The sequence below is a fragment of the Galbitalea soli genome, assembly GCF_010686725.1.
GTDB classification, from domain to species: Bacteria; Actinomycetota; Actinomycetes; order Actinomycetales; family Microbacteriaceae; genus Galbitalea; species Galbitalea soli.
The window spans coordinates 114,323-340,551 of sequence record NZ_JAAGWZ010000004.1; the positions used below are offsets into that span (position 1 = coordinate 114,323).

General features: G+C 69.7%; 215 protein-coding genes, 4 tRNA genes, 1 pseudogene and 1 riboswitch (2 of these 221 running past the window's edge). Of the genes and pseudogenes, 126 read left to right on the plus strand and 94 right to left on the minus strand.

The window, feature by feature from the left end; all coding sequences use genetic code 11:
* From G3T37_RS12495 to G3T37_RS12535, 9 genes are all read left to right on the plus strand, one after another.
* Positions 1-665: the 3' portion of an aspartate kinase gene (locus G3T37_RS12495; protein ID WP_163474231.1), read on the plus strand. The gene continues 604 nt to the left of window position 1, outside the view; the window shows 665 of its 1,269 coding nt (coding positions 605-1,269); the start codon falls outside the window, past its left edge; its stop codon occupies positions 663-665.
* Entirely contained in the window at positions 662-1,711 is a 1,050-nt protein-coding gene (locus G3T37_RS12500; RefSeq protein WP_163474232.1) for an aspartate-semialdehyde dehydrogenase, read from the plus strand. Before G3T37_RS12495 ends, G3T37_RS12500 begins: the two co-directional genes overlap by 4 nt.
* 130 nt (positions 1,712-1,841) lie before the next feature.
* Positions 1,842-3,272 carry a malate:quinone oxidoreductase gene (locus tag G3T37_RS12505; RefSeq protein WP_194241637.1) on the plus strand — a complete coding sequence of 477 codons (1,431 nt, stop codon included), beginning with the start codon at positions 1,842-1,844 and terminating at the stop codon, positions 3,270-3,272.
* Between the two features lie 54 nt (positions 3,273-3,326).
* Complete coding sequence (locus tag G3T37_RS12510) at positions 3,327-5,153, plus strand: DUF4012 domain-containing protein (RefSeq protein ID WP_163474234.1); 1,827 nt, start codon at positions 3,327-3,329, stop codon at positions 5,151-5,153.
* 51 nt (positions 5,154-5,204) lie between these two features.
* On the plus strand, positions 5,205-6,239 hold the full coding sequence (locus G3T37_RS12515; protein WP_163474235.1) for an Rv2578c family radical SAM protein: 1,035 nt from the start codon (positions 5,205-5,207) through the stop codon (positions 6,237-6,239).
* A gap of 227 nt (positions 6,240-6,466) precedes the next feature.
* Positions 6,467-7,690, plus strand: a complete 1,224-nt coding sequence (locus G3T37_RS12520; protein WP_163474236.1) for a sensor histidine kinase — start codon at positions 6,467-6,469, stop codon at positions 7,688-7,690.
* Positions 7,683-8,846, plus strand: a complete 1,164-nt coding sequence (locus G3T37_RS12525) for a hypothetical protein (RefSeq protein WP_163474237.1) — start codon at positions 7,683-7,685, stop codon at positions 8,844-8,846. Before G3T37_RS12520 ends, G3T37_RS12525 begins: the two co-directional genes overlap by 8 nt.
* Positions 8,836-9,540: a response regulator transcription factor gene (locus tag G3T37_RS12530; protein WP_163474238.1), complete on the plus strand. Its 705-nt coding sequence runs from the start codon at positions 8,836-8,838 to the stop codon at positions 9,538-9,540. Before G3T37_RS12525 ends, G3T37_RS12530 begins: the two co-directional genes overlap by 11 nt.
* Complete coding sequence (locus G3T37_RS12535; protein ID WP_163474239.1) at positions 9,540-10,205, plus strand: thymidine kinase; 666 nt, start codon at positions 9,540-9,542, stop codon at positions 10,203-10,205. Before G3T37_RS12530 ends, G3T37_RS12535 begins: the two co-directional genes overlap by 1 nt.
* A 154-nt stretch (positions 10,206-10,359) precedes the next feature.
* Here the strand turns inward: G3T37_RS12535 and G3T37_RS12540 are convergent.
* The 4 genes from G3T37_RS12540 to G3T37_RS12555 all read right to left on the minus strand — a co-directional run bounded on the left by G3T37_RS12540 (position 10,360) and on the right by G3T37_RS12555 (position 16,391).
* Positions 10,360-10,433 (minus strand) — tRNA-Pro (locus tag G3T37_RS12540).
* Positions 10,434-10,465: 32 nt separating this feature from the next.
* Positions 10,466-11,434: a metallophosphoesterase gene (locus G3T37_RS12545; RefSeq protein ID WP_163474240.1), complete on the minus strand. Its 969-nt coding sequence runs from the start codon at positions 11,432-11,434 to the stop codon at positions 10,466-10,468.
* 71 nt (positions 11,435-11,505) lie between these two features.
* On the minus strand, positions 11,506-13,767 hold the full coding sequence (locus tag G3T37_RS12550) for a transglycosylase domain-containing protein (protein WP_163474241.1): 2,262 nt from the start codon (positions 13,765-13,767) through the stop codon (positions 11,506-11,508).
* 125 nt (positions 13,768-13,892) lie between these two features.
* Positions 13,893-16,391, minus strand: coding sequence for a transglycosylase domain-containing protein (locus tag G3T37_RS12555; RefSeq protein ID WP_163474242.1), 2,499 nt, complete (start codon positions 16,389-16,391; stop codon positions 13,893-13,895).
* Positions 16,392-16,473: 82 nt separating this feature from the next.
* Between G3T37_RS12555 and G3T37_RS12560 the strand changes: the two genes are divergently transcribed.
* A complete protein-coding gene (locus G3T37_RS12560; protein ID WP_163474243.1) occupies positions 16,474-16,635 on the plus strand; it encodes a Sp36 family protein in 162 nt (53 codons plus the stop codon).
* The gene (locus G3T37_RS12565; protein ID WP_163474244.1) at positions 16,635-17,096 is read left to right on the plus strand and encodes a RidA family protein; all 462 of its coding nucleotides are present in this window, start codon (positions 16,635-16,637) and stop codon (positions 17,094-17,096) included. The genes G3T37_RS12560 and G3T37_RS12565 overlap by 1 nt, the downstream gene beginning before the upstream one ends.
* A 55-nt stretch (positions 17,097-17,151) precedes the next feature.
* On the opposite strand, the gene acs is transcribed toward G3T37_RS12565, so the two are convergent.
* On the minus strand, positions 17,152-19,116 hold the full coding sequence (gene acs / locus G3T37_RS12570; protein WP_163474245.1) for an acetate--CoA ligase: 1,965 nt from the start codon (positions 19,114-19,116) through the stop codon (positions 17,152-17,154).
* A gap of 427 nt (positions 19,117-19,543) precedes the next feature.
* Between acs and G3T37_RS12575 the strand changes: the two genes are divergently transcribed.
* From G3T37_RS12575 to G3T37_RS12625, 11 genes are all read left to right on the plus strand, one after another.
* Positions 19,544-20,650 carry a TadA family conjugal transfer-associated ATPase gene (locus G3T37_RS12575; protein ID WP_338401259.1) on the plus strand — a complete coding sequence of 369 codons (1,107 nt, stop codon included), beginning with the start codon at positions 19,544-19,546 and terminating at the stop codon, positions 20,648-20,650.
* Entirely contained in the window at positions 20,647-21,576 is a 930-nt protein-coding gene (locus tag G3T37_RS12580; RefSeq protein WP_163474246.1) for a type II secretion system F family protein, read from the plus strand. The genes G3T37_RS12575 and G3T37_RS12580 overlap by 4 nt, the downstream gene beginning before the upstream one ends.
* 296 nt (positions 21,577-21,872) lie before the next feature.
* Positions 21,873-22,202: a DUF4244 domain-containing protein gene (locus tag G3T37_RS15415; protein WP_206673834.1), complete on the plus strand. Its 330-nt coding sequence runs from the start codon at positions 21,873-21,875 to the stop codon at positions 22,200-22,202.
* Positions 22,180-22,524, plus strand: coding sequence for a TadE family type IV pilus minor pilin (locus tag G3T37_RS12590; protein WP_163474247.1), 345 nt, complete (start codon positions 22,180-22,182; stop codon positions 22,522-22,524). The genes G3T37_RS15415 and G3T37_RS12590 overlap by 23 nt, the downstream gene beginning before the upstream one ends.
* Before the next feature lie 95 nt (positions 22,525-22,619).
* Complete coding sequence (locus tag G3T37_RS15175) at positions 22,620-22,952, plus strand: Rv3654c family TadE-like protein (protein ID WP_338401260.1); 333 nt, start codon at positions 22,620-22,622, stop codon at positions 22,950-22,952.
* Between the two features lie 106 nt (positions 22,953-23,058).
* A complete protein-coding gene (topA, locus tag G3T37_RS12600; protein ID WP_163474248.1) occupies positions 23,059-25,860 on the plus strand; it encodes a type I DNA topoisomerase in 2,802 nt (933 codons plus the stop codon).
* A 2-nt stretch (positions 25,861-25,862) separates the two neighbouring features.
* Entirely contained in the window at positions 25,863-26,477 is a 615-nt protein-coding gene (tmk, locus tag G3T37_RS12605; protein WP_163474249.1) for a dTMP kinase, read from the plus strand.
* A gap of 41 nt (positions 26,478-26,518) precedes the next feature.
* The gene (locus G3T37_RS12610; protein ID WP_163474250.1) at positions 26,519-27,667 is read left to right on the plus strand and encodes a DNA polymerase III subunit delta'; all 1,149 of its coding nucleotides are present in this window, start codon (positions 26,519-26,521) and stop codon (positions 27,665-27,667) included.
* Positions 27,664-29,208: an alpha/beta fold hydrolase gene (locus tag G3T37_RS12615; RefSeq protein ID WP_163474251.1), complete on the plus strand. Its 1,545-nt coding sequence runs from the start codon at positions 27,664-27,666 to the stop codon at positions 29,206-29,208. Before G3T37_RS12610 ends, G3T37_RS12615 begins: the two co-directional genes overlap by 4 nt.
* Before the next feature lie 64 nt (positions 29,209-29,272).
* A complete protein-coding gene (locus tag G3T37_RS12620) occupies positions 29,273-29,911 on the plus strand; it encodes a TetR/AcrR family transcriptional regulator (RefSeq protein ID WP_163474252.1) in 639 nt (212 codons plus the stop codon).
* A 39-nt stretch (positions 29,912-29,950) separates the two neighbouring features.
* A tRNA-Thr gene (locus G3T37_RS12625) sits at positions 29,951-30,023 on the plus strand.
* Between the two features lie 18 nt (positions 30,024-30,041).
* Here G3T37_RS12625 and G3T37_RS12630 read toward each other — a convergent pair.
* Complete coding sequence (locus G3T37_RS12630) at positions 30,042-30,524, minus strand: tyrosine-type recombinase/integrase (RefSeq protein WP_338401261.1); 483 nt, start codon at positions 30,522-30,524, stop codon at positions 30,042-30,044.
* A gap of 927 nt (positions 30,525-31,451) precedes the next feature.
* Here G3T37_RS12630 and G3T37_RS12635 point away from each other — a divergent pair.
* Positions 31,452-32,033 (plus strand): hypothetical protein, encoded by a 582-nt coding sequence (locus G3T37_RS12635; RefSeq protein WP_163474253.1) that lies wholly within the window; start codon positions 31,452-31,454, stop codon positions 32,031-32,033.
* Position 32,034: 1 nt separating this feature from the next.
* Here the strand turns inward: G3T37_RS12635 and G3T37_RS12640 are convergent, their stop codons facing one another.
* Positions 32,035-32,475 (minus strand): ester cyclase, encoded by a 441-nt coding sequence (locus G3T37_RS12640; RefSeq protein WP_163474254.1) that lies wholly within the window; start codon positions 32,473-32,475, stop codon positions 32,035-32,037.
* A 74-nt stretch (positions 32,476-32,549) separates the two neighbouring features.
* Between G3T37_RS12640 and G3T37_RS12645 the strand changes: the two genes are divergently transcribed.
* Complete coding sequence (locus G3T37_RS12645; protein WP_163474255.1) at positions 32,550-33,080, plus strand: hypothetical protein; 531 nt, start codon at positions 32,550-32,552, stop codon at positions 33,078-33,080.
* Here the strand turns inward: G3T37_RS12645 and G3T37_RS12650 are convergent.
* From G3T37_RS12650 to G3T37_RS12665, 4 genes are read right to left on the minus strand one after another with little or no spacing between them, the layout of a single operon-like run.
* Positions 33,070-34,218: a MalY/PatB family protein gene (locus G3T37_RS12650; protein ID WP_163474256.1), complete on the minus strand. Its 1,149-nt coding sequence runs from the start codon at positions 34,216-34,218 to the stop codon at positions 33,070-33,072. The genes G3T37_RS12645 and G3T37_RS12650 overlap by 11 nt on opposite strands.
* Before the next feature lie 17 nt (positions 34,219-34,235).
* Entirely contained in the window at positions 34,236-35,039 is an 804-nt protein-coding gene (locus tag G3T37_RS12655) for an ABC transporter permease subunit (protein ID WP_163474257.1), read from the minus strand.
* A complete protein-coding gene (locus G3T37_RS12660; RefSeq protein ID WP_163474258.1) occupies positions 35,036-35,962 on the minus strand; it encodes an ABC transporter ATP-binding protein in 927 nt (308 codons plus the stop codon). The genes G3T37_RS12655 and G3T37_RS12660 overlap by 4 nt, the downstream gene beginning before the upstream one ends.
* Positions 35,959-36,615: a TetR/AcrR family transcriptional regulator gene (locus tag G3T37_RS12665; RefSeq protein WP_163474259.1), complete on the minus strand. Its 657-nt coding sequence runs from the start codon at positions 36,613-36,615 to the stop codon at positions 35,959-35,961. The genes G3T37_RS12660 and G3T37_RS12665 overlap by 4 nt, the downstream gene beginning before the upstream one ends.
* 425 nt (positions 36,616-37,040) lie before the next feature.
* Here G3T37_RS12665 and G3T37_RS12670 point away from each other — a divergent pair, with 425 nt between their 5' ends.
* From G3T37_RS12670 to G3T37_RS12705, 8 genes are all read left to right on the plus strand, one after another.
* Positions 37,041-38,162 (plus strand): GuaB3 family IMP dehydrogenase-related protein, encoded by a 1,122-nt coding sequence (locus G3T37_RS12670; RefSeq protein ID WP_163474260.1) that lies wholly within the window; start codon positions 37,041-37,043, stop codon positions 38,160-38,162.
* 25 nt (positions 38,163-38,187) lie between these two features.
* Positions 38,188-39,918 (plus strand): glycerol-3-phosphate dehydrogenase/oxidase, encoded by a 1,731-nt coding sequence (locus tag G3T37_RS12675; RefSeq protein ID WP_163474261.1) that lies wholly within the window; start codon positions 38,188-38,190, stop codon positions 39,916-39,918.
* A 13-nt stretch (positions 39,919-39,931) separates the two neighbouring features.
* A complete protein-coding gene (locus G3T37_RS12680) occupies positions 39,932-40,462 on the plus strand; it encodes a cation:proton antiporter regulatory subunit (RefSeq protein WP_163474262.1) in 531 nt (176 codons plus the stop codon).
* 9 nt (positions 40,463-40,471) lie between these two features.
* Positions 40,472-41,914, plus strand: a complete 1,443-nt coding sequence (locus G3T37_RS12685) for a cation:proton antiporter (RefSeq protein ID WP_194241621.1) — start codon at positions 40,472-40,474, stop codon at positions 41,912-41,914.
* A 12-nt stretch (positions 41,915-41,926) separates the two neighbouring features.
* Positions 41,927-42,670 carry an SURF1 family cytochrome oxidase biogenesis protein gene (locus G3T37_RS12690; RefSeq protein ID WP_206673835.1) on the plus strand — a complete coding sequence of 248 codons (744 nt, stop codon included), beginning with the start codon at positions 41,927-41,929 and terminating at the stop codon, positions 42,668-42,670.
* A 4-nt stretch (positions 42,671-42,674) separates the two neighbouring features.
* Positions 42,675-43,115 carry a DUF3817 domain-containing protein gene (locus G3T37_RS12695; protein WP_163474265.1) on the plus strand — a complete coding sequence of 147 codons (441 nt, stop codon included), beginning with the start codon at positions 42,675-42,677 and terminating at the stop codon, positions 43,113-43,115.
* Positions 43,111-44,688 (plus strand): glutamine-hydrolyzing GMP synthase, encoded by a 1,578-nt coding sequence (gene guaA, locus G3T37_RS12700; RefSeq protein WP_163474449.1) that lies wholly within the window; start codon positions 43,111-43,113, stop codon positions 44,686-44,688. The genes G3T37_RS12695 and guaA overlap by 5 nt, the downstream gene beginning before the upstream one ends.
* Positions 44,689-44,805: 117 nt before the next feature.
* Positions 44,806-44,955, plus strand: coding sequence for a hypothetical protein (locus G3T37_RS12705; protein WP_163474266.1), 150 nt, complete (start codon positions 44,806-44,808; stop codon positions 44,953-44,955).
* Between the two features lie 29 nt (positions 44,956-44,984).
* On the opposite strand, the gene G3T37_RS12710 is transcribed toward G3T37_RS12705, so the two are convergent.
* Entirely contained in the window at positions 44,985-45,539 is a 555-nt protein-coding gene (locus tag G3T37_RS12710; RefSeq protein ID WP_163474267.1) for a hypothetical protein, read from the minus strand.
* Entirely contained in the window at positions 45,536-45,790 is a 255-nt protein-coding gene (locus tag G3T37_RS12715) for a zinc-ribbon domain-containing protein (RefSeq protein ID WP_163474268.1), read from the minus strand. The genes G3T37_RS12710 and G3T37_RS12715 overlap by 4 nt, the downstream gene beginning before the upstream one ends.
* Positions 45,791-45,822: 32 nt before the next feature.
* Between G3T37_RS12715 and G3T37_RS12720 the strand changes: the two genes are divergently transcribed.
* A complete protein-coding gene (locus tag G3T37_RS12720) occupies positions 45,823-46,821 on the plus strand; it encodes a glycerophosphodiester phosphodiesterase family protein (protein ID WP_163474269.1) in 999 nt (332 codons plus the stop codon).
* A 12-nt stretch (positions 46,822-46,833) separates the two neighbouring features.
* Positions 46,834-49,170 carry an ATP-dependent helicase gene (locus G3T37_RS12725; RefSeq protein ID WP_163474270.1) on the plus strand — a complete coding sequence of 779 codons (2,337 nt, stop codon included), beginning with the start codon at positions 46,834-46,836 and terminating at the stop codon, positions 49,168-49,170.
* Between the two features lie 92 nt (positions 49,171-49,262).
* On the opposite strand, the gene G3T37_RS12730 is transcribed toward G3T37_RS12725, so the two are convergent.
* The gene (locus G3T37_RS12730; RefSeq protein ID WP_163474271.1) at positions 49,263-50,009 is read right to left on the minus strand and encodes an oxygenase MpaB family protein; all 747 of its coding nucleotides are present in this window, start codon (positions 50,007-50,009) and stop codon (positions 49,263-49,265) included.
* Positions 50,010-50,194: 185 nt separating this feature from the next.
* Between G3T37_RS12730 and sucC the strand changes: the two genes are divergently transcribed.
* Together sucC and sucD are read left to right on the plus strand one after the other, a co-directional pair.
* Positions 50,195-51,358, plus strand: a complete 1,164-nt coding sequence (sucC, locus tag G3T37_RS12735) for an ADP-forming succinate--CoA ligase subunit beta (protein WP_163474272.1) — start codon at positions 50,195-50,197, stop codon at positions 51,356-51,358.
* Positions 51,359-51,395: 37 nt separating this feature from the next.
* A complete protein-coding gene (gene sucD / locus G3T37_RS12740; protein ID WP_163474273.1) occupies positions 51,396-52,283 on the plus strand; it encodes a succinate--CoA ligase subunit alpha in 888 nt (295 codons plus the stop codon).
* Here the strand turns inward: sucD and G3T37_RS12745 are convergent.
* The gene (locus G3T37_RS12745; RefSeq protein WP_163474274.1) at positions 52,280-53,338 is read right to left on the minus strand and encodes an aromatic ring-hydroxylating oxygenase subunit alpha; all 1,059 of its coding nucleotides are present in this window, start codon (positions 53,336-53,338) and stop codon (positions 52,280-52,282) included. The genes sucD and G3T37_RS12745 overlap by 4 nt on opposite strands.
* A 102-nt stretch (positions 53,339-53,440) precedes the next feature.
* Between G3T37_RS12745 and dhaL (G3T37_RS12750) the strand changes: the two genes are divergently transcribed.
* A complete protein-coding gene (dhaL, locus tag G3T37_RS12750) occupies positions 53,441-54,088 on the plus strand; it encodes a dihydroxyacetone kinase subunit DhaL (protein WP_163474275.1) in 648 nt (215 codons plus the stop codon).
* 164 nt (positions 54,089-54,252) lie between these two features.
* Here the strand turns inward: dhaL (G3T37_RS12750) and glpK are convergent, their stop codons facing one another.
* The 3 genes from glpK to G3T37_RS12765 all read right to left on the minus strand — a co-directional run bounded on the left by glpK (position 54,253) and on the right by G3T37_RS12765 (position 58,422).
* Complete coding sequence (gene glpK, locus G3T37_RS12755) at positions 54,253-55,767, minus strand: glycerol kinase GlpK (protein ID WP_163474276.1); 1,515 nt, start codon at positions 55,765-55,767, stop codon at positions 54,253-54,255.
* Between the two features lie 50 nt (positions 55,768-55,817).
* Positions 55,818-56,585: an aquaporin gene (locus G3T37_RS12760; protein WP_163474277.1), complete on the minus strand. Its 768-nt coding sequence runs from the start codon at positions 56,583-56,585 to the stop codon at positions 55,818-55,820.
* Positions 56,586-56,697: 112 nt separating this feature from the next.
* Positions 56,698-58,422, minus strand: a complete 1,725-nt coding sequence (locus G3T37_RS12765; protein ID WP_163474278.1) for a glycerol-3-phosphate dehydrogenase/oxidase — start codon at positions 58,420-58,422, stop codon at positions 56,698-56,700.
* 176 nt (positions 58,423-58,598) lie between these two features.
* Between G3T37_RS12765 and G3T37_RS12770 the strand changes: the two genes are divergently transcribed.
* Positions 58,599-59,567: a sugar-binding transcriptional regulator gene (locus G3T37_RS12770; RefSeq protein WP_163474279.1), complete on the plus strand. Its 969-nt coding sequence runs from the start codon at positions 58,599-58,601 to the stop codon at positions 59,565-59,567.
* Between the two features lie 8 nt (positions 59,568-59,575).
* On the opposite strand, the gene G3T37_RS15350 is transcribed toward G3T37_RS12770, so the two are convergent.
* Complete coding sequence (locus G3T37_RS15350; protein ID WP_163474280.1) at positions 59,576-60,367, minus strand: IclR family transcriptional regulator domain-containing protein; 792 nt, start codon at positions 60,365-60,367, stop codon at positions 59,576-59,578.
* Positions 60,368-60,582: 215 nt separating this feature from the next.
* Here G3T37_RS15350 and dhaK point away from each other — a divergent pair, with 215 nt between their 5' ends.
* The 10 genes and pseudogenes from dhaK to G3T37_RS12820 all read left to right on the plus strand — a co-directional run bounded on the left by dhaK (position 60,583) and on the right by G3T37_RS12820 (position 73,112).
* On the plus strand, positions 60,583-61,581 hold the full coding sequence (gene dhaK, locus G3T37_RS12780; RefSeq protein ID WP_163474281.1) for a dihydroxyacetone kinase subunit DhaK: 999 nt from the start codon (positions 60,583-60,585) through the stop codon (positions 61,579-61,581).
* A gap of 3 nt (positions 61,582-61,584) precedes the next feature.
* Positions 61,585-62,229, plus strand: a complete 645-nt coding sequence (gene dhaL / locus G3T37_RS12785; protein ID WP_163474282.1) for a dihydroxyacetone kinase subunit DhaL — start codon at positions 61,585-61,587, stop codon at positions 62,227-62,229.
* Between the two features lie 3 nt (positions 62,230-62,232).
* A pseudogene (gene dhaM / locus G3T37_RS15420) lies at positions 62,233-62,949 on the plus strand (dihydroxyacetone kinase phosphoryl donor subunit DhaM); the annotation flags it as partial.
* A gap of 153 nt (positions 62,950-63,102) precedes the next feature.
* A complete protein-coding gene (gene ptsP, locus G3T37_RS15425; RefSeq protein ID WP_241732455.1) occupies positions 63,103-64,695 on the plus strand; it encodes a phosphoenolpyruvate--protein phosphotransferase in 1,593 nt (530 codons plus the stop codon).
* 65 nt (positions 64,696-64,760) lie between these two features.
* Complete coding sequence (locus G3T37_RS12795; protein ID WP_163474284.1) at positions 64,761-65,978, plus strand: cell division protein PerM; 1,218 nt, start codon at positions 64,761-64,763, stop codon at positions 65,976-65,978.
* A 9-nt stretch (positions 65,979-65,987) separates the two neighbouring features.
* A complete protein-coding gene (gene purN, locus G3T37_RS12800) occupies positions 65,988-66,581 on the plus strand; it encodes a phosphoribosylglycinamide formyltransferase (protein WP_163474285.1) in 594 nt (197 codons plus the stop codon).
* On the plus strand, positions 66,578-68,188 hold the full coding sequence (purH, locus tag G3T37_RS12805) for a bifunctional phosphoribosylaminoimidazolecarboxamide formyltransferase/IMP cyclohydrolase (protein ID WP_163474286.1): 1,611 nt from the start codon (positions 66,578-66,580) through the stop codon (positions 68,186-68,188). Before purN ends, purH begins: the two co-directional genes overlap by 4 nt.
* 30 nt (positions 68,189-68,218) lie before the next feature.
* Positions 68,219-69,031 (plus strand): dimethylargininase, encoded by an 813-nt coding sequence (gene ddaH / locus G3T37_RS12810; RefSeq protein ID WP_163474287.1) that lies wholly within the window; start codon positions 68,219-68,221, stop codon positions 69,029-69,031.
* Between the two features lie 548 nt (positions 69,032-69,579).
* Entirely contained in the window at positions 69,580-71,307 is a 1,728-nt protein-coding gene (locus G3T37_RS12815) for an ABC transporter ATP-binding protein (RefSeq protein ID WP_241732456.1), read from the plus strand.
* Entirely contained in the window at positions 71,304-73,112 is a 1,809-nt protein-coding gene (locus tag G3T37_RS12820) for an ABC transporter ATP-binding protein (RefSeq protein ID WP_163474289.1), read from the plus strand. The genes G3T37_RS12815 and G3T37_RS12820 overlap by 4 nt, the downstream gene beginning before the upstream one ends.
* Positions 73,113-73,190: 78 nt before the next feature.
* On the opposite strand, the gene G3T37_RS12825 is transcribed toward G3T37_RS12820, so the two are convergent.
* Together G3T37_RS12825 and G3T37_RS12830 are read right to left on the minus strand one after the other, a co-directional pair.
* The gene (locus G3T37_RS12825) at positions 73,191-73,514 is read right to left on the minus strand and encodes an MGMT family protein (protein ID WP_163474450.1); all 324 of its coding nucleotides are present in this window, start codon (positions 73,512-73,514) and stop codon (positions 73,191-73,193) included.
* Between the two features lie 79 nt (positions 73,515-73,593).
* On the minus strand, positions 73,594-74,046 hold the full coding sequence (locus tag G3T37_RS12830) for a GNAT family N-acetyltransferase (protein WP_163474290.1): 453 nt from the start codon (positions 74,044-74,046) through the stop codon (positions 73,594-73,596).
* Positions 74,047-74,134: 88 nt separating this feature from the next.
* On the opposite strand from G3T37_RS12830, the gene fabG reads away from it, so the two are divergent.
* From fabG to G3T37_RS12845, 3 genes are all read left to right on the plus strand, one after another.
* Positions 74,135-74,887: a 3-oxoacyl-ACP reductase FabG gene (gene fabG, locus G3T37_RS12835; RefSeq protein WP_163474291.1), complete on the plus strand. Its 753-nt coding sequence runs from the start codon at positions 74,135-74,137 to the stop codon at positions 74,885-74,887.
* Positions 74,888-75,002: 115 nt separating this feature from the next.
* Complete coding sequence (locus tag G3T37_RS12840; RefSeq protein WP_163474292.1) at positions 75,003-76,217, plus strand: NADP-dependent isocitrate dehydrogenase; 1,215 nt, start codon at positions 75,003-75,005, stop codon at positions 76,215-76,217.
* A 393-nt stretch (positions 76,218-76,610) separates the two neighbouring features.
* On the plus strand, positions 76,611-79,877 hold the full coding sequence (locus G3T37_RS12845) for a S8 family serine peptidase (protein WP_163474293.1): 3,267 nt from the start codon (positions 76,611-76,613) through the stop codon (positions 79,875-79,877).
* A 17-nt stretch (positions 79,878-79,894) separates the two neighbouring features.
* Here G3T37_RS12845 and G3T37_RS12850 read toward each other — a convergent pair whose 3' ends face one another.
* From G3T37_RS12850 to purU, 5 genes are all read right to left on the minus strand, one after another.
* Entirely contained in the window at positions 79,895-81,406 is a 1,512-nt protein-coding gene (locus G3T37_RS12850; protein WP_163474294.1) for an FAD-dependent oxidoreductase, read from the minus strand.
* A complete protein-coding gene (locus tag G3T37_RS12855; RefSeq protein WP_163474295.1) occupies positions 81,403-82,272 on the minus strand; it encodes an FAD:protein FMN transferase in 870 nt (289 codons plus the stop codon). The genes G3T37_RS12850 and G3T37_RS12855 overlap by 4 nt, the downstream gene beginning before the upstream one ends.
* Positions 82,259-82,711, minus strand: a complete 453-nt coding sequence (locus tag G3T37_RS12860) for a hypothetical protein (RefSeq protein WP_174247786.1) — start codon at positions 82,709-82,711, stop codon at positions 82,259-82,261. The genes G3T37_RS12855 and G3T37_RS12860 overlap by 14 nt, the downstream gene beginning before the upstream one ends.
* Positions 82,712-82,818: 107 nt before the next feature.
* Positions 82,819-83,976 (minus strand): N-acetylglucosamine-6-phosphate deacetylase, encoded by a 1,158-nt coding sequence (gene nagA / locus G3T37_RS12865; protein WP_338401262.1) that lies wholly within the window; start codon positions 83,974-83,976, stop codon positions 82,819-82,821.
* 48 nt (positions 83,977-84,024) lie between these two features.
* Complete coding sequence (gene purU / locus G3T37_RS12870; protein ID WP_163474296.1) at positions 84,025-84,882, minus strand: formyltetrahydrofolate deformylase; 858 nt, start codon at positions 84,880-84,882, stop codon at positions 84,025-84,027.
* A gap of 116 nt (positions 84,883-84,998) precedes the next feature.
* Here purU and G3T37_RS15190 point away from each other — a divergent pair, with 116 nt between their 5' ends.
* The 4 genes from G3T37_RS15190 (at position 84,999) to G3T37_RS12890 (ending at position 89,189) form a co-directional block, all read left to right on the plus strand.
* A complete protein-coding gene (locus tag G3T37_RS15190) occupies positions 84,999-86,207 on the plus strand; it encodes an MFS transporter (protein ID WP_163474297.1) in 1,209 nt (402 codons plus the stop codon).
* Positions 86,208-86,238: 31 nt separating this feature from the next.
* Positions 86,239-86,322: riboswitch (ZMP/ZTP riboswitch) on the plus strand.
* A gap of 16 nt (positions 86,323-86,338) precedes the next feature.
* Positions 86,339-87,646: a serine hydroxymethyltransferase gene (gene glyA, locus G3T37_RS12880; protein WP_163474298.1), complete on the plus strand. Its 1,308-nt coding sequence runs from the start codon at positions 86,339-86,341 to the stop codon at positions 87,644-87,646.
* 3 nt (positions 87,647-87,649) lie between these two features.
* Complete coding sequence (locus G3T37_RS12885; RefSeq protein ID WP_163474299.1) at positions 87,650-88,525, plus strand: bifunctional methylenetetrahydrofolate dehydrogenase/methenyltetrahydrofolate cyclohydrolase; 876 nt, start codon at positions 87,650-87,652, stop codon at positions 88,523-88,525.
* A gap of 22 nt (positions 88,526-88,547) precedes the next feature.
* Positions 88,548-89,189: a pyridoxamine 5'-phosphate oxidase family protein gene (locus G3T37_RS12890; protein ID WP_241732427.1), complete on the plus strand. Its 642-nt coding sequence runs from the start codon at positions 88,548-88,550 to the stop codon at positions 89,187-89,189.
* Here the strand turns inward: G3T37_RS12890 and G3T37_RS12900 are convergent.
* The 3 genes from G3T37_RS12900 to G3T37_RS12910 all read right to left on the minus strand — a co-directional run bounded on the left by G3T37_RS12900 (position 89,186) and on the right by G3T37_RS12910 (position 93,750).
* Positions 89,186-91,345, minus strand: coding sequence for a DUF2207 family protein (locus G3T37_RS12900; protein WP_194241623.1), 2,160 nt, complete (start codon positions 91,343-91,345; stop codon positions 89,186-89,188). The two genes, G3T37_RS12890 and G3T37_RS12900, sit on opposite strands and share 4 nt — an antisense overlap.
* A gap of 123 nt (positions 91,346-91,468) precedes the next feature.
* Positions 91,469-92,626, minus strand: a complete 1,158-nt coding sequence (galK, locus tag G3T37_RS12905; protein WP_163474300.1) for a galactokinase — start codon at positions 92,624-92,626, stop codon at positions 91,469-91,471.
* Complete coding sequence (locus G3T37_RS12910) at positions 92,626-93,750, minus strand: galactose-1-phosphate uridylyltransferase (protein ID WP_163474301.1); 1,125 nt, start codon at positions 93,748-93,750, stop codon at positions 92,626-92,628. Before G3T37_RS12910 ends, galK begins: the two co-directional genes overlap by 1 nt.
* 57 nt (positions 93,751-93,807) lie before the next feature.
* Between G3T37_RS12910 and G3T37_RS12915 the strand changes: the two genes are divergently transcribed.
* Genes G3T37_RS12915 through G3T37_RS12925 form a run of 3 tightly spaced genes read left to right on the plus strand, consistent with a single transcriptional unit; the run spans position 93,808 to position 96,018 of the window.
* Positions 93,808-94,629: a DeoR/GlpR family DNA-binding transcription regulator gene (locus G3T37_RS12915; RefSeq protein ID WP_163474302.1), complete on the plus strand. Its 822-nt coding sequence runs from the start codon at positions 93,808-93,810 to the stop codon at positions 94,627-94,629.
* 9 nt (positions 94,630-94,638) lie between these two features.
* Complete coding sequence (locus G3T37_RS12920) at positions 94,639-95,562, plus strand: aldose 1-epimerase family protein (protein ID WP_163474303.1); 924 nt, start codon at positions 94,639-94,641, stop codon at positions 95,560-95,562.
* A gap of 9 nt (positions 95,563-95,571) precedes the next feature.
* On the plus strand, positions 95,572-96,018 hold the full coding sequence (locus G3T37_RS12925; protein WP_163474304.1) for a pilus assembly protein CpaE: 447 nt from the start codon (positions 95,572-95,574) through the stop codon (positions 96,016-96,018).
* Here the strand turns inward: G3T37_RS12925 and G3T37_RS12930 are convergent.
* From G3T37_RS12930 to G3T37_RS12945, 4 genes are all read right to left on the minus strand, one after another.
* Entirely contained in the window at positions 95,955-96,782 is an 828-nt protein-coding gene (locus G3T37_RS12930; RefSeq protein ID WP_163474305.1) for a YcnI family copper-binding membrane protein, read from the minus strand. The genes G3T37_RS12925 and G3T37_RS12930 overlap by 64 nt on opposite strands.
* 65 nt (positions 96,783-96,847) lie before the next feature.
* Positions 96,848-97,519, minus strand: coding sequence for a hypothetical protein (locus G3T37_RS12935; RefSeq protein ID WP_163474306.1), 672 nt, complete (start codon positions 97,517-97,519; stop codon positions 96,848-96,850).
* On the minus strand, positions 97,516-98,202 hold the full coding sequence (locus G3T37_RS12940; RefSeq protein ID WP_163474307.1) for an SOS response-associated peptidase: 687 nt from the start codon (positions 98,200-98,202) through the stop codon (positions 97,516-97,518). Before G3T37_RS12940 ends, G3T37_RS12935 begins: the two co-directional genes overlap by 4 nt.
* 96 nt (positions 98,203-98,298) lie before the next feature.
* Positions 98,299-98,703 (minus strand): arsenate reductase ArsC, encoded by a 405-nt coding sequence (locus G3T37_RS12945; protein ID WP_163474308.1) that lies wholly within the window; start codon positions 98,701-98,703, stop codon positions 98,299-98,301.
* A 105-nt stretch (positions 98,704-98,808) separates the two neighbouring features.
* Between G3T37_RS12945 and G3T37_RS12950 the strand changes: the two genes are divergently transcribed.
* Positions 98,809-99,735, plus strand: coding sequence for an aldo/keto reductase (locus G3T37_RS12950; RefSeq protein ID WP_163474309.1), 927 nt, complete (start codon positions 98,809-98,811; stop codon positions 99,733-99,735).
* 64 nt (positions 99,736-99,799) lie between these two features.
* Entirely contained in the window at positions 99,800-100,045 is a 246-nt protein-coding gene (locus G3T37_RS12955) for a DUF3263 domain-containing protein (protein WP_163474310.1), read from the plus strand.
* Between the two features lie 99 nt (positions 100,046-100,144).
* On the opposite strand, the gene G3T37_RS12960 is transcribed toward G3T37_RS12955, so the two are convergent.
* From G3T37_RS12960 to G3T37_RS12975, 4 genes are all read right to left on the minus strand, one after another.
* On the minus strand, positions 100,145-100,996 hold the full coding sequence (locus tag G3T37_RS12960) for a fumarylacetoacetate hydrolase family protein (protein ID WP_163474311.1): 852 nt from the start codon (positions 100,994-100,996) through the stop codon (positions 100,145-100,147).
* Positions 100,993-101,868: a fumarylacetoacetate hydrolase family protein gene (locus tag G3T37_RS12965; protein ID WP_163474312.1), complete on the minus strand. Its 876-nt coding sequence runs from the start codon at positions 101,866-101,868 to the stop codon at positions 100,993-100,995. Before G3T37_RS12965 ends, G3T37_RS12960 begins: the two co-directional genes overlap by 4 nt.
* A gap of 20 nt (positions 101,869-101,888) precedes the next feature.
* Complete coding sequence (locus G3T37_RS12970; protein ID WP_163474313.1) at positions 101,889-102,674, minus strand: SDR family NAD(P)-dependent oxidoreductase; 786 nt, start codon at positions 102,672-102,674, stop codon at positions 101,889-101,891.
* Positions 102,675-102,762: 88 nt separating this feature from the next.
* A complete protein-coding gene (locus tag G3T37_RS12975; RefSeq protein ID WP_163474314.1) occupies positions 102,763-103,554 on the minus strand; it encodes an SDR family NAD(P)-dependent oxidoreductase in 792 nt (263 codons plus the stop codon).
* Positions 103,555-103,718: 164 nt separating this feature from the next.
* On the opposite strand from G3T37_RS12975, the gene G3T37_RS12980 reads away from it, so the two are divergent.
* The gene (locus tag G3T37_RS12980) at positions 103,719-104,516 is read left to right on the plus strand and encodes an IclR family transcriptional regulator (RefSeq protein ID WP_163474315.1); all 798 of its coding nucleotides are present in this window, start codon (positions 103,719-103,721) and stop codon (positions 104,514-104,516) included.
* Positions 104,516-105,091, plus strand: a complete 576-nt coding sequence (locus G3T37_RS12985) for a carboxymuconolactone decarboxylase family protein (RefSeq protein ID WP_163474316.1) — start codon at positions 104,516-104,518, stop codon at positions 105,089-105,091. Before G3T37_RS12980 ends, G3T37_RS12985 begins: the two co-directional genes overlap by 1 nt.
* On the opposite strand, the gene G3T37_RS12990 is transcribed toward G3T37_RS12985, so the two are convergent.
* Positions 105,078-105,869 carry an alpha/beta hydrolase fold domain-containing protein gene (locus G3T37_RS12990; RefSeq protein ID WP_206673836.1) on the minus strand — a complete coding sequence of 264 codons (792 nt, stop codon included), beginning with the start codon at positions 105,867-105,869 and terminating at the stop codon, positions 105,078-105,080. The genes G3T37_RS12985 and G3T37_RS12990 overlap by 14 nt on opposite strands.
* Positions 105,869-106,417, minus strand: a complete 549-nt coding sequence (locus G3T37_RS12995; RefSeq protein ID WP_163474317.1) for a quercetin 2,3-dioxygenase — start codon at positions 106,415-106,417, stop codon at positions 105,869-105,871. The genes G3T37_RS12990 and G3T37_RS12995 overlap by 1 nt, the downstream gene beginning before the upstream one ends.
* 167 nt (positions 106,418-106,584) lie before the next feature.
* On the opposite strand from G3T37_RS12995, the gene G3T37_RS13000 reads away from it, so the two are divergent.
* Positions 106,585-107,514: a LysR substrate-binding domain-containing protein gene (locus G3T37_RS13000; RefSeq protein WP_163474318.1), complete on the plus strand. Its 930-nt coding sequence runs from the start codon at positions 106,585-106,587 to the stop codon at positions 107,512-107,514.
* Between the two features lie 63 nt (positions 107,515-107,577).
* Here the strand turns inward: G3T37_RS13000 and G3T37_RS13005 are convergent, their stop codons facing one another.
* From G3T37_RS13005 to G3T37_RS13075, 15 genes are all read right to left on the minus strand, one after another.
* A complete protein-coding gene (locus tag G3T37_RS13005; protein WP_163474319.1) occupies positions 107,578-108,525 on the minus strand; it encodes an alpha/beta hydrolase in 948 nt (315 codons plus the stop codon).
* Positions 108,526-108,563: 38 nt separating this feature from the next.
* Positions 108,564-109,559 carry an oligopeptide/dipeptide ABC transporter ATP-binding protein gene (locus G3T37_RS13010; RefSeq protein WP_163474320.1) on the minus strand — a complete coding sequence of 332 codons (996 nt, stop codon included), beginning with the start codon at positions 109,557-109,559 and terminating at the stop codon, positions 108,564-108,566.
* On the minus strand, positions 109,556-111,511 hold the full coding sequence (locus tag G3T37_RS13015) for a dipeptide/oligopeptide/nickel ABC transporter permease/ATP-binding protein (protein WP_163474321.1): 1,956 nt from the start codon (positions 111,509-111,511) through the stop codon (positions 109,556-109,558). The genes G3T37_RS13010 and G3T37_RS13015 overlap by 4 nt, the downstream gene beginning before the upstream one ends.
* Complete coding sequence (locus tag G3T37_RS13020; protein WP_163474322.1) at positions 111,508-112,449, minus strand: ABC transporter permease; 942 nt, start codon at positions 112,447-112,449, stop codon at positions 111,508-111,510. The genes G3T37_RS13015 and G3T37_RS13020 overlap by 4 nt, the downstream gene beginning before the upstream one ends.
* Positions 112,450-112,530: 81 nt before the next feature.
* Positions 112,531-114,078: an ABC transporter substrate-binding protein gene (locus G3T37_RS13025; protein WP_241732428.1), complete on the minus strand. Its 1,548-nt coding sequence runs from the start codon at positions 114,076-114,078 to the stop codon at positions 112,531-112,533.
* Positions 114,079-114,289: 211 nt separating this feature from the next.
* Complete coding sequence (locus tag G3T37_RS13030) at positions 114,290-115,465, minus strand: glycoside hydrolase family 1 protein (protein WP_163474324.1); 1,176 nt, start codon at positions 115,463-115,465, stop codon at positions 114,290-114,292.
* Between the two features lie 42 nt (positions 115,466-115,507).
* Positions 115,508-116,695: a 4-hydroxybenzoate 3-monooxygenase gene (locus G3T37_RS13035; protein ID WP_163474325.1), complete on the minus strand. Its 1,188-nt coding sequence runs from the start codon at positions 116,693-116,695 to the stop codon at positions 115,508-115,510.
* Entirely contained in the window at positions 116,692-117,108 is a 417-nt protein-coding gene (pcaC, locus tag G3T37_RS13040; RefSeq protein WP_163474326.1) for a 4-carboxymuconolactone decarboxylase, read from the minus strand. The genes G3T37_RS13035 and pcaC overlap by 4 nt, the downstream gene beginning before the upstream one ends.
* Positions 117,105-117,887, minus strand: coding sequence for an alpha/beta fold hydrolase (locus G3T37_RS13045; RefSeq protein ID WP_163474327.1), 783 nt, complete (start codon positions 117,885-117,887; stop codon positions 117,105-117,107). Before G3T37_RS13045 ends, pcaC begins: the two co-directional genes overlap by 4 nt.
* The gene (locus tag G3T37_RS13050) at positions 117,884-119,251 is read right to left on the minus strand and encodes a lyase family protein (RefSeq protein WP_241732429.1); all 1,368 of its coding nucleotides are present in this window, start codon (positions 119,249-119,251) and stop codon (positions 117,884-117,886) included. Before G3T37_RS13050 ends, G3T37_RS13045 begins: the two co-directional genes overlap by 4 nt.
* Positions 119,238-119,792 (minus strand): protocatechuate 3,4-dioxygenase subunit alpha, encoded by a 555-nt coding sequence (pcaG, locus tag G3T37_RS13055; protein ID WP_163474328.1) that lies wholly within the window; start codon positions 119,790-119,792, stop codon positions 119,238-119,240. The genes G3T37_RS13050 and pcaG overlap by 14 nt, the downstream gene beginning before the upstream one ends.
* Positions 119,789-120,559 carry a protocatechuate 3,4-dioxygenase subunit beta gene (pcaH, locus tag G3T37_RS13060; protein ID WP_174247787.1) on the minus strand — a complete coding sequence of 257 codons (771 nt, stop codon included), beginning with the start codon at positions 120,557-120,559 and terminating at the stop codon, positions 119,789-119,791. The genes pcaG and pcaH overlap by 4 nt, the downstream gene beginning before the upstream one ends.
* A gap of 49 nt (positions 120,560-120,608) precedes the next feature.
* Positions 120,609-121,367 (minus strand): IclR family transcriptional regulator, encoded by a 759-nt coding sequence (locus G3T37_RS13065; protein WP_338401263.1) that lies wholly within the window; start codon positions 121,365-121,367, stop codon positions 120,609-120,611.
* Positions 121,368-121,376: 9 nt separating this feature from the next.
* On the minus strand, positions 121,377-122,165 hold the full coding sequence (locus G3T37_RS13070; protein WP_163474457.1) for an IclR family transcriptional regulator domain-containing protein: 789 nt from the start codon (positions 122,163-122,165) through the stop codon (positions 121,377-121,379).
* Positions 122,165-123,337 (minus strand): thiolase family protein, encoded by a 1,173-nt coding sequence (locus G3T37_RS13075; protein WP_163474329.1) that lies wholly within the window; start codon positions 123,335-123,337, stop codon positions 122,165-122,167. The genes G3T37_RS13070 and G3T37_RS13075 overlap by 1 nt, the downstream gene beginning before the upstream one ends.
* Positions 123,338-123,453: 116 nt before the next feature.
* Between G3T37_RS13075 and G3T37_RS13080 the strand changes: the two genes are divergently transcribed.
* From G3T37_RS13080 to G3T37_RS13090, 3 genes are all read left to right on the plus strand, one after another.
* Positions 123,454-124,236 (plus strand): CoA transferase subunit A, encoded by a 783-nt coding sequence (locus G3T37_RS13080; protein ID WP_163474330.1) that lies wholly within the window; start codon positions 123,454-123,456, stop codon positions 124,234-124,236.
* Positions 124,236-124,871 carry a 3-oxoacid CoA-transferase subunit B gene (locus G3T37_RS13085; RefSeq protein ID WP_163474331.1) on the plus strand — a complete coding sequence of 212 codons (636 nt, stop codon included), beginning with the start codon at positions 124,236-124,238 and terminating at the stop codon, positions 124,869-124,871. The genes G3T37_RS13080 and G3T37_RS13085 overlap by 1 nt, the downstream gene beginning before the upstream one ends.
* 96 nt (positions 124,872-124,967) lie before the next feature.
* A complete protein-coding gene (locus tag G3T37_RS13090) occupies positions 124,968-126,422 on the plus strand; it encodes an aldehyde dehydrogenase family protein (protein ID WP_163474332.1) in 1,455 nt (484 codons plus the stop codon).
* Positions 126,423-126,434: 12 nt separating this feature from the next.
* Here the strand turns inward: G3T37_RS13090 and G3T37_RS13095 are convergent, their stop codons facing one another.
* Both G3T37_RS13095 and fdhD read right to left on the minus strand, forming a co-directional pair.
* The gene (locus G3T37_RS13095; RefSeq protein WP_163474333.1) at positions 126,435-128,729 is read right to left on the minus strand and encodes an FdhF/YdeP family oxidoreductase; all 2,295 of its coding nucleotides are present in this window, start codon (positions 128,727-128,729) and stop codon (positions 126,435-126,437) included.
* Positions 128,726-129,607 carry a formate dehydrogenase accessory sulfurtransferase FdhD gene (fdhD, locus tag G3T37_RS13100; RefSeq protein WP_163474334.1) on the minus strand — a complete coding sequence of 294 codons (882 nt, stop codon included), beginning with the start codon at positions 129,605-129,607 and terminating at the stop codon, positions 128,726-128,728. The genes G3T37_RS13095 and fdhD overlap by 4 nt, the downstream gene beginning before the upstream one ends.
* A 106-nt stretch (positions 129,608-129,713) precedes the next feature.
* Between fdhD and G3T37_RS13105 the strand changes: the two genes are divergently transcribed.
* From G3T37_RS13105 to G3T37_RS13120, 4 genes are all read left to right on the plus strand, one after another.
* Entirely contained in the window at positions 129,714-130,022 is a 309-nt protein-coding gene (locus tag G3T37_RS13105; RefSeq protein WP_206673837.1) for a DUF6457 domain-containing protein, read from the plus strand.
* The gene (locus G3T37_RS15355; protein WP_163474335.1) at positions 130,019-131,182 is read left to right on the plus strand and encodes a molybdopterin-binding protein; all 1,164 of its coding nucleotides are present in this window, start codon (positions 130,019-130,021) and stop codon (positions 131,180-131,182) included. The genes G3T37_RS13105 and G3T37_RS15355 overlap by 4 nt, the downstream gene beginning before the upstream one ends.
* A gap of 90 nt (positions 131,183-131,272) precedes the next feature.
* Positions 131,273-132,322, plus strand: coding sequence for a LacI family DNA-binding transcriptional regulator (locus G3T37_RS13115; RefSeq protein ID WP_163474336.1), 1,050 nt, complete (start codon positions 131,273-131,275; stop codon positions 132,320-132,322).
* A gap of 87 nt (positions 132,323-132,409) precedes the next feature.
* Positions 132,410-132,919, plus strand: a complete 510-nt coding sequence (locus tag G3T37_RS13120; protein WP_163474337.1) for a DUF6069 family protein — start codon at positions 132,410-132,412, stop codon at positions 132,917-132,919.
* Here the strand turns inward: G3T37_RS13120 and G3T37_RS13125 are convergent.
* Positions 132,846-133,157, minus strand: coding sequence for a hypothetical protein (locus G3T37_RS13125; protein WP_163474338.1), 312 nt, complete (start codon positions 133,155-133,157; stop codon positions 132,846-132,848). The genes G3T37_RS13120 and G3T37_RS13125 overlap by 74 nt on opposite strands.
* Positions 133,158-133,194: 37 nt before the next feature.
* Between G3T37_RS13125 and G3T37_RS13130 the strand changes: the two genes are divergently transcribed.
* From G3T37_RS13130 to G3T37_RS13170, 9 genes are all read left to right on the plus strand, one after another.
* A complete protein-coding gene (locus G3T37_RS13130; RefSeq protein WP_163474339.1) occupies positions 133,195-134,214 on the plus strand; it encodes a LacI family DNA-binding transcriptional regulator in 1,020 nt (339 codons plus the stop codon).
* 102 nt (positions 134,215-134,316) lie between these two features.
* Positions 134,317-135,624, plus strand: a complete 1,308-nt coding sequence (locus tag G3T37_RS13135) for a sugar ABC transporter substrate-binding protein (protein WP_163474340.1) — start codon at positions 134,317-134,319, stop codon at positions 135,622-135,624.
* Between the two features lie 66 nt (positions 135,625-135,690).
* Positions 135,691-136,614: a carbohydrate ABC transporter permease gene (locus tag G3T37_RS13140; protein WP_163474341.1), complete on the plus strand. Its 924-nt coding sequence runs from the start codon at positions 135,691-135,693 to the stop codon at positions 136,612-136,614.
* Positions 136,611-137,468 (plus strand): carbohydrate ABC transporter permease, encoded by an 858-nt coding sequence (locus tag G3T37_RS13145; protein WP_163474342.1) that lies wholly within the window; start codon positions 136,611-136,613, stop codon positions 137,466-137,468. The genes G3T37_RS13140 and G3T37_RS13145 overlap by 4 nt, the downstream gene beginning before the upstream one ends.
* On the plus strand, positions 137,465-138,802 hold the full coding sequence (locus tag G3T37_RS13150) for a glycoside hydrolase family 32 protein (protein ID WP_163474343.1): 1,338 nt from the start codon (positions 137,465-137,467) through the stop codon (positions 138,800-138,802). The genes G3T37_RS13145 and G3T37_RS13150 overlap by 4 nt, the downstream gene beginning before the upstream one ends.
* A 58-nt stretch (positions 138,803-138,860) precedes the next feature.
* A complete protein-coding gene (locus G3T37_RS13155; RefSeq protein WP_163474344.1) occupies positions 138,861-139,850 on the plus strand; it encodes an aldo/keto reductase in 990 nt (329 codons plus the stop codon).
* Positions 139,851-140,116: 266 nt separating this feature from the next.
* Positions 140,117-141,163, plus strand: a complete 1,047-nt coding sequence (locus G3T37_RS13160) for an NADP-dependent oxidoreductase (protein WP_163474459.1) — start codon at positions 140,117-140,119, stop codon at positions 141,161-141,163.
* Positions 141,160-142,047, plus strand: a complete 888-nt coding sequence (locus G3T37_RS13165) for an alpha/beta fold hydrolase (protein ID WP_163474345.1) — start codon at positions 141,160-141,162, stop codon at positions 142,045-142,047. The genes G3T37_RS13160 and G3T37_RS13165 overlap by 4 nt, the downstream gene beginning before the upstream one ends.
* A gap of 112 nt (positions 142,048-142,159) precedes the next feature.
* Complete coding sequence (locus tag G3T37_RS13170; RefSeq protein WP_163474460.1) at positions 142,160-142,759, plus strand: TetR/AcrR family transcriptional regulator; 600 nt, start codon at positions 142,160-142,162, stop codon at positions 142,757-142,759.
* Here G3T37_RS13170 and G3T37_RS13175 read toward each other — a convergent pair.
* A complete protein-coding gene (locus G3T37_RS13175; protein WP_163474346.1) occupies positions 142,756-143,793 on the minus strand; it encodes a substrate-binding domain-containing protein in 1,038 nt (345 codons plus the stop codon). The genes G3T37_RS13170 and G3T37_RS13175 overlap by 4 nt on opposite strands.
* Before the next feature lie 159 nt (positions 143,794-143,952).
* On the opposite strand from G3T37_RS13175, the gene G3T37_RS13180 reads away from it, so the two are divergent.
* The 6 genes from G3T37_RS13180 to G3T37_RS13205 all read left to right on the plus strand — a co-directional run bounded on the left by G3T37_RS13180 (position 143,953) and on the right by G3T37_RS13205 (position 149,282).
* A complete protein-coding gene (locus G3T37_RS13180; RefSeq protein ID WP_163474347.1) occupies positions 143,953-144,909 on the plus strand; it encodes a glycoside hydrolase family protein in 957 nt (318 codons plus the stop codon).
* Positions 144,910-144,957: 48 nt separating this feature from the next.
* Positions 144,958-146,286 carry an extracellular solute-binding protein gene (locus G3T37_RS13185; protein WP_241732431.1) on the plus strand — a complete coding sequence of 443 codons (1,329 nt, stop codon included), beginning with the start codon at positions 144,958-144,960 and terminating at the stop codon, positions 146,284-146,286.
* Between the two features lie 67 nt (positions 146,287-146,353).
* Positions 146,354-147,331: a carbohydrate ABC transporter permease gene (locus G3T37_RS13190; protein ID WP_241732432.1), complete on the plus strand. Its 978-nt coding sequence runs from the start codon at positions 146,354-146,356 to the stop codon at positions 147,329-147,331.
* A gap of 1 nt (position 147,332) precedes the next feature.
* Positions 147,333-148,172: a carbohydrate ABC transporter permease gene (locus tag G3T37_RS13195; RefSeq protein WP_163474348.1), complete on the plus strand. Its 840-nt coding sequence runs from the start codon at positions 147,333-147,335 to the stop codon at positions 148,170-148,172.
* 150 nt (positions 148,173-148,322) lie between these two features.
* Positions 148,323-148,799, plus strand: coding sequence for a hypothetical protein (locus G3T37_RS13200; protein WP_163474349.1), 477 nt, complete (start codon positions 148,323-148,325; stop codon positions 148,797-148,799).
* Positions 148,800-148,913: 114 nt separating this feature from the next.
* Positions 148,914-149,282 carry a hypothetical protein gene (locus G3T37_RS13205; protein WP_163474350.1) on the plus strand — a complete coding sequence of 123 codons (369 nt, stop codon included), beginning with the start codon at positions 148,914-148,916 and terminating at the stop codon, positions 149,280-149,282.
* Positions 149,283-149,367: 85 nt separating this feature from the next.
* Here G3T37_RS13205 and G3T37_RS15205 read toward each other — a convergent pair whose 3' ends face one another.
* On the minus strand, positions 149,368-149,748 hold the full coding sequence (locus tag G3T37_RS15205) for a GNAT family N-acetyltransferase (protein ID WP_338401264.1): 381 nt from the start codon (positions 149,746-149,748) through the stop codon (positions 149,368-149,370).
* Between the two features lie 131 nt (positions 149,749-149,879).
* Positions 149,880-150,152, minus strand: a complete 273-nt coding sequence (locus G3T37_RS13215) for a type II toxin-antitoxin system TacA family antitoxin (protein WP_338401265.1) — start codon at positions 150,150-150,152, stop codon at positions 149,880-149,882.
* Positions 150,153-150,517: 365 nt separating this feature from the next.
* Here G3T37_RS13215 and G3T37_RS13220 point away from each other — a divergent pair, with 365 nt between their 5' ends.
* Entirely contained in the window at positions 150,518-151,141 is a 624-nt protein-coding gene (locus G3T37_RS13220; protein WP_163474353.1) for a hypothetical protein, read from the plus strand.
* Positions 151,142-151,465: 324 nt separating this feature from the next.
* Here G3T37_RS13220 and G3T37_RS13225 read toward each other — a convergent pair whose 3' ends face one another.
* On the minus strand, positions 151,466-151,747 hold the full coding sequence (locus G3T37_RS13225; RefSeq protein ID WP_163474354.1) for a hypothetical protein: 282 nt from the start codon (positions 151,745-151,747) through the stop codon (positions 151,466-151,468).
* Positions 151,748-152,080: 333 nt separating this feature from the next.
* Positions 152,081-152,156, minus strand: a tRNA-Lys gene (locus G3T37_RS13230).
* 59 nt (positions 152,157-152,215) lie between these two features.
* On the opposite strand from G3T37_RS13230, the gene G3T37_RS13235 reads away from it, so the two are divergent.
* The 3 genes from G3T37_RS13235 to G3T37_RS13245 all read left to right on the plus strand — a co-directional run bounded on the left by G3T37_RS13235 (position 152,216) and on the right by G3T37_RS13245 (position 154,584).
* Positions 152,216-152,845, plus strand: a complete 630-nt coding sequence (locus G3T37_RS13235) for a DNA-directed RNA polymerase subunit beta (RefSeq protein WP_163474355.1) — start codon at positions 152,216-152,218, stop codon at positions 152,843-152,845.
* Between the two features lie 312 nt (positions 152,846-153,157).
* Positions 153,158-153,760 carry a sigma-70 family RNA polymerase sigma factor gene (locus G3T37_RS13240; protein ID WP_163474356.1) on the plus strand — a complete coding sequence of 201 codons (603 nt, stop codon included), beginning with the start codon at positions 153,158-153,160 and terminating at the stop codon, positions 153,758-153,760.
* Entirely contained in the window at positions 153,757-154,584 is an 828-nt protein-coding gene (locus G3T37_RS13245) for an anti-sigma factor (protein WP_163474357.1), read from the plus strand. Before G3T37_RS13240 ends, G3T37_RS13245 begins: the two co-directional genes overlap by 4 nt.
* Positions 154,585-154,632: 48 nt before the next feature.
* Here G3T37_RS13245 and pstB read toward each other — a convergent pair whose 3' ends face one another.
* From pstB to G3T37_RS13285, 8 genes are all read right to left on the minus strand, one after another.
* Positions 154,633-155,412 (minus strand): phosphate ABC transporter ATP-binding protein PstB, encoded by a 780-nt coding sequence (gene pstB, locus G3T37_RS13250; protein WP_163474358.1) that lies wholly within the window; start codon positions 155,410-155,412, stop codon positions 154,633-154,635.
* Positions 155,413-155,437: 25 nt separating this feature from the next.
* Positions 155,438-156,523, minus strand: coding sequence for a phosphate ABC transporter permease PstA (pstA, locus tag G3T37_RS13255; RefSeq protein WP_163474359.1), 1,086 nt, complete (start codon positions 156,521-156,523; stop codon positions 155,438-155,440).
* Positions 156,523-157,464, minus strand: a complete 942-nt coding sequence (gene pstC, locus G3T37_RS13260) for a phosphate ABC transporter permease subunit PstC (RefSeq protein ID WP_163474360.1) — start codon at positions 157,462-157,464, stop codon at positions 156,523-156,525. Before pstC ends, pstA begins: the two co-directional genes overlap by 1 nt.
* A 101-nt stretch (positions 157,465-157,565) precedes the next feature.
* Positions 157,566-158,657 (minus strand): phosphate ABC transporter substrate-binding protein PstS, encoded by a 1,092-nt coding sequence (gene pstS / locus G3T37_RS13265; RefSeq protein WP_163474361.1) that lies wholly within the window; start codon positions 158,655-158,657, stop codon positions 157,566-157,568.
* 128 nt (positions 158,658-158,785) lie between these two features.
* On the minus strand, positions 158,786-159,739 hold the full coding sequence (locus G3T37_RS13270) for an NUDIX hydrolase (protein ID WP_338401266.1): 954 nt from the start codon (positions 159,737-159,739) through the stop codon (positions 158,786-158,788).
* Complete coding sequence (locus G3T37_RS13275; RefSeq protein ID WP_163474362.1) at positions 159,736-161,919, minus strand: RNA degradosome polyphosphate kinase; 2,184 nt, start codon at positions 161,917-161,919, stop codon at positions 159,736-159,738. The genes G3T37_RS13270 and G3T37_RS13275 overlap by 4 nt, the downstream gene beginning before the upstream one ends.
* Positions 161,920-161,990: 71 nt before the next feature.
* Positions 161,991-162,926 carry a mycothiol synthase gene (mshD, locus tag G3T37_RS13280; RefSeq protein WP_163474363.1) on the minus strand — a complete coding sequence of 312 codons (936 nt, stop codon included), beginning with the start codon at positions 162,924-162,926 and terminating at the stop codon, positions 161,991-161,993.
* Positions 162,901-163,587, minus strand: a complete 687-nt coding sequence (locus G3T37_RS13285) for a winged helix-turn-helix domain-containing protein (protein ID WP_174247788.1) — start codon at positions 163,585-163,587, stop codon at positions 162,901-162,903. The genes mshD and G3T37_RS13285 overlap by 26 nt, the downstream gene beginning before the upstream one ends.
* Before the next feature lie 52 nt (positions 163,588-163,639).
* On the opposite strand from G3T37_RS13285, the gene G3T37_RS13290 reads away from it, so the two are divergent.
* From G3T37_RS13290 to G3T37_RS13305, 4 genes are all read left to right on the plus strand, one after another.
* Positions 163,640-163,900 (plus strand): hypothetical protein, encoded by a 261-nt coding sequence (locus tag G3T37_RS13290; RefSeq protein ID WP_163474365.1) that lies wholly within the window; start codon positions 163,640-163,642, stop codon positions 163,898-163,900.
* Between the two features lie 139 nt (positions 163,901-164,039).
* Positions 164,040-164,636 (plus strand): heme-binding beta-barrel domain-containing protein, encoded by a 597-nt coding sequence (locus G3T37_RS13295; RefSeq protein ID WP_163474366.1) that lies wholly within the window; start codon positions 164,040-164,042, stop codon positions 164,634-164,636.
* A complete protein-coding gene (ygfZ, locus tag G3T37_RS13300) occupies positions 164,626-165,711 on the plus strand; it encodes a CAF17-like 4Fe-4S cluster assembly/insertion protein YgfZ (protein ID WP_163474367.1) in 1,086 nt (361 codons plus the stop codon). Before G3T37_RS13295 ends, ygfZ begins: the two co-directional genes overlap by 11 nt.
* Before the next feature lie 11 nt (positions 165,712-165,722).
* A complete protein-coding gene (locus G3T37_RS13305; RefSeq protein ID WP_163474368.1) occupies positions 165,723-166,874 on the plus strand; it encodes an FUSC family protein in 1,152 nt (383 codons plus the stop codon).
* 73 nt (positions 166,875-166,947) lie between these two features.
* On the opposite strand, the gene G3T37_RS13310 is transcribed toward G3T37_RS13305, so the two are convergent.
* Positions 166,948-167,727, minus strand: coding sequence for a class I SAM-dependent methyltransferase (locus tag G3T37_RS13310; protein ID WP_163474369.1), 780 nt, complete (start codon positions 167,725-167,727; stop codon positions 166,948-166,950).
* Between the two features lie 267 nt (positions 167,728-167,994).
* Between G3T37_RS13310 and G3T37_RS13315 the strand changes: the two genes are divergently transcribed.
* Entirely contained in the window at positions 167,995-168,738 is a 744-nt protein-coding gene (locus tag G3T37_RS13315; protein WP_163474370.1) for a phosphoglyceromutase, read from the plus strand.
* A 171-nt stretch (positions 168,739-168,909) separates the two neighbouring features.
* Here G3T37_RS13315 and phoU read toward each other — a convergent pair whose 3' ends face one another.
* Complete coding sequence (gene phoU / locus G3T37_RS13320; RefSeq protein ID WP_163474371.1) at positions 168,910-169,563, minus strand: phosphate signaling complex protein PhoU; 654 nt, start codon at positions 169,561-169,563, stop codon at positions 168,910-168,912.
* Positions 169,564-169,729: 166 nt separating this feature from the next.
* On the opposite strand from phoU, the gene G3T37_RS13325 reads away from it, so the two are divergent.
* Positions 169,730-170,884: a sensor histidine kinase gene (locus G3T37_RS13325; RefSeq protein ID WP_163474372.1), complete on the plus strand. Its 1,155-nt coding sequence runs from the start codon at positions 169,730-169,732 to the stop codon at positions 170,882-170,884.
* Positions 170,881-171,561 carry a response regulator gene (locus G3T37_RS13330; protein ID WP_163474373.1) on the plus strand — a complete coding sequence of 227 codons (681 nt, stop codon included), beginning with the start codon at positions 170,881-170,883 and terminating at the stop codon, positions 171,559-171,561. The genes G3T37_RS13325 and G3T37_RS13330 overlap by 4 nt, the downstream gene beginning before the upstream one ends.
* Positions 171,562-171,645: 84 nt before the next feature.
* Here G3T37_RS13330 and G3T37_RS13335 read toward each other — a convergent pair whose 3' ends face one another.
* A complete protein-coding gene (locus tag G3T37_RS13335) occupies positions 171,646-172,203 on the minus strand; it encodes a DNA modification methylase (RefSeq protein ID WP_163474374.1) in 558 nt (185 codons plus the stop codon).
* Positions 172,204-172,331: 128 nt separating this feature from the next.
* Here G3T37_RS13335 and G3T37_RS13340 point away from each other — a divergent pair, with 128 nt between their 5' ends.
* The 4 genes from G3T37_RS13340 to rlmB are packed head-to-tail and all read left to right on the plus strand — an operon-like array spanning position 172,332 to position 176,429.
* The gene (locus G3T37_RS13340; RefSeq protein WP_163474375.1) at positions 172,332-172,814 is read left to right on the plus strand and encodes a CarD family transcriptional regulator; all 483 of its coding nucleotides are present in this window, start codon (positions 172,332-172,334) and stop codon (positions 172,812-172,814) included.
* Positions 172,811-173,989, plus strand: coding sequence for a 2-C-methyl-D-erythritol 4-phosphate cytidylyltransferase (gene ispD, locus G3T37_RS13345; protein WP_163474464.1), 1,179 nt, complete (start codon positions 172,811-172,813; stop codon positions 173,987-173,989). Before G3T37_RS13340 ends, ispD begins: the two co-directional genes overlap by 4 nt.
* Before the next feature lie 17 nt (positions 173,990-174,006).
* Positions 174,007-175,425, plus strand: coding sequence for a cysteine--tRNA ligase (cysS, locus tag G3T37_RS13350; RefSeq protein ID WP_163474376.1), 1,419 nt, complete (start codon positions 174,007-174,009; stop codon positions 175,423-175,425).
* Positions 175,422-176,429: a 23S rRNA (guanosine(2251)-2'-O)-methyltransferase RlmB gene (gene rlmB, locus G3T37_RS13355; protein WP_163474377.1), complete on the plus strand. Its 1,008-nt coding sequence runs from the start codon at positions 175,422-175,424 to the stop codon at positions 176,427-176,429. The genes cysS and rlmB overlap by 4 nt, the downstream gene beginning before the upstream one ends.
* 82 nt (positions 176,430-176,511) lie before the next feature.
* Here the strand turns inward: rlmB and G3T37_RS13360 are convergent, their stop codons facing one another.
* Both G3T37_RS13360 and G3T37_RS13365 read right to left on the minus strand, forming a co-directional pair.
* The gene (locus G3T37_RS13360; protein WP_163474378.1) at positions 176,512-177,789 is read right to left on the minus strand and encodes a DUF4032 domain-containing protein; all 1,278 of its coding nucleotides are present in this window, start codon (positions 177,787-177,789) and stop codon (positions 176,512-176,514) included.
* A gap of 32 nt (positions 177,790-177,821) precedes the next feature.
* Positions 177,822-179,168, minus strand: coding sequence for a cation:dicarboxylate symporter family transporter (locus tag G3T37_RS13365; protein ID WP_241732433.1), 1,347 nt, complete (start codon positions 179,166-179,168; stop codon positions 177,822-177,824).
* A 165-nt stretch (positions 179,169-179,333) separates the two neighbouring features.
* Here G3T37_RS13365 and G3T37_RS13370 point away from each other — a divergent pair, with 165 nt between their 5' ends.
* On the plus strand, positions 179,334-180,902 hold the full coding sequence (locus G3T37_RS13370; RefSeq protein WP_163474380.1) for an ATP-binding protein: 1,569 nt from the start codon (positions 179,334-179,336) through the stop codon (positions 180,900-180,902).
* The gene (locus tag G3T37_RS13375; RefSeq protein ID WP_163474381.1) at positions 180,899-181,612 is read left to right on the plus strand and encodes a response regulator; all 714 of its coding nucleotides are present in this window, start codon (positions 180,899-180,901) and stop codon (positions 181,610-181,612) included. The genes G3T37_RS13370 and G3T37_RS13375 overlap by 4 nt, the downstream gene beginning before the upstream one ends.
* A gap of 81 nt (positions 181,613-181,693) precedes the next feature.
* Here G3T37_RS13375 and G3T37_RS13380 read toward each other — a convergent pair whose 3' ends face one another.
* Positions 181,694-182,788 (minus strand): ABC transporter ATP-binding protein, encoded by a 1,095-nt coding sequence (locus tag G3T37_RS13380; RefSeq protein ID WP_163474382.1) that lies wholly within the window; start codon positions 182,786-182,788, stop codon positions 181,694-181,696.
* Between the two features lie 230 nt (positions 182,789-183,018).
* On the opposite strand from G3T37_RS13380, the gene G3T37_RS13385 reads away from it, so the two are divergent.
* Both G3T37_RS13385 and G3T37_RS13390 read left to right on the plus strand, forming a co-directional pair.
* Positions 183,019-183,954, plus strand: coding sequence for a DsbA family protein (locus G3T37_RS13385; protein WP_163474383.1), 936 nt, complete (start codon positions 183,019-183,021; stop codon positions 183,952-183,954).
* 104 nt (positions 183,955-184,058) lie between these two features.
* A complete protein-coding gene (locus tag G3T37_RS13390; protein ID WP_163474384.1) occupies positions 184,059-185,924 on the plus strand; it encodes an alpha-amylase family protein in 1,866 nt (621 codons plus the stop codon).
* A gap of 16 nt (positions 185,925-185,940) precedes the next feature.
* On the opposite strand, the gene G3T37_RS13395 is transcribed toward G3T37_RS13390, so the two are convergent.
* A complete protein-coding gene (locus G3T37_RS13395; protein WP_163474385.1) occupies positions 185,941-186,510 on the minus strand; it encodes a peroxidase-related enzyme in 570 nt (189 codons plus the stop codon).
* A 111-nt stretch (positions 186,511-186,621) separates the two neighbouring features.
* On the opposite strand from G3T37_RS13395, the gene G3T37_RS13400 reads away from it, so the two are divergent.
* On the plus strand, positions 186,622-186,906 hold the full coding sequence (locus tag G3T37_RS13400; protein ID WP_163474386.1) for a hypothetical protein: 285 nt from the start codon (positions 186,622-186,624) through the stop codon (positions 186,904-186,906).
* Positions 186,907-187,028: 122 nt separating this feature from the next.
* Positions 187,029-187,736 carry an SDR family NAD(P)-dependent oxidoreductase gene (locus tag G3T37_RS13405; protein WP_163474387.1) on the plus strand — a complete coding sequence of 236 codons (708 nt, stop codon included), beginning with the start codon at positions 187,029-187,031 and terminating at the stop codon, positions 187,734-187,736.
* A 96-nt stretch (positions 187,737-187,832) separates the two neighbouring features.
* On the opposite strand, the gene G3T37_RS13410 is transcribed toward G3T37_RS13405, so the two are convergent.
* Positions 187,833-188,867, minus strand: coding sequence for a ketopantoate reductase family protein (locus G3T37_RS13410; RefSeq protein WP_163474388.1), 1,035 nt, complete (start codon positions 188,865-188,867; stop codon positions 187,833-187,835).
* Between the two features lie 132 nt (positions 188,868-188,999).
* Between G3T37_RS13410 and G3T37_RS13415 the strand changes: the two genes are divergently transcribed.
* The 7 genes from G3T37_RS13415 to G3T37_RS13445 all read left to right on the plus strand — a co-directional run bounded on the left by G3T37_RS13415 (position 189,000) and on the right by G3T37_RS13445 (position 197,874).
* Positions 189,000-190,466, plus strand: coding sequence for an amidohydrolase family protein (locus tag G3T37_RS13415; protein WP_163474389.1), 1,467 nt, complete (start codon positions 189,000-189,002; stop codon positions 190,464-190,466).
* Positions 190,463-190,795, plus strand: a complete 333-nt coding sequence (locus G3T37_RS13420; protein WP_163474390.1) for a Dabb family protein — start codon at positions 190,463-190,465, stop codon at positions 190,793-190,795. The genes G3T37_RS13415 and G3T37_RS13420 overlap by 4 nt, the downstream gene beginning before the upstream one ends.
* A 190-nt stretch (positions 190,796-190,985) precedes the next feature.
* Positions 190,986-192,356 carry an amidohydrolase family protein gene (locus G3T37_RS13425; protein ID WP_163474391.1) on the plus strand — a complete coding sequence of 457 codons (1,371 nt, stop codon included), beginning with the start codon at positions 190,986-190,988 and terminating at the stop codon, positions 192,354-192,356.
* On the plus strand, positions 192,356-193,411 hold the full coding sequence (locus G3T37_RS13430) for an ABC transporter permease (RefSeq protein WP_163474392.1): 1,056 nt from the start codon (positions 192,356-192,358) through the stop codon (positions 193,409-193,411). The genes G3T37_RS13425 and G3T37_RS13430 overlap by 1 nt, the downstream gene beginning before the upstream one ends.
* Positions 193,408-194,586, plus strand: coding sequence for a substrate-binding domain-containing protein (locus tag G3T37_RS13435; RefSeq protein ID WP_163474393.1), 1,179 nt, complete (start codon positions 193,408-193,410; stop codon positions 194,584-194,586). The genes G3T37_RS13430 and G3T37_RS13435 overlap by 4 nt, the downstream gene beginning before the upstream one ends.
* Complete coding sequence (locus G3T37_RS13440) at positions 194,586-197,171, plus strand: ATP-binding cassette domain-containing protein (protein WP_163474394.1); 2,586 nt, start codon at positions 194,586-194,588, stop codon at positions 197,169-197,171. The genes G3T37_RS13435 and G3T37_RS13440 overlap by 1 nt, the downstream gene beginning before the upstream one ends.
* Positions 197,172-197,220: 49 nt before the next feature.
* Positions 197,221-197,874, plus strand: a complete 654-nt coding sequence (locus G3T37_RS13445; RefSeq protein WP_163474395.1) for a helix-turn-helix domain-containing protein — start codon at positions 197,221-197,223, stop codon at positions 197,872-197,874.
* A gap of 69 nt (positions 197,875-197,943) precedes the next feature.
* On the opposite strand, the gene G3T37_RS13450 is transcribed toward G3T37_RS13445, so the two are convergent.
* Positions 197,944-198,543: a helix-turn-helix domain-containing protein gene (locus G3T37_RS13450; protein ID WP_163474396.1), complete on the minus strand. Its 600-nt coding sequence runs from the start codon at positions 198,541-198,543 to the stop codon at positions 197,944-197,946.
* Between the two features lie 152 nt (positions 198,544-198,695).
* On the opposite strand from G3T37_RS13450, the gene G3T37_RS13455 reads away from it, so the two are divergent.
* Positions 198,696-199,724, plus strand: coding sequence for a ketopantoate reductase family protein (locus G3T37_RS13455; RefSeq protein WP_163474397.1), 1,029 nt, complete (start codon positions 198,696-198,698; stop codon positions 199,722-199,724).
* Positions 199,721-201,154, plus strand: coding sequence for an amidohydrolase family protein (locus G3T37_RS13460; protein ID WP_163474398.1), 1,434 nt, complete (start codon positions 199,721-199,723; stop codon positions 201,152-201,154). Before G3T37_RS13455 ends, G3T37_RS13460 begins: the two co-directional genes overlap by 4 nt.
* A 60-nt stretch (positions 201,155-201,214) precedes the next feature.
* Here G3T37_RS13460 and G3T37_RS13465 read toward each other — a convergent pair whose 3' ends face one another.
* The 3 genes from G3T37_RS13465 to G3T37_RS13475 form a co-directional block, all read right to left on the minus strand.
* The gene (locus G3T37_RS13465; RefSeq protein WP_163474399.1) at positions 201,215-202,090 is read right to left on the minus strand and encodes an NAD(P)-dependent oxidoreductase; all 876 of its coding nucleotides are present in this window, start codon (positions 202,088-202,090) and stop codon (positions 201,215-201,217) included.
* A gap of 37 nt (positions 202,091-202,127) precedes the next feature.
* Positions 202,128-203,504 carry an NADP-dependent succinic semialdehyde dehydrogenase gene (locus G3T37_RS13470; protein ID WP_163474400.1) on the minus strand — a complete coding sequence of 459 codons (1,377 nt, stop codon included), beginning with the start codon at positions 203,502-203,504 and terminating at the stop codon, positions 202,128-202,130.
* Positions 203,505-203,755: 251 nt separating this feature from the next.
* Positions 203,756-204,457: a TetR/AcrR family transcriptional regulator C-terminal domain-containing protein gene (locus G3T37_RS13475; protein WP_163474401.1), complete on the minus strand. Its 702-nt coding sequence runs from the start codon at positions 204,455-204,457 to the stop codon at positions 203,756-203,758.
* A gap of 128 nt (positions 204,458-204,585) precedes the next feature.
* On the opposite strand from G3T37_RS13475, the gene G3T37_RS13480 reads away from it, so the two are divergent.
* Positions 204,586-205,614: an SDR family NAD(P)-dependent oxidoreductase gene (locus G3T37_RS13480; protein WP_163474402.1), complete on the plus strand. Its 1,029-nt coding sequence runs from the start codon at positions 204,586-204,588 to the stop codon at positions 205,612-205,614.
* A 51-nt stretch (positions 205,615-205,665) separates the two neighbouring features.
* Here G3T37_RS13480 and G3T37_RS13485 read toward each other — a convergent pair whose 3' ends face one another.
* From G3T37_RS13485 to G3T37_RS13500, 4 genes are all read right to left on the minus strand, one after another.
* On the minus strand, positions 205,666-206,499 hold the full coding sequence (locus G3T37_RS13485) for an ABC transporter permease (protein ID WP_163474403.1): 834 nt from the start codon (positions 206,497-206,499) through the stop codon (positions 205,666-205,668).
* Positions 206,496-207,428 (minus strand): ATP-binding cassette domain-containing protein, encoded by a 933-nt coding sequence (locus G3T37_RS13490; RefSeq protein ID WP_163474404.1) that lies wholly within the window; start codon positions 207,426-207,428, stop codon positions 206,496-206,498. Before G3T37_RS13490 ends, G3T37_RS13485 begins: the two co-directional genes overlap by 4 nt.
* Before the next feature lie 30 nt (positions 207,429-207,458).
* Positions 207,459-208,304, minus strand: coding sequence for a DUF4097 family beta strand repeat-containing protein (locus tag G3T37_RS13495; RefSeq protein WP_163474405.1), 846 nt, complete (start codon positions 208,302-208,304; stop codon positions 207,459-207,461).
* An 81-nt stretch (positions 208,305-208,385) separates the two neighbouring features.
* Positions 208,386-208,874, minus strand: coding sequence for a type II toxin-antitoxin system HicB family antitoxin (locus G3T37_RS13500; protein ID WP_163474406.1), 489 nt, complete (start codon positions 208,872-208,874; stop codon positions 208,386-208,388).
* Between the two features lie 135 nt (positions 208,875-209,009).
* Between G3T37_RS13500 and G3T37_RS13505 the strand changes: the two genes are divergently transcribed.
* Both G3T37_RS13505 and G3T37_RS13510 read left to right on the plus strand, forming a co-directional pair.
* Entirely contained in the window at positions 209,010-209,630 is a 621-nt protein-coding gene (locus tag G3T37_RS13505; RefSeq protein ID WP_163474407.1) for an NAD(P)/FAD-dependent oxidoreductase, read from the plus strand.
* Positions 209,593-210,063: a HEPN domain-containing protein gene (locus G3T37_RS13510; RefSeq protein ID WP_163474408.1), complete on the plus strand. Its 471-nt coding sequence runs from the start codon at positions 209,593-209,595 to the stop codon at positions 210,061-210,063. Before G3T37_RS13505 ends, G3T37_RS13510 begins: the two co-directional genes overlap by 38 nt.
* Positions 210,064-211,466: 1,403 nt before the next feature.
* Here G3T37_RS13510 and G3T37_RS13515 read toward each other — a convergent pair.
* The 3 genes from G3T37_RS13515 to G3T37_RS13525 form a co-directional block, all read right to left on the minus strand.
* Complete coding sequence (locus G3T37_RS13515) at positions 211,467-211,712, minus strand: hypothetical protein (protein WP_163474409.1); 246 nt, start codon at positions 211,710-211,712, stop codon at positions 211,467-211,469.
* Between the two features lie 190 nt (positions 211,713-211,902).
* Positions 211,903-214,935 (minus strand): SIR2 family NAD-dependent protein deacylase, encoded by a 3,033-nt coding sequence (locus tag G3T37_RS13520; RefSeq protein WP_163474410.1) that lies wholly within the window; start codon positions 214,933-214,935, stop codon positions 211,903-211,905.
* A 195-nt stretch (positions 214,936-215,130) separates the two neighbouring features.
* A tRNA-Thr gene (locus G3T37_RS13525) sits at positions 215,131-215,204 on the minus strand.
* An 87-nt stretch (positions 215,205-215,291) separates the two neighbouring features.
* Here G3T37_RS13525 and G3T37_RS13530 point away from each other — a divergent pair.
* Positions 215,292-216,392, plus strand: coding sequence for a DMT family transporter (locus G3T37_RS13530; RefSeq protein WP_163474411.1), 1,101 nt, complete (start codon positions 215,292-215,294; stop codon positions 216,390-216,392).
* Here G3T37_RS13530 and G3T37_RS13535 read toward each other — a convergent pair.
* Together G3T37_RS13535 and msrB are read right to left on the minus strand one after the other, a co-directional pair.
* A complete protein-coding gene (locus G3T37_RS13535) occupies positions 216,308-216,856 on the minus strand; it encodes a nitroreductase family protein (RefSeq protein WP_163474412.1) in 549 nt (182 codons plus the stop codon). The two genes, G3T37_RS13530 and G3T37_RS13535, sit on opposite strands and share 85 nt — an antisense overlap.
* On the minus strand, positions 216,853-217,251 hold the full coding sequence (gene msrB, locus G3T37_RS13540) for a peptide-methionine (R)-S-oxide reductase MsrB (protein WP_163474413.1): 399 nt from the start codon (positions 217,249-217,251) through the stop codon (positions 216,853-216,855). Before msrB ends, G3T37_RS13535 begins: the two co-directional genes overlap by 4 nt.
* Before the next feature lie 50 nt (positions 217,252-217,301).
* Between msrB and G3T37_RS13545 the strand changes: the two genes are divergently transcribed.
* The 6 genes from G3T37_RS13545 to groL all read left to right on the plus strand — a co-directional run bounded on the left by G3T37_RS13545 (position 217,302) and on the right by groL (position 222,044).
* The gene (locus G3T37_RS13545; protein ID WP_194241625.1) at positions 217,302-217,763 is read left to right on the plus strand and encodes a GNAT family N-acetyltransferase; all 462 of its coding nucleotides are present in this window, start codon (positions 217,302-217,304) and stop codon (positions 217,761-217,763) included.
* Positions 217,760-218,731 (plus strand): DUF2332 family protein, encoded by a 972-nt coding sequence (locus G3T37_RS13550; protein ID WP_163474414.1) that lies wholly within the window; start codon positions 217,760-217,762, stop codon positions 218,729-218,731. The genes G3T37_RS13545 and G3T37_RS13550 overlap by 4 nt, the downstream gene beginning before the upstream one ends.
* 88 nt (positions 218,732-218,819) lie before the next feature.
* The gene (locus G3T37_RS13555; RefSeq protein WP_163474415.1) at positions 218,820-219,155 is read left to right on the plus strand and encodes a DUF3263 domain-containing protein; all 336 of its coding nucleotides are present in this window, start codon (positions 218,820-218,822) and stop codon (positions 219,153-219,155) included.
* A gap of 2 nt (positions 219,156-219,157) precedes the next feature.
* A complete protein-coding gene (locus G3T37_RS13560) occupies positions 219,158-219,715 on the plus strand; it encodes a LytR C-terminal domain-containing protein (protein WP_163474416.1) in 558 nt (185 codons plus the stop codon).
* Positions 219,716-220,033: 318 nt separating this feature from the next.
* Entirely contained in the window at positions 220,034-220,237 is a 204-nt protein-coding gene (locus tag G3T37_RS13565; protein WP_163474417.1) for a cold-shock protein, read from the plus strand.
* Positions 220,238-220,412: 175 nt separating this feature from the next.
* On the plus strand, positions 220,413-222,044 hold the full coding sequence (gene groL / locus G3T37_RS13570) for a chaperonin GroEL (RefSeq protein WP_163474418.1): 1,632 nt from the start codon (positions 220,413-220,415) through the stop codon (positions 222,042-222,044).
* Between the two features lie 145 nt (positions 222,045-222,189).
* Here the strand turns inward: groL and G3T37_RS13575 are convergent, their stop codons facing one another.
* Genes G3T37_RS13575 through G3T37_RS13585 form a run of 3 tightly spaced genes read right to left on the minus strand, consistent with a single transcriptional unit; the run spans position 222,190 to position 224,865 of the window.
* On the minus strand, positions 222,190-222,480 hold the full coding sequence (locus G3T37_RS13575; RefSeq protein WP_163474419.1) for a WXG100 family type VII secretion target: 291 nt from the start codon (positions 222,478-222,480) through the stop codon (positions 222,190-222,192).
* Positions 222,481-222,527: 47 nt separating this feature from the next.
* Positions 222,528-224,159: a sensor histidine kinase gene (locus G3T37_RS13580; RefSeq protein ID WP_163474420.1), complete on the minus strand. Its 1,632-nt coding sequence runs from the start codon at positions 224,157-224,159 to the stop codon at positions 222,528-222,530.
* A 13-nt stretch (positions 224,160-224,172) separates the two neighbouring features.
* Entirely contained in the window at positions 224,173-224,865 is a 693-nt protein-coding gene (locus tag G3T37_RS13585; protein WP_163474421.1) for a response regulator transcription factor, read from the minus strand.
* Positions 224,866-225,033: 168 nt separating this feature from the next.
* Here G3T37_RS13585 and G3T37_RS13590 point away from each other — a divergent pair, with 168 nt between their 5' ends.
* A protein-coding gene (locus G3T37_RS13590) for an NAD(P)/FAD-dependent oxidoreductase (protein ID WP_163474422.1) crosses the window boundary here: on the plus strand, positions 225,034-226,229 show its 5' portion. The gene runs 37 nt beyond the window's last position; 1,196 of the gene's 1,233 nt are visible here — the first part of the coding sequence; its start codon is at positions 225,034-225,036; its stop codon lies off the right edge, out of view.

Sequence of the window (226,229 nt, forward strand, 5' to 3'; positions counted from 1 at the left end):
TCGAACTCGCCGCAGCGGGCGCGAAGGTGCTCTACATCCGGGCCGTGGAATACGCCCGCAGGCACGGGGTTACCCTTCATGTACGGTCGTCGTTCAACAACAACGAGGGCACCCTCGTCATCAATCCAGCAGACGGAGAAAGCAACGTGGAAGAGCCACTCATCGCGGGTGTCGCGGCCGACCTGAGCCAGGCGAAGATCACGGTCGTCGGCGTTCCGGACATCCCCGGCAAGGCCGCCCAGATCTTCACGACGGTCGCCCGCGCCGGTGCGAACATCGACATGATCGTGCAGAACGTCTCCGCCGCGGCGACCGGTCGCACCGACATCTCCTTCACGCTGCCCAAGACCGACGGCCCGGGAACCATCGCCGCGCTGGAGGCCGCGCGCGCGGACATCGCCTTCGAGACGCTCCAGTACGACGACCAGATCGGCAAGCTCTCGCTGGTCGGCGCCGGCATGCGCACCAACGCGGGCGTCTCGGCCCAGCTGTTCACGGCGCTGTTCGAGGCGGGCATCAACATCGAGATGATCTCGACGAGCGAGATCCGCATCTCGGTCGTCACCCGGGCCGACACGATCGCCGCCGCCGTGCGCGTCGTGCACACGGCGTTCGGGCTCGACAGCGAGGAGAAGGCAGTGGTTCACGGAGGAACGGGACGATGAGCGGTGTGAGGATCGGCGTCGTCGGCGCCACGGGTCAGGTGGGCGCCGTCGTGCGGCGACTGCTGGAGGAGCGCGACTTCCCGGTCGCCGAGATCCGCTACTTCGCCTCCGCGCGCAGCGCCGGCACGACCCTGCCGTGGCGCGGCCAGGACATCGTCGTCGAGGACGCCGAGACCGCCGACCCCACGGGGCTCGACATCGCGATCTTCTCCGCGGGAGCCACCATGTCGAAGGTGCAGGCCCCGCGGTTCGCTGCGGCCGGAGTGCTGGTCGTCGACAACTCCTCCGCGTGGCGGATGGACCCCGAGGTTCCGCTGGTCGTGAGCGAGGTCAACCCGCACGCGATGGACGCCGCCGTGAAGGGCATCATCGCCAACCCCAACTGCACCACCATGGCCGCGATGCCCGTGCTCAAGGTGCTGCACGAGGAGGCCGGTCTCGAGCGCCTCGTCGTCTCCACCTACCAGGCCGTCTCGGGCGCGGGCCTCAAGGGCGGCGTCGAACTGCTCGAGCAGGCGCGCGCCGCCGTCGAGCAGGATGCGATGGGTCTCGTCTCCGACGGCACCGCCGTCCAGTTCCCGGCCGCCACCGCCTTCCCCAAGACGATCGCGTTCGACGTGATCCCGCAGGCGGGCAACTTCGTCGACGACGGACTGTTCGAGACCGACGAGGAGAAGAAGCTCCGCAACGAGAGCCGCAAGATCCTCGAGCTGCCCGAGTTGCTCGTGAGCGGCATCTGCGTGCGGGTTCCCGTCTTCACCGGGCACTCCCTCGCGATCAACGCGGAGTTCGCGTCCGCGCTCTCCGTCGCGCGGGCGAAGGAGCTCCTCGCGGACGCACCCGGAGTCGCGCTCGTCGATGTGCCGACGCCGCTCGAGGCCGCGGGTCAGGACCCGAGCTACGTGGGCCGCATCCGCCAGGATGAGGGCGTCCCCGGGGGCCGCGGACTCGCGCTCTTCGTCAGCAACGACAACCTGCGCAAGGGTGCCGCGCTCAACGCCGTGCAGATCGCGGAGCTCGCCGCGGCGAAGCTCGTCGCCGCGTGACCACCGGCACGGATCGCGCGCCGCGATGGCGGGACCGTTCACTGCTGGTTAACGGCATTCGGTCCCTTCCTGCGGATAAACTCTAGGGGTGAGTACACCCATCGACGTCGCCCTCATCGGTGGCGGCATCATGAGCGCGACACTGGGCACCCTGCTGAAGCAGCTGGAGCCGAGCTGGGACATCAAGATCTTCGAGACGCTGGGCGCCGTCGCCCTCGAGAGCTCGAACCCGTGGAACAACGCCGGCACCGGCCACTCGGCCCTGTGCGAGTTGAACTACACGCCGGAGAGAGCCGATGGCAGCATCGACATCTCGAGCGCCGTGAAGGTCAACGAGCAGTTCCAGGTGTCCCGCCAGTTCTGGGCCCACCTCCTCGAGGTCGGTGCCCTTCCCGATCCGAGCGCCTTCATCAACTCCACCCCGCACATGAGCTTCGTCTGGGGCGAGGCGAATGTGGAGTACCTGCGCAAGCGCTACGAGGCGCTCAAGGATCATCCTCTCTTCGCGGGGATGGAGTACAGCGAAGACGCGGCGCAGATCCGCGCCTGGACCCCGCTGCTGATCCCGGGCCGCGCTAAGAGCCAGCCGATCGCCGCCACCTACATCGCCGCGGGCACGGACGTCGACTTCGGCGCGCTCACGCGTCTCCTCATGCGCTACCTCACGAGCAACGGCGCCGAGCTGCGACTCGAGCAGCGCGTGACGGGGCTGCGCCGGCAGCGCGACGGGCTCTGGCGCATCTCCACGCGCCAGATGGTCGGGAACAACCCCGAGGTGTTCAGCGCGAAGTTCGTCTTCGTCGGGGCCGGCGGCAACGCGCTCAACCTCCTGCAGAAGTCGGGGATCAAGGAGATCCGCGGATTCGGTGGATTCCCGGTGAGCGGCGAGTTCCTCCGCACCGACAACCCGGCGCTCGTCGCCAAGCACCACGCGAAGGTCTACGGCAAGGCCGCCGTCGGCTCGCCGCCCATGTCGGTGCCGCACCTCGACACCCGCGTGGTGGACGGCTCCGCGAGCCTCATGTTCGGGCCGTACGCCGGGTTCAGCCCCAAGTTCCTCAAGAGCGGCTCGTGGTTCGACCTCTTCAAGTCGATCCGCTGGCACAACCTCATCCCCATGATCGCCGCGGGCGCGAGCAACCTGAGCCTCGTCGGCTACCTCGTCGGCCAGCTGGCCGCGAGCAAGCAGACCAAGTTCGAGGCGCTCCGCGAATTCTTCCCGGGCGCCGATCCCAAAGACTGGTACAAGATCACGGCCGGTCAGCGGGTGCAGGTCATCAAGAAGGATCCGAAGAAGGGCGGTGTGCTCCAGTTCGGTACCGAGGTGGTCGCCGCCGCCGACGGGTCCATCGCGGGGCTGCTCGGCGCCTCCCCGGGAGCGTCCACCGCGGTTCCCATCATGCTCGGCCTCATCGAGAAGTGCTTCCCCGACCGACTCGCGGAGTGGACGCCGCGCCTGCGGGCCATGGTGCCGAGCCTCGGCGCCCAGCTGTCGGATGACCCCGCCACCGCCGCGGCCACCCTCGGCAGCACGGCGAAGGTCCTGCAGCTCCAGCACTGAAGCACTGACGCCCCGGCTGGGACCCGCAGCCGGCACCGACCCGAAGGTGACGCCATGACGACCGACCCGACACCGCCGTCCGACGATCCCTTCGCCGGCCTGGGCGAGGCCGGGGAGCGGCCCCCGCGCCGTCGGCGTCGCCGCCGACTGCTGTTCTGGTTGATCCCCGTCGTGGTCATCCTCGCCCTCGCGGGGGCGGCCTTCTGGGTCGGCAGCCGTGCGCTGCAGGCGAAGGACCTCCTCACCGGCGCCCAGCCGGTGGCCCACCGGATCGAGGCCGCGGCGCTCAGCGGCGACACCGCGGCGATCCAGTCAGACCTCGCCGACCTCACCGCCCGCGCTCACAAGGCCGCCTCGCTCACCTCGGATCCAGTGTGGCGCGCCGCCGAGATCGTGCCCGTCGTCGGCGCCAACCTCACCGCGGTCCGGAAGGCGGCCGCTCTCGTGAAAGATGTCGCCGACAGCGCCGTGACCCCCCTCGCCACGACGGCCGCCACGGTCAACCTCCACACCCTCGTACCGAGCAAGGGCGGAATCGACGTCGCCGCCCTCGCGAAGGCGTCGGCGACGCTCGATTCCGCGCGCGTCGCGCTCGATCGCGCCGCGGCCTCGGCCGCCACGATCAGCACGGCGGGCACCCTCCCCGAGGTGAAGTCCGCGGTCGGCAAGCTCGTGACGCTCGTGACGACCACGAGTCGGACGGTCGATTCGCTCTCGACGGCGGCGCGCATCCTGCCGCCGATGCTGGGCATCGACGGTCCGCGCAACTATCTGCTGCTCTCGCTCAACAACTCGCAGCTGCGGTCGGCGGGCGGCATTCCGGGGGCTTTCGCGGTCATCACCGCCGACAAGGGGAGGATCATCCTCGGGCCGCGCTCCTCGGCCGCCGCCCTCGGAAAGTGGTCGTCGCCGGTCGTTCCGCTCTCGGCCGCGGAGAAGACCCTGTTCGGCGACACGGTCGCCGAGCGGCTTCAGAACGTGGTGACCAACCCCGACTTCACGCGGAGTTCGCAGATCGCAGCGACCATGTGGAAGCAGGCGTCCGGCGAGACCGTCGACGGCGTGATCTCGCTCGACCCGGTCGCCCTGGGCTACATCTTGAAGGCGACGGGCCCGGTGAAGGCCGCCGGTGGCATCACCCTCACCTCGCAGAACGCCGCGACCATCCTGTTGAGCAAGGTCTACGCGCTCATCCCCGACACCGCCAAGCAGGACGTGTTCTTCGCCGACGCGACCCAGCGCATCTTCCGCGCGGTGACGAGCGGCAAGGCGCACCCGAAGGCGCTGCTCACGGCCCTCCAGACCGCGATGGAGGAGAACCGCATCCACGTCTGGAGCGCCCACGCCGACGAGCAGAAGACGCTCGCGACCACCCCGCTCGTGGGCACCCTGCCCGTGTCGACCGCAACGGCCTCCGCCTACGGCGTCTACCTCAACGACGGCACCGGCGCGAAGATGGACTTCTACCTGCGGTCTGCCGTCACGCCGAGCTGCCCGAGTGCCGGGCGGCAGGTCATCACCGTGCGTCTCAGCTCGGTGGCCCCGAAGGATGCCGCGACGAGCCTGCCCCCGTACGTGACCGCGCACGGCTACTTCGGCACGCCGGCGGGGTCCATCGCCACCATGGTCTACGTCTACGCGCCGCCCGGTTTCACGGGGCGCGGCATCACCGTGAACGGCAGGGCCGTGCATCCGCTCGCGGCGACGCACGAGGGCCACGCCGTGCTCGGCTTCCGTGTGACACTCGCGCCGGGGGCGCACAACGACCTCGCCTTCAGCTTCACGGCGCCCGCGGCAGCTGCCGCCGGCATCACGGTGACGCACACGCCGATGGTCGTCGCGGCGACGGTGCGCCCGGTGCAGGGCGGTTGCGGGAGCTGACGCGCCGGGCATCCGCTTGACTGTTCATCGAACGCGTGTTCGAATGTCACCATGCGATGGGATGACCAGGCCCTGACGGCCGAGGAGACGGGAACGCTGCCCGGCCTCGCCCGACTCAGCAACCTGGTGCGGTCGGTGCGCACCCCCGAGTTCGCCGGGATCACCTTCCACGAGGTGCTCGCCAAGTCCGCGCTCAACAAGGTGCCGACCGCGAGCGGCATGCCCTTCGGCTGGACCATCAACCCCTACCGGGGCTGCAGCCACGCCTGCGTCTACTGCTTCGCGCGCAACACCCACAGCTATCTCGATCTCGATGCCGGCGCCGACTTCGACAGCCAGATCATCGTGAAGGTCAACGTCGCCGAGGTCCTGGGTCGGGAGCTCGCAAAGCCCAGCTGGGGGAGACACCCGGTCGCGTTGGGCACGAACACCGACCCCTACCAGCGGGCCGAGGGGCGGTACGGGCTCATGCCCGGGATCATCGACGCGCTGGCGGCGAGAGGAACGCCGTTCAGCATCCTCACCAAGGGCACGCTCCTCAGGCGCGACCTCGATCGTCTCGCGGCGGCGAACGAGCGGGTGCCCGTCGACCTCTCGATGTCGATCGCCGTCTACGACGATGCGCTGCAGCAGAGCGTCGAGCCCGGCACCCCCACGACCGCAGCCCGCCTGGCGACCGTCGCGGCGGCCAGGGAACACGGATTGCCGGTCACGGTGTTCCTCATGCCGATCCTGCCCTACCTCACCGATACGCGGGCGCATCTCGACACGGCGCTCGCCGCGGCGGCCGCTGCTGGAGCGAGCGGGGTGCTGCACTCCGCGCTGCATCTGCGGCCGGGCGTCAAGGAGTGGTTCATGCAGTGGCTCGCGCGCACGCACCCCGAGCTCCTGCCGCGCTACGAGGCGATGTACGCCCGGAGCGCCTACGCGCCGAAGGACTACCGGGTGTGGCTGGCGGCGAAGATCCGGCCGCTGCTGCGCGCACACGGCCTTCGCGCCGGCGTCGAGGATCCGGCGACCGGCACCGTGCAGTCGCGCGCGCTGCGCCCCGCTCAGGCGATCGGTCCCGAGCTGACGCTGTTCTGAGCCGTGCGGCCCGGCGGCCGCGTGACGGCTGTGCGGTGGCGGGACGGCTGTGCGGTGGCGGGACAGAGCACCCGAGGCTCGCGCATGACGCCGGCGCAGCAGCGGGGCACAAAGTGGCCATAAACAACTCGTAAATCCGCGGATGAGCCCACAAAACGGGGTACATTGAGCGCAGGCGCACTGCCATACTTCGAGGGCGGGCACGTCGTCCGAACGGAGGAGGGCAGGTGGCGCCGGAACAGTCGTTCTCGCTCAGCATCCACGCGATGAACCGCGCCTTCCGACGCTTCGCCCACCTCATCGCCGCGGTCTGCCTCGCCGGCTCCTTCCTCATCGTCCTCGCGTACCAGCTGAGCGATCCCGGTCTCGTCCTCTGGCCCGCCGCCGTACCGCACGTAATCACGATCATCCTCCTGCTCGTGCTCGACCGCAGACCCTCGCGGGTGGCGGCGGCTGCGTACCTCGGCGTGGGTGCGGCCGGGCTGTACCTGAGCTCGGTCATCCTCATGCAGCGGCTGCCCGCCGTCTCGTCGACCGACGCCTACGTGCTCGACCTCGTCGTCGTCGCCCTCACCCTCGTCGCGGGTTCGGGGCAGCAGGCGCGCCGCACCGTGCTGTGGACGCTCGGCGGGTATCTCGGCGGCACGGCGGCGACGCTGCTCGCCGCCCTGCACAGCGGTGTGCGCCAGGAACTCGACAGGGGAACCCTCCTCGTCGTCGTGGGGGTCGTCGCCGTCGTGCTGACCGCTGCGATCACGCGTCCCCGGCGGGCGCACGCGGCCCCGCAACTCGACCGGGCGGCGATCGACGAGCGCGTCTCCGAGCTGCGCTACCGCATCGAGTTCAAGGCGGCAGCGCTCATGCACGACACCGTGCTGAATCACCTCGCCGCGGTCGCCCACTCGGACACCGGCGAGCTGTCACCGCGACTGCGCCGCGCGATCGAGCGCGACCTCGAGGTGCTGATCGGCGAGGAGTGGCTCGCCGACCCCTCGCCCGAGGTGGATGCCCGGGCTCGCGCCGACTGGCGCAACAGCTCCCTCTACGCGGCCGTCGGCGAGGCGAGGTCCCGCTCGCTCACGATCGACCTCAGTGGCGACCTGGCCGCGGTCGGGCGTCTCGACCGGGAGCGCGACGCCGCCGTGGGGCTCGCCGTGGCGCAGTGCCTCGTGAACGTCGAGAAGCACGCCGGGGTCGACCGGGTCGAACTCGTCGTCGTCGGCTCGGCGGAGGAGGTGTCGGTGATGGTGATCGACTCCGGCCGCGGCTTCGTGGTCGAGGGCGTCGCGGCCGATCGCCTCGGCCTCCGCCAGTCGGTGCGGGGCCGGATCGAGGCGGTCGGGGGCGACGTGCACGTGTGGTCGACGCCGGGGCGCGGCACCTCGGTGGTCATCCGCGTGCCGGCCGGCTCGGGGCTGCCGGGTGAGGCGGACGGGGGCGGTCATGACTGACCGTCGCGACCAGTCGTTCCAGCAGCTCGACCCGGTCGGCGGATTCTCGGCGCGCCCGGTCACCCTGCTCCTCGCCGTCGTGGTGGTCGCCTACGTGGTGGCGACCACCCTGATCGACCTCTCGACCATCCGCGACCTGCCGCTCGCCCTCTTCGCCGTCGTCGCCATCGGGATGTGCTCGCTCGGGCTCGTCATCTGGTCGAGCCCCCTGCGCGCGCCCTTCCCCTCGGCCGGGTTCGCCGTGATCGTGCTGCTCGCCCTCGCCGCCATGATCCTCATCGCGTACGCCGGCTGGCACGAGGCGATCCTGGTTCCGGACTGGTGGGGCCCCGTTGCGGTCGGGCTCATCCTCGTCGCCCTCGCGCCCTATCGTCCGCCGCGCGAGATCCTCGCCGTCACCCTGCTCGGCGTGCTCACGGTTGCCGTGCTCGTCTTCGTTGCGAGCTCGGTGCGGGTCAAGGATGCGCCGCCGCTGGCGATCCTCGTCGAAACCGCACTCCCGCTCGTCGCCATGGGTCTCGCGAGCGCCGCGTACGCCTCCTCGCTCGGCCGCACCGTCGACTCGCTCCGCAGCAGCGCGGAGGAGGCGACGCGGGCCGCCACCGATTCGCTGCGGGGCGACATCGCCCGCTCGGTGCAGCAGGACCGCGTCTCCATCCTCGATGAGAGCGTCGTTCCCTTTCTCACCGAGCTGCTGCGCACGCGCGAGGTCACCGAGGAGACGCGCGACAGGGCCGCCGAGATCGCCGCCGCCATTAGAGCCGTCATGGTGGCCGACGTCGACCGCACCTGGCTCGACACCGTCATCGACCATGGCGCGCGGATGATCGTGCACCCGTCCCCCCTGGGCTCGGAGGTGCTCGCCGACGACCATCGGCTCGCGCCCGCGATGTCCACGCAGCAGCGCACCGTCGTGCGCGCCTACCTCGTCGCCCTGCTCGCGCACCCGGGCTTCGACCCCGACGGATTCTCGGTCACGCTGACGCGGGCCGGCGATCGGGCGGCACTCGTGCTGCGGGCGAAACTCGACCTGGATGAGTCGGTGCAGCGGTCATCCCTCGCCGCCTACTACGCCGTGCTTCGAATCGTGTTCCCCGATCTCACCGTCTCGTTCTCCCCGCCGCACCTCACACTAAGGTTTTCCTATGCCCTCTAACGACGTCGACAGGTCGTCGTCAGGTTCACCGGCTGCCACCCCGGAGGCGTCGACGCCCCGGGTCCGGCTCGCGATCCTCGACGATCACGAGGTGCTGCTCGACAGCCTCAGCAGCTGGATCGCGCAGAACGCGCCGGACTTCGATCTCGTGCTGAGCGCGAGCACCTGGCTGCAGCTCGTGCACAGTGACAACTTCCCCACCGACCTCGTCTTCCTCGACTTCCAGCTCAAGGAACCCGTGTCGATAGAGGCGCGCGTGCGCACCTGCCGCGCGGCCGGGGCGAAGGTCATCGTGCTCTCGAGCCTCGACTCGCAGGAGTCCCGCGAGCGGGCGCTCGCCGCGGGCGCGGTCGCGTTCCTCTCCAAGTCGCTGCCGATGCGCGAGGTGATGGATGCGGCACGCACCGTGATGGGGGTCGCCCGCGACACCTCGCCGCAACGCGACTGGCGGCCACTGCCCGGGGGCGCCGTCAACCAGTCACGCCCCAAGCTCAGCGCGGGCGAGGTCGAGGCGCTCAAGCTCTACGTCGCGGGGTACTCCACCGCGGAGGTCGCCGAGCGGCTCAACGTGCAATACGAGACCGCGAAGACGTATCTTCGACGGGTACGGGAAAAATACGCGAAGGCGGGGCGCCCGGCCAGCAAGAAGGCCGACCTCATCCGCCGCGCCGCAGAGGACGGGTACCTGCTCTAGTGTCAAAGCTCTACTTCCGCCACGGCGCCATGAACAGCGGCAAGAGCACGGCTCTCCTGCAGGCCGCGTTCAACTACGAGGAGCGCGGCCAGCAGGTGCTCCTCGCCAAGCCGCAGATCGACACCAAGGGCGACTCGCTCATCGTCTCCCGGCTCGGGGTGAGCCGGCCGGTCGACTTCACCGTCGCGCCCAGCGACGACATCTACGAGGTCTTCACCGCGAATCGCGCGCGCGTGCGGCGGCAGACCGGCCTCGACGTCAGCTGCCTGCTCGTCGATGAGGCCCAATTCCTCACCGAGGGGCAGGTGGATGACCTGCTCCGCATCGCCATCCTCGAGGGCGTGCCCGTGCTCGCCTACGGCATCCGCACCGACTTCCAGACGGTGGCCTTCCCGGGCAGCCGCCGCCTCCTCGAGATCGCGCACTCGCTCGAGGAGCTGAAGACGATCTGCCGCTGCGGCCGCAAGGCCATGTTCAACGCGCGGAAGGTGGGCGAGAACTACGTGTTCGATGGCGATCAGGTCGCCATCGACGGTGTCGACGTCACCTACGAGTCGCTCTGCGGGGCGTGCTACCTGGAGGAGAGCCAGGGCGTGCTGAACAACGGGTGGCGCCCCAAGGCGGAGTTCAGCTACCAGGGCGGGCCGGACGCCGACTTCACCTGAGCCGCGCCCCGCATCGGCGCCGCACCGCCGCACCGCCGCACCGCCTGAATAAACAGAGCCCCGGGCATAAACAGAGCCCCTGAACAAACAGAGCCCCTGAATCAACAGAGCCCCGGGCATCCAACGGACACCCGGGGCTTCTGATTCGACCGTGTCGGGGTGGCGGGATTCGAACCCACGACCTCTTCGTCCCGAACGAAGCGCGCTACCAAGCTGCGCCACACCCCGATCGACTTCTCGCGACAAGCGCGAGGGCCTCGTCAAGGATAGCTGATATCGGCGGGCGTCAGTGTCACCAGAACGGCCTCCGGCGGGCACGCGAAGCGCACGGGCGCGTAGATGGAGGTTCCGAGCCCGGCCGAGACGTTGAGGAGCGCGCTCCGGCCCGCGTGTTCCCAGATGCTGACGCCCTGCGCCTGGTCGCGCGGGATATCGCAATTGGCCACGAGTGCACCCGCCATGCCGGGCACCCGCACCTGGCCGCCGTGGGTGTGGCCGGCGAAGATCGCGGAGGCGCCGTAGGTCACGAAGGCGTCGAGCACCCGCTGGTAGGGGGCGTGGGTGACCCCGATGGAGACGACGTCGTTGCCCGCCGGCTCGTCGTTCCAGGCGACGTTCTCGCGCATCTCCTCGATCGCGCCCGGCAGCCGGTCGAGTCGGTCCCAGCCGCGGTGGGCGTCGTTCACGCCGAAGAACTCGAGCCGGTTGCCCTTGAGCAGCAGGGCGCGCGCGGCGTTGTTGAGGTTCAACCAGCCGAGCTCGTCTTCGAGGAATCGGTCGAGCGACGCGGTGGCGAGGTCGGCCGATCGCTCGTGGTGTCGGCTGGGCGCGGCGAAGTACTTCATCGGGTTCTTGAAGACGGGGCCGAAGTAGTCGTTCGAGCCGTGCACGAAGATGCCCGGGATGCCCGCGAACGGTTCGAGCGCGCGGCGCACGCCGACGAGGCCGTCGAGGTGGCCCAGATTGTCGCCCGTGTCGATGATGAGATCCGGCTCGAGGATGGCGAGCGAGCGGATCCACTCCTGCTTGTTCTCCTGCCACGGAGCCATGTGGAGGTCGGAGAGGTGGAGGATCGTGATCGGCCGCGCCCCGGGATCGAGCACCGCCATCGTCTCGGTACGCACGGTGAAGCGGTTGCGTTCGACGAGCGCGCCCCAGGCGAAGGCGGCCACACCGCCCGCGGCGGCGACCCCGAGCGCTGTCGTGGCGGAGCGGGCGGCTCGTGTCATGGCGGCGGGTCTCCGTTCAGCGGCGGGTGGTCATCCCGGGGGATTCGTCTCTTCGAGCCTAGCCTGCCGCCCTAGTGACCTGGCTTCGGCGGCTTGGCGCCGCCCTTTCCGTTGCCCTTGCCGGTGCCGGTGCCGGTCGCCCCGGTGCCGCCGGTGCCGGTCGTCACGCCCGTTCCGTAACCGCCGGTGCCGCCGTATCCGTACCCGGTGCGCAGCGAACCGTAGAAGTAGATCGGCTTCACCGTCGCCCAGTCGTGGCCGGGATACTTCTTGTCGATCGCCGCCTGCGTGGCGCGGAACACGACGTGCCTCAGGTAGGAAGCATTGCCGCCCGCGAGATACACCTGCCTCAGCGGCACGTGTCCGCGGACGTTGCCCACCCACACCGCCGTGGCGACGCGCGAGCTCGCGCCCACGATCCAGGTGTGCACCGAGCTGTCGGTGGTGCCCGTCTTGCCGAAGAGCGGGGTGCCGTCGCCCGGGTTGGCGGCGCTACCCGTTCCGCCGTTCATCACACCCTTCATCGCGTAGATGGCGGCCGCGTCGATGTCGGGGTCGATCGCGCGATGGCAGGCCTTGGGCTGGCCGGGCTCCTGCTTGCCGGCGGGGGAGACGACGTAGTCGACCGCCACGGGGGAGCAGAACACGCCGTTGTTGGCGATGCCCGCGTAGGCCGCCGCCATGGTGAGCGGCGCGATGTTGTTGATACCCAGAACCGCGGATGGCAGGTGGATGAGCGGTCTCCCGTCACCCGGATGCACCCCGAGCGACTGCGCGGTCTTCATGATGTCGCACTGGTCGAGCTGCTTGCCCATGTTGACGAAGACACCGTTGACGGAGGCCGCGGTGCCGGACATCACCGACATGTACCCGCGCTCGTAGGAGGTGTCGTTCTTGTAGACCCAGGTGCCGACGTAGGGATAGTGGTTGGGCTGGCAGGTGTCCTCGATGGTGGTCTGGTCGACCGGGTAGGGCGTCGCGTTCACCGACTCGTAGAGCCCGTGCCCGGCCTTCAGCCAGGTGAGCAGGGTGAACGGCTTGTAGGTGGAGCCGACCTGGAAGCCGACACCGCCTCCCGCCGCGACATCCACGTTGTAGTTGACCGCCGTCGAGTCCTTCTTGCCGCTGCCCGTGTTGTCGAACTTCTTGTTCTCCGTCATGAGGAGGATGCGGCCGGTGCCCGCTTCGACCGAGACGGATGCCCCGCCGAGCCTCAGCTGCGACGGGTTCTTCGGCACGGCGGCCCACATGATCTTCTGCGCGGTCTGCTGCAGCGAGAGGTTGATGGTCGTGTGGATATCCCACCCGCCCTTCTGCCAGCTGGCCTCACGCTCCGCCGCCGTGGAGCCGAGCGAGGTGAGGGTGGGCACCGCAGCGCGGACGACGTAGTCGCAGAAGAACTTCGCCGAGAGGGTTGCGGCGAAGCATCCGTTCGCGGGATCGGTCAGATGCACGGTCTTGGCGTTGACGGGCGTCGCGAGGGCGGTGTCGAGCTCGGCCTTCGTGATGTCTTTCGCGGCGAATTCCGCGCGCAGGATCACGTCGCGGCGCAGGGTGTTCTGCGCGTAGCCCGAGGCGTTGATCGGCGCACGGACGCTGGGCTCCTGCACGATCGCGATGAGGCTGGCGCCCTGCGCGATCGTGAGGTTCTTGGCGGAGGTGTTGTAGTAGCGATGCGCGGCGGCCTCGATGCCGTAGGTGGTTCCGCCGAAGCCCGCGATGTTGAGGTAGGCGAGCAGGATCTGCTGTTTGGTGTACTTCTTCTCGAGCGCGATCGCGAGCTTCATCTCTTTGAGCTTGCGGTCGATCGTGGGAGCCTGCGCCTCGGCGATGGCCTTCTTCTGCGCCGCCTCCGTCTTCAGCTGAGTCGCCTTCACGATGAAGATGTTCTTGACGAGCTGCTGGGCGATGGTGGACGCGCCCTGCACGTCACGACCGGAGAGGGTGGCGACCGCGGCGCGCACGATGCCCGTCGGGTCGATGCCGCCGTGCTGGTAGAAGCGGCGGTCCTCGCCGTCGACGGCCGCGTTCTTGGCGTTGTCGGAGACAGCGTCCCAGGCGACCTCTTCGCGATTCTGCGAGAAGATCGTCGCGAACTGCACCTGCTTGCCCTTGAGGGTGCCGAACAGTCGATTCTGCTGGGGGAGGGTGTCGATCGTGATGTACGACGGCAGGCCGTTGAACACCGAGACACCCGAGTTGATCGCGCCTCCGGCGAGCACGACCGCGGGCGTGAAGGTGGCGGCGACGAGGATGCCCGTGACCACGCTGAGCGTGACAACGCCGATCAGCCCGCCGATCACGCCACCCACCCCGGAAAAGCGAGAAATCATAACTAATACGCTACGCGCCGACACAGTCGACCGCGTCATCCCCTCGATGTAGAACTACGGATGCGGCCGTCGTCCGTGACGATGACCGCATCCGTCCGGCCACACTTAATTCAAGTGTGACTCACTCAGCAGTGAACTCGCGTGATTGTGAGCTGAATCGTTGCTTTTGCCGTATGGGTTGACCCAGCGGCCGGGGTTTGCGACACTACCGTGTTGTCCGTCGTCGGGTCTGGCGGCGTCGACGCCTGGCAGGTCTCCTGAATGTCGGTGAATCCGGCATCATTCAAGGACTTCACCGCATCCGGTTCCAACATGCCGACGACCGGTGGGACCAGGAGCAGCTTCTGGTTGCTCGGCGAGATCAGCACGGTGTAGCCGGTCGACAGCAGGGCGCCCGCACCGGGGCTGGTCTTCGCGACCGTGCCGGCCGGCAGCGCGGAGTCGACCGAGGGGCCGACCTTCACACCGAAACCGAGCGCCTGAAGCGTGACCGTCGCCTCGGAGATCGTCTTGCCGGTGAGGTCGGGCATCTTCTGGCCGGAACCGCTCAGGAACGACGGCGGCGGGGTCGGGAACGAGCCTCCCTTGTACTTCTTGTCGATCGCCGCCATCGTCTGCTTGAAGACGACGTGGCGGAGGAGCGCCGCCGGTCCCTGCGGGAGGTACACGCTGCGGAGGGCGACATGGCCGCTCACGTTGCCGATCCAGACCGCGGTCGCGACCTTCGTGCTCGCGCCGACGATCCAGGTGTGCACCGAGGAGTCGGTCGTTCCGGTCTTGCCGATGAGCGGCGTGCCGTCGTTCGGGTTACCGGGCGTACCCGTGCCGCCGTTCATCACACCCTGCATCGCGAGGGTGGCGGCCGCATCCACGTCGGGATCGATCGCGGAGTGGCAGTTCTTGGTCTGGCCGGGCTGCTGCTTGCCGTAGGGGTCGACGACGTAGTCCACGGCGATGGGGGCGCAGTACACACCCTTGTTGGCGATGCCGGCATACGCGGCCGCCATCGTCAGGGGGGCGATGTTGTTGGTACCGAGGATCGCGCCGGGGTTGTGCGTCAGCGGGGCGTTGTCACCCGTGTGCACGCCGAGCGACTGCGCGACGTTGTAGATGTCGCACTGGTCGAGCTGCTTGCCCATGTTCACGAAGACGCCGTTGACCGATCCCGCGGTACCGCGCATCACCGTGTAAGGCCCGCGCTCGCCCTCGTCGTTCTTGTAGGTCCAGGTGCCGCCATAGGGGTATGTGCCCCCGTCGCAGGTGTCCTTGAAGTCGGACAGGTTCTGCACCTGCGGCGTCGCGTCCACTACCTCGTTGAGGCCGTGCCCGGCTTTCAACCAGGCGATGAGCGTGAAGGGCTTGTAGGTCGATCCCACCTGGAACCCGACACCACCGCCGGCAGCGACATCCACGCTGTAGTTGACCGCTGTCGACCCTTTCTTGGGGCTGGCGGTGTTGTTGAAGTACTTGTTCTCCGTCATGAGGAGGATGCGGCCGGTGCCGGCCTCGACGGAGACCGAGGCGCCGCCGAGCTTGAGCTCGGAGGGGCTGCGGGGCACCGTCGCCCACATGATCTTCTGCGCCGTGGTCTGCAGGCTGAGGTTGAGGGTGGTGTGGATGTCGTAGCCGCCCTTGGCCCAGTTGGCGAGGCGCTCGGACGTCTTCGATCCCAGCGCCGACAGCGACGGAACGGCCGCCCGCACGATGTAGTCGCAGAAGAACTTCGCGTACTGGTTGGCCGCGATGCAGCCGTTCTTGGGGTCGGTGAGGTGCACGGTCGTCGCGTCGACCGGGGTGGCCAGCGCCTCGTCGAGCTGTGCCTTCGTGATGTGCTTCGCGAGGTACTCGGCCTCGAGGATGACGTCGCGTCGCGCCTTGTTCTGCGCGTAACCGGAGGCGTCGATCGGGGCCCGCGCGCTCGGCTGCTGCACGATCGCGATGAGGCTGGCCCCCTGCGCGATCGTGAGGTTCTTCGCCGAGGTGTTGTAGTAGCGCTCGGCTGCGGCCTGGATGCCGTAGGTGTTGCCGCCGAAGCCCGCGATGTTGAGGTAAGCCAGCAGGATCTGCTGCTTCGTGTACTTCTTCTCGAGCGCGATCGCGAGCTTCATCTCTTTGAGCTTGCGATCGAGGGTGAAGGCCTGTGCCGCCTCGATGCCGGCCTGCTGCTGCTTGAGCGTGGGCAGCTGGAGTGCCTGCTGGATGAAGATGTTCTTGACGAGCTGCTGGGCGATCGTCGACGCGCCCTGCTTCTGCCCGCCCGAGAGAGTGGAGATGGCCGCGCGCACGACGCCGGTGGGGTCGATGCCGCCGTGCTGGTAGAAGCGGCGGTCCTCGCCGTCGACGGCCGCGTTCTTCGCGTTGACCGAGACCTCGTCCCACGCGACCTCCTGGCGGTTCTGCGAGAAGATCGTCGCGATCTGCACCTGCTTGCCGCCCTGGTTCGCGAAGATCCGGTTCTGCTGCGGGAGCTTGTCGATGCGAATGTAGCTCGGCAGATTGTCGAAGATGCCGATGCCGCCCTTGACGGTCACGCTCGTGACGGCGATGGCGGGGGTGACCATCGCGGTGACGAGAAGCCCGGCGAGAACGCTGAAACCGATGGTGCCGAGTACGGCTCCGAGCATGCCTCTGCGGGGGGGATTTTGGGCAGACATAGAATGCAGGGTACGCGATATTCGCATTTCGACACTGAATGAAAGCCGACAGATGCCAGCCTGGGAGTACGTCACAACGCCGCTTCTCATCCACAACACGACCGCGATCCTCAACAACTGGGGCTCTGACGGCTGGGAACTCGTTCAGATCGTCGCCGGTCCCGAGGGTGGCCTCGTCGCCTACCTCAAGCGCGAGAAGCAGGACAACGCCTGATGTCGGTTCTGGATGACCGCCTCGCCGAACTCGGCCTCACGATCCCTGCCACGCCCGCACCGGCCGGCGCCTACGTGCCCGCCCTCGTCAGCGGTTCCCTCGTCTTCACGGCCGGCCAACTGCCGACCGTGGGCGGCGTGCTCCCCGCGACCGGCAAGGTTGGCGCCGAGGTGTCGCCGGAGCTCGCGAAGGAGATCGCCGCCAACTGCGTGCTCAACGGTCTGGCGGCGGCGAAGAGCGTCATCGGGTCGCTCGACCGCATCACCCGCGTGGTGAAGGTCGTCGGCTTCGTCGCCTCCGATCCCTCGTTCACCGGCCAGCCCGGCGTGATCAACGGTGCGTCCGAGCTCCTCGGCGAGATTTTCGGCGAGGCGGGTCGCCACGCGCGCAGTGCCGTCGGAGTGGCCGTGCTGCCGCTCGATGCGCCGGTCGAGATCGAGTTCGTGTTCGAGATCGCCTGAGCGGTCATCCGCGGGGCGTGGGGTGCGCCGACCGAGGCCGGCGCACCCCACCCGCTCACTTCAGCTTGTCGCTGATGACGGTCATGACCGAGCTGTCCGCGAGGGTCGTGGTGTCGCCGATCTCGCGGCCCTCCGCGACGTCCTGAAGCAGGCGTCGCATGATCTTGCCCGAGCGCGTCTTGGGCAGTTCCGACACGATGAAGATCTGGCGGGGCCGGGCGATCGCGCCGATCTGCTGGGCGACGTGCGCCTTCAGGAGCGCCACCGCCTCATCGGTGGTGTGCGCATCTTTCTGATTGGTCTTGATGATGACGAAGGCCACCACGGCCTGGCCGGTCGCCTCGTCGGCGGCACCGACGACGGCCGCCTCGGCCACCATCGGGTTCGAGACGAGGGCGGATTCGATCTCGGCGGTGGAGAGTCGGTGTCCCGACACGTTCATCACGTCGTCGACCCGGCCCAGCAGCACGATGTCGCCGTCGGAGTCGACGTGGGCGCCGTCGCCCGCGAAGTACTTCCAGACGCCGTCCTTCGAGAAGCGCGACCAGTATGTCTCCACGAAGCGCTCGGGGTCGCCCCAGATGCCGCGGAGCATCGACGGCCACGGCTCGGAGACGACCAGCAGGCCACCGGCGGGCGGATCGACGCGCGTGCCGTCCTCGCCGAGGATGTCGATCTTGATGCCGGGGATGGGCACCTGCGCCGAACCGGGCTTGAGGTTCGTGATGCCGGGCAGGGCCGAGATCATGATGCCGCCCGTCTCGGTCTGCCACCAGGTGTCGACGATGGGCGCCGTGCCCGCACCGATCACGTCGCGGTACCAGATCCACGCCTCGGGGTTGATCGGCTCGCCCACCGAGCCGAGCACCCGCAGGCTGCTCAGATCGAACTGGGCGGGGATCTGCCGCCCCGCCTTCATGAAGGAGCGGATCGCGGTCGGCGCCGTGTAGAAGATGGTGACGCCGTACTTCTGGATGATCTCCCACCAGCGCCCCGGGTGCGGGGTGTCGGGCGTGCCCTCATACAGCACCTGGGTCGCGCCGTTCGCGAGCGGACCGTAGACGACGTAGCTGTGCCCGGTGATCCAGCCCACGTCGGCGGTGCACCAGTAGACGTCGGTCTCGGGGTGCAGGTCGAAGACGTTGCGGTGCGTGAAGGCGACCTGGGTGAGGTACCCGCCGCTCGTGTGCAGGATTCCCTTCGGCTTGCCCGTCGTTCCCGAGGTGTACAGGATGAACAGGGGGTTCTCGGCCTCGAAGCCCTCTGCCTCGTGCTCGGTGGACGCGGTGGCCACCTCGTCGTGCCACCACAGGTCGCGGCCGACCGTCCACTGCACCTCGTTGTGGCCGCGGCGCACCACGAGCACGTGCTCCACCGTCGAGGTGCCGTTCGCGAGCGCGCCGTCGACGGCGTCCTTGAGCGGGAACACCTTGCCCTTGCGCCAGCCGCCGTCGGCCGTGATGACGAGCTTCGCGCCCGCGTCGTCGATGCGCGAGCGCAGGCTCTCCGAGCTGAAGCCGCCGAAGACGACCGAGTGCACGGCACCCAGCCGGGCGACCGCGAGCATCGCGATGACCGCCTCGGGGATGACCGGCAGGTAGATCGCGACCCGATCGCCCTGCCCCACCCCGAGTGCCGCGATCGCGTTGGCCGCCTGCTTCACGGCGCGGGTCAGCTCGGCGTAGCTGTAGCTCGCAGTGTCGCCGTTCTCCCCCTCCCAGTGCAGCGCGATGCGCTCGCCGTGGCCGGCGAGAACGTGCCGGTCGAGGCAGTTGTACGCGACGTTGAGCCGGCCATCCGCGAACCACTTCGCGACGGGGGCACCGCTCCAGTCGAGCGCAGTCGTGAACGGCGTCTCCCAGTCGAGGAGTTCGCGCGCCTGATCGGCCCAGAACTCCACGCGGCTGGCCGCGGCCCGCTCGTACAGGCTCGGATCGGCGATCGAGTTGGCCGCGAATTCCGGGCTGGGCGGGAACTGGCGGTCTTCGTGCAGGAGGCTATCAATCGAATTCGAGGGCATCGTCATCCTTGTCGATCTCGCGGTGTAGCCAGGGATGCCGCGAAGGTGTTCAGCAGTGAATGCACCGATCCTATCGCTGGGCTGGGAATGCTCCTCGAAACCGCACGATTCGTGACGCGGGAACTTGTGTGGAGCCCCGCCGTTAGGGGTACACTGATCTCAGTCAGATGCGAATTTGACGTGCAGTGCGAGCGATTCCCCCCAATCCCGCGCTGCTGTGGCGGCGCTTATTCCCCCCAATAAGCGCCGCCCCTCTCGTTAACGGACGAGTCCGTTCGCCGCGTGGGTCAGCCGCGACATCGGGGAGGCCGACGCCGTCGTGAGGGCGTGACGTCGTCTCCTGCACAATCGCGCCGTTGCCCCGGAATTCCGCGGATCGAGCGGCGCGCATCCGGCAGCCCGGCGGCGTGCATATACGGTCGTCGGCGTGCATCCGATCAGCCCGCCCCGCGACGACGGCGCGGCCGACGCGGTCGGATTCACTCCCCGGCCCCGCTCGCAGGCATCAGCGCAGCACACCGCCCCCTTTGTGGCCTCACCTCGCCGCCCGCCAGACGACAATCGGGGTACAGAACCATACCCGCCGGCCGACCCGACGGAGGTCGATCATTACGCCGCCGATCTGGGATTTCTGTCGTTCCTCGCGCGCGACCGTGCCGTCACCGACGTGTTCGTGAACGGGCCGTCCGGGGTATGGGTCGATCGCGGGAGCGGGCCGCGTCAGATCGTCGGGCTCGCGCCCCCCGAGAGCGAGGTGCGCGCACTCGCCGTTCGCCTGATCGCGCGCGGGGGTCGCCACGTGGATGAGGCGAGCCCCTGCGTGGACGCGCGGCTCGGCGGCGGGGTGCGCGTCCATGCGGTGCTCCCGCCGATCTCCCGCGGCGGCACGCTCCTCTCGCTCCGGTTTCCGCCGGGGCAACCGCCCACCCTCGACGCCCTGGACGATGGGGTGTTCTTCTCGGCCGTTGAACGAGATCGCGTCGCCGCTCTCGTCACCGCGCGCGCCAACATCCTGCTCACGGGCGCCGCCGGCAGCGGCAAGACGACCCTTCTTGCCGCGCTGCTGGGCCAGGCGCCCCCGAACGAGCGGATCATCGCCGTGGAGGACGTCGCCGAACTCCGCGTGCGGCACCCCCACTTCCTCGCGCTCGAGTCGAGGCAGGCGAACCTCGAGGGAGCGGGTGGGATAGGGCTGGACCGGCTCGTTCGCGAGGCCCTGCGCATGCGACCGGATCGGCTGGTTCTGGGGGAGTGCCGCGGGGCAGAGGTGCGCGAGCTGCTCGGCGCTCTCAACACCGGTCACGACGGGGGCGCGGGCACCCTGCACGCGAACTCGCTCCGCGACGTGCCCGCTCGACTCGAGTCGCTCGGCGCGCTCGCGGGCCTCGGCGCGGAGGCGATCGCCCGTCAGGCCCGCAGCGCGATCGGCGCGGTGATCCACCTCGAGCGCGTCGGAGCACGGCGACGAATCGCGGCCGTCGGCGCACTCGGCATCGATTCGCACGATCGACTGAGCGTGGAGCCCCTGCCATGACCCGTCGCACGGATGACCGGCTCGACGAGCTCGCGGCAACGGTTCACCGCCTCGCCGTCCTCCTCACGGCCGGGGTGCCGCCCGCCGCGGCCTGGCGATATCTCGCCGAGGGATCCGCGTCTCCGCTCGTCGAGCACATCGCCGACGGCGCATGGAATCCGGGCGGTATCCCCGCGGCGATCACGTCGGCACTTCCCGTCGCTGCTGCGGAGCGCGACGACCCGAGCTCGTCGTCGTGGCGCGCGGTCGCCGCGGCGTGGGCGGTCGCGACCGAGGTGGGCGCACCCCTCGCGCCGGTGCTGCGGGAGGTCGCGGAGTCGCTGCGCGAGCTCGGGGAGCTGCGGCGCGCGGTCGCCGTGTCGCTCGCCGCACCGGTGGCCACCGCGCGCACCGTCGCCGTGCTGCCGGCGCTCGGCGTGCTGCTGGGCATCGGCCTCGGCTTCGACCCCGTCCACGTGCTGCTCGGCACCCCGGCCGGCATCGCCTGCGCGGCGACCGGCGCGCTCCTGGTGGCCATCGCCGTGCTGTGGAATCGCGCCCTCGTTCGTCGGGCCCGCCGCACCGTGGGTCACCCCGGCCTCGAGGTCGAACTCACCGCGATCGCCCTTGCCGGAGGTGGCTCACCGGGGCGTGCGCGCGAGGTCGTCGCGGCTGCGCTGCGTGACCACCTCGGGATGCGCCCCAGTGGAGTGGCCGATCAGGCGCTCGACTTCTCGCGACGCGCGGGTGTCCCGGCCGCCGAACTGCTGCGGGCGGAGGCGCGGGAGCAGCGACGCGCCGCCCGAAGCGAGGCGCAGCGCCGAGCCCAGGCGCTGTCGGCGCGGATGATGCTGCCGATGGGCCTCTGCGTCCTACCCGCCTTCATGCTGCTGGGCGTGGCTCCGCTCGTGATCTCGGTGGTGACGTCGACCCTCTCCGGCCTCTGAGCCACCGCCACGGTTGGTTCCCGCTCCGCGCTCGACCCGCTCCGTAATGGTCCCGCTCCGGGCTCGACCCGCACCGCCGCGCCCCCTTCTCCCCGCTCCGCGCCTCCTCCCCAGCCCGCCACGACTGGCGTTTGTCCCACGTTCCCGGAACCACCGGGTGGTGCCGCGGCGCTCCCCGCGAAGCTGGATTCACCCACTCCGGCTCGGCCGCCGGCGCGGGGCGGTGCTCCGCTCCACGCCCCGGTCGCCGGACCCGCACCGCGCACACAAAACGGCGCTCAGTAAAGAGGAATGACATGACCCGAACTCCGCCCCTCCGCACGCCCGTCCCCGGCACGTGGTTGACGCGCGGGCAGGCACCGCGCTGGCTCGCACCGCGCGGGCAGGCACCGCGAGGACAGGCATCGCGCGGGCTGGCACCGCGCGGGCAGGCATCGCGCTCGCTGGCACCGCGCTGGCACCCTTCGCGCTGGGCCGGTGACCTCGGCTCGGCGACGGCGGAGTACGCCGTCGCGACGATGGCCGCCGTGGGGTTCGCCGGCCTTCTCGTCGTCATCCTGCGCAGCGCCGCGATCAGGGGCATCCTCACGGGACTGATCCGCCATGCCCTCACCGTTGCGGGATGACCGCGGGTCGGTGACCGCCGAGTTCGCGGTCGCGCTGCCCGCCGTCGTCCTCGTGCTCGCCGTCGCACTCGGCGCACTTGCGGCCGGAACCCGCGCGATCGCTCTCGAATCGGGCGCCGGCGACGCCGCCCGGATGCTCGGCCGCGGCGAGAGCGGCGACCGGGCAGCGGCGGTGCTGCACCGGGCCGCCCCGGGGGCGCGACTTCGAATCCTCGATGCCGATGGTCAGGCGTGCGTCGTGGCTCGCGTCTCGGCACCGATCCTCGGGCCGATCACGGTTCCGCTCACGGCTCGGGCCTGCGCGCTGCGGGAGGCGACGTGAGGGCGGGCCCGCGCGCTGCGGGAGGGCGCCAGGAGGGCGGGCTATGCGGCGCGGGAGGCGACGTGAGGGCGAGCTGCGCGAGGCGGAGGAGCGAGGTGGGTGCGGCCGGCGTGCTGGCGGTCGCGATCATTGGCGCGATCTGCGCCGTTGCGCTGAGCGTGCTTCCGGTGTCGAGTGCGCTCGCGGAACGGGCATCCGTCGGCTCGGCGGCCGACGCCGCGGCCCTCGCGGGAGCCGACGTCGCCGCGGGCCTCGCACCCGGCGAGCCCTGCGCGGTCGCGGCGCGAATCGCTCGGGCGAACGGCGCCGTGCTGACCGCCTGCGGCACTGACGGTCCCGTTGTGACGGTGACCGCAGAGACCGTCGCCGCGGGCATTCCGGTCGTGGCGCGGGCGCGTGCCGGGCCGCCGGGCTGGGGGACAGATTAGGGTGGGCCGGGGTTCACCTGTGTATGGTGTCGCTGACGGGGCGCACTACCCCGAGGTTCTGATGACCTCGAACGAGTCATACGCAGCAGTAATAAAGAGGAGCACCGTGCCCGGCACGAAGAAGCTGGTCATCGTCGAGTCGCCCGCCAAGGCGAAGACGATCGGCCAGTACCTGGGGGATGGCTACGAGGTTCAGGCCTCGGTGGGACACATCCGCGACTTGATCGAGCCCAAAAACCTCCCGGCCGAGCTGAAGAAGGGCTCGCTCGGCAAGTTCTCCGTCGACGTCGAGAACGGCTTCGAGCCCTACTACGTGATCTCCGACGCGAAGAAGAAGACGGTCAGCGACCTCAAGAAGGCGCTCGCCGGAGCCGACGAACTCTACCTCGCCACTGATGAAGACCGCGAAGGCGAGGCCATCGCGTGGCACCTGCTGCAGGTGCTCAAGCCCAAGGTTCCCGTGAAGCGCATGGTGTTCCACGAGATCACCAAGGATGCGATCCAGGAGGCCAAGGAGCACACCCGCGACCTCGACGTCGCACTCGTCGACGCGCAGGAGACCCGCCGAATCCTCGACCGCCTGTACGGGTACGAGGTCTCGCCGGTGCTGTGGCGCAAGGTCGGCCCCGGGCTCTCCGCGGGGCGCGTCCAGTCGGCCGCCACCCGCCTCGTCGTCGACCGCGAGCGCGAACGCCTCGCCTTCGTCGCGGCCGGCTACTGGGATCTGATCGCACAGCTCTCACCCGCCACCGATGCCCAGAGCTTCGAGGCGCGCCTGGTTCGCGTCAACGGCACACGCGTCGCGGTCGGTCGCGACTTCGACGACAAGGGCGCGCTCAAATCCGACGCGGTCGCGCTCGACGAGACCGCGGCGCAGGCGATCGCCTCGGCGCTCCGCTCCGACACCGTGCAGATCACCGTGGCGACGGTCGAGTCGAAGCCCTACACGCGACGCCCGGCCGCCCCATTCACCACGTCGACACTGCAGCAGGAGGCGGCGCGCAAGCTCCGATTCTCCGCGCGCCAGACCATGAGTGTCGCGCAGTCTCTCTACGAGAACGGCTACATCACCTATATGCGCACCGACTCGCCCACGCTGTCGCAGCAGGCGATCAGCGCGGCGCGCACTCAGGCCGCCAAGCTCTACGGGGCGGAGACGGTTCCCGACAAGCCGCGCGTCTACGCCGGTAAGAACAAGAGCGCTCAGGAGGCGCACGAGGCGATCCGCCCCTCCGGCGACACCTTCCGCACGCCCACCGAACTGCAGTCGGTGCTGCGCGGCAACGACTGGAAGCTGTACGACCTGATCTGGAAGCGCACCGTCGCCTCGCAGATGGCCGACGCCAAGGGTTCGACCGCCACCGTCACGATCAAGGCCGGCTCGGCCGCTGGCGCGATCGCCACCACCGAGGCAACGGGTGCGGTCGAGGTCGCCGAGTTCTCGGCGAGTGGAACAGTCATCACCTTCCGCGGATTCATGCACGCCTACGAGGAGAGCCGCGACGAGGAGCGCAACGAGAGCGCGGAGCCCGTCGAGGCGAAGCTTCCGCCGCTGACCGAGGGTCAGACGCTGACGCTCGAGGAGATCGAGGCCAAGGGCCACGAGACGAGCGCGCCGCCGCGTTACACCGAGGCGAGCCTGGTCAAGACCCTGGAAGAGCTCGGCATCGGGCGACCGTCGACGTACGCCGCCATCATCTCGACCATCGTCGACAGGGGCTATGTCACACCCCGCGGCACCGCGCTCGTGCCCAACTGGATCGCGTTCTCGGTGGTCCGCCTGCTGGAGGAGTACTTCGGCGACCTCGTGCAGTACGACTTCACCGCGGGGATGGAAGACGACCTCGACCGCATCGCGGGCGGCGAGGCCGACCGCGTCGAGTGGCTCACCGGCTTCTACTTCGGCAACGCCAAGCATCGCGGTCTCCGCACCGTCATCGACAACCTCGGTGAGATCGACGCCCGCGACATCAACTCGGTTCGAATCTCCGACGACGTCACGCTGCGCATCGGCAAGTACGGTCCCTACCTCGAGGCGCCGAGCGACGACCCGCTCGTGCCCCGGCGCGTCAACGTTCCGCTCGACCTCGCCCCCGACGAGCTCACCGCAGAGAAGGCGCGCGAGCTGATCGCCGCCCCGGTGCTCACCGATCGCGTGATCGGCGTGAACCCGGAGAACGGCAAGCTCGTGCTCGCGAAGGACGGCCGCTACGGCCCCTACGTGACCGAGGCCGACCCGGAGCCCGAGGCAGCGGTTGCCGCGACGCCCGCGGAGCCGACCGTCGCCGAGCCGGTCGAGGTGGTCGATGCGGCCACCGGCGAGGTCGTCACGACGAAGCCGAAGCGCAAGGCGGCACCCAAGAAGCCCGCGGTGGTGAAGCAGCGAACCGCGTCGCTCTTCAAGAGCATGGATCTCGCGAGCCTCGACCTCGACACCGCACTGCAGCTGCTCGGCCTGCCGCGCGTCGTCGGAGTCGACCCGGAGACCGGCGTCGAGATCACCGCGCAGAACGGTCGCTTCGGCGCCTACCTCAAGCGCGGAGCCGACACGCGCTCCTTGCCGAGCGAAGAGCTCATCTTCGACATCGACCTCCCGGGCGCCCTGGAACTCTATGCGCAGCCCAAGTACGGGGGCCGATCGGCGTCCAGCGCGCTGAAGGAGTTCGATCCCGATCCCGAGAGCGGCAAGCCGATCCGCATCAAGGATGGCCGGTTCGGCGCCTACGTCACCGACGGCGTGACCAACGCGACGATTCCGCGCGGCGAGACCGTCGAAGAGATCGACTTCGAGCGCGCCGTGCAACTTCTCGCCGACAAGCGGGCGAAGGGCCCGGCGAAGCCGCGCGCCAAGGCGGCGACAGCGACCAAGCGTCCCGCGGCCAAGCGGGCGCCGGCGAAGAAGAAGTAGTGGTGGCGGGACTCTTCATCACGCTCGAAGGCGGCGACGGTTCGGGCAAATCGACGCAGTCCGCCCTTCTCGCCGAGTGGCTCGAGGCGCAGGGTCGCACGGTCGTGACCACACGGGAGCCGGGCGGAACCGACCTGGGCGTGGAACTGCGGAACATCATCCTGCATCGTCGCGGGTACATCGCACCGCGGGCCGAGGCACTCCTCTACGCCGCCGACCGCGCCCACCACATCGCGACCAAGGTGCGCCCCGCGCTCGAGCGCGGCGAGATCGTGCTGCAGGATCGCTACCTCGACTCCTCGGTCGCCTACCAGGGGGCCGGGCGCGTGCTCGATTCCGGCGAGATCCGCGAGCTGTCGCTCTGGGCCGCGGAGGGGCTGTTGCCCCACCTCACGATCCTGCTCGACCTCGACGAGGGCGTCGGGCGCGCGCGACTCGACGAGCGCACCACCTACGACCGGCTCGAGGAGGAGGAGAACGACTTCCACGCGCGAGTGCGCGCGGCCTACCTCGACCTGGCGCGCGCGGAGCCGGAGCGATTCCTCGTGCTCGACGCGTCAGAACCCATCGCCACGCTCACCGCCGCGATTCGTGAACGCGTCACCGCACTCCTCTGAACTCACGGCGCACTGTGGGTGCCGTCACTTAGGCTGACCGGGTGAGTGTGTGGGATGAACTGACCGGGCAGGCCGAGGCCATCGCGGTCTTCGAGGCGGCCGCCGCGGGCACGATCGACTCATCGATGACGCACTCGTGGCTCGTCACCGGTCCGCCCGGCTCGGGCAGGTCCAACCTCGCCTACGCTTTCGCCACCGCACTGCTCTCGAAGGGCCCCGACGACGACGAGGCCACGGCGCGCCAGGTGGCCGCGCGCACCCACCCCGACCTCGGAGTCTTGAGCACCGAGCGCGTCATCATCAGCATCGACGAGGTGCGTCACCTCGTCACCTCCTCACAGTTCTCCCCGTCCGTCGGCCGCTACCGCGTCATGGTGATCGAAGACGCCGACCGCATGAGCGAGCGCACCTCGAACGTGCTGCTCAAGGCGCTCGAGGAGCCGCCGCCCCGCACGGTGTGGATCCTCTGCGCGCCGAGCGAGGCGGATCTGATTCCCACGATCCGCTCGCGAGTCCGCTCGGTGAGACTGCGCGTGCCCGGAATCGACGAGGTGGCCGAGTTGATCTCGCGCCGCGACGGCGTCGACCTCGCCATCGCCACCCGGGCGGCGCGCGAGGCGCAGAGCCACATCGGCATGGCGCACCGGCTGGCCACGAACGAGGATGCGCGCGCGCGACGTGAGCAGACGCTCGCCATTGCGCTGGGCATCCGCTCGGTCGGCGACGCCGTGCGCGCGGCCGCGACCCTGCTGCAGATCGCGGGCGACGACGCGAAGGCGATCACTGAGGAGCGCGACGCGGAGGAGCGCGCCAGCACCCTGCGGTCACTCGGTATCGAGCCCGGTGGCACCATTCCCCCGGCACTGCGCGGGCAGCTCAAGAACCTCGAGGAGGATCAGAAGCGCCGCGCCACTCGCAGCCTGCGCGACGGCCTCGACCGGATCATGGTCGACCTCCTGTCGCTCTATCGCGACGTGCTGCTGCTGCAACTCGGCGCGGGGATCGAGCCCATCAACCTCAGCATCACGCCAGAACTGGAGCGGGCACGCGACCAGGCGACACCCGCCCAGACCCTCGCCACACTCGATGCCATCGCGACAGCGCGGCGCCGCATCGACGGGAACGTGAGCCCGGCACTCGCCCTCGAGGCCATGCTCATCTCCGCCGCACGAAAGGATCCCGTACGGTGACCTCCCCACGCTCGGCGCGTCTGCGTCGGGGCTCAGTCCTCGCCCTGCTCACCGCGGTCACGCTGCTGCTGACCGGATGCGTCAGCTGGTTCCTGCCGCCCTCCGCGACGTCGAACCCGACGGGGGAGAAGGTGGCGGCCGACCTCGCTCCCTACTACCACCAGGTCTTGCACTGGAGCGCGTGCGGGAGCGGAATGCAGTGCACCACCGCGAAGGCGCCGCTGGACTGGTCGAACCCGTCCGGGGCCTCCATCAAACTGGCCCTCATCCGCCAGCAGGCGACGAGTGGTCACTCGCTTGGCTCGCTGCTCGTCAATCCCGGCGGCCCCGGTGCCTCCGGCTACGACTTCGTGCGCGACAGCATCTCCTATGCGACGAGCTCGACCCTCCAGAAGAACTACGACATCGTCGGATTCGACCCCCGTGGCGTCAACCACTCGAGTGCGATCAAGTGCTACCAATCGCCGAAGGTGCTCGACTCCTTCCTCTACGACATCCCGGCGGGAACCCCCGGCAGTGATGGCTGGATCGCCGAGTTGGAGAAGGCGCAGAAGGACTTCGGTGCCGAGTGCCTCAAATACACGGGCAGCCTGCTCGGTCAGGTGGGCACGATCAGCGCGGCCCGCGACCTCGACCTGCTGCGCGCGGCGCTGGGCGACACCAAACTCAACTACCTGGGCTACTCATACGGCACGCTGCTCGGTGCGACCTACGCGAATCTCTACCCGAGCCACACCGGTCACCTCGTGCTCGACGGCGCGGTCGACCCCACGGTCACGCCCTTCGAGTTGAGCGCCACCCAGGCTCAGGGCTTCGAACACGCGTTGCGGAAGTTCCTCGCCGGGTGCCCCAAATTGACCGGATGCCCGTTCGGCAGCGACGTCGACCAGGACATGGCCAGCATCCGCGGCCTGCTCGACCGACTGGATGTCAGCCCCCTCCGCGCGGCCGACGGACGCAAACTGGGCAGCGCGGTCATGTTCACCGCGATCATCTACCCGCTCTACAACGTCGACAACTGGGGTGCGCTCGTCGACCTCTTCAGGTCCGTGGCGAAGGGCGACCCCAGCTACGCGTTCCAACTCGCGGACGGCTACAACGGTCGAAACAAAGACGGCACCTACAGTGACAACTCCACCGAGGCCTTCACCGCGATCAACTGCCTCGACTACCCGTCCGACCCGACCGTCTCCACGATGCGGGCAGACGCCGCGAAGCTCGACAAGCTGGCCCCGGTCTTCGGGCACCTGATGGCCTACGGCGGGACCGGATGCTACGACTGGCCCTTCAAACCCACCCGGGTCGCCGGCCAGATCACGGCGGCGGGCTCCGCGCCGATCCTCGTCGTCGGCACCACGGGCGACCCCGCCACCCCCTACGTCTGGGCGAAGCACGTGGCGGCGATGCTGCAGAACGGGCACCTCGTCACCTACAACGGCGAGGGGCACACGGCGTACAACAAGTCGAACGCTTGCGTGAACCAGACCGTCGACAACTTCTTCGTGCACGACACGGTTCCGAGCAGCGATCCGAACTGCTGAGGCCGCGTCGGTCATCCGGCGTCATCGATGACTGCAAGATTGCAGAGCATGCAATAATTGAAGCATGTCGATTGCCGAGAACCCGGGGCTGCGCGAGCGCAAGCGCCTCGCGACCCGCAAGGCGATTCAGAGCGCTGTGCTTCGACTCGCGACGGAGAAGGGTCTCGAGGGCGTGACCGTCGAAGAGATCAGCCGCCGCGCCGATATCTCGCCGCGCACCTTCTTCAACTACTTCGTCTCCAAAGAGGCGGCCATCGTGGGCGACGGGCCGGAGCTGATCGAGTCGGCGGAGCTCGAGTCGTTCATCCAAGGCGGCGGTGGCGACATCTTCGACGCGGTCGGTGACCTCATGGCGGAGGCGGCGGATCGCGCGTCCGAGGATCGCGACACCCTGCTGCTGCGGCGGGCGCTCCACAAGCAGCATCCGCACCTCTTCGCGCTGCGCATGGCCGGGATGCGCCAGTTCGAGGATGAACTGACCGCCGTGATCGCCCGCCGACTCGCGCACGACGACCCCAGTCTTGCAAGGGACCAGGCGGCGCTGACCTCGCGCGCCCGGCTCATCACCCTGGTCGCCATCGGCACCCTTCGCCACGCCTGGTCGTGCTGGGCCGACGAGGAGAACGGCGAATCGCTGGCCAAGCGGGTGCGCGACTCCTTCGATCAACTCGACCACCTGCTGGTGGCAGCAGCAGCCCGATGATCGGCTAAGCTAGCTTGCTGTGTCCCGGCGACGGGCCACGCCGCCTTAGCTCAGTCGGTAGAGCATCTCACTCGTAATGAGAAGGTCGTCAGTTCGATTCTGACAGGCGGCTCCGTTAGCTCCCGCGGAATCACGCGGATGTGGCAGCGTTCGATCTCTTCGGCTCGGTTGGTGACGGCGGTTGTGCCCACATTGTGCCCACATCGGTCGAGCGTGCACGCTCATTCCAAGCATCGGCAACAGCGTCCAGATCGTCATCGAACAGGTCGCTGTACACGTCGGGAGTCATGGCTGCGGATGCGTGGCCGAGTATCCGCTGGACCGCCAAGATTGTGGCGCCGGCCGAGATGGCCAGCGACGCGGCCGTGTGACGAAGCGAGGGCGGGGTGATCTTCGGGAGCCAGGAGTTTCGGTCGCACAGCGTCTTGACTGCGGCATTGAAATGACGACGTCGAATGTTGCCATTGCGCAGTACGTCACCCTTGGGCGACGGAAATACAAGATCGTCCGGTCGCTTGCCCTCGAGCCGGGCGGTTATGGCATCGGCGAGGAACGCGGGAAGTGGCACTGAGCGGCGATCGGGAACGGCGTACTTCATCAGGCTGGAGAACACGACATGGATCTTGAGGAAGCAGGGGTGTTTGCCTCCCTAATCCGCCGCTTTCAAGAAATCGAAGCGCCCCGGGAAGCGCGTAGATCGAGCTGACAGGTCCCCATTCGATATCGAGATCGGGGCGAACATTCGACCGATCCAGGCCCCAAACCTGGGTACCTCTTCTCCGCACCCACGCCGTCGTTCGATTCACCCAGCGCTCATACTCGACGGACACGGCGCGCATCGAGTCGGCTTGGGAGCCTATCGAACTGACTCGGAGTGTGGTGTCGTCGCGTCGACCCGGGAGCCACAGCATGACGGGCGAGCGGTTCGAATCGACAAGCAAGCCCTTCCTCACACTGGGCTTGAGCCTCGCCCGATTCATCCGGATAAACACACCCGCGCGGTCATTCGTTTCGAATGTCGGGTCGCCGTCTCGAAGCACGACCGGTGGGCCGATCTCTCGGGACTGCACCATGACTTTGTCCTCGGCCTCCGCATCGATCGGCTCGAGGAAGATCATCGGGTTCGAGACGAGTGGCCAGGGGTGAAGGGAGACATCGTCCCCGTGCCGAAGGTGAGACAGGAGGGCCGCCACGTCGTCCGCATCCGCGTAGAAGTGAACCGCACCGACCATCACCCAAGTATGACCGCAATCGTCTTCCCGCCTATGTCCGGCCCGCAAACGCGGGCCTGGCACCCGGGCCTGCAACTCGCGCTCGAGCAGGCGGAAGGCGCGTCGACGGGCGAAGGCGGCGCACGGGCAGCTACCGGTTGAGGGAGGTCTCATTCGACCGACCACTCCACACGCGTAGCGCCACGGCGGCGGCGTCACCCAGTTTGGGGTGGGGCGTGAGCCGGGCATCCGTACCGCGGGTGGTCGGGGGTCGGTATCGTGGGAGCCAGCGCGTTTCGGTGGGGGACGCGCTCGCATGGGGGTGTGGAATGGCGCTGGGCAAGCTGACGTCGGCGACCGCGCACGAGATCACTCCGCGGCAGTCCGCGCCGTTTCGCGGCGGCTTCATCAGCAACCTCGCGGCGCTCGAGAAGGTGCTCTCGCGCGACGCGCTCGTCGACTCGGTGCGCGGCGGCACGCCCGTCTCCTTCGATGCGACCGACGAGGGGGATGACCACGAGGTGCGTCTCGCAATGATGACGCTCGCCTTCGGCACCCGCCCCGCGAGGGCGAAGGCCGCCCTCACCCTCTGCACCCGTCTCGCCCGCACCATGGACGGTCGCAGCCAGGATTGCGTGCTGCTCTCGTCGGTGCACGAGACCAGCACCTTCGCCTCTGAGGTCATCATCTGGATGCTCCCGCACGAGCCCCTCGTCGAGAAGGGCATCGGGCGCGTGCAGCTGGGCGACGCGCGCGGCCAGACGGCCGGGCTGCGCAAGGCTGCCGCATTCAAGGGCATGAACACCCACACGGGGTTCCGCAAGGGTGTCGCGCTCGACCGTCAGACCAGCACCGGGGATCAGCGCGCCGCCGAGTTCTGGATCTCACGCTTCCTCGACGGGGCGCTCTGAGCTACGCGGGCGGTCCGGGCATCCGCACCACGCCGAGTTGCAGCATCGACGTGAGGTCGTCGCGGGTCGCCCAGTGCTCGGCGAGCTTGCCGTCGGCCACCCGGAACCAGTGCGTCTGGCGCGCCGAGAAGCGCTTGCCGGTGACAGGCCCCGCGCCGTTCAGCGGCCCCAGATTCGTGCCCTCCGAGAGCACCCGCGCGGCCACCAGGTCGCCCTGTTCGATGATCGCCTCCACTGTCATGTGGATATCGGGGAACTGCGCGGTCAGCCACGCGACGGTCGCCCTTGTTCCGGCGGGGCCATTCTGCACGCCCGGCTCTTCGGTGCCGAACGGGGACAGCGCGTGTTCGACGTACACGTCTGCCATCAGCTCTTCGCAGCTGTCGAGGCGCCGCTCGTTCCAGAGCTCCTCGAAATGCCGCCTCACGAGGTCCGCATTCATGCCTGAACTGTAGGCCTGCCGGGCATCCGTCACAATCACAGTTTCCGGGGGCCGCGGTGTTCTACTCTGGGGCCATGGAGTCCGACCCGAACGGCTCTCCCGCTGACCTGCCCGCGCCGACCCCCGCCGACGCCCCGAGCGCGGTCGACGGCCCGAGCCCCGCATCCGCCGCCCGCCCGAGCGCGGTCGACGGCCCGAGCCCCGCACCCGCCGCCGCGCCGAGCCCGGCCAGCGCCGCCGCGCCGACCCCGGTGATCGCCGCCGCCCGTCACTCGCGCGCCGCGACCATCGAGCGGGTCGCCAAGACGGGGATGATCGCCGCTCAGATCCTCTGGGCCATCGCCCTGCTCGTCTTTCTGTTCGTGCTGCTCGTGCACCGCACCGCCGACGCCATCACCGCGTCGATCGCGGTCGTCGTCATTCTCGGGGTCGCCTACCTCGGCTTCGACGGCCTCTACGCCGCGGCCGGTCGCCGGCACGCCCGCGCCTCACGCGAGCACTCCCGCCACGCGAGCGCCGACGGCCTCGGTCGCAGCGAGGGCACCGACGCCTCCGCGAGCACCGGCGACGCGACGGATGACCGCGCCACCCGATTCACCGAGTGACGCCGCCGAGCCGCCGCAGCGCCTCCTCCAGCACGTCCGGTCCGCACGCGAAGTTGAGCCGCGCGAATCCTGAGCCCTGCACGCCGAAGGTGCGCCCGCTGTTGAGCGCGACGCGCCCCGACTCGAGCGCGGCGGCGGCGGGGTCATCCCCCCAGCCCTGCTCACGGAAGTCGAGCCAGGCCAGGTAGCTCGCCTGCGGCTCGCGGTAGCGCACGGCCGGCAGGTGCAGGGCGAGCAGGGAGCTGAGGTAGGCGCGGTTGGCCTCGATGGCGTGGATCGCGGAGTCGAGCCAGTCGCCCCCGTCGCGGAAGCCGGCCACGGAGGCGTGGAGTCCGAGGAGGCTCGTGCGCCAGAGCACCTCGTCGGGGAGGCCGCGCAGCACCTCGGCTCCGTTCGCGCTCGCGGCGACCATGATCGCGCACTTCACGCCGGCGAGGTTGAAGGCCTTGCTCGCGGAGGTGACGGTGATCGCGCGGTCGCGGGCGTCATCCGATACCGACAGGAACGGCACGAACCGCGCGTCGCGGTGGCTGAGCGGGCCGTGGATCTCGTCGCTCACCACCCAGGCGCTGTACTCGGCGGCGAGGCGGGCGAGCGCCTCCAGCTGCTCCCTCGGGTGCACGAGGCCCAGCGGATTGTGCGGATTGCACAGCAGGATGGCGCGGGCGCCGTGGCGCAGGGCATCCTCGACGGCGGCCAGATCGATCGACCAGCCGGCGTCGCCCTCGGCCAGCGGCACCTCGACGGTGCGCCCGCCCGCCTCGGGCACGAGGTCGAAGAAGGGCGGGTAGACGGGCGGCATGATGATCACTCCGTCACCCGGCATGAGCACGCGACGCAGCACCTCCACGATCGCGACGCTGACATCGGTCGTCGAGGTCACGAGCTCGGGGTCGAGCTGCCAGCCCCAGCGCTCGGCCGCGAAGCCGGCGAACGCGTCGCCGACCGGGCGGGCCGAGGCGACGTAGCCGGTGTCGGATGCCCGTACTCGGCCGATGATCGCCTCCGCGACGACCGGCGCCAGCGGGTAGTCCATCTCGGCGACGAACAGCGGCAGCACGTCGGCGGGGTACTCGACCCACTTCTCGCTCGTGCGCGCGCGTAGCAGGGAGAGCGGATCGGCATGCAGTTCGGCCATGGGAACAGCTTGCCCGATCATCCCGCGATGTCGCGTCGTCGCAGGGCGATGACCGTCACGACCGCGAGCACGGCGCTCGTGCCGTAGAGCAGCGCGAGGCCCGCCCAGTCGGCGCCGTGCACGAGCGGCGTGTGGCGATACGCCCAGCCGTAGGGCGACCAGGCGCGCAGTACCTCGAGGCTCTTCTGCTGGTTGCCGATCGCGTTGAGCACGTAGCCGAGGATCGCGATCCCGGCGCCCGCCCCGGTCGCGTAGACGCGTCGCCCCGTGCTCGCCCCGACCGCAAGCGCGGTCGTGGCCGAGAGCGTGCCGAGCCCGAGGTAGGCCGCCGAGACGGCGACGATTCCGGGCAGGCCCAGCCCGAGCGCGGAGGGGCCGTTGAGCGCGCCGACCAGCAGCCCGCTGAGGAGGGCGAGCCAGGCGAGCCGCAGCAGCACCGACAGCCCGCGCTCGACCGCGACGCGCGTGCGACTGACCGCGTGGGCGAGGGTGAGTTCGAGACCGCCGCTCTCCTCGTCGCCGGCGATCGCCGCGCTTCCCCAGGCCGTCGCCGCGATCACGATGAGCACGAAGCCGATGAGCCCGTAGAAGGTCGACTCGGTGTACCCGCCGCCGGTGGTGATCTGGGCGTAGCCGAGAGCCTTGATGAGCTGCGGGGGCAGGGTGTTGATCAGCTTCGCCATCTGCGACCCCGCGCCGCCGAGCGAGGGGAACAGCGGCAGATAGAGGAACAGCGCGGCGGCGATGCCCGCGCTCCAGCCGATGAGCGAGCGCCACGAGTCGCCGAGCGAGCGGCGAAGGAGGGGGAACGGCGCGCTCATCGGGTCTCTCCGTCGTGATAGAGCCGCAGCACCGACTCCTCGAGGTCGGGCTCTTCGACGACGAGCTCGGCGACCGTGAAGCCCGCGAGCGCCTTCACGCACCCGTCGATCGGGCCGGTGATGGTGAACGAGGCGGTCAGCCGCGGCGACGGCGTCGCCGACAATTCGAGCGCCGACAGCCCCGGGATGCCCGTCAGTACCCGGCGCGCCCCCTCCGCCGTCACGCCCTCCAGTTCGGCGCGCACGTGACGGATCGCGGTCTGCCGCAGCGCGTCGACCGTGCTCACGGTGATGACGCGGCCGGCGCGCAGCACCGCGACATCGGTGGCGGCCTGCTGGATCTCGCTCAGCACGTGCGAACTGAGGAACACCGTCTGCCCGCGGTCGCGCGCCTCGCGCAGGAGCGCGAGGAACTCCTGCTGCACGATGGGGTCGAGACCGCTCGTCGGCTCGTCGAGCACCAGCAGTTCCGGCTCGTGCAGGAAAGCCTGAACGAGCCCGAGCTTCTGCTTGTTGCCCTTCGAGAGGGTGCCGACGCGGCGGTCGAGGTCGAGGCCGAGGCGCTCGGCGAGCCGGTCGGCGGAGCCGGGGCGCACCTCCCCGCTGATGCCCGCGTAATAGTTCAGCAGCGCGCGACCCGTGATGCGGCCCTCCAGCCGCAGCTCGCCCGGCAGGTAGCCGATCCTCCTGCGAAGCGCGGGTCCGCCCGTGCGCGGGTCGGACCCGAGCACGCGCGCCTCGCCCGAGCTGGGGCGGATCACGTCGAGCAGCACCCGCATGAGCGTGGTCTTTCCGGCGCCGTTCGGCCCGATGACGCCGAAAACGGTGCCCGCGGGGACGGCCAGATCGACGCCGTCGAGCGCCCGGGTGCGGCCGAAGGTCTTGCCGAGGGCGGCCGTTTCGAGGGCGAGGGGGAGGGTCATCCGGTCGCTCCTTCCGGGGATGCCGCGATCGCGTCGCGGGTGGCCTGCAGCAGCCGGTCGCTCGTGTAGAGGCCACCGGTGAACAGCTCGAGGGCGGGGATCGCCATGCGTGCCGCCACGGCCGGGGTGAGGCCGACGGCCCCGCTGGCCCGGCCGATCTGCCGTTCGAAGACGAGCGTCGACAGCCCGTAGGCGGTGAGGATGACCGCCCGCATGTCCGCGTCGCTCGACGCCCGCACCGTGCCGTCGGCCTCGCCCGCGGCGAGCAGTTCCCGCGTCTGTTGCACAAAATCGTCGAACAGCCGGTCGCCGAGAGCGGAGCCATCGGTGATCGCGCGGCCGATGTAGTCGAGCCAGGGCCGATGCGCGTCGATGTCGGTCAGCCACTGCCGGATCGCCGCGCTCGTACCGGGCCCGCCGTCGGTGATCGCCGCGCTCGCCGCCATGATCTCGGCGAGGATCCACTCGTCGCAGGCGTGCCGCAGCCCCTCCTTCGACCCGAAGTGGTGGATGACCAGCGCGGGGCTCACCCCGCACCGTTCCGCGATCGCCCGCACGGTCGTCGCGCGCACGCCGTCGCGCCCGAACAGCGCGATCGCGGCCTCCCGGATCCGGGCGCTCGTGGTCGCGTCGTCGGCCTTTGTTGAACGCATGTTCAGCATGCTAAACGCTTGTTCAGCGGAGGGCAAGGGGTGGGCCGGGGTGCAGACCACCCCGCCCGCCGCTCCCGCCCCCCCTGGCTGCTCCCACCCTGCTGGCCGCTCCCGCTCCGCCCGCCGCTCCCACCCCGCTACCCCGCACGCAATGCAGGAGATGGCCGCCTGCCGACGGCCGTCTCTCCCTCCCCGGTGCGGAATGGCGCAGCTGTTTCTGCGCAATCGCGCTCGACAGCGGATTCGGCCCTGCATTGTGAACCGGTGGGGTGGGGGCGCGGCGGGCTAGGTGGGGAGAGGGCGCGGGGGTGCGGGCGCGGCGGGGGTGCGTGGGCGGCAGAGGTGAGTGGGAGGCGACGGGGACGACGGGGCCGCGGGGGAACGCGAACGGGGTGGGCGCGGCGGCGCGCCGGTAAGCTTTGAGGGTGAGTGACATCGAGATCGGCCGCGCCAAGCGCGCTCGCCGTGTGTACGCCTTCGACGACATCGCGATCGTGCCCAGCCGCCGCACTCGCGACCCGCGCGACGTCTCGGTGAGCTGGACGATCGACGCCTACTCCTTCGCCATTCCGGTGCTCGCTGCGCCGATGGACTCGGTCGTGAGCCCCGAGACGGCGATCGCCATGGGTCGCCTCGGCGGCCTCGGAGTGCTCGACCTCGAGGGGCTGTGGACCCGCTACGACGACCCCGAGCCCCTGCTCGCCGAGATCCGCCGTCTGCCCGACGAGACCGCGACGCGGCGCATGCAGGAGATCTACGCCGAGCCGATCAAGCCCGAGCTCGTGACGGCGCGGCTCGAGCAGATCCGCTCCGCGGGCGTGCCGGTCGCGGGGGCGCTCAGCCCCCAGCGCACCCAGGAGCTGTACCAGACGGTCGTCGACGCGGGCGTCGACCTGTTCGTCATCCGCGGCACGACGGTGAGCGCCGAGCACGTCTCCAAGTCGACCGAGCCGCTCAACCTCAAGAAGTTCATCTACGAGCTCGACGTGCCCGTCATCGTGGGCGGCGCGGCCACCTACACGGCGGCGCTGCACCTCATGCGCACGGGGGCGGCGGGCGTGCTCGTCGGCTTTGGCGGGGGAGCGGCCTCGACGACGCGCACGAGCCTGGGCATCCACGCGCCGATGGCGACCGCGGTGGCCGACGTCGCCGGTGCGCGCCGCGACTATATGGACGAGTCGGGCGGCCGCTATGTGCACGTCATCGCGGACGGCGGACTCGGCACGAGCGGCGACATCGTGAAGGCCATCTCGGTGGGCGCCGACGCCGTCATGCTGGGCAGCACACTCGCGCGCGCGACGGACGCGCCCGGGGGCGGTTACCACTGGGGCCCCGAGGCCCACCACGGGGAACTTCCCCGCGGCAATCGTGTGCACGTGGGGCAGCTCGCCCCACTCGAGCAGATCCTCTACGGACCGTCGTCCAACGCCGACGGCCGCGTCAACCTCGTCGGCGCGCTGCGTCGGTCGATGGCGACCACCGGGTACTCCGATCTCAAGGAGTTCCAGCGCGTCGAAGTCATTGTGGCCCCGTATACGCAGGGCTGACTCGAACAAAAGGGTAGGGAACAGGATGTCAGCGTCGAAATCAGTCACACGGTCGTCGAAGCTGGGTCCCGAGGAGCGCGCCCTCGCCGTTGCGGCACTGCGCGAGCGTGAGCTGGATATCCTCGTGATCGGCGGCGGCATCGTCGGAACGGGCTCCGCGCTCGACGCGGTCACTCGCGGGCTCAGCGTCGGGCTCGTGGAGGCACGCGACTGGGCGAGCGGAACCTCGAGCCGGTCATCCAAGCTCGTGCACGGCGGAATCCGCTATCTCGAACAACTCGACTTCCGGCTCGTGCGCGAGGCGCTGATCGAGCGCGGGCTCCTGCTGCAGCGACTCGCGCCGCACCTCGTCAAACCCGTGCGCTTTCTCTACCCGCTCACCAAGCCGGTGTTCGAGCGGCTGTACATCGGCGCCGGAATGACGCTCTACGACATCTTCAGCTGGACCGGCGGCCGGCCGCCCGGAGTGCCGCACCACCGCCACCTCAGCCGCAGCCAGCTCATGCGTGCGGTGCCCAGCCTCAAGCGCGACGCCTTCACGGGCGGCCTCACCTACTCCGACGCGCAGGTCGATGACGCGCGCTACACCGCCAGCCTCGCCCGCACGGCGTCGTTCTACGGTGCGCACGTGGCCAGCCGGATGCGCGTCGAGGGCTTCGTGAAGGTGGGGGAGCGCGTCGTCGGGGCGAAGGTGCACGACCTGGAGACCGGCGACCGATTCGAGATCCGGGCCAAGCAGGTCGTCAACGCCACCGGGGTGTGGACCGACGACACCCAGGCCATGGTCGGCGCCCGCGGACAGTTCAAGGTGCGCGCGTCGAAAGGCGTGCACCTCGTCGTGCCGCGCGACCGCTTCCAGTCCAAGCTCGGCATGATCCTGCGCACCGAGAAGAGCGTGCTGTTCGTGATCCCGTGGGGCCGCCACTGGCTCATCGGCACGACCGACACCGACTGGCACCTCGACAAGGCGCACCCCGCGGCGACGGCCGCCGACATCGACTACATCCTCGAGCACGTCAACAAGGTGCTCGCGGTGCCGCTCACCCGCGAGGACGTCGAGGGGGTGTACGCGGGCCTTCGTCCGCTGCTGGCCGGCGAGTCCGACCAGACCTCGAAGCTCAGCCGTGAGCACCTCGTGGCGCACACGGTGCCCGGGCTCGTGGTCGTGGCGGGCGGCAAGTGGACCACCTACCGGGTGATGGCGAAAGACGCCGTCGACGAGGCGGTTGCGGCGCTCGACGGGGTGATCTCCCCGAGCATCACCGAGAACATCGCGCTGCTCGGCGCGGAGGGGTACCAGGCCGCCTGGAACCGCCGGGGCAAGATCGCGCGCCGCTTCGGCGTGCACAAGGCCCGGGTCGAGCACCTGCTGAACCGCTACGGCGTGCTCACGGATGAACTGCTCGAGATCATCCAATCCCGCCCCGAGCTCGCCGAACCGCTGCCCGGCGCCGACGACTACATCCAGGCCGAGGTCGTCTACGCCGCCACCCACGAGGGCGCGCTGCATCTGGAGGACGTGCTGGCGCGGCGCACCCGCATCTCGATCGAGGCGTGGGACCGCGGAGTCTCCGCCGCCCCGGTGGCGGCCGCGCTCATGGGCGAGACGCTCGGCTGGGACGAGGCGCGCGTGCAGAGCGAGACGAACAACTACTTGAAGCGGGTCGCGGCGGAGCGCGCGAGCCAGGAGCAGCCCGACGACGAGTCCGCCGACCGCGTGCGCCTCGAGGCACCCGATATCGTGGCTTCCAGCTGAGAAGGAGAACTCAATGGTCGACGTCAAACGGGTCAAGCTTCCCGGTGTCGGGGTGCTGCACACCTTCGTCACCGACGGCGGCGGCAAGATCGGCGTCATCACGCACCGCTCCGGGCACAGCGACCTGATCGCGTTCGCCGACGCGGAGGAGGGCTCCGACGCCACCAAGGTGGCCCTGCGACTCGACGACGACGAGGCGCACACCCTCGCCGAACTGCTCGGCGGCACGCGCATCACCGAGTCGCTCGCGAGCCTCGACCAGATCCCCGGCCTCACGATCGACTGGTTCCCCGTCGACTATGACGATCACATCGCGGGCCAGCCGCTCGGCGACCTCGCGAGCCGGGGCGTCGTCGGTGTGACCGTCGTCGCCGTCGTGCGCGGGGAGTCCGCGAATCCCGCGCCCGATGAGCACTTCAAGGTCTTCCCCGGCGACACGCTCGTGGTCGCGGGGTCGCCCGAGAAGGTCGCGAAGACCTTCGCGTTCTACCGCACCGGCGAGATCAAGACGAAGGCGCCGGCTGACGCGCCACCCGGTGACTGAGGCGTGACGATGGGCGGCGACCTCCTCATCCTCGGAATCCTGTTCGTCATCGCCTACGCCCTCGGGCGAGTGGGGAAGCGGGTCGGCCTGCCGACGATTCCGATCTACATGCTCGTGGGCCTCATCGCGAGCCCCAACTTCCACCTCTTCCCGCTGAGCTTCAAGTCGGCCGACGTCGAGCTGGTCGCCATCTTCGGCCTCCTGTTCCTGCTGTTCAACCTGGGTCTCGAGTTCGATCAGGACGAATTCTTCGGCAACGCCGGCGCGCTCCTGCTCTCGGGCGGCACCCGCATCGTCATCAACCTGGGGGTCGGCCTCGCCTTCGGCTTCTGGGTCGGCTGGGGGGCGCGCGAGGCCCTCATCATTGCGGGGATGACCGCCACCTCGTCGAGCGCGATCGTGACGAAACTCCTCATCGAGTTGCGGCGTCTGGCGAACCGCGAGACGCCGGTCATCCTCGGCATCACGGTCGTCGAGGACGTGTTCATCGCCTTCTACCTCGCGGTCGTCGCCGTCGTGATCGGTGGCGAGAAGAACATCTGGGCGATCGTGCTGCAGCTCGTCATCTCGTTCGCGTTCCTCATCGCGATGTTCGTGCTCGCGCGCTGGGGCGGCCGCGTGGTGGCGCGCCTCGTGGGCACGAAGGACGACGAGCTGTTCACGATCCTGTTCTTCGGGCTCGCGCTCGCGTTCGGCGGCATCGGCGAACTGCTGGGGGTGTCGGACGCGATCGGCGCGTTCCTCATCGGTCTCGTGCTCGGCGCCACCCGGCATCGAGGTCGCATCGAGGGCTTCGCGCTGCCCCTGCGCGACGTCTTCGGCGCCTTCTTCTTCCTCAACTTCGGGCTCGCTCTCGACCCCGGCACCTTCGGCCCCGTGGTGTATCCCGCGGCGGTCGCCGTGGGGCTCACGATCGTCGTCAACGTGCTGGGTGGCCAGCTCATCGCGCTGCAGAACAAGCTCAGTCGCGCCGAGGGGCTCAACGCCGGCCTCATGCTGCAGAACCGCGGCGAGTTCGCGCTCATCCTCGCGACCCTGGCCTCCGGGGCGGGGTTGGATGCCCGGCTCACCCCCTTCGCCGGCCTCTACGTGCTCTCCATGTCGATCATCGGCCCGGTGCTGGCGGTCAACTCGGAACGCATGGGATCCCGCCTCTTCGGCCGGCGCCGGCGCAGGGAGCGCGACGCCGTCCGCGATCGCGAGGCGGCCGAGGCGATCGCGCTCATGGCGGGAGCGGCCGACGCCGCGGAGTCGGCCGCGGACAGCGGCCTCGACGACGATGTCGCCCTCGCGCTGCGCATGTCGTCGGCGCTCGATCGCGAGGGAGTGGTCGACGGCGATCTCGGCCCCTACTCGGAAGACGACGACGAGTTCCTGCTCGGCAAGACCGTTCAGCAAGCCATGGAACAATCAGACCAGCAAGTGCAGCGCAAGCGAGATCCGGAGTATTGACCCGTGTGGAGTGTGGCCAGGCGTCCCCGGTGGATCGGCGCACTCCTCCTGGCCCTCGCGATCGCGGGCGGTTTCGCCGCGCTCGGCCAGTGGCAGCTGGGTCGCGCGGTCGCCACGGCCACGGTCGTGACCTACCCCACTGAGACCGTCACGCCCCTCGCCTCGCTCGCCACGCCGCAGAGCGTCGTCACCGATCGTGTCGCGGGCCAGATGGTGAGCGTGACGGCGCGGCGGGTGCCGGGCGACCTCTACCTCGTGAGCAACCGCGTCAACTACGGGAAGACCGGCTACTGGGTGGTCGGTCACGCGGTCACAGGCGACGGGGTGAGCCTCGCGGTCGCCTACGGCTGGGCGCCCACGCGCGCGGCGGCGACGGATGCGGCGAGCGCGCTCGCCGGCGGCGCGCCCAGCACGCTCCTGATCGGTCGCTACATGCCGACCGAGCCGCCCGACCAGGCGGACTTCGAGCACGGCGTGCGCAGCGTGCTCTCGGTCGCGGCCCTCGTGAACGAGTGGCGCACGGTGCCGACCGCGGTCTACGGGGGATACCTCGTGTCGAAGACGCCCGCACCGGGCCTGTCGGCGATCTACTCGCCCAAGCCGAGCAACGACGTGAGCCTCAACTGGCTCAACGTGTTCTACTCCATCGAGTGGGTCGCCTTCGCGGGCTTCGCGGTCTACCTGTGGTACCGCCTCGTGAAGGATGCGTGGGAGCGGGAGCAGGACCAACTCACAGAAGCCGCGCCGGTAAACTAGGGCCATGCCCCTGCAGCCCAAGCCCGCCGATCTCTCGCGCATTCCGGGGGCGCTGAAGCTCTACCGGGTCACCTCGATCATCACGGGAACCTTCCTGCTGCTCCTCGTGCTCATGATGGTGTTCCGCTACGGCTTCCTCGTCGACATCGAGCTCGGCGGACCGTTCGGGTTCCTCGCGCTGCAGCCGCGCGAGCAGATCCACGCGATCGACCTGAGCACGGGCATCCTCATCGCCCACGGCTGGTTCTACGTGCTGTACCTGTTCAGCGACTTCCGGGTGTGGTCGCTCATGCGCTGGGATTTCCGGCGCTTCCTGCTCATCGCCCTCGGCGGCGTCATCCCCTTCCTGTCGTTCATCGTCGAGCGCCACTACCACCGCCTTGCCACCGCAGAACTCGCCGCCCTGACGGCGACCACCGAGCCGAGCCTGGGAGCCAGCCATTAGCGAGTCGACCACACAGCGTCCCGTCCTCGTCGTCGACTTCGGCGCGCAATACGCGCAGCTGATCGCGCGACGCGTGCGCGAGGCGAGCGTGTACAGCGAGATCGTTCCGCACACCATCACGGCGGCCGAGATCGCGGCGAAGAACCCGGTCGGCATCGTGCTCAGCGGCGGACCTTCGAGCGTGTACGAGGCGGGCTCGCCCGACCTCGACCCGGGCATCCTGGAGCTCGGCGTGCCCGTTCTGGGCATCTGCTACGGCTTCCAGGTGATGGCGAAGCAGCTCGGCGGCGAGGTCGCCAACACGGGGCTGCGCGAGTACGGTTCGACCGCGGTGCACCTCGCGACCGCCGACTCCACGCTGCTCGGCGACCAGCCCGCCGACCAGACCACCTGGATGAGCCACGGCGACTCGGTTTCGAAGGCGCCCGAGGGCTTCGAGGTGCTCGCGTCGAGCGCGTCGACGCCCGTCGCGGCCTTCGCGAGCGACGAGCGCCGCCTGTACGGCGTGCAGTGGCACCCGGAGGTCAAGCACTCGGAGTTCGGCCAGCGCGTGCTGGAGAACTTCCTGCACCGCGCGGCCGGAATTCCCGCCGACTGGAACAGCGACAACGTCATCGCCGAGCAGGTGGAGCGCATCCGTGCGCAGGTGGGGACCGCCCGCGTGATCTGCGGCCTCTCCGGCGGGGTCGACTCGGCCGTCGCGGCGGCCATCGTGCACCGGGCGGTGGGCGATCAGCTCACCTGCATCTTCGTCGACCACGGGCTGCTGCGGCAGGATGAACGGCGCCAGGTCGAGGAGGACTACGTCGCCTCCACAGGCGTTCGCCTCGTGACCGTCGACGCCGTCGACCAGTTCCTCGACGCGCTCGCGGGCGTCACCGACCCGGAGCAGAAGCGCAAGATCATCGGTCGCGAGTTCATCCGCTCCTTCGAGAAGGCGGCCTCCGATCTGGTCGCCGAGGCGGCCTCGGACGGCTCGCCCATCGAGTTCCTGGTGCAGGGCACGCTCTACCCGGACGTGGTGGAGTCGGGCGGCGGCACCGGCACCGCCAACATCAAGAGCCACCACAACGTCGGCGGTCTGCCGGAGGACCTGCAGTTCTCGCTCGTCGAGCCGCTCCGCACGCTCTTCAAAGACGAGGTGCGGGCCATCGGCCGCGAGCTCGGTCTCCCCGAGGTCATCGTCTCGCGCCAGCCCTTCCCCGGCCCGGGTCTCGGCATCCGCATCGTCGGCGAGGTCACGCGCGACCGTCTCGAACTGCTGCGCAAGGCCGACGCGATCGCCCGGCACGAGCTGACCGCGGCCGGCCTCGACGGCGAGATCTGGCAGTGCCCGGTCGTGCTCCTCGCGGATGTGCGCTCGGTCGGGGTGCAGGGCGACGGCCGCACCTACGGCCACCCGATCGTGCTGCGCCCCGTCTCCTCCGAAGACGCCATGACCGCCGACTGGACCCGACTGCCCTATGAGGTGCTCGCGCGCATCTCGACGCGTATCACCAACGAGGTGGCCGGCGTCAACCGGGTCGTGCTCGACGTCACCTCCAAGCCGCCGGGCACCATCGAGTGGGAGTAGGGTCGCGCCGCGGCCCTAGCACGTCTGGGCGGTGACGCAAGGCGTCGATTCGCCCCGATGATCGGCGTACCGTCGGGCGGGAGATCGCAGGCGCGATCATCCTGAGGAGGTCCATCGATGACGAGTTCACGACCCGACGGCGAGTACACCGACAACGACCCGCTGGACGCGCAGTCCCACGCGGGCGAGCCGGCCGGCGAGTACACCGACTCGGAGCTGCCCGCCGACGCCGATCTGGCGACCGGCGAGACGGAGTCCGACGAGTAGGCCCTCGACACCCGCACGAAGCGACCCCCTCAGCCCGCTGGGGTGGGTCGCTTCTCCGTTCTCGGGCGGATGACCACCGGCGGCCTGCGCGTGGCGATCCACCGGCCCAGCCACGCCGCGGCGACGACGGACGCGGCCGTGATGCCGTACGAGGCGGCCTCGCCCTGTGACGTGGTGAAGACGTTGGCGCAGGCGATCCCGACCGCGACCACGAGCAGGGCCGAGAGGTAGCTCAGCGCTGGGCGCTGGCGCACGAGCAGCCAGCCCAGGAACGGCACGACCATGACGACGACCGACTGCGGTCCGGTGAGCAGGATCCACTGGAACACGAGCGCGGGCCCGACGATGGCGAGCCGGCGGGCGCCGACCGCGGGGAGCACGAGCCAGCCGGTCACGTTGAGCACGGTGCCGAGCAGGAGGAACGGCACGGTGTAGGTGTTCGACCCGTCGAGGAGCACGTAGCCCGCGATGATGAACAGCAGCCCGCCGAGGTAGCGCCCGCGGTAGCTGCCCCAGCGCAGCGGGAGCAGCGAGGTCGGCTCCCGCCAGAATCGGCGCGCGAGGAGCGGGGGCGTCGCGCTCACGCGAATCCGCCCCGCAAGAGCACGAGGGTGAGGATCAGCAGCGTCACGCCGAGGCACAGAATCGCCGCACCACCCACGATGAGCGCCTGCGAGTAGCGGTTGCCGCCCAGCGGCACCATCGGCGGCGCATCCGCCTGCCCGGCGAGGGCCGCCGACATGGGCGTGTGGGTCGATCGCAGCGCCGCACCGCAGTGGATGCAGAACTTCCAGGATGCCTCCAACTGCCGGTTGCAGTCGGGGCAGGTCTCCATGATCGAAATTGTATTGGCGTACCGTTGGAGCGGTGAGCACGCGACCCGCCGTCATCGCCCATCGCGGCGCCTGCGGCTATCGGCCCGAACACTCCCTCTCCTCCTACCTCCTGGCCATCGAGCAGGGCGCGGACGCGGCGGAACCCGACCTCGTGGCCACGCGCGACGGCGTGCTCGTCATCCGGCACGAGAACGAGATCTCGGGCACGACCGATGTGGCCGATCATCCGGAGTTCGCCGACCGCCGAACCACGCGGGTCATCGACGGCGAGGAGCACCACGGCTGGTTCACCGAGGACTTCGACTGGGCGGAGCTGGCGACGCTGCGGGTGCGCGAGCGGGTGCCCGAGCTGCGGCCGGAGAGCGCGGCGTTCGACGGGAGGGAGGGCATCCTGAGGCTCGACGACCTCGTCGCGCTGCTCAAGCGGGCGCCCCGACCCGTGCGTCTCGTCGCGGAGATCAAGCACGCGAGCTACTTCGCGTCGATCGGCCTGCCGCTCGACGAGCTCTTCGCAGACGGGATCCGCGGCTGGGCGACAGACGGGAACCTCGTCGTCGAGTCGTTCGAGCAGAGCGTGCTCGGCGCGGTGCGGGCGCGTGGTGTTCCCGGCCGGCTGGTGATGCTGGTCGACACCGCGGGGCGACCCGCAGACCAGCCCGCGCGCGGCGGGCGCGACTTCGCGAGCTATCTCACGGCGGAGGGGCTCGCGGCCCTCGCGCGCGAGGTCGACGGGGTCAGCGTCGACGCCGCCCTGCTGCTCGCCGAGCGTGGGGAGGATGAACCGCCGGGCACGAGCGACCTCGTGGAGCGCATCCATGCCGCCGGGCTCGACTCCTACGCGTGGACGCTCCGCCCCGAGAACCGCTTTCTGCACCCGGCATTCCGGCGGGGTGACGACCCGGCCGCCCACGGCGACTGGATGACCGCCTTCCGCCTCATCATGTCGACCGGTGTCGACGGCGTCTTCGCCGATCACCCGGATCTCGCGCTGCGTGCCCGCGCCGCGCTCGGCGTCGGGGGTCGCGCCTAGACTTGGGGGGCTATGACTCTCGTCCCCGATGACCGCCTGCTCGAGGGGCTCAACCCGCAGCAGCGGGAGGCGGTGCTCTATCGGGGCCAGTCGCTTCTCATCGTCGCCGGGGCCGGCTCGGGCAAGACGAGCGTGCTCACGCGGCGCATCGCCGGGCTGCTGCAGACCCGGGAGGCGTGGCCGAGTCAGGTGCTCGCGATCACCTTCACCAACAAGGCCGCGGCCGAGATGCGGGAGCGCGTCGGTGCGCTGATCGGGCGCGAGGAGGCGGAGGGGATGTGGATCTCGACCTTCCACTCGGCCTGCGTGCGGATCCTGCGCCGCGAGGCCGAGAACTTCGGCTTCACCAAGAGCTTCACGATCTACGACTCCGCCGACTCGCGGGCGCTCATCAAGCGGATCATCAAGGAGCTCGACGCCGACACGCTCGGCTTCACCGTCTCCGGCGTCGCCGGCAAGATCTCGAAGGCCAAGAACGAGCTCTCCGACGTGGAGAGCTACGCGCGCGGCGCCAACTTCAACGACCCCAACGAGGCGGGTTTCGTCGAGATCTTCCGTCGGTACACCGAGTCCCTCGCTCGCGCGAACGCCTTCGACTTCGATGACCTCATCGCCCAGACCGTGTACCTGTTCCGGGCGTTCCCCGCCGTCGCCGCCCTCTACCAGCGACGGTTCCGGCACATCCTCGTCGACGAGTACCAAGACACCAACCACGCGCAGTACGCGCTCATCCGTGAGCTCACCCGCGGCATCGCCCCGGAGCACGTGCCCGCCGACACCCGCATGGCGACGAGCGCCGATGGCGGCATTCCCGGTGCGTCGCTCACCGTCGTCGGCGACTCCGACCAGTCGATCTACGCCTTCCGCGGCGCCGATATCCGCAACATCGTCGAGTTCGAGCGCGACTTCCCCAACTCGCGCGTGATCCTGCTCGAACAGAACTACCGATCCACCCAGAACATCCTCGACGCGGCGAACGCGGTCATCTCCAACAACTTCGATCGCAAAGACAAGAAGCTCTTCACCACCATCGGGTCGGGCGACAAGATCATCGGCTTCACCGGGTATTCGGGGCACGACGAGGCCCAGTTCGTCGCCGACGAGATCCAGAAGCTGCACGACGAGGGCGTCGCCTACAAAGACATCGCGGTGTTCTACCGCACCAACGCGCAGACCCGGGCGCTGGAGGAGATCTTCATCCGTTCGGCCCTGCCGTACCGGGTGCTCGGCGGCACCAAGTTCTACGAGCGCGCCGAGATCAAGGATGCGATGGCCTATCTCATCACGGTGGCCAACCCCTTCGACCCGCTCGCCCTGCGCCGCGTCATGAACGTGCCGAAGCGGGGGATCGGGCCCGCGACGGAGGCCGCGCTGCAGTCCTACGCCGACGCCAACCAGGTCACGCTGCGCGACGCGATGCGCGACGCCTCGCTGCTCGGTCTGGGTCCGAAGGTGACGGGGGCGATCACGGGCCTCGCCCAGATCCTGGACGAGGTGAGCGCGACCGCGGGAACGGCCAAGGTGTCCGACATCCTGGTCACCCTGCTGCAGCGCACCGGCTTCATCGAGGCGCTGCGCGCCTCCCGTGACCCGCAGGACGAGGCGCGGGCTGAGAACGTCGAAGAACTCGTCTCGGTCACCAAGGAGTTCCAGCGCAACAACCCGGAGGGCACCCTCCTCGACTTCCTCACCGAGGTGTCGCTCGTGGCGGCCGCCGACGACCTCGACGACTCGAGCGGCACCGTCTCGCTCATGACCCTGCACACCGCGAAGGGTCTCGAGTACGAGGCCGTGTTCCTCACCGGCGTGGAGGAGGGGCTTCTCCCGCACCAGATGTCGGCGAGCGAGGTCGGCGGTCCGGCCGAGGAGCGCCGCCTGTTCTACGTGGGCATCACGCGCGCCCGGCGGCGGCTCTTCCTCTCCCTCGCCATGACGCGGGCGCAGTTCGGCGAGGTCAACGTCGCGATGCCCAGCCGCTACCTGCAGGAGATCCCCGCCGACTTGATCGAGTGGAAGCAGTCGCCGGGCGACGCGACGAGCCGCGGGGGCACGCAGCCGCGCGCGCTCAACGCTCGCCGCCCCCAGTTCAGCTACGCCTCCTCCTTCAGCGAGCTGCCCGCCGCGCCGCCCCGCGTCAAGACGGAGTGGGCGAACCGGGTCACCAACACCGTGCGCGACAACGGCGACCTCACGCTGGCCGCGGGCGACCGCATTCGCCACGTCGATTTCGGCGACGGCAGGGTGACCGCGGTCACGGGCGCGGGGCCGAAGAGCGTCGCCGAGGTGCAGTTCGACACCGCGGGCCGCAAGCGCCTGCTCATCAAGATCGCGCCGATCGAGAAGCTGTAGGGCGCGGCCGGGGTCGGGTGAACGCGCGGCTCGGGTGAACGCGGGTCGGGAGAACGCGGGTCGGGCGAACGCGGGTCGCCGGCGCGGCCGGGTCAGCGGGTGCGGATCCGCCGCAGCAGCCGCCGGGCGGGGGTGCTGCGCAGCGTCCACGGTGTGACCGCGACGAGCGCGCGCACGATCATCCACGCGACGCGGGCGCGGCGACGCCGGGCCGGGCCGAACTCGAAGCCGTAGGCTTCGCGGATGCCCTCCGGCAGCAGCTCGACAGTCAGCAGCTGCGCCAGCGGCAGCGCCGCGCGCACCCACAGCGGAGCGACGGCCGGGTGGAAGAGGTCGTGCGCGATCGATCGCGCGTCGTCCGTCACGGTGAGTCGCTCGAGGGCGTCGGCCCAATAGCTCTCGAAGGCGGCGCGGGTACCGGGCCACAGCGCGGCGGGCATCTGCAGCGCGGTGCCGAGGCGCGCATACCGGGCGTAGACCTCGTCGGCGAGCGGCGTCGGGGTGGGGCCGAACACCCGCTCGTGCACGAGTCCCGCCGTGTCGTAGAGGGTGGCGGCGACCCAGAGCTGCCGGTCGGCGTCGGCCGCCCCGGCGACCGGGCGATGGGCGGCGTCGACGTGTCGGGCGACGGCCCGGGAATCCGCCTCGGTGCCGAGCACGACGGCGTAGGCATAGCCGAGCGTGCGCACGAGCCGTTGCACCGGTCGATGCGCGAAGTCGCTGTGGCGGGCCACACCGGCCGCGACGACCGGGTCGGCCACCTGCAACAGGATCGCGCGCGCTCCGCCGACGATGAGCACGCCATCGGCGGCCCATCTCTCCACGGCGGTCGGGCGCATGACTCCATGGTCGCAGACCGGCGCGGCGGGGCGCCCGCACCGCGCAGTGGCAGAGGCCGTGCACGGATCATCCATCGGGGGCGAGTAGAGTTTGCGGTGGCCAAAGTCTCTTGACGTCGAACTATCTCGAGGTCGAGACAGGTCACCGTTCACATAAGCCATCGACACGCGATTGGACAAGCAGCGTGGATCTTTTCGAGTATCAGGCCAGGGACCTTTTCGAGGCGTACGGTGTGCCCGTACTGGCCGGCATCATCGCCGACACCCCTGAGGAGGCGAAGGCCGCCGCCGAGAAGATCGGCGGAACCGTCGTCGTCAAGGCGCAGGTCAAGGTCGGCGGTCGCGGAAAGGCGGGCGGCGTCAAGGTCGTCCACACGCCCGACGACGCGTTCACCGCGGCTCAGGCGATCCTGGGTCTCGACATCAAGGGCCACGTGGTGCAGCGCGTCATGGTCGCCGCGGGTGCCCGCATCGCCCAGGAGTTCTACTTCTCGGTGCTGCTCGACCGCGCCAACCGCTCCTACCTGTCGCTCTGCAGCGTCGAGGGCGGCATGGAGATCGAGGAGCTCGCGGTCGAGCGCCCCGATGCCCTCGCCCGCGTCGAGGTCGTGCCGGGCGTCGGCATCGACCTCGAGAAGGCGCGTGAGATCGCGATCGCCGGGCACTTCCCGGCCGAGCTGGTCGAGAAGGTCGCGCCCGTCATCGTGAAGCTCTACAACGTGTACAAGGGTGAGGACGCGACGCTCGTCGAGGTCAACCCGCTCGTGCTCACCGAGGACGGCCAAGTCCTGGCCCTCGACGGCAAGGTCTCCCTGGACGAGAACGCCGACTTCCGTCACCCGGCCCACGAGGCGCTCGAGGATGCGGCTGCCGCCGACCCGCTCGAGGCCAAGGCCAAGGCCTCCGGGCTCAACTACGTGAAGCTCGACGGCGAGGTCGGCATCATCGGCAACGGGGCCGGGCTGGTCATGTCGACCCTCGATGTCGTGAGCTACGCGGGCGAGCGCCACGGCGGCGTGAAGCCCGCCAACTTCCTCGACATCGGCGGCGGAGCATCCGCCGAGGTCATGGCACGGGGCCTCGACGTCATCCTGGGCGACCCGCAGGTCAAGAGCGTGTTCGTGAACGTGTTCGGCGGCATCACGGCGTGCGACGCGGTCGCCAACGGCATCGTGGGCGCGCTCGCGACCCTCGGCGACACCGCGAGCAAGCCGCTCGTCGTGCGCCTCGACGGCAACAAGGTGGAGGAGGGCCGGCAGATCCTCCGCGACGCCGCGCATCCGCTCGTCTCGCTCGCCGACACCATGGACCAGGGCGCCGACAAGGCCGCCGAGCTGGCGAACCGCTGACCGGCCGCGACTTCAGGATTACGAGGGAAATAGGAACATGTCGATCTTTCTGAACAAGGACTCGAAGGTCATCGTGCAGGGCATCACCGGCGGTGAGGGCACGAAGCACACGGCGCTCATGCTGAAGGCGGGCACCCAGGTCGTGGGCGGCGTCAACGCGCGCAAGGCGGGAACGACCGTCAGCCACGGCGATGTCGAGCTGCCGGTCTTCGGCACCGTCTCCGAGGCGATCGAGAAGACCGGGGCCGACGTCTCCATCGTCTTCGTGCCGCCGGCCTTCGCGAAGGACGCGGTGGTCGAGGCCATCGAGGCCGAGATCCCGCTCGTCGTGGTCATCACCGAGGGCATCCCCGTGCAGGACTCCGCGGAGTTCTGGGCGCTCGCCAAGGCCAAGGGCGGCACCACCCGCATCATCGGCCCGAACTGCCCCGGCATCATCACGCCCGGCGAGTCGCTCGTCGGCATCACCCCGGCGACGATCACCGGCAAGGGCCCGATCGGACTCGTCTCCAAATCGGGCACCCTCACCTACCAGATGATGTTCGAGCTGCGCGATCTGGGCTTCTCGACCGCGATCGGCATCGGTGGCGACCCGATCATCGGCACCACGCACATCGACGCGCTCGAGGCCTTCCAGGCCGACCCCGAGACGAAGGCGATCGTCATGATCGGCGAGATCGGCGGCGACGCCGAGGAGCGGGCGGCCGACTACATCCGGGCCAACGTGACCAAGCCGGTCGTCGCCTACGTCGCCGGATTCACGGCCCCCGAGGGCAAGACGATGGGCCACGCCGGCGCGATCGTCTCCTCGGGCGCGGGCACCGCACAGGGCAAGAAGGAGGCCCTCGAGGCCGCGGGCGTGAAGGTCGGCAAGACGCCGAGCGAGACCGCCCAGCTCATGCGCGAGGTCTTCGCCGCTCTCTAGGAATTCTCCGGGGCCGGCCGGAACTCCCCCGTGACGAAGTCGCTCCACAGGCGGCGGATCGCGAGGGAGTTCCGGTCGGCTTTTGCGTGCGCGTTGAGGTGGGGCGCGAGCGGGTACTCCTTCGGCAGCGACTCGAGGAGATCGCGATCCTCCGTCTCGACCCGCTCGTCGAAGGCGAGGATATCGGCGGCCGGCCGGTCGCTCTCGCCGTCGTTGCGCAGCACCGTCTGGGTGAGCTGGCAGTGCTCGTCGTCGATCGGCGTGATCGCCTTGATCATGATGTGCACCAGGCCGTCTGGATAGGTGATGCTGATGTGCCCGAAGAAGGGCAGGTACAGGCGGGAGAGGGAGCGGCGCACGGTTGCGCCGGACTCGCCGGGACGGGCATCCACCGGCACTTCTCCGTAGGTCTGCAAGCCGTAGGCGGTGCGGGTGACCTCCGTCTCGGTGAGCTCGGGCTTGCTGCGGTCGCCGAAGGTGTTGGCGTGCACGAAGGCCACGTGGCCGCCGTCGAAGTTGTTCTCGAGCAGGTGGGCCGCGGAGCAGTCGAAGTGCCACTCCGCCTCCGGCACCACGCGCCAGCCCTCGGCGTCGAACTCCGGGATCGGCGGGATATCGGCGAGCGGACCGCCCTCATCGGCACCCGCGAGGCACACCCACACCATGCCGTAGCGCTCCTGCGAGGAGACCATGGTGAGCCCGCTCTTGGTCGGGTGCGGTGCGACCGGGAACTGCGGAATCCGCTGCGTCTCGCCGTTCCTGTCCCACTCCCAGCCGTGATAGGGGCACACGAGGTGGCAGTTCTCGATCCACCCCTTCGAGAGCGGCGCATCCCGATGGGCGCAGCGGTCGAGCGCCACGCTCACCGCGGAGTCGGGGGTGGCACGCCACACGACGACCCGGGTGCCCAGCAGGGTGCGCGCGATGGGCCGGTCGCTCACCGCGGAGGCGAACGAGACCGCGTACCAGAACCGCCGGAAGAGCGGCTGCTCGCTCAGGCGGAGGTGCTCGGGGCCGTGGTGGCGTGTGACGCGGGCGGGCGCAGAAGTGGTCATGCGCGATCGTCGCACGGCCGTGTTACCCCGGTGTTTCCCTTTCGTTATCGCTGCACTGCGCGGCAGCGCGGGATGCCCCGCGGCCGTCATTACACTCTGGTCATGGCCGCCACACCATCACCCGACGTGACGTTCGACCAGTTGGTGAACTGGATGATCGCCTTCGACTCGCTCCTCATCGAGCAGCGGGCGCTCCTCACCGAGCTCGACGTGGCGATCGGAGACGGCGACCACGGCTCGAACATGGTGCGCGCGATGGCGACCGCGTCGGCGCGCTACGACTCCGAGGAGCCCGACCACCTCGACACCCTCTTCCGCATCATCGCCTCGGGGATGCTGAGCGGCGCGGGCGGCGCCGGCGGCACTCTCTTCGCGCGCTTCTTCCAGGGCCTCGCCGAGAGTCTGGGGCACGTGACCGCGACGGATGCGCGCGGACTCGCGAGTGCGCTCGTCGCCGGGGAGACGGGCATCGTCGAGCTCGCGCATCCGGAGGTCGGCGACAAGACGCTGTACGACGCGCTCGCGCCCGCGGTGGCGGAGTTCGTGGAGGCCATCGGCAACGGGCTCAGCTCCGGTGCCGCCGCGCGCCGGGCCGCGGACGCCGCGGCCCGCGGAACCGAGTCGACACGGTCGCTCGTCGGCCAGAAGGGCCGCCCCAGTCATCTGGGCGAGCGGAGCGCGGGGCACATCGACCCGGGGGCGATGTCGGTCGCCCTGCTGTTTCAAGCGCTCGAGTCCGCGCTGCGCTGACCGCCGGCCGGACGTGACGAAGCCCCGGCGGGCGGAGTCACCACCGCTGCGCCCGCCGGGGCCTGTCGGGCCGTCGCCCCGGGACGCACTGGGCTGTCCCGGGACGACGGTGTCGTGCACGGTCGCCCCGCGCGGCGGCGGGGCGACCGAGGTGGAGCCTGGCGCTACAGCACGTCCTCGTCGACCCAGTCGAAGGTCTTCGTGACGGCCTTCTTCCAGAGACGCATCTGACGGTCACGCTCGGAGTCGTCCATGTTGGGCGTCCAGCGGCTGTCCTCCTGCCAGTTCTTGCGCAGGTCATCCAGGTCGCTCCAGAAGCCCACCGCGAGGCCCGCGGCGTAGGCGGCCCCGAGCGCGGTGGTCTCCGCGACGACCGGGCGGACGACCGGCACACCGAGGATGTCGGCCTGGAACTGCATGAGCGTGTTGTTCGCGATCATGCCGCCGTCGACCTTGAGCTCGGTGAGCGGTACGCCGGAGTCGGCGTTGACCGCGTCGAGCACCTCGCGGGTCTGGAACGCCGTCGCCTCGAGGGCGGCACGCGCGATGTGACCCTTGTTGACGTACCGGGTGAGCCCGACCAGCGCACCACGGGCATCCGCGCGCCAGTACGGCGCGAAGAGTCCCGAGAACGCGGGCACGAAGTACACGCCGCCGTTGTCGTCGACCGTCTTGGCGAGTTCTTCGATCTCGGGCGCGCTCTTGATGAGCCCCAGGTTGTCGCGGAGCCACTGCACCAGCGAGCCGGTGACGGCGATCGAGCCCTCAAGCGCGTAGTGCGCGGGCTGGTCGCCGAGCTTGTAGCCGAGCGTGGTCAACAGGCCGTTCTTCGAGTGGACGATCTCCGTGTCCGTGTTGAAGATCAGGAAGTTGCCCGTGCCGTAGGTGTTCTTCGCCTCACCCTGGTCGAACGCCGCCTGGCCGAACGTGGCCGCCTGCTGGTCACCGAGGATGCCCGCGACGGGCACCTCGCGCAGGAGGCTGTTCGACTCCGCCATGCCGTACACCTCGGAGGAGCTGCGGATCTCCGGCAGCATCGAGGCGGGAACCCCGAAGATGTCGAGGATGTCCTGCCGCCACGAGAGCGTCTCCAGATCCATGAACAGCGTGCGGCTGGCGTTCGTCACGTCCGTCGCGTGCACGCCGCCGTTCACCCCGCCGGTGAGGTTCCACAGCACCCAGGTGTCGGTGGTACCGAACAACAGATCCCCGGCCTCCGCCTTCGCGCGGGCGCCCTCGACGTTGTCGAGGATCCACACGATCTTGGTGCCCGAGAAGTAGGTCGCGAGCGGGAGGCCCACGATCTGCTTGAAGCGCTCGACGCCACCGTCGGCCGCGAGCTTGTCGACGATCGACTGGGTGCGGGTGTCCTGCCAGACGATGGCGTTGTACACCGGCTCGCCCGTGTTCTTATCCCACACCACCGCGGTCTCGCGCTGGTTGGTGATGCCGATCGCAGCGATGTCGTGGCGGGTCAGATTGGCCTTCGAGAGCGCCTGGCCGATCACCTCACGAGTGTTGTTCCAGATCTCCTTCGGGTCGTGCTCGACCCAGCCGGCCTTCGGGAAGATCTGCTCGTGTTCGAGCTGGCCGGTCGAGATGATCGATCCAGACTTGTCGAAGATGATCGCCCGGGAACTGGTGGTTCCCTGGTCGATCGCCAATACGTAGTCGCTCATCCGAGTTAACTCCTTTGTTGTTTGGTACTGATGGGGGTGGATGGAGCCGGTCAGGCCGTGGTGATGGGCAGCAGCAGCAGTGACAGCCACCCGGCCAGGAGGCCGCCGATGATGGGGCCGACGACCGGGACCCACGCGTACGACCAGTCACTCGATCCCTTGCCCTTGATCGGCAGGAAGGCGTGGGCGATGCGCGGACCGAGGTCACGTGCCGGGTTGATCGCGTACCCCGTCGGGCCACCGAGCGAGGTGCCGATGACGATGACGAGGAGCGCGACGGGGAGGGCGCCGAGGGCCGCGAGGCCACCGGTCGCGCCCTGACGGCCGCCGCCGAAGGCGAGGACGACGAACACGAGCACGAAGGTTCCGATGATCTCGGTCACGAGGTTCCACGCGTAGCTGCGGATCGCGGGACCGGTGGAGAAGACGCCGAGCTTGTTGGCCGGCTCCGGCTCCTCATCGAAGTGCTTCTTGTACGCCAGCCAGCAGACCACGGCGCCGAGGATGGCACCGATGAACTGACCCGCGATATAGGTGAGGACAGAACCGAGACTCACCGCGACACCGAGACCGAAGGTCTTGGCTCCGCTCGCCACGAGCCCGAGCGTGACCGCCGGGTTGAGGTGAGCACCGGAGTTGTACGCGACGGTGACACCGGCGAAGACCGCGAGGCCCCAGCCGATCGTCACCATGAGGAATCCGCCGTTGAATCCCTTGTTCTTGATGAGGGCGACGTTCGCGACGACACCCGTTCCGAGGAGGACCAGGGTCCCCGTCCCGACGATTTCCGAGAGGAAATCAATTGCTAGTTTGTCCACATTGACCTGCCTTATTGTGTGCGTCGGACCGCTCGGGCGAGCGGCCGCATTGATCGTCGGGGCGGAGGAAGACGCCTGCGTCCCGCCTCGTCGACCAAGTCCTCGTATTCGGTTATCCGGCGGTGCCCACGACGCTCTCGTCGAGGATGACGCCGTGCCGCTCGCGCAGCTCGGTGACGGTTGCATGGGTCTCGGCGGCCTCCGTCTCGGCCGTCCAGCCGAGCCGGGTGCCCAGGATGTGCGCAAGCTCGCGCAGGAGCGGCAGCGTGACGTCGCCCGTGAAGGCCACGTTCGTGCGGCGCAGCACGACGTCGATCAGGTGCACGACATCCTCGTGGTCGGCGAAGTAGGCCACCTCGGCCACCGAGAACTCGGGTGCGTGCTCGAGCGGGGTGGAGTCGGCCGTGTCGATGGTCTCGATGACACTCGCCGCGCGGGTGCCGTAGCGCGTGAGCAGTCGGCCGACGGTGTCGGCGTCGACGGCTCCCGAGTGGGCGCGGATCCAGGCGGACCGCGCCTGCTCCGTCGCGGGGAAGTCCTTGCCGCCGCCGATCGCGAGTCCCGCCGTGCTCACGGTGCGGGTCGCGCCGAGGCGGTCGAGCGCCTCGTTCGCGAGGTGCTCGGAGAGGGCGCGGAAGGTCGTCCACTTGCCGCCGACGAGACTCAGGAGCGCGGTGTCGGCGAGGCCGGGGATCGTGCCCTCGACGATCCGGTAGTCGCGCGACACGAAACCGGGCTGGGTGTCCTCGTGGCGGGGGAGCGGGCGCACACCGGAGTACCGGAACACGATCTGCTCGCGCGTCACCGCGACGTCGGGCAGCACCTGCGCGATGAGGTCGAAGAAGTAGTCGACCTCCTCCTCGGTGCAGACGGCGACCTCGCGGATATCCGCCTCCAGGTCGGTGGTGCCGACGAGAACCCGGCCCTTGAGCGGGTAGATGAGCACGATGCGTCCATCGTTGTTCTCGAAGAAGAGCTCGCGACCGTCGAGCGCCGCGAGCAGCTCCGGGTTGTCGAGCACGATGTGCGAGCCCTTCGTGCCGCCCATGAACGCGGAGTCGACGGCGAAGGCCTCGTTGGTGAGGTCGGTCCAGGGGCCGGAGGCGTTGATCACGACGTCGGCGCTGATCGTGAACTCGGCACCGCTGACGGTGTCGCGCACGAGCACCCCGCCCTCCTTCACGCCGATCGCCTCGACGTAGTTGGCGCTGCGCGCGTGGCTGCCGCTCGCGAGCCCGTCCTTGAGCACGTCGAGGGCGAGACGCTCGGGCTCGTGCACGGAGGCGTCGTAGTAGGTGGCGGTGTACTTGAGGGTCGGGTTCAGGCGGGGGAGGTCGTGCAGGGAGCGGCGACGACCGTGGAACTCGTGGCGCGGCACCGATCCGCCGTCGCGTGAGAAGGAGTCGTAGGTGGTGAGGCCGACCTTGATGAGGAACGCGCCGCGCTCCTTCGGCTTGCCCTGCTTGTGGGTGAGGAAGCGCAGGGGGGCGGAGAGGATGCCCGAGAAGGTCGAGAAGATCGGGATGGTCGTCTTGAGCGGCTTGACGTAGTGCGGCGCGATGCGCAGCAGGCCGTTGCGCTCCTGGACCGATTCGCGCACGAGCCGGAACTCGCCGTTCTCGAGGTAGCGGATGCCGCCGTGGATCATGTGCGACGACGCGGCGGACGCGCCGGAGGCGTAGTCGCCGCGCTCGACGAGCACGACGTCGATGCCCTGCAGGGCGAGATCGCGGAAGGTGGCGATGCCGTTGATGCCGCCGCCGACGATGAGCACCTGCGCGTGCGGACGCTCCTGGATGCGGGACACATTGGCCCTGGTCTTCGTTGACGCGTTCATGGCTGGTTCTGGCCTTCGTTCTTCGGGAGATCGGAGGGGCCTGTCGGCTGCGCCGTCGGACCCGCGTACTTGCCAATCATCGGAAGAGGCTCAAAGATGGTCAAGCAACTTGCACATATGTGCAGGATGCTCCACGGAGCGCGGTGCGGGGCGACGCAGCGCGGGGAGGATGGGCGATGACCGACGCGACGCAGACCGTGCCCGAGAAGACGAGGGACGCCATCAAGGCGGCTCACCTGTACTACATGCAGGACCTCACGATGGAGGCGATCGCCCGCGAACTGCACACCTCGCGCTCCTCGGTCTCCCGCCTCCTGAGCTTCGCCCGCGACAAGGGGCTGGTCAGCATCAAGATCCGCTCGCCGCACGACCGCGCCTCGGAGTTGAACGAGGAGCTCATGAGCCGGTTCGGGGTCGCCGGCCACATCGTGCCCGTGCCCGACCAGATCAGCGACATCGACCGACTCGAGCGGGTCGCGGTGTCGGCTGCACGAATTCTCGACCAGTTCTTCGACTCCAACATGACGCTCGGGATCGCGTGGGGTTCCACCGTGAGCGCCGTCAGTCGATACCTGGTGCCCAAGGCGATGCACAACTCGCAGATCGTGCAGCTGAATGGGGCCGGAAACAACCGCACCTCGGGCATCCTCTACGCCAGCGAGATCCTGCGGAAGTTCGGCGACGCGTTCGGGGCGCACGTCGAGCAGTTCCCCGTGCCGGCCTTCTTCGACGACCCGGCGACCAAGGCCGCGCTGTGGCGGGAGCGGAGCACGAGCCGCGTGCTCGAGATCCAGCGATCGATGGACGTTGCGCTCTTCGGCGTCGGATCCCCGCTCGCGCAGGTGCCCAGCCACGTCTATATGGGCGGCTACCTCGAGCCCGACGACTACGCGAGCCTTGAGCGCGACGGGGTCGTGGGCGACGTCGCGACGGTGTTCTATCGGCTGGATGGCTCCTCCGACGGGATCGCGCTGAACGAACGAGCGAGCGGGCCCGACCTCGCGGTGCTGCGGCGTGCGGCCCGCCGGGTGTGCGTCGCCTCGGGCATCTCCAAGCTGCAGAGCCTGCGCGGCGCGCTCGCCGCACGCCTCGTGACGGATCTCATCGTCGACGAGGGCACGGCGCGCGCGCTGGTGCAGGACTAGGAGCACGGCTACCCCACCTCCGGGTCGTCGGAGTCGTCCTCGGGCTCCGCGACCCGCGGCGGCCAGGAGGTCGCCCCGAGTTCGCGCGAGATGTTGCGAGCGGTCTCCCGCAAGACGTTGAGCACGTTGTCCTCGGGGGGCCACTCGCTCGAGGGCAGCACGACGGCGACCGCCGCGATGACCGTGCCGGATCGGTCGGCAACCGGGGCGGCGAGCGAGGATTCACCCAGAACCGCCTCCTGCTCCTCGCTCGCGAGCCCGCGCTCGGCGACCTGGGCGAGCTGCAGGGTGAGCACCGCCGCGTCGGTGATGGTGTCGCCGGTGAGGCTGCGCAGCGGCTTGCGCATGAGCTCCGCCGCGAGGGTCGGGTTGTAGGCGAGCAGCACCTTGCCCATCGCGGAGGCGTGGGCAGGGATCGACAACCCCGTCTCCGGCATCTGCTGGCTGCCATCCGGTCGGCCGTTGTGCTCGATGATGATGACCTCGTCGAAGAGCTCGGCGCCCAGCCGGGTGGCGAGTCCGGTGCGGCGGGAGAGCTCGCGCGTCCAGCGCATCGCCCGCGCGCGCACGTCGAGCGTGTCGAGGTAGACGTTCGAGAGCTTGAGCAGCGCGGGCCCCAGCATGTACCGCTTGCCGTGCGGCTCCTTGGCGACGAGGCCGTGCGTGCGGAGGGAGGCGACGATGCCGTGCACGGTCGACGGGGGCAGATCGAGGGCGGCCGAGAGCTCTGAGATTCCCAGGTGGCGCGCGCCCTGGAGGAGCTGAAGCACCTTCGCGGCGCGGTCGATGGCCTGGATCACGCCACGCTCCTCACTGGTTGTCGGGATCCGCTGCGACCGCACCTATGAGTTTCTGGAGAAGCTCTTGACGTGCCGCCTCTTTGCGGTGGATATTCGACATTATCGAATGACATTCACTCGAGCGCTAGGTGCAATTGCGACCGACACGTGTTTTCAGCAATGTTCAAAGGAGCACATATGAATGAGAACAGCCTTGACCGCGGGGCGGTCATGTCATGAAGAAGCTGATCAACTCACCCGACCACGTTCTCGCCGACGCCCTCGTGGGGGTCGAGCTCGCGCATCCCGAACTGAAGGTCGACCACACCAACCGCATCATCTACCGCGGTGAGCCGACCAAGCCCGGCAAGGTCGCCCTCATCTCGGGCGGCGGTTCGGGCCACGAGCCGCTGCACGGCGGTTTCGTCGGATTCGGGATGCTCGACGCGGCCTGCGCGGGCGAGGTCTTCACCTCTCCCACCCCCGACCAGATGCAGGAGGCGACGAAGGTCGCCGACAGCGGCGCCGGAGTGCTGCACATCGTGAAGAACTACACCGGCGACGTCATGAACTTCGAGATGGCCGCCGAGATGGCCGAGGCCGAGACCGGCGTGAGGGTCGAAAGCGTCGTCACGAACGACGATGTCGCGGTCGAGGATTCCACCTGGACCGCGGGCCGCCGCGGTGTCGGGGTGACCGTCCTCCTCGAGAAGATCGTCGGCGCCGCCGCGGAGGAGGGTCGCGATCTCGCAGCCGTCGCCTCGCTCGCGCGCACCGTCAACGCGCAGGGCCGTTCGATGGGCATGGCGCTCACGAGCTGCACCGTGCCGTCGGCGGGCAAACCGACCTTCGAGCTGCCCGACGACATGATGGAGATGGGCGTGGGCATCCACGGCGAACCGGGTCGTCACCGCGTACCGCTCGCACCCGCCGCCGACATCGCCCAGCAGCTCGTCGAGCCGATCCTGCACGACCTCGACTTCTCGGGTGCACCCACGATCGTGATGCTCAACGGAATGGGCGGTACGCCCCTCATCGAGCTGTACCTCATGTACGGCGAGGTCGCGAAGATCCTGCAGAAGTCGGGCATCCAGGTCGCCCGCTCGCTGGTCGGCAACTACATCACCTCGCTCGACATGGCGGGATGCTCGGTCACGGTGCTGCGCGCCGACGACGAGCTCCTGCGGCTCTGGGATGCTCCGGTCAACACCGCCGGACTCCGGTGGGGGGTCTGATCCATGGCCGGCGAGACCGTCACCCTCAGCAGCCTCGTCACGTGGCTGTCGCGCTTCCGCGACCTCGTGACCGAGAACCGCAACTATCTCACCGAGCTGGACTCCGCGATCGGTGACGCCGACCACGGCGCCAACATGGCGCGCGGCATGGCCGCGGTGATGGAGAAGGTGGGGGCCTCGCCGGCGACCACCGCCGACGAGCTCTTCAAGTCGGTGGGCATGACCCTGGTGACCTCGGTGGGCGGTGCGAGCGGCCCGCTGTACGGCACGTTCTTCCTCCGCTTCGGGATGACCGCCGGCGCGGTCTCCGAGTTCGACGGCGCCGCGCTCTCCGCCGCCCTGCGCGCCGGGCTGGGTGGCGTCGTCGCCCGCGGCAAGCCGGAGCTCGGCGACAAGACCATGTTCGACGCTATGAGCCCCGCGCTCGAGGCCTTCGACGCGAGCGTCGCCTCAGGCGGTTCGCCCGCGGCGGCCGCCGCGGCGGCCTACGACGCCGCGGTGGTCGGGCGCGATGCCACGACCCCGCTCGTCGCGCGCAAGGGGCGCGCGAGCTACCTCGGGGAGCGCAGCGCGGGTCACCTCGACCCGGGCGCCACCTCCACCGCGTTCCTCTTCCAGGCGCTCGCCGAGTCGCTCGCCCAGGGCTGACCCGTGATCGGTATCGTCGTCGTCTCGCACAGCGAGCGACTCGCTCAGGCTGCCGTGGAGCTCGCGCTGCAGATGGTGCCGGGCGAGCGCCCCCGCATCGCGCTCGCCGCGGGCGCGGGCGAGGCCGACGGCGCGCCTGTGATCGGCACCGATGCGATGCGGGTCGCGGAGGCGATCACCTCGGTGGCCTCCCCGGACGGCGTGCTCGTGCTGATGGACCTCGGTTCCGCGGTGATGAGCGCCGAGCTGGCGCTCGAGTTCGTCGACCTGCCGGGTGTCGAGATCCGCCTGACGAGTGCGCCCTTCGTGGAGGGGCTGCTCGCCGGGGTGGTTCGCGCCGCGGGCGGGGCGAGCCTCGACGAGGTGGAACAGGAGGCTCGGGGCGCCCTGGCCGCGAAGGCCGGGCAGGTCGGTGCCGATGCGGCCTCATCGACTGCCGTGTCGGCGGAGGCGGCGCCCGTCGTCTCCGCCGACACGGAGTCGAGCGTGGACCTCGCGCTCATCAATCCCAGCGGCCTGCACGTTCGGCCGGCGTCGATGGTGGCGATGGCGCTCGCGCCCCTCGACGCGACCGTGGCCATCGCCAATCTGCGCACCGGCGCGCCCGCTGTCGCGGCCGTCAGCCCCACGGCTCTGCTGACCCTCGCCGCGCGTCAGGGCGACCGCATCCGCGTGACCGCGCACGGCCCGCAGGCCGCGGAGGCCCTCGACGCCGTGGAACGCCTCGTCACCGACGGCTTCGGCGAGCTGGTGGCGCACACCGCGCCCATCCCGGTCATCGTGCCCTCCGCCGTCGAGCCCCCGGTGGGCGGCCCGACCCGCGACCGGCCGCTCGGCGTGAGCCCCGGCCGCGCGTCCGGCCCCGTCGTGCGGATGCCCGACCCCCTCGCCGAACCCGTCGCCACCGCCGCGCTGCCGCCCGCCGAGCGCCCCGCCGCCGCGGTCCGCATCGACGCCGCGACGGCCGCGGTGTCGAGCGAGCTGGGTGCCCGGGCCGCCGCCGTCACCGGCCCCGGCCACGACATCCTCGCCGCCACCGCGCTCATGGTCACCGATGTCACGCTGTCGGGCGACGCGAAACGCCGGGTGCTCGATGCGGGGGAGTCGCCGGAGTACGCCTTCTGGCAGACGGTCGACGGCGTCGCCGAGATCTTCCGCGCGCAGGGCGGGCTCGCGGCGGAGCGGATCGCCGACCTGCACGATGTGCGCAACCGCGTCGTGGCGGAGCTTCTGGGGCGGGAGGCGCCGGGCGTGCCCCTGCGAAGCGAGCCCTTCGTGCTCGTGGCGCGGGACCTGGCCCCCGCCGACACCGCGCTCCTGGATCCCGCGATCTGCCGGGCACTCGTGACCGTCGAGGGCGGGCCCACCTCGCACACGGCGATCGTGGCGCGCTCCCTCGGCATCCCCGCGCTCGTCGCGGCGCGCGGCGCCCTCGAGATCCCGGAGGGCACGGTCGTGCTCGTCGACGGCACCGCCGGCACCATCACCCAGAACCCGAGCGAGGCGGAGCTCGCCGCCGTGGCCGAGGTGCGCGACGTCGTCTTCGACGGCTCGGGGCGCACCGCCGACGGCCACCGGGTGCAGCTGCTCGCCAACGTCGGCTCGCCCTCCAGTGCGGAGGCCGCGACGGCGGCGCACGCCGAGGGGGTCGGACTCTTCCGTACCGAATTCCTCTTCCTCGACCGCTCGGAGGCGCCCTCGATCGCGGAGCAGGTGCGGGCCTATGCGGGGGTGCTCGCCGCGTTCCCCGGGCGGAAGGTGGTCATCCGCACGCTCGATGCCGGGGCCGACAAGCCGCTGCCGTTCGTGACGATGGCGCACGAGGAGAATCCCGCGCTGGGGATCCGCGGGTTCCGCACCTCCTGGCGACGGCCCGACCTGCTCGACGAGCAACTGGCCGCGATCGCGCTCGCCGTCGCGGACTCGAGCGCCGAGGTGCAGGTGATGGCGCCGATGATCGACACCCCGGATGAGGCCGCCGACTTCGCCGCCCGCTGCCGCAGCCACGGTCTCGCGGTCGCCGGGGTCATGATCGAGACGCCCGCGGCCGCGATCACCGCCCCCGAGCTGCTCACGAACATCGACTTCGTGAGCCTGGGCACCAACGACCTCGCCCAGTACACGATGGCCGCCGACCGAATGGTGGGCGACCTGGCGCTGCTGAACGACCCGTGGCAGCCGGCCGTGCTGCGGATGATGCGACTCGCCTTCGACGCCGGGCGTGCCGCGGGCAAGCCCGTCGGTGTGTGCGGCGAGGCGGCCGCCGACCCGCTGCTGGCCGCGGTGCTCGTCGGATTCGGGGCGAGCAGCCTCTCCATGTCGGCGCGCGCCCTCGGGCACGTCGCCGAGCTGCTGCAGGGCGTCACGGTCGCGCAGTGCGAGGCGGCCGCCGAGTCGTCGAGCGCGGCGCGCAGCGCCGAGGATGCCCGTGCCGCCGCCGCGACCGCGCTCGGGGTCGGCGCCTGAACGATCGCCCCCGCCCGGCGAGGCACGGTCGGTGCGTCGCGCGCCCGGGCTAGGGTCGAGCCCGTATGAACCGCTCGCTCACCGCCCTGCTCGGCGCCCTCGAAGCCCTCGTGGTGGCCGCGATCGGCATCGGCATCCCGCTCGTGCCGCTCACCGTGCTCTGGGGTGCGCAGTACGGCTTCGCGCCCGACTGGGGCATCTTCTGGCGGGTCTCCGCCGACATCTGGCTCGTCGGCCACGGCGCCGACCTCGCGCTCACGCTCGACGCGGGGACCGCGAAGGCCTCCGGCTTCGCGGCCGCGGGCGCGCCGTTCACGATCACGATGGCCGCTCTCGGCTTCGCGCTGCTCACGGTTCTGCTCGCCCGACGGGCGGGGCACCGCATCGCCGAGTTCGAGCACCGCGCCATCGCCGCGGCGACCGCGGTCGTGACCTTCGCGCTCCTCTCCCTCGGGATCGCGATCACCGCCCGCCAGCCGCTCGCCACCGGCTCGCTCGGGCAGGGCATCACGCTCCCCACGCTGGTGTTCGCGCTGGGGCTCCTGCTCGGGGGGCTGCGGGCGCGACGCGACGGGATCGACCTGGGCGAGGGGCCGGTGCTGCGCCGCATCGAGGGCTGGGTGCGGGGTGACGTGCGGGCGGTCATCCGCGCGGCGGTGCGCGGCGGTGCGGCGGCGACCCTCGCCGTGGTCTCGGTCGCGGCGGTCCTGCTCGCCGTGCTGCTGGCCGTCAACTATGCGGCGATCATCACGCTGTTCGAAGACATCCACGCGGGGCCTCTGGGCGGCGCGGCGCTCACCATCGGCCAGCTCGCCGTGCTGCCGAACCTCATCGTCTGGGTGGCGAGCTGGCTCGTCGGCCCCGGCTTCGCGATCGGCGCCGGGTCGAGCGTGAGCCCGGCCGCCACGATCCTGGGGCCGCTGCCCGCTGTTCCCGTGTTCGGCGCGATCCCGCACGTGGCGCCCGCCTTCGGCTTCGTCGGTCTGCTCGTGCCCGTGCTCGCGGGCTTCCTCGCGGGGGCCCTGCTGCACGGGCCGCTCGTGCCCGCGCTGCCGATGCCGCGGCGCACGCTGCTCAGCCTCGCGACGGCCGCGGCGATGGGCGTCGTCGGCGGGGTGCTGCTCGGCGCCCTCGCCTGGATGGCGGCGGGCGCGGTCGGCCCCGGTCGGCTCCAGGTGGTCGGACCCGACCCGCTCGCGGTCGGCGGCTGGGCCGCGCTGGAGATCGGTCTCGCGGCGATCGCGGGGATGGCCGCCGCCTCCCGACGGGCGGCGGGCCGGTAGGCTTGGCGCGTGCTTTCGCTGGTCGTTCTCATCTCCGGCGGCGGGTCCAACCTCCGGGCGTTGCTCGAAGCGTCGGAAGACGCCGAGTTCCCCGCCCGTGTCGTCGCGGTCGGGGCTGATCGCGACGCCGACGGCTTCGCCCACGCCGAGGAGTTCGGCATCCCCACCTTCTCTCTCGCGCTCTCGAGCTTCCCCGACCGGGAGAGCTGGGGCGACGCGATGCTCGAGCAGATCCGGGTGTGGCAGCCCGACCTCGTGATTCTCAGCGGCTTCATGAAGCTCGTGCCGCCCCGGGTCGTGGATGCCCTGGCACCCCACCTCATCAACACCCACCCCGCCTACCTGCCCGAGTTCCCCGGCGCGCACGGCGTGCGGGACGCGCTCGCCGCCGGTGTTCCCGAGACGGGGGCGAGCGTGATCGTCGTCGACAACGGGGTCGACAGCGGACCGATCATCTCGCAGCGGCGCGTGCCCGTTCTTCCCGGCGACACCGAGGAGAGCCTGCACAACCGCATCAAGCCCGTCGAACGCGAGCTGCTCATCCAGGCCGTGCTCGACATCGCCAACGGACACATCGACCTCAAGGAGCTGGCCACCGCATGAGCGGACCCACACACGACCCCGCCCTCTATCGCCACCGCGACGTCGTGCCGATCCGTCGCGCCCTCGTCTCGGTGAGCGACAAGACCGACCTCGTGGAGTTGGCGACGGCCCTGGCCGCGGCGGGAGTCGAGATCGTGTCGACCGGCTCGACGGCGCAGCGCATCGCGGAGGCGGGTATCCCGGTCACCGAGGTCGCGCAGGTCACCGGGTATCCGGAGTCGCTCGACGGCCGGGTGCGCACGCTGCACCCCGCCATCCACTCGGGGCTGCTCGCCGACTTGCGGCTCGCCGCGCACGAGAGCGAGCTGGCCGCTCAGGGCATCGCTCCCTTCGAGCTCGTCGTCTCCAACCTGTACCCCTTCGTCGAGACGATCGCCTCCGGGGTCACCGGCGACGCCGCGATCGAGCAGATCGACATCGGCGGCCCCGCGATGGTGCGGGCGTCGGCCAAGAACCACGCGAACGTCGCGATCGTCACCTCGCCCGCGAGCTACCCGCAGATCTACAAGGCGCTCACCCTGGGTGGCACGACGCTGCTGCAGCGTCAGCGTCTCGCCGCCGAGGCCTTCGCCCACACCGCGGCCTACGACCGGGCGGTCGCCGACTGGTTCGCGGCCGAGGTCTCGCCGGTGCGCTCGGCGACCGAGGCGGATGCGGCTCCCGCCGGTTTCGACGTGCACGCCGAGCTCTCGGCGACCCTCCGTTACGGCGAGAACTCGCACCAGTTCGCGGCGCTGTACCTCCGCTCCGGTGGGCGCGGCATCGCGCAGGCCACCCAGCTCGGCGGCAAGGAGATGTCGTACAACAACTACGTAGACGCCGACGCCGCCCTCCGCGCCGCCTTCGACTTCGACGAGCCCGCGGTCGCGATCATCAAGCACGCGAACCCCTGCGGCATCGCGGTCGCCGCGACCTCCGCCGCCGACGCGATCGCCTCCGCACACGAGCGCGCCCACGCCTGCGACCCGGTCTCCGCCTACGGCGGCGTGATCGCCGCGAACCGCGTCATCACCCTCGCTGCCGCGCAGTCGATCAAGCCGATCTTCACGGAGGTTGTCGTGGCGCCGGGCTACGAGCCCGAGGCGCTCGCGCTCCTGCAGGGCAAGAAGAACCTGCGCATCCTCCAGCTCCCCGCCGACTTCAGCCGCGAGACCGTCGAGTTCAAGCAGCTCTCCGGCGGGCTTCTCGTCCAGGATGTCGACGCGCACTTCGCCCCCTTCGACTCCTGGACGCTCGCGGCCGGTCCCGCCGCCGACGAGCGCACCCGTGCCGACCTCGAGTTCGCGTGGCGCGCCTGCCGCGCGGTCAAGTCCAACGCCATCCTGCTCGCCACGGACGGCGCCTCGGTCGGGGTCGGAATGGGTCAGGTCAACCGGGTGGACTCGTGCAACCTCGCAGTCACGCGGGCGGGGAGCCGGGCATCCGGAAGCGTCGCCGCGTCGGACGCCTTCTTCCCCTTCGCCGACGGGGCGGAGATCCTGCTCGCGGCGGGCGTGCGCGCCATCGTCCAGCCGGGCGGCTCCATCCGCGACGAGGAGGTCGTGGCCGCGGCCGAGGCCGCCGGGGTCACCATGTACTTCACGGGGGAGCGCCACTTCTTCCACTGAGCGGGCGGGCTTCGCGCTAGTGTCTGGGGCATGACCACCACCACGCCTCAGCCCACCCCCGCAGCGCCCTCCCGCAGCGGCGTGCACCGTGTCGCGCTCGTGCGCCCACCGGTGGCGCGGCTGGCGGAGGGCGAGCTGACGCACCTGGAACGGGTTCCCGTCGACGTCGATCTCGCGTTGACGCAGTGGCGCGGGTACGTGGCCGCGCTGGGTCGCGAGGGCTTCACCACGATCGAGGTGCAGCGCGCGGATGATCATCCCGACTCCGTCTTCATCGAAGACACCGTCGTCGTGCTCGGCCAGACCGCCGTGGTCGCCAGCCCGGGCGCGGAGTCGCGCCGCGGCGAGCCACTCGAGGTGGAGAGCGTGCTCACCCAGCTGGGACTCGATATCCGCCCCATCGAACTGCCCGGGACCCTCGACGGCGGGGACGTGCTCAAGATCGGCACGACCGTGTACATCGGTCGCGGGGGGCGCACGAACGCCGAGGGCATCCGGCAGTTCCGCGTGATCGCGTCGGGGCTCGGGTACAGCGTGGTCACCGTGCCGATCTCGAAGGTGCTGCACCTCAAGAGCGCCGTCACCGCGCTCCCGGACGGCACCGTCATCGGATTCGACGGCACGGTGGAGCATCGTGAGCTGTTTCCGCGCTACCTGCCCGTGCCCGAGGAGAAGGGCGTCGCCGTCGTCGTGCTGGCACCGGATGCCGTGCTGATGTCCTCCGACGCGCCACAGACGGCGGCCCTGATCGAGGATCTCGGCTACCGCGTGGTCACCGTCGACATCAGCGAGTTCGAGAAGCTCGAGGGCTGCGTCACCTGCCTGTCGGTGCGGATCCGCTGAGCGGGCGAAAACTTCTTCTTGCCTTCCCTCCGAGAATGCCTTTAGTCTGGAGGGCTGCTCAGGGGTCTGCAGGACGCAAGCCTTCACTCCCGGCGGCCTACGAATGAGTCGCACACAGGAGGACGCCATGACCATGACAGAGATCGCTTCGGCACGCACCATCGCGGAAACCGGCGCTGTCATCGGTGGCGTCGCCCTCAGGCCGCGAGCCTGATCCGCTCCTTCACGCCGTCACGCAGCGACAGTCCCCGCCGAGACTCGCCCCGACGCGAGTCCTGCTGCCGCTTCCCCTCCCGATAACCACCAGTTCCGCGACCCTCGCGTCGCGCACCCCTCTCTCCGTCTAGGGAATCCCCATGTCTTCATCGACGACCCCCTCGGGTCGCCCCGCATCATCCGCCACCGACGATCTCCTCGCCGGCGCCCCCGTCTCCGGCGACCCCGCCGGCGAATTCCGCGCCCCCGAGGCGCCGCCGGCACCCCGCATCGCCGCGCGCCTCGGCACCTTCCAGGCGATCCTGCGTCTGTATCCCTACGCGAAGCCCGCCATGCCGCGGGTGTACCTGGGGATGGTCGCGGCGCTCCTCGCCGGAGTGGTGGCGCTGCTCATCCCGCAGGTGCTCAAGGGGCTCGTCGACGGCCCGCTCAGTTCGGGTGACTCGGGCCAGATCTGGCCCGCCGTCGCGATCGTGGTCGCTCTCGGCGTCGGAGAGGCGATCCTCATCGCGCTGCGCCGCTGGTTCGTGCTGCAGCCCGGCACGCACGTCGAGGCGAGCCTGCGCAATTCGCTCTACAACCGCCTGCAAGACCTCCCCGTGAGCTTCCACGACCGGTGGCCCTCGGGGCAGCTGCTCTCGCGCGCGGTGAGCGACCTCAACCTCATCCGCCGCTGGATCTCCTTCGGCCTCGTGCTGCTCATCGTCAACGTGCTCACGATCATCGTCGGCTTCTTCTTCCTCGTGAGCATCTCGTGGATTCTGGGCGTGGTCTTCGTCGTCTGCTCGATCCCGCTCTGGATCTACGGCTACCTCTTCGAGAACAAGTACTCGACGGTGGCACGCCGCAGCCAGGATCAGGCGGGCGACCTCGCGACCGCGGTCGAGGAGTCGGTGCACGGCATCCGCGTGCTCAAGGCCTTCGGTCGCGGCAAGTACTCGCTCGAGAACTTCTCCCGGCAGGCCGACGACCTGCGCGGCACGGAGATCGAGAAGGCGCGAGCCATCGCCGGAATCTGGCTCTGGCTCATCCTCGTTCCCGACGTGACCTTCGCGCTGTGCCTCCTCGCGGGCGTCTGGCTCGCCTCCTCCGGGCAGATCACCGCGGGCGAGCTCGTCGCCTTCTTCGCGACGGCGACCGTGCTGCGGTTCCCGGTCGAGTCGATCGGCTTCCTGCTCTCGATGACCTTCGACACGCGCACCGCGGCCGACCGCTTCTTCGAGGTCATGGACGCCCCCAATACGATCACCGACCCGGCGGTGCCGGTCCACATCGCGCATCCCGAGGGACGGCTGGAGTTTCACGACGTGCACTTCCGCTACCAGGACTCGGCCGCGCAGTACCCCGATCTGATCGACGGCGTGACCCTCGCGCTCGAGCCCGGCGAGACCATGGCGCTCGTCGGCCTCACCGGCTCGGGCAAGTCCACGATCACGGCCCTCACCACGCGCCTGTACGACGTGACCGGCGGCTCGATCACGCTCGACGGGGTCGACATCCGCGATCTCAGCCGGTTCGAACTGCGCCGACACATCGCGATGGCGTTCGAGGACGCGACCCTGTTCTCGGCCTCCGTGCGCGACAACGTGCTGCTGGGTCGTCCCGAGGCGAGCGAGGATGACCTTGCCGAAGCCCTCGACATCGCGCAGGCCTCCTTCGTCTACGAGCTGCCCGAGGGTCTCGACACGAAGGTGGGCGAAGAGGGCCTGAGCCTCTCCGGTGGCCAACGTCAGCGGCTCGCGCTCGCGCGCGCGGTCGCCGCGAAGCCCGAGGTGCTCGTGCTCGACGACCCGCTGTCGGCGCTGGACGTGGACACGGAGGCCCTCGTCGAGGCGGCTCTGCGGCGCATCCTCGCCTCGACCACCGCGCTCATCGTCGCGCACCGGCCGTCGACCGTCATGCTCGCCGACCGGGTCGCACTGCTCGAGGGCGGGCGCATCACCGCGGTGGGCACCCACTCGCAGTTGCTCGCGACGAGCGACCACTACCGCTTCGTCATCTCCAGCCTGGAAGACGACGACGCGAACGAGAACGACCCGAGAGAGGGGGCACTGCGATGAGCGTCGTCGGAGTGGAAGGCGAAGAGCGCCAGGACCTGAGCGCCGAGGAGAGCAAGCAGCTGCGGGAGCGGTCGACGCGACTGCTCGGCTCGCTGCTCGCGCCGCTGCGCGGAACCGTGGTCCTCACTGTCGCGATCGTGGTGGTGTCGACTCTTGCGCAGGTCGCGGGCCCCGCGCTCATCGCCTACGGGATCGACGTCGGCCTCCCCGCCCTCCTGAAGCAGCAGGACTGGATGCCGCTCTCGCTCACGGTGGTGGCCTACCTCGTGGCCGCGGTCATCGGCGCGGCGCTCATCGCGTGGTACACGGTGATGAGCGCGCGCATCAGCCAGGCCATCCTGTTCGATCTGCGCAAGCGCGTGTTCCTGCACACCCAGCGACTGAGCCTCGAGTTCCACGAGAGCTACACCTCGGGGCGCATCATCGCGCGGCAGACGAGCGACCTCGACTCGATCCGCGAACTGCTCGACTCGGGCATCAACCAGCTCATCCAGGGGCTGCTCTACATGGTGTTCATCGCGATCGCCATGTTCTCGCTCGACTGGGTGAGCGGGGTCGTGCTGTTCGTCTCGCTCGTGCCGCTGTACTTCTTGAGCCGGTGGTTCCAGACGCGCTCGCAGAAGCTCTTCCGGCTCTCGCGGGTGGCCTCGGCGCGCCTCATCGTGCACTTCGTGGAGACCATGACGGGAATCCGCGCGGTCAAGGCGTTCCGCAAGGAGAAGCGCAATGAGCGGGAGTTCGGCGAGCTCGTCGAGGACTACCGCGATGTCAATGGCAAGGTGATCCAGCTGTTCGGGATCTTCGACCCCGGGCTCGTGCTCATCGGCAATGTGACCCTCGCGGTCGTGCTGCTCATCGGCGGACTGCGGGTCGCCTCCGGCGGTATCGAGATCGGCGCCCTCCTCGCGGTGCTGCTGTACACGCGGCAGTTCTTCGCGCCGGCGGAGGAGATGGCGATGTTCTATAACTCCTACCAGTCGGCGGCCGCCGCGCTGGAGAAGATCTCGGGCGTGCTGGAGGAGCAGCCGAGCGTGCCGGACCCGACGCGACCGATCGATCTGTGGAAGGCGAAGGGGCGCATCACCTTCGACGCGGTGCGCTTCGAGTACACCGAGGATCGCGTGGTGCTGCCGACCTTCGATCTGGAGATCCCGGCGGGGCAGACGATCGCGCTCGTCGGCTCGACCGGCGCGGGCAAGTCGACGCTCGCGAAGCTCATCTCGCGGTTCTACGACCCGAGCAACGGCAGCGTGCTGCTCGACGGCATCGACCTTCGCCGGCTGCACCCGAAAGACCTGCGTCGCGCGATCGTCATGGTCACGCAGGAGGCGTACCTGTTCTCGGGCACCGTCGCCGACAACATCGCCCTCGGCAAGCCGGAGGCGAGCCGCGAGGAGATCGTGGCGGCGGCGAAGGCGGTCGGCGCGCACGAGTTCATCCAGAGCCTGCCGAACGGCTACGACACCGATGTGAATAAGCGCGGTGGGCGGGTGTCGGCGGGGCAGCGCCAGCTGCTCTCCTTCGCGCGCGCGTTCATCGCCGACCCGGTGGTGCTCATCCTCGACGAGGCGACCGCCTCGCTCGACATCCCGAGCGAGCGGCTCGTGCAGGAGGGGCTGCAGACCCTGCTCGCCGACCGCACCGCGATCATCATCGCCCACCGGCTCTCCACCGTGGCCATCGCCGATCGCGTGCTCGTGATGGAGCACGGTGTGCTCGTGGAGGACGGCACGCCCGCCGACCTCATCGCGGGCACGGGACGATTCGCGCAGCTGCACGCAGCCTGGCGCGACTCGCTCGTGTAGCGCGGCGGGCGTCGCTCGTGGCGCGGGCGACTCGTGGCGCCGGCGACACCTGCCGTGGGCGCGGCGCATCCCGGCTCCTCAGCTCGGGATGTGCCGCGCTCGCGCGATGTCGACGCGGTAGCTCTCCGCGTCGCGCACGGCTCCCCGCAGCGGCGTGCCCTCCGCGCGGTAGTGCTCGAGCGCCCGCGCGCCGTGGTCGACGGGCGGATGACCGCTCGCCCGCACCACGCGCCACCACGGCAGCTCGCCGCCGTAGTACGCCATCACCTGACCGACCGCGCGCGCGGCCCGCGAACCCAGCGCCGCCGCCACGTCGCCGTAGCTCATCACGCGACCCGGCGGGATGTCGCTGACGACCGCGACCACGCGGCTCACGAAGTCGTCATCGGGCGGGCGCCGCACGGGTTCGTCGTCGGGCGCGCGCTCGCCGGCGTCGCGCCGGTCCGGCCCGGGCACGCGCGTCACCTCAGAGCGCCTCACCTCAGAGCTCGAGGGCGCCGATGTTCTCGCCGTACTGCGTCTGGCCGATCACGGTGAACCCCGTGCGGAGGAAGAACTGCTCGGGACCGGACTCGCCCGGCTCCCAGATGACGGTGAGACGGGTGAACCCGCGGCGTCGCGCCTCGTCGGCGACCTCCTTCACCGCGAACTTGCCGACCCCCAGGCCCTGCACGTCGGCGGCCACGTTGATGCGCCAGATGCAGGCCCGAAACTCCTCCTGCTCGGCATCCGGATCGAAGTTGCCGCGCACGAAGCCGACCACCTCGTCGCCGTCGACGATCACCCGCGGCCAGGAGGTCAGCGGATTGATCCACGCGTCGGCGATCGAGTACGACACGGGCGTCACGAACTGTTCCTGACCGGGACGCAGCGTGAGGCTGTTCGCCGCCACGATGTTCTTGGCCGACAGGTCTTCCAGTCTGAGCTCGCCCATGCACACAGGCTAACGCGGGGGCACCGATCCGCATACCCCGCGGAGGCCGCCCAGGGCCGACAATGGTGAAAGCAGAGAGAGGAAACCCATGACGGGCAGGGTCGCCATCGTGACGGGGGCAGCGCGCGGCATCGGGGCGGCCATCGCGGGGAGGCTGGCGGCGGCCGGCCACTCCGTGGCCGTCATCGACCGGCGGGAAGCGGACACGGCCACGACCGTGGAGTCGCTGCACCGCTCGGGTGCGCGAGCGATCGGCATCGGGGCCGACGTCGCCGACGCGGGGGAGGTGGCCGCGGCCGTGCAGCGCGTCGAAGCGGAGTTGGGGGCGCCGGTGATCCTCGTCAACAACGCGGGGATCCTGCGCGACAACCTGATCTTCCGGATGACCGACGACGACTGGGACGCCGTGATGGCGGTGCACCTCCGCGGCACCTTCCTCATGTCGCGTGCGGTGCAGTCCCACCAGGTCGCCGCGCGGTGGGGGAGGATCGTCAACCTCTCGAGCACCTCGGCGCTCGGCAACCGCGGCCAGGCCAACTACGCGGCGGCGAAGGCGGGCATCCAGGGATTCACGAAGACGCTCGCCATCGAGCTGGGGCGGTACAACGTGACGGTGAACGCGATCGCGCCCGGCTTCATCGCGACCGACATGCTGCGCGAGACCGCGGCGCGCATCGGCATGGAGTTCGACGACTATATGGCGGCCGCGGCGCGGGAGATCCCGGTCGGACGCACGGGAACGCCCGACGACATCGCGGCCGCGGCGGCCTTTTTCGTGAGCGAGGAGGCCTCCTTCGTCTCCGGACAGGTGCTGTACGTGGCGGGCGGCCCGAAGGCGTGAGTGGAGCGGCCCGCACCGCGCCGGCCTCACGCATTTATCTCGATGTCAAGATACTTCGTGAAGACTAGTAAGATCGAAACGGCCCGGAACGCGGCCAGAGGAGAGGAACTGCCCAGTGGCAAAGATCAAGGTTGAAGGAACGGTCGTCGAGCTCGATGGCGATGAGATGACCCGCATCATCTGGCAGAAGATCAAGGACACCCTGATCCACCCCTACCTCGATGTCACCCTCGAGTACTACGACCTCGGCATCGAGCACCGCGACGCGACCGACGACCAGGTCACCATCGACGCGGCCCACGCCATCCAGAAGCACGGCGTCGGCGTGAAGTGCGCGACCATCACGCCCGACGAGGCCCGCGTCGAGGAGTTCGGCCTCAAGAAGATGTGGAAGAGCCCGAACGGCACGATCCGCAATATCCTCGGCGGCGTCATCTTCCGCGAGCCGATCATCATCTCCAACATCCCGCGACTGGTGCCGGGCTGGAACAAGCCGATCATCATCGGCCGCCACGCCTTCGGCGACCAGTACCGCGCGACCGACTTCGTCTTCAAGGGCGCGGGCAAGCTCACCGTGCAGTTCACCCCGGATGACGGCTCCGAGCCCATCAAATTCGACGTGTACGACGCGCCCGACGACGGCGTCGCGCAGGTGCAGTACAACCAGGACGCCTCGATCCGCGACTTCGCGCGCGCGAGCCTCAACTACGGCCTCTCGCGCAACTACCCGGTGTACCTCTCCACCAAGAACACGATCCTCAAGGCCTACGACGGCCGATTCAAGGACATCTTCCAGGAGATCTTCGAGACCGAGTTCAAGGAACAGTTCGACGCCGCGGGCCTCAGCTACGAGCACCGGCTCATCGACGACATGGTCGCCTCGGCCATGAAGTGGGAGGGCGGCTACGTCTGGGCCTGCAAGAACTACGACGGCGACGTGCAGAGCGACACCGTGGCCCAGGGCTTCGGCTCCCTCGGCCTCATGACGAGCGTGCTCTCCACCCCCGACGGCAAGGTCGTCGAGGCGGAGGCCGCGCACGGCACGGTCACCCGGCACTACCGCCAGCACCAGGCGGGCAAGCCCACGAGCACCAACCCGATCGCCTCGATCTACGCGTGGACCCGCGGTCTCGCGCACCGCGGCCTGCTCGACGGCAACGAGGCGCTCATCCAGTTCGCCAACACGCTCGAGGACGTCGTCATCACCTCCGTCGAGGCCGGGCACATGACTAAGGACCTCGCGCTCCTCGTCGGTCCCGACCAGAAGTGGGAGACCACCGAGGAGTTCCTCGACACGCTCGACAAGAACCTGGCCGCGCGCCTGGCCTGACCCGGTCGCCGGGGTGCGGCGGTCGGATGACCGGCTCGCCGCATCCCGCGCCCCGCATCCCGCGCGCCGCCCCCCGCGCCCCGCGCCCCGCCGGCGCCCCGGCGCCCCCGCACCCGGCGCCCCCGCACCCGGCGCCCGTCGCCCCACCGGCGGGGTCCCGCGCCCCACTTGTGCCCCAGCCAGCGACGAGCGCCGCCCCACCCTCGTTTGAGCGATAGCGCGAATCGTGCCCACTGGGTAGCCTGAACAGGCCGGACCCGATTGCATGAGACGTCTCTCATGTGGAGATGACCTGGGGGAATCGTGCGACAACCGTTACGAGCGCGCGTTCGCGCGCGCCGTGGCGCCGCCGGTGCGCCCCGCGCCGTGTTCGCCGCCCGCGCGCCTCGCGCGGTGTCGGCGGCCCTCGCCGTCAGCCTGGCGCTCACCGCCGTCTTCGCGGCCGGCTCCGCGAGCGCCGCACCCGCCAGCACGCCGACCGCCACGCCGGTCGCCACGCCGAGTCCGACGCCTACCAGCACGCCTGTCGTCGCACCCGCCGGCACTCCGACTGCCACTCGGACCGCCACTCCGACCGCCACGCCGACTGCCGCTCCGCCGCGACCCGCCCGTCCGGCATCCGCCGCGCTTGCCGCGCTCGCCGATGCGCCCAAGCACTACCGCGCGGGCACCTACATCGTGCGGCTCAAGGCCGATCCCACCTCCACCTACGCGGGCGGCACCGCGGGCTTCGTCGCCACGCGGCCCGCCGCGGGTCGTCAGCTCGACGCGCACTCCGCGGCGGCGACCCGGTACTCGCAGCACCTCGCGAGCGCGCAGACCGCGCTCACTCGCCGCTATGGCGTCTCACCGCTCTACCGCTACACGCTTGCCTACAACGGCTTCGCGGCGCACCTCACCGCTGACCAGGCGAGGGAACTCGCGGCCGACCCGGCCGTCGCCGCCGTCGTGCCCAACCGAATCCTGAAGGTGCAGTCGAGCGGCTCCGCCCCGCTCACCAGCCAGAGCTCGCTGAGCTACCTCGGCATCAGCACCTCGAGCGGGGTGTGGCACGCGCTGGGTGGCGTGGGGAAGGCCGGGCGCGGGATCGTGATCGGCGATCTCGACACCGGCATCGCACCCGAGAACCCGTCGTTCGCGGGCGAGCCGCTCGGCACGACGCCCTCGAGCGGCACGCCCTACCTCAGCGGCAACACGGTCGTGTTCACCAAGAGCGACGGCCGGGTGTTCCACAGCACCCGCATCGGCGCGGCCGACGGGTGGACGGACGCCGACTACAGCACCAAGATCGTGGGCGCCAAGTTCTACGTCGCCGGGTTCGGGGCGTCGAACGTCGGCTTTCTGAACGGCGGTTCGCAGGGTATCCGCGAGTACCTGTCACCGCGTGACGGCGCCGACCACGGTTCGCACACCGCGAGCACGGCGGCCGGCGACTACGGGGTCGACGCCACCGTCGGCGGGATCGACTACGGCGGCATCAGCGGAGTCGCCCCCGCCGCCAAGATCGCGATGTACAAGGTGTGCTGGGACGGCACGGCGGCCGACGAGAGCCTCGACGGATGCGCGACGGCCGATATCGTCGCGGGCATCAATCAGGCCGTCGCCGACGGTGTCGACGTGCTCAACTACTCGATCGGCGGTGCGCCCGCGACGAGCGTGTACTCGCCCACCGACGAGGCCTTCCTCAACGCTTCCGCGGCCGGCATCTTCGTCGCAGCTGCGGCGGGCAACTCGGGGCCCGACAATTCCACGCTCGACAATGCGGCACCCTGGGAGACCACGGTCGCCGCCAGCACGATGCCCGCGTTCGAAGCCACGCTCGTGCTGGGCAACGGCCGCCGCTACGCGGGGGCCAGCATCTCTGTCACCGCGAACCCGGCGACCCAATTGCGCAACCGGCCGATCGCGATCGCCCAGTGGCTGCGGGTCACCGGCGCGACCGCGCTCGACGCCTCACTCTGCAAGGCGGGCACGCTCGATCCGGCGCGGGCGGCGGGAAAGATCGTCGTCTGCGATCGCGGCGGCAACGCGCGCACCGCGAAATCCGCCGAGGTCAAGCGCGCGGGCGGGGCGGGGATGATCCTGCTCAACGACGCCGCCGACTCGGGTGACGTCGACCTCGACACCCACAGCGTGCCGACCATCCACATCGACTACCCGAGCCGCTCCGCCATCCGCGCCTACGCCTCGCAGCCGACCGCGACCGCCAGCTTCCGCCTCGGCAACCTGACGCCGCAGACGACCGCCGTGCCGCAGGTCGCCAGCTTCTCGAGCCGCGGGCCGGCACTCGCCAACGGCTCCGACGTGCTCAAGCCCAACATCACGGCGCCCGGGGTCTCCATCCTCGCCGCGTCCAACAACGCACCCGGCGGGGCGGGGCGCTGGGAGTTCCTCTCCGGTACCTCTATGGCGACCCCGCACATCGCGGGTCTCGCCGCCCTCTACCTCAGCGCCCACCCCCGGGCGACGCCCGCCGAGATCCAGTCCGCCCTCATGACGACCGCCCGCAATACCGTCACGGTCTCCGGGGCGCTCGTGCGCGACCCGTTCTCGCAGGGCGCGGGAGAGGTGAATCCGCGACAGTTTCTGAACCCCGGGCTGGTCTACCTGGCGGGCCCGACCGACTGGAAGCGCTACCTGCTCGGCGCTCGCGCGGTCTCGCGGTCGGCGGCGGGCTTCGCGGGGCTCAGTCCCGTTGATCCGAGCAACCTCAACTCCGCATCCATCGCCATCGGCGACTTCGCGGTGAAGCAGACCGTCACCCGTCGCGTCACCTCCACGGCACCCGGCGTCTACCACGTCGCGGCCTCGGTGCCGGGGCTCGGCGTGAAGGTGCGCCCCAAGTTGCTCAGCTTCACGCGCGCGGGGCAGACCAAGACCTTCACCGTCACCCTCGTGCGCAAGGGTGCCCGGCTCGACGAGTACCGCACCGGCTACCTCAGCTGGAAGAAGCTGCACAGCTCGCTCGTCGTCAAGATCCCGATCGCCGTGCACCGCACCATCCTGCAGGCGCCCGCCACCGTCACCTTGCACGCGGCCACGGGGCACGCGGATGTCCGGCTCATCGCCGGCGCTGTGAGGTCGACGATTCGCATCCAGGCGACCGGGCTCGCCGCGGAGCAGACGAAGGCCGCCACCGCCGTCAGCGGTGGGCATCAGCAGTTCGTGCACCACCTCGGCGCGGGCAACCAGTACCTGCGCTTCACCACGGAGCTGCCCAGGGCGCGCTCCGACACCAACCTCGATCTGCTCGTGTTCTACTACCCGCGCGGGGCGCTCGTTCCGCCGCCCACCGCCGACCTCAGCGCCTACGACCTGAACGACCTCGTCGGCATCTCCGCCGACACGACGAGCAACGAGGTCGCTGACGTGGTGACCACGCAGGAGCAGTACCGACGCGGCGGCTACTTCGTCGTCTACGTCGCCGACACCGCCGCGCCGAGCTCGCCCGTCGCCTACACCTCGGGCCTCTACGCGATCGGCGTCCACACCAACACGGGGCGGTACCACTCCAACCACACACGCCTGCACGCGAAGGGCGGAACACCGATCAGCTACCGACTGAGCTGGAGTGGGCTCGCCCCGCACCGCTCCTACCTTGCGTTCGTGTTCTACGGCAGCGCGCCCGTGTTCACGACCGTCCAGCTCACCATCCCGTGACCCGGAGCCCGGAACGATCAGTAGCCCGAGAAGTAGTCCGTCCTCACACGGCGCACACCGGCGCGACGAAGCGCCGGCCGCAACGCGTGCACGAGCGCGGGCGGTCCGGAGAGGAACGCGTGCCGCGATGCGGCGTCGGGCACCGCGCGGGTCAGGAGCTCCGCGGTGAGCCCGCCGCGTCCGAGGTACTCCCAGTGGGCGGGAAGCACGGCGGGCGGATGGGGCGCGACGAGCAGCACGCGGTGCCCGGCGGCGGCCAGCGCGTCACCGTAGGGAAGGTCATCCGCCGAGCTGTTGGCCCAGACGAGGACGAGGTCGCGCTTCTCACCGGTCGCGGCGAGCTCCCGGAGTTGACTCACGTAGGGGGTGATTCCGATGCCGGAGGCGACGAAGAGCAGCGGAGCGGCGGGGTCTGCGGGTAGAACGAAGTCCCCGCCCACCGAGGTCGCCGAGATCGTCGCGCCCGGCTCGAGCTGCATCAGAGCGCGTTTGAAACTGCTCGTGCGCTCGTAGACGCGCAGGCCGATGCTCACGATTCCCGTGTCGGTCGGTGCTGACGCGATGCTGAAGGTGCGGCGCACGCCGCGCACGTCGGCGCCGCGATGGGGGAGATTGAGCTCCAGATACTGGCCGGCCTCGAATCGCAGCGGGCGGATCGGCCGGAACGAGAACTCCCAGGCCTCGCCGCCCAGCGGTTTGCGGCCGAGAAGCACGAGGCGGATTCCGCGGCGCTGACCCACCGCGAAGGAGAGGGCGTTGCCCACGAGGAGCGCGAGCGCGTAGCTCCACACGAACACCCCCACGTGGAACTGCGCCGCGAACAGCACGCCCACGACCGCCGCGACCGCGAGCTGCTGCCAGCGCTTCGGCGGCAAGGTGAGGGGTTCGCTCAGCATGAAGCCCGCGAAGAAGACGATGGGGAAGGAGCCGAGCGCCGTCGTGAGTGCGGGGAGGGCGGTCATCCCGGTCTGCACCAGGATCACGACGGTGCCCACGGTGGCGACCAGGACGAACACGCCGCCGAGGGCGAGGTGCCGGGTGCGGTGCAGGATGACCAGCCCACCGATCACCACGAGCGGCAGCAGCCACGGCGTCGCCACCCACCACGTGGGCGTCGCGCTGGGCAGAACGAGCGCCACGACCGCGGCGCCGGTCGCGGCGGGATTGAAGACGTGCCGGCCGCGCACGGCCAGCAGGTACTTGCTGGCGCTCGCGACGATGGAGGCCAGCGCGACTCCGCCCAGCGTGACCGGGTCGAGAGCCGGGTAGAAGAGCAGGGCGAGGATCAGCGCGGTGATGAGCGACGACTCGGAGTGCGGGCGCACGCGCACGATGGCCGCGAACAGCCGGTTGCTCAGGTAGGTCACGACGAGCGCCGTCGCGGTCACGGCGAGGATCGCGAGCGGCGGCACCGCGATCTGCCCGGTGAGGGCGACGAGCACCGCCTCGATGAGGATGCCGGCGAGGCACAGCAGGATGAGCCGGTACATGGTGACCCGGCCGGTGAGCTCGTCCAGCCAGCGCGTCATAGGAACAGCTCCCCGTTGAATCGTTCGGATCGGCCGACACGGCCGTCGGGCATCATTCTCGCGTACTCGAACTCGGGCACCACCTCCGAGAGGCGGGCCTCGCTCGCGAAGAACAGTGCTGTGGCGAGGGCGTCGGCCTCCAGTGCGCTGTCGGCCCGAACCCAGGTCGCGGCGACGGTGCGCGTGGGCTCACCGGAGGTGGCATCGAGGATGTGGTGCAGCCCGTCGCTCCACGCGCGTCGGCCGGGTGCCGAGGCGCACAGGGCCCCGTTCGACAGTTCGTAGACGCCGATCGCCATGGTCGGGTCCCAGGGATGCTCGAGCCCCACCCGCACCGTGTCGGGGCCGCGATGCAGCAGGTCGCCACTCGCGTCGATGAGGTAGTCGTCGACGCCGCACTCGCGCAGGAGATCCGCCACCAGATCGATCAGGTACCCCTTGCCCGCGGCGCCGATGTCGAGCACGACCGGCGTGAGGGTGGTGAGGTGGCTGCCATCCCAGGAGATCGCCTCCTCCCAGCTGGGGATGCGCGTTGCCGCCCCCGCGCGGGCCCGCAGCGTGTAGTCGCGGTCGTAGCCGAGCTCTTCGAGGCGCTGCCCGACGAGCGGGTTCATCGCGCCGTCGGTCGCGTCGTAGAGCAGCCGGTAGAGGTCGAGGAGGGGTCCGGCGTCATCCGGCAGCCGCCAGCGGCCGGGTTCGCGGGTGATGCGGCTGACGAGCGAGTCGGCGCGGAACCGCGAGTAGTCGCGATCAAAACGCGCGATGCGCTCGTGGATGGCGGCGACCGTGGTCGCCGGCAGGGGTTCCGCGGTCTCGATCGCCCACGGGACCCCGATCGCCTCGAAGCGCAGCTCAGGCCTTGGCATCGGCCTTGATGGCCTCCACCGCCGCGTTGAAGCCCTGGCTGGTGAGGGAGGAGCCCGCGACGCGCGAGACGTTCAGAGCGTCGAGCTTCTTGCCCACGACGACGCCCTGGATTCCGCTGATGAAGCGCGCCTCGTAGGCGGTCGCGGTGGGGTCGGCGGTGACGGTCTTCACGGTGACCGCCGTCACGACGTTGCTCTTCAGCGTGAGCTGCACGCTGATCGTCTCCTGGCCGCCCGGAGAGGCGTAGCTGCCGTTCTTCGTGTACGTGCCGTCTTTGTAGCTGCCGCCCGAACTCGTGGTGCCGCCCGTGGACTGGTCGGCCTGGGCGCTCGACGCGCAGCCCGCGAGCGAGCCGAGAAGCGTGGCGCCGGCCAGTACGGCGAACGCGGGGCGGAGGGCGGCGGTGCGGGCGGCGGAGCTGCGGGCGGTGGGGGTCATGGGTGTCCTCAGGGTCGTCGTGCCGTGTGCGTGTCTGGGTCGTGTGGTGCCTGTGACCCTGTTCAACGGGGCCCCGACCAGTCTGGTTCAGATTTCTTGGAATCGGCTCACGTCGCCGCGCGCGGGATGGGGCGGCCGTCGGCCCAGACCGCCTGCACCGTGAGGGCGTGGTCGAGGATGACCGCGTCGGCCGCGAAGCCCGCGGCGAGCATCCCGTAGCGGTGCTCGAGCCCGAGTACCCCCGCCGGCACGGTGGTGAGCGCCGCGATCGCGTCTGCGGGCGAGACGCCGGCCTCGCGGATGGCGACCCGCAGCGCGGCGTCCTGGGTGAGCGTCGACCCGGCGAGCGTGGTGGTGCCGCGCAGCATCGCGACCCCATCGCGCACCGCGACGGTCACGCTGCCGAGGGAGTAGTCGCCGTCGACGGAGCCGGCGGCCGCCGTCGCGTCGGTGACGAGCGCGATGCGTCCGGGCGCGGAGTCGAAGGCGAGCGCGGCGACCGAGGGATGCACGTGCCGACCGTCGAGGATCAGCTCGAGCACGACGCGCGGGTCGTCGAACGCGGCGACCACCGGCCCCGGTGCACGGTGGTGGATGCCCGGCATCGCGTTGAACGCGTGCGTCAGCAGTCGCGCGCCCTCGTCGAACGCTGCCTGCGCCTGCTCCAGGGTGGCCTCGGTGTGCCCGACGGCGACCGTGACGCCGTTCTCGACGAGGATCCGCGTCGCCTCCAGCGCGTTCGGCAACTCGGGCGCGAGCGTCAGCTGGCGGAGCGTGCCGCGGGCGGCGTCGAGCAGGCGGTCGATCTCGGCGGGCTGCGGCTCGCGCAGGAACTCCGCGTTGTGGGCGCCGCGACGCTCCCGCGCCAGGTACGGCCCCTCCAGGTGCGAGCCGAGGATCAGCGGGTCGGCACCCGCCAGAGTGGCGACCACCGCGAGCTGCGCCTCGAGCTCGGCCAGCGGATTCGCCACGAAACTGATGAGCGATCGGGTCGTGCCGTGCCGCCGGTGCGCGGCGGTCGCGGCGAGGATCTCCTCGGCGCCGTCCTCGTAGGAGTGGCCACCACCGCCGTGGCCGTGCAGGTCGATGAAGCCGGGCGTGAGCCAGCGGCCGCCTACGTCGATGGCGAGCTCTGCCGCCCCGGGGGCGAGGGGCGGGCGGCCGTGACCGGTGGCCAGGATCGTGCCGCCGTCGACGGTCATCCAGAAGTCGTCGACCTGACCGGCCGCGTCGAGCTTCTGCGCTCCGTGAAAGAGGATCGTCACGCCGCCAGCCTAATCACGCCGCCGTCGCGGGGCGGATGATCGGCTCGGCTATTTGAAGATGATGGTTCGCGCGCTGTCGAGCAGCACGCGGTGCTCGGCGAACCACTTGACCGCCTGGGTGAGGGTGCGGGATTCCTCGTCCTGCCCGATCGCCACGAGCTCGCCGGGGGAGCGCGAGTGGTCGACCCGCACGACGTTCTGCTCGATGATGGGGCCCTCGTCGAGGTCGCTCGTCACGAAGTGCGCGGTCGCGCCGATGAGCTTCACCCCGCGGGCGTGCGCCTGCTTGTAGGGGTTCGCACCCTTGAAGCCGGGCAGGAAGGAGTGGTGGATGTTGATGACCCGGCCGCTCAGCGCCTCGCACAGCTCCGGCGAGAGGATCTGCATGTAGCGCGCGAGCACGACCAGCTCGATGTCGTGCTGCTCGACCACCTCGAGTACCCGGTCTTCGAAGGCGAGCTTCTGCCCGGGGGTCGTGACCGCGTGCTGTTCGAAGGGCACACCGTAGAACTCCGCGAGGCCGCGCAGCTCGGGGTGGTTGCTCATCACGAGGGGCAGGTCCACGCTGAGCTGCCCGGCGCGCTGGCGGTAGAGGAGGTCGTTGAGGCAGTGCCCCGCCTTGGAGACCAGCACGAGGGTGCGCAGGGGGCGGCCGACGACGTCGAGTTCCCAGGTCATCCCGTAACGGTCCGTGACCGGAGCGAGGGCCGCTTCGAAGCCCGCGCGGTCGATCCCCGACTCCACCTGAAGCCGCATGAAGAAGGTGCCCGTGTCGTTGCTCGAGAACTGCTGCGACTCGGTGATGTTGCCCGCGGCCTCGACGACGGCGCCGCTGATCGCGTGCACGATGCCGGGCTGGTCGCGGCACACGAGGGTGAGGATCCAGTGGGTGGTGGCGGCGTTCACTCGACCAGCGTACCGGCGCGGGGATTGGGGGCGGTGCGGTTAGAATCGAATCGGTTCGATAATCATCGGACCCCGCGGGCAGCGCCACGCCCACACTCGTTCCGAAATCCCCTCGCATGACCGCTGCCGCCGGCGCAAAGCCGTTCCCGTGGGTGGGCCTTCTCGCCCTCACCTTCGCCATCTTCGTCTCCGTGACCACGGAGTTCCTGCCGACCGGACTGCTGCCCGACATGGCGCGCGACTTCCATGTGTCCATCTCGCAGGTGGGCCTGCTCGTCACCATCTTCGCGCTCACCGTCGTGGTCGCGACGACCCCGCTCGCGATCCTCACCCGCAACTACTCGCGCAAATTGCTCGTCATCGTGGTGCTGCTCGTGATCGCGTTCGGCGCCGTCCTCGCAGCGATCGCGCCCACCTACGAGATCCTCGTCGGTGCCCGCATCATCGGCGGTCTGGCACACGGGCTGTTCTGGGCCGTCGTCGGCGCCTACTCCGGCCACCTCGTGCCGAAGCACCAGCTGGGCAAGGCGGTCGCGATCACCGCGGGCGGCGGCACCGCGGCCTTCGTGCTCGGCGTGCCGCTGGGCACCGCCGTCGGGCATGCCTTCGGCTGGCGGGTCGCCTTCGTCATCATGGCGGGGCTCATCCTCGTGCTCTGCCTCTTCGTGGTGAAGTACCTGCCGGCGGTCAACCACCGCGTGCCGCTCGCGACGGGGGAGATCCCGCTCCCCCTGCGCAAGGACCGGAGCGTCACCCCGGTCGTGCTGTTCTGCGTCGCGATCGTGGTGCTGATCATCGCCCAGAACATCTTCTACACCTATATCGCCCCGTACCTCATCGACGTCGCCCACTTCGACGCCAACTCCGTCCCGGCGATGCTGCTCATCTTCGGCGGCGCGGGTGCCGTCGGCCTCGTGCTCGCGGGCTTCGTCGCCGACCGCTACCCGCGGGCCGGCATCGTCGTCTCCTTCGCGATCGTCGCTCTCGCGGTGGCCGCGCTCGCCTTTCTGCACACCTCCGCGATCGCGGTCGTCGTCGCCTCGATCGTCTGGGGCATCGCCTTCGGGGGCGGCCCGGCCATGTTCCAGACGCGCATCCTCCACGCGGCGTCGCCCCGGTTCCGCGACACCGCCGTCGCGCTTCAGACGACGGCGTTCAACATCGCGATCGGCGGGGGAGCCCTCATCGGCGGCACCCTCATCGACCACGTCGGCATCGAGGTGCTGCCATGGGTGGAGGTCGCGGTGGTGATCGTGGGCGTGCTGTACATCATCGTGAGCGACGGCGCGTTGCGGCGGCGGGCGACCCGGATGCGGCTCGCCTGACCCGGAGCGCCGGTCATCCAACGCTGATATGCTGAGGCGTCGCAACTGGCGTTGAGATGGGCAACCATCGGGGAGCGACTGACACGGTTGGTGGCCGTACGCCTGGGCCACGACGAACCCTCGATTCGGCCATGTCTAAAAGGAGCACGCCAGTGTCTGATTCCTTCAACTCCCCACTCTCCGAGGTCGACCCGGAGATCGCGGCGGTCCTCGCCGATGAGCTGGGTCGCCAGCGCCACACGCTCGAGATGATCGCGAGCGAGAACTTCGTGCCGCGTGCGGTGCTCGAGGCGCAGGGTTCCGTGCTCACCAACAAGTACGCCGAGGGCTACCCGGGGCGCCGCTACTACGGCGGCTGCGAATTCGTCGACGTGGCGGAGAGCCTCGCGATCGCCCGCGCGAAGAGCCTCTTCGGGGCGGCCTACGCGAACGTGCAGCCGCACTCCGGTGCCTCGGCCAACGCCGCCGTGCTGTCGGCGATCGCGACACCCGGCGACCGCATCCTCGGCCTCGAGCTGGCCCATGGCGGACACCTCACGCACGGCATGCGCCTCAACTTCTCGGGCAAGCTCTACGAGGCCCACGCCTACGGCGTCGACCCCGACACGATGCTGGTCGACATGGACGTCGTGCGCCAGAAGGCGCTCGAGGTGCGGCCGCAGGTGCTCATCGCGGGCTGGTCGGCCTACCCGCGTCAGCTCGACTTCGCGGCGTTCCGCTCCATCGCCGACGAGGTCGGCGCCACGCTCTGGGTCGACATGGCCCACTTCGCCGGACTCGTCGCGGCGGGCCTGCACCCCTCGCCCGTGCCGCACGCGCACGTCACCTCGTCGACCGTGCACAAGACCATCGGCGGTCCGCGCTCGGGCTTCATCCTCACCAACGACCTCGAGCTCCAGAAGAAGCTCAACTCCAACGTGTTCCCCGGTCAGCAGGGTGGGCCGCTCATGCACGTCATCGCGGCGAAGGCCACCGCGTTCAAGCTCGCCGCCGAGCCCGAGTTCAAGGACCGCCAGGAGCGCACCATCCGTGGGGCACGCATCCTCGCCGAGAGACTGACCGCGCCCGACGCGAAGGCCGCGGGAATCGACGTGCTCACCGGCGGCACCGATGTGCACCTCGTGCTCGTCGATCTGCGCACCGCCGCGATCCACGGCCAGGAGGCGGAGGACATCCTGCACTCGGTCGGCATCACGGTGAACCGCAACGCCGTGCCGTTCGACACCCGCCCGCCGATGACGCCCTCCGGTGTGCGGATCGGCACCCCGGCGCTCGCGACCCGCGGCTTCGGCGACGAGGAGTTCACCGAGGTGGCCGACATCATCGCCACCGCCCTGAAGCCGACCCCCGATGTGGATGCCCTGCGCGCCCGTGTCGTGAAGCTCACCGACGGTTACCCGCTCTACCCGGGCCTCGTCTCGCCCGGCACCTGGAGCTAGCCCGTGACCGCCGTTCGCCTGGACGGGGTGGCCACGGCCACCGCCATCAAGAACGAATTGACGGAGCGGATCGCGGCGCTGAAGTCCCGCGGGATCACGCCCGGACTCGGAACCCTCCTGGTCGGCGATGATCCCGGTTCGCTCTCCTACGTCGCGGGCAAGCATCGCGACTGCGCGGAGGTGGGCATCGAGTCGATCCGCGTCGACCTGCCCGCCACCGCATCCGAGCAGGACGTGCGGGACGCGATCGCCGCGCTCAACGCCGACCCGCGCGTCACCGGCTACATCGTGCAACTGCCGTTGCCTGCGGGCATCGACGAGAACGCGATGCTCGAGCTGATCGACCCGGCGAAGGACGCCGACGGCCTCCACCCGACCAACCTCGGGCGCCTCGTGCTCGGCGTCGAGGGGGAGCTCTCCTCGCCGCTGCCGTGCACCCCGGCCGGCATCGTCGAGCTGCTTCGCCGGTACGACGTGCCGACGAGCGGAAAGCACGTCACCGTCATCGGTCGCGGGCTCACCGTCGGCCGCCCGCTCGGCCTCCTCCTCACCCGCAAGGGCATCGACGCCACCGTCACCCTCACCCACTCCCGCACGGTCGACCTGGCCGCCGAGGTGCGCCGTGCCGACATCGTCGTGGCCGCCGTCGGCGTGCCGCACCTCGTCAAGGCCGACTGGCTGAAGCCAGGCGCGGCGGTTCTCGACGTGGGTGTCACCCGCGTCGGGATGACCGAGAGCGGCAAGGCGAAGCTGGCCGGCGACGTCGACCCGGCGGTCGCCGAGGTCGCGGGTCACCTCTCGCCCAACCCCGGTGGCGTCGGCCCCATGACCCGTGCGCTCTTGCTCAAGAACGTGGTTGATGCGGCCGAGCGGTTGTGAGGCCGCGCGGTAGCGTTCTTGCATGAGCGCGACCGCCCGCACCAGCCCCACCCGCATGCCCGAGAAGATGCGGGATGACCGCGCCGGCGTCACCCGCCTCATCGCCGACGCCCGCGTGGGCCACGTCGCCTTCGTGCACGAGGGTGCGCCCCGCGTGATGCCGATCGCGATCGTGGCGGACGGCGACGACGTGCTGCTCCACGGCTCCACCGGGTCGCCCTGGTTGCGCCTCCTGGCAACGGGAGTGCCGGTGTCGGTCGCGGTGACGGCCGTCGATGCCCTCGTGGTCGCCCGCTCCGCGTTCGAGTCGTCGATGCACTACCGCAGCGCGGTGCTGTTCGGCCGCTGCGCGCCCGTCGACCCCGTCGAGAAGGCAGCGGCCCTCGACCGCATCACCGAGGCGCTCATCCCGGGCCGCGTCTCGGAGCTTCGACCGCATCGCAGCAAGGAACTCGCGGCGACACTGCTCCTCCGGCTCGGCGTGGAGGAGTGGTCGTATCGGGTATCCGACGGGTGGCCCGAGGATGACGACGCAGACGTCGCCGGACCGGCGTGGGCCGGTGTGCTGCCGATGCGGAAGGGGTTCGCGGAGGCGATTCCGACGTTCGACCTGCGCGAGGGCATCCCCGTGCCCGCGTCGGTGCGCGGGCTGCTCGCGCCCTAGCGCCCGCCCCCACCACCTCCGCCGCCCCCGCCGCCGGCGAAGCCGCCGCCCGATGAGCCGCCGAAGGAGCTTCCCCCGCCGCTCGACGACCAGGACGACGTGCTGGCGGGCGGCGTCATGCTCGCGCTGACGGCGGCGGGGAGGCTCGCGAGGGCCTGGGTGAACAGCATCGAGTTGAAGGTGCCGCTCGTGGCGAACCACTCGGGTGCCGCATCCTGCTGGTATCGCACGGCGAGTTCGCCCGCCCACTCCCGCTCGACGCCCCACAGTACGGCGAAGGGCAGCAGCTTCTCGTAGAGCTTCACGACCGCGGCGTTGTCGCCCACATCCACCCGCTCGGCCCCCTCGGGGCTCTGCAGCACCCGGAAGCGGTCGGCCTCCGCGAGCCGCAGGTAATCGCGCATGCCGAGCAGGTAGTCGCGCTGCTTGGCCCCGGCCTCGGTCAGCACCGGGCGCCGGTAGGCGGTCGCGAGCACGAGAACGGCGGCGACGAAGGTGGCCACGAGCGCGAACAGGCTCCACTGACTCATGGCGTGCACCACGGCGGCCCCGGTGATGGTGGCCACGAGCTCGATGAGGAACAGCACGAAGAGGCCGATCGAGACGAGCACGCCCACCCGCATGTGCGCCCGGCGCCGGAACCCGTGGGTGACCGCCGCCTCGGTCACGAGGGAGCGCAGCTGGGCGAACTGACCCGCCATCTCGCTGTTCGCCTCCAGCTCGCGCACCGTGCCGGGCGTGAGTGACACGCCGAAGAGGATCTCCAGCGCGACCTTCTCGGTGGCGTCGACGTCGCTCGCGTGCACGAGCTGCACCGAGTAGTCCGCGCCGCGCTCCCCCGCCGCGTGGTCGAGAATGCGGAGGTTGCCGCGCACCGCGAGGCTCACGATGAGCGCCGAGACGCCGCTCGAACTCCGACCGACCAGATCGGCCGCCTCCAGCAGGTCGAGCCCCGCCGGCACGGTGTACTGCGGAACGATGATGCCGCGTCCGCGCGCGTTGCGCGGGCCGGTGAGCACGCGCAGCAGGAGACCTGCGACGCCGCCACCGAGACCCAGCGCGAGGAACACGCCGCCGAGGATGTCCGACCACAGCGGCGTCGTCAGGGTCGTCACGCCCGGCTCCGGTGCCGGGGCGCCCCCGTCGCCGCCCGCGTTCGGGTCGGGCTGCGACTGGATGAACGTCCCCGGCGCGAACCCGACCGCCACTGTCAGCGTCTTCTGCGGCTCCAACGGACCATACGCAGCGGTGATGACGGTCGGCGTGCCCGCGCGAGTGGGGGTCGGCGCGGGAATCATCGTCCCGGCACCCGTCCCGGCACCCGCTCCGGGTGACGCCCCCGCTCCGGGTGACGCCCCCGCGCTGGGTGACGCCCCCGCCCCGGCCGCCGCGCCGGCTCCCGCTCCCGCACCTGCTCCCGCGCCGGCACCCGCATCGGGCGCGCTCGTGATCGAGCAGCGATCGGTCGCCCCCTCGGCGCCGTGGTAGCACGCGTTCTGCCCGGTGAGCGCGCCCGCGATCGCCGCCGCGACGTGCACGCGCGCGGTGACCCGCGCGAACGGCTGATCCCAGCCGGTTCCGTTGACGTCCCAGTAGAACTCGTCGTCGCCCGTGTCGGCGAACGGCCCCGCGACGTCCGTCTGCGTGTAGACGATCGTGTACGTGACGCTGCCGTGCACGTAGTCCTCGGTGCCGGTCGAGACCGTCGTGAATTGGCCGTCGTCGTCGATCGAGTACGGCTCCTTCGCGCCGAGCGAGTCCGCAACGGAGACGATGTGCGTCTGCAGCCGGATCCCTCGGTAGTAGTCGGGGATCGCGCGCTCGATGCCCTTGTTCTGGTCGGACTCCGGGAAGACCGCGGTGAGCGTCTCCACCGTCTTCAGGCTCGCGTGGCCCTCGGCATCGAGGCTCAGGTAGTAGTCGGCGGTGAAGGCCGAGAAGCGGAAGTCGCTCGTGTCTGCCCGAACGCCGGCGGCGGCGCCGCGCGTGCCTGCGAGAGCGGGGGCGTTTACGGCCACGGGGCCGCGGGTGCCGGCGGGGGCGTTGGCGGTGGCGGCCGTGGCCGGGCCGATCGCGAGTGCGGCCGCGGCGAGGGCGGCCGTCGCGGCACTCAGCAGGATGCGCGCCGCGCGCACCCCGAAACGTCGAGGGATCATCACGACGCGAGTGTAGCGGGCGGGGTGCGAGAGCGGGCGGGTCACCCCGGCCGCGCACGCGACCTGCCTCACGCGCGGACCGCCGCCCAGCGCGCGGGCCGCCGCCCAGCGCGCGACCCCGCGCTATTCCCGGGTCGCCCCGGTGGACGCCGTGACGACGAACATCGTCGGCTGCGCGAAACCGTGCTCCGCGAACGCACCGTCGATGGCGACCTGGATGCGCGAGACGCCGCTGGCGGGCACGAGCGCGATCGCTGCACCGCCGAAGCCGCCGCCGGTCATCCGCGCGCCGACCGCGCCGTTGGCCTGGGCCGTCTCGACGGCGAGGTCGAGCTCGGGCACCGAGATCTCGAAGTCGTCGCGCATGGAGCGATGCGAGGCGTCGAGCAGTTCGCCGATGGCGGTCGGGCCCTCGTCGCGCAGCGCCCGCACGGTGTCGAGCACGCGCTGGTCTTCGGTGACGACGTGGCGCACGCGCCGGAAGGTCTCGTCGTCGAGCAGCTGCTGTGCACGCGGCAGGTCGTCGACCGTCAGGTCGCGCAGGGCGGCGACGCCCAGGACGGCTGCCCCCCTCTCGCAGGATGCGCGGCGCGCGGCGTAGCCGCCGGTGGCGTGCGAGTGGCTGACCCCCGTGTCGATGATGAGCAGCTGGAGGCCCGCCTCGTCGAAGCCGAGCGGCACGACCTGCGCCTCGAGGCTGCGGCAGTCGAGGAATACGGCGGCGTCCTGCTGGCCGAGCAGGGAGGCCGACTGGTCCATGATGCCGGTGGGCGCCCCGACGGCCTTGTTCTCGGCGAGCTGGCCGACCCGGGCGAGCGTCGGGCGGTCGAAGCCGAGCTGCCAGACGTCGTTGAGCGCGACGGCGACCGCGCTCTCGATCGCGGCGGAGGACGACAACCCCGCGCCGACGGGAACGGCCGACTCGATGTAGATGTCGACGCCGGGCACGGCCGCGAGGTCTGCGCCGTGCTCGCCGAGCGCCCAGGCGACGCCGAGCGGATAAGCAGACCAGCCGCTCAGCCGCTCCGGGCTCAGCTCGGCGAGGTCGATTTCGGCGATCTCGTCGGCGAAGGCACTCCCGACACGGATGCGCGAGTCGTCGCGGAGGCCGAGCGCGAGCACGGTGCGGCGGTTGATCGCGAAGGGCAGCACGAAGCCCTCGTTGTAGTCGGTGTGCTCGCCGATGAGGTTGACGCGCCCGGGGGCCGACCACAGTCCGGCGGGGGCGTAGCCGTAGAGCTCGCTGAAGGTGGCGGCGACGTCGTCGCGGATGTCGGTCATTACTGCTCCTGGTCGAGTCGGGCGAGACCCTCGCGGATGAATGCGGCGGAGGCCTCGGGGGTGACGTCCCCGATGAAGGCGCCCATCGCCGTCTCGGAGCCGGCGAGGTACTTGAGTTTGGTGGCGGCACGCCTCGGTGAGGTCAGCTGCAGCATGAGCCGCACGGTGTCGCGCCCGACGTTCACGGGTGCCTGGTGCCAGGCCGCGATGTACGGGGTCGGGGTGTCGTAGAGCATGTCGATGCCGCGCAGCAGTCGCAGGTACAGGGTGGAGAGCTCATCGCGCTCGGCGTCGCTCGTGGCCGCGAAGTCGGGCACCTGGCGGTGCGGGAGCATGTGCACCTCGATCGGCCAGCGGGCGGCGAACGGCACGAAGGCGGTCCAGTGCTCACCGCTCAGGATGACCCGCTCCGAGCCGCGCTCGAAGTCGAGGATGCGCTGGAAGAGGTCCGGTCCCACCCGCTCGATCGACGCGAGCAGGCGCGTCGTCTTCGGCGTGATGTAGGGGTAGGAGTAGATCTGGCCGTGGGGGTGGTGGAGGGTGACGCCGATCTCCTCGCCGCGATTCTCGAAGGGGAAGACCTGCTGCACGCCCGGGAGCGCGGAGAGCGCTGCGGTGCGGTCGGCCCACGCTTCGATCACCGTGCGCGCCCGCGACGGGGTCTGGGTGCCGAACGACCCGGTGGTCGCGGGGCTGAAGCAGACTACCTCGCAGCGACCCACCGAGGTGTAGCGGCGGCCGAGATCGATCTCGCCGAGCGCCGCGAGGCTCGGGGGAGCGCCGTCGGCGCCGGCGAGGTCGGGGCCGAAGCTCGGCGACCGGTTCTCGAACACGGCGACGTCGTACTGGTCGGGGATCTCCGAGGGGTTCGCCGCGGTGGCCGGCGCGAGCGGGTCCTGATCGGCGGGCGGCAGGAAGACGCGATTCTGTCGCGCGGCGGCGACGGAGATCCACTCGCCGGTGAGCACGTCCTGGCGCATCACGGCGGTGGCGGGGCGGGGATCGAGCGTGCGGGCATCCGCCTTGCGCTCGGGGGGCAACGTCGTGTCGGCGTCGTCGAAGTAGATGAGTTCTCGTCCGTCTGCCAGCGTGGTGGCCCGTTTGACGATTCCGCTCGTGGTCATGCGATTACGATACCGAAAGAATTGACTTTCGGTATCGTAAATATTTAAACTCAGGATATGGAACGCGCCGACACCCGCCGCGACGCCCTCCACGCCCTCGTGCGGGAGCGCGGATTCCTGCGCGTTGCCGACGCGAGCCGCCTCTTCGAGGTCAGTGAGGTGACCATTCGCGCCGACCTCACCGCACTCGAGGAGTCGGGACTCGTCATGCGCACCCACGGCGGGGCGATGCCGCGCGGTGGCGACGGCGACGCGACCGCGCCGACTCCCGCGTCCGCCCCGGAGTCGGCCCTCGAACAGTCGCTCGCCCGGGAGAGCGCCGCCAAACGGGCGATCGGGGCGGCGGCGGCGGCCCTCGTGACGCCGGGGCAGAGCATCCTGCTCGACGTCGGCTCGACCGCGCTCGCCGTGGCGCAGGCGCTCGTCGCGCGCACCGATCTCGATGAGCTCTCGATCATCACCAATGGGCTGTCGATCGCGCTCGCGCTGGAACCTGCGATGCCGCGCTTCACGGTCGTGCTGACCGGCGGAACACTGCGCCCGCTGCAGCACTCGCTCGTGAACCCGGGCGCCTCGGAGTTTCTGGAGCAGGTGCACGCCGACCTCGCGTTGATCGGCTGCAACGGGGTCGACCTCGTGCGCGGCGTGACCAATGTGAACTACCCCGAGGCCGAGGTGAAGCGCCGCATGGTGCAATCCTCCAAGCGGCGCGTGCTCATCGCAGACGGCAGCAAGCTGGGTCAGGCGCACCTCGGCCTGATCGGCCCGCTCTCGGATTTCGAGCTGCTGGTGACCGGCGGCGAGGCCCCACGGGGCGCGGTCCGCGGGCTCCGCGAGCACGGTCTCGAGGTCATCGTCGCCGCCACCGGGCCGCAGTAGGCTGGGCGGATGCGCGCTCCCACCGGTGAACAGTACGTCCTGACCCGCTCCACGCCGCTCGGTGCGGCGGAGGCCATCATCACGGAGGTCGCCGCCTCCATCCGCACCCTCCGCATCGGCGGGATCGACCTCACCCAGCCCTACGACGAGGGGCGCTCACCCGCCTTCGGCTGCGGGATCGTGCTCGTGCCCTGGCCCAATCGGGTGCGGGACGGCAAGTGGCGCCTGGGCGGTGACCTCCAGCAGCTCGACATCACCGAGGTGGAGCGCAACAACGCCATCCACGGTCTGCTCCGCAACACCGCCTATCGACTCGTCTCGCGCACCGAGAGCTCGGTCACGCTCGGCGCCGTCGTCTTCCCCCAGCACGGCTATCCCTTCCAGCTCGACACGACCGTCACCTACGAGCTCGTCGACGACGGCCTGCGCGTCACCCACTCGATCACCAACGAGTCCGCCTCCGACGCGCCCGTCGCGATCGGCACGCACCCCTTCTTCCAGATCGGCGATGTCGACACCGAGCAGCTGACCCTCACGGTGCACGGCTCCACCCGGTTCCCGGTGGACGAGCGCCTCAACGTGGGCGACGAGATCCCGGTCACCGGCAGCAAGTACGACCTGCGCAGCGGCCGGAAGGTGAGCGAGGTCAACCTCGATGACGCCTTCGGCGCCGTCGTGCCGGTCGACCAGGTCACCGCGACCCTCACCGCACCGGATGGCCGCTGGGTCGGACTCTGGCAGGACGAGAACTTCCCCTACGTGCAGGTTTTCACCACGCGCATCTTCCCGCGCATCGGCGGCGGCTTCACGACGGGGGTCGCGATCGAGCCGATGACCGCGCCCGCCGACGCCTTCAACTCGGGGCAGTCGCTCAAGTGGCTGGGTAGTGGCGAGAACTGGGTCGCCAGTTGGGGAATCCGCTACTCGGCTTAGGCTGGGCACATGATCTCGACCGAGCTCGCCCGCGCACTCCGCGACTCGGGGCTGGTCTGGCACCCGGCCGCCGGTGACGCCTTCCGCATCGACCGGGTGGAGGTCGACGGCGACATCTTCATCCTCAGCGACATGACGGTCGAGGCGCACGAGTTCTCCACTGGCACCGTGCTCGGCTTCAACGGCACCACCGAGTGGGCGCTCGACTCGGTCGACATTCACGACGCCCTGTGGATGCCCAGCGAGGCGCAATTGCGCGAGCTCCTGCGTGGCACGTTCCGCTCGCTCGTCCGCACCGGCGACGCGTTCACGGTCAGCGCCGTGGTCGACGGCGAGGAGCGCAGCTACACCGCGCCCGACGCCGCCGACGCCTACGGCCGCGCTCTGCTCGCCTACATCGACGCGTCGCTCGGCGACCCGCTGCCCGAACTCGACGACGAGCTGCCCGAGGCCTGAGGGCGGGACGACGGCCCGGAGGCGCGGCCGCGCGGCCTCAGGTACGCGAAGAGAGCGACGACGAGGGCGACGACCGCGATCGCGAGACCGGCCGAGGCGAGGATGACCGCCGTCGGGTCGCTCACCCCGGCGCCGGCTGCCGCCTCCCCGTGCGCCGCGATCGTCGGCCCGCCGTCGCCCGCGGTCGCCGCGTGGTCACCGCTGGGCGGTGCGTCTGTGATGTACAGCGTCGGCGCGGGGTGGTCGGGTTCCGCGCCCGAGGCCGGGGTGGGCTGATCCCAGCGCACGACGGTGCCATCGGAGTAGGTCTGGGTGACCGGCAGGAGCACCCGGCCCGTAGTCGGCACGAGGTCGAGGGCGAGGGAGAACTCCTGGAACTGTCCGTCGGCGATTCCGCCGCCCGCGGCCGCCGTGAAGACGATCGCGCGGGGGGCCTCGGTGACCTGCACGCCGTCGCTGCTGAGCGGAGTGGGGAGGGTGGCGGTCGTGACCCGCGCCGACCATCCGGCGACCGGGTCGTACTCGGCGCCGGCGAAGGGGGTTGCGGTGGGCAGGTCGATCTCGACCCGGACGGTCCGTGCGGTCGCGGACTCGTTGGGCACGCGGAAGGTGATGGCGACGTCGCTGCCGGGCGTCGCCGTGTCGGGGGAGACGGCGACGTGGGCGCTGGCGGCGAGTGGGGCGCCGAGCACGAGCAGGGCGACGGCGGCGGTGGTGCCGAGGGCGAGCGCGGCGCGGCGGCGCGCGGGGGAGTGGGTGGTCATAACTGTCCTTCGTAACGGGTGAGGGGGTGGGCGTGCACGTGCGCGCCCGGCACCCGTCGCTCGGGTCAGCCGGGGGCGCCGATCGCGGCGGGAGGTCCGCGGTGTCGCAGCGCGGAGAGCAGCACCGCGGCGGCGACCGGGTGCTGCGGGTGGGTGGCGTGCGGGTGGGCATCCGCCGAAAGGGTCGTTGCCCGCAGACCCGCGAACCGCAGGGCGCGGCTGACCGCGAGGGCGGCGCTGCGCCCGAGGGAGCGAACCGCCCGCTCTCCCCACACGAGGGCGGCGATCGTGAGCAGCGCGGCCAGCGCGTGGGCCGCCCACATCACGGCGCCCCCACCGAGCGGCGGGATGACCGTGCCGACCGCCCCGGCGCTCGCCGCAGCGTGCCCCGGCATTCCGGGCATGCCCATGGCATCGACGGCCGCGCTCGGGCCGACTCCTGACTGCACCGCGCCCGCGTCCAGTCGCGCCGCGCCGATGCCCAGTTCCACCGCGCCGATCCCGAAGAGCGCGTGGAAGGCGAGCTGGCTGAGCAGCACGGTGGCGCTGAGGCGCAGGCGGGAGAGCGCCCGACCGGCGATCGCGACGCCCGCCAGCCCCGAGAGCGCGAGAGCCAGGGCGACACCGGCGAGCCCGGGGGTCGACCCGCCGCCCGCGACGTGGGCGAAGGCCGCGACGAAGACCGCGAGTCCCGAGGCGCAGAGGCCGCGGAGCACCCGGCCCCAGCGCTGCGTCACGCCGGGTCCGCGGGCAGCGGGCGGAGCAACTGCGGTCCGTTGTTGCGCACGCTGTTGACGTCGCGGCTGACCTCGTAGTGGGTGAGCCGGTGGGCGACCTCGAGGGACTCGCGGTCGAGGATGGCCAGTGCGGAGGCGGTGTCGAGCTCGGGGGAGAGCCAGTCGTGGTAGGCGTCCGGGGTGAGGCAGGCGGGCATCCGGTCGTGGACCTCGCCGGGGGCGACGTGCGCGTCGCGCGTGATGATGGCGGTCGAGAGCACCCAGCGGGTCTCGTCGTCCTCCGTCTTGGCCGGGTCGCGCCACGCGGTGACGATCCCCGCCATCGCGAGCGCGTTGTCGGGGTCGAAGATGTAGTGCGGCTGCTTGCCCGTCTCGGTGATGGTCCACTCGTAGTAACCCGAAGCGGGGATGATGCACCGGCCGCTCGCGAACGCTTTGCGGAACATCCCCGAGCTGCTCACCGTCTCGATGCGGGCGTTGATGGGCTGCGGCCGCTGCTTCATCGAGGTGGCCCACGGCGGCACGAATCCCCAGTGCGCCCGCGTGATCTCGCGGGTGCCGTGCCGCTGCCGCGCGAGCGCGATCGGCGTCGTGGGAGCGACGTTGTAGTTGGGCGTCAGGTCATCCGGCTCGAAGAGCCCGGGCAGGGTGAGGCGCTCGTTGACCACGAAGCGTCCGCACATGACTCCATCCTGCCCCGCCCCGCCGACAAGCGCGAGCCGCCCCCGCCTCGCCAACGGGCGCGAGCGGGCGAGCCGCCCGCCGGGGGATGCCCGGGCTCAGGCCGAGCGCAGCTCCGCGAGCAGCGCCTCGACCCGGCGCTTGATGTCGTCGCGGATCGGGCGCACCTCGTCAATGCCCTTGCCGGCCGGATCGACGAGCTCCCAGTCCTCATAGCGCTTGCCGGGGAAGATCGGGCACACGTCACCGCAGCCCATCGTGATCACAACGTCGGAGTCGCGCACCTGCTCGGTGGTCATGAGCTGCGGCACGCCCTGGGAGATGTCGATGCCCTCCTCGGCCATCGCCTGGATCGCGACGGGGTTGATCTGGTCGCCGGGCTCGGAGCCGCCGGAGCGCACCTCGATCTCCCCGCCGGACATCGCCGTGAGGTAGCCGGCCGCCATCTGCGAGCGCCCCGCGTTGTGGATGCAGACGAACAGGACGACGGGTTTGGTGCTCATGGGCTCGATCCTAGGTGAGGTGGGTTAACGGGTGGTGACGCATGCGCGGGCCCGCGCGCATCGTCCCGCCGCGCGGGCCGTCACGCGCGGGGGGATAATCAGCGGATGAAGACTTTCATCGCTCCCCACACCGACCTCACCGTGTCGAACATCGTCCTCGGGCTCATGCGGATCGGAGACCTCGACGACGAGGAGATCCGCACGCTCGTGCGCACCGCGCTCGACGAGGGCATCACCGTGTTCGACCACGCCGACGTGTACGGGGGCGACCACGGCTGCGAGCGGCGCTTCGGCGACGCGGTCACCCTGTCGCCGGCGGAGCGGGAGGCGGTGGTCATCCAGTCGAAGGTCGGGATCCGCGACGGGTTCTGGGACTTCTCGCGCGAGCACATCCTGGAGTCGGTGGATGCCTCGCTCGCCGCCCTGCGCACCGACTACCTCGACACCCTCCTCCTGCACCGCCCCGACACCCTGGTCGAGCCCGACGAGGTCGCCGCGGCGTTCGACGAGCTGCACGCGGCGGGCAAGGTGCGTCACTTCGGCGTCTCCAACCAGACGCCCGCGCAGGTCGAACTGCTCAAGCGCTCGGTGCGCCAGCCGCTCGCCTTCAACCAGGTGCAGCTGAGCATCACGCACTCGCCGATGATCGCCGCGGGCATCGCCAGCAACATGGCGGGTCTCGACCAGTCGATCGACCGCGACAATGGCATCCTCGACTACGCCCGCCTGCACGACATCACGCTGCAGGCGTGGTCGCCCTTCCAGAAGGGCTTCTTCGACGGCGTGTTCCTCGGCGACCGGGAGAACTACGGCCCGCTCAACGACGCCCTCGACGAGATCGCCGCCGCCTACGGCGTGACCCCCACGGCGATCGCGGTCGCCTGGATCACCCGTCACCCCGCGACCATGCAGGTGGTGCTCGGCACCACCAACCCGCAGCGGGTGCGGGACTCGGCGGCCGGCTCCGAGCTGCGCCTCACCCGCCCGGAGTGGTACCGACTGTTCACGGCCGGGGGACACCTGCTTCCCTAGCGGGCCGCATGACCCCCCGTTTTGGAGCGGGCGCTGTACCCCTCGTGTCCGTCAGTATGAGGACATGCAGCCGGATGATCGCGCCCTCGTCGAATTCGAAGAGCGGTACCCCGAGCCCGGCCCGGGCAAGGACGCGGAGATCCTGCGTCGCTTCGGCCTCGCGCCCCTGCGCTACTACCAGCGGCTGTTCGCGCTCTCGCGGGAACCCGAGGTCGTCGACGACTACCCGCAGGTGTCGTCGAAGGTGCAGCGGGTGCTCAGCGAGGCCGGCTCGCCCGGGTTCCAGGCGCGGCTCGCCAGCCGGGCCTGAGCGGCGCGCCGGCGCCCCATCGCGCCCCTGCGTCGGGCCCCGCCCTCGCCGCGCGGTGCGGTGCGGTGCGGTGCGGTCAGCAGCGCCTTCGCCGCACTGTCACGCCCGCCGAAAGCGCGTCTCGAGCACGCCGATTCCGTCGATCGCGCTCGTCAGCCGCTCCTCCGGCTGGAGGAACCGCTTGGGCGTGCGCGCGTTGCCGATGCCCGAGGGCGTTCCGGTGAAGATGAGATCGCCCGGCAGCAGCGGCACCACGGCGGAGAGTCGCTCGATCAGCTGCGGCACCGTGTAGATCATCTGCGAGGTGCGGCCGGTCTGCACGCGCTCCCCGTCGAGCTCGCAGCGCAGTTCGAGGTCGTCGCGGTCGGGCAGTTCGTCGGGGGTGACGAGCCAGGGTCCCGTCGGTCCGAACCCAGGGAATGACTTGCCCAGGCTGAATTGCGGCTTGGTGCCGACCATCTGGATGACGCGCTCGGAGAGGTCCTGCCCGATGGTGACCCCCGCGACGTGCGACCAGGCGTCTGCGGCGGAGACGCGGTGCGCGGTGCGCGCGATCGCCACCACGAGTTCGATCTCCCAGTCCACGCTCTCGCTCGGTAGCTCCACCACGTGGTCGGGCCCCACGATGCAACTCGGGAACTTGGTGAAGGTCACCGGCACCGAGTCCGAGGGGTAGCCGGCCTCCGCCGCGTGCTCGGTGTAGTTGACGCCGATCGCGAAGACCTGGCGGGGACGGGGCACCGGTGCCCCGAGGCGCTCGGGATCGAGGGGGTCGAGGTCGGCCGGGTCGACGGCTGACCGTGCCCCCGCCGCCCACTCGACCACCGCATCCCACTCCTCGAACAGCGCCTGCGGGTCGGGGCCGAATCGCCCCGCGCTGTGCCGGTGCACGTCGAGCGCGCGGTCTCCCACCACGACGACCGCGCGCCCGGCGAGTGCGGCGAACCTCACCAGTCGACCCGCTGCGGGGCGGGCTCGCCGTAGGCCTCTTCCCAGCCGACGACGTGGTTGCGCAGCGTTCCGATGCCGGTGATCTCGGCCTCGATCCGGTCGCCCGGCTTCAGGTAGAAGTCGAATGGGTTGGGCTGCACGGCGGCGACACCGGAGATCGTTCCGGTAGTGATGATGTCGCCGGCGCTGTAGATCTGCGGCGAGTGGTACGCGACGAGGTGCGGGAAGGCGATGCGGGTCTGGTTGGTGTTGCCCTGCTGGCGCACCTCGCCGTTGACCCGCAGCTGCATGGGCAGTTCGTGCATGTCGGGCACCTCGTCGGCGGTGACGATCCAGGGGCCGATCGGGCAGAAGGTGTCGATTCCCTTGCTGAACGAGAACACGCCCGACTCCATCTCCTTGCGCTGGATGTCGCGCGCCGTGATGTCGTTGAAGACCGTGAACCCGGCGATGTAGTCGACCGCCTCGTCGGGGCCGAAGAACTTGCCCGATTTGCCGATGATGATCGCGAGTTCGAGCTCGTAGTCGAGCTCCCGGGTGAGTCCCTCCGGGTACACGATGGCGTCGTCCGGTCCGATGATGGCGTCGACGTTCTGGAAGAACACGATGCCCTTGTGCACGGGGTGCGACCAGTCGACGGCCGCGAGCTCGTTGTGGTGGTCGGCGAAGTTGCCGGCCGTGTGGAAGAACTTCTTGGGGCGGATGGGCGCCTCCAGCCGCACGTCGGCGAATCGCAGCCGCTCGCCCGTCTCGGCGACCTGCCCGCCGCGCTCGAAGTACTCGCGGGTCGAGGGCACATCGAGCTCGATGACGGTCCCCTCCTCGAGTTCGAGGCGGCCGACCCGGCCGTTGTCGAAGGTGATCAGTTTCATTGGTGTCTCTCCTCGTGGTTCTAAGCGCCGACCATGTTGAATCCGCCGTCGGCGAGCAGGTAGCCGCCGGTCAGGTGTGCGGCCTCCTCCGTGGCGAGCCACAGGCAGGTTCCGGCGACGAAGGCGGGCGGTGGGATGACCCCCATCGGCGTCTGCGCGATCAACACCTCACGGCGGCCGCTCTTCCAGTCCTCGCGACCGAGCAGGCGTTCCGTCTCCATGAACCCCGGAGCGAAGGTGTTCACGCGCACGGCGGGCGCCAGCACCTTCGCGTACGACTTCGTGATACCGAGGATGGCGTACTTCGCGGCCGCGTACTGGGGCGCGCGGGGCGAGCCGCGCACGATCACGGTCGAGCCGACATTGATGATGTTGCCGCCGGAGGGCTGTTCGAGCATCCGCTCGCCGAACACGTGGGTCATGAGCAGGGTGCCCTTGACGTCGATGTCGATGACGGCGTCGAGCGCCTCCTGGGTGAGGTCGCGCCACGACATCTGCTCGCTCGAGACGTCGCCCACGTTGTTGACCAGCACGTCGAGCGTTCCGAAGGCGGCCCAGACCTCGTCGGCCATCGCCGTGATGGCCGCCCAGGTGCCGATGTCGGCCTGCACGGTGATCGCCTCTCCGCCGATCGCCTCGATGCGGGCGACCGTCTCCTCAGCGCCCTTCTTCGAGGAGCGGTAGTGCACCGCGACCCGCGCGCCCTCCTGCGCGGCGCGGAAGGCGATCTCGGCGCCGAAGCCGGTGCCGGCACCCGTCACGAGCACGGTCTTGCCGGCGAAGCGGGGGAATATCTGCTGGGTCATGATGCGTCCTTGCATGGGTGGGGCGGTGGGGCGGTGGGGCGGAGCCGTGGGGCGGTGGGGCGGTGGGGCGGAGCGGTGGAGCTGCGGGTCAGACGAGCGTGCGTCCGCCGTCGATGTAGAGCACGTGGCCGGTGACGAACGACGACCGGGGTGAGGAGAGGAAGAGCGCGGGGCCCACGATGTCGCCGGGCACGCCGAGCCGTCCCGCCGGGACGAGCCGCTCGAGACCCTCGCGCACGCCGGGCCGCTCGAGGTAGGCGGCGGTGAGGCCGGTCTCGATGTAGCCGGGGGCGAGGGTGTTGACCGTGACGCCCGAGCTCGCCCACTCGGCGGCCATGACGCGCGCCATCTGGTTGAGGCCGCCCTTGGAAGCCGCGTAGGGAGCGTGCAGCTTGTGCGCCAGCTGGCCGGAGACGGAGGAGAGCAGCACGATGCGCCCGCTGCCCTGGGCCACCATGTGCCGACCCGCGGCCTGCGCGACCCGGAACGCGGTCATGAGGTTGATCTCGATGACGCGCTGCCACTCGTCTTCGCTGAAGTCGAGCACGGGCCGGCGATCGTTGATGCCGATGCAGTGCAGGAGCACATCGAGCCCGCCCAGCGCGTCGAGCGCCTGGGCGACGACTCGGTCGCCCGCGCCCGGGACGGCGAGGTCGGCGGCGTGCGTCTGCACCCCGGGCAGTCGCGCGGCGAGGACGGCGAGCGCCGCGGGGTCCCGGTCGACGACGAGCACCCGGGCGCCGGCCGCGCTGTAGCCGGCGACGCACTCGGCACCGATGCCGCCCGCGCCGATCACGAGCACGCGCGCCCCGGTGAGGCCGAGCCAGTCGCCGTCGGCGGCGCTGGGCGAGCCTGCCGTGGGGAGTTGCGAAGCGATCATTGTTCCCTTAGACTTTCATTCATTGAAAGTTAGTTTCGTCCTTTGAATCGTACAGGGCCGTCCCGGTCGCGTCAACGCGAGCCGGCGTGCGACGAGCCGAGGGCTCCCGCATGCCGGGCTGCCCGGCGGCGAAGGGCGTGCCGGGCAGAACAGATGGAGTGGCCATGGCCGAGACCGCACCCGCGACGGGCAAGGCGGGCAACCAGTACCGCATCGAATCGCTCGCGAAGGGGCTGAGCATCCTGCGGCTCTTCGATGAGAACGCGGTCTCGCTCAAACTGCGCGAGATCTGCGACCGCACCGGCATCCCGATGCCGACCGCGTTCCGCATCGTGTCGACCCTTGAGGAGGGCGGCTTCCTCGATCGCACCGCAGACGGCAGCTTCCGGCCGGGAGTCTCCGTGCTCACCCTGGGCTCGGCCGCACTGCGCGGATCGAGTCTCGTGCAGGTCAGCGAGAAGATCCTCGCCGACCTCGCCGCCGCCACGGGCGAGACCGTCAACCTCGGCGTGCTGCTCGGCGACCAGGTGCTGTACCTCGCGCGCCTGCGCAACGCCGATCTCGTCACCGCCAACGTGCAGGTGGGCTCCACGCTGCCGGCGGTGTACACCTCCATGGGCAAGCTGCTGCTCGCGACCCTCACGCCGCAGGAGGTCAGCGAGCGCATCGGCCCCGACGCCTTCTCGGTGCACGGCGGGCCCAATGCGGTGCGCAACCGCGAAGAGCTGGATGCCCGGCTCGCGGTCATCCGCCAGCAGGGGTACGCGATCCAGGACCAGGAGCTCGCGCTGGGCCTCCGCTCGGTGTCGGTGCCGGTGTACGGGAACGCGCCGGCCGCCGTCGCGGCGATCAACATCGCCGTCTCCGCCTCGCGCCACACCGTCGAGTCGCTTCGCGGGCCGCTGCTCGCGCAGTTGCGCGCCGCCGCCGCCGACATCACCGTGCGGCTGAGGGCCCTGTGATGCGGGTTCCCGCACTCCGGCCCGAGCAGCTCGACGCGGCGCAGACGGCGCTCTACGACAGCATCGCGCGGGGTCCCCGAGCGGCGGGTCCGCAGCACTTCGCGCTCACCCGCGACGACGGGTCGCTCGCCGGGCCGTTCAACGCCTTCCTGCTCTCGCCCGAGATCGGCAGCGCGGTGCAGGCGCTGGGCGCGGGCGTTCGGTACGCCACGGCGTTCACGGCGCGGGAGCGGGAGCTGGGCATCCTGGTCGTCGCCGCCCACTGGAACAGCGCCTTCGAACAGCACGCCCACGAGAGCGTGGCCCGCGCGGCCGGGCTGGGGGAGGAGCTGCTGGCCGAGCTGCGGGCGGGGCGCCTCCCCGAGCTGGATGACCCCCGCGAGCACCTCGTCACCCGCGTCGCGCACGCCCTCGCGCACGGCGACGTCGATGACGCGCTCTGGGCCGACGCCGCAGCTCAGCTGGGCCTGCCGCTGCTGTTCGAACTCAGCACTCTGGTCGGCTACTACGCGCTCCTGGCGCTGCAACTGCGCGTGTTCCGGGTGGACGACGCCGACCCGCTCAGTCGGCACTGACCCGGCGCGCGAAGTCGAGGGCGCGGGCGAAGAGCGGGGCGGTGTCGCCCACGCCGGACCACATGTGCCCGGCCCCCGGTTCGAGGTGGAGCTCGACCGGCACTCCCGCGGCACGCAGCGCGTCGGCGAGCGCCTCGCTCTGCGCGGGCGGCACATCGCGATCCGCCGCGCCGTGGGCGAGGTGGAAGGGGAGTGCGCCCGGTCGCACGCGGTGCACGGGACTCGCCTCGCGGGCTAGCTCGGGCACGTCGAGCACGAAGGAGCCGAGCCAGCGGTCCTCGCGGGACTCGCCCGCGGGAGCCGTGCCCAGGGTGTGCCGGGCCATGGCGAGGAGGTCGGAGGGGCCGTACCAGTCGATGACGCCCCGGATGCCCCGCCGACCGCTCAGCCCGACGAGCGCGGCGAGCGTGCCGCCCGCGGACCCGCCCCACAGCACGACGCGGTCGGGGTCGAGCGCGAACTCCTCCGCGTGACCCTCGACCCAGTCCAGGGCGCGCTCCACGTCGGAGAGCTGGGCGGGGTAGCGGGCCTCCCCGCTGAGCCGGTAGTCGGCGGCGGCGACCGCGAAGCCCGCGGCGGTCATCCGGCCGAAGGAGTCGGCGTCACTGATGCCGGGTGCGAACGAACCGCGGCTGCCGACACGCCACCCGCCGCCGTGCAGCTGCAGGATGACCGGCACGGCCCCCGACGCCTCCGGCCGATGCAGGTCGAGCGACAGCGGCCGGAACCCCGGATACGACGCGAACGGAATGTCGCGCCGCACGCCCGCGTGCGCCACTAGTCGCGGAAGCTGAACTCGGGCAGGAACACGGTGCCGTACTTCTGCCCGGCGGCGAGCATCTGCTCGAAGGGCGGGATGTACGGGCGGGTCGGGATCTCCGCCGAGTCGGTGGGGGTGCCGATGCCGTGGAAGAAGCGCTCGAAGCCGCCCGTGCCGACCCCGAAGATCTTCGAGGTGGCGAGGTTCTGGTAGGCGTGCACGATGCCCTTGGGAACGAAGGCGAAGTCGCCCGCCTCGAGCACGCGCTTCTCGTGGTAGTCGGCCTGGTCGTCGAGCCACAGGCCGACCGCCCCCTCGACCACGTAGAAGATCTCGTGGGTGGTGGGGTGCTGGTGCGCGGGGATGCGGTCGCCCTTCGGCCCGATCGTGGTGAAGGCGCCGTACTGGCCCTCGGTCTCGTCCGCGCTGAGCAGAATGTCGAAGACGGTGTCGAAGACGATCGACTTCTCGCCCTCGCCGTTGCGCAGGAAGTACGGGAGCGGCGCCCCCGGCAGGATTCCCTCGAACGGGGACGACACGGTGTCGTGGGCGGGTGCGTGTGTCATAGCTGACCTCCTTGTGAGCCTTGTGCTTCAGTCTCGAATGCGCGGCCGGCGCTGGCCAGTTCGAAAGCCCTAACGGTCGTTAGCTCGGGCCTACCCGTCGTGCCCGAGACGCGGCCTGCGGGGCGGAATCACTGTCGCGGGTGTTAGTCGCGACCTAAGATGGCGGGGTGGACATCCCCCTGCATGTCCTGCGATATTTTTGTGTACTCGCAGATGAGCTGCACTTCGGCAACGCGGCCCGGGTGCTCAATATCTCTGCGCCCTCGCTCAGCCAGCAGATCAGTCGCCTCGAGGGGATGATCGGGGTCAAGCTCTTCGAGCGCACGCCGCGCCAGGTGAGCCTCACCGAGGCGGGCGAGGAGCTGCTGCCACTGGCCCGCCGCGTGCGCGACGACCACAACGAGGTGCTGCAGTGGGCCCGCTCGGTGAGCTCGCCGGTCACCGTCCTGAGGGTGGGCATGGTGGCGGCGGGCGCGGGCACGCTCACGACCGCGATCCTCACGAGCGCGGTGCAGCGCATGCCGAGCGTGCGGTTCGAGATGCGGCGACTGGGCTTCTTCGACACGATCGATGAACTGCTCGCCGGCAGCGTCGACGTGGTCTTCGCACCCGGACCCATGAACGTCGACGAGCGCGTGCGGATCGACCCCGTGTGGTCGGAGTCGCGGGTGCTCGTCGTGCCGGCCGATCATCCGCTCGCCGATCGCGAGTCGGTGCGCATCGCGGAGACGAGCGGCGAGACCTTCGTCGGTGCCGCTGGGGGCGAGGCGGCGATCCTCGACTGGTGGCTCGTCGACCCGCGCCCGGACGGCTCGCATCCGAAGCGCGGTCCGGTCGCCGACGACATCGACGGCCTGCTGGAGCTCGTCGCGATGGGGGCGGGCGTCAACATCGCCTCGGCGTCGGCCGCGAGCCACTATCGCCGGGATGGCCTGCGCTACGTTCCCATCCTCGATATCGAGCCCGCGACGATCCTCCTCTGCTCCCTCGCGGCCACGACGAACCCGGCCGTGCGCGTCTTCGAGGCGGTCGCCGCCGAACTGGCGCCGCCGCTCGCGCGCTCGCTGGGCGCCCGAAAGGGTGCGGCGCCCCGCTAGGGCTCGCGGGGCAGAAGACGCGCAGAGCGGCCGCCGCGGGGCGAGCGCGGCCCGTCCCTCGGCTCAGGCGAGCGCGGTGGCGAAGAACCGCAGGGTGCGATCGACGGCCGGATGCCCGGGGGTGCGGTCCAGGTGGCCGTGCACCATGCCCTCCGCGAGCTCGACCGCGACCGGCACGCCCACCGAGCGGAGCTGGCGCGCGAAGAGCTCGGCCGAGGGGCGCAGCTCGTCGTACTCGGCGGGCGCGATCACCGCGGGGGGCATGCCCTCGAGTGCGAAGTTGCCGGGCGCGTAGCCCGCGGGGATATCGGTGATGCGGCCGATGTACGAGTGCAGGATGAACTCGTGGAAGCCGCCGCCGAAGTGCAGCATCGCCGGCAGCGCCTGCATCTCCACCACCACGGCGGGGTCGAGCGCGGGGATGGGGAAGTGCACGAGCGGGTAGGCGAGCAGCATCTGCCGGGGGAGCGGGCCGCCCTCGTCGCGCACGCGCATGCTCGCCGCGGTGGCGAGGTTTCCGCCCGCGCTGGCGCCGCCGATCGAGCTGCGCGCCGGATCGGTGCCGAGCTCGTCGGCGCTCGCGATCAGCCAGTTCCACGCCGCGACGACGTCGTCGAGCGGCACCGGGTACTGCACGCCGTCACCCGCGAGCCGGTAGTCCACGCTCACCACGACCGCGCCCGCCCGGGAGGCGAGCTCCGCGCTCACGACGTGGCTCTCGTTCATGTCGAGGCCGCCGAACAGGAAGGCGCCCCCGTGCAGCCAGAGCAGTGCGGGGCGCGCCACGTCGAGCGGTGCCTCCGGTCGGTAGATGCGCACCGGGATGGTGCCGTGCGGCCCATCGATGCTGCGGTCGGTGATGCTGAGCCCCTCGGGCAGGCTCCAGGGTGCCGGATCCTCCATCCACTTCGCGTACTGCGCAGCGCCCTCCGGGGTCGCGAGCGCGGCCTCGAAGGAACTGAACTGCTCGATGTGGTGGAACTGGGCGGCGAGGTGCGAATCGAATGGCATGGCGGGTTCCCGTCGGGGTGGTCGGTGGGGCGGTGGGACTACTCGGTGGCGTAGTGGCAGGCGACCTCCGCGCCGCCGAGGGCGCGCAGCGCGGGTCGCTCGGTGCGGCAGAGCTCGGTCGCGAGCGGGCAGCGGTTCGCGAAGGGGCAGCCCACCCCGGCGGTGTCGACGATGCCCGCGGGCTTCACCCCGGACGCCTCGCGCCGCGCCCGACGCTCCGCCTGCTCGGCGGGACGCGGCACTGGCGAGGCCGCCGTGAGCGCCTGCGTGAAGGGGTGGCGGGGGTTCTCCGTCACCTCGCGCGAGGGGCCGCTCTCCATCACCTGGCCGCGGTAGAGCACGACGACGCGCTGGGCGAGGAAGCTCACGACCGCGATATCGTGGGCGATGAACAGGTAGCTGAGCCCACGGTCGGCGCGGAGGTCGGCGAGCAGGTTCAGCACCTGGGCCTGCGTGGAGAGGTCGAGCGACGAGACGGGCTCGTCGCAGATCACGAGTTCGGGTTGGGTGATGAGCGCGCGGGCGACGGCGATCCGCTGACGCTGGCCGCCGGAGAACTGGCGCGGGTAGCGGGAGACCGCCTCGGCGGGCAACCCGACCGATTCGAGCATGTCGCGGGCGCGCTGGAGGGCCTCGCCCGCGGGGATCCCCTGGATCCGCAGCGGTTCGGCGAGCGAGGCGCCGATGGTGCGCCGCGGATTGAGCGACGAGAACGGGTCCTGGAAGATCGCGCGCAGCTCACCGCCGAGCGATCGTCTCTCCCGGGGGCCCGCGTGCGTGATGTCCCGCCCGCCGTAGCGGATGCTCCCTCCGGCGACCCGCGTGAGCCCCAGGATCGCCTTGCCGATCGTGGTCTTGCCCGAGCCCGATTCGCCGACCAGTCCGACCGTCTCGCCGGGGGCGATGCGCAGGGAGACGCGGTCGACGGCGGCGGGGGCGTTCCGACCGCCCCGGCCGTAGCGCACGACGAGGTCGGTGACCTCGAGGACGGGCGCCGTCCCGGTCGGGGTCGGTGCTGCGGCGATCGTGCTCATCGGCTTACTCCCGTCGAGGTCCAGCGCGTCGCGCTGAGGTGAAGATCGACGGCGCGCACGCAGCGCACCGCACCGCTCCCGGCACTGCGCGCCTCGAGCTCGACCGGGGCGTGGCACTCCGCGCGCGCGAACTCGCAGCGCGCGGCGAAGCGGCACCCGCCCGGCCAGTCCTTCGGCTGGGGCACCTGACCGGGGATCGAGGCGAGGCGGCTCGCCGGGGTTCCGTCGGTGATGGCGTGCGGGTCGGCGGCGAGGAGCGCCATCGTGTACGGATGCTGCGCGTCATCCAGCACGTCGAACACCGTTCCGCTCTCCACCACCTGGCCCGCGTACATCACGACGACGCTGTCGCAGATGTCGGCGACGACACCCAGATCGTGGGTGACGATGACGAGCGACATGCCGGTCTCGCGCACGAGGCTGCGCAGCAGGGAGAGGATCTCCGCCTGCACGGTGACGTCGAGCGCGGTGGTCGGCTCATCCGCGATGACGAGCGCGGGCCGGCCCGCGAGGGCGAGCGCGATCGCGACCCGCTGGGCCATGCCGCCGGAGATCTGGTGCGGGTACGAGCGCAGCACCCGGCCCGGGTCGGCGATTCCGACCTGGCCGAGCAGTGCCTCGGCCTCGCGTCGCGCGGTCGCCGCGGGCACCCGCCGCAGACGGCGCACGGCACCGGCGAGCTGGTACCCGATCGTGAACATCGGGTCGAGCGAGCGCATCGGCTCCTGGCCCACGAACCCGATCTCGTGGCCGCGGATGGTGCCGAGCTGCTGCTCGGTGAGCGTCGCCAGCTCGCGACCGCCCCAGTGGATCGACCCGGCTGTCGTGGAGAGGCCGGCCGGCAGCAGCCCCATGAGGGCGAGTGCGGTGAGCGACTTGCCGCAGCCGGACTCGCCGACCACACCGAGCACGCGGCCGGCCGGGGCATCGAAGGAGACGGAGCTGACGAGCGTGGTCCCTCCGTCGATGCCGACCGCGAGGTCGCGGACGGCGAGGCCGGTCACTCCGGCGGGGGCGGGCGAGACGGCCGCGATCGGGCGGCGACGGCGGGCCGCGCGGCCGAGTGCGATCTGCGCGGGGGGCGCGTCGGCGCCGACCGAGAGAGCGTCGGCGATCGCGTTGATGGCGAGCACGGTGAGGATCAGCACGAGCCCGGTGGGCACCATGAGCCAGGGGGCGTCGTAGACGTGCTTCGAGGCGCTGCCGATGAGACCGCCCCAGCTCGGCTCCGGGGGAGGCGGGCCGAAGCCGATGAAGGCGAGGCCCGCGCCGATCATGAGCGCGATGGCGAAGATCAGCACGAACTGCACGAGGATCGTGGTCAGCATATTGGGCAGGATGTGCCGAAGACTCACGGCCACGGGCCGGACGCCGTCCACGCGCGCCGCATCGACGTAGAGATTGGCCTGCAGCGACTTCGCCTGGCCGACGAGCACGCGGTAGACCCCCGCGGAGATGAGGAAGCCGAGCACCGCCATCACGAGCGGGAGGTTGGTACCGAAGGCCCCGATCACGGCGAGCATGACCACGACACCGGGCACCGACATGACGATCTCGGTGACGCGGTTGATCACCGCCTCCACCCGTGGGCCGGCCCCCGCCGACCACAGGCTGAGCGGCACGGCGACGCCGACGGCGACGAGGGCCGCGATGCTCGTCGTGAGCAGGGTGCCCGCGCCCGCGGCGAAGATGCGGCTGAGGAGGTCGCGCCCGAGTTCGTCGGTGCCGAGCCAGTGCGCCGCGGTCGGCGTCTGCAGCACGGCCGTGAGGTCCTGCTTCTCGGTCGGGTAGGGCAGCCAGAGCCGTGCCGTCGCCGAGGCGAGCACGATGAGCAGGAGCCACAGCAGGCCGAGCGTGCCGCTCGGGGAGCGCAGCAGTCGGGGGGCGCGGCGGCGCGCGGCGGGTTCGCGGCGTTCGACGACGACGGCGGGGGTGGCGAGGGGAGCGGTCATGAGGTGCGGAGTTTCGGGTCGAGGATGCCGGAGACGAGTTCGAGCACGAGGTTGACGATCACGACGACGATGGTCGCGATCACGACGAGGCCCTGCACGACGGGCGAGTCGGAGGAGCCGACCGCCCCCTGGATGTCGAGGCCGAGGCCGGGCATCGCGAAGAGGGTCTCGATGATCACCGAGCCGCCGAACAGCGCGATGAACTGGAGCGCGACCGAGGCGACGATCGGCAGGCTCGCGTAGCGGAGCGCGTGAACGTAGAGGATCCGCCAGGTCGGGGTGCCGGTGGCGCGGAGCGTGCGGATGTGCTCCTGCGAGAGTGCGTCGATCATCGAGGCGCGGGTCTGTCGCCCCACGAATGCGGCGCCGCCGATGCCCAGCGTGAGAACGGGCAGCACGAGCGAGGCGGCCCAGCCGGAGGGCGAGATCTCGAAGGGCACGAATCCGGTCGCGGGCAGCAACGGGGTCTGCACGGCGAGCAGGAAGATGAGCACGATGCCGAGCCAGAACGCGGGGATGGCGACGACGATGCCGGTGAAGGCGCTCACGACGCGGTCGGCGAGGCCGCGGCGGACCGCGGCGGTGACGCCGAGCGCGACCCCCAGCACGGTGCTGACGATCGTCGCCCCCGTTGCGAGCGCACCGGTCACCGGCAGCCGGGTGAGGATGTCGTTGAGGATGCTGCGCCCGTCGGTCAGCGAGACGCCGAGGTCGCCGTGCACCGCCTTCCCGAGCCAGGCCAGGTACTGCAGCGCGAGCGGGTCGTTCCAGCCGATCTTCTGGTTGTACGCGGCGATCTCGGCGGGGGTCGCGCCCATGCCGAGCGCGATCACCCCCGGCGTGGTCGTGCCCGCGTGCACGAGCAGGAACGCGATGACCGACACCACGACGATGGTGACGACGGCGAGTCCGAGTCTCTTGAGGACGAAGACGACCATGACGACCTCCTTTGGTCGTGTGGGGGTGGATGACCGGCGCCGGCGCGTCGTACTGGCGCGCCGGCGCCGGTCGTGGTGATGCTACTTGGCGGGGGCGAACGACGACAGCAGCGGCGTCGTGTTCTGGCCCGGGTAGGTGACCGCGGCGACCTTCTTGCCGTTGTAGGCCCAGGTGGTGAGCTGCTCGTAGAGCGGGATGATCCAGCCGGAGGAGACGAGGGTCGTGTTCAGCTGGGTGAGCGCGGTCTTGCGGTCGGCATCCGTCTGGGCGGCGGCGACGGCGCCCGCGGCACCGGCGAGGGCCGGGCTCTTCTCGCCGTGCGGGTTGGCGAAGCCGAGGATCACGCCGAACATCGTGCCGACCGGGTTGCCCCAGCCGAGCGGGATGTAGCCGAGTGGCGTCGTGTTGACCGCGGCGAAGATCTCCTGCGTCGACGAGGCGAGCTTGATCGTCATCGTGACGCCGATCGCCGCGAAGTACTTCTGGATCGCCTCGAGGTCGGTCTGGGTCTCGGCCGAGCCGATGATGGTGAACGAGAACCCGTTCGGGTAGCCGGCGGCCGCGAGGAGCGCCTTCGCCTTGGTGGGGTTGTAGGCGTACTGCGTGTCGAGGTCGGCGCTGTAGCCGGGGCTCGCCTTCGGGAGGGCGTTGACGGCGGCGAGGTCGCCGGGGTGCAGACCCTTCACGAGCTCGTCGCGGTTGATGGCGAGGCCGAGCGCGACGCGCACGTTCGGGTCGGCGAACGCCTTGCTCGTCTTACCCGACTTGTCGAACACGAGCATCGAGGTGACCGTGCCGCCGATCTGGCTGAGGCCGAGTCCGCGCGACTTGGCGAGCGCCGCCGTCGGCGTGGTGATGAAGCCCGCGTCGGCCTGCCCCGAGATGACGGCGTTGGTGCGCGCCTGCGGGTCGGTGATGGGCTTGATGATGTAGGTGTCGTAGGCGTACTGGGAGGCCTCCGCCTTGCCCTTCTGCTTGGTCAGCACGTAGGAGCTGCCCTTGACCGTGGACTTCGCGAGGAGGAACGGGCCCGAGCCGTCGGGCGCGGTGTCGAGCAGGGAGGGGTTGTCGATCGCCTTCTGGCCGACGATCATCCCGGCCACGCCCGTGAGGTTGGACTCGAAGCCCGCCTGCGGCTTGGCGAAGGTGAGTGAGACGTGGCTCGCGTCGACGACGTCGACCGAGCTGATCTCGGCGGCACCGCCCTTGGCGAAGGCGCTGTACGAGACGAGCGTGGGGTCGCTGCGGCGGTCGAGGTTGGCCTTGACGAGGGCGGCCGTCAGGCTCGACCCGTCGGTGAAGGTGACGCCGGAGGCGAGGGTGAGGGTGAGCTTCGTCTTGTCGGCGTTGTAGACGAACTCGGTGGCGAGGCCGGGTCCGGTGGTTCCGTCGGATTTTAGCGTCGCGAGGGAGTCGTAGAGGCCCTGGTACATGATCGCCTGGGCGAGCTGGTAGCGCAGCGGGTCGTAGCCCTGCGGCGCGAGGTCGGAGTCGAACGCGAGCGTGATGGTGCTCGTGCTCGCGGCGGGGGTGCTGGATGCGGCGGTGCATCCGGCGAGGGAGCCGGCGACGAGGGCCGCAGTGAGCACTGCGATCCATCGGGTGGCCGGGCGACGGGTGATGGTCAAGTGATGCCTCCATGTACATTCATTGGACAGTGCAGAGGGTGGGTGCGCGGAGCGACCTGGCTCCATGTTCAGCGCAGGAATCCCGTCGCGGCCAGTTGGTTGTTGCTATGGGGCGTTAGTCGGCGACTAACGCCCCAGCAACGAGGCGGAAAACGCGAAAGCGGCTTTCACTCAGTGAAACCCGCGGCGCGAATTTTTTCCGGATGACCGCTCAGTCGACGATCGCGTTCGCGGCCGCCACGCGGCCGAGCCAGCGCGCGCTCGGCTTCGGCGTGCGCACGAAGGTCTCCCGGTCGACCGCCACGAGTCCGAAGGTCGGGCCGAATGCGCCCATCCACTCGAAGTTGTCCATGTAGGTCCAGTGCACATAGCCGCGCAGGTCGACGCCCTCCGCGATGAGTCCTTCGAGCCCGGTGAGGGCGGCGCGCGTGTAGGCGATGCGACGGCTGTCGTCCGCGGTCGCGATCCCGTTCTCGGTGACGAGGACGGGCATCCGGCCGCCCGTGTACTCCCAGGCGTGGCGCACGGCGGTGACCACGGCGTTCGGCCAGAACTCCCAGCCCACGATCGTCTTCTCGGCGTCCTCGGCCGGGGGCAGCACGCCCTCGGGCCCGAAGCGGAGGTTGGTGTACGCCTGCACGCCGACGAAGTCGTCGCCCTCCGTCGCGTCGAGGAACTGGTCCTCCGCGGCGGCGCGGTGCGCCTGCAGGGCGGCCTCGCCACCGGGCTCCGCGATGAAGTCGTGCATCGCAAGGCTGAGTCCCACGCGCGGCACCCCACCCGCGCGGAGGGCGCGCACGGCGGCGCGGTGCGCGGCGATCGCGGAGGGCACGTACTCGGGGTCGGGCATCGGAAGGCCGCGAATCGGGATCCCCGCCGCGATCATCTTCTCGAAGACGGGCACGATCGCCATGAGGTTGGGCTCGTTGATGGTCACGACCCACGGCACGTCGGTGAGGATGGGCGCGACGGCGGCGACGTAGCGCTCGAACAGCTCGACGGCGCCCTCGGCGAGCCAGCCGCCGCGCGCCTCGAACCACTGCGGCAGCGAGAAGTGCAGCACGGTCACGACGGGGGTGACACCGCGCGCGAAGCAGCCCTCGATCATCGCGCGGTAGTGCGCGATCTCGGCGCGGGAGAAGAAGCCCTCGCTCGGCTCGATCCGCGACCACTCCAGGCTGAAGCGGAAGGTGTTGAGGCCCAGCTCGACGAGCAGGTCGAGATCGGCCTCCCAGCGGTGATACATGTCCACAGCGTCGCCGCTGCGGAGTTCGGCGGGGCGCCCGGGCAGGTTCTCCTGGTACCAGTGGCCGCTGTTGACGTTGTTGCCCTCGTTCTGGTGGGCGGCCGTGGCGGCCCCGACGAGGAATTCGGTGGGAAAGGTCATCCGGTCATCCTGACACCCCGGATCAATAATTGAAAGCGGACTTCACAGAGTGAAAGTGAGGGGCCACCCGGTGTACGCCTCGGCGAGGAAGGTGCTGCCCGCGCGGGAGCCGGCGACCGAGCGGAGCTCGCCGAAGCGGCGCTGGCGGTCGAACGCGCTCTCCTCCGGCGTCGCGTGCAGCATCGATGTCATCCACCAGGAGAAGTGCTGTGCGCGCCAGATGCGCTCGGAGGCCGCCGCGGCGTAGCCGTCGAGCAGCCCGCGCCCGCCGCCCGCCGCCTGCTCGCGGAGCGCGGCGTGCAGCAGCACCACGTCGGCGACGGCGAGGTTCATGCCCTTGGCGCCGGTCGGGGGCACGGTGTGCGCGGCGTCGCCCAGGAGGAAGACGTTGCCGCGCGAGAGCCCCCGCGCGACGAAACTGCGGAACCGCAGCACGTCACGCTGGAAGATCCGACCCTCGATGAGCCGGGTGCCGCCCACGCGGCGCTGCAGGCCGTCCCAGATCTCGGCGTCGCTCATCGTGGTGTGGTCGAGCTCCGGGTCGCACTGCAGGTACATGCGCTGCACGGTCTCGCTGCGCTGGCTGATGAGCGCGAAGCCCTCGTCGGAGGCGCTGTAGATGAGTTCGGGTGCGCTCGGCGGGGCCTCGCACAGGATGCCCAACCAGGCGAACGGGTACTCGCGGAAGTACCCCGGCGCATCCGTCCCGTTGATCGCCTTGCGCACCACGCTGCGGGAGCCGTCGGCGCCCACCAGCACGTCGGCGGTGATCTCGAACGGAGCACCGTCGGCGTCAGTTCCCACGACCACCGGGGTGGCGGAGTCGGCGTCGCGAACGGCGGTGGCCGACCATCCGAATCGCACCTCGCCGCCGTCGGCGCTTCGTCGGGCGAGCAGGTCGCGGAGCACCTCGTGCTGCGGGTACAGCCAGACCGCGCGACCGGTGAGCTCGGTGAGGTCGATGCGGTGGGCCGCGTCGTCGAAGTGCAGGTCGATGCCCTCGTGGCGGTGGCCGTCGACCAGCACGCGCTCGGACGCGCCCGAGGCGACGAGCAGATCGACGGTGCCCTGTTCGAGGATTCCCGCGCGAATGGTCGACTCGATCTCGTCGCGACTGCGGTTGTCGATGACGATCGACTCGATGCCGTCGCGGTGGAGCAGGTGGGAGAGGAGGAGGCCGGCCGGCCCCGCTCCGACGATCGCGACGCGCGTTCGAAGCCGCGTGGTCACGGTGCCTCCTCGGCGAGCACCTCGCGGGCGATGCCGAAGGCGTGATTGGCGGCGGGCACCCCCGCGTAGATGGCGGACTGCAGCAGCACCTCGATGATCTCGTCGTCGCCGAGACCGTTGCGGCGAGCGGCGCGCAGGTGCATGGGCAGCTCGTCCCAGCTGCCCAGCGCGATGAGACTGCTGATGACGGCGATGCTGCGATCGCGCCGGGCGAGCCCCGGGCGGGCCCAGATCTCGCCCCACGCGTAGCGCGTGATCAGGTTCTGGAACTCGCTCGTCACCGGCGTCGTCGCCGCGATCGCGCGATCGACGTGGGCGTCGCCGAGCACCTCGCGCCGCACGGCGAGGCCCGCATCGTAGCGGTCGTCGTCGTGGCGGGGGGCGTCTCGGCCCGGATCGGTGGGGTCGGTCATCCGTGCTCCTCGAAGAAGGCGGTCAGCAGTTCGGTCACCGCGGCGGGCTGCTCGGCGGGGGCGAGGTGGCCCGCCTCCGGGAGGCCGGCGAGTCGGCCGTGCGGCACCCCGCTTGCGATTTCGGCGGCCGAGGCCTGGGGGGTGACCGCGTCGTGGCCGCCCCACACCGCGAGCACCGGGGTCGCGATCTCGGCCAGACGCGCGCGGACGTCGTACCCGGCGAGGGCCTCGCAGCACAGGGCGTAGCTCTCGTCATCGGCGTCGCGCAGCGAGTGCAGCAAGCGGCCGGAGAGATCGGGGTCGCGCGCCATCGAGCCCGGGGCGAACCAGCGCTCGGCGCTCGCGACGACGAGCGAGGCGGTGCCCGTGCTGCGGGCCGCCCGGGCGCGCTCCCTCCAGCCCTCCGGCGAACCGATCACGGCGCCCGAGCAGAGGATCGCGGCGGCCCTCACGAGCCCTGGTCGCGCGAGCAGGAGTTCGAGCCCGACCGCGCCGCCCATCGAGACGCCCGCGAACAGGATGCCCGGCTCATCCGCGCCCGCCTCCTCGGCGAGCGCGGCGACCGCGAGCGCCAGCTCCGCCATCGTGAACGGGGCGGTGGCGGCGGGAGAGCGCCCGTGCCCGGGCAGGTCCCAGCGCACGACGCGGTAGCGCTCGCTCAAGCGGGTGGCGGCGGGCTCCCAGACGAGGGTGGAGGTGCCGAGCGAGGGTCCGAGCAGCAGGAGCGAGGCATCCGCGGGGCCGACCGGCGCGGTCGCGCTGATCGCGGGAATCGTCACGAACGGTGTCCCAGCGCGAGCAGGGCGGCGTCGATGATCGAGTCCGATTCGCCGAGATAGCGGGCGGGGTCGAGCAGATCCGCGACCGTCGCCTCGTCCACCGCGCCCGTGGCGAGCAGGAGCGCGGCGAGATCCTCGCCCGCGGTCGCGCGATCGAGGAGCCGGGTCACGACCGCGGCGCCGAGCACCGGCGACAGGGCGAGCGCGACGCGCTCGGCGAGCAGCAGCGCACCGCCCGCGTCGAGGGTGGCGCGCATGCGGCCGGTATCGACGCGCAGGCCCGCGACCAGCTCGGCGGCGGTCGCCGCGGTGCCGAGCGCGAGCCGCAGCAGCTCGCGCAGTGCCGGCCATTCCGCGTGCCACGGGCCGTCGGGGCGCTGGTCCGTGGCCAGGGCGGCGCTACGGTGCAGCTCGGCGGCGAGTGCCGGAGCGCGCTGGCCGGCCGAACGGATCAGGATGCTCTGCACCGGGTTCTGCTTCTGCGGCATCGTCGACGAGCCGCCCCCGACGCCCTCGGCGAGTTCGGCGATCTCGCTGCGGGCCAGCGTCGCGACCGAGGTCGCGATCTGGCTGAGCGCGTCGACCACGGAGGCGAGCGCGTCGCCGAGCCGGGTGACCGGCGCGCGGCGGGTGTGCCAGGGCGCCAGCGGGGCCTGGAGGCCGAGTTCGGCGGCGAAGCGGGCGGGGAGCTCGCGGGCGGCCGCGCTCCCACCGATCTCGCGGAACGCGGCGAGCGTTCCCGATGCACCGCCGAGCTGGGCGGGGAGCGCGGCGCCGCGGCCCACGCCGGTGCCGGTGCCGGTGGCGGGCAGCCCGCTGCGGGCATCCCGAACCGCGAGCGCCCAGCCCGCCGCGACGAGACCGAAGGTGGTCGGGGTGCTCTGCTGGGTGAGGGTGCGCGCCGCCATGAGGGTGCCGCGGTGGGTGTCGGCGAGCGCGGCGAGAGTCCGCTCGACCTCGCTGAGGGAGGTGTCGATGGCGGCCACCGCGCGGCTCGCCACGAGCATGAGGGCGGTGTCGACGATGTCCTGGCTGGTCGCGCCCCGGTGCACCCAGCGCGAGGCGGTCAGGTCGCCGACGTCGACGAGCGCCCGCAGCTCGGCGACGAGCGGGATCACCGGGTTGCCGCTCGCGACCGCCCGCCGGGCGAGCTCCGCGGGGTCGGGCCGGTAGCCCGCGAGCACGATCTCGATGACCTCGGCCGCCTCCGCGGGGGTGATTCCGACCGCGGTGGACGCGCGCACGAGGGCGAGCTCGGCCTCGACCATCGCCCGCGCGATCGCGGCGTCCGAGACGAGCGCGTCGCGCCCGGCCGTGATCGGCGAGAGCAGGCCGACATCGAGCGCCGCGTCATCGGTAGGCAAGGAACACCGTCTCTCCCTCGCCCTGCAGGCGGATGTCGTGGCGCAGCCAGCCCTCGGCGGTGCGCTCGGCGACGAGGGTCGCCCGTTCCGTCGGTGCGAGGCTCGACAGCAGGGGGTCGGCGACGAGCGCCGTCGTGTCGTCGGGCAGGTAGATGCGCGTGTGCAGCTTGTCCTGCAGGCCGCGGGCGAAGACGATCGCCGCGATGAACGGGGCAGCACCGGGTCGTGCTCCGGGGGTGAGGGTCCAGAACCGGTAGGCGCCCTCCGCGTCGGTCGCCGCGCGCCCGAACCCGGTGAAGTGCAGGCCGTCACGGCGGAGCGAGCCCGTGGCGCGCGGGGCCGAGCCGCGCGGGTCGGTCTGCCAGATCTCGAGCTGGGCATCCGGCACCGGCGCACCGTCGCCGTCGAGCACCCGCCCGAACAGCGCGATCGCGCCCGGGCTGTGCGGCGTGACGAGCTCGGGGCCGCCGGGGTAGGGCATCCCGTAGCCGAAGAACGGGCCCACCGTCTGGCCGGGGGTGGGGGCGAGTCGCGCGCTCATGCCTCGCCGCCCTCCGGTTCGAACCAGGTCGCCTGCGGCCCGGTCAGGATGATGTCCCAACGATAACCCAGCGCCCATTCCGGGCTCGTGAGCTCGTGGTCGTAGCTCGACACCAGCCGGTCGCGCGCGGACTGCTCGGGGATCGACTGGTAGATCGGATCGAGGGCGAAGAGCGGGTCGCCGGGGAAGTACATCTGCGTCACGATGCGCTGCGTGAAGGCGTTGCCGAAGAGCGAGAAGTGGATGTGCGCCGGGCGCCAGGCGTTGGCGTGGTTGCGCCACGGGTAGGCGCCGGGCTTGATCGTGGTGAAGCGGTACGCGCCGTCGTCATCGGTGAGGCAGCGCCCCGCCCCGGTGAAGTTGGGGTCGAGCGGCGCCGGGTGCTGGTCGCGCTGGTGGATGTAGCGACCGCCCGCGTTCGCCTGCCAGATCTCGACGAGCTGGCCGCGCACGGGGTGCCCGAGGTCGTCGAGGACGCGTCCCGAGACGACGATCCGCTGCCCGAGCGGCTCGCCGCTGTGCTGGATGGTGAGGTCGGCCTCGAGTTCGCCGACGTCGCGCTGACCGAACGCGGGGGAGACGAGCTCGATCGTCTCCGGGTCGACGAGCTTCGGATTCTTGGTGGGGTGGCGGAGGATGCTCGAACGGTACGGGGCGAAGTCGAGCAGCGGGCCGGTCGCGCGCGGGGCGCCGCCGGCGACGGCGGCCTCGTACTCGGCGTGGCGGGCCGCGATCTCGGCGGACAGCGCTGTCTGGGTGTCGGTCACGGCCTCAGCGTCGCAGAGCGGATGCCCTGCCTCCAGCACTTCGTCCCACTCAGTGGGCAGCCAGCGCAGCCCCGATCGCCGCGGCGGTCCGCACCACGAGCGGCGCGATGCGCCCCTCGTCCGCCCGCCCGATGTGGGTGACGACGCCGAGCGCGGCCGGGGGCAGCCCCGCGACGACCGGGAGCGCGGCGGCGATCGACACATTGCCGAGCGTCATCTCCTGCCGCGTCGTGGCGTAGCCGCGCGAACGGGTGCGCTCGATCTCGGCGCGCAGCGGCGCCTCCTCGGTCAGCGAGAAGGTGGTCTCGCGCTCGCGGGGGATCAGGAAGTAGCGGGCCAGCCACTCCTCGTCGCGGCCGGCGAGCAGAGCCCGGCCGACCCCCGTCGTGTGCAGCGGCAGGCGGCCGCCCATGCGCGTCACGGTCGGGATCGAGCTCGTGCCGGTGACGCGCGCGACGTACAGCGCGTCGGTGCCCGCGAGCACCGCGAGGTGCACGTTCTCGCCGGTCGCCTCGTAGAGCGTCTGCAAGTGGGGAAGGGCGCGTTCGCGCATCCGCAGGCTGAGCGGGGCGAGCTCGCCGAGCTCCCAGAGGCCCGAACCGAGCGTCACCGTGCCGTCCGGCAGGCGGTCGAGCATGCCCAGAGCGACCAGCTCCGCAACGAGGCGGTGCGCCGTCGACCGGGCGAGCCCCGCGCGGCGGCCCAGTTCAAGCGGGGTGAGCGGGTCGTCATCCTCGGTGAAGGCGCGCAGGAGTCCGAGCGCGCGGCCCAGCACGGTGGCGCCCGGGGTCGAGGTGCGTCCCGCCACGGCGCGGCCTCAGCGCGGCTGTCCGGGGCGGAGGGCGCCCAGCGGGGTGTGCGGGCGTGCCTGCGCGACCGCGGTGTCGATCGCGGCGGCCGTCTCCAGCACCGCGGGCAGGAACTCCGTTCGAATGCGCTCGAGGCTCGCCGTCGCGGTCGTCGTCGACACGTTGATCGCGGCGACCACCCGCCCGTCGGCACCGTGGATGGGCGCGGCCACCGAGCGCAGACCGCGCTCGAGCTCCTGGTCGACGATCGCCCAGCCCTGTGCGCGGACGGTCTCGAGCACCTCGCGGCGGTCATCCGGCCAGGCGGACTCGGGGCCCGCCGCCAGCAGCACGCGCCCCATCGAGGTGATCGCGGCGGGGAAGCGGGTGCCGATCGTGATCGCGACGTTCATGATGCGGCGGGTGGGAACGCGCGCGACGTAGACGATCGCGTCGCCGTCGAGCACTGAGAGCGAGGTCGACTCCTCGAGCCGATGCGAGAGCTGTTCGAGGAACGGTTCGGCGAGCTCCGGAAGGCTGAGGCCCGCCAGGTAGCGATAGCCGATCTCGAGGATCCGCGGCGTGAGCCGGAACAGTCGTCCGTCGCTCGCGACGTAGCCGAGCTCGGTCAGCGTGAGCAGGAAGCGACGCGCGGTCGCCCGGTTCAGCCCGGTGCGCGCGGCCACCTCCGAGAGGGTCAGCTGGGGGTGCTCGGCGTCGAAGGAGCGCACCACGTCGAGTCCACGGGCGAGCGACTGCACGAACTGGCCGCTCGCCTCGGGGGCGGCCGCCTCCGATTCCGCGGCCCGGGGTTCCATCACGCCTCCAACACTACGGCGAGCCCCTGCCCCACTCCGATGCAGATCGCGGCGACACCGACCCCGCCCCCGCGGCGACGCAGCTCGTGGGCGAGGTGACCGATGATCCGGCCGCCCGACGCCCCGAGCGGATGACCGATCGCGATCGCCCCGCCGTGCACGTTGACCTTCGCCGGGTCGAGCTCCGGCCAGAGCCGCAGGCAGGCCAGCGACTGCGCGGCGAAGGCCTCGTTGAGCTCGACGAGGTCCACCTCGGCCCAGCTGCGCCCGGCGCGGGCGAGGGCGCGGTTCGCCGCCTCAACCGGGGCGATGCCGAAGATGTCGGGGTCGTTGCCCGCGACCCCGCGGCCGGTGATCCGCGCGAGCGGCTCGGCGTCGATCGGCGGGCGCTCCCCGCCGATGAGGAGCAGCGAGGCGCCATCGTTGAGGGGCGAGGAGTTGCCCGCGGTCACGGTGCCGTCCGGGCGGAAGGCGGGCGCGAGCGGGGCGAGCGACTCGACCGAGGCATCGGCCCGGATCCCCTCGTCGCGGGTGAGGGTCGTGCCGGGCACGGGGACCACCTCGTCGTCGTACACGCCGGCGTCCCACGCGGCGGCGGCCGCCCGGTGACTGCGCGAGGCGAAGGCGTCCTGCTCCTCGCGCGAGATGGCGAAGCGGTCGGCGAGGATCTCGGCGGTCTCGCCGAGGGCGACCGTCCAGCGGTCGGGCATGGCGGGGTTGGTCATCCGCCAGCCGAGGGTCGTGGAGTGCATGGTGGCGGGCGCGGGGGAGTAGGGGCGCTCGGGCTTGAGGGTGACCCATGGGGCCCGGCTCATCGACTCGACGCCCCCCGCGAGTACGAGTTCGGCGTCACCGCTCTCGATCGCCCGGCTGGCCTGGATCACGCTCTCGACGCTCGACCCGCACAGCCGGTTGACGGTCACGCCGGGCACCGTCGTGGGCAGCCCGGCGAGCAGCGCCGCCATGCGTGCGACGTTGCGGTTGTCCTCCCCGGCCTGGTTCGCGTCGCCGAGGATCACGTCGTCGATCGCGGCGGGGTCGAGCCCGGGGTGGCGCGCGAGCAGCGCGCGCACGGTGTGGGCGGCGAGGTCGTCGGGGCGGATTCCGGCGAGGCCCTTGCCCAGGCGGCCGAAGGGGGTGCGGATGGCGTCGTAGACGAAGCTCGCGGTCATGGCTGTTCTCCTGTGAACGGATGCGCGCCCCGGCGACCGGTTGTGCGCATCGTGAACCGATGTTCTAATAGTGATCGTACCGCTCGCCCGTGACCGTTCCAATGGAGGACCGCCGAATGGACAAGACTTTCGCCTCGGCGGCCGCCGCGGTCGCCGACATCCCGCGCGGTGCGACGCTCACCGTGGGCGGCTTCGGCCTCGTCGGCGTACCGATCGTGCTGATCCGCGCTCTGCTCGAGCAGGGCGCGAGCGAGCTCGAGGTCGTCTCCAACAACTGCGGTGTCGACGGCTGGGGGCTCGGGGTGCTGCTCTCCTCGGGGCGGATCCGCCGCATCATCGCCTCCTACATCGGTGAGAATCGCGAGTTCGCCCGCCAGTATCTCGGCGGCGAGGTGGAGGTGGAACTGACGCCCCAGGGCACGCTCGCCGAGCGGATGCGCGCGGGGGGAACGGGCATCCCCGCGTTCTTCACCCCGGCCGGGGTGGGCACGGTGGTCTCCGAGGGCGGAATGCCGTGGCGCTACTCGCCCGACGGCTCGGTCGCGATCGTCTCGCCCCCCAAGCCGACCCAGCGCTTCGACTCGCTCGGCGAATCCCGCGAGTACGTGCTGGAGCACGCCATCCGCTCCGACTTCGGGCTCGTGCGGGCCGCCCGCGGCGATCGCCACGGCAACCTCGTCTTCGAGAAGTCGGCGCGCAACTTCAACCCGCTCGCGGCGATGGCCGCGCGCGTCACGATCGCCGAGGTCGACGAGCTGGTCGAGCCCGGGGAGTTGGATCCCGACGAGGTGCACCTGCCCGGAATCTACGTCGACCGGGTGATCCAGCTGACGCCGGAGCAGTCGGCCGAGCGACCCATCGAGAAGACGACCGTGCGGTCACGGGAAGGAGCGCGCTGATGCCCTGGACGCGCGATGAACTGGCCGCCCGCGCCGCGGCCGAACTCGTCGATGGCAGCTACGTCAACCTCGGGATCGGCCTGCCGACGCTGATCCCCAACCACCTCCCGAGCGACATCACGGTCGTGCTGCACTCGGAGAACGGCATCCTCGGCGTCGGCCCCTACCCCTGGGAGGGCGAGGAGGATCCGGCCCTCATCAACGCGGGCAAGGAGACGGTCACCGTGCTCGCCGGCGCCTCCTACTTCGACTCCGCGGCCAGCTTCGGGATGATCCGCGGCGGTCGCATCGCCACCGCGGTGCTCGGCGCCATGCAGGTCTCCGAGCGCGGAGACATCGCCAACTGGACCGTGCCCGGCAAGCTCATCAAGGGCATGGGCGGTGCGATGGACCTCGTCTCCGGCGCCGACCGCGTCATCGTCGTCATGGAGCACGTCGCCAAGGACGGCTCGGCGAAACTGGTCGCCGAGTGCACGCTCCCGCTCACCGGCAGGGGCTGCGTCGACCGGATCATCACCGACCTCGGCGTGATCGACGTGACCCCGGCGGGCCTCGCGCTCGTCGAGCTGGCCCCCGGTGTCAGCGCTGACGAGATCGTCGCCGCGACCGCTGCGCCGCTGGCCCTCGCGCCCTGATGACCTCGCCCCGCACGCGAGCGACGGCCGTGTTAGCGTGCGAGAGCGATCCACTCGATGCGCACCGACGCGCACGGCCGAGAAGGCGAGACAACGATGACGTTCTTCGATTCCGCACTCTGGGAGGGCAGGACCTACCTCGGCGGCTGGTCTGAAACGGGGATGACCACCCCCGTGGTCTCGCCCGCCACCGGTGCCACGCTCGCGAGCTACGCGACCGCGGCCCCGGCCGACGTCGAGCGCGCCACGACCCTCGCGGTCGCGGCCCAGCGGGACTGGGCCGAGCGCGCTCCCGACGACCGCGCGGCGATCCTGCGTCGCGCCGGCCAGCTCATCGACGAGAGAGCCGATACGCTCGCCCACTGGCTGGTGAACGAGGCCGGCTCGGGCCAGGGCAAGGCGGCCTTCGAGGCCGGGCTGGTCTCGGCCGAGTTCTTCCAGGCCTCCGCCACCGCGATGATGCCGTACGGCCAGCTGCTGCGCACCGCGCGACCGCGACTGAGCCTGGCGCGGCGTCGGCCCGTGGGCGTCGTGGGGGTCATCTCGCCGTTCAACTTTCCGAGCATCCTGACCGCGCGCTCGATCGCCCCGGCCCTCGCCCTCGGCAACGCCGTGGTGCTCAAGCCGGATCCGCGCACGACCGTCTCGGGCGGCCTGTTCTTCGCGGCGGTCCTCGAGGAGGCGGGGCTGCCCGCGGGAGTGTTCGCGGTGGTGCCGGGCGGGGCCGAGGTGGGGTCGGCGCTCGTCGACGAGCCGCGCATCCCGGTCATCTCCTTCACCGGGTCGACGCCGGCCGGCCGCGCGATCGGCGCCCGTGCGGGCGAGCTGCTCAAGCGGGTGCACCTGGAGCTCGGCGGCAACAACGCGCTCGTCGTGCTCGGCGACGTGGATGTCGCGGCGGCGGCCTCGGCGGGGGCGTGGGGATCGTTCCTGCATCAGGGCCAGATCTGCATGACGACGGGGCGGCACCTCGTGCACAGCGACGTGTACGACGAGTACGTGGCGATCCTCGCCGAGAAGGCTCGCGCGCTCGTCGCGGGCGACCCGGCGACGGGGGCGCCCCTCGGCCCGATCATCGACGCCCGCCAGCGCGACCGGGTGCACTCCGTCGTGACCCGCAGCCTCGACGCCGGGGCGACGCTGGAGGCGGGCGGAACCTTCGAGGAGCTGTTCTACCAGCCGACCGTGCTCTCGGGCGTCACCCCCGATCACGCCGCCTTCGCGGAGGAGATCTTCGGCCCGGTCGCTCCGGTCACGCGGTTCTCGACGATCGATGAGGCGGTCGAGCTCGTCGGCCGAAGCGAGTACGGGCTGTCACTGGGCATTCTCGCCGGGGACGCCTACCGCGCCTTCGAGCTCGCCGACCGCATGCCCACCGGGATCGTGCACATCAACGACCAGACCGTCGACGATGAGGCGCAGGCACCGTTCGGCGGCGTGGGCGCCTCGGGCACCGGCGCGCGCTTCGGCGGCCACGAGGCCAACATCGAGGCCTTCACCGAGACGCAGTGGGTCACCGTGCAGGCCGACATCGCGCGCTACCCGTTCTGACGCGGGCTCGGCTCAGGCGCGCACGGGCTCTAGTCGCACGATGACCGCCTTCGACACCGGGGTGTTGCTGCCGATCGCGGTGCTCGCGAGCGGAACGAGCACGTTGGCCTCCGGGAAGTAGGCGGCCGCGCATCCCCGTGCCGTGGGGTACGAGACGACTCGCTGACCTGCGAGCACCCGGTCGGCTTCGCCGGGCCACTCGCTGTGGATGTCGACGCGATCGCCGTCGGCGATGCCGAGCTCGGCCAGGTCATCCGGGTTCACGAAGACGACGTCGCGCCCGCCGTGAATGCCCCGGTAGCGGTCGTTGAGGCTGTACATGGTCGTGTTGAACTGGTCGTGCGAGCGCATCGTCTGCAGAATGAGCCGGCCCTCGGGGCGGATGATCGCCTCCAGCTCGTTCACCGTGATGATCGCCTTGCCGGTCGCCGTGGGGAAGGTGCGCGAATCGCGAGGGCCGTTCGGCAGCACGAAGCCGCCCTTGCGGCGCACCTGCGTGTTGAAGTTCTCGAAGCCCGGCACGACGCGCGAGATGGAGTCGCGGATCGTGTCGTAGTCGCGCTCGAACCCCGCCCAGTCGATCGGCCCGTCGTCGCCGAGTACGGCGCGCGCGAGTCGCGAGATGATCGCGACCTCGGAGAGGAGGGTCGGGGCGACGGGCGGCACCGCCCCGTGGGTCGCGTGCACCGCGCAGACGGTGTCCTCCACGGAGAGGAACTGCGGTCCCGACTCCTGCAGGTCGACCTCGGTGCGCCCGAGGGTGGGCAGGATGATCGCCGCCGCCCCCGTCACCACGTGCGAGCGGTTGAGCTTGGTCGACACCTGCACGGTCAGCTCGGTGCCGCGCATGGCGGCCTCCGCCGCCCGGGTGTCCGACATCGCGGCGACCAGGTTGCCGCCGACCGCGAACCAGACCTTGATCTCGCCGCGCTGCAGCGCCTCGATCGCGTGGACGGCGTCGACACCGTGCTCGCGCGGCGGCTCGAAGTGGAACTCCTGGGCAAGGGCATCCAGAAAGCTGTCCGGCATCTGCTCCCAGATGCCCATCGTGCGGTCGCCCTGCACGTTGCTGTGGCCGCGGATGGGGGAGGCGCCCGCACCGGGCTTGCCGATGTTGCCGCGCAGCAGCAGCAGGTTGATGATCTCTTTGATCGTGTCGACGCCCTTGCGGTGCTGGGTGATGCCCATCGCCCAGGTCACGATGACGCGGTCGCTCGAGAGGTAGCGCTCGGCGAGCTCGTCGATCTCCGCGCTGCTGAGCCCCGTCGCGGCGAGCACCTCCGCCTCGTCGAGCTCGCGCAGATGCTCGCGGAACTCGGCGAGCCCCTGGGTGTGCTCGCCGAGGAAGGCGTGGTCGAGCACGGTTCCCGGAGCGCGGTCCTCCGCCTCGAGCACGCGCTTCGAGACGGCCTGCAGCAGCGCCATGTCGCCCCCGCTGCGGATCTGCAGGAACTGGTCGGCGATCACCGTGCCGCGCCCCAGGAGCCCCCGCGCGGTCTGCGGGTTCTTGTAGCGCTTGAGACCGGCCTCGGGCAGCGGGTTCACGGCCACGATGTGGGCGCCCTTGCGCTTCGCATCCTCCAGAGCGGTGAGCATGCGGGGGTGGTTGGTGCCCGGGTTCTGGCCCATCACGATGATGAGGTCGGTCTCCTCGAAGTCGTCGTAGGCGATCGTCGACTTGCCGATGCCGACCGTCTCGCTCATCGCCGTGCCGGTCGACTCGTGGCACATGTTCGAGCAGTCCGGCAGGTTGTTGGTGCCGAAGGCGCGCACGAACAGCTGGTAGAGGAACGCCGTCTCGTTGGCGGTGCGGCCGCTCGTGTAGAAGGCGGCCTGGTCGGGCGAGTCGAGGCCGCGCAGGCGGTCGGCGATGAGCCGGAACGCCTCCGCCCACTCGATGGGAACGTAGTGGTCGCTGCCGGCCGGCTTGTAGACGGGCTCCACGAGGCGCCCCTGCATTCCGAGCCAGTACTCCGACTTGTCTTCGAGATCGCTGACCGGATGCTCGGCCCAGAACGAGCTCGGCACCGTGAGCGGTGTCGCCTCCCAGGTGACCGCGCGTGCCCCGTTCTCGCAGAACTCGGCGACCTTCCGGCGGTCCGGGTCGGGCCAGGCGCAGCTCATGCAGTCAAAGCCGTCCTTCTGGTTGATCGCCGTGAGCAGCGTCGCGGTGCGCGCGGGCCCCATGTCCTCGAGGGCGACCTTCATGGTGTTGGCGATCGCGGGCAGGCCGACCGCCCACTGCTCGGGCGGGCGGACGGTCATCCCGTCGTAGGAGGGGTCGGTGACGGGCGGGGTGCGGGTCATGAGATGGCCACCTTCGAGGAGTGGGGGCGTTCGCCCGCGGGGGAGGGTTCGGCGGAGATGCGGTCGGGGCGGGAGTAGACGACCATCGAGCTGCCGCGCAGGAAGCCGACCAGGGTGATGCCCACCTCGGTGGCGAGCTCCGCGGCGAGCGAGGAGGGTGCGGAGACGGCGGCGAGCATCGGGATCCCGGCCATCAGCGCCTTCTGGGTCAGTTCGAACGATGACCGTCCCGACACCATGAGCACTGTGCCCCGCAGCGGCAGCCGGCCCTCGGTGAGCGCCCAGCCGATCACCTTGTCGACGGCGTTGTGCCGCCCCACGTCCTCGCGGAGCACGAGCAACTCGCCGGTGCGCCCGTCGAAGAGCCCGGCGGCGTGCAGGCCACCCGTCTTCTCGAAGACCTCCTGCTGCGCGCGAAGGCGATCGGGCAGCCCGGCCAGGAGCTCGGCGGTGACGACGAGGTCGTCGTCGGCGACCCTCCAGTGCGAGTGGGTTCGCACCGAGTCGATGCTCGCCTTGCCGCACAGCCCGCACGAGGAGGTCGTGTAGAAGTTGCGTTCGAGACTCGGGTCGGGCGCGGGAACGCCCCGCCCGAGCGTGACGTCGACCACGTTGTAGGTGTTCAGCCCCTCCTCCGTCGCGCCCGCGCAGTAGCGCGCCGTGCGGAAGTGCTCGGCCGCGCTGATCACGCCCTCCGACACCAAGAATCCGGCGGCGAGTTCGAAATCGTGGCCGGGGGTGCGCATGGTGATCGCCAGCGAGGTGCCGCCCACCCGGATCTCCAGCGGCTCTTCGGCCGCGAGCAGATCCTCGCCCGGCCGCGCCCCGGTCTCGGTCGACACCCGCGTCACTCGTCGTCGAATCGCGATTCGTTGCATACCAGTCATCACAACACACGCGCCGCCGAATCCCTAGGGTGGCGTGACGCGCGCCGCGGCGGCTGGCACCATGGACGGTGGACGCGTGACGAAGCGAGGAGCGACCATGACCGACGACACCCCCAGCCCTGACCCCGCTACCGCGCCCGCGCCCGACGATCACGGCGCTCTGCTGCGCTCCTGGACCGACGCCCTCCTCGCCGAGCTCGATCTCGCGGGCACCGAGGTCGACATCGACGCGGTGCTGGGCCTCGCCGGGGTGGTGGCGCGCGGCGTCGTGCGCCCGGCGGCCCCGCTGACCGCGTTCCTCGTGGGACTCGCGGTCGGTCGCGCGGGAGCAGACGCACCGGAGGCCTTCGAGCGGGCCGCACACCGGGCACGGGCGCTCGCCGCGACCGGCGACTTCGCCGCGTGAGGCGCCCGGACTGGTCATCCGCCCGTCGTCTCGCCTTCGACGCCACCGCGAGCCTGCCCGCCGCGGAGGTGGCCCTCGCGGAGGCGATCGGCCAGCGGCTCGCCGCCCCGCTCGTCGCGCTCTGCGCGCTGCCGCACTACGCCTCCTCCGCGATGGACGGCTGGGCGGTCGCGGGCCCGCCGCCCTGGCGGATCACGGATGACCTCCCCCTCGCCCCCGGACTCTGCCGGCCCATCGTCACCGGCGCCGCGATCCCCACGGGCACGACCGCCGTCCTGCGCAGCGAGCACGCGGCGGTTCTCGGCGACCGGCTCGACGTCACCGGCGACGCCCGACCCGATGAGCCGCGCCCGGGCGAGCACGTCCGCCAGCCCGCCACCGAGGCCGCGCTCGGCGAGCGGCTGATCGACGCCGGAACCCTGCTGACCCCCGCGCACCTCGCGCTCGCCGCCTCCGCCGGCCACGACACGCTGTCGGTCGTGCGCCGACCACGGGTGGCTCTCGTGCTCACTGGTGACGAGGTCGTGCCCTCGGGCATCCCGCCGGCGGGCCGCGTGCGCGACAGCTTCGGGCCGGTGCTCCCGGCGCTGCTCGCCTCGCTCGGAGCGATCACTGCGGGCGTCGTGCACCTGCGCGACGATCCCGCCGCGCTGCGCGCCGCCCTGCTCGACACCGCGTCCGGCGCGGAACTGCTCGTGTCTACGGGCGGAACCGGCGACTCCTCGGCCGACCACCTGCGCGCGGTGCTGAGCGAGCTGGGTGCCGTGCTGCTGGTCGACGGCGTGCGGATGCGGCCGGGTGGGCCGAGCATCCTCGCCCGCCTGCCCGACGGCAGGCTCGTGCTGGGCCTGCCCGGCAACCCGCTCGCCGCCATGATGGGGATCCTCACCCTGGGCGTACCGCTGCTGGCGCGGATGACCGGCGGCCCGTTCCCCGAGGCCGCCACCGTCACCGCGGCCGAGCCGCTGCCCGGCCGTGCGGACACCTCGTTCCTCGTGCCCTACCGCCTCACCGGCGCCGGCGCCGGGGCCGTCGCCACCGACCACCGCGGGGCCGCCATGATGCGCGGGCTCGCCGCCGCGGACGGGGTGCTGGTCTGCCCGCCGTCGGGGCTCGAGCCGGGGCAGGCCGCGGCGTCGATCGGGCTGCCGTGGCGGTGACGCGCCGGTAGAATCGACTCCACACCACACTCACCGCGCGAGGCGCCCGCTTCCGCGGGTCAGCGCGTACGGGAAGAGCTCAGGATTCCGATGACCGGTCGTCCCCCTTCCCGCGCGACGATCTTCGACGTCGCGGCCCGCGCGGGGGTGTCGATCGGCACGGTGTCGAACGCGCTCAACCGCCCGGAGGCGGTGCGCCCGGAGACGCGCGAGCGCATCCTCGACGCCGTTCGCGACCTCGGCTTCCGTCCGAACTCCGCGGCGAAGGCGATGGCGACCGGCCAGTCCGCCTCGATCGGCCTCGTGCTGCCCGATCTCCACAACTCGCTCTACGTCGACATCGTGCGCGGGGCGGAGGAGGAGATCTCCCGCTTCAAGCATCACCTGCTGATCATGAACAGCGACGTCTCGCAGGAGAAGCAGGTCGCCAACCTCGGCGTGCTCACCTCCGCCGGCGCGCGCGCGGTGATGCTGTCGCCGCACAACGGCGACCTGACCGGCATGGCCGAGACGGTGCGCGACGGCAGTCACGTGGTGCTCGTCGACTTCCCGGCCGACGAGTCGCTCGCCTGCTCGGTGAGCGTCGACGAACGGCTCGGCGGCTACCTGGCGGCCCGGCACCTGATCGAGCAGGGCTATCGGCGCATCGCCTACGTCGGCCCCGCTACCACGTGGTACGCGGTGGGAGCCCGCTGGGAGGGCATCGAGCGGGCGGCACGCGAGACCGCGGGGGTCGAGATCGAGAGCGTCGAGACGCCCACGCTCACCTTCCCGGACGGCTTCGACGCCGGTCAGGCGCTCGCCCACCGGCCGGAGGGCGAGAGGCCGGACGCCATCATCGCCGCGATCGACCTCATCGCGGTCGGCTGCGTCGCCGGCCTCCTCGAGGGCGGCGGACTCCGGGTGCCCGACGACGTCGCGATCATCGGCTTCGACGACAACTACTACGCGGCGCAGATCGGCATTCCGATCTCCACGATCGCCAAGCCGGGGTTCCGCATGGGAACCGAGGCGGCGCGCGTGATCCGGCGGGAGGTCGACGAGGGGCCGGAGCATCGGCACGAGGCGGTCATCCTCGCCCCCGAACTGATCGTGCGGAGCAGCAGCGCCCCGCGTGCGACCGCGGAGGGTGCGCGCTAGCGAGTTCGGCGAGTTCCTGTAAGGATTTCGACCCGGCAGCCCGCCACCACACGACTTCGCTCAGGCGCCGAAAACTACGCTGGCAGGATGACCGACCAGCCGCACGCCGCCCCGACCCCGCTGTCGCGCACCCCCCTCCAGGCCCTCGGCCTCGACTTCCCGGGTGCCCCGAACCAGCCGTCCGCGCTGCGCATCCTCGTCGCCACGATCGTCGCGGTCGGCGGATCCCTGCTCGCCTGCGCGCTGCTCGCCGCGCTCGGAGTCGTGCTGTTCCCCTCGACGCGCGGCTACGAGCACTACGGCTTCTCCGACTACGGCAAGCTCACCATCATCGGCGTGGTGGTCGCCGCGCTGGCGTGGCCGATCGTGACGCGCGTCAGCAGCCGGGCCCGACTGCTGTACTTCTGGCTCGCGGTGATCGTGACGGTCGTGAGCTTCGCGCCCGACGCCTGGATCCTGTACCAGGGGCAGCCCGCCGGGGGAGTGTTCATCCTCGCCCTCATGCACATCGCGCTCGCCGTGATCACCTACCCGGCGCTCGTGCTGATCGCGCCGCCGCGGGGTGCCGTGCGAGCGACCACGCCACGGCGGTCATGATCGCGAGAATGAGCGCGAGCGCGTTCTGCCCCCACCAGCCCGCCGCGGGCAGCGTCACCAGCCCGAGCAGCACGAGGTGCAGCAGGTAGAGCGCGAGCGCGTTCTGCCCCCACCAGCAGGGCGGTCCCGCGAGCACCGCGCAGCCGAGCGCGAGCACGCCCGCGACAAGGGTCGCCCCCGCGCTCGGCGCACCCTCGATATCGCCCCGAAAAAGTATTGCGTCAATCGTTAGACGCAACTATATTCGGCACATCAATCGATTGACGGAGAAGACGATGACGACTTTGAAGGACGTGGGGCGCCGCGCCGGCGTGTCCGCCTCCACCGTGTCGCTCGTGCTGAACGGGCGCGACGCGGGCCGGGTCCAGCCGTCGATCAGCGCCCGGGTGCGGCTCGCCGCCCGCGAGCTCGGCTACGCGCCGAATCTCGTCGCGCGAAGCCTGCGCACCAATCAGAGTCACACGATCGGACTGCTCTCCGACCAGGTCGCGAGCACCCCCTTCGCCGGCCAGATGCTCCAGGGCGCGCAGCAGACGGCGTGGGAGGCCGGCTATCTGCTCCTCCTCATCGACACCGCGGGTAACGCCGACCTCGAGAAGCCCGCGATCCAGGCGCTCGCCCAGCGCAACATCGACGCGCTCATCTACGCCTCCACCTACCACCGCGAGGTCGCCCTGCCCGAGGTGCCCTCCGGCACCCCGTTCCTCCTCCTCGACGGACGCCCCGCGGGCGATGCTCACGTCGACTGGGTGGCGCCCGACGAGGTCGCCGGCGCCGCCGCGGCGGTCGAGCACTTCGTCTCGCGCGGCCACCGCCGCATCGGGTTCATCAACTCCGGCGAATCGATCCCCGCGGCCCGGGGGCGCCTCGAGGGCTACTTCTCGGCCCTGCGGGCGGCGGGCATCGAACCGGATGACCGGCTCATCTCGACCCTGACGGATCGGTCGATCGCCGCGACCGAGGTCTCGGCGGCGGCGCTGCTCGACCTCCCCGACCGACCCACCGCGATCTTCTGCTTCAACGACCGCGTCGCGGCCGGGCTGTATCGAGAGGCGGCGCGACGCGGCCTCAGCATCCCCCGGGACCTGTCGATCATCGGGTTCGACGACGATCAGTCCGTCATCGAACACCTCACGCCCTCGCTCACGACCGTCCAGCTGCCCCACCGGGCGATGGGCGTGTGGGCCGTCGAGCGACTGCTGGACGGCCTGCGCACCGAGGGCGACTCGACCCCTGAGGGCTTCCTCATGCCGTGTCGCCTGATCGTGCGCGACTCCGTCGCACCACCGAGCTGAAGAATTCCGGCGCACCACCCCGCACCGCAGCAACGAAGCGGGGTGGCACACACGGCCGGAACCGCAAGAGAAACATTCCACTCACTCAAGAACGGAACATCAATGAAGATACCAACAATGGCCCTGGCCGCGGTCGCGATGCTGTCGCTGGCCGGCCTCACCGGCTGCGCCGCCGGTGGGACGACCACGGCATCGTCGACGGGATGCGATGGCAAGCTCCCCTCCGGAACGACCGATATCAGCGTGTGGTACCACAACGGCGAAGCACCCGACGTCGCCGCGATGACCCAGCTGGCAGCATCCTTCAATGCCTCGCAGAAGAAGGTGCACGTCACGCTCAAGGTGATTCCCGACATGACCGCCTCGGTCAAGGGCGCCGCTGCCTCGAAGCAGCTCCCGGATGTGCTCGACACCGACTCCGCGAACGCGGCCAACGAGGCCTGGAGCGGCTACCTCCGCCCGCTCGACTCGTGCATCCCCGCCTCGCTGAAGGCCGACCTCCTGCCCAGCATCGTCTCCGGCGGAACCTACGCCGGCCACCAGTACGCGGTCGGCCTGGTCGACTCGGGTATGGCGATGTACGCCTACAAGTCCGACCTCGTGAAGGCCGGGGTGCGGATCCCGACGGGTCTCTCCGACGCGTGGACCGCATCCGAGTTCACCGACGCGCTCGCGAAGCTCCGTGCGGCGGGCCACAAGCAGCCGCTCGACCTCTGGAAGACGTCGCCGTGCGCGTACTGCACGGAGACCTACCTGTGGTCATCCGGTGGCGACCTCGTCGACCGTAAGACGTACAAGACGGCGAGCGGATTCATCAACTCGCCCGACGCGGTCACCGGGCTCACCACCTTCCAGTCGTGGTTCAAGGACGGCTACGTCGACGACAACAGCGACGGCGCCGCCTTCCTCAACCACCGGGTCTCCCTGTCGTGGAACGGCTTCTGGCAGTACAAGCCGTTCGCGGCCGCCGCGGGCTCCGACCTGCTCGTGCTCCCGATGCCGAACATGGGCAAGGGTGCGACGAACACCCAGGGCAGCTGGCAGTGGACGATGACCAAGTCGTCGAAGGACCCCGACGCGCTCTGGGCCTGGATCGCCTACACGCTCGAGCCGCAGAACGTCGCGGCGATCGCGACCTCCAACTCGGGTGTTCCGTCGCGCAAGTCGGTCCTCGCGACCAGCGCCCTGTACGGGTCGAACGGTCCGCTCGCGCTGATCGGTGATGGTCTGGCGGCGGGGAAGACGGTCGCCCGGCCGATGACGCCGGGGTACCCCGCGATGGACGCGGCCTACGCCACCGCGATCACCGACATCATCGCCGGGAAGGACGTCAAGACGGCGCTCGACACGGCGGCCGACGCCATCAACTCGGATCTCAAGCAGAACGAGTACTACCCGACCCCCAAGTAAGCCATCCGTCAGTTCGGTGTGGGGTCGCTCCGGGAGCGACCCCACACCCTCGAGAGAGCCCCATCAATGACGACACACGACCTGACGAGGGCGGTGCGGCCGCGGCCCATCAGAACCGGCGGGGGAGCGGCCCTCGCCGCCTGGCTGTTCAACGCGCCGGCCCTCGTGCTTCTGCTGATCTTCCTCGCAGTGCCATTCGGCCTCGCGATCTTCTTCTCCTTCACCAACTTCAGGCTGGGCTCGCCCCTGCCGCTCCGCTTCGTCGGGGTGGAGAACTACACGAGCCTCTTCTCCGACGCCGAGTTCCTCCAGGCCTTCGCCAACAACGTGATCTTCGCGGTGGTCGTCGTCCCCGTGCAGTGCGCGCTCGCCCTCGGCCTCGCCATCCTCGTCAATCAGAAGATCCGCGGCATCGCCTTCTTCCGGGCCCTCTTCTTCATGCCGGTCGTGCTGGGCGGTGCGGTCGTCTCGACCATCTGGTTCATCCTCATGGACCCGAGCTACGGCCTCCTCAACGGTCTACTGCGCGCGGCGACGTTCGGGCAGCTGCACCTGCGCTGGTTGCAGGATCCGAACACGGCGCTCGCCTCGATCATCGTGATCTGCATCTGGGGCTCGGTCGGCTTTCAGATGGTCATCCTGCTCGCCGGCCTGCAGGACATCCCCTCGGATCTGTACGAGGCCGCGCAGCTCGACGGAGCCGGCACCTGGGCGCAGTTCCGGTCGATCACGCTCCCCGGTCTGCGCAACACGATCGTCTTCGTCGTCACGATGACCACGATCTTCGCCTTCCGGCTGTTCGATCAGGTCTTCGTGCTGACCCACGGCGGTCCGCTCGGATCCACCAACACGATGCTGCTCGAACTCGTCAAGGTCGGCTACGACCAGCAGCTCATCGGGCGTGCGTGCGCGATCGCCGTCGTGTTCTTCCTCGCGGTCGTCGCCTTCACGCTGCTGCAGAGACGCGTCATCAAGGAGGACGAGTCATGACCGTGATCGCCCGCAGCAGTCGGCGAGCGCGCGCCCGCCGAGCGCGCGTCGGAACCTGGGTGCTGCTCATCCTGATCGGCATCGTGTTCGCGGCCCCGCTGCTGTTTCTCATCGTGGGCGCCTTCAAACCCGGAACGCTCGTGCTCACCGAGGCGAGTTCGTGGAGGGCCTTCTGGCCGAGCCACGCCTCCCTGAACAACTTCGCGACGGCGATCACGCGTTCGCAGCTGTTCACGCTCCTGCTCAACACGATCATCGTGACCGGCACGATCGTTCTCTCAGGGCTCGTCATCAACAGCCTGATCGGCTACGCGCTCGCGCGCTTCCGGTTTCGGGGACGACGCTTCCTGTTGCTGCTGATCGTGGCGCTCGCCGTGGTGCCCTTCCAGGCGATCGCGATTCCGACGCTCCTCGAGATGTCGCAGTGGGGGCTGCGAAACACCTACCCCGGTCTGATCCTGCCGATGATCGCGAACGCCTTCTACATCTATCTCTTCTATTCGTTCTTCCTCGCGATGCCGGTCGAGTTGGAGGAGGCGGCCCGGGTGGATGGCGCGGGGCCGCTGCGCGTGTTCCGATCCATCGCCGTCCCGCTCGCGGGACCCGCCTTCGCAACGGTCGCGATCCTGTCGTTCATGAGCTCCTGGGGAGAGCTCCTGTGGCCGTCGCTCATGACCGACGACATCACGGTGCGCACGATCCAGCTCGGCATCAGCGTCATCCGCTCCTCGCCGCCCATCAACCAGGGCGTGGTGCTCGCCTCCGTGCTGCTCGCCGCCCTCCCCGTGATGGTCGTCTTCATCGTTCTGCAACGTCGCTTCATCGAGAGCGCGGCTCGGAGCGGGATCAAGTGACCGACGGCCAGCTCGCGCGCTCCACGCACGCCCACCGACCCGCCCTGCACTTCACCGCCCCGAAGAACTGGATGAACGACCCCAACGGTTTGATCCAGTGGGGGAGCGAGTTCCACCTCTTCTATCAGCACAATCCGCACGCTCCCGAGTGGGCGCGTCCCTACTGGGGCCACGCGGTGAGTGACGACTTGCACTCGTGGCGCGACCTGCCGATCGCGCTCGAGCCCGACAGCGAGTTCGACCGGGCCGGGTGCTACTCGGGCTGCTGCGTCGACGACGACGGCATCCCCACGATCATCTACACCGGCGTCGTGGCGGAGGAGGGCCGCGAGGGTCTCGTCGAACGCGTGCTCAGCGCCACGAGCACAGACGGTCTCGTCACCTGGGTCAAGTCGCCGACCCCGCTCATCGCGGGTCCGCCCGACGAGATCGACGCGGTGGGGTTCCGCGATCCCTTCGTGTGGCGCGACGCCGACGGCACCTGGCACCTCATTCTCGGCTGCGGCAGCAGAACGAGGGGCGGAATGGTGCTCCACTACGTCTCGCGTGATCTCCGCAGCTGGGAGTACCGCGGTGTGCTGCTGGAGCAGTCCGACATCGCCGACACCGCGCTCGTCGCGGCGACCGTCTGGGAGTGCCCCCAGCTCGTTCGACTCGGTGGCCGCGACATCGTCATCGTCTCGGTGCTCACGAGCGCGCCGAGCCACGTGGTCATGATCGAGGGTGAACTGCGCGGTGACCGCTTCATTCCGAGCGCCGCCGATCGCATGGATGGCGGAAGCAGCTTCTACGCCCCGCACGTCACCCGACTCGCCGACGGTCGCTGGGCCGCGCTCGGATGGTTGCAGGAGTCGACGTCGCGCGATCCCTCGGACTGGGCGGGCACGCTGTCGCTGCCCCGCGAGCTGCTGATGTCAGACGGCGTGGTCGTGCAGCGCCCTCTGCACGAGTTCGCCCGCCTGCGGGGCACTCGCACCGACGCGCTCATGCCCGTCGCGCCGGGACAGCCCGCGACACCCCTCATCTCGCACGCGGCACCCTTCGAGGTGCGAATCCGAGGGCCGGTCCAGGCGCGACACCAGCTCTCGATCGGCACGCCCCAAGGAGTGGTGGTGCTGCCCGGTCTCGACGGTCCCGGCGCACCGCACGACGACCGCCCCCTCGACGTCACCATCGTCGTGGATCGGTTCATCACCGAGGTGTTCAGCGAGGGACGACCGGTGATGACCACGCGGGCGGACGGTCGATCGACGGCCGGTCATCCGCTCGAGCTGGGCACCACGGGCGACGGCTTCGCGGTCCTCGTCTCGTGGTGGCCGCTGACGCCGGCCTGAGGTTGGCCCTCGCTGGCTAGGCTGGGCTCAGGGCGCGGGTGCCCCGGCGAGGAGCGACATGCAGACACGGATACTCGGCGGGGGCCTGGGCGTCTCGACGCTCGGTCTCGGCTGCATGACGATGACCGGCGGCTACAGTTCCAGCCCGGAGCGCGCCGAGATGCGCGCACTCCTGCGCACCGCCGTCGACAGCGGGGTGACCCTCTTCGACACGGCCGAGATCTACGGGCCGCACAGCAATGAGGAGCTCGTCGGCGAGGCACTCGCCCCGGTGCGCGATGAGGTCGTGATCGCGACCAAGTTCGCGCAGAAGATCGATCCGGATGCCCGCGCGCTCGCCGGGCGCATGCTCCGCCCCGACGAGGTCGCGGCGGCCGTGCACGGCTCGCTGCGTCGCCTCCGTACCGACCGCATCGATCTCTACTACCAGCACCGCGTGAATCCGGAGTACCCGATCGAGGAGTACGCGGGCGCCGTGCGCGCGCTCATTCTCGCGGGAGACGTGCTCCACTTCGGCATGTCGGAAGCGGCCGCGGCGACGATCCGGCGGGCGCACGCGGTGCAGCCGGTGACGGCCGTGCAGAGCGAGTACTCGCTGTGGTGGCGGCGTCCGGAGGAGGAGGTGCTCGTCGCCTGCGCAGAGCTCGGCATCGGCTTCGTGCCGTTCAGTCCGCTCGGCAAGGGGGTGCTCACGGGCACGGTCGACACGTCGACCGAGTTCGCCGACAACGACCTGCGGGCGCGCATCCCCCGATTCGAGGCGGAGGCGCTCGCCTACAACCTGGAACTGGTGGAGGGCGTGAAGGAACTCGCCCGATCGATCGGCGCGACCCCCGCCCAGGTCGCGCTCGCGTGGCTGCTCGCGCAACACGAGTGGATCGTTCCGATCCCCGGCACCACGAAGCCCGCTCGGCTCGCCGAGAACCTGGGGGCCGCGCAGCTGGAGCTGACCCCGCGCGATCTCGCCCACCTCACCGAGCTCTCCGCCGCGTTCACTGTGCAGGGCGGCCGCTACCCCGACGACCTCGAGGCGCAGACCGGGCTCTAGATCCGCGCGGGTTCAGCACCGCGCGCGACCCGGGGCCGCGCGCGCGATCCTGCATTGCGTGCGCTGCCGCGTGCGCTGCCGCGTGCGCTGCCCCGTCCGCTGCCGCGTGCGCTGCCCCGTCCGCTGCCGCGTGCGCTGCCCCGTCCGCTGTCCCGTGCGCTGCCGCGACCCGTCCGCGGCCAGAACCCGAGCTTGACACCTGTACTGAGTACACTCATAATAAAGTACAGTCGTAAATGAGTGAATTAGTGAAAGGTGTCGCCGGCATGAAGGCCATCGTCGTTCCCCAGTACAAGAAGCCCGCGGTGCCGACCGACCGCCCCGAGCCGCGTCCGGGCGCGGGGGAGGTCCTGGTCGCCGTCGCGGCGAGCGGCATGAATCCGCTGGATGAGAAGGTCCGGCTGGGCGAGTTCCGGCAGGTCCTGCCCTACCGCGCTCCGTTCATCCTCGGTCACGACCTCGCGGGCACGGTGGTCGAGCTGGGCCCCGGGGTCACCGCATTCTCGCTCGGCGACGTCGTCTACTCCCGACCTCGGGACGGAGCTGTCGGCACCTTCGCGGAGCGTATCGTGGTGGCCGTCGACGACCTCGCCCTCGCGCCGCGCTCGATCTCGATCGAGTCGGCGGCATCCCTCCCGCTCGTCGCTCTGACGGCCTGGCAGGCACTCGTCGAGATCGGGAAGGTCCGCGCGGGACAACGGGTGTTGATCCACGCGGGTGCGGGTGGCGTCGGCACGATCGCGATCCAGCTCGCGAAGCACCTCGGTGCCACGGTCGCGACGACCGCGAGCGCGGCGAACGCGGAGTTCGTGCGCGGTCTCGGCGCGGATATCGTCATCGACTACCGGACGGAGAGCGTCGAGTCGGTGATCTCGGGCTACGACCTGGTGCTCGACTCGGTGGGTGCGGCGAGCGTCGCGACGTCCCTCCGTCTCGTTCGACCCGGTGGCATCGTGATCGGCATCGCCGGGCCGCCGACCCCTGAATTCGCGCGTGCCCTCGGGCTCGCCGCCCCGCTGCGTCTGGTGATGGCGCTCCTCAGTCGCGGTGTGCGGCGGGAGGCCAAGCGCCTCGGCGTCTCCTACCGGTTCCTGTTCATGCACGCCGACGGCGCGCAATTGAGCTCCATCGCCGAGCTCGTCGACCAGGGTGTGATTCGCCCGATGGTGAGTCGGGTGATCGAGTTCGACGACATCCCAGACGCCCTCGCCACCGTCGCCCGCGGCGGCTCGCGCGGCAAAGTCGTCGCGCGCATCGGCGCACAGACCTCCGACCCCGAATTCGACACGACCGAGGCTCGGCGCACCCGATGACCGCCGCAGAGGGCACCCAACCCATCATCACCTCCTACTCGCAGGCGCCCACCACGACGGTCACGGCGGGAGGAGTCACCTTCGCCTACCGTGAGCTGGGCCCACAGGAAGAGATTCCGGTCGTCTTCTTCGTCCACCTCGCGGGAACGCTCGACAACTGGGACCCGCGGATCGTTGATGCGGTGGCGAAGCACCGCCGCGTCATCACCTTCGATCAGCGCGGCGTGGGCGGGTCATCCGGGACAGTACCCGGCACCATCGAGGAGGCGGCCGACGACGCGTACACCTTCATCTCCGCGCTGGGCTATCCCCTCATCGACGTCTTCTCGTTCTCCATGGGCGGCATGATCGCTCAGGATCTGATCGTCAAGCACCCCCGACTGGTGCGCCGGCTCGTGCTCACCGGCACCGGGCCGCGCGGCGGCAGAGATATGGACAAGGTCGTCGGCACGACCTACTGGGACGTGCTGCGCGCCGCCCTCACTCGGTCGGATCCGAAGGAGTTCCTGTTCTTCGCCAGGGACGCCGCAGGGAAGCGCGCGGCGAAGGAGTTCCTGTCCCGGCTCGCCGAACGCTCCACCGACCGCGACGCAGACATCTCCCTGCGCGCCTTCCGCACACAGTTGAGCGCGATCGCGAAGTACGGTCGCTCGGCACCCTCGGATCTCTCTGTGGTGACGCAACCGACGCTGATCGCCAACGGCGACCACGATCGCATGGTGCCGTCGATCCTGTCGAAGGAACTGGGCGAGCGCATCGCGGGCAGCGAGGTCATCATCTATCCGAACTCCGGCCACGGCGGAATCTTCCAGTACTGGGAGAAATTCGTTCCGGTTCTCGTGGCGTTCCTCACCGCGGACCGCACCGTCGGAGGTGCTCGCTGAGCCGCGCGGCGCGAGGGGGCGGGTGTCGGTTATCCTCCGTTCAGGGATACACCGCCGTCGCGTCGTCGAGTGAACGCGTCCGCACACAGGTGTCCACGAGCAGGGAGTGAGCATGCCGGTCGGTCGCCGCGAGCGAAACAAGGAGGAGAAGCGCGAGCGGATTCTCGCGGCTGCGAGCGAGCTCTTCGCCGTGCGTGGGGTGGATGACGTCACCACCCAGCAGATCGCCGACGCCGCAGACATCGGCACGGGCACCCTCTTCCTCTACGCGAAGAGCAAGGGCGAGTTGCTCCTCATGGTGCAGAACAAGCACTACGAGGACGCGCTGACGGAGGGATCCGCTGCCGCCGCCCAGGAGGTCGACGTGCTCGATGCGATCGACGCGATCATCCGCCCGATCGTGCTCTGCAATCGGGAGCACATCGGAAACGGGCGCACCTACCTTCGCGAGGTGGCGTTCGGCGACGCCTCCGAGCCGAACCACACCCGGTCTCTCGAAATCGTGGTCGCGAGCGAGCAGTTGCTGGCGCACACCATCGAGCGCACCAGCGCGCTCGACTCCGCGCGCTCGGCCTCGCTCGCCCGGGCCGTCTCCAGCCTGCTCTTCCGGAGTCTGGCGGCGCCCGAGCAGATCAGCGGCACGAGCACAGAGATCGTCGCGAGCATCCGTCGCGACGTCGCAAACCTGCTCGGCAGGCCCGCCGACGACTAGCCCTGTTCGGTCGGTGCCAGCCCTCGAACGGAGCGCCGCACGTGCACCGGCATATCGACCAGGTGCTCGCCCGGCGCGCTGTCGTCGTTCATCAACAGCTCGACGGCCAGTTCGCCCATGCGCACGTAGGGAAGACTCACCGTGGTCAACTGCGGCTGCACGTACTCCGCGATGACGTCGTCATCGAAGGATGCGATCGACACGTCCTCGGGGATCCGCAGTCCCGCATCGTGGATGGCGCGGCTCGCCCCGAACGCCAGTCGGTCGTTGAGACAGATCACGACCTTGGGCCGCGTCTCCCTCGCCAGGAGAGCCCGCATCCCGTCGTAGCCGGTCGACAGTTCCCACTCGGCTTCCGGAACGGTCGCGAACGGGGTGATCCCGTGGGCCGCGAATCCCTCCCACAGTCCCTCCAGCCGTCGCTTCACCGTGAATGTCACGTCCGGTTCGAGCTCGGGCGCCCCGGCTCCGATGACGGCGACCGCGTCACGATGGCCCGCCTGGGCGAGAAGGTCGACGAGTGAGCGGGCCCCGTTGTGCTCGTCGGGCAGCACCGCCAGTCGATCCTCCGCGATGCGCGCGTTCAGGAGCACCAACCGCGTGCGCATGGCGGCCTCGGGGAGGGTGATGACCCGCGAGCGCGACGCCACGAAGATGAGACCGTCCACGCCGCGATCGACGAGGGCCTCCGTCGCCTCGCGTTGGATCTCGGGGTCGCCCTCGGTCTCGGCCGTGAGGACGGTCATCCGATGCGCCCGTGCCCCGCGAAGGGCCCCGCGGATGAGCGCGCTCGCCTCGGGGCTGACAGACGCCTGATCGGAGACCAGCCCGATCGCGTGCGAGCGCTGGGTGCTGAGCGCCCGCGCCGTGAGATTGGGGCGGTAGCCCAGCTCCGCGGCCGCCGCGTGCACGCGCGACTGCACGGTGTCCGACAACCGGGTGCCGGTGCGGCCCGCAAGAACCAGTGACACCGCGGTCGGCGATACGCCCGCGAGAGCCGCCACATCGGCCTGAGTCGCGCGTCGATTCGCCACTGATCCCCCTCTCGTTATCGGATCGTAGCCTGACGGCCGGATTCGGTGTTGACAATCCAATGCTAAGGCGCTTTAGTTGCTTGCTAAGGCGCTTTAGCAAGAATTCAAGGAGGAAGTCGTGGCGATTCTGTCGAGCGCGTACCCAGGGCGGTGCGCGACATGCTGAGGCTCGCCAGCGACTGGGTCTGGGACTTCTGGATCGCCGATGACGGCGTCGATTTCCACCTCTTCTTCCTGCACGCCTCGCGGTCGCTGGGCGACCAGCACAAGCGCCACCGCAACGCTCGGGTGGGGCACGCGACGTCGATCGATCTCAGCAACTGGACCGTCCATCCCGACGTGCTCGGCCCGGGCCACACGGGCGACTTCGACCAGACCGCGGCCTGGACCGGCAGTGTCGTGCGCGGCGACGACGGACTGTGGCGCATGTTCTACACGGGCGCCAGCTTCGCCTCCGAGTGGCCGGTCTTCACGAACACGCAGACCGTCGGCGTCGCGACCTCCGTCGACCTCTTCCACTGGGAGCGACGTCGCGAGCCCATCGTCACCGCCGACGCGCGCTGGTACGAGACCCTGGGAACCTCGAGCTGGCCCGAGGAGGCCTGGCGCGATCCGTGGGTCTACCGAGACACAGACGGGCTGTGGCACATGCTGCTCACGGCGCGGGCCAACAGCGGTCCGGATGACGACCGCGGCGTCATCGGCCACGCCACGTCCCTCGATCTCGACACCTGGGTCGTGACACCGCCGCTTTCCGCCCCGGGGCTGGGTTTTCAGCACCTCGAGGTCCCTCAGCTCGTGGTCGCCCCCGATGGCCGCCGCTCGATCGTCTTCTCCGCACCGACCGACATGCTCTCCCACGCCGCGCAGGAGCGCGGACTCGTCGGGGGCATCTGGGCGATGGGCGTCGGTGAGCCGGAGACGCTTCGACTGCTGGCGCCGCAGAACTACTACTCAGGGCGGGTCATTCGCGACCGTGCCGGAGCCGACCACCTGATGGTCGTGCTCAACGTCGATTCGGCGGGGGAGTTCCCCGGCGAGATCAGCGACCCCATTCCGCTCGCGTTCCGCGACGGCATCCCCTACCTCCACGAGACAGCTGCGCTGCCGCTCTAGCGACAGCGCAGACCACCACGCCCGTTCGCGGGCAACAGAATGAAAGGTATGACAATGAGCAACTTCCAGCGGGGCCGTGTCTGGCCCCTCATCGCCGTCGCCGCCGCCGCGGCGCTCGGCCTTGCGGGATGTTCGTCAGGAGGCGGCACTGCAGCCGCCGGTGATGGCACCGGCAACATCGTCATCTGGGCCCATCAGGGTCAAGATAGCGAGAACGCTGCGATTCAGGCGGCGGTGGCCGGTTTCAACTCGTCGCAGTCGAAGGTGAAGGCGACCCTCAAGATCCTGTCGTCCGACACGTACACCACCACGATCACCAACACCCCGACCGACAAACTCCCCGATGTTCTCGAGATGGATGGTCCGACCGTCGCCGCCGACGTGTACAACCAGAAGCTCGCCCCGCTGAAGGGACTCGTCGCGGATTCTACGATCGCCAACGCCACGGGTGGCTCGATCGCCGAGGGCACGTCGCACGGCAAGCTCTACGCGCTCGCCATGTATGACTCCGCGCTCGGGATCTACGGCAACAAGAAGCTCCTGGATGCTGCCGGTGTGAAGTACCCCACCTCGATCGCGACCGCCTGGACGGCCGACGAGTTCACCGCCGCGCTGAAGACGCTCGCCGCCGCCAGCCCGACGGGCAAGGCACTCGACATCAACGAGCAGTACGGGCTCGGTGGCGAATGGGGCACCTATGCCTTCGCTCCGCTCGTCTGGTCGGCCGGTGGCAACCTCATCGAGGGCAACAAGGCCAGTGGCGTACTCGATTCCACGAAGTCGATCGATGCGATCTCGACCTTTGCCAGCTGGAAGCCCTACATCGACCCCAATGCGGATGGCAATGCCTTCCCGAGCGGCAGGGTTGCGCTCGGCTGGGGTGGCCACTGGCTCTACCCCGCCTACTCCAAGGCGCTCGGCGCTGACCTGCTCGATCTGCCGCTGCCCAACATGGGAACCGGAACCAAGACCGGTGCGGGATCGTGGACCTGGGGTATCGGTGCGGGCACGAAGCACGGCAAGGCGGCCGGCGCATTCCTCGACTACCTCCTGAACGATGCCAACATCAAGGCGATGACCGACGCCAACGGTGCCGCTCCGGCGACGAAGACGGCATTCGCGGCCGACAAGACGTATCAGGCCGGCGGCGGACTCGCGCTGTTCGGCGAGCAGCTGCAGCACGCCTGCCCGTCGACCGCGATCACGGCCGACTGCGTCGCCGTCTACCGGCCGGTCACGCCCGGATACCCGACGATCACCGCGAAGTTCGGGGCCGCCCTCAGCGCCATCTACGGCGGCGCCGACACCAAGGAGCAACTGGGGAACGCAGCCAAGGCGATCGACCAGAACTACTCCGACAACGGGGACTTCAAGTAGGTTCCCCATGGGCGGGCGGCGCTCATTCGCCGCCCGCCCATTCTCGACCAGCTAGGGAGAGTCAAAGATGTCTACTTCACTGCCTGCCCGCGAGGGAGCAACGGCCGCAGGGCCGTCGTCCCCGCGTCCCCGCCGCCGCAACTGGCGCAATCGCGATCGCCTCCCCGCCATCCTGATGAGTCTGCCGGCGATCGTCGGACTGCTCGTCTTCGTAGCGGCGCCCTTCGTGGTGGCGATCATCCTGTCGTTCTTCAACGTGCACATCGGGCAGGTGCGCCCCCCGCAATTCCTGGGGGCCACCTACTACATCCGGCTCTTCACCGACCCGATCTACTCCGGCCCGTTCCTTCGCTCGCTGCTGAACAACTTCACGTTCGCCATCGTCGTCATCCCGGTGCAGACCGGCCTCGCTCTTGCGCTCGCCGTGCTGCTCAACAGCAAACTGCGGGGGATGCCCGTCTTCCGCACGTTCTTCTTCATGCCGGTCGTCTTTCCGATGGCCTTGGTCGCGGTCATCTGGCGGCTCATCTTCGAACGCAGCGACAGCGGCCTCCTCAATGCCGGGGTGCACTTCATCACGGCGGGGGTGGCGCCGGCGCAGGATTGGCTCGGAAGCTCGGCGACCGCCATGGGGTCGATCATCCTGCTCTCCATCTGGCAGGGCGTCGGCTTTCAGATGATCATCATCCTCGCGGCACTGCAGGAGATCCCACCGGACCGGTACGAAGCGGCTCAGCTGGATCGGGCGAACGCGTGGCAGCGGTTTCGCAATGTGACGGTTCCGGGAATCCGCAACACGCTGATCTTCGTGATCCTGTTGACGACCATCTACGCCTTCCGCGTCTACGACCAGGTCTACATCCTGATCAAGACGGCGTCGGCGAATCAGGATGCGGTGCAGACGGTGCTCTATCAGGCGACGTCCGCGGTCTTCGACCAGAACAACTTCAGTCTCGCCTCGGCGATCACTGTCGTCTTCTTCGTGATCATCGTGGCGATCACGCTCATTCAGCGAGCGCTGCTGCGGCAGCGGAACGAGGGTTGACATGAAAACTCGAAAGACTCTCGCCGCCGTGCGCGGCTACGCGATCCTCACGGTGCTCGCGGCGCTCATGTTCGCGCCGATCTACTACCTGATCATCGGCAGCTTCAAGCCCTCAGCGGAGGTGCTGAACGGGTTCGGCGGATTCCTGCCGGTCGACCTCTCCTTCAACAACTATGCGAAGGTGTTCGCGTCGCTCTCCTCCGACAGCACGGGCTACTTCCTGCAGTACGTGCTCAACTCCCTGACGATCTCGGGTGTCATCGTGATCGTCGGGTTGGTCATCAACTCGATGGCCGGATACGCGTTCGCGCGTCTCGAGTGGATGGGGCGGGACAAGGTGTTCCTGATCGTCGTGATCCTCGTGATCGTGCCGTTCGAGTCCGCCGCCATTCCGTTGCTGTTCATGCTGCAGGGCGAACGTGACACGCTCCTGGTGCAGATCATCCCGTTCCTCGCGAACGCCTTCTCGGTCTATCTCTTCTACACCTCGTTCCTCAGCTCGAACGCGAGCGTGGAGGAGGCCGCGCGCATCGACGGGCTGGGGGCGTTCGGCACCTTCGTTCGCGTCGTGGCGCCGAACTCGAAGCCGGTGTTCGCCACGGTCGCGATCCTCACCTTCCTGAGCTCGTGGGGGCAGTTCCTCTGGCCGTCGCTCACGACGTCGGACCCCGCGGTGAGACCGCTTCCGCTCGAGATGGGAGCCTTCTCCGGGCTTCAGCCCGTCGACTGGGGTGCGGTGTTCGCCTTCGGCACGATGCTGGTGCTGCCGATCCTGATTCTCTTTCTCGCTTTCCAGCGGTTCTTCGTGCAGAGCGTGGCTTCCTCGGCCGTGAAGGAGTAGAGCGCGTCGGCCGGACCCGGGGAGTCCGGCCGACCCCGCCCGCCGGGGCGCGCCCGCTCCTGGATGAGACTTGTCTCATCTGTGCTCTCTTGGACGTTTCTTGGATAATCGGGGCACCCATCTTTGATCGGCTCTTCATAGCCTCATCACATGAAGACTCCAGTTATCACCGCACTTGTTCTGGTCGGCGTGCTCGGCACTGCCGGTGCCGCGATGGCATCCAACGGCACTCTGACCGCGTTCACCTCGGGCCCCGTCGACACCCCGGCGGCCACCGACACTCCCACCGCCACCCCGACGCCGGTCACCACTCCGGCCGAGGAGAGCAGTGACGACGCCACGCCCGAGCCGAGCGACTCGCCCACGGCGGTCCCGACGGCGCAGCCCACCGCGGTGCCCCTGCCAGCCCACAGCGACGACGCCAACGAGTCCTCGCAGAACGAGCAGGGCGACAACGAGCAGGGCGACTCGCAGGACGACCAGGGTGACGGCGAGCACTCCACGTCGACTCCCGCCCCGGAGCCCTCCCACCACTCCTCCGACTCCGGCGACTCGAGCGACGGCGGCGACCAGTCCGGCTCCGGCGACGGCGGCAGCTCCGACGGCTCCTCCGGCGGCGACGACTAAACCGCACACCCACGACCGAGCAGTGCCCCGTCAGAGCTGGCGGGGCACTCTCGCGCTGACGATCATCCGGATGCCCGGGGCCCAGCCCCGCTTCAGACCACCGTGGAGGAACCCATGACCGCACCCCTGGCGCTCGCGAGCGACGCCGCCCGCGCCCGGATCGGACGATTCGTGCTCGTGCACGTGTGCACCGACACCTCGGCGCGCGGCATGGACATCGTGCGGTCGTGGGATGTCCTGGGACTTGCGGGCACGCTGGGCGATCCGGGTGAGGCGACCGTGGTGAGCCACGACGTTCTCACCACCACGCACACGACAGTCCGCGAGGGCTTGCGAGCCCCTCGGGCCGCCGTCGAGACCCTCGCCGCGGGCCACGGCCTCGAGCTCGACCCGTCGAGCTGGTCGATCGTGCTCGAGTTCGGCGACCGCGCGGGCGAGAGCGCGATGGTCGCGCACCGGGTGGCCGGAATCCTCGTCGGCTGACCGCCCCGGCCATGCGCTGGTGGGAGCTGGGTTGGAGCCCGCCTTCGCGGGTAGTCCGATCAGGAATCGCGGCACTTGCGCATGGTCAACTGCTCATCGCCGTCACCGTTGCCTCAGCATCCTTGACGAGCAGGTACATCGCCCGCTTGCTGGCGGGTGGCACGAGAGTGAACCCGAACTTCTCATAGAAGCGTTCCGCGTCGCTGTTCAGGGCATCGACGATGACGGCCCGTGCACCCACTAGGCGTGACGCTTCGATGCCCTTGAGCAATGCATCCGCGAGCAAGGAGGCGCCAAGGCCTCTTCCGCCGAACTCGCGGTCGACGGCGAGGCGTCCGATCAGGATCACCGGAACGGGGTCGGGCATATTTCTCGACACCTTGCTGGGCGCATCCTCCTGACGCAGCGCGCTCGCGGCGAGGCAGTAATACCCTCCGATCCGTTCCGTGTCGCTGTCGACGGACACGAATGTTCGTGAAGCCCCCGACGTCTGATTCTTTATCGCCCGTAGATTGAGCCAGTTATTCAGGCTTTGCTCACCACAGTCGAACTGCGAGACGTCGTCGGCCGCGGTGAGTGGCCGCGGGTGGCGAAAACTCAATCCTCGAAGACCGAGGGTCGTTTCAGGAGGTCCGCCAGCCCGCTGATCGGCCTGGCGGGCCGCTCGAGAATCCTGTTGAAGGCGTCCCAAGAACGCTTTGACATGCTCAGTTCACGTTCGATGCGGATGACCTGCTCAGCCTCTTTCACCAAGAGTGGCACGGAAAAATCGGTCACTGACCGGCCCGCGATAGCAGCAGCCTGCTCTATCTCGGATTTCTGTTCGTGAGTGAGGCGTAACTCTAAGCGGCTGGACTTCGTGGCTGACACGCCTCGAGTGTACGGCATTTGACCGTACATCGAGTGCCGTGTCGACTCGATGGACCGGATCGGCCTGGCCCAGGTCGGCGAGCGCAACATCGATGCGCTCGCGCGTTCGACGATGCCGGCTTGGGCCAGTCGAGTGGGCTCTGGCAGTCGCGTGGTGCGCCAGTGCGGGGTTTATCGCGATGACGCTGAGGCAGCAATGGCCTGCGAATCATGCGGGGTACATTTCTTGGGGGTCTCTTCACAGTGATCCACGACTGAGTCTCCGTGCCGTTGAAATTGTGGAATGATCGACTCAACCGCGTAGCCCGGCACATCAAGTGTCGGCTCGGGTCCACACGCCGCACGCTCGTTTGGGTCAGCGCATCATGAGCCTCCCGCAGACGTACCGCACCGAACTCGGATTCACCGTTGACGGGGCGTCCCCCGCGCTGCTCCGTAACCTGCTCGACGACTTCGCCACGGCTCTGGTGCGCGTCGGTGTTCCGGTCGACACGCTGTTCCGGCCCGGGAGACCGGAGGCGGAGGTCTGCGCTGAGTGTGCCGGGCAGGGCCTCGTGCCGACGGAGGAACTCATCATCTGGTGGGGGTGGCGCGACGGGGTGACGCAGGGGCTTCCGGCGGAGTACTTCCCGCGGGACTTCCTCTCCCTGGAACGCTCGATGCAGAATTACGACGACGAAGACAAGGGCCTCGACGTTGCGCTCTGGAACCCGTCGTGGGTTCGGCTCGCGGGCCATCCGAGGGGGATCGCGGTGCTGACGGATCCGGCCATGCCGCCTCTGGTTCGAGGCGTCCACAAGGGGGGCTTCGGCACGAACGACGTGGGGACCACGTCGCAGGTGGTTTCCCTCTGCACACCGGTGACGTGGTGGATTCTTGCTATCGCGAATGGGTGGTGGAGGTGGATTCCGGCCGCTGATGGGTTCGGGCACTGGGAATACGCGCGGGATAGCCTTCCCCTGGAATGGCAGTTCACGTCGCTGGTTTGAGCGGCGACTCGCCCCTGACCGGCTCCCCGCGGACTCGCTTGTCGAGAGTGACGCCAGGCGGCGCACTATGGATTCCCGGGACGGCGCTCCGTCGCAATGGCCCCAGCGGTCCTCGCTGAAGAGCAACACTGGCGCCGGACTCATCGGCGCTCGCAACGCGGAGGCTCGTGGCCGCGCCCGGGAGATCCACGAGACCCGACAGGCCACCTGGAAGGCGCTCGGGATGTACTCAGAACGGCCGAACAGCACGAGCACGCGTCGGCCGGGCGACAGTTCTCGAGCTGTGGGGTACGGTCACTGCTGGGTTCACGAGGGAGGTTCTAGCTAGAGGCGCAGTTCGAACGTCAGTTCTGAGCCCGCTTGATCCTGGAGGGCCGACAGCAGGCTGACGCCCTCACGATCGAACCAAGCCCGTCGCTCTTCACTCCCGAAGAGACCGGTCTCCCAGTCCATATGGTCATTGAAGAATCGTGCCCATGCGATCAGTCTCGCCCGCAGGTCCGAGCTGATTATCGAGTCCCAGTCAGGTCGAGGATCGGAACTCATGATGTCGTTGAGCGGCCATTTTTGGCCGTAGTCGACTGCGAGTACTAATGCGCGCTTCATAACTTCCTAACGTGGGCGACCACTCGTAGGGGCTCAGCATCCCGACGTTGTAGACCGGGCCCGCGGTGATCGCCTGCCCAGTGGCAATCGACATCGAATCCTCCCAGCTTCCGCTGATCGGGTACTTGTTGATGACGGCCCGCCACTCATCCGCATGCTCCGTCCTGATATGGACGTAATCGAATTTGTTATCACCGCGGAATAGATCGATATGTCCATGTGCGTTTTTCCAAGATTCCACGCGGACGTCACCGAAACCGCCGCAATGAACCGGGAAAGGTTCAGGACCCCGCCCTGAATTTTCTTGAGTACCGGGTTCCGAAACAGTTCTTATGGTGGGCCCCGTGGGGCTCGAACCCACGACCAACGGATTAAAAGTCCGATGCTCTACCGACTGAGCTAGAGGCCCCTGCTCATTAAATCTAGCGGCAAACGTCGATCAGTTCGCGCCGCCGTAGGCTGGATGCGATGGCCGACGATTTTCACAAGCCCACCCAGTATTCCGGTGACAAGTTCGACACCTACGAGGGCGGCGAAGACCCCGCACGTATCCTGCGCACCGCGCACGACACCGCGCACGCCCTCCTGGCGCGTGCCCGCGAGAACACCGACCCGGCCGTGCTGGAGCGACTCGTCGCGTACACCGACGCGAACGGCATCTATGCCTTCGCCGAGCTGTGGGCGCGGTCGAGCCCGCGATCGCTGCCGGGCGCACTCTGGCGCATCTACCTGATCCGCCTGCTCATTCGCCAGGACCCGCTCGGCACGAGTCTGGGGTATCAGCGCGGCAGCGAGACCCTGCAGACCATCGACACGGTGGTCGCCGGGGCGCCGCTGCCCACCGGGCCGGAGGAGATCATCACCCTTGCCGACGAGATCCTGCGGGGCGCCTTCACCGGTGACTTCGCGGTGGCGCTCGACCGCGCGGCGGCGTTCTGCCGGGTGAGCGCATCCGGAGCGACGAGTCTGGCCGACGACGCCGACGTCACCAACGCCGAGCGGGCCGCCGAGCTCACGACCCGCGCCGACCGGCTGGCACTCACCGCCGACGAGCTCACGGCCTGCGCGCGGCTGCACCGCTCCGGCCAACTCGACTAAAATGGTGAGTCCGGGCCGCGGTAACCCCGGGCTCCACTAATAGCCGCTCCGAGCGGCCTTGCGCCGAGAGGCGTTCCGCGGCCCGGGCTCACCGTTCACGCCTCAGTGCTGCGAGCGCGCGCCGCCGCGACAAGTGCCGCGCGCCGCCGTGACAGGTGCCGCGCGGCACCGCCGCGACCAGCACCGCAGCGCCGCACCAATCCGATCCCGCTGCTGCGCCGAACCACCCACATGCCAGCCCACACCGCCACCGCCCCGCGTGGGGGCGCGCCGAGCAGCGCACCCGCTTCGCGTTTCCGCAGCGAAGCTGGAATGCTTAGGCTCGTGGGCGCGGGAGCAGGCAATGAGGCGGGGCAGGGCGCGGTGACGCCGGTCGGCCAGAACGAGCTCCTCGCCCGGGTCGCCGAGGGCGACCAGCAGGCCTTCTCCGAGCTGTACGATCAGCTCGCCCCGCGCGTTCTCGGGCTCGTCCGCCGCCTCCTGAAGGATCACGCGCAGTCGGAGGAGGTGACCCAGGAGATCTTCCTGGAGATCTGGCAGACGGCGACCCGCTACGACGCGAGCAAGGGCGGAGCATCCACCTGGATCCTCACGATGGCGCACCGCCGCGCCGTCGACCGCGTGCGCGCCTCGCAGTCGAGTCGTGACCGCGACACGCGCATCGGCATCCGCGACCTGCCCACCGACTACGACAACGTGTCGGAGGCCGTGGAGATCACGGTCGAGCATGAGCGCGTCACCCGGGCCCTGCAGCGCCTCACCGAGCTGCAACGCCAGGCCGTGACGCTCGCCTACTACGGCGGTTACAGTCACAGCGAGGTGGCCGAGATGCTGAGCGTGCCGATCGGCACGGTGAAGACGCGACTGCGCGACGGCATGATCCGACTGCGCGACGAATTGGGGGTGGCATCATGACCGATCGGAAGAAGGCCTCCGCCCCCGACTCGGGTGCCTATGTGCTCAACTCGCTGAACGGCGAGGAAGCGAACGATTTCGAGACTCAGCTTGCCGAGTCCGAGGAACTGCGAAGCGAGGTGACCGAATTGACCGACACCGCAGTGCTCCTGGGCCTCGCCGTCGAGCCGGTCACCCCCTCGCCCGAACTCAAGGCCGGCCTGATGGCCCGCATCGCGACGACCCCGCAGCTGCCCCGCGAGGTCGCCCCCGTGCGCACGCTCCACGCGGTGCCCCCGATCGCCGCCGATCAGACCGCAGCGGATGACCTCTCCACCGCCCCCGATGCCCCCACCTCCCTCGCCGCCACCGTGCGCCGCCGCTGGTACACCCGCCCGATGGTCGCGTTGACCTCGGCAGCGGCCGCCGTCGCCCTCATCCTCGGTGGGGGCGTGCTCGTGAACACGCTGCACGACAACGGGGTGCAGTCGACGCAGGCCTCCGCCATGTCGGCGATCTACTCCGCGTCAGACATGAAACGCGTCATCGCGCCGGTCACCACGGGCGGTACCGCGACCCTCGTCTACTCGCACAGCGTCGGCAAGGCGGCCCTCATCCTCGACGGGGTGCCGACCCTGCCGAGTGGCAAGGCCTACGAACTCTGGTACATCGACGCGAAGGGCACGCCGACCGCTGCGGGGATCATCCCCACCTCGACGAAGAGCACCTATCGGGTGCTCGACGGCACGCTCACGCCGGGCGCGACGATCGGTGTCACGGTCGAACCGGCGAGCGGCTCCACGAAGCCGACGACCTCGCCCGTCGTCGCGATCGCCTCGGCCTGACGAGCATCCGCCCGGCGCGGCCCGCCCGGCCCCGCCCAGCGGCCTCGGCTATCCGAACTTGCCGGAGACGTAGTCCTCGGTGGCCTGCACGCTCGGCTTGGAAAAGATCGTGTTGGTGTCGTCGTACTCGATGAGCTTGCCCGGCTTGCCGGTACCCGCGATGTTGAAGAACGCGGTGCGGTCGGAGACCCGGCTCGCCTGCTGCATGTTGTGGGTCACGATGACGATCGTGTAATCGCGCTTGAGCTCCTCGATGAGGTCCTCGATCGCGAGGGTGGAGATCGGGTCGAGGGCGGAGCACGGCTCGTCCATGAGGATCACCTCGGGGGAGACGGCGATGGCGCGCGCGATGCACAGTCGCTGCTGCTGACCGCCCGAGAGGCCCGAGCCGGGCAGGTTGAGGCGGTCCTTCACCTCGTTCCAGAGGTTGGCGCCCTGCAGCGACTTCTCGACGAGCGCGTCGGCGTCGCCTTTGCTCATCCGCCGGTTGTTGAGCTTCGCCCCCGCGAGCACGTTGTCGCGGATCGACATCGTCGGAAACGGGTTGGGACGCTGGAAGACCATTCCGACCTGGCGGCGCACGAGCACCGGGTCGACGCCGGGGCCATACAGGTCGTTGCCGTCGATGAGCACCTCGCCCTCGACGTAGGCACCGGGGATGACCTCGTGCATGCGGTTCAGCGTGCGGAGGAAGGTCGACTTGCCGCAGCCGCTCGGGCCGATGAAGGCGGTGACCGTGCGCGGCTCGATGGTGAGGGAGACGTCCTCGACGGCCTTGAACTTGCCGTAGTAGACGTTCAGGTCGTTGACTTCGATGCGCTTCGACACGGGGTTCCTTTTCTTCGCGGCGCGATCAGCGGCCGAGCTTGGGGGAGAAGATGCGGGCCACGAGACGCGCGGCGAGGTTGAGCAGCATCACGATGAGGATGAGCGTGAGGGCGGCAGCCCAGGAGCGGGCGGTAAAGAACTCCGCGATCGAACCCTGGTTGGCGTACTGGGTGTAGACGAAGACGGGGAGGCTCATCATCCGGTTGCTGAAGAGATCGAAGTTCACGCTGTCGCTGTAGCCCGAGGCGATGAGCAGCGGCGCGGTCTCGCCGATCACCCGCGCGATGGCGAGGGTGATGCCGGTCATGATGCCGGGCAGCGCGGTGGGCAGCACCACCTTGAGGACGGTGAGCCACTTCGGCACGCCGAGGGCGAAGGCCGCCTCGCGCAGCTCGTTCGCCACGAGCTTGAGCATCTCCTCCGAGGAGCGCACGATCACGGGGATCATGAGCACCGAGAGCGCGACCGCACCCGCGAATCCCGACCGGAAGCCCGGGTTGCCCGTCAGGAGGGCGAACAGCGCGAACGCGAAGAGCCCCGCGACGATGGAGGGGATGCCCGTCATCACATCGACGAGGAAGGTGATCGCGCGCGCGAGTGGTCCGCGGCCGTACTCGACGAGGTAGATGGCCGTCATGAGACCGATCGGCACCGAGATGATGGTCGTCGCGAGCGTGATCTCGAGCGTGCCGTAGAGGGCGTGCACCACGCCGCCGCTGCCGTCGAGCACGTTGCGCATCGACATGGAGAAGAACGAGGGCTGGATCATCCGGCCCAGACCGTGCTGCACGACGGTCCACAGCAGGGAGACCAGCGGCAGCAGCGCCACGATGAAGGCGGTTGCCACGAGCGAGGTGACCAGGCGGTCCTTCGCCTTCCGGACGCCCTCGACCAGCAGCGAGATCACGAAGATGAGCACGTCGAACAGCACGGTGCCGAGGAAGATCGCGCCGACGAGGTTGAACGACTTTGTCGCTCCCGAGAGCTGCACGAACAGGAAGACGAGACCGAGCAGCACCCAGCTGCCGATCAGCAGCATCCACACCGAACCGCGCGGGAGGCGACCGGTGGTGAGCGAGTTGACCATCCGTCCGGATGCGACCGCCGTCATTAGTTCGCTCCCGAGAAGGCCCGGCGGCGGTTCACGACCGCGCGGGCGATGGCGTTGATGATGAAGGTGATGACGAAGAGCACGAGGCCGGAGGCGATGAGCGCGTTGACGCCGACCCCGGATGCCTCGCTGAACTGCAGCGCGATGTTGGCGGCGATCGTGCTCGGGTTCTGCGAGGTCAGCAGGAAGAAGGAGACGACGAGCGCGGGGGAGAGCACGATCGCGACGGCGAGCGTCTCGCCCAGGGCGCGCCCGAGGCCGAGCATGGCGGCGGAGACGATTCCCGGTCGGGCGAAGGGCAGCACCGCCATCTGGATCATCTCCCAGCGCGTCGCGCCGAGCGCGAGCGCGGCCTCCTCGTGCAACCGCGGCGTCTGCAGGAAGATCTCGCGGCAGACCGCGGTCATGATCGGCAGCACCATGACCGCGAGCACGATCGCGACGGTGAGGATGGTGCGACCGGTGCCCGAGACGTCGCCGCCGAAGAGCGGGAACCAGTGCAGCGAGGTGTTGAGCCAGACGTAGAAGGGCTGCACGGCGGGGGCGAGCACGCTGACGCCCCAGAGGCCGAAGATGACCGAGGGCACCGCCGCGAGCAGGTCGATGATGTAGCCGAGCACCTGGGCGATGCGGCGCGGCGCGTAGTGCGAGATGAAGAGGGCGATGCCGATCGAGAGCGGGGTCGCCATCAGGAGAGCGAGGAACGCGGCCCACACCGTGCCGAAGGCGAGCGGTCCGACGTAGTCCCAGAAGCTGCTGGCCGCATTCGGCAGGGTGCCGGCCTTGGCGACCAGCGCGGGAATGCTCTGCGCGATGAGGAAGATGGCGACGGCGGCGAGGATCGCGACGATGATCGAGCCGGCGGTGATCGTGCTCGTGGAGAAGACGCGGTCGCCCAGCCGCACACGGGCCTTGATCACGCGCGGGGTTCCGGTGCTCATGCCTGGCTTCCTGTGGTTCGGGCGGTCATGCGGGGCGGGGGATGTCGCGGATGCGGCCCGGGCGCTCGATGAGCTGCCCGGGCCGATCCTAGAGCGAACTGTTACTTGATGGTAGCGATCGCGGTCGCGACCTTGGCGGCCACGGCGCTCGAGAGCGGCGCGGAGCCGGCGGCCGTCGAACCGGCGGTCTGTCCGGCGCTGCCGGCGACGTAGCTCGCGTACGCCTTCACGAGCGCACCCTTCGCGGCGTCCTGGTACTCGTTGCAGACGATGAGGTAGCTGACGAGCACGAGCGGCCAGGCGTTGGCGTCGGTGTTGGTGCGGTCGATCGCCACGGCGAGGTCGTTCGCGGCGCGGCCGGTCTCGAACGGCGACTTCTCGACGACGTCGGAGGCACCGGCGGCGCTGATCGTGCTGTAGGCCGAACCGACCTTGAGCTGGGCGATGCCGAGGCCCTTCGCGGCCGACTCGTCGAGGTACGCGATCGAGTTCGGCGCAGCCTTCACGGCCGCGGCGACACCCGAGCCGCCCTTGGCGGCGTCACCCGTCTTGTACGGGAAGGTCTGCGACGCGGGAGCGTCCCACACCGTCGACGCGTTCGCGGCGAGGTACTGCGAGAAGTTGAACGTCGTGCCCGAGTCGTCCGAGCGGTGCACGGTGACGATCTTGGCGGTGGGGAGCGTGACGCCCGCGTTCTGCGCGGCGATCTTCGGGTCGTTCCACTTGGTGATCGTGCCCTTGAAGATGCCCGCGATCGTGTCGGCGTCGAGCTTCAGGGTGCTGAGGCCCTGAACGTTGTACGCGATGGCGATCGGCGAGATGTAGACGGGGAGGTCGATGGCCTTGGTGCCCGACTTGCAGAGGGGCGACGGGGTGGCGAGCTCGGTGTCCTTCAGGGCGGCGTCGGAGCCGGCGAAGTCGGCGGAACCGGCGATGAAGCTCGTGCGGCCGGCGCCCGAACCCTGCGGGTCGTAGTTGACGGTCACGCCCGAGTTGGCGGACTGGAAGCCGGAGATCCAGGCGGTCTCGGCGGCGGCCTGAGCCGAGGAGCCGATGCCGTTCAGGGTGCCGGAGAGTGCTGCGGTGGAGCCGCTGGCGGCGGGCGCCGGGCTCTCGTTGGAGGCGCAGGAGGACAGGAGCACTGCTGCGACGACGGCGACGGCAGCTGCGCTGCCGATGCGGGTGAAGCTCACGGGGGAATCCCTTCGGGAGTTTGGACTACAGGATGCAGGCCGGTGCGACCCACACCCTGACGCTAGGCGCGCCGGGTGTCCACGCTCGTGCCCGGAGGTGAACGGCAGGTAAACGAGCAGCGAACAAACTAGTCGTTCGACGGGCTGTGCGTCTCCATCGCGACGATGCCGGAGCGGGGCTTGTGGGTGGCGATGTGGAACACCGAGTACTCACCCGTCGCGAGGTCGCCCATCGAGAGGAAGTCGCGCGTCGGCGGCGTGTTGGTGTGGCTCGCGATGGCGTCGATGAGCTCCGGGATGACCGGCCCATGGCTGCACAGCACCACGCTCTTCTTCTGCTTCACCCGCTTGCCGATGACGGCCTCGACGTCGGATTCGCCGCGTTCGTAGGCATCCTGACTGATCGCGTGCGACTCCTTGACCGGCAGCCCGGTGACGCGGGCGAGCGGGGCGATCGTCGCGAGGCAGCGCGCGGCGGTGCTCGAGATGATCTTGAGCGGCCGGTACGCCGCGAGCCCGAGCGCGATGCTCGCGGCCTGGGCCGAGCCGCGCTCCATGAGCGGGCGGGTCGCGTCGGCGCCGTCCCAGATCCCCGGCGGCACGGCCTTGCCGTGCCGCGCGATGACGATCGCGAAGGTGCGGGCGCGATCGGCCTTCGCCCGCTCGGCGAAGGTCTCGACGATCTCGATGTCGTGCGGGTAGCTGAGGATGCTCTTCGCCCGGCTGATCGAGACCCACTCGAGGCCGGAGATCTCGTCGTTCGGCGTGAACCGCGCCGATTCCAGCGCGTGACCGTCCACCTCGGCCGACCAGTAGTACACGCTCTTGTCGCGCCCGCTGGGCAGCTGATAATCGACCTGCCCGAGTGGTGCGCCGAGCGCGACCATGAGCCCGGTCTCCTCCGCGATCTCGCGGACGGCGGTCTGCGGGAGGGTCTCGCCGGGGTCGACCTTCCCCTTGGGCAGCGATACGTCTTTGTGCTGGGTGCGGTGCACGAGCAGGATCCGCACCTTGCCGTCCACGATTCGCCAGCACACGGCTCCGGCGGCGAGCACGGGGGTGGTCGTGAGGATGTCGGTCACTTGAGGACTCCCGAGGTGCGCTTGCGGGCGGTGATCGCGGCCATGGTCACGTCCTGGAGGTCGCGCAGCGGCGTGCCGTCGTCGCCGACCGAGTGGTGCGTCCACAGCCCGGTCTCGTCGAGCCACCAGGAGGCGGTGTCATCCGCCATGGCGACCTCGAAGATGCTGTCGACCTCGGCGAGGTGCTCGGGCACGGTCAGGCGTACGAGCGCCTCCACCCGGCGGTCGAGATTACGGTGCATCATGTCGGCGCTGCCGATGTACACCTGGGGGTCGCCGGCGTTGACGAAGGAGAACACTCGCGAGTGCTCGAGGTATCGACCGAGCACCGAGCGCACGGTGATGTTCTCGCTCATGCCCTCGCGTCCCGGCATGAGCGCGCAGATGCCGCGCACGAGGATCTCGATCTTCACGCCGGCCATGCTCGCGCGATAGAGCGCGTCGATGATCGCCTCGTCCACGATCGCGTTGACCTTGATCCGGATTCCTGAGGGCAGTCCGGCGCGGGCGTTGTCGGCCTCCTGCCGGATCCGCTTCAGCAGTCCCTTGCGCAGGTGCAGCGGCGCGACGAGCAGTCGCTTGAACTTCTTCTCGATGGCGTAGCCCGAGAGCTCGTTGAAGAGGCGCGTGAGGTCTTTGCCGATCGTGTCGCTGTCGGTGAGCAGGCCGAGGTCTTCGTAGAGGCGGCTGGTCTTCGGGTTGTAGTTGCCCGTTCCGATGTGGCTGTAGTGCTTGAGCGTGCCGTTCTTCTCCTGCCGCACCACGAGCGCGAGCTTGCAATGCGTCTTGAGTCCGACGAGCCCGTAGACGACGTGCACTCCGGCCTTCTCGAGCTTGCGCGCCCAGCTGATGTTCGCGGTCTCGTCGAACCTGGCCTTGATCTCGACGAGCGCGAGCACCTGCTTGCCGGCCTCGGCGGCGTCGATGAGCGCCTCGACGATGGGGCTGTCGCCGCTCGTGCGATACAGCGTCTGCTTGATGGCGAGCACGCCGGGGTCGGCGGCCGCCTGCTCCAGGAACGTCTGCACGCTGGTCGCGAACGACTCGTAGGGGTGGTGCAGCAGGATGTCCTGCCTCGTGATCGACGCGAAGATATCGGGCACGTCCGTGGGGTCGGTCGGCAGCAGGTTGGCGCTCGTGGTCGGCACCCGCTTGGGGAACTTCAGTGCGGGGCGGTCGATGGACACCATCTCGAAGAGGTTGCCGAGGTTGAGCGGCGCGGGCAGACGGTAGACCTCCTGCTCCGTGATGTCGAGCTCCTGCATGAGCAGCCCGAGCGTCGTGTCATCCATGTCGTCGGTGATCTCGAGGCGGATGGGCGGCCCGAAGCGCCGCGCCAGCAGACCCTTCTCGAGCGCCTGGATGAGGTTCTCCGACTCGTCCTCCTCGATCTCCACGTCTTCGTTGCGGGTGACGCGGAACTCGTGGTGCTCGAGGATCTGCATGCCCGGGAAGAGGTCTTCGAGGTGATTGGAGATGAGGTCTTCGAGCGGGATGAAGCGCAGCGCGCCCGTGCCGTCGTCGGGCAGCCGCACGAAGCGCGCGAGCAGCGGCGGAACCTTGATGCGCGCGAACTCGACCCGACTCGTCTTCGGGTTGCGCACGCGCACCGACAGATTCAGCGAGAGCCCCGAGATGTAGGGGAAGGGATGCGCGGGGTCGACCGCGAGCGGCATGAGCACCGGGAAGATCTGGTTCATGAAGATCTCGTCGATGCGCTCGCGGTCCGACGCGGCGAGGTCGCCCCAGTTCTCGATGTGGATGCCCGCCTCATCCAGTTGCGGCTTCACCACGTCGTGGTAGCACGCGGCGTGGCGGTTCTGCAGTTCGTGGGCCTTCGCGCCGATCGAGGCGAGCACCTCGGCAGGGCTTCGCCCGATATTGGTAGGCACCGCGAGGCCGGTCGCGATCCGGCGCTTGAGCCCGGCGACCCGCACCATGAAGAACTCGTCGAGGTTGCTCGCGAAGATGGCGAGGAAGTTGACCCGCTCCAGCAGGGGAACGAGGGGGTCCTCGGCCAGCTCGAGCACGCGCTGGTTGAAGGCGAGCCAGCTCAGCTCGCGGTCGAGGTAGCGATCGGCGGGCAGGGTGCCGTCGTCGTCGGAGGAGGACTCGTCGTCGAAGTCGTCGTCATAGTCGGCGCCGACACCGGCGTCCCCCACGTAGCCTTCCGCGTTCATCCGTCCATACTGGCATCCGCCCGGCCGTCTCGCGTGAACGGCAGGTTAACCGCGCGGGGGAGTCGCGCCGGTCATCCCCGCCACTCGTACTGGATGTCGATCTGGTCGTCGTGGAAGCCGCGCGAGCGGTACAGGGCGAGGGCGGGGTGGTTGTCGCCCTCCACGTAGAGATGGGCGCGCGCGACACCCAGGCGGCGGAGGTGCGCGAGCCCCGCGTCGAAGAGCGCGCCGCCCAGCCCGGCGCCCTGCCGGTCGGGGTGCAGGCCGACGACGTAGAACTCGCCGAGCGTGCCCTCGATCTTCAGCCAGCAGTAGCCCACGAGCTCCGCGCCCGCCCAGAGCAGGAGCATGTCGTCGGCGCGAAACCAGGGCTCTGCGCGCAGCTGATCGAGGTCGGCGCGGGTGACCGCGCCCTGCTCGGGATGCGCGGCGAACACGAGCGCGTTGAGCGCGACCCAGTCGCCGTCGTCCACGCCGGCGCGGAAGACGGCGAGGCGATAGCCGTCGAGGGCGGTCGAGGTGGTCGGATGGGTCGCGGCGGTCGGGGCGGTCGGGGCGGTACCGGCGGCAGGGGCGGCCTCCGCGCTCGCGGGCCGGTCGGCCTGGCCCAGCTCGGCGGCGAGGTGCAGCAGCTCCCGCGCCGGCACCAGGCCGAATCGGGCGGCCAGACGACGGGCGGCCGGATGATCGCCGTGCGCCCACACGCGAAGCCCCCCGTGGCTCTCCCGCAGCAGCTCCGCGAGCAGTCGCGTCCCGATCCCGTGCCCCCGCGCCTCGGGACGCACGGCGAACTCGGCCTCCGTCGTGTCCCCCGGCGGGCGCGCGACGAGCGCTGCGGCGACCTCGTCGATCGCGAGGAGCTCGCGGGTGGTCATCCGGTAGTCGACGATGGCCTGATCGGAGTACGGCGGGGTGCCGTCGACGGCGCGGCACTCGGCGATGAGCGAGTCGAGCCAGGAGGGGAGGGGGCGGACCGACGGCTCAGGAGCCGACGGTGATGCGCTCATTCTCTTCTTCGTAGACGTTGAAGCGGTAGCCGACGTTGCGCACGGTGCCGATGAGGGATTCTAGGTCGCCGAGCTTGGCGCGCAGGCGCCGAACGTGCACGTCGACCGTGCGCGTTCCGCCGAAGTAGTCGTAGCCCCACACCTCGCTGAGCAGCTGCTCGCGGGTGAACACGCGGGAGGGGTGGGTCGCGAAGAAGCGCAGCAGCTCGAACTCTTTGAAGGTGAGATCGAGCGGACGACCGTGCACCTTCGCCGAGTAGCTCGCCTCGTCGATCACGACACCGGAGGCCTGGATCTTCGAGGAGGACTTGTCTTGCATGACCCGGCCGATGACGAGGCGGATGCGCGCGTCGACCTCCGCGGGACCGGCCGTCTCCAGCACGACGTCGTCGACGCCCCAGTCGGCACTGACGGCGGTGAGCCCGCCCTCCGTGAGCACGAGCATGAGCGGCACGTTGAGGCCGGTCGTGTTGAGGATCTTGCAGAGCGACTTGGCGCTCGCGAGGTCTTGCCGGGCATCGACGAGCACGAGGTCGCAGGTCGGCGCGTTGATGAGCGACGCCGGCGAGGCGGGGATCTGACGTGTCTTGTGGCTCAGAAGCCCGAGAGCAGGGAGGACATCGGTGTCGACCGCTGAAGTCAGCATCAACAACTGAGCCACTGGTCCTCCAAACTGCGTGTGGGACAGTCTATAAGCGCCTTAGCATGGTCGGGTGACGTCGAACCTGCCCAGCATCCTGCCCGTCTGGCTGGCGGCCGTCGTCGGCGCGGTTCTCGTGGGCGTGCTCTCGCACCCCACCGACTACTTCACGGGGCTCTCGCTCGTGCTCGCCGCGGGCACTCTCCTTACCTTCATCGTGCAGCTCGCGCTGCGCAGTAAAGAAGGTCTGGTCTTGCGCGTGATGGCAAGTATCGGCGGAGTTATCGGCATTCTCGCGGTCGCCACCGCGGTGCTCGCCCCGCTCAGCGCCTAGGATTGATGTATGCAGTTCGCCCTTGAACTTTTCTACATCGGTCTCCTCGTTCTCGCCGTGCTGGCCATCGCCGCCGTCTCCGTGACGGTGCTCGCGAACCTGTTCCGCGGCCAGCGCTGAATCCGGTCCGCGTCGACTCGTGTTCGACCTCGATACCAGCCTTCCCGCTGAGCTCGGCCCCCTCTCGTGGCTGCTCGGCGTCTGGGAGGGCACCGGGGTGGTGCACTACAAGGTCGGCGACGAGACGGTCAACCACGAGTTCGGTCAGCGCGTCTCCTTCAGCCAGGACGGCCTGCCCTACCTCAACTACAACTCCTACACCTGGCTGCTCGACGAGGCGCAGACCCCGCTCGTGACGGAGTCCGGGTACTGGCGCCTGAGCCGGCCATCCAGCCCCGGCGACCCCGGCCCCGCGATGCTGCCGGGTGAGGGCACCCGCCCGTTCACCACGGCCGAGTCGGTCGAGACGCTGCGCAACGACGTGGGCGGCTTCGACATCGAGGTCTCGCTCGTGCATCCCGGCGGTGTGCACGAGCTCTATCTGGGCCGCGTGAAGGGGCCCCGGATCGATCTCGCGACCGACGCGGTCATGCGTTCGGCCACCGCGAAGGAGTACGCCGCCGCGACCCGCATCTACGGTCTCGTCGAGGGTCATCTCCTCTGGGCGTGGGACGTCGCGGCGCTCGGCCAAGACCTCCGCACCCACTCCTCCGGACGGCTCGCCCGTGTCGACTGAGGCCCCCGTCACCCCGTTCGCCGCGCTGCCCGGCGCGGTCGGCGCGCCACCACAGCACTACGGCGCTCCGCTGCGCGAGCAGAAGGCGCTCGCCGCGGGCGAGGCGATCGTCGACCTCTCCGACCGTGCCGTGCTGGCGCTCACGGGCGACGACCGCCTCAGCTGGCTCGACTCGCTCACCTCCCAGTCGATTGCCCGGCTTCAGCCCGGTGAGTCGGCCGAGACCCTCCTGCTCGACCCGACCGGCCGACTCGAGCACGCGATCCGCCTGCTCGACGACGGGGTCACCACCTGGCTGCTCGTCGACGCTCCGCAGGCGGATGCCCTGCGCGCCTGGCTCGACCGCATGCGGTTCATGCTCCGCGTCGAGATCGCCGACCGCTCGTCGGAGTACGCGACCATCGGCAGCCTCGGATCCTTCGACGAGATCGCCGCAGCCCCGAACGGGGTCCCGCTCGTCTGGGTGGACCCGTGGCGAGCGGTGGTGCGGGGTGGTCACCAGTACGCGGCTGAGGCCGGGCATCCCTCGGCCGACTGGAGCTACCGCGAGATCGTCGTGGCCCGGGAGACCCTCGCCGAGCTCACGCGACTGCCCGCCGCCGGCACGCTCGCCCTTGAGGCACTGCGGATCGCCGCGTGGCGACCGAGGCTCGTGACCGAGGCGGATGACCGCACCATCCCGCACGAGCTGGACTGGCTGCGCTCCGCAGTGCACCTCAGCAAGGGCTGCTACCGCGGCCAGGAGACGGTCGCGAAGGTGCACAACCTCGGGCACCCGCCGCGCCGGCTCGTCATGCTGCACCTCGACGGGTCTGAGGGGGTGCTGCCCGCGCACGGAGACGCGGTGCTCGACGGCGAGCGGGAGGTCGGAGCGATCACCTCCGCCGCTCTTCACTACGAGCTGGGCCCCATCGCGCTCGCCGTGATCAAGCGCTCGGTCGACCCCGCGGCCACGCTCGTCGTGCACGCCGCGGAGGCGACGATGGCGGCCGCCCAGGAGACGATCGTGCCGACCGACGCCGGCGCGGAGGCCAACGTGCCCCGACTGCCGCGCCTCGGCGCGGTCCACCGCTGAGGTCACGCCCCGTGTCGGGTGACGCGACCCGGCCCGACCCCCTGCCGGCGGGTGCCGACAGGGCCACCCTGCGTCGGCTCGAACGGCGCATGTACCGGCGGCTCGACGTCATCGCCGCGTCTCGCCGACTGGTCGAGTCGATTCCCGCGACCGTGCAGATCGTCGTCGCGGTGGTCGTCAGCTACTCCTTCGCGCACTTCGTCCTCGGGCACGCGACCCCGCTGCTCTCCATCACCGTCGTCCTGACCACCCTCGGCTTCCGGCGGGACGCGCGACCGCGGCGGGTGCTCGACTCGGCGGTGGGAATCCTCGTCGGAATCGTGCTCAGCGAGCTCATGGTCGCGATCGTCGGCCACGGCGTCTGGCAGATCGCCCTCGTGCTGGCCGTCACGCTGCTCGTCGCCCGCACGCTGTCGGCGAGTGACGCGATCGCCGCGGCGGCCGGCGTGCAGGGAATGCTCGTCATGATCCTGCCGGTACCCGCCGGCGGGCCCTTCGTGCGCAGCATCGACGGTCTCGTGGGCGGCGTGGTCGCCCTCCTCGTGACCGCGCTCATTCCGCGAGACCCGCGACGGATCGCGCTCCGGGATGCCCGGGGCCTCGTCTCCGCCGTCGAACAGTCGCTCGCCTCGATGATCGAGGGCCTCCGCGACGACAGCGAGCCGGCCGCCAGCCTCGGACTGGAGCGGCTGCGCCGCACGCAGTCGCTGATCGACGACTGGAGCTCGTCGCTCGAGACCGCCATCGCCGTCGCGAGGCTCTCGCCGTTCCTGCGCCGGCACCTTCCCGCGCTGCGACGGCAGGCCGAGCTGCAGCACGCGATGGATCTCGCCGTGCGACACCTGCGGGTGATCGGCCGGCGGGTGTTCTTCCTCGTGCAGGGCGGGGGAGCCCGGCCCGAGGTGGCGGAGCTGCTGGTGCAGCTCGCGGGCGCGATCGCCGCCCTCGGAGCGACCGCGGATGCGCGCGATGCGGGGGCGCTCGCGCGGCCGAGGGGGATGCTCGAGGCGATCGCGCCGCGGCTGGACCCGGCGGTCATCCTGCCCGGAGCCCCGGTGAGCGAGGGCGTGATCGTGATGCTCGTGCGGCCGCTCGTCGTCGACCTGCTCGTCGCGACCGGCATGACGGCGGACGAGGCGAGGGAGCTGCTGCCGCCGGTGTGAGGCGGTGGTCGGCGGGCGGACGTGCCTGTCGGGCGTCGGCCGCGCGAGCGGAGGCGTGCGGGCAGTGCGCGGGTCAGGCGCTGCCGGGTGCGACGGCGGCCCAGGAGACGGTCAGCTCGCCTAGCTTCCAGCGCGTGCGACCGCCCTGTACCGGCCAGCCTTCGGCGCGCATCCCCTCGACGGTGGCGATCCAGCGCTGGGTGGGTCCGTACACCGACAGCGGCGCGCCCAGCTGCCACTGCCGGTCGAGCGCGACCAGGAACTCGTGGATGCGCTCACCCGGCACGTTGCGGTGGATCAGCGCCTTCGGAAGCCGCTCGGCGACGATCGAGGGGCGCTCGAGTTCGGCGAGTCGAAGGCTCACCGTGAAGGTCTGCGGCCCCGCCGCGTCGAGGGTGACCCAGCTGCTCACCCGACCCACCTCGTCGCAGGTGCCCTCGACCACGGCGCCCCCGGGCTCGATGCGGTCGAGCATCCGACGCCACGCGCTCGCGACCTCGGACTCGTCGTATTGCCGCAGCACGTTGAAGGCGCGGATGATCGTCGCCCGCCGCCCGCCATCGAGCGGCACCTCGAAGCCGCCCAGCCGGAAGCTCACACCGGGCCGCGCCGACAGCGACGCGCGACGCACCCGCTCGGGGTCGATCTCGATCCCGACCACCTCGACGTCGGGGCGCACGCGGGCGAGCCGATCGTGGAGCTCCAGCGCGGTCGTCGCGCTCGCCCCGTACCCGAGGTCGACGACGAGCGGATGATCGGCCGCACGCAGTGCGGGCAACGCCGCCACCCAGCGATCCACCCGCCGCAGCCGGTTGACCCCGGTCGTGCCCCGGGTGATCCGCCCCTCCGCCATGAGTCATTCCTACCGCACGCGCCGCGGGCGCCCCGCCCCCGCCCCGCCCCCGCGCTTCCCCCTCCGCCCTTCCCTCCGCGAGTTGGCACTTTTTGTGCAACTTGGTGCGGCTCAGGCCGATTTGCGCCAACACCTCCCGCGCGGCGACGGAAGTTGCACAAATTTGTCCCACGAAACGAGGGTGCAGGCGAAGGGCGGCCGCGGGCGCGGCCGCGACCGCCGCAGCCGCGCCCGGCCCACCCGCGCGCGGTGGATAAACTTGTGCGCATGACCTCGACGCTCATCCTCCTTCGCCACGGCAACTCCGACTGGAACCAGAAGAACCTCTTCACGGGCTGGGTGGATGTTCGCCTCAGCGATCAGGGCGTCGCCGAGGCCACCCGTGCCGGCGAGTTGCTCGCCGAGTCCGGCCTGGGGCCGCAGGTTCTGTACACGAGCGTGCTGACGCGCGCCATCCAGACCGCCAACCTCGCCCTCGAGGTCGCCGACCGTCTCTGGATCCCGGTCAAGCGGTCCTGGCGTCTCAACGAGCGTCACTACGGTGCGCTGCAGGGCCTCGACAAGGCGGAGACGCTCGAGAAGTACGGTCCCGAGAAGTTCCAGGAGTGGCGACGCTCCTTCGACGTGCCCCCGCCCGTGCTCGACGACGACGCCGAGTACAGCCAGGTGCACGACGAGCGCTACGTCGGCATCGACGGCGAGATTCCGCGCACCGAGTCGCTCAAGCTCGTGATCGACCGCATGCTTCCCTACTGGGAGTCCGACATCACGAAGGATCTCGCCGAGGGCAAGACCGTGCTCGTGACGGCGCACGGCAACTCGCTGCGCGCGCTCGTGAAGCACCTCGACGGAATCAGCGACGCCAATATCGCCGAGCTCAACATCCCCACGGGCATCCCGCTCGTGTACCAGCTCGACGACGAGTTCCGGCCGACGGGGCCCGGCGCCTACCTCGACCCGGAGGCCGCCGCCGCGGGTGCCGCCGCCGTCGCCGCCCAGGGAAAGAAGTAGCCGCGCCGCGCGGACGCCAGGCGCGCGCCACCGGCCGACGCTGCGGCGCCGCGCTGGGCAAGCAGTAGCGGCGCGGCACCCGCCGGGATCCAGCGGGCTACGTGTCCGCCGGGATCAGCGGGTTGCGCGTCCGTCGGGATCAGCGGGTTGCGCGTCCGTCGGGATCAGCCGCTACGCGTCCGCCGGGATCCAGTCGCCCGTAGCGAGGTACTGAACCTTCTTGGCGATCGAGACCGCGTGGTCGGCGAAGCGCTCGTGATAGCGCGAGGCGAGCGTCGCGTCGACGGTGTCGATCGCCTCGCCCTTCCAGGTCTCGCCCAGCACCTTGTCGAAGACGCTGAGATGCAGCGCGTCGACCTTGTCGTCGGTGTTGCGGATGTCCTCCGCAATGGCCACGTCCTCCGACTTGAGCAGCTCGACGAGCTTGCGGGCGATCTCCACGTCGAGTGCCCCCATGCTGGCGAAGGTGGGGCGCAGGCTCTTCGGGACGACCTTGTCGGGGAAGCGGTAGCGCGCGAGCTGGGCGATGTGCTCGGCCATGTCGCCCATTCGCTCGAGGGAGGCGCTGATGCGGAGGGCCGAGACGACGATCCGGAGGTCGCGGGCGACGGGCTGCTGGCGGGCGAGGATGTTGATGGCCAGTTCGTCGAGTTCCTGGGCCGCTGCGTCGATCTTGTCGTCGTCGGCGATCACGCTCTCCGCGAGGGAGACGTTCGACTCGTTGAAGGCGCGGGTGGCGTTCTCGATCGAGACGGCGACGAATCCCGAGATCTCGACGAGCCGCTCCTGCACCTCGCGCAGTTCCTGCTGGAATACCTCGCGCATGTCCCACGTCCTTTTCTCGCGGGCATGGCGAAGCCCGCGCAGTTGAAGCCACACTGCCGCCGACAGGTTAACGGTGGATGGACGACCGCTGAACTTTGTGCGAAGCAAGGCCATCACGCCGTAAGACCCCTCAGCGGGCCCTCAAGTTGTAACTAATCTAGTCGCTATGGACTCCGCAACGCTGGTGCCCCTCGCGCTCGCGTTCGGCGCACTCGTCGGGGCGGCGGTCACAACCGTCATCGTGCTCGCGCACCGGCGCGGTCAGCGGGCCGCCGCGGTCGCGACCCCCTCTGTGCCCGACGGCGTCGATCAGGTGCTGGATGCCCTGGAGTCGGCCGGCGTCGTCCTCGACCCGTCCAACGTGGTCGTCAAGGCCTCACCGGGCGCGGTTGCCTTCGGCCTCGTGCTGGGTCGCGCGCTCGTGCACGCCGAACTCCTCGACATGGTCGACCGCGTGCGGCGTGACGGCGAGGCGATCGAGCAGGAGGTCGACCTCGCGCGCGGACCCTTCGGCGACGCCCACATGTACCTCTTCGTGCGGGTCGCGCGACTCGGCGCGCGCTACGTGCTGCTCGTGGCGGAGGACCGCACCGAGAGCTACCGGCTCGACTCGGTGCGGCGCGATTTCGTCGCCAACATCAGCCACGAGTTGAAGACGCCCATCGGCGCGGTCGGTCTGCTCGCGGAGGCCCTGTCGAGCGCCTCCGACGACCCCGAGCAGGTGCGCAAGTTCGCGAAGCGCCTCACGAAGGAGGCCGAGCGCCTCGCCCGCATCACGCAGGAGATCATCGAGCTCTCCCGACTGCAGGCGGCGGATGCCCTGTCCAAACCTGATCTCGTCGACATCGACGACGTCGTCTCGCTCGCCATCGACCAGAACCACGTCGTGGCCGAGGCCGAGAACATCCAGCTCGTCCGCGGGGGAGACAAGCACGTGCGCGTCTTCGGCGATGAGGCGCTGCTCGTCGTCGCCCTCCACAACCTCATCGCGAACGCGATCCAGTACTCACCGCAGAACTCCCGTGTCGGCATCGGCGTCAACTGCACCGACGGCGTGGTCGAGATCGCGGTCACCGACCAGGGCATCGGTATTCCTGAGGAGGAACGCGAGCGCGTGTTCGAGCGCTTCTTCCGCGTGGATCCGGCGCGCAGCCGCCACACCGGTGGCTCCGGTCTCGGCCTCAGCATCGTCAAGCACGTGGTGCAGAACCACGGCGGCGACGTTCGCGTGTGGTCGCAGCCGGGCCGCGGCTCCACCTTCACCATTCGACTTCCCGAGGCGACCGGCGCCTCAGCACTCACTCTCGGAGCGGAACTGTGACCAGAATCCTCATCGTCGAAGACGAGCCCGCGCTCAGCGAGCCGCTCGCATTCCTCCTCGGGCGGGAGGGGTACGAGACGACGGTCGTCGCCGACGGGCTGTCGGCGGTCGCCGAGTTCGAGCGCAACGGCAGCGACCTCGTGCTGCTCGACCTGATGCTGCCCGGGATGCCCGGAACCGAGGTGTGCCGTGAGATCCGAAGCCGGTCATCCGTGCCGATCATCATGCTGACGGCGAAGGACAGCGAGATCGACATCGTGGTCGGGCTCGAGCTGGGGGCGGACGACTACGTGACCAAGCCGTACTCGACCCGGGAACTGCTCGCGCGCATCCGCGCGATTCTGCGCCGCCGCGTCGAGGACGACGTCGAGGGGGAGTCGGTGCTGGAGGCGGGCACCGTGCGCATGGACGTGGAGCGTCACACGGTGACGGTTGGCGGCCGCGAGACGGCGATGCCGCTCAAAGAATTCGAGCTGCTCGAGGTGCTGCTGCGCAACGCGGGACGCGTGCTGACCCGCGGCCAGCTGATCGACCGCGTGTGGGGCGCCGATTACTACGGCGACACGAAGACGCTCGACGTGCACATCAAGCGGATTCGGTCGCGGATCGAGGCGACGCCGTCGGAACCGACGATGCTCGTCACCGTGCGGGGACTGGGCTATCGCTTCGAGGCCTGACGCGCCGCGCCGGCACGACCGAGACCGGCAGAACCGAGAACGACACAGCCCCGCCCGACGAGCGATCCGCGCCGCGATGACCGCCTAGTTGTTGGCCGGCTTGGCGGTGTCGGTCGGCTTCGGCGTCGGCGCCGCGGTGGTCGGCACCGGGGTCGGCGTGGGCGTCGGCGTGAGGTGGCTGTAGTACGGCTCGGTGCCGTCGAGCACGGGCACCTCGATCTTCTTGCCGCTCTGGTCGCCGTACTGCACGAAGAGCTTCAGGAGCGCACCCGCCTCGACGTGCGCGCCGGTCAGCACGAGCTGGGGCACCCCCGGGTCGCCGAGCGAGACGGTGCCGCCGGCCGGAATGCTGATGGTCTTCGTGACCGGGGTGCCGGGAACGGAGTCGTTGTCGGTGTACTGCACGTTCACCACTTCGGGGGAGTCGCCCGTGTTGATGAAGACGCCGTTGAGCGAGGCATCCACGCTGTCGGGGCTGATGGCGAAGGCGTTGCGGATCTCGATGTCGCCGACCGTCGCGCTGAAGCCGTCGCTCGCGTCGTAGGGGTTCAGGGTGGCCTGCGGGGTGATGAACGTGCACCCGGCGGTCAGCAGCGAGACGCCCACAACCAGTAGCGCGGATGCCGCGATGCGTGCCTTCACGAGACCTCCAGTACAACGAAAACAGTCGTGGGACTAGCCTAGCCAACCGCCGCTGGAGCGCCAGCTTAGGGCACCCTTAGTTAACGCCCGCTGTGATAAACTTGAGACCTTGGAAGGGACACTTGGGCATGCTTTTTGAGGTCGGCGAGACGGTCGTTTACCCTCACCACGGTGCGGCAACCATCATCGAGGTCAAGACTCGCGTCATCAAGGGCGAGGAGAAGCTCTACCTCAAACTGAACGTCACCCAGGGCGACCTCACGATCGAGGTTCCGGCCGAGAACGTCGACCTGGTCGGGGTGCGCGACGTCATCGGTCGCGAGGGTCTCGATCGCGTCTTCGAGGTGCTTCGCGCTCCGTTCACCGAGGAGCCGACCAACTGGTCGCGCCGGTTCAAGGCCAATCTCGAGAAGCTCGCCTCCGGCGACGTGATCAAGGTCTCCGAGGTGGTGCGCGACCTGTGGCGCCGCGACCAGGATCGCGGATTGTCCGCGGGCGAGAAGAGGATGCTCGCGAAGGCGCGGCAGATCCTCACCTCGGAGCTGGCGCTCGCTGAGAAGACGGACGAGGAGAAGGCGGCAAGCCTGCTCGACGAGGTGCTCGCCTCCTGAACGTCCGGGGCACGACGCCGGATGTCTCCGTCGCGGTGATCGTCGTTGCCGCGGGGAGCGGCAGCAGACTCGGGGCGTCGGAGCCCAAGGCATTCGTCGCGCTCCACGGGCGCAGCATCCTCGAGCGCTCGCTCGATGCCGTGTTCGGCATGGCCGAGCTCGCCCAGGTCATCGTGGTGGTGCCCGAGTCCCATCGTTCGCGCGCCGAGGCGATCGTCGCGCCCGCCGACCCGCGGCTCGTCACGGTCACGGTCGGCGGCACCACCCGCCAGGGTTCGGTCGCCGCCGGTCTCGCGCAGCTGCGTCCCGGCATCGAGGTCGTCCTCGTCCATGACGCGGCGCGGCCGCTGACGGCCCCGGCGCTGTTCGACACGGTGGTGCGACTCGTGCGCTCGAGCGGCGACGGCGTCGTTCCGGGCCTCGCCGTCGTCGACACGCTCAAGCAGGTCGACGCGGATTTCGTCACCGCGACGGTGGATCGCTCGCGACTCTCCGCGGTCGCGACGCCGCAGGGCTTCCCCGCCGCGGCGCTCCTCGCCGCCTACGCGGAGGCTCGCGACGACCACACCGACGACGCGGCGCTCTTCGCGGCCGCCGGTCACCGCGTGCGCGTGGTCGAGGGCGACCCGCGCGGCTTCAAGATCACCACTCCCTGGGATCTGCGCCGGGCGGAGCAGCTCCTCGGCGAGACCGATGCGCACGCGGCCGCGGCCACCCGCACCGGCATTGGCATCGACGTGCACGCCTTCGACGAGGGCGCGCCGCTCTGGTTGGGCGGCGTGTTCTGGCCCGACGAAGCCGGGCTGGCGGGCCACAGCGACGGCGACGCCGTCGCGCACGCGATCTGCGACGCCCTCCTCTCGGCCGCCGGCCTCGGCGACATCGGATCACGCTTCGGCACGGATGACCCGCGCTTCGCCGGCGCCCACGGCGAGGTGTTCCTGTCTGAGACCGTCGCCCTCGTGCACGGAGCCGGATTCCGCATCCTGAACGTCGTGGTGCAGGTGGTGGCGCGCGCACCGCGCTTCGCACCCCGGCGCGCGGAGGTGGAGGCGCGGCTCAGCGAACTCGTCGGAGCGCCCGTCAGCGTCTCCGCCACCACGAGCGATGGGCTGGGGTTCACCGGCCGCGGCGAGGGCGTCGCCGCCATCGCCACGGCCCTGCTGGGCGGCTGACTCGCTAAACTCGCGAGGTGACTATCCGGCTCTACGACACCAAGGCGCAAGCGCTCACCGATTTCGTCCCGCTCGTTCCGGGCAAGGTCGGTCTGTACGTGTGCGGCCCCACGGTGCAGTCGTCGCCGCACATCGGTCACCTTCGCTCCGCCCTCGTCTACGACCTGTGGCGCCGCTGGCTGGGCTACCGCGGTTTCGACGTGACTCTCGTGCGCAACGTCACCGACATCGACGACAAGATCCTCGTGAACGCCGCGGGCTCGACCGAGCAGTGGTGGGCGCTCGCGTACCGGTACGAGCTGGAGTTCACCCGCGCGTACCAGCGGCTGGGCATCCTCGCCCCCAGCTACGAGCCCAGAGCGACCGCGAGCATCACGCAGATGCAGGAGATCATCGCGCGCCTCATCGAGCGCGGCCACGCCTACCCGGCCGACGACGGCTCGGGCGACGTCTACTTCGACACCGCGAGCTGGCCCGCCTACGGCGAGCTGACCCGGCAGCGGCCCGCCGACATGGTGGCCGCGGCGGACGCGGACCCGCGCGGCAAGCGCGCCCCGCAGGACTTCGCGCTCTGGAAGGCGACGAAGGCCGATGAGCCCGAGTCGGCATCGTGGCCCTCCCCCTGGGGCGCCGGGCGGCCCGGCTGGCACATCGAGTGCTCGGCCATGTCGTCGCGGTACCTCGGCGCCCACTTCGACATTCACGGCGGGGGCCTCGACCTGCGATTCCCGCACCACGAGAACGAGATCGCGCAGTCGACCGCCGCGGGCGACGCCTTCGCGAACTACTGGGTGCACAACGGCCTGGTCAACGTGAACGGGCAGAAGATGTCGAAGTCGCTCGGCAACTCGATCTACGCGGCCGAGTTCCTCGACCTCGCCCGCCCGCTCGCCATCCGCTACTACCTCGCGGCCGCGCACTACCGCTCCACCATCGACTACCACGACGGCGCGCTCGACGAGGCGGATGCCGCCCTCGAGCGCATCGAGGGCTTCCTCGTGCGGGTGACCCGCCGTCTCGCCGACACGCGCTTCGCCGGCAGCGGCGCCCAGGTGGTGCCGCAGGAGTTCGCCGAGGCGATGGATGACGACCTCTCGATCCCGCAGGCGCTCGCCGTGCTGCACGACCGGGTGCGCGCCGGCAATGCGGCCCTCGACGGCGAAGACCTCGCGATGGCGGCCCAGCTCCGCGGCGAGGTCTCGGCGATGGCCGAGGTGCTCGGCATCGATCCGCTCGCGCCCGAGTGGCGGCAGTCCGCGCAGGCGCCGACCGACCGCGCCCTCACAGCCCTGGTCGAGCGGCTCATCGCCGACCGTGAACAGGCGAGGAGCGACCGCGACTTCGTGGCCGCCGACCGCATCCGTGATGAACTGGCAGAGGCGGGCATCACGCTCGAAGACTCGCCCACGGCGACCCATTGGAGCATCGAACAGTGAAAAGCCCAGGCAACAAGCCGCGCGCGGGTGCCGTGCGCAAGTCCCGCAAGGGACCCCAGGTCGGCTCCGGCGGACAGGGCCGCCAGGCCCTCGAGGGCAAGAAGCCCACGCCGAAGGCGGAGGACCGGCCCTACCACCCCGCCGGCAAGCGCAAGGCCGCGGCCGAGCGCTACGAGGCGGCGGGCGGTCGCGGGCGTCGGCCCGCGCAGTCGTCCGCACCCGACTCCCGGCCCCGTCGCAGTCCCAAGTCCTCGGACGAGAGCGAGGTCGTGACCGGCCGCAACTCCGTCGTCGAGGCGCTGCGCGCCCGCATCCCGGCGACCGCGCTGTACGTGGCGACGCGCATCGAGGTGGATGACCGGGTCAAGGAGGCCCTGAACCTCGCCAACTCGCGCGGCATCCCCGTGCTCGAGGTCATGCGTCCCGAACTGGACCGCCTGGCAGGCTTCGACTCCGTGCACCAGGGCCTCGCGCTCAAGGTGCCGCCGTACGAGTACGCGCACCCCACCGAGCTGCTCGACCGCGTGATCGGACGCGGCCAGAAGCCGCTGTTCGTGGCGCTGGACGGCATCACCGACCCGCGCAACCTGGGGGCGATCATCCGCTCGGTCGCCGCCTTCGGTGGCCAGGGCGTGATCGTGCCGCAGCGGCGTTCGGTCGGCCTCACCGCGTCGGCGTGGAAGACCTCGGCGGGTGCGGCGGCCCGCACGCCCGTGGCCATGGCGCCGAACCTCGTGCAGACGCTCAAGGCGTTCAAGGAGCGCGGTGTGTTCGTGCTCGGTCTCGACGGGGGCGGCGATGTGCAGCTGCCCGCGCTCGAACTCGCGAACGAGCCGGTGCTGCTGGTCGTCGGCAGCGAGGGCAAGGGTCTGTCGCGATTGGTGACGGAGACCTGCGACGCCGTCGTGTCGATCCCGATCTCGGCCTCGACGGAGTCGCTCAACGCCGGAATCGCGGTGAGCGTCGCCCTCTACGAGGTGTCGAAGCGCCGCGCCGCGCGCTGACCCGGCCGCACCGGGCACCGCGCGTGCCGGCCCCACCGGGCACCGCGCGCACTCACGCGGCCCCGCGCCGGGCGCCTCGCGCCTAGACCTTGAGGCGCCAGTCGTCCTCGTCGACGACCGCGGTCGGCAGCGTGATCGCCTCCGTCAGCGGGTTGATGACGGTCGCCTCGTCGCGCCGGTGCCGCAGCACGGTGTCGACGTAGGAGTTCAGCGCCTCGGCCAGCGGCACGTCGCGCTTCTCTCGCTGCGACATGTACCAGCGGTGCTCGAGCAGCTGGTGGAACACCTCGGCGGGCTCGAGCTTGCCCCGCAGATCGCGCGGGATCGCCCGGATGACCGGCTCGAACACCTTCGCCAGCCACTCGTGCGCGATCATCTCCTCGTCGACGTCCTTCTTGCCGAAGGTGACGGCGTAGGAGTCGAGGTCGTTGAGCAGGCGGCGCGCCTGGTTCTCCTGGGCGTCCAGCCCGGTGAGCCGCAGCAGGCGACGCGAATGGTGCCCCGCATCCACGACCTTCGGCTGGATCCGCACCTGAGTGCCCGTCTCGTCGGTCTTGATCGCGAGCTCCTCGATGTCGAACCCGAGGTTGTTGAGCCGCTCGACGCGCTGGTTGATGCGCCAGCGCTCCGACTGGTCGAACTCCTCGGCCCCGGTGAGCTCCTTCCAGAGGCTGCGGTACGCGGCGACGATCCCGTTGCTGATGTCGACCGGGTCGATGTCGTCTTCGAGCCGTCCGCCCGCCTGCAGGTCGAGCAGCTCGCCCGCGATGTTCACCCGGGCGATCTCGAGATCGTTCTCGCGCTGCCCGTTGGAGAGGCCGTCGTAGAGCTGACCCGTCTCCGCGTCGACGAGGTAGGCGGCGAACGCACCCGCGTCGCGACGGAACAGGGTGTTGGAGAGCGACACGTCGCCCCAGAAGAAACCGACGATGTGCAGGCGCACGAGCAGCACGGCCAGCGCGTCGACGAGGCGGGTGGCGGTGTCGGGCCGGAGGCTCTGCGAGTAGAGCGCCCGGTACGGCAGGGAGAACTTCAGATGGCGGGTCACGAGCACGGACTCGAGGGGTTCGCCCGTGTGCGAGGTGCGATTGGTGATCACCGCGACGGGGTCGACGCAGGGGATCTCCAGGCGCTGCAGAGTGCGCAGCATCTCGTACTCGCGACGGGCGAACTCCGCCGACGTCTCCTTGATCGCGATCACGTAGCCGCCGAGGTGGGCGAACCGCACCAGGTGCCGCGAGATGCCCTTCGGCAGGGCCGCGATCGAATCGTCGGGCCAGTTCTCCAGCGGAAGCTCCCAGGGGAGGTCGAGGAGGGCCGGGTCGACGATGGCCGAGGTGATGTTCAGTGAGCCGCTCATGGTGGTTCTGAGCCTAGCCGTCGGCCGGATGATCAGGCAGGCCCGACCCCGCTGCGCTCCAGCCGCACCGGCTCAGCGGGCCCGCCGTGGCCACCGTCCGCGCCGATCGTCGCCTCGTCGAAGGGGCGCTCACCGCTCAGCACCGCGCGGGCCTGCGCCGCATCGAGCTGCTGCGTCCAGCGACCGATGAGCACCGTGGCGACCGCGTTGCCGGTGAAGTTGGTGAGCGCGCGGGCCTCCGACATGAAGCGGTCGATGCCGACGATGACGCCGACCCCGTTGACGAGGTCGGGGCGGTAGGTCTGCAGTCCGCCGGCGAGGGTCGCGAGCCCCGCCCCCGTCACGCCCGCGGCGCCCTTCGAGGCGATGATCATGAAGGCGAGCAGGCCGATCTGCGCACCCAGCTCCATCGGCTTGCCCATCGCGTTGGCGATGAAGAGCGACGCCATCGTGAGGTAGATCGCCGTGCCGTCGAGGTTGAACGAGTACCCGGTCGGCACGGTGATGCCCACGACCGACTTGGCCACGCCGAGGTGCTCCATCTTGGCGATGAGCCGGGGCAGCGCGGCCTCCGAAGAGGAGGTGCTCACGATGAGCAGGTACTCACGGCCGAGGTAGCGCATGAGGGAGAAGATGCTGACTCCCGTCGCGAGCCGCAGCAGCACGCCGAGCACGACGACGATGAACAGGATGCACGTGACGTAGAACCCGACCAGCAGGGTCGCGAGGCTCAGCAGCGCCCCCGGCCCGGTGCTGCCGACCACGGCCGCGATCGCACCGAACGCGCCGAGCGGCGCGAGCCACAGGATCATCCCGAGCACCCGGAAGACGAGCGCCTGGAGGCTGCGGATGGCGTCGAGGATGCCCCGGCCGCGCTCGCCGAGCCCCTGCAGCGCGAAGCCCGCGAGGAGGGCGACGAGGAGCACCTGGAGGATGCTGCCGGAGGTGAACGCCGAGAACAGGGTCACGGGGATGATGCCGAGGATGAAGTCGGTCGTGGTCGTCGGCTCGCCCGCCGCCGTGTAGCTCGCCCCGCTGATGTTCAACCCCGCGCCCGGGTGGAGCAGGTTGCCGACGAGGAGCCCGATGCCGAGGGCGAAGGTCGACATGATGAGGAAGTAGAGGATCGCGAGGCCGCCGATGCGCCCGACAGTCGCGGCCTTGGCGATCGACCCGACGCCGATCACGATGGTGCAGAAGATCACCGGCGTGATCATCATCTTGATGAGAGCCACGAAGCCCTTGCCGATCGGGTCGAGCGTCACCGCGAAGCCGGGGGCGGCGATGCCGACGATCGCGCCGGCGATCACAGCCACGATCACGGCCAGGTAGAGGTAGTGGTTGCGGCCGAGGTGTCGGCGCGTGGAACTGGTCACCATGGATATGGTCTCCTGTCTGGGGAACGTCATTGTTTCCGCCCGCGAGTGGGGTTGTCCCCAGCGTGCGGGGACGGCACTATTGGGCACCACTTGTGGTCATACTGATCACGGCACGAGGGGGTGAGAATGGCACGGAACGGGCGGCGGTGGAGCATCGCCAGTCATGTGTTCGTCATCCAGCTCCTCGCCGTGGTCGTGGTGAGCGGATGCCTCACCCTCGCCCTCTGGCTGGAGACCTCGCTCTCGGCGCAGGAGCGCGCCACCCAGCTGAGTCTCGCCGTGACGAACACGCTCGCGCGGGACCCGACCGTGATCGCGGCGGTGCAGGGCCCGGACCCGACGACCGCGCTCGAGTCGTACACGCTCACGGTGTCGCGCGCGACGGGCGTCGACTTCATCACGATCATGTCGCCGCGGGGCATCCGCTTCACGCACCCCGACCCGGCCCAGATCGGTCGGCACTTCCTCGGCACGATCAGCGCGGCGCAGCGCGGTCGCACGATCACCGAGACCTTCACCGGCACCCTCGGGCCCTCGGTGCGGGCCGTCGTGCCGATCGAGTCGGGCGGGCGGGTGGTCGGCATCGTCTCGGCCGGGGTCACGCTCGACCGGGTCGCCGCCTCGCTCGCGCCGCGCATCCCGCTGGTCTTCGCGCTCGCCGTGGTGCTCGTGCTCATCGGCAGCCTCGCCGCCGTGCTCGCCCGGCGGTTCCTGCGGCGGGTGACCGGATCGATGAGTCCCGCCGAACTCACGCGCATGGTCGCCTACTACCAGTCGGTGCTGCACTCGGTGCAGGAGGGGCTGATCCTCGCCGATACCCGCGGCCGCGTCGTGCTCTACAACGACGAGGCCGCCGAGCTGCTCGAACTGCCTCCGGCGACGGATGACCTCCGCCCGATCGCGACCGCCGAGCTCCACCTTCCCGACTCCATCGCCGCCCTCCTCGTCTCCGGCGCACGCGCGGTCGAGGAGGTGCACGTGGCCGGCGACCGGGTGCTCGTGGTGAACCAGGAACCGGCGACCCCCGCCGGCGACGCGCGACAGGCGCCCGTCGGCACCTTCATGACCCTTCGCGACCGCACCGAGGTGCAGCGGCTGAGCGGGGAGCTGGCCTCGGTGCGAACCCTCAGCGAGGCGCTTCGTGCGCAGACGCACGAGCACGCCAACCGGCTGCACACCATCGTGTCGCTGCTCGAACTGGGGCGAACCGAGCAGGCGATCGAGCTCATCGGTCAGCAGGTGGAGGTGAGCCAGTCGCTCGCCGACGAGCTGCTCGGCGCGGTGGGGGAGCCCGCGCTCGCGGCGCTCCTGCTGGGCAAGGTCGCGCAGGCGGCGGAGCGCGGGATCACGCTCGAGGTGGACCTCGGCGAGGGGGTGGCCGCGGCGCCCCTGTCGGCCGCGGAGCTCGTCTCGGTGGTGGGCAATCTGGTCGACAACGCGCTCGACGCGGCGGCCGCCGGCAGTCCGCCCGCCTGGGTGCGGGTCACGGCGCGGGGGATCGGCGACCGCCAGGAGCTCTCGGTGGAGGACTCCGGCGCGGGGCCCGAGCCCCGGGTCGCCGACCGCATCTTCGACCGGGGCGTGACCACGAAACCGGCCGACGAGCGCGGGCGCGGCATCGGGCTCGCGCTCGCGCGCGGCATCGTCGAGTCCCACCACGGTGCGCTGCGGGTCGAGACCGCACCGCATACGAGGTTCGTCGCCGAGTGGCCGACCCCCGGACGGCCCGGATGACCGGCGCAGGCGGCCCCGTCCGGGTCCTCGTCGTCGACGACGACCCGGTCGCCGCCGAAGCGCACGCGGCCTACATCGCCCGCATCGACGGTTGCGCGGTGGTCGGCGTCGCGGGCACGCTCGCCGCCGCCGCGCACGCGATCCGGCGTGCGGCGGAGATGGGCGACGCGGGCCCCATCGACCTCGTGCTGCTCGATCTCACGCTGCCGGACGGCCACGGCGTCGACCTCGTCCGGCGGTTGCGCGCGGCCGGGCTCGGCGTCGACATCATCGCGATCACCGCCGTGCGCGACCTCGAGGTCGTGCGTGCGGCCCTCTCCGTGGGGATCGCGCAGTACCTCATCAAGCCGTTCAGCTTTGCGACGTTCCGGGCGAAGATCGAGGCCTATCTGGATTACCGGCGGCGGTCATCCGTCACCGGGGCCTTCGCCGACCAGGCCGAGGTCGACGGCATGCTCGCCTCCCTGCGCCCCGCGTCTCCCGCCGCGCTGCCGAAGGGTCTCACGGCGGAGACCCTCGCCGGCGTCGTCGCCGAGTTGCGCGCGGCGGCGGAGGCGCGGTCGGCGGCCGAGGTGGCGGAGTCGCTCGGGCTCTCGCGGGTCACCGCGAGGCGCTATCTGGAGCACCTGGCGAACGCCGGTCGGGCGGGTCGTGCGCCGCGCTACGGCACCCCGGGCCGCCCGGAGCTGGAGTATCGCTGGCTTAACTGACGGCGCCCGCCGGCCGGATCTGGTCCGACCGACGGGCGTCGATCATGCGGGGCGGCGGAGCCGCCCGACGGGTGAAGCGGCTCAGGCGATGACGGCCTCGCCGACGCGGGCGCCGGACTCGACGTCGAAGAGGTGCAGGTGCCCTTCCTTCGGCGTGATGTAGACCTTGTCACCGGCGTTCGGGTGCGAACGGCCGTCGACGCGCACGCACAGGTCGACGCGCGCCCCGGCGATGTCGGAGTGGCCGTACAGGTTGCCGTCGGCGCCGAGCTCCTCGATCACGTCGACCTCGACCGGGAGGCCGTCGCCGGAGGTGGCGACCGTGACGTCCTCGGGGCGGATGCCGACCGTGACCTTCTTGCCGGAGATGCCGGCGAGCGTGGCGCGGTCGATGGCGACCGGGTGGTTGCCGAACATGACGCCCGCGTCGGTGAGGTCGGCCTGGAACAGGTTCATGGCCGGGCTGCCGATGAAGCCGGCGACGAAGACGTTGTTCGGGCGCTCGTAGAGGTCACGAGGGGTTCCGACCTGCTGCAGCACGCCGTCCTTGAGCACCGCGATGCGGTCGCCCATGGTCAGCGCCTCCGTCTGGTCGTGAGTCACGTAGACGGTGGTGACGCCGAGGCGGCGCTGCAGCGAGGCGATCTGCGTACGGGTCTGCACGCGGAGCTTCGCGTCGAGGTTCGAGAGCGGCTCATCCATGAGGAAGACCTGGGGCTGGCGGACGATGGCGCGACCCATCGCGACGCGCTGACGCTGGCCACCGGAGAGCGCCTTCGGCTTGCGGCCGAGGTAGGGCTCCAGGTCGAGCAGCTTGGCCGCTTCCAGCACGCGGGTGGCGCGCTCGTCCTTGTTGACGCCGGCGATCTTGAGCGCGAAGCCCATGTTCTCGGCGACCGTCATGTGCGGGTACAGCGCGTAGTTCTGGAAGACCATCGCGATGTCGCGATCCTTCGGCGGGACGTCGGTCACGTCGCGGTCGCCGATGAGGATGCGTCCGTCGTTGACCTCTTCGAGGCCGGCGAGCATGCGCAGGGTGGTCGACTTGCCACAGCCCGACGGGCCGACCAGAACGAGGAACTCGCCATCGGCGACCTCGAGGTCGATGGCGTCGACGGCCGGGCGGGTGGAGCCCGGGTAGAGGCGGGTGGCCTTGTCGAAAGTTACAGATGCCATTGTTTTCTTATCTCCTTCACCGGCAGGTACGTGCCGGACGATCCGTAGTGAATGGACGATGCGCGAGCGCATCAAGGGTCATTATGTCACTCGCTCTGGGGTAAGGGGCAACCGGGGTCTTCGTGACCGTTCCCAGTTTGTCCGCCTACTATCGTTGAGGGTTCGATGCGCACGCATGATCGTGCGCCGTATCTTTCAGGCCAGAGGGCCGGCAATGTGAGTGAGGTTCCATGAGCAACGGCGACACCGCCGACGATGGCGCCACCACCAATGAGCGTCGTGAGGCAGCACGTGAGAAGGCTCGCGCGCTGCGCCTGCAGCATAAGAAGAAGGAACGCCGCAATCGCTGGCTGATCCAGGGCGGCATCGCCGCCGTCGTGATCGCCGCGCTCGTGATCGTGGCCTTCGTGGTCGTGGGGGCGAACCGTCCCGTCGGTGCCGGTCCGCTCAACATGCAGAGCGACGGCATCACCCTGACCAAGACGAACGTCGCGGTCGGCACTCCCGCGATCCCTGCCGGGGGAGACCCCGTGCCGACGGTGCGCGACAAGAAGTCGAGCGTCGTGACGATCCGCATCTACCTCGACTACGACTGCCCCATCTGCCGCGACTTCGAGAAGGGCAACGCGACCCAAATCGCGGGGCTGCTCTCCAGCGGCGCGGCGACGATCGAGATCCACCCCATCGCGATCCTCGACCACCTCTCGCAGGGCACCCGCTATTCCTCCCGCGCCGCGAACGCCGCGGCCTGCGTGGCGAACTACTCGCCGGGCGATTTCTGGGCGTTCAACCGCGCGATGTACGCGAGCCAGCCGGCCGAGAACACCTCGGGGCTCACCGATCAGCGCATCACCTCGATCGTGCGCGGGGCGGGCGTGAAGAACATGGACAGCATCGCCTCCTGCATCGCCCAGGAGAAGTTCAAATCGTGGGTCACGGCGGCCACCGACCGGGCGACCGCGGGGCCGCTGCCGGATTCGAGCGTCAAGAAGCTCGCCGGCACCCCGACGATCCTCGTCAACGGCCTGCAGTACACCGCCAGCAACTGGGGCAGCGCGGCCGACTTCGCCGCCTTCGTGGTGCAGGTCGCGGGCCAGTCGTTCAACGAGAACTCGACGGCGACCCCCACGCCCACGGCGACTCCGACGCCCGCGCCGACCAAGTAACCGCGGGGCTCGCGCGCATCCCGCGAAAGGAATGCAAGCGCTTACAGCGCTGGTGGTGCACAATGCATCCATAGACATTCGCGTATCGCAATGAGGAGATCCCGATGTCGCTCTCCGAGCACCTCCAGACCACCCGTCGACCCGCCACGAGCGACGCGGAGTGGGCCTCCTTCGTCGCGCGATTCGACGCCGAATTCCCGCGCCTCGAGCGGCTGTACCGCCGGCTCTACGGCGACAACCGCCGAGCGGATGCCCAGCTCGAGGCGCTCGTCACCGACGCCTCCACCTCCTGGCAGGAGCGCCCCGCCGAGCTGCGGGCCCTCGACGACTGGCGGGCGGCGAACCCGGACTGGTTCCAGTCGAACCAGATGCTGGGCGGGGTCTGCTACGTGGACCTGTACGCCGGCGATCTGAGCGGGCTGCGGGAGCGCATCCCGTATCTGAAAGAGCTGGGGCTGACCTACCTGCACCTCATGCCGCTCTTCCTCGCCCCCGAGGAGAACTCCGACGGGGGCTACGCGGTCTCGAGCTATCGCGACGTGAATCCGGCTCTCGGCACCATGGACGATCTGACCGCACTCGCGACCGAACTGCGCGCGAACGGCATCTCACTCGTCGTCGACTTCATCTTCAACCACACCTCCAACGAGCACGAGTGGGCGCGGAAGGCGCTCGCCCGCGACCCCGAGTTCGAGAACTTCTACTGGATCTTCCCCGACCGTGAGATGCCGGACGCCTACGAGCGCACGACGCGCGAGATCTTCCCCGACGATCACCCCGGGTCGTTCATCCCGCTGCCCGACGGCCGCTGGGTGTGGGCGACGTTCTACTCCTTCCAGTGGGACCTCAACTACCGCAACCCCGCCGTGTTCCGCGCGATGGCGGGCGAGATGCTGTTCCTCGCCAACCGCGGCGTCGACATTCTGCGCATGGACGCGGTCGCGTTCATCTGGAAGCAGCTCGGCACGACCTGCGAGAGTCTGCCCGAGGCGCACCTGCTGCTGCAGGCCTTCAACGCCGTCTGTCGCATCGCGGCGCCGTCGCTGCTGTTCAAGTCGGAGGCCATCGTGCATCCGGATGAGGTGGTGCGGTACATCAGCCCGGAGGAGTGCCAGCTCAGCTACAACCCGCTGCAGATGGCGCTCATCTGGAACAGCCTCGCGACCCGCGACGTGCGGCTGCTCTCGCAGGCGCTCGAGCGACGGCACCGCATCCCGACCGGCACCGCCTGGGTCAACTACGTGCGCAGCCACGACGACATCGGCTGGACCTTCGCCGACGAGGACGCCGCCGAGTTCGGCATCAACGGCTTCGACCATCGCCGCTTCCTCAACGCCTACTACGTGAACCGCTTCCCGGGCAGCTTCGCCCGAGGGGTGCCGTTCCAGGACAACCCGAAGACGGGGGACTGCCGCATCTCGGGCACGACGGCGTCGCTCGCGGGACTCGAAGCGGGGGATGCCGGAGCGGTCGGGCGCATCCTGCTGGCGCACTCGATCATCCTGTCGACCGGGGGAATCCCCCTGCTCTACCTGGGTGACGAGGTGGGGCAGCTCAACGACTACGGCTACCTCGACGTTCCCGCGCACCGCGACGACAGTCGCTGGGTGGGTCGGCCCGCCTACCCCGCCGAGCGCTATGCGAGCCGCCACGACCCCAGCACCGATGCGGGCCGGATCTTCGAGGGGCTCGAACACCTCATCCGGGTGCGATCGAGCACGCCCGAGTTCGCGGGCGGCGCGCTCATCGCCTGGCGCACCGGCAACCCGCGCGTGCTCGCCTACGAGCGCGGCAGGGGCGGCTCGCGCGTCGTAGCGTTCGTGAACGTCGGCGACGACCCGGAATTCGTGGCGGGCAAGGTGTTCTCCGCGCTCAGCGAGACGCCCACCGACCTGATCACGGGCGCCGCGGTGTACGTGCGGCAGGGCGTGCTGCTCGCCGCCCATCAGGTGATGTGGTTGCGGGGATGACCGGCCGAGCCACAGGTCACCCCATGCGCAGCAGCGCGTCGTGCAGCGCGGGGCTGAGTCCCGCGGGCTGATCGACGTCGACCGCGAGCGCCTGGATCGCACGACTGAAGTAGTTGCGAGCCGCCGCGGCGAGAGCGATGTCGACGATCTCGCGATCGCTGAAGCCGTGCTCGCGCAGCGCGAGGCTATCGGCTTCGGTCATCTCCGACGAGTCGCGGCTGACCCGCTCGGCGAAGTCCATCATGGCGACCTCGGCCGGGGTGAGGTCGGCGTCGTGATGGTCGAGGGCGATCCGTGTGAGCTGCTCCTCCTCGATGAGCGGGAGCGTGCGTGCGCCGTGGGCGAGTCGGCAGTGCTGCGACCGCGTTCCCCGCGCCGCGGCGAGCGTGACGAGCTCGTAGCGACGCTTGCCCATCGGCAGGGCGATCGCGCGAATCAGGCTCTCCCACGCCCGGTAGGCCTCCGGATTCATGGCCATCGCCCGGGTGTGACTCGGAACGTAGCCCGTCGCGCGGGTCTCCTCGGCGTAGATCTCGGCGACGACTCCCGTCGCCTCGTCCTCGGGGATGGTCTGGATGATGCTCATGATGGCGCTCCTCTCTAGTGAGGACTCAACCACTCCTGACGCCCGCGCGCGAGGGTGACTACCATGGCCACGAACTGAGCCGGCGAGAGTAGGGCCGCGGTGAGGAGTGAGGTGACGCGCGAACTGTTCGACGGAGGGCTGAGCCCGGTCATCCCGGCCGCGCCGAATGCCGCCTTCGAGTTGGCGGCCGGTGTGGCGCTGGTGGTCGTTGTGGTCGCGCTCACGCTCCTCGTCCGTGCTGCCATGCGGGGAATGCCCGCGCGCGAGGTGGTCGTCTGGATCGTGATCATCGTGCTGCTCCCGGCGTTGGGCGCCTGCGCGTTCCTCACCGCGAGCGTCATCAGGCATCGACGAGACCGCGGAGCGACCGCGGCACGGTCGGCGGCGCCCGCTTGACTTTCGTCGCGCCCGCCGCTTCACTTTAGTTTAGTGAGACTGAACATCGGCGTGCAGTGTGACACTCCTCTTCTCCCAGCCGGGAGCGGATGATCCCTCCGATGTCGTCGGAGAGGACACCCATGAGCCCGCGCACGATCGTCGTCGTCGGAGGAACGTCCGGTATCGGACTCGAGTTGGCCCGGGACATCGTCGCCCACGGCGACAGCGTCATCATCACCGGCCGTGACGCCGCGCGCACGGCGGAGATCGCCGCGTCGATCGGCGAGCGGGCGACCGGGGTCGCCCTCGATATCTCGGAACCCGCGGGCATCGCAGCGAGCCTCGCCGGAATCGGCCGCATCGACGGGCTCGTGCTCGCCGCCATCGAGCGCGACGCCAACACGATCCGCGACTACGACATCGACCGGGCGACCCGGCTGACCGTGCTCAAGCTCGTGGGGTACCCCGCGGTCGTGCACGCGCTGCTCGATCGCATGGAGAACTCCGCCGACACCGGCATCGTGCTGTTCGGGGGTCGCGCGAAAGACATGCCCTACCCGGGGTCGACCACGGTCTCCACCATCAATGGCGGTGTCGAGGGCCTCACGGTCACGCTCGCCCTCGAACTCGCCCCCATCCGCGTCAACGCGCTGCACCCCGGCATCATCGGCGACAGCCCGTTCTGGGCGGGCAAGCCGGCCGCCGTCCTCGACGGCTACCGCAGTCGCACCCCGTCCGGCGAGCTCGCCACGATGGCCGACATCGTCGATGCAACCCAGTTCCTGCTGCGCAACCGCGGGATCACGGGCACGAGCACCTACGTCGACCGGGGTTCCCGCCTGACCTGAGGTCGGCGGGACCGCGACGGCGCGTCGACCAGCGGGCTCCCGCCTGACCTGAGGTCGGCGGGGCTGCGCCGGGGGGCCGCCGGCGGGGCTCCCGCCTCAGCTGAGGCCGGCGAGCTCCCGCAGCAGCGCCAGATTCTCGGGCGCCGGCGCGAGCTCGCCGCGCTCGATGCGGTGCGCGACCTCCACGACTGCCTCGTTCACCGGGCTCGGCAACCCGAGCTGGTGACGGGTGTGCACGACATGCCCGTTGAGGTCATCCACCTCGCTGTGACGCGACTTGGTCCAGTCCTGCAGCACGGTCGTGGTGGTGTTCGGCAGAACGAATCCGCGATAGAGAGTGTCGAGCAGGGTGTCGACCACCGTGTCGACCTCCACGACGTCCTCCGGCTTCAACCCGAAGATGGGGAGCACCGGATGACCGAGCGCAACGGCCGCCCCCAGCGCCTCCTTGCCCGACGCCACCATGAGCTCGCGCATGCCGGGGAGTTCGAGGGCGTCCAGCATCGAGAGGCCAACGCTCGCCGTCGTCACCAGGGTGGTCGCGTTGCTCACGAGCTTCATCCACTTGGTCGCGATGATGTCGTCGACGATCTCGACGGTGCCGGAGTGCCGCAGCAGTTCGGCGACCTCCGTCTCGCGTCCGGAGGTGGCCCCGCATAGGGCGCCGAGGGCGAACCAGGAGCGGTCGGGCCCGGAGTGCCGCATCACGACGCCGGGCTCGTACATAGTGGAGGAGATCTCGATGACGCAGCCGAGGTTGCGCTCGCCGCCGACGACGTCGGCGATCGTGTTGGCGGTCATCCCGTTCTGCACGCCGACCATGACGCCGTCGGCGGCCAAGTAGGGCTCGATCAGGTGGGCGGCCCACTCGCTGTCGTAGGCCTTCATGAGCATGAGCACCACGTCGAAGGGCTGCTTCAGCGTCGCGACCTCGCACAGGTGCATGACCGACACCGGGACCTCGAGCGTTGAGTCCGGCATCTCGATGCGAACACCGTGCGCGCGCATCGCCTCGACGTGCGCGGGCCACTGCTCGATGAGGGTGACGTCCAGGCCGGCGACGGTCAGGTCGGCCCCGATCGACGCCCCGTTCGCGCCGGCGCCGAGGATCGCAATTCGTTGTCCGGACATTGATTTCACTCCCTTGTGTTAGCTGAGACTTTACTTGACGTTGTAAAGTGAGGGCAAACAAGTACTTGACGGATCGGTCGATGACCGCCGCTGATGTACAGCAGCAGTTAAGTTCTCAACGAGGAGGATGACGTGGCTACGGACGCGCCGAAGGCAGAACAGTTCACCGAAGGGCGCCCGGTCGTCTTTCGCAATGCGACGGTCATCACCGTCGACCGGGAGGGCGTCATCGAGGGCGGCGACGTGCTCGTGCAGAACGACACCATCGCGGCCATCGGGGTGGCGCTGGAGGTGCCCGAGGGCACTCTCGAGATCGACGCGAGTCGGGGCATCCTGATGCCCGGAATGATCGACACGCACCGCCACATGTGGCAGACCGCCCTGCGCGGCTACGGCGGGGACTGGGCCCTGAGCCAGTACTTCTCGTTCTACTACCTGCAGTACGGGCACGTGTTCCGCCCGGAAGACATCTACGCGGGCAACCTGCTCAGTGCGCTCGAATCCGTCGACACCGGGGTGACCACGACCCTCGACTGGTCGCACGCCCTGCGCACACCGGAGTACGGCGAGGCCGCGCTGCAGGCCTTCGACGAGATCCCCGGGAGATTCGTGCTCGGCTACGGCAACTACCTCGGAGCCCCGTGGGAGTGGGCCAACTCGCCCGAGTTCCGGGCCTTCGTCGACCGCAACTTCTCGGCCCCGAACGACATGCTCGGGCTCCAGATCGCGTTCGACGTCACCGGCGACCCGGCCTTCCCGGAGGCCGCCGCGTTCCAGGCGGCGAAGGACCTCGGCCTGCGCGTCACGACGCACGCGGGCGTGTGGGGGGCGACCACCGACACGGGCATCACGCAGATGTACGACGGGGGATTCATGACGCCCGAGATCTGCTACGTGCACGCCAGCACGCTCAACGAGCAGAGCTACCAGAAGATCGCCGCGACCGGCGGCACCGTCTCGGTGGCGACCGAGAGCGAGGACTCCGCGGGGCAGGGCTACCCGGCCACCTGGCTGCTGCGCAAGTACGGGATCGACTCCTCGCTCTCCATGGACACGAGCGTCTGGTGGAGCGCCGACTTCTTCTCCGCGATGCGGGCCACCCTCAACGCCGACCGGTCGCGTGAGCACCTCGAGGCGCACGCCCGCAACGAGACCGTCATCGCGAACCGGCTGCGCGCCGAGGACGTGGTCTGGCAGGCGACCATGGGCGGCGCCAAGTCGCTCGGCATGGAGGACACCCTGGGCTCGATCACGGTGGGCAAGAAGGCCGACCTCGTGCTGCTGAAGAACGACGAATCGCCGGCCATGACGCCGATCATCCAGCCCTATGCCCACGTGGTGTTCCAGGCGAACACCGCCGACGTGCACACCGTGATGGTGAACGGGCGCGTGGTGAAGTACGAGGGGGTGCGGATCGGCATGCCGCTCGCGCCGGTGCGCGACAAGGTGGCCGCCTCGGTCGAGTACGTGCGCAGCACCCTCGGCGAGGTGGAGTGGGAGCAGGGGATGCACCCCAAGCTCGACCCGCAGGAGCAGATCAAGAACCCCTACGGCTACACCGATTCCGGCGACGCCCACGTGACGGCGGAGACCGCATGATCGTCCATCTCGCCTCCTTCACCTGGACGCCCGAGGTGACCGCCGCCGATGTCGCGGGGCTCACGGAGTCGCTCACCGCGATGGCGGCGGCGGTGCCCGAGCTGCGCTACTACCAGTGCGGGGAGAACGTCCGGCTGCGGCCGGGCGGCGCCGATTACGGCGTTCTCGCGCTGGTCGACGACCAGGCGGGCCTCGACGCGTACCTCGACAGCGAGGCCCACAAGCAGGTCTATGCCGACTGGTTGTCGTGGATGATCGACACCCGCCACGCCGTGCAACTCGAGTCCGACGGCCTGTCGGTAGCCCGGAGCGAGCAGCCCGAGAACTGACCTTCCGCGCCCTGAGACGCATCGATCCGCGCGCGATCGATGCGCCTTTGGCGTGCTGATTTTTAGAAGTGAACGCTTGATAAGTGTCACTTGACAAGCGTTCTCTGACGCTTCTACCATCGCCACAACACGAAACGACGCAAGGGTGCGGTCGACGACCAGACGCCTTCGCACGAGTCAAAGAGGACCCATGAGCGAGCGAACTCTCATCCGCAACGCGACGATCATCACCGCGGCCACCGCCGGCGAGGTGCTCGTCGACACCGACATCCTGATCGAGAACGGCACGATCGCGGCGATCGGCCGAAACCTCGCCGTGAGCGACGCCGAGGTGCTCGACTTCAGCGGCCGGATCGTGCTGCCCGGCTTCATCGACACGCACCGCCACACCTGGCAGTCGGTCGTTCGCGACATCGCCTCCGACTGGTCGCTCACCGAGTACCTCGCCGGACTGCACACCGGGCTCTCGAAGTACTACCGCCCCGAAGACACCTACGCGGGCAACTACCTCGGCGCGCTCGAGGCGCTCGACTCGGGCATCACGACCCTCGTCGACTGGTCGCACAACCTGGCCACCCCCGAGCACGCCGACGCCGCCATCACCGCCCTGAAGGACACCGGGATGCGCGCCGTCTTCGCACACGGCGGCGGCAACAAGCAGTGGGGCGCCCCGCTTCCCTCGCCCAACAACCACCCCGAGGACGCCCGGCGCGTGCGGGAGCAGTACTTCTCCGACAACACGGGACTCGTCACGATGGCGATGGCGCTCCGCGGGCCCCAGTTCACCACCCCCGAGGTCAACCGCCACGACTTCGCCCTCGCCAACGACCTCGACCTGCGCATCACGGTGCACGTGGGCGACGGCTACTGGGGCAAGAGCGGCCCGATCCTCAAGCTGCGCGACGACGGCCTCCTCTCCGACCGCATCACCTACGTGCACTGCGACACCCTCTCGGATGAGGAGCTCGTGCTCATCGCCGAATCGGGCGGATCGGCATCCGTCGCCCCCGATGTCGAGATGCAGATGGGCCACGGCTTCCCCGCGACGGGGCGCCTGCTGGCGCACGGTATCCGCCCGACCTTCTCGATCGATGTGTGCAGCTCGAACGGCGGCGACATGTTCGGCACCATGCGCACCGCGATCGGCATGCAGCGGGCGCTCGACAATGCTCCCGCGGTCGAGAGCGGCGAGGTCATCGAGCGCATCGGGCTGAGCTGCGCGGAGGTCGTGCGCTTCGCCACGATCGACGGTGCGAACGCGGCCGGCCTCGGCGACTTCACCGGGTCGATCGAGGTGGGCAAGGCGGCCGACATCATTGCGCTGGATGACCGTTCCCTCGCCATCACCCCCATGAACAACCCCTTCGGCGCCGTCGTCTACGCCGCCCACCCGGGCCTGGTCCGCGACGTCTTCGTCGCGGGAAAGCGCGTGAAGGCCGACGGCCAGCTCGTCGGTGTCGACTACGACCACGTGAAGTCGCTCGCCATCGCGGCGCGCGACCACGTGATGAGCGAGATGCCGGGCGCCGTGCTCGGCGGCTCCTGGCACCCGGACCTCTGATGGCCACCGTCACGCCCAGCGGCACCCGCACCGAGCCGATCAACCGACGGGCGCTCGCGAGCGTCGTCCTCTCCTGGCCGGGCACGCGTGCCCTGATCGCGGTCGTCGTGCTCTTCGCGGTGAGCCCCCTGTTCTCGCTGGGCAGCGTGGGTCCGACCGCCATCGTGTCGATGCTGCCGTTCGCGGCGCTCATCGCGGTGGTGGCGATCGGGCAGACGCTGGTCATCCAGCAGGGCGGGCTCGACCTGTCGGTGGCGGGCGCCGTCACCCTCGGGGCCGTCTTCGCCGCCAAGCTGGGCTCCGACCCGAACATCGGTCCGGTGCCCGCGGTGCTCATCGCGATCCTCGTCACCTCGCTGTTCGGCATCATCAGCGGACTCGTCGTCGCACTGCTCGACCTGCCGCCGCTCGTGGTGACCATCGCGAGCAACGCGCTCATGATCGGCGTCGTGCAGGCGGTGTCCGGGGGCTTCAGCTCTCAGGCGCCCAGCCAGTTGACGACCTTCGCCCTCAGCCGCTGGATCGGCCTGCCGGTGCTCGCCTTCATCGCGCTCGCGGTGGTGCTCGTCTCGCAGTCGGTGCTCAAGCTCACCCGGCTGGGCCGGCGCTTCGAGCTCGTCGGCGAGAACCGCCGCGCCGCCGAGTACATCGGCGTCTCGCCGAAGGTGTACATCGTCTCGGCCTACTGGCTCTCGGCCCTGCTCGCCGCCGCCGCGGGCGTGCTGCTCGCCGGACTGCTGCGCATCCCGACCCTCACCGCGGGCGATGCCTACCTTCTTCCCTCCATTGCCGCCGTCGTTCTCGGCGGCACCGCGCTCACCGGCGGTCGAGGCAGCGTCGTGGGAACCGCGCTCGGCGCGCTGTTCCTCGCTCAACTCAGCCAGCTCGTGCAGACCTTCACCCAGTCCACGGCCGTGCAGAACATCGTCCAGGCGCTCATCATCGGCGTCGGGATCGTCGCCCAGCTTCAGCTGGGCGGTTCCACCGCGAGGCTCACCGGCCTCGTCACCAAGAGAAAACCCCACCCAAGCACCTCAAAGAGGAGTGTGAATTGAACCTCATCACCCAATCGCGTCGCGCACGCATGGCGGCCGGAGCCGCTGTCGTCGTCGTCGCGCTCGCCCTCGCCGGATGCTCGTCGACCAATGCGACGACCTCCGGCAGCAAGACCGACACCCTGAAAGCGGACATCGCCGCGGGCTCGGTCGGAACCGTCGACCAGTTCACGTCGATCGACGCGGTCTGCGGCACCAAGCCGGTGACGGTCGCGGTCGTCGACGGTTACGGAACGAACTCGTGGTCGAAGACGGTCAAGGCCGAGATCGACTCCGAGGCGGCCAAGTGCCCGGCGATCAAGAGCGTCTCCTACACCGCAGGGCGCGGTGACCTCGCGGCCACCAACTCGGCGATCACCGGGGCCGCGGCGAAGGGAACGAACATCCTGCTGGTCATCCCGGATGCGGGACCCGGTCAGGCCCAGCTCGCCGCCGTGCGCAAGGCGACCAAGGCGGGAACCATCGTGGTGCCGTTCGCCTCCGACCCGACCGGCAAGGCCGGCACCGACTACCTCGACTACACCGACCAGGTCGCGCAGTTCAGCGGATCCGCGTGGGCGCAGTGGGTCGTCGACAACCTCGGCAGCAAGGGCGGCACGGTCGTGTTCCTCGGCGGGCCCGCCGGTGCGGCGGTCTCCACCCAGGAGTTCGTGGGCGTGAAGGCCGTGCTCGACAAGAACCCGCAGGTCAAGCTGCTCACCCCCGAGCCGGTCACCACCAACTGGGACCCGGCGCAGGCGCAGCAGGCCATGGCCGGTCTGCTCAGCCAGTACCCGAAGATCGACGCGGTCATCGCCGACTACGGCGCCTCGGCGAGCGGAGCGATCCGCGCCTACCAGGCCGCCGGCGTCTCGGTACCGCTGCTCACCTCGACCGACGACAACTCGCTCAGCTGCGGCTTCACCGCCCTCAAGGCGAAGAACCCGAGCTACCAGCTGGCCACGGTCTCGTCGCGCACCTGGATCGGTCGCGTCGCGCTGCGCAAGGCGCTCGCCGCCTTCTACGGCAAGAGCGACACCGAGCCGTCGATGTACAACCTGCACCTGTTCGAGGACTCCACCGGCAAGACCGCGGGCGCCATCAGCCCGAGCAAGGCCTGCCTGCCGGCCGCCCCGACGGATGCATCGCCGTCATCGCTGCTCACCACCGCCGAGTTCACGAAGATCTTCGGCTGATGACAGAACCGACCAGCTCGACCCCCGGCTTGGTGCTCACCGAGATCACCAAGACCTACCCGGGCGTCCGTGCGCTCGACGGCGTGAGTGTCACAGTGGAGCGCGGGAAGGTACACGCGATCCTCGGTGAGAACGGCGCGGGAAAGTCGACGCTGGTCGGCATCGCCGCGGGGTCGGTCGTTCCGGATTCCGGTTCGATCGGCCTCGCCGGCGAGGAGGTCGCGCGCATCCAGCCTCGGGATGCCCGCGAGAAGGGTCTGGCGATCGTCTACCAGATCCCGGCCCTCGCCCCGTCGCTCACGGTGGTCGACTCCGTCCTCCTCCTGTTGCCGGAGTCACGCAGACCGCAGCGCCGTGCAGCGGCGGGGTGGCTCGCCGCCCACTTCGAGAGCCTCGGGCTCGCCATCGATCCCGGTGCCCTCGTCGGCTCGCTCTCGCTCCGCGAGGCGCACCTCATCGAGATCGCCGCCGCCCTCGCCTCGGAGCCCTCCGTTCTCGTCCTCGACGAGCCGACGGAGGCGCTGGGAGGGGATGAGACGCGCTGGCTCTTCGCCCGCATCGATGAGCTGCTCGCCCGGGGCGCCGCCGTCGTCTACATCACGCACCGCATCCCGGAGGTCGTCGAGATCGCCACCGACCTCACCGTCCTGCGGGACGGCCGGGTGGTCGGTCGGGGCCGCGTCGCCGACTTCAGCGAGGAGCAGATCGTTGAGCTCATCGTCGGTCGATCCCTCGAGACGACCTTCCCCGACAAGGCGGCCGTCACTGCCGCCGACGCCGTGAGCGCGACCCCCGCGTTCTCGGTCGTCGACGCGTCGAGCAAGGGCTTCTCGGGCGTCTCGCTCGACGTCGCCGCCGGCACCATCGTCGGACTCGCCGGGGTCGAGGGCAACGGTCAGCGCGAGCTGCTGCGCGCCCTCTCCGGCAAGGGCCCGATGGTCGGCACCATCGAGGTGAACGGGCGCCGGCTCGCGCACCGCACGGCGAAAGCCGGCTCGCAGCTGGGCATCGCCTATCTGCCCGGCGACCGTATCGGCGAGGCCATGTTCGGCAAGATGTCGGTGCGCGAGAACGTCGTCGCACCCTCCATCGACCTCGCCATGCCGAGCGGCTTCCTCGACCGTGCCCGCGAGTACCGACTCACGCGGGAGGGCATCGCGGGGCTCGCCCTCAAGTCGCCCACGCTCGAGACCCCGGTCACCTCCCTCTCGGGCGGCAGTCAGCAGAAGGTGCTCCTCGCCCGCTCGCGACTCGGCGACCCGAAGGTGCTGCTGGTCGAGGACCCGACGCAGGGCGTGGATGCCGGCGCCCGCGTCGAGATCTACGCGTTCCTGCGACGACTCGCCGAGTCGGGCGTCGCGATCGTCGTGCTCTCGACCGACGCCGTCGAGCTCGAGGGCCTGTGCGACGAGGTCCTGGTCTTCTCGCGGGGACGGGTCATGGCCCGCCTCCGCGGCGACGAGGTCACCGAGCGCGCCATCACCGGCGCCGCCGTGCTCTCGCATCACGAGCAGGAGTCCGCGGCGCCAACCATCAGCGCCGTTCCGGCCACGACCCGGCGTCGCTGGTGGCGCGGCGAAGGGCAAGCGGGCATCCTCGCCGCGCTCGTGATCGCGCTCGCCGCGGTCACCACGATCGTGTCGCCGGCCTTCCTCAATCCGCTCAATGTGAGTCAGGCGCTCGCCGCGGCCGCGACCCTCGTCATCGTGGGCGTCGCCCAGCTGCTCGTGGTCATGACGGGCGGTATCGACCTCAGCGTCGGATCGGTGGTCGCCCTCTCCGGAGTCATCGTCTCATTCTTCGCCGACGGCGACATGGCCGCCTTCGTCGTGGGCGTCGTGCTCTCGATCGTGGCCGGGCTGCTGGTCGGGGTCGTCAACGGTCTGCTCGTCACGCGGCTGAACATCCCACCCGTCATCGCGACTCTCGTGACCTCGATCGCGATCGTCGGCGTCGCCCAGGTGCTCCGCCCGCAGCCGAGCACCACGGCGACGGACTCGATCATGACCGCGATCGGCACGACCGTCGGGGGAGTGCCGCTCATTCTGGTCGTCGCGCTCGCGATCGCCGTGGTCGCCTGGCTCGTGATCGCCCGAACGCGGCTCGGCCGAGGCCTCCGCGCCGCCGGCTCCGACCCGGTGAAGGCGAACCGGATGGGTGTCAACGTGCGGGCGATGCGCATGTTCGCGACCGTGACCGCGGGCGGTCTCTCCGCCGTGGCCGGCTTCGCGCTCTACACGACGACGGGCATCGGCGACGCGAACACGGGACAGACGCTCACCCTCACCTCGGTGACCGCCATCGTCATCGCGGGGGCGAGCATTTTCGGCGGCTCCGGTTCGGCGATCGCGGTCGCGGTGGCCGGGCTCCTGCTCGAGACGATCACGAGCGCGCTCACCTTCCTGTCGCTCAGTCTCAGCTGGCAGTACTGGGTGCAGGGCGCCTTCGTGCTCGTGGCGGCGGTCATCCCGCTCGTGGCACGCCGGATGCGCCTGAGGGCCATCGCGCTCCGGGCGGCAACGGCGGCACCGGGCTCCGACACCCCGGCTGGTCCACGTACGCGGCACGCGAGGTCCAGCGCGTGAGGATCAGTAGTCTTAGTGACAATCGCCCGGTCCGATCGGGGCGACTCCGATGATCGAGTACGGCGGTATCTTGATGGACAACCTGGGTTCGCGGTTGAAGGAGCTGAGGCTGAAGTCGGGGCTCACGCTGCGCGCGCTGGCGCGCAGCGCCGACGTGTCGCCCTCCTTCGTCTCGCAGATCGAGAACGGCAAGTCGCAGCCGTCGGTGGCGACGCTCTACACCTTCTCCCGCCTGCTCGGCGTGACCGTGGACGAGCTGTTCGTCGAGAACGAGCCGCCCGCGACACCCCTCGTCGAGGGCTGGGGGCCGGACGGCGACAAGAATCCCACCAACGCCTGGCATCCCTCCGAGTACTCGAACCGTGTCTCCGTCGTGCACCCGTCGCACCGCTCGCACCTCGACATGGCCGAGGGCGTGGTGTGGGAGCGGCTCGCAGCGACCCCGGAACAGGGCGTGACGTTCATGAAGATCGTCTACGCACCGGGGGCGACGTCGACCGCCGGCGGTGACCTCGTGAGCCACGACGGCTACGAGTACGGCTACGTGCTCGAAGGCACGCTCGAGGTGACGGTCGGCGGGGAGGTCTTCACGCTCAACAGCGGCGAGTCGCTCGGCTTCGACTCGACCATCCCGCACGTCTTGCGCAACGTGGGCGAGGGCCGGTTCCAGGGCCTCTGGTTCGTGCACAGCCGCAGGCACTGACCACCAGGGCGGCAGTCGCGGCACCAACAGGCACCGCCGGTCGCGCAGCGGTCGTCCGGGGCGACCCGCTCAGGAGAGGTGGAACCGCCCGGTCGACAGCCACAGGCCCTGCGCGTTCTCTGATGAGCGGTTGATGTACCGGTGCGGCCGGAGGGAGTCGAAGGTGAGGGAGTCGCCGGCGGTCACCTCGAACTCCTCGTCGTCCAGTTGCACGGTCAGCACCCCGGAGATGAGGAACGCGCTCTCGACGCCCTCGTGGCGGGTGAGCGTACCGTCGACGGAACTGTCGCCGCCCGGTTCGTAGGTCACGAGCACGGCCTCGACCGCGCCGTCGTTCTCGGAGGAGACGAGTTCCCAGCGCACCCCGTTCGCGATCTGCAGCACCGGATGGGTGTCCGCCTTGCGCAGCGCCGGCGAGGGCGCGGTTCCGTCCGGCGTGGAGGGCGCCGGAGCGACCTCCTCGGGCGAGATGCCGATGAGCCAGTCGAGTGAGATGCCGAGGCGGTTGACGAGCGCGTACAGCGTGTTGACCGAGGGCTGGGTGCGGCCGGTCTCGATCTGTGAGATGAGCGCGCCCGAGACGCCGATGTCGGCGGCGAGCGCGCGCACGGTCAGGCCCGCCTCACGGCGTGCGGCCAGCAGGCGCGGGCCGATCTCCACATCGATCATCGAATCTCCTCGATCGTCATGATAAGCGGTACTGAACGTTTCTCTTCCGCTTTTCGATCGCCGTTGTGTAAAGTGTGGCTATACAAACACCAGCGTCGGTGCCGGGGGCCACTCCCTCGCCGACCCGACAGCGAAGAGGGAAAAGAGGAGTGATGCCCAAGAGGATCGCAGTGCTCGGCTCGGGAGCGCAAGGCTCCGGGGTCGGAACCGATTTCGTTCGCGCCGGCTACGACGTCACGTTCATCGAGCAGTGGCCCGCCCACGTCGAGGCCATGCGAACGCACGGGCTGCGGGTCAACCTGCCGGGGGAGAGCATCCTCACCCCGGTGCACGCCATCCACCTCTGCGAGGTCGCGACGCTGCGGGAGAAGTTCGACCTGGTCTTCACCCTCGTCAAGGCGTACGACACCCGCTGGTCGGTCGAACTGATCGCGCCGTACCTCGCCGACGACGGACTCGTGATCGGGCTGCAGAACGGCATGACCATCGACACGGTCGCCGACGTCGTCGGTGCCCACCGCACCATCGGCAGCGTGATCGAGATGGCGTCGAACATGTACGAGCCGGGCATCGCGAACCGGCAGACCCCCACCTCCGGATCGTGGTTCGCGCTCGGCGGCTACGACAGCACGGCCCAGCACCGTGTCGAGGAGGTCGCCGAGGTGCTCCGTCATGCGGGCTCCGTGCAGATCGTCGACGATATTCGCTCGTCGAAGTGGATGAAGCTCGTGGTCAATGCGGGCGAGCTCGTGCCCTCGGCCATCCTCAACCTGCCCCTTAACGACGCCGTGCAGGTGCCGGGCATGCACGATTTCATGCTGGAGGCCTGCCGCGAGGCGGTGCACACTGCGGTCGCCACCGGCAACCGCATGGTTCCCATCTTCGGTCTCGAGGGTATGGACCTCGCCGACCCCGACCGGTTCGTGGTCGAACTCCTCGACGCGGTGCTCACGCAGTTCTCGTCTCCCGACACCCGCACGACCGTGCTGCAGGACTGGGACAAGGGTCGCCACAGCGAGGTCGACGAGGTCAACGGCCTGGTGGTGGATGAACAGGCGAAGCTCGGCGGCACCGCCCCGTACAACGCGCTCACGGTCGAGATCGCCCACCGCATCGAGCGGGGCGAGCTGGAGGCCCGCCCCGAGAACGTCGAACTGCTGGTCGGGCACGTGGCGCGATGAACCGCACGCTCATCACCGACGCGGCCGTCGTGACGGTCGACCCCGCCCTGGGCGATTTCGAGCGGGCGAACATCCTCATCGAGGATGGCACGATCGTCGCGATCGCGCCCGGGCTGGAGGCCGACGCCGAGCGCATCGACGCCAGCGAGATGATCGCGATGCCCGGCATGGTCGACACCCACCTGCACACCTGGCAGTCGCCGGTGCGCGGCATCCTCGCCGACGGCAACATCCCCGACTACCTGCGCGGCATCCGCCTCCAGCTCGCCGAGCGGATGCGTGCGGAAGACATGTACGTGGGCAATTACCTCGGGGCGCTCGACGCCATCAATAACGGCGTCACGTCGATCGTCGACTACTGCCACAACATCCTGACGCCCGACCACGCGCACGCCGCCGTGACCGGGTTGCTCGACTCGGGCATCCGCGGCCTGTACGGGCACGGAATGACCCCCATCACCACGAACACCTGGGGCGAGAGCAAGGGCGGCTCGACCGCCGCGGGCGATCCGGGCGAGTACCAGACGCGCTCCGACCTCGCGCGGGAGATCCGCGACACGTACTTCCGCAGCGAGTCGCAGCCGCTCCGCTTCGGCATGGCGCCGCAGGAGTTCGCGATCACGCCGCCCGAGGAGGTGGTGCGGGAGTTCGCGCTCGCCCGCGAGCTCGGCGCGCGCATCACTCAGCACGCCAATCAGGTCATGGTGCGGCAGCTGTTCCAGGACGTCGAGGTGTTGCACTCGCACGGTCTGCTCGGCGACGACCTCCTGCTCGTGCACTGCACCTTCAACACCGAGCACGAGTGGGAGCTGCTGCGCGACACGGGGACGATGGTCTCGGTGTGCGCCGAGACCGAGATGCAGATGGGCATGGGCTTCCCCGCGATCCGCGAGGTCACCGAGTACACGCCCGGGCCCAGTCTCGGAATCGACTGCGTGAGCGGCACCTCGCACGACATGCTCTCGCACGGCCGCCTCGTGTTGCAGGCCACGCGCTGGCGCGACGACGAGCCCGGCTACCGCCGCATGGTCGCCCCGCAGGTGATGAAGTGGAAGACGGCGGATGCCCTCCGCTGGCTCACCATCAACGGCGCCCGCGCGGCGGGCGTCGGCGACGTGGCGGGCTCGCTCACGCCCGGCAAGCGGGCGGACATCGTGCTGCTCGACATGGCGGGGGTGAGCACCGCGGGCTGGAACCGCCGCGAGCCCGGTGGGGCGATCATCGCGCAGACCAACGCGTCCAACGTCGACACCGTTCTGATCGACGGCCGGATCGTCAAGCGCGGGGGCCGGCTCGTCCACGTCGATGTGAAGGATGCCCTGCGCAAGATGCAGGAATCGCACGACTACCTCTTCGACCAGATGGACCGCAACGGCGGGTTCATCCCGCAGCCTCCGGTGGATATCCCGCTGTACCGCGAGCGCGCGTAGCGGCCGGGCTGCGTGCGCGCGGTGCGCCCGCAGCCGGGCCGAGGCCGGTCGCCTCGGCGGTCAGCCGGCGGAGTTACGGCTGACCTCGGCGATCGCCGACCAGTCCAGTGCCTCGGCACCGGGCTGCGCGAGCGCCGTCTCGAACACCCGGCGCAGCGCCGGCGCGGTCGGCAGGGTGATGCCCACCTCGGCTGCGGCGTCTTCGGCGAGCCCCAGGTCTTTGAGGCCGAGGGGGAGCGTGAAGCCCGCGGGCTGGTACCGGCGGTGGGCGATGATGTCGCCGTAGCCCGTGTAGCTCACTCCGCCGAAGAGGGTGCTCGTCAGCAGCTCGACGAAGCCGCTCGCGTCGACGCCGTGGCTCTCGACGATCGCGATGGACTCGCCGATCGCCTCCATCGCGTGGATGATGTTGAAGTTCACAGCGATCTTCACGAGGTTCGCCTGCGCCGGCTCTTCCCCGATGCGCCAGACCCGCTGACCCATCACGGTGAGGTACGGCAGGACACCGTCGACGAGCGCGGGGTCGCCGCCCGCGAGGATGTTGAGCTTGCCCTCCGCGGCCAGGTTCACGCGCCCGAGCACGGGGGCGGCGACGTAGCCCACGCCGGCGTCCGCGTGCCGGCTGGCGAGAGCGCGCGCGAGAGCGGGGCTCACCGAGGCCATGTTCACGTGCAGCGCCGGTCGCCTGGTCGACGCCGCGAGCGCCTCGGCGCTGAAGACGGCGTCAGCGGCGGCGTCGTTCGCCAGCATCGAGAAGACGAGTCCCGTCTCGAGCGCTTCCGCGGGGCTCTCGGCGGCGACGGCACCGGCCGCCACGAGCGGAGCGGCCGCGGCGGCGCTGCGGTTCCAGACGCGCACCGTGTGTCCGGCATCCACGAGGCGTCGCGCCATCGCGCTGCCCATGGTGCCGAGCCCGACGAATCCGATCTCAGTCATCGATGGTGGTCCCTTCCGTCGCTCGCGATCCCACTCCTCAGCCCTTCCACACGGTCTTGACGTTGCAGAACTCGCGGATGCCCTCGGCGGCGAGCTCGCGACCGAACCCGGAGGCCTTGATGCCACCGAACGGCAGCTCGGGGTAGGAGATCGTCATGCCGTTGATGAAGACGGCGCCCGCCTCGAGCTCGCGCACGAAGTACTCCTCGTCGGCGGCGTCGGTCGTCCAGACCGCGGAGCTCAGACCGAATGTCGTCTGGTTGGCGATGCGCAGCGCCTCCTCGCGCGACTCGAAGCGGTAGAGCGAGGCGACCGGTCCGAAGGTCTCCTCCAGCACGATGCGCATATCGTCGCTCAGGTCGGTGAGCAGCGTGGGCTCGTAGAACCAGCCCGGGCCCTCGACGGCCTTGCCGCCCGCGAGCACGGTGGCACCCTTCGCGATCGCGTCGTCGACGAGTTCGGCGAGGTCGTCGCGGCCGGATGCGGTGGCCACGGGCCCCACGTCGGTCGCCGCGTCCGTCGGGTCGCCCACCACGAGCGCGCGCATCTTCTCCGCGAAGAGCGCGGCGAAGGCGTCGTAGACCTCGCTGTGCACGAGGAAGCGCTTGGCGGCGATGCACGACTGGCCGTTGTTCTGCACGCGAGCCGTGACGGCCTTGGCGGCGGCGGCCTCCAGGTCGGCGCTCGGCATGACGATGAAGGGGTCGGATCCGCCGAGCTCCATGACGCTCTTCTTGATCTCGGCCCCGGCGATCGAGGCGACCGAGCGACCGGCCGGCTCCGACCCGGTGAGCGTGACGGCCTTCACCCGGGGGTCGCGGATGACCGCCTCGACCTCGCGCGACCCGATGAGCAGCGCGCGGAACGACCCCACCGGGAAGCCGCCGCGCTCGAACACGGTGTCGAGGTAGAGGGCCGCCTGCGGAACGTTGGAGGCGTGCTTGAGCACACCCGTGTTGCCCGCCATCAGGGCGGGGGCGGCGAAGCGGATGACCTGCCACAGCGGGTAGTTCCACGGCATGACGGCCAGCACCACTCCGAGCGGCTGGTAGCGCGCGTAGGCGCGGGAGGCGCCGACCGAGGAGGGGTCGGCGAGCGGCTCGTCGGCGAGGAATCCCTCCGCGTGCTCGGCGTAGAAGCGCATGTTCTTGGCGCACTTGAGCGCCTCGGCCTTCGCCTGCGCGAGCGGCTTGCCCATCTCGAGGGTGAGAATGCGGGCGAGTTCATCGGCGTCGGCTTCGACGAGGTCGGCGGCCGCGCGCATCCAGGCGGCGCGCTCCGCGAAGGTCGTGTGATGCAGGGCCTCGAAGGCGGCCTGGGCCTCGCCGATGCGACGGTCGGTCTCGGCGGCGTCGTGCGGGGTGAACTCCTTCACCGTCTCGCCGGTCGCCGGGTTGATGGTCGCGATAGCCATGGTGCTCCTTCGGATGGGTCTGCTGATCGCCCAGGCGAAGACCCGGTGCAGTGGCGGTGTCGATGAGTGCCGCCCCGGTGCTGCGGGGGTGGAGCGTGTCACCGACGTCCGGTACCGCGACGTCTGACGTCTTCGTCCAAGATTGGATACATTATTGCTGATTTCTGGGGCTCAGGCCAGCTTTTTGGTCGACATTGACGCTAATTGGATGCAATTTGCCGCACTAGCGCGTGCCGTCGCGAGGCCGTCGCCTACCGCTCCCCGTCGCGCGCGGCGGCCTCCTCGATCAGCGAGCCGATCCCGCGCACGCACAGTTCGACGTCGAAGGCGAACTGGTCGTCCGGGTCGAGCAGGGCGTGGGCGGCAGCCGCACGGCGGAGAGCCTGCAGCGGGGTGTCGTCGCCGGTGAGAAGCTGCGCCTCGACCTCCTCGGCCTGGCTGCGGCGGGCCTCCGCGTCGGCGGCGGTCGCGCGCCCGGCGCTCAGGGCGAGGTCGACCAGGGTGCCGAGGGCGGCGACCGCGGTGCGCTCATCAAGACCCGCGGCGAACAACGCGCTGAAGAGGCTCTCGGCCGGGGCGAGGAAGAGGGCCTGGTCATCGGCCCGCGGGCTGAGGTGACGGGCGAGCACGCCCATGCGCCCGACCGCGTCGCGCAGGGAGACCGCGAAGTGGCGGGCGGCGTTCGCCCAGTCCCGAGCGTCGACGACGGGCTCAGCCGGATGACCGGCGCGCGTCTGCTCGGCCACCTCCTCGAGTGCGAGCAGGCGGAGCAGGTCATCCCGGCCGCTGACGTGGTAACTCAGACTCTGGCGCTGCACGCCGAGCGAGTCGGCCACGGCCTGGAGCGTGACGGTCTCGGGGTCGAGGGCGCGCGCGGCGGCGACGATGCGGTCGAGGTCGATGGTTCGGGGTCGGCCGCGGCCGCGGGGGTTCGCGGTGTCCTGGTTCGCCATGTCGAGTCCATCATGCCCCCGATTCGACTTTTCTGCATGCGCAGAATATAGGATGGTGGCGCGTCGAGCGAGTCGCCCGGCGCGCGGCGCGAGGGCGCGCCGACCCCACTCGAACGAAGGACACCGTCATGGCGAAGGACAAGCCGCTCACCGCGAAGAGCTCGATCGGATCGTGGCTGAAGCACCCGGTGGGCGGGCCGCTCATCCGTGAACTGCTGAGCCAGGGAGGGGTGGATGAGCGCGTGCTCGCTCCGCTCAAGCTGCTGCCCCTGCAGCAACTGGTCACGATGAGCCAGGGCCAGATGCCGCAGTCGCTCGTCGACGACCTCGTGCTGGGGGCCAACGGGGGAGTGGCGGTCGACCCGGCGGAGGCCGACGACGAAGAGCCCGAGGGCTGGGTCGAGCGCATCACCCCGGGCAGGTTCGCGGGCAAGACGGTCATCGTGACGGGCGCGGCCTCCGGCATCGGCCGCGCCACCGCCACCCGCATCGCGGGGGAGGGCGGTCGAGTGGTCGCCGTCGACATCTCGGCGGAACGGCTCGCGGAGCTGGTTTCCGCGCTGCCCGGTGCCGCTCTCGTCACCGTCGCGGGCGACATCACGCAGCAGTCGAGCATCGACGCGATCGTCGCGGCGGCGGGCGACCGGATCGACGGCCTCGCCAACGTCGCCGGCATCAACGACGACTTCTCGCCCCTGCACGAGACCACCGACGCCATGTGGGAACGCGTCATCGGCGTGAACCTGACCGGCGGGTTCAAGCTCAGCCGGGCGGTCATCCCCGTCATGCTGGCGGCGGGCCGGGGCTCCATCGTCAACGTCGCCTCCGAGGCCGGCCTGCGCGGCAATGCCTCGGGCAACGCGTACACGGTCTCCAAGCACGGCGTGATCGGCCTCACCCGCAGCGCCGCCTTCATGTACGGGCGCGAGGGACTGCGCATCAACGCGGTCGCGCCGGGCGGCGTCGCCACGGGCATCCCGATGCCCGCGCACGTCTCCGAGGAGGGTCAGGCGAAGCTGACGCCGTACCAGACGCAGATCCCGACCCTCGCGACGGCCGAGCAGCTGGCCGCCTCGATCACCTTCCTGCTCAGCGACGACGGCGTGAACATCAACGGCGCGGTGCTCGCCTCCGACGGCGGCTGGTCGGTGCAGTAGGGCCGGGTGGCGGATGCCCGGCGCACGCCCGTGGGCCGCGCCGGGCATCCCTCACCGCACCGACTTGCGCTCGTAGATCGCGACCGACCAGACGGCGCCGCCCAGCGCGATGAGCGCGCTCCAGCCGAGGGCGAGCACCGGGTTCACGCCGAGCGGGGTGCCGAGGAGCAGACCGCGCACGGTCTCGATGAACGGCGTGAAGGGCTGGTTCTGCGCGAACCACTGCAGCCAGACCGGCATCGAGTCGGTCGGGGCGAATCCGCTGCCGAGGAACGGCAGGAAGGTGAGCAGCAGCGGCAGGTTGCTCGCCGTCTCGACGGTCTTCGACTGGATTCCCATCCCGACCGCGAGCCAGCTGATCGCGAACGCGATGACCGCCAGCAGCCCGGCCAGGGCCAGCCACTGCAGCGGGCCGGCGGTGGGGCGGAACCCGATGAGCACCCCGACGCCCAGCACGAACGCGACCGCGATGAACGCCTGGATCGTGTTGCCGAGCACGTGCCCTGCGAGCACGGCCCCGCGCGAGATCGCCATGGTGCGCAGCCGCGCCGTGATGCCCTGTGTCATGTCCATCGAGACGGTCGTGGCGGTGCCGCCCGCCGTTCCCGCGATGGTCATCAGCAGGATCCCCGGCATCACGTAGGCGAGGTAGGCGGCGCGTGCCCCGACCGTCCCCGTGCCGGGCAGCCCCGCGCCGAGCGCGCCGCCGAACACGAAGACGAACAAAAGCAGGAGCACGACGGGCCCGCCGATCACGAAGATCGACAGTCCCGGGTAGCGCACGATGTGCAGCAGCGTGCGGCGGAGCATCGTGACGGAGTCGGCGAGCGCGTGCGAGCGGTGGGCGCGCGGCGATGCCGGGGCGGGGGTGGTGAGCGTGGTCATCCCTCTGTTCCTTTCTGGCCGGTGAGTGCGAAGAAGACGTCGTCGAGGTCGGGCTGGTGGATGCTCAGCTCCTCCACCTCGACGCCCGCCCCGTCGAGGCGGTCGAGCACGGCGCGCAGCGAGTCGACCCCGCCGCGGCTCGGCACCGACAGCGTCAGCAGTTCGTCGTCGCGGTCGGAGTCGTCGAGCATGCGGGCGGCGGTCGCGAGATCACCGGTGGTGGGGAAGCGCAACTGGATATGGCCGCCGGGCACCCGCCGCTTGAGCTCGTCGGGGGTGCCGCTTGCGACGATGCGCCCGCCGTCGAGCAGAGCGATCTGGTCGGCGAGCTCGTCCGCTTCGGCCAGGTACTGCGTGGTGAGGAGCACCGTGGTGCCGTCCCGCACGAGGCCGCGAACAATGTCCCACACGGCGTGGCGGCTGCGCGGGTCGAGGCCGGTCGTCGGCTCGTCGAGCACGATCACGCGCGGGGTCGCCACAAGCGTCATGGCGAGATCGAGTCGCCGCTGCAGACCGCCCGAGTAGGTCGAGAGGGGTTTGCGCGCGACGTCCCCGAGCTCGAACTGCTCGAGCAGTTCGGCGACCCGGGCGCGTGAGCGGCGGGCGCCGAGGTGCCGAAGTCGGGCCATGAGGAGGAGGTTCTCCTCGCCGGTCAGGAGGGTGTCGACCGCCGAGAACTGGCCCGTGAGGCCGATGACGGCGCGCACGGCGTCGGCCTCGCGCACGACGTCGTGGCCGAGGACTCGCGCCGTGCCGGAGTCGGCGCGCACGAGGGTGCTGAGAATGTGCACGGTCGTCGTCTTGCCGGCCCCGTTCGGGCCGAGCAGCGCGGTCACCGTGCCCGCCTCGACCGCGAGGTCGACCCCGTCGAGCACCGTGGTGCCGCCGTAGGACTTGCGGAGTGCCCGCACCTCGATCGCTGTCGTCATGTCGTCGTTCCTTTCTCTCTCGGGTCGCCGTCAGCGGGCGCGCTGCACGGTGATGTTGCCGTACTGGGTGCGGGCGCGGATCGCGACCGACTGTTCGCTGTCGCCCGGGCCGTGGTCGCTCTCCAGCTGGTTGCGCACGTGACCGTCTTTCGAGGCGAGATCGAGCCAGGCCGGCGTGCCCGGCCGAACGCCGACCGTCACCTGACCGAAGCCGCTGTCGAGCTGAACCGACCCGCTCGACACCTCACCCAGCTGGATACTGCCGTAGGCGGTCTTGGCGGTCACCGACCCGAGCGCGGTGGCGAGCTCGAGGTCACCGTAGGAGAGCTTCGCGTCGAGGTCGCCGCCCACCTCCCCGACGAAGACGCTCCCGTGGGATGCCTTGAGGATCGCGTCGCCGGTGACGGTTCCGAGCCGGATCTGCCCGTGGTCGGCCGTGATCTCGGCGGTACCGTCGGCGTGGTCGATGCTCGCGTTGCCGTGACCGGCGCGCAGCCAGAGGTCGCCGACGCCGTCGAGTTCCACGCGCCCCATCGAGTTCTTGACGCGCGTGGCGCCGAGCCGGCCCACCGTGCGCAGGCCGCCGACCGCGAGCTCGCTGGTGAGCCGCGACCCGGCGGGCAGCTCGACCGTGATCTCGACCGACTCGGTCGGCCCGATCCAGCTGATGCGGGGCTTGGGGCCGGCGATGGTGAGCCGGCCGGCGTCGAATTCGACGCGTGTCTCTTCGGCGCCGCGTCGGTCGACCGCCTTGGTGGGGTTCGTCGGTTCTACCGTCACGACGGTGTCGCCGCGCTCGCTGGCGTAGACCTCGATGTTGCCGACCTGCAGCGTGATTGCGAGGTCGATCGGCTCGGGGGTGGTGAATGTGGGCATGCTGGCGCCTCCCTTTCCGTGGGCGTGTCTGTTCCTCCCCGCGGGGTCGCGGGGCTGTGTGGATGCTGCGGTCGGGCGGGCCTAGCGGGCCCAGCCCGCGAAGTTGTCGCCCGAGCGCAGGGTGCGCTGGGTTGATCGTCGCTGTCGGGGGTGCAGCGCGGCGGCGACCGCGCGCACCAGCCAGGTGTTGACCGAGAGACCGTCGGCCGCGGCGGCCTCGTCCACCCGGGCCTTCAGGGCGTCGGGGAGGCGGAGGGTCGTGCGGGAGGTGCTGGCATCGTCGAGGTCGACGGATGCGGTGGGCGGGTCATCCGTCTCGCCCTCGGTCGCCGGGGTGGTCACCACGAACTCGACCTCGCGCCCGCGCAGCCGAAGGTCGACGGAACCGGGTGCGAGGTCGCGCGTGATCTCGCCGACCGCGGCCGAGAGCACGTCGAGCAGCACGAGACGGGTTGCGGCATCGAGGCCGGCGGCGAGCTTCTCGGCGACCGCGCGGGTCTCCTCGTTGCCGCTGTCGGCGCTGCTGACGAGCTGCCGCTGGAGGTCGGTGACGTACTGCGCGAGTTCCATGTCATCACTATGACACCACAGTGGTGTCACGTCAATACCCTGTGGTGTCAAATTGCTGGGATGTGGTGTCACGAGCATCGGCCCGCTCGCGCGGCGGCAGTTTCATTTGTAATAAAACGATAATATGATCGTTTTATGAAGAAAACGGTCTCGGCCCTGTCGCCTCTGCTGCGGTCCACCACGCAGGGCGACCTTCTGGGGGCGCTCATCGTCGACCCGGCGAGAAAGTGGACCATTCGCGAGCTGTCGCAGCACATCGGGTCGTCGTACGCGGGAGTGCACGCCGAGATCGAGCGTTTGGCGCTGGGTCAGGTCGTGCGCGAAGAGCGCGTGGGAAAGGCGCGCGTGGTGTGGGCGAACGAAGGGTACGAGCTGTACCGCCCGCTGGCGGAGATCGTTCTTCACGCCTACGGCCCGCGCGCACTGCTCACCGAGGCGCTGGAGGGAGTGCCCGGCGTCGAGCGCGCGTTCATCTATGGGTCATGGGCGGCGCGCTACGCCGGCGAGTTTGGTGCGCCACCGCAAGACATCGACGTGCTGGTGGTGGGAGACGCGTCGAGGGCGACGCTCGAGGACATAGCCGACACGGTGAGCCGCCGAGTCGGGCGCGAGGTCACCATGACACGCGTGACTGCGGAGAAGTGGGACGCGGGCGACGATCTATTCTTGACGACTATTCGAGAACGACCGCATGTCGAATTGCTCATCGGAGGAACGGATGCTCACGCGCTGGGAGAACGGCCGCGCCGAGATTGATCGGCTGATCGCGCAGGGCCGGCTGTCCAAAGTCGCCGCGAATCGCGACCTCGCCGACAGCTACCTCCAGGCGGCCAGGAGCCATGTTCTGTCGGCGACCGTACTCAGCGGGTCCGACCCGGAGGGCGCCTTCCAGCTCGCCTATGACGCGGCCCGCAAGGCGTTGGCCGCGATCTTGGTCAATCAAGGTCTTCGTGCTGGTGGTCAAGGCGCCCACCTGACAATCTATGAGGCGGTCCGTGCGCAACTCGATCCGCCGAAGGGCAAGGAGATCCGGCTATTCGATTGGATGCGGCGGCTCCGGAATTCGACCGAGTATCCCGACACAGGCGACAAGACTGCTGACGTTGACGACGTCAGCGACGCGATACCGGTCGCGAGGTCGCTCATCGAACTGGCCGAAGGCGTACTCGACGTCATGCCCGTGTACTGAGCCTGTAGTGCAGTCGGCGAGAGTGACGGTGCACCCGGCCCCAGTCACTTCCGATCGCGTCCGACCGACGACGGATTGCTCGCTTCAGGCAGTCGCGGTAGTCGTGGCAGTTCTCTCAACGGTCTCGCGCGGAGCCCGAAGCGGGGGTACGGATCGGGCCAACGCTGGCGCTCTCGGCATCCTGGTCATCTCGTGTGCGATTCGGGCATCTCGACTCGCTCGGTCTGCTCAGTCAGCTCATCGTGCCGCGCGTCGCTAGGGCGTGCCAACAGAAATGCGGGACTGATCGTGTCGGGGCAGCACTACCCTCGAGATCCGGGCCGGATCCCGGCGTCCCGATGAGTCGCGCGTTCGCCGCTTGGCAGGTGAGGGCATCTTCCATGCTCTTCGTTGCTCCTTGAGACTTGAGATAGTGATGCTCGTCAGCGCTATTGATGCGGAATGCGGTCGCGCCCTGCCCCGCCGTTGCCTGATTGATTTGTTTCGTTGTTCATGCCGTATTAGCGATGGTGGTGGGCATGGCTTCGACTCCGTAGGGGTCGCGGTAGCAGTGTCCGACGTGGTGTCTTCTGGGCTTGTGGAACGCATGGAACCATTCGAGAACCTCGATCGCGAGGCGCCTCCGGTTGGTCAGGATCGGTGGTCGACGAGTTCGATTGTCGTCGCCCAAAGAACGATTCCAGGACGGCGTCGAGGTAGCTTCCAGGCGACCTTGCCCATCGATCCTGCGAGACCCTGTTCACTTAGCCGGGCCCCGACCGGCCAAGCGGCGGACGGGCCATCGCGATCCCAGTCAACCGCCGCGCCGACCGATCTTCGAACCCTTCGCGCTATGTCAAGCGCGTCACAACTAGTTCGGCGCGCAGGCGATCGGTGACCCACTCGCCACAGCGGTGACGGCAGCGCGCGTCGGGGCGTGCAGCGCACTGAAGAGCCTGTCCTCACCAGTTCGGTGCGTGGTGTTTTCGGTCATCCATAGGCGATAGGGGGCATTGGCGAGGAAGACCCGCTTCATGCGCCCTTCGAAAGCCGCCTTCACGTGGCAGCCTGTGCCTCGACGCCACCCGCGGTGGCGAACATTCCGCAGCTCGGGCCGTAGAGCAAGCCATTCAACCCGACGATCACTGATCTGCGACTGGAAGCCGAGAACAATATGGGCATGACGACGGAAGGCGCGTCGTGCTCCGGGGCATTCATATGTGAGTCGCGGAGTGTGTCGTTGGGATGAGCATGATGGACATGCAAATTGGCGGACCTCCGGATCCCCGCTCATATTGCACCGACGACTACTCCGTCAGCACCTGATGGATCGCCGCGCCAGAAAGTGCGTCAAGGCTGAGCCGAGGATTACGCCAAGACAAGTTTTGCGAGGACGTTCTGCGTCGCGAGATACCCCCCCTCACCTACTTCAGGATCTCGAACGCCATCGCCAGTGTGCAGATCTCGTGCGGCACGCAACCCGACTCGGCGCGCAAGTCGAGTGATCCCGCCGCTGTCAGCTCCCCGGCATTGGCCTGCGCCGTCAGTCCTTTAAGGCGTGACTCGCGGGCCGCCAGCCCGACCGCGATCTCAGCGCCCGGCTTCTGTCCGCGCCGGGCATACTCCACCGCAGGACGACGGAACTGCTGAGGCTTTGCAGCAAACGTCATCCAGACCAATCACCGGCCGGTCATCGCGCCAAATCGGATGCCGGGGAGCCCGGGATGGGTGAGGTCGGAAACTTGCCAACCTGCGCGCGTAGCGCGGATATTGGTACTGGTCGATATGTTTCACGCGATCGTCGTTTGAGGGTGTCCACTGTGCCGGGGTTCATAATGTGTCGACGCATCCATGTCTCGATCAATCGGATCGATTTGCGATGGCCGCTTGGGACCGCTCCTTATTTCTTTGAGTAGCCCGAAATGCCTGCATGTTGGATCGTATCAAGCGAGAGTGGCGCGCCTTTTCTGGTTCGTCGGCATATTTGTGCGAGTGCGCCAACACCTCGACGAGCGCCTCCAAGATTGGGACATCATCCGCGTTTGACGCGTCCGAGCCGAAATACGCGGAGAGCAAGAGGGAAAACACGAAGTTGCGGATTATCCAAGTATTCGTCTGATTTTTGAGGATTTTCTTAACCTGAGTGGCCCACCCCGACTCAGATACGGCGATCAGGAAAAAGATTGATGCGACGGCCGTCTCCGGCTCGACAGCGGCTTCGCCGCTGTCGACGAGGCGTGACATCGACTTCAGCAACTTCCGCGAGGCGAGAGTTTCGGTGATGCCGCCGAATGCAATGGCGGCCGGAAGAATCTTGTGTAGGTCGTCCAAGAAGTCGCGTTCCGCTTGCCCAACTTGTGTATCGTCGCCGAACTGTGCGCGCAGTCCTTCGGCGATGCCTGCAAAAAGTTCTTGGAAGGATTCGTCGGCGTCGAGCTCGGTGATGATGTCGCCCCATTGATGCATCAGCGTCCCGAGTATCGACTTCTTTCTATCGACGTCGCCCGCTTGGTCCGCGTCTCTCAGTATGCGAGAGCATAGGTCAACAGTCTGAATTTGTTTCCACAGCCTCGGCTCGTCCTCTTCATTGGACACCGGAAATGGCGGGGGGTCATCATCCGAAAAAACGTCGAGTGAATCAGAGGCCGATGGCGGCTCGACCTGAGTACCCTGAGACAGCTGTGAGCCGTCCTCGCCAGCACTCTCTTCAATCTCTTCGAAGGAGGGTTCGGAAGGCTCGATCTCCGCGAAAACCTCACTTCTCTCCTCCGACCACTTCAGTTCGCCTAGTAGTTGCTCGATCCGATCCAGGAGTACGTCATCATGGCGGTTTAGTGACGCGTAGTCGGTTATAGCGGATACGTAATAAAGCGGCCTGGCCAGCAACCTATCGCGAAAGGTGATCGATTTTTTCGCTTGCTTTGCGGCGAACAAATGGAGGTAGCTGCTCCGCGCAAATACGACATAGCCGGACCGTTTGGTTAATACCCGTCTGTCGAGAAAGTTCTGGAGAACGTCCATTGCAGATTCCGGCCAGCCAAGCGTTTCAATGATCTGTTCGACTGCTGCGACCGCCGTCGATTCCGCCATTCCGGCCTTGTCGAGCTCGACAAACTTCTCTGCCAAGCGTTCCAAAATGGCCATGCGCTGCTCGTGGTCTAGCCCGATGCGCGCGTCGTCGTGAGGGTCTCCACGCCCAAGCAACAGCGCTACATACTCGTCAAGGACGGATGTTGTCGATGCGTTAGACCCAATCGAGCCCGCGCTCATGAGGATGTAAAGGAGTTGAGATACCGTGAAAGGCGTTCGCGGCAGGTGTTCCGACCGCAGCAAATCGATCACAGCGTTCGCAAGCGCCGCGAATTGACCAGGAGCAGCAATTTTCGCGAGATGCTCGATGTCGGAGCGCTCCAGCTTCCCCACGTACCGCACTCGAACTGAAATACCTGCCGCGGCGAGCTTTCGTTTCACATCCTCTTCAGTGCCCTGCTTGCAGGCCACGACAACGAAACTTCCTCTAAGCTTCGCGATATCGGCTACCCCGCGGTCAGAAACCTTCTGGACATACGGACTGAAATCATCGATTGCAATGGCAAGAGGGGGTAAGTCATCGTTCTTACCAAGGGGCCAGCCAACCTCGCGGACAGCTCGTCGGAGTCCGTTGAGTATGGGCCTGAGTTCAATTCGAGACTCTGTGAAGTTAAAGTAAACGGGTGCCAAGAGCGGCAACATCTGCGAAGCACGCAGTGACATCAACCTCGCCGTGAACGTCAGCCCAGAACCCTCTTCGCCGACCAAGAGAATGATTTCGTTGGTCTGGAGGTCGGCGCTCATCTCTAGGCGTTCGATTGACTCGACTTCCTGCCCAGAAGTTTTGCTCGCTACATACTGTGCGTTCGGCACAGGTAGAAGAATTGGCGGCAATAGGACTTCGTCAAGTGCGAGCCCCCGGTCGACCTCAAGTGACTGACCAAGGATGACGTCTTCACGCAGCGCCGCAGCAAATTCCGCCCGGACTTCACCCACAGGGTCGAACAAGAGCCCGACATCTGACCTAGCCATGTCTGACAGATGCGCTTGGATTTCGCCAACAAAGGCCGCCAAGTCTGTATGGGATTGACCATAGGAAATAGGAATTATGTTGTCTGCGATGTGGGCGGCCTGGAGCTCGCTAAGTTCAGAATCGGTACAAAGGCGGTAGTCCCTTAGACCGGGGTTGGGGAACTTGTCCCGCTGCCAGTCCAGGAACCTGGAGAAGTTGGGATCCGATAGCCCCCCGCCGACGCCGACGTAGATACTGCTTTTGCTAGCACCAAAAGCGTGTTGAATGGCCTGAGCCGATTCGCTCCCGAGTAGACGCCCGTAATCTTCACTCGTCAGAATTATGGAACTGGGGTGATCCCATATTCCGTGCAGATGACCGATGGACCTTGAACGGTTTGCAAGAATTTGCTGCATCTCGCCCGCCTGTTCCCACGTGGTAGAACCGCGATCGCTAGATTGCTCGATAAGGCTGTCGTAGTTTGTCGTGAGAATGGGGATGGGGAGAGCAGCGATTGCGGTTGCGGTAGATGCATTGATAAGGGGCAAGTTGCCAATCGTCTCGTGCAGCCATTTCGCGTACGCGACGTCCCCCAAAGATTTGAAAGTGTCTCCAACTTGCGTCGCGGCCTGGACCATGAATGAGGTTTCGCCTCGCGCGATCATTGCTCTTACGGTTTCGGCCCACTCCTCGTCTTTGACGCCGCTCGCGAGAAGTTGCTCGATCCCGACCTCGATCAAACCGGCCCAATTTGCGCAAACCGCGCCCTCGGATGCGCCCACTGAGAGGCCCGTCCCGATGATCATCACCGCGGATTGCGTGCGAATGGCTTCGAGCAGTCCCTCATCCATCTTGTCCTCCAAGAGAGGACGGTATCCGATCCAACGCTATGGGCGCACTACGGAGCCTGACTTTTCGTCGTGATCATAGTCCTTGAATCACGAATGATTGTCAGGTTTAAGCGGACAGTGGGCGCGAGCTGAAACTGCTACGGCATTCGGCCGCTCACCCGCATTCGAGCCAAAGTCCGACGAGTTACTTGATTGAGCCCCCTGTCGGATTCGAACCGACGACCCTCGCTTTACAAGAGCGATGCTCTGGCCAACTGAGCTAAGGAGGCGACCGGCCAATATTACCGGGCGCCCACCCCGCCGCCGCTCACGCCCACAGCCCGCGCACTCACCGCCCGCCCGATACGGTTGGAGCAATGCCTCCCCACAGCGACCCCGCGCCGGGCTCCGGCCGCGGCGGCGAGCCCGAGCCGATCATCCAGCCTGGCACGCCTCCGCACCCGCACCACTCCACTGCCGCGTTCGTCACGGCGGTGCTGTTCACGGTCGTGTGCGGCGGGCTCGTGTCGCTGCAGTCGCGCATCAACGGGCAGCTCGGCCACGAGATCGGCGACGGGTTCATCGCGGCGGTGCTCTCCTTCGGCTCGGGACTCGTGCTGCTGGCGATCATCGTGGCGCTGTCGCCGCGGGGCCGGCGCGGGCTGGGCACGATCATCCGTGCCCTTCGCACGCGGGAGCTCACCTGGTGGTACGTCTGCGGCGGGGTCGCCGGCGCGCTCTTCGTGCTCTCGCAGGGGCTCACCGCGGCGATCCTCGGCGTCGCGCTCTTCACCGTCGCGGTGGTGGCGGGTCAGACCCTCTCGGGCCTCGCGATCGACGCCCGCGGGCTCGGCCGCATCCCCGCCAAGGTCGTGACGCCCCCGCGGCTGATCGGCGCGGTGCTGGCGCTCGTCGCCGTCGCGATCGCGGTGGCGCCCGAGTTCCGCGGGCAGGTTCCGGCGTGGATGCTCGTCATGCCCTTCGCCGTCGGCCTCCTGCTCGGCTGGCAGCAGGCCGTCAACGGTCAGGTCAAGACCCTCTCGAACTCGGCGCTCACGGCCACCTTCATCAACTTCCTCGGCGGATCGGTTGCGCTGGTGATCCTCGCCGTCGTGCACACCGCCATCGCGGGCTGGCCCGCGCACCTCGCCCCCGAGCCCTACCTCTATGTCGGCGGCGTGATCGGCATGATCTTCATCGCCGGCTTCGCGTTCGCCACCCCGATCATCGGTGTGCTGCTGCAGAGCCTCTGCGCGATCGCCGGTCAGCTGCTGATGTCACTCCTGCTCGACGTCGTCGCCCCGGCTGACCGCGGCGGACTCGCCTGGACCACCGTGCTCGGCACCGCGCTCACCCTCGTCGCGGTGGTCATCGCGACGGTTCGACCGCGGCGCTACCCGAGCACGCTGAGGAACTCGCCCGGGTCGAGGGGCAGTCGCGGCGTCGACTTGACCTCGTCGAGGACCCCGCCCACGTAGAGCCAGCCGAGCAGTTGCTCGTTCGGCTGGAGGCCGTGCATCCACCGCACCGCCTCGGCGCGGGTGTGGCCGCCGGTGCGCCACATCACGCCCCAGCCCGCCTCGTCGAGTAGCAGGCTCAGCGTGTGCGCGACGCCGGAGGCCACCGCCTCCTGCTCCCAGTCGGTCACCTTGAAGCTCTCGCGGTAGGCGACGACGACGGCGATGAGCAGGGATGCCCGCAGCGGCTTCGCGGCAAGACGCGCAGCATCCTCGCCCGCCAGCCCGCTGCTGGCCACGAACGCATCGCCCAGCCGCTCACGGGCCGCGCCGCGAAGCTCGATGAGCCGCCACGGCCGGAGGGCGGCGTGGTCGGCGATCGCCGCGAGGGACTCGACGAGCGGGAGCAGCTCCTCGTGGGTGGGCGCGTCGGCGGTCACGCGCGGGTGGGACCGCCGACGGTGCAGCGCGTCGCGGGCGCTCACTCGGGCTGGAACCCGAGCGAGAGCGAGTTCATGCAGTACCGGTCGCCCGTGGGGGTCTGGTAGGCGTCATCGAAGAGGTGGCCCAGGTGCGAGCCGCACGTCGCACAGCGCACCTCGGTGCGCACCATGCCGTGCGAGCGGTCGGTGATGAGCTCCACCGCGTCGGGGTTCACCGACTCGTAGAAGCTCGGCCACCCGCTGCCGGAGTCGAACTTCGCGCCGCTGCGGAAGAGCGGCGCGTGGCAGGCCGCACAGTTGTAGGTGCCGGGGCGCTTCTCGTCGAGGAGGGCTCCCGTCCACGCGCGCTCGGTGCCCGCCTCGCGGAGCACCTTGTACTGCACGGGTCCGAGCTCTGCCAGCCACTCTGCTTCGGTCTTGGTCACGCTGTAGGTCATGGTGCACTCCTCACGGGTTCACGGTCCGGTCACCTATTAAACTCGCGACCATGCCCGAAACTTCCGTGGTGCGCCGTTCGTGGAGCGAACTCACGACGGACGAGCTCTACGACATCCTCAAGCTGCGCACCGACGTGTTCTTTGTCGAGCAGCGCATCGACGAGGAGGAGCTCGACCACCGCGACCGCGAGCCCGCCACGCTGCACTACTTCATCCCCGACGAACAGCACGGGGTGGCCGCCTACCTGCGCACCCTCGTCGACGAGCAGCCGAGCCACCGCGACGCCAGAATCATCGTCGGCCGCGTCGTCGTGCACCCCGCCCGCCGCGGCGAGGGCCTCGCCCAGCTGCTGTTCGACCGCGTAATCGCCGAGCACGGCGACCAGCCGATGATGCTGCACGCGCAGGAGTACATCGTGCCGCTCTACGCCAAGTACGGTTTCGAGCCCTACGGCGAGGTCTACGTCGAGGCCGGGCTGCCCCACCTCTCCATGTACCGGCCGGGCGCGTGACCGCCGCCGAGTGGTACCGCCGCTTCGCCGACACCGAGGCGGCCGGCCAGTCGGCGCTCTACGAGACGCTCGCGCGCGGCGTCGCGGATGACCCCGCCCTCCTCACCCTCCTCGACGAGCTGCCCCGCCCCAAGCAGCAGCCGAACCTCCTGCTCGCCTGCGCGCGCCTCCTGGGCGCACCGCTTAGTGACTTCGCTGCCTGGCGTGTGTGGCTCCTGCAGCACTGGCCGGAGGTCTCGGCCGAGATGCGGATCCGTGCCACCCAGACCAACGAGCCGCGCCGCTGCGCGACCCTCCTGCCTGCCCTCGCGCTCATCGACGGGCCGATCGCGCTCATCGAGGTCGGCGCCTCCGCGGGGCTCACCTTGCTGCCCGAGCACTACAGCTACGCGTGGGGCGAGCACCGCCTCGACCCCGCCGCCGGCCCGAGCACCGTGCTGCTCGAGTGCGAGGTCACCGGCGACCCGCCCCTGCCCGCCCGCATGCCCGAGATCGTCTGGCGCGCGGGGCTCGACCTGAACCCCCTCGACGTGACCGCGCCCGACGACCGGCACTGGCTCGAGACCCTCATCTGGCCCGAGCAGACCGCACGGCTCGAGCGCGTGCGCGCGGCCATCGCGATCGCCGAACGCGAGCGCCCGCGCGTGGTGCGCGGCGACGCGGTGGATGACCTTCCCGCCCTCGCCGCGGAGGCCCCGACCGGCGTCACCCTCGTCATCGTCACCTCCGCTGCGATCGTGTACCTCATGCCGGAGCCGCGCGCGCGGCTGATCGAGTGGCTCCGGGCGTCGCCCGCCCGGTGGGTCTCGAACGAGGGGGCGGGGATCGTGCCTCGGGTGCAGGAGGCGTTGGCCGGTCATCCGCCCCGCCGCCCCGGCGGCTTCGCCCTCGCCCTCGACGAGCGCCCGCTCGCCTACGCGGGTGCCCACGGGCAGACCCTCGACTGGCTGTCGCTGCCCGCCGCCTGAGCAAACTCGAAGCATCCGCTGTGCGCTCCGCGTCGTGGCGCGGGGGAGGGCCGGGGCCGCCCTAGGATTACGCCAACGGGAGGTGGAGATGTCTGCGAGCGCGCAGCGGCGGCACGAGGCGGGCGACAGCTCCCTCAGCGCGCGCGACCTCGCGATCCTCGAGTTCGAGCGCACCTGGTGGCACCACGCGGGCGCGAAGGAGGCCGCCATCCGGGCGGAATTCTCTCTCAGCGCGGCCCGCTACTATCAGGTGCTGAACGCAGTGATCGATTCACCGGATGCGGTGCGTCACGATCCCATGCTGGTGGGGCGCCTGCAGCGAGCGCGTGACGCCCGCACGCGGGCCCGCGCGGCGAGGGCGTTCACCACCCCCACGTCCGGCGACGATCCTGGTCGCCCCCGCAGCGAGGAACCCACCGACTAACAATGGCCGCCTTCCCCAAAGACCAGTTCGACGACCTCCCCGAGCACCTCGACCGCGTCGGCGCCCACCGCGGGCCGAAGGTCAAGGGTCGCGGCTGGATCGGCTTCGCCTGGGCGGCGCTGGCGACCGGCGTCATCGTGCTCGCGAGCCTCTACGCGCTGTCGCGTCTGAACGACTTCCAGTTCACGCTGCCGGGTGCGGCGTCGAGCTCGGCGGCCACCACCCCGACGGCGAAGCCGACGACGGCGATCGTGCCGGTCACCGACCCCACGAAGATCAAGGCGCGCAAGATCACGATCACGGTGCTGAACGGCACGACGACCACCGGGCTCGAGAAGCAGGCGGCGGCGATCCTCAAGAAGGCGAAGTGGACGATCGGCGCGACGGCCCTCGCCTCCGAGTCGACCATCAAGAAGACCGTCATCTACTACTCCGTGCAGTCGAACGCGGATGTCGCGCAGGGCGTCGAGCTGGCCCTCGGCACGGGGAGCATCCGGTTCAGCAGCGCCTTCCAGGGCGCCCCGATCACGGTCGTGCTCGGCTCCGACTTCCAGGGCTGAGGCGCGGCGGTCGCCGCTGTTCATTCCAGCCCCGGATCGGCCCCGGATCGGCCCCAAAACGACGGGCAAATCTCGGGCGTGTTTCGTGCGTGTTTAATCCTCGGGGATTCGGCGCATTCCGGGCGGAATACGGCATTCCTGCCCGTTCCGGGCGGCATCGGCTCGGCTAATATCTGGAATTGGTCGCCCATCTGGACCGTGAACGACACCGCACCCCGCACCGTCCGACTCGTCCCGATGATTGCGGATACCCGTGCTCCCGCGACCCGGCCGCGGCAGAATTGCCGCGCCGATTGGCAACGCAGCAAGGAGTAAGACATGGCGAATGGAACCGTCAAGTGGTTCAACGCTGAAAAGGGCTACGGCTTCATCACGGTCGAGGGTGGGGGACAGGACGTCTTCGTCCACTACTCCGCGATCGACATGGGCGGATACAAGGTTCTCGAGGAGGGCCAGCAGGTCACCTTCGAAGTAGGCACCGGCAGCAAGGGCCCGCAGGCGGAATCGGTCCGACTGGCCTGAGCGACGCGTCTGAGGACGCACTCGGCGAACGCCGTCCACCAGTGGTGGGCGGCGTTTGTCATGCCCCCGGCGTCGTCTTGCACTCAGCATGGCAGAGTGCCAGAATGTCTTTGGCACTCCCACCAGTTGAGTGCTAATGCTTTCTGATCACGTCCGAGAGGGACAAGAAACAAACATGGCAAAGATCATTGCTTTCAACGAAGAGGCCCGTCGTGGCCTTGAGCGCGGCCTGAACATCCTCGCCGACGCCGTCAAGGTGACGCTTGGCCCGCGTGGCCGCAACGTTGTTCTCGAGAAGAAGTGGGGCGCCCCCACCATCACGAACGACGGCGTCTCCATCGCCAAGGAGATCGAGCTCGACGACCCGTACGAGAAGATCGGCGCCGAGCTGGTCAAGGAGGTCGCCAAGAAGACGGACGACGTCGCCGGTGACGGTACGACCACCTCGGTCGTCCTCGCCCAGGCGCTCGTCCGCGAGGGCCTCCGCAACGTCGCCGCCGGTGCTGACCCGATCAGCCTCAAGCGCGGCATCGAGAAGGCCGTCGCGGCCGTCATCGAGGCGCTCGTCGCCAGCGCCAAGGAGATCGAGACCAAGGAAGAGATCGCGGCCACCGCATCCATCTCCGCCGCGGACCCCGAGATCGGCGCACTGATCGCCGAGGCGATCGACAAGGTCGGCAAGGAGGGCGTCGTCACCGTCGAGGAGTCGAACACCTTCGGCACCGAGCTCGAGCTCACCGAGGGCATGCGCTTCGACAAGGGGTTCATCAACCCCTACTTCGTCACCGACCCGGAGCGTCAGGAGACGGTCTTCGAAGACCCGTACATCCTCATCGCCAACAGCAAGATCTCCAACATCAAGGACCTGCTGCCGATCGTCGACAAGGTCATCCAGGATGGCAAGCAGTTGCTGATCATCGCGGAGGACGTCGACGGTGAGGCGCTCGCGACCCTGGTCGTGAACAAGATCCGCGGCATCTTCAAGTCGGTCGCCGTCAAGGCCCCCGGCTTCGGCGACCGCCGCAAGGCCCAGCTGCAGGACATCGCCATCCTCACGGGTGGTCAGGTCATCAGCGAGGAGGTCGGCCTCAAGCTCGAGAACGCGACGCTCGACCTGCTCGGTCGTGCCCGCAAGGTCGTCATCACGAAGGACGAGACCACGATCGTCGAGGGCGCTGGCGACAGCGACCAGATCGCCGGCCGCGTTCGTCAGATCCGCGCCGAGATCGAGAACACCGATAGCGACTACGACCGCGAGAAGCTCCAGGAGCGCCTCGCGAAGCTCGCCGGTGGCGTCGCCGTCATCAAGGCGGGTGCCGCGACCGAGGTCGAGCTCAAGGAGCGCAAGCACCGCATCGAGGACGCCGTCCGCAACGCGAAGGCTGCCGTCGAGGAGGGCATCGTCGCCGGTGGTGGCGTCGCGCTCATCCAGGCCGGCAAGACCGCCTTCGAGTCCGCCGCCCTCACGTCGCTCACGGGTGACGAGGCGACCGGTGCGAACATCGTCCGCGTCGCGGTGGATGCCCCGCTCAAGCAGATCGCGCTCAACGCCGGTCTCGAGCCCGGTGTCGTCGCCGACAAGGTGCGCAACCTGCCGACCGGTCACGGCCTCAACGCCGCGACGGGTGAGTACGTCGACATGCTGGCCTCCGGCATCAACGACCCGGTGAAGGTCACCCGCTCCGCGCTGCTCAACGCCGCGTCGATCGCCGGTCTGTTCCTCACCACCGAGGCCGTTGTCGCCGACAAGCCCGAGAAGCACCCGGCCCCGGCCGGTGGCGACCCGAACGGCGGCATGGACTTCTAAGTCCGGCTCCCCGGTTCCACACAGTCGAAAGGCGGCCCCTCGCGGGGCCGCCTTTTGTGTTGGGTGGGGACTGTGTTGATCAGACGTGGCGTCGTTCCGCACCGGGCGGGCACGCGACCCTGGGGCCGTGTGCCCGCCCGTGGCATCAGTGCTGGAAGAGCCGGGCGTTCGCCTGCTCCGCCTCCGAGTACTGCTGGGCCGCCACGGTGAGCGCCTGGTTGATCGCGCTGAGGGTCTCCTCGACGCGGGCCTGGGTCGCTCGCCACTGGCCCACCACGTCCTGGAACGCCGTGGCCGCGGCGCCGCTCCACGACCCCTGAAGGCCGGTGAGCTGCCCGAGCAGTGAACTGGTCTCGCTCGAGATGCGAGAGATGGAGGCACGCACGGTGCCGGTGGCGGAAAGAACCGCTTCGCTGTCTACCTGGTAACTGGTCATGACGACCACGGTAGGTGCCGGCTCCGCGCCGGGAGCGGGCGATCGGCTCAGCTGTGGAGAGCGGCGCTGCGGGGGGTCTCGTGGAGGAGCGGAAGCCGCACCCGGAAGGTCGAGCCGCCGCCCGCGGTGTCGACGACGTCGACCGAGCCCTTGTGGGAGGCGACGATGGAGGCGACGATCGCGAGGCCGAGCCCGCTGCCCCCCGTGTCGCGGTTGCGCGAGGAATCCGCCCGCCAGAAGCGCTGGAAGATCTTCTCGCGGATCTGCGGGGGAATCCCCTCGCCGTGGTCGATCACCGAGAGGATCGCCACGTCGTCGCGCTCGTCGACGGTGACCCCGATCTCGATGGGCGAGTCGGGCTCGGTGAACCGCAGCGCGTTGCCCATGAGGTTGGTGATGACCTGGCGGATCTTGTTCTCCTCGGCGAGCACGATCGCGTCGACGTGCTGCTCCCGGTCGACCGGCACGAGAGTCTGCACCGCGAGTGGTGCGGCCTTGCGCGGGCGGCGGGCGAGGCGCGAGAGCGTCGCGCCCGCGAGCGCGATCGGCCGGGTCGCCATGGATGCGGTGCGCGGCGCCCCCGCGACCGCCGCGTCAAGCGCGCGGTCCGCCTCGATCGCGCTGGCGGTCGCCCGAATCGGCTCGGTCACCACCACGGTGACCCGGCGCTCGGGTGCCGAGGCCATCGCGTCGAGCGCCGCATCGTGCGCGAGCGGGACCAGGTCGACCGCGGTGAGATTGAGGGGCTTCGCCTCATCGATGCGCGCCAGCTCGAGTAGGTCGCCGACGAGCTCGCCCATGCGGATCGCCTCTTTCTCGATGCGCTCCATCGCCTGCGCGACCTCCTCCTGCGTGCCGAGGGCGCCCATGCGATACAGCTCGGCGTAGCCGCGCACGGAGACGAGGGGGGTGCGCAGCTCGTGGCTGGCGTCGCCGACGAAGCGGCGCATCTGCTCGATGTTCTTCGCTCGGTCGGCGAAGGCGGCGTCGATGCGCCCGAGCATGGTGTTGAGGGAGTCGTTGAGGCGACCGACCTCGGTGTTGCGCGGCCCGCGCTCGAGGCGCTGGCTGAAGTCGCCCGCGGCGAAGCGGGCCGCCGTCTCCTCCACCTCGCGCAGTGGGGCGAAGGTGGAGGTCACGAGAAGGCGGGTGAGCGCCCCGCCGAGCACGACCACGGTGAGGCTGAAGAACAGGAAGATGAGGGCGAAGTGGCCGATCGTGCCGTCGGTCTCGGTGAGGTTGTAGCTGACGACGACGACGAAGTGGCCGCCGCCGACCACGAAGCCGGCGGACTGCCAGTTGGTGTCGCGGGCCGCGTCGGTGAGGGTGAAGGTGTCGCCGTTGGAGATGACGTGCGGCAGGGTCGCCTTGCTGATGACCGGCTTCTCGCTCGCGGAGTAGCTGTTGTCGCAGGTGATCTCGCCGGAGGAGTTGACCATCGCCACGTAGAAGGGGGCGGCGAGCTTGGTCGTGCTGCACGCGGAGTCCATCGCGTCGGTGATGTCGGCGCCGACGGCCGCGATCTTGGTGTTGACCTCCTGCAGCAGGTAGGTGCGCAGGTAGGTCATGGTTCCCACGCCCGCCACCAGGAGCCCCAGGGTCAGCAGCATGACGGTGACGCCCGTGATCTTGCTGCGCAGTGAAATCCCGTTCCACCACTCTGTGAGCTCTGAGTGCATGAGGGGCTTAACGCTACGGCTTCGCGGCCTTCAGCATGTAGCCGAATCCGCGCTTCGTCTGGATGATCGGCTCGTCGGAGAACTGGTCGAGCTTGCGCCGCAGGTAGGAGATGTAGCTCTCCACGATGCCGGCGTCGCCGTTGAAGTCGTACTCCCACACGTGATCCAGGATCTGCGCCTTGGAGAGCACGCGGTTCGGGTTGAGCATGAGGTAGCGGAGGAGCTTGAACTCGGTCGGGCTGAGCTCGATCTGCTCGTTGCCGACGGTCACCTCGTGCGTGTCCTGGTCCATGCTGAGCTCGCCGGCGCGGATCACGGCCTCCTCGTCGTCGCGCATGGTACGGCGGAGGATCGCCTTGAGCCGGGCGACGATCTCGTCGAGGCTGAACGGCTTGGTGACGTAGTCGTCGCCGCCGACGGTGAGGCCCGTGATCTTGTCCTCGGTGTCGTCCTTCGCGGTGAGGAAGAGGATGGGCGCGGTATAGCCGGAGGCGCGCAGTCGCTTGGTCACGCCGAAGCCGTTCATGTCGGGGAGCATGACGTCGAGGATGATCAGGTCGGGCTCCTCTTCGAGCACCGCCGAGATGGCGGCCGCGCCGTTGCCGACCGCGCGCACGGCGAATCCGGCGAAGCGGAGACTCGTGGTGAGAAGATCGCGGATATTGGGTTCGTCGTCGACGATCAGAATCTTGGGTCCGTCACTCATGAGGGTAGTATCTGCGCGTTTACTGAGAGAAGTCTGAACGTAGGATGCCCGTGCCGGAGGGTCGCGTCAGAACCGGCTCCGAGCATCCATTGAAAGTATTCCGAACGCGACCTAAAGTCAGGGGAGAGGGCGCGGAGCCGCCCTCGGACGGACAGTGAGGTTCATGCCATGACCGATGAGAAGACCTTCGTGATCGTGGGTGCGGCGCTCGCCGGCGCGAGCGCGGCGGGGGAGCTGCGCGAGCAGGGATTCGACGGTCGCATCGTGCTGATCGGCGCCGAGAACCGGTACCCGTACATCCGCCCGCCGCTGTCGAAGGGCTTCCTCGCGGGCAAGGAACCGGTCGACGCGATCTACGTGCACCCCGAGGAGTGGTACGACGAGCACGACATCGACTTCATGCCCGCCGCGCGGGTGGAGTCGATCGATCCGGCGGCGCACACGGTCTCCATCGAGAACGGCGACACCATCGCCTACGACCGGCTGCTGCTCACCACGGGCGCCCGGCCGCGCACCCTCGATTCCCTGCCGGGCATCGACCTCCGCGGGGTGCACCAGTTGCGCACCGTGCTCGACGCCGAGCGACTGAAGCCGCTGCTCGCGGGCGGAACCCGCCGGCTCGCGGTGATCGGCTCGGGGTGGATCGGCATGGAGGTCGCCGCGACGGCGCGCGAACTCGGCAACGAGGTGCTCATCCTCGAGCACCAGCACGTTCCGCTCAGCGCCGCCCTCGGCGACGAACTGGGCCGCTTCTTCGCCGCCCTGCACGAGGAGCACGGCGTCGTGCTGCGCACCGGGGTCGACGTGGTCGAGATCTCCGGCATCGGCGGTGAGGTCGCGGGCATCCGCGTGGGCGGGCGCCACGCCGAGCGGGCTGATCTGGTGCTCGTCGCCGTGGGGGCTCTGCCGAACATCCGGCTGGCGGAGGAGGCCGGGCTCGCCGTCGACAACGGCATTCTGGTGGATGCCGCACTCACCACGAGCGACCCCGACATCTTCGCCGCCGGTGACGTGGCGAACGCCTGGCACCCCTTCGTCGAGGCGCGCGTGCGCAGCGAACACTGGGCCAACGCGATCGCTCAGGGCTCTGCCGCCGCCCGCTCGATGCTCGGGCACGCGGTGTCGTTCGACGACATTCCCTACTTCTACACCGACCAGTTCGAGGTGGGGATGGAGTTCGTGGGCTTCAGCTCCCTGCTCGCGGGCGCGAAGACGGTGTACCGGGGCGACCCGTCTAGCCGCGAGTTCATCGTGTTCTGGGTGGCCGACGAGCGCGTGGTCGCCGGAATGAACGTGAACGTCTGGGACGTGAGCGACGACATCAAGGGCGTCATCCGGCGTCGGAATAGGATTGATCCCGTGAA

Bases quoted from the DNA above. Each gene is read 5' to 3' on its own strand.
- G3T37_RS12500 (WP_163474232.1), top strand. From the start codon at position 662: ATGAGCGGTGTGAGGATCGGCGTCGTCGGCGCCACGGGTCAGGTGGGC.
- G3T37_RS12505 (WP_194241637.1), top strand. From the start codon at position 1,842: ATGAGCGCGACACTGGGCACCCTGCTGAAGCAGCTGGAGCCGAGCTGG.
- G3T37_RS12510 (WP_163474234.1), top strand. From the start codon at position 3,327: ATGACGACCGACCCGACACCGCCGTCCGACGATCCCTTCGCCGGCCTG.
- G3T37_RS12515 (WP_163474235.1), top strand. From the start codon at position 5,205: ATGCGATGGGATGACCAGGCCCTGACGGCCGAGGAGACGGGAACGCTG.
- G3T37_RS12525 (WP_163474237.1), top strand. From the start codon at position 7,683: ATGACTGACCGTCGCGACCAGTCGTTCCAGCAGCTCGACCCGGTCGGC.
- G3T37_RS12530 (WP_163474238.1), top strand. From the start codon at position 8,836: ATGCCCTCTAACGACGTCGACAGGTCGTCGTCAGGTTCACCGGCTGCC.
- G3T37_RS12545 (WP_163474240.1), bottom strand. From the start codon at position 11,434: ATGACACGAGCCGCCCGCTCCGCCACGACAGCGCTCGGGGTCGCCGCC.
- G3T37_RS12550 (WP_163474241.1), bottom strand. From the start codon at position 13,767: ATGATTTCTCGCTTTTCCGGGGTGGGTGGCGTGATCGGCGGGCTGATC.
- G3T37_RS12555 (WP_163474242.1), bottom strand. From the start codon at position 16,391: ATGCTCGGAGCCGTACTCGGCACCATCGGTTTCAGCGTTCTCGCCGGG.
- G3T37_RS12560 (WP_163474243.1), top strand. From the start codon at position 16,474: ATGCCAGCCTGGGAGTACGTCACAACGCCGCTTCTCATCCACAACACG.
- G3T37_RS12565 (WP_163474244.1), top strand. From the start codon at position 16,635: ATGTCGGTTCTGGATGACCGCCTCGCCGAACTCGGCCTCACGATCCCT.
- acs (WP_163474245.1), bottom strand. From the start codon at position 19,116: ATGCCCTCGAATTCGATTGATAGCCTCCTGCACGAAGACCGCCAGTTC.
- G3T37_RS12580 (WP_163474246.1), top strand. From the start codon at position 20,647: ATGACCCGTCGCACGGATGACCGGCTCGACGAGCTCGCGGCAACGGTT.
- G3T37_RS15415 (WP_206673834.1), top strand. From the start codon at position 21,873: ATGACCCGAACTCCGCCCCTCCGCACGCCCGTCCCCGGCACGTGGTTG.
- G3T37_RS12590 (WP_163474247.1), top strand. From the start codon at position 22,180: ATGCCCTCACCGTTGCGGGATGACCGCGGGTCGGTGACCGCCGAGTTC.
- G3T37_RS12620 (WP_163474252.1), top strand. From the start codon at position 29,273: ATGTCGATTGCCGAGAACCCGGGGCTGCGCGAGCGCAAGCGCCTCGCG.
- G3T37_RS12635 (WP_163474253.1), top strand. From the start codon at position 31,452: ATGGCGCTGGGCAAGCTGACGTCGGCGACCGCGCACGAGATCACTCCG.
- G3T37_RS12640 (WP_163474254.1), bottom strand. From the start codon at position 32,475: ATGAATGCGGACCTCGTGAGGCGGCATTTCGAGGAGCTCTGGAACGAG.
- G3T37_RS12645 (WP_163474255.1), top strand. From the start codon at position 32,550: ATGGAGTCCGACCCGAACGGCTCTCCCGCTGACCTGCCCGCGCCGACC.
- G3T37_RS12650 (WP_163474256.1), bottom strand. From the start codon at position 34,218: ATGGCCGAACTGCATGCCGATCCGCTCTCCCTGCTACGCGCGCGCACG.
- G3T37_RS12655 (WP_163474257.1), bottom strand. From the start codon at position 35,039: ATGAGCGCGCCGTTCCCCCTCCTTCGCCGCTCGCTCGGCGACTCGTGG.
- G3T37_RS12660 (WP_163474258.1), bottom strand. From the start codon at position 35,962: ATGACCCTCCCCCTCGCCCTCGAAACGGCCGCCCTCGGCAAGACCTTC.
- G3T37_RS12665 (WP_163474259.1), bottom strand. From the start codon at position 36,615: ATGCGTTCAACAAAGGCCGACGACGCGACCACGAGCGCCCGGATCCGG.
- G3T37_RS12675 (WP_163474261.1), top strand. From the start codon at position 38,188: ATGTCAGCGTCGAAATCAGTCACACGGTCGTCGAAGCTGGGTCCCGAG.
- G3T37_RS12680 (WP_163474262.1), top strand. From the start codon at position 39,932: ATGGTCGACGTCAAACGGGTCAAGCTTCCCGGTGTCGGGGTGCTGCAC.
- G3T37_RS12685 (WP_194241621.1), top strand. From the start codon at position 40,472: ATGGGCGGCGACCTCCTCATCCTCGGAATCCTGTTCGTCATCGCCTAC.
- G3T37_RS12695 (WP_163474265.1), top strand. From the start codon at position 42,675: ATGCCCCTGCAGCCCAAGCCCGCCGATCTCTCGCGCATTCCGGGGGCG.
- G3T37_RS12705 (WP_163474266.1), top strand. From the start codon at position 44,806: ATGACGAGTTCACGACCCGACGGCGAGTACACCGACAACGACCCGCTG.
- G3T37_RS12715 (WP_163474268.1), bottom strand. From the start codon at position 45,790: ATGGAGACCTGCCCCGACTGCAACCGGCAGTTGGAGGCATCCTGGAAG.
- G3T37_RS12725 (WP_163474270.1), top strand. From the start codon at position 46,834: ATGACTCTCGTCCCCGATGACCGCCTGCTCGAGGGGCTCAACCCGCAG.
- G3T37_RS12730 (WP_163474271.1), bottom strand. From the start codon at position 50,009: ATGCGCCCGACCGCCGTGGAGAGATGGGCCGCCGATGGCGTGCTCATC.
- sucD (WP_163474273.1), top strand. From the start codon at position 51,396: ATGTCGATCTTTCTGAACAAGGACTCGAAGGTCATCGTGCAGGGCATC.
- G3T37_RS12745 (WP_163474274.1), bottom strand. From the start codon at position 53,338: ATGACCACTTCTGCGCCCGCCCGCGTCACACGCCACCACGGCCCCGAG.
- dhaL (WP_163474275.1), top strand. From the start codon at position 53,441: ATGGCCGCCACACCATCACCCGACGTGACGTTCGACCAGTTGGTGAAC.
- glpK (WP_163474276.1), bottom strand. From the start codon at position 55,767: ATGAGCGACTACGTATTGGCGATCGACCAGGGAACCACCAGTTCCCGG.
- G3T37_RS12765 (WP_163474278.1), bottom strand. From the start codon at position 58,422: ATGAACGCGTCAACGAAGACCAGGGCCAATGTGTCCCGCATCCAGGAG.
- G3T37_RS12770 (WP_163474279.1), top strand. From the start codon at position 58,599: ATGACCGACGCGACGCAGACCGTGCCCGAGAAGACGAGGGACGCCATC.
- dhaK (WP_163474281.1), top strand. From the start codon at position 60,583: ATGAAGAAGCTGATCAACTCACCCGACCACGTTCTCGCCGACGCCCTC.
- dhaL (WP_163474282.1), top strand. From the start codon at position 61,585: ATGGCCGGCGAGACCGTCACCCTCAGCAGCCTCGTCACGTGGCTGTCG.
- ptsP (WP_241732455.1), top strand. From the start codon at position 63,103: ATGCCCGACCCCCTCGCCGAACCCGTCGCCACCGCCGCGCTGCCGCCC.
- G3T37_RS12795 (WP_163474284.1), top strand. From the start codon at position 64,761: ATGAACCGCTCGCTCACCGCCCTGCTCGGCGCCCTCGAAGCCCTCGTG.
- purH (WP_163474286.1), top strand. From the start codon at position 66,578: ATGAGCGGACCCACACACGACCCCGCCCTCTATCGCCACCGCGACGTC.
- ddaH (WP_163474287.1), top strand. From the start codon at position 68,219: ATGACCACCACCACGCCTCAGCCCACCCCCGCAGCGCCCTCCCGCAGC.
- G3T37_RS12815 (WP_241732456.1), top strand. From the start codon at position 69,580: ATGCCGCGGGTGTACCTGGGGATGGTCGCGGCGCTCCTCGCCGGAGTG.
- G3T37_RS12820 (WP_163474289.1), top strand. From the start codon at position 71,304: ATGAGCGTCGTCGGAGTGGAAGGCGAAGAGCGCCAGGACCTGAGCGCC.
- G3T37_RS12830 (WP_163474290.1), bottom strand. From the start codon at position 74,046: ATGGGCGAGCTCAGACTGGAAGACCTGTCGGCCAAGAACATCGTGGCG.
- fabG (WP_163474291.1), top strand. From the start codon at position 74,135: ATGACGGGCAGGGTCGCCATCGTGACGGGGGCAGCGCGCGGCATCGGG.
- G3T37_RS12850 (WP_163474294.1), bottom strand. From the start codon at position 81,406: ATGACGCGCTGGCTGGACGAGCTCACCGGCCGGGTCACCATGTACCGG.
- G3T37_RS12855 (WP_163474295.1), bottom strand. From the start codon at position 82,272: ATGCCAAGGCCTGAGCTGCGCTTCGAGGCGATCGGGGTCCCGTGGGCG.
- G3T37_RS12860 (WP_174247786.1), bottom strand. From the start codon at position 82,711: ATGACCCCCACCGCCCGCAGCTCCGCCGCCCGCACCGCCGCCCTCCGC.
- G3T37_RS15190 (WP_163474297.1), top strand. From the start codon at position 84,999: ATGACCGCTGCCGCCGGCGCAAAGCCGTTCCCGTGGGTGGGCCTTCTC.
- glyA (WP_163474298.1), top strand. From the start codon at position 86,339: ATGTCTAAAAGGAGCACGCCAGTGTCTGATTCCTTCAACTCCCCACTC.
- G3T37_RS12890 (WP_241732427.1), top strand. From the start codon at position 88,548: ATGAGCGCGACCGCCCGCACCAGCCCCACCCGCATGCCCGAGAAGATG.
- G3T37_RS12900 (WP_194241623.1), bottom strand. From the start codon at position 91,345: ATGATCCCTCGACGTTTCGGGGTGCGCGCGGCGCGCATCCTGCTGAGT.
- galK (WP_163474300.1), bottom strand. From the start codon at position 92,626: ATGACCGACATCCGCGACGACGTCGCCGCCACCTTCAGCGAGCTCTAC.
- G3T37_RS12910 (WP_163474301.1), bottom strand. From the start codon at position 93,750: ATGACCACGAGCGGAATCGTCAAACGGGCCACCACGCTGGCAGACGGA.
- G3T37_RS12915 (WP_163474302.1), top strand. From the start codon at position 93,808: ATGGAACGCGCCGACACCCGCCGCGACGCCCTCCACGCCCTCGTGCGG.
- G3T37_RS12920 (WP_163474303.1), top strand. From the start codon at position 94,639: ATGCGCGCTCCCACCGGTGAACAGTACGTCCTGACCCGCTCCACGCCG.
- G3T37_RS12925 (WP_163474304.1), top strand. From the start codon at position 95,572: ATGATCTCGACCGAGCTCGCCCGCGCACTCCGCGACTCGGGGCTGGTC.
- G3T37_RS12930 (WP_163474305.1), bottom strand. From the start codon at position 96,782: ATGACCACCCACTCCCCCGCGCGCCGCCGCGCCGCGCTCGCCCTCGGC.
- G3T37_RS12940 (WP_163474307.1), bottom strand. From the start codon at position 98,202: ATGTGCGGACGCTTCGTGGTCAACGAGCGCCTCACCCTGCCCGGGCTC.
- G3T37_RS12945 (WP_163474308.1), bottom strand. From the start codon at position 98,703: ATGAGCACCAAACCCGTCGTCCTGTTCGTCTGCATCCACAACGCGGGG.
- G3T37_RS12950 (WP_163474309.1), top strand. From the start codon at position 98,809: ATGAAGACTTTCATCGCTCCCCACACCGACCTCACCGTGTCGAACATC.
- G3T37_RS12955 (WP_163474310.1), top strand. From the start codon at position 99,800: ATGCAGCCGGATGATCGCGCCCTCGTCGAATTCGAAGAGCGGTACCCC.
- G3T37_RS12965 (WP_163474312.1), bottom strand. From the start codon at position 101,868: ATGAAACTGATCACCTTCGACAACGGCCGGGTCGGCCGCCTCGAACTC.
- G3T37_RS12970 (WP_163474313.1), bottom strand. From the start codon at position 102,674: ATGACCCAGCAGATATTCCCCCGCTTCGCCGGCAAGACCGTGCTCGTG.
- G3T37_RS12975 (WP_163474314.1), bottom strand. From the start codon at position 103,554: ATGATCGCTTCGCAACTCCCCACGGCAGGCTCGCCCAGCGCCGCCGAC.
- G3T37_RS12980 (WP_163474315.1), top strand. From the start codon at position 103,719: ATGGCCGAGACCGCACCCGCGACGGGCAAGGCGGGCAACCAGTACCGC.
- G3T37_RS12985 (WP_163474316.1), top strand. From the start codon at position 104,516: ATGCGGGTTCCCGCACTCCGGCCCGAGCAGCTCGACGCGGCGCAGACG.
- G3T37_RS12995 (WP_163474317.1), bottom strand. From the start codon at position 106,417: ATGACACACGCACCCGCCCACGACACCGTGTCGTCCCCGTTCGAGGGA.
- G3T37_RS13005 (WP_163474319.1), bottom strand. From the start codon at position 108,525: ATGCCATTCGATTCGCACCTCGCCGCCCAGTTCCACCACATCGAGCAG.
- G3T37_RS13010 (WP_163474320.1), bottom strand. From the start codon at position 109,559: ATGAGCACGATCGCCGCAGCACCGACCCCGACCGGGACGGCGCCCGTC.
- G3T37_RS13015 (WP_163474321.1), bottom strand. From the start codon at position 111,511: ATGACCGCTCCCCTCGCCACCCCCGCCGTCGTCGTCGAACGCCGCGAA.
- G3T37_RS13020 (WP_163474322.1), bottom strand. From the start codon at position 112,449: ATGGTCGTCTTCGTCCTCAAGAGACTCGGACTCGCCGTCGTCACCATC.
- G3T37_RS13030 (WP_163474324.1), bottom strand. From the start codon at position 115,465: ATGACCTTTCCCACCGAATTCCTCGTCGGGGCCGCCACGGCCGCCCAC.
- pcaC (WP_163474326.1), bottom strand. From the start codon at position 117,108: ATGACCGACCCCACCGATCCGGGCCGAGACGCCCCCCGCCACGACGAC.
- pcaG (WP_163474328.1), bottom strand. From the start codon at position 119,792: ATGAGCGCGCGACTCGCCCCCACCCCCGGCCAGACGGTGGGCCCGTTC.
- G3T37_RS13070 (WP_163474457.1), bottom strand. From the start codon at position 122,165: ATGGAACCCCGGGCCGCGGAATCGGAGGCGGCCGCCCCCGAGGCGAGC.
- G3T37_RS13075 (WP_163474329.1), bottom strand. From the start codon at position 123,337: ATGACCGCGAGCTTCGTCTACGACGCCATCCGCACCCCCTTCGGCCGC.
- G3T37_RS13080 (WP_163474330.1), top strand. From the start codon at position 123,454: ATGGACAAGACTTTCGCCTCGGCGGCCGCCGCGGTCGCCGACATCCCG.
- G3T37_RS13085 (WP_163474331.1), top strand. From the start codon at position 124,236: ATGCCCTGGACGCGCGATGAACTGGCCGCCCGCGCCGCGGCCGAACTC.
- G3T37_RS13090 (WP_163474332.1), top strand. From the start codon at position 124,968: ATGACGTTCTTCGATTCCGCACTCTGGGAGGGCAGGACCTACCTCGGC.
- G3T37_RS13095 (WP_163474333.1), bottom strand. From the start codon at position 128,729: ATGACCCGCACCCCGCCCGTCACCGACCCCTCCTACGACGGGATGACC.
- fdhD (WP_163474334.1), bottom strand. From the start codon at position 129,607: ATGCAACGAATCGCGATTCGACGACGAGTGACGCGGGTGTCGACCGAG.
- G3T37_RS13105 (WP_206673837.1), top strand. From the start codon at position 129,714: ATGACCGACGACACCCCCAGCCCTGACCCCGCTACCGCGCCCGCGCCC.
- G3T37_RS13115 (WP_163474336.1), top strand. From the start codon at position 131,273: ATGACCGGTCGTCCCCCTTCCCGCGCGACGATCTTCGACGTCGCGGCC.
- G3T37_RS13120 (WP_163474337.1), top strand. From the start codon at position 132,410: ATGACCGACCAGCCGCACGCCGCCCCGACCCCGCTGTCGCGCACCCCC.
- G3T37_RS13130 (WP_163474339.1), top strand. From the start codon at position 133,195: ATGACGACTTTGAAGGACGTGGGGCGCCGCGCCGGCGTGTCCGCCTCC.
- G3T37_RS13135 (WP_163474340.1), top strand. From the start codon at position 134,317: ATGAAGATACCAACAATGGCCCTGGCCGCGGTCGCGATGCTGTCGCTG.
- G3T37_RS13140 (WP_163474341.1), top strand. From the start codon at position 135,691: ATGACGACACACGACCTGACGAGGGCGGTGCGGCCGCGGCCCATCAGA.
- G3T37_RS13145 (WP_163474342.1), top strand. From the start codon at position 136,611: ATGACCGTGATCGCCCGCAGCAGTCGGCGAGCGCGCGCCCGCCGAGCG.
- G3T37_RS13155 (WP_163474344.1), top strand. From the start codon at position 138,861: ATGCAGACACGGATACTCGGCGGGGGCCTGGGCGTCTCGACGCTCGGT.
- G3T37_RS13160 (WP_163474459.1), top strand. From the start codon at position 140,117: ATGAAGGCCATCGTCGTTCCCCAGTACAAGAAGCCCGCGGTGCCGACC.
- G3T37_RS13165 (WP_163474345.1), top strand. From the start codon at position 141,160: ATGACCGCCGCAGAGGGCACCCAACCCATCATCACCTCCTACTCGCAG.
- G3T37_RS13170 (WP_163474460.1), top strand. From the start codon at position 142,160: ATGCCGGTCGGTCGCCGCGAGCGAAACAAGGAGGAGAAGCGCGAGCGG.
- G3T37_RS13180 (WP_163474347.1), top strand. From the start codon at position 143,953: ATGCTGAGGCTCGCCAGCGACTGGGTCTGGGACTTCTGGATCGCCGAT.
- G3T37_RS13185 (WP_241732431.1), top strand. From the start codon at position 144,958: ATGACAATGAGCAACTTCCAGCGGGGCCGTGTCTGGCCCCTCATCGCC.
- G3T37_RS13190 (WP_241732432.1), top strand. From the start codon at position 146,354: ATGTCTACTTCACTGCCTGCCCGCGAGGGAGCAACGGCCGCAGGGCCG.
- G3T37_RS13195 (WP_163474348.1), top strand. From the start codon at position 147,333: ATGAAAACTCGAAAGACTCTCGCCGCCGTGCGCGGCTACGCGATCCTC.
- G3T37_RS13200 (WP_163474349.1), top strand. From the start codon at position 148,323: ATGAAGACTCCAGTTATCACCGCACTTGTTCTGGTCGGCGTGCTCGGC.
- G3T37_RS13205 (WP_163474350.1), top strand. From the start codon at position 148,914: ATGACCGCACCCCTGGCGCTCGCGAGCGACGCCGCCCGCGCCCGGATC.
- G3T37_RS13220 (WP_163474353.1), top strand. From the start codon at position 150,518: ATGAGCCTCCCGCAGACGTACCGCACCGAACTCGGATTCACCGTTGAC.
- G3T37_RS13225 (WP_163474354.1), bottom strand. From the start codon at position 151,747: ATGAAGCGCGCATTAGTACTCGCAGTCGACTACGGCCAAAAATGGCCG.
- G3T37_RS13235 (WP_163474355.1), top strand. From the start codon at position 152,216: ATGGCCGACGATTTTCACAAGCCCACCCAGTATTCCGGTGACAAGTTC.
- G3T37_RS13240 (WP_163474356.1), top strand. From the start codon at position 153,158: ATGCTTAGGCTCGTGGGCGCGGGAGCAGGCAATGAGGCGGGGCAGGGC.
- G3T37_RS13245 (WP_163474357.1), top strand. From the start codon at position 153,757: ATGACCGATCGGAAGAAGGCCTCCGCCCCCGACTCGGGTGCCTATGTG.
- pstA (WP_163474359.1), bottom strand. From the start codon at position 156,523: ATGACGGCGGTCGCATCCGGACGGATGGTCAACTCGCTCACCACCGGT.
- pstC (WP_163474360.1), bottom strand. From the start codon at position 157,464: ATGAGCACCGGAACCCCGCGCGTGATCAAGGCCCGTGTGCGGCTGGGC.
- G3T37_RS13275 (WP_163474362.1), bottom strand. From the start codon at position 161,919: ATGAACGCGGAAGGCTACGTGGGGGACGCCGGTGTCGGCGCCGACTAT.
- mshD (WP_163474363.1), bottom strand. From the start codon at position 162,926: ATGAGCGCATCACCGTCGGCTCCTGAGCCGTCGGTCCGCCCCCTCCCC.
- G3T37_RS13310 (WP_163474369.1), bottom strand. From the start codon at position 167,727: ATGGCGGAGGGGCGGATCACCCGGGGCACGACCGGGGTCAACCGGCTG.
- G3T37_RS13315 (WP_163474370.1), top strand. From the start codon at position 167,995: ATGACCTCGACGCTCATCCTCCTTCGCCACGGCAACTCCGACTGGAAC.
- phoU (WP_163474371.1), bottom strand. From the start codon at position 169,563: ATGCGCGAGGTATTCCAGCAGGAACTGCGCGAGGTGCAGGAGCGGCTC.
- G3T37_RS13325 (WP_163474372.1), top strand. From the start codon at position 169,730: ATGGACTCCGCAACGCTGGTGCCCCTCGCGCTCGCGTTCGGCGCACTC.
- G3T37_RS13340 (WP_163474375.1), top strand. From the start codon at position 172,332: ATGCTTTTTGAGGTCGGCGAGACGGTCGTTTACCCTCACCACGGTGCG.
- G3T37_RS13360 (WP_163474378.1), bottom strand. From the start codon at position 177,789: ATGAGCGGCTCACTGAACATCACCTCGGCCATCGTCGACCCGGCCCTC.
- G3T37_RS13365 (WP_241732433.1), bottom strand. From the start codon at position 179,168: ATGGTGACCAGTTCCACGCGCCGACACCTCGGCCGCAACCACTACCTC.
- G3T37_RS13375 (WP_163474381.1), top strand. From the start codon at position 180,899: ATGACCGGCGCAGGCGGCCCCGTCCGGGTCCTCGTCGTCGACGACGAC.
- G3T37_RS13380 (WP_163474382.1), bottom strand. From the start codon at position 182,788: ATGGCATCTGTAACTTTCGACAAGGCCACCCGCCTCTACCCGGGCTCC.
- G3T37_RS13385 (WP_163474383.1), top strand. From the start codon at position 183,019: ATGAGCAACGGCGACACCGCCGACGATGGCGCCACCACCAATGAGCGT.
- G3T37_RS13390 (WP_163474384.1), top strand. From the start codon at position 184,059: ATGTCGCTCTCCGAGCACCTCCAGACCACCCGTCGACCCGCCACGAGC.
- G3T37_RS13395 (WP_163474385.1), bottom strand. From the start codon at position 186,510: ATGAGCATCATCCAGACCATCCCCGAGGACGAGGCGACGGGAGTCGTC.
- G3T37_RS13405 (WP_163474387.1), top strand. From the start codon at position 187,029: ATGAGCCCGCGCACGATCGTCGTCGTCGGAGGAACGTCCGGTATCGGA.
- G3T37_RS13410 (WP_163474388.1), bottom strand. From the start codon at position 188,867: ATGTCCGGACAACGAATTGCGATCCTCGGCGCCGGCGCGAACGGGGCG.
- G3T37_RS13420 (WP_163474390.1), top strand. From the start codon at position 190,463: ATGATCGTCCATCTCGCCTCCTTCACCTGGACGCCCGAGGTGACCGCC.
- G3T37_RS13425 (WP_163474391.1), top strand. From the start codon at position 190,986: ATGAGCGAGCGAACTCTCATCCGCAACGCGACGATCATCACCGCGGCC.
- G3T37_RS13430 (WP_163474392.1), top strand. From the start codon at position 192,356: ATGGCCACCGTCACGCCCAGCGGCACCCGCACCGAGCCGATCAACCGA.
- G3T37_RS13440 (WP_163474394.1), top strand. From the start codon at position 194,586: ATGACAGAACCGACCAGCTCGACCCCCGGCTTGGTGCTCACCGAGATC.
- G3T37_RS13445 (WP_163474395.1), top strand. From the start codon at position 197,221: ATGATCGAGTACGGCGGTATCTTGATGGACAACCTGGGTTCGCGGTTG.
- G3T37_RS13450 (WP_163474396.1), bottom strand. From the start codon at position 198,543: ATGATCGATGTGGAGATCGGCCCGCGCCTGCTGGCCGCACGCCGTGAG.
- G3T37_RS13455 (WP_163474397.1), top strand. From the start codon at position 198,696: ATGCCCAAGAGGATCGCAGTGCTCGGCTCGGGAGCGCAAGGCTCCGGG.
- G3T37_RS13460 (WP_163474398.1), top strand. From the start codon at position 199,721: ATGAACCGCACGCTCATCACCGACGCGGCCGTCGTGACGGTCGACCCC.
- G3T37_RS13465 (WP_163474399.1), bottom strand. From the start codon at position 202,090: ATGACTGAGATCGGATTCGTCGGGCTCGGCACCATGGGCAGCGCGATG.
- G3T37_RS13470 (WP_163474400.1), bottom strand. From the start codon at position 203,504: ATGGCTATCGCGACCATCAACCCGGCGACCGGCGAGACGGTGAAGGAG.
- G3T37_RS13475 (WP_163474401.1), bottom strand. From the start codon at position 204,457: ATGGCGAACCAGGACACCGCGAACCCCCGCGGCCGCGGCCGACCCCGA.
- G3T37_RS13480 (WP_163474402.1), top strand. From the start codon at position 204,586: ATGGCGAAGGACAAGCCGCTCACCGCGAAGAGCTCGATCGGATCGTGG.
- G3T37_RS13485 (WP_163474403.1), bottom strand. From the start codon at position 206,499: ATGACCACGCTCACCACCCCCGCCCCGGCATCGCCGCGCGCCCACCGC.
- G3T37_RS13490 (WP_163474404.1), bottom strand. From the start codon at position 207,428: ATGACGACAGCGATCGAGGTGCGGGCACTCCGCAAGTCCTACGGCGGC.
- G3T37_RS13495 (WP_163474405.1), bottom strand. From the start codon at position 208,304: ATGCCCACATTCACCACCCCCGAGCCGATCGACCTCGCAATCACGCTG.
- G3T37_RS13500 (WP_163474406.1), bottom strand. From the start codon at position 208,874: ATGGAACTCGCGCAGTACGTCACCGACCTCCAGCGGCAGCTCGTCAGC.
- G3T37_RS13505 (WP_163474407.1), top strand. From the start codon at position 209,010: ATGAAGAAAACGGTCTCGGCCCTGTCGCCTCTGCTGCGGTCCACCACG.
- G3T37_RS13510 (WP_163474408.1), top strand. From the start codon at position 209,593: ATGCTCACGCGCTGGGAGAACGGCCGCGCCGAGATTGATCGGCTGATC.
- G3T37_RS13515 (WP_163474409.1), bottom strand. From the start codon at position 211,712: ATGACGTTTGCTGCAAAGCCTCAGCAGTTCCGTCGTCCTGCGGTGGAG.
- G3T37_RS13520 (WP_163474410.1), bottom strand. From the start codon at position 214,935: ATGGATGAGGGACTGCTCGAAGCCATTCGCACGCAATCCGCGGTGATG.
- G3T37_RS13530 (WP_163474411.1), top strand. From the start codon at position 215,292: ATGCCTCCCCACAGCGACCCCGCGCCGGGCTCCGGCCGCGGCGGCGAG.
- msrB (WP_163474413.1), bottom strand. From the start codon at position 217,251: ATGACCTACAGCGTGACCAAGACCGAAGCAGAGTGGCTGGCAGAGCTC.
- G3T37_RS13545 (WP_194241625.1), top strand. From the start codon at position 217,302: ATGCCCGAAACTTCCGTGGTGCGCCGTTCGTGGAGCGAACTCACGACG.
- G3T37_RS13555 (WP_163474415.1), top strand. From the start codon at position 218,820: ATGTCTGCGAGCGCGCAGCGGCGGCACGAGGCGGGCGACAGCTCCCTC.
- G3T37_RS13560 (WP_163474416.1), top strand. From the start codon at position 219,158: ATGGCCGCCTTCCCCAAAGACCAGTTCGACGACCTCCCCGAGCACCTC.
- G3T37_RS13565 (WP_163474417.1), top strand. From the start codon at position 220,034: ATGGCGAATGGAACCGTCAAGTGGTTCAACGCTGAAAAGGGCTACGGC.
- groL (WP_163474418.1), top strand. From the start codon at position 220,413: ATGGCAAAGATCATTGCTTTCAACGAAGAGGCCCGTCGTGGCCTTGAG.
- G3T37_RS13575 (WP_163474419.1), bottom strand. From the start codon at position 222,480: ATGACCAGTTACCAGGTAGACAGCGAAGCGGTTCTTTCCGCCACCGGC.
- G3T37_RS13580 (WP_163474420.1), bottom strand. From the start codon at position 224,159: ATGCACTCAGAGCTCACAGAGTGGTGGAACGGGATTTCACTGCGCAGC.
- G3T37_RS13585 (WP_163474421.1), bottom strand. From the start codon at position 224,865: ATGAGTGACGGACCCAAGATTCTGATCGTCGACGACGAACCCAATATC.